This window comes from Modestobacter sp. URMC 112 (assembly GCF_053502575.1).
The window spans coordinates 1,529,319-1,760,004 of sequence record NZ_CP199957.1 but is presented as its reverse complement, the minus strand read 5'-3'; the positions used below and the strand labels follow the sequence as shown (position 1 = coordinate 1,760,004).

At 74.5% G+C, this 230,686-nt stretch carries 195 protein-coding genes, 4 pseudogenes and 1 riboswitch (2 of these 200 only partly in view); of the genes and pseudogenes, 92 read left to right on the top strand and 107 right to left on the bottom strand.

All coding sequences use genetic code 11. From position 1 onward, the window contains the following. The 5 genes from ppgK to ACWIX6_RS08255 all read left to right on the top strand — a co-directional run. Positions 1-46, top strand: partial view of a polyphosphate--glucose phosphotransferase gene (gene ppgK, locus ACWIX6_RS08275; protein ID WP_448616365.1) — the end only. The gene continues 698 nt to the left of window position 1, outside the view; the window shows 46 of its 744 coding nt (coding positions 699-744); the start codon falls outside the window, past its left edge; its stop codon occupies positions 44-46. 292 nt (positions 47-338) lie between these two features. Beyond that, positions 339-1,712, top strand: coding sequence for an RNA polymerase sigma factor (locus ACWIX6_RS08270; protein ID WP_448616364.1), 1,374 nt, complete (start codon positions 339-341; stop codon positions 1,710-1,712). Positions 1,713-2,174: 462 nt separating this feature from the next. Next, positions 2,175-2,390, top strand: a complete 216-nt coding sequence (locus ACWIX6_RS08265; RefSeq protein ID WP_448616363.1) for a DUF7455 domain-containing protein — start codon at positions 2,175-2,177, stop codon at positions 2,388-2,390. 397 nt (positions 2,391-2,787) lie between these two features. After that, the gene (locus tag ACWIX6_RS08260; RefSeq protein WP_448616362.1) at positions 2,788-5,286 is read left to right on the top strand and encodes a VanW family protein; all 2,499 of its coding nucleotides are present in this window, start codon (positions 2,788-2,790) and stop codon (positions 5,284-5,286) included. Between the two features lie 83 nt (positions 5,287-5,369). Next, on the top strand, positions 5,370-6,527 hold the full coding sequence (locus tag ACWIX6_RS08255; protein WP_448616361.1) for a YihY/virulence factor BrkB family protein: 1,158 nt from the start codon (positions 5,370-5,372) through the stop codon (positions 6,525-6,527). Positions 6,528-6,620: 93 nt separating this feature from the next. On the opposite strand, the gene ACWIX6_RS08250 is transcribed toward ACWIX6_RS08255, so the two are convergent. Beyond that, a complete protein-coding gene (locus ACWIX6_RS08250) occupies positions 6,621-6,851 on the bottom strand; it encodes a DUF3039 domain-containing protein (protein ID WP_104523322.1) in 231 nt (76 codons plus the stop codon). A 79-nt stretch (positions 6,852-6,930) separates the two neighbouring features. On the opposite strand from ACWIX6_RS08250, the gene ACWIX6_RS08245 reads away from it, so the two are divergent. Beyond that, positions 6,931-7,869, top strand: coding sequence for a pseudouridine-5'-phosphate glycosidase (locus ACWIX6_RS08245; RefSeq protein ID WP_448616360.1), 939 nt, complete (start codon positions 6,931-6,933; stop codon positions 7,867-7,869). Positions 7,870-7,880: 11 nt separating this feature from the next. Beyond that, positions 7,881-8,774 carry a carbohydrate kinase family protein gene (locus ACWIX6_RS08240; RefSeq protein ID WP_448616359.1) on the top strand — a complete coding sequence of 298 codons (894 nt, stop codon included), beginning with the start codon at positions 7,881-7,883 and terminating at the stop codon, positions 8,772-8,774. A gap of 24 nt (positions 8,775-8,798) precedes the next feature. On the opposite strand, the gene ACWIX6_RS08235 is transcribed toward ACWIX6_RS08240, so the two are convergent. The 4 genes from ACWIX6_RS08235 to ACWIX6_RS08220 all read right to left on the bottom strand — a co-directional run bounded on the left by ACWIX6_RS08235 (position 8,799) and on the right by ACWIX6_RS08220 (position 10,503). Beyond that, positions 8,799-9,155 (bottom strand): DUF3099 domain-containing protein, encoded by a 357-nt coding sequence (locus ACWIX6_RS08235; RefSeq protein WP_448616358.1) that lies wholly within the window; start codon positions 9,153-9,155, stop codon positions 8,799-8,801. A gap of 169 nt (positions 9,156-9,324) precedes the next feature. After that, positions 9,325-9,936 carry an HhH-GPD-type base excision DNA repair protein gene (locus ACWIX6_RS08230; RefSeq protein ID WP_448616357.1) on the bottom strand — a complete coding sequence of 204 codons (612 nt, stop codon included), beginning with the start codon at positions 9,934-9,936 and terminating at the stop codon, positions 9,325-9,327. 25 nt (positions 9,937-9,961) lie between these two features. Beyond that, the gene (locus ACWIX6_RS08225) at positions 9,962-10,204 is read right to left on the bottom strand and encodes a hypothetical protein (protein ID WP_448616356.1); all 243 of its coding nucleotides are present in this window, start codon (positions 10,202-10,204) and stop codon (positions 9,962-9,964) included. Beyond that, positions 10,201-10,503, bottom strand: coding sequence for a hypothetical protein (locus ACWIX6_RS08220; protein ID WP_448616355.1), 303 nt, complete (start codon positions 10,501-10,503; stop codon positions 10,201-10,203). Before ACWIX6_RS08220 ends, ACWIX6_RS08225 begins: the two co-directional genes overlap by 4 nt. Before the next feature lie 114 nt (positions 10,504-10,617). Between ACWIX6_RS08220 and dtd the strand changes: the two genes are divergently transcribed. Further along, entirely contained in the window at positions 10,618-11,049 is a 432-nt protein-coding gene (dtd, locus tag ACWIX6_RS08215; RefSeq protein ID WP_448616354.1) for a D-aminoacyl-tRNA deacylase, read from the top strand. A 213-nt stretch (positions 11,050-11,262) separates the two neighbouring features. Continuing rightward, entirely contained in the window at positions 11,263-12,246 is a 984-nt protein-coding gene (sigB, locus tag ACWIX6_RS08210) for an RNA polymerase sigma factor SigB (RefSeq protein ID WP_448616353.1), read from the top strand. Positions 12,247-12,348: 102 nt separating this feature from the next. Here sigB and ACWIX6_RS08205 read toward each other — a convergent pair whose 3' ends face one another. Together ACWIX6_RS08205 and ACWIX6_RS08200 are read right to left on the bottom strand one after the other, a co-directional pair. After that, positions 12,349-15,054, bottom strand: coding sequence for a bifunctional acetate--CoA ligase family protein/GNAT family N-acetyltransferase (locus ACWIX6_RS08205; RefSeq protein ID WP_448616352.1), 2,706 nt, complete (start codon positions 15,052-15,054; stop codon positions 12,349-12,351). A gap of 99 nt (positions 15,055-15,153) precedes the next feature. Then, entirely contained in the window at positions 15,154-16,338 is a 1,185-nt protein-coding gene (locus ACWIX6_RS08200) for an acetoin utilization protein AcuC (protein ID WP_448616351.1), read from the bottom strand. 222 nt (positions 16,339-16,560) lie between these two features. Between ACWIX6_RS08200 and ACWIX6_RS08195 the strand changes: the two genes are divergently transcribed. Further along, positions 16,561-17,280: a metal-dependent transcriptional regulator gene (locus ACWIX6_RS08195; protein WP_448616350.1), complete on the top strand. Its 720-nt coding sequence runs from the start codon at positions 16,561-16,563 to the stop codon at positions 17,278-17,280. Between the two features lie 100 nt (positions 17,281-17,380). Then, positions 17,381-19,480: an alpha/beta fold hydrolase gene (locus ACWIX6_RS08190; RefSeq protein WP_448616349.1), complete on the top strand. Its 2,100-nt coding sequence runs from the start codon at positions 17,381-17,383 to the stop codon at positions 19,478-19,480. Between the two features lie 41 nt (positions 19,481-19,521). On the opposite strand, the gene ACWIX6_RS08185 is transcribed toward ACWIX6_RS08190, so the two are convergent. From ACWIX6_RS08185 to ACWIX6_RS08175, 3 genes are all read right to left on the bottom strand, one after another. Then, positions 19,522-20,625 (bottom strand): DUF4192 domain-containing protein, encoded by a 1,104-nt coding sequence (locus tag ACWIX6_RS08185; RefSeq protein ID WP_448616348.1) that lies wholly within the window; start codon positions 20,623-20,625, stop codon positions 19,522-19,524. Positions 20,626-20,769: 144 nt separating this feature from the next. After that, the gene (locus ACWIX6_RS08180) at positions 20,770-21,582 is read right to left on the bottom strand and encodes a hypothetical protein (RefSeq protein WP_448616347.1); all 813 of its coding nucleotides are present in this window, start codon (positions 21,580-21,582) and stop codon (positions 20,770-20,772) included. A gap of 38 nt (positions 21,583-21,620) precedes the next feature. Beyond that, positions 21,621-21,914 (bottom strand): Dabb family protein, encoded by a 294-nt coding sequence (locus tag ACWIX6_RS08175; protein WP_448616346.1) that lies wholly within the window; start codon positions 21,912-21,914, stop codon positions 21,621-21,623. Positions 21,915-22,011: 97 nt separating this feature from the next. Between ACWIX6_RS08175 and ACWIX6_RS08170 the strand changes: the two genes are divergently transcribed. Genes ACWIX6_RS08170 through ACWIX6_RS08150 form a run of 5 tightly spaced genes read left to right on the top strand, consistent with a single transcriptional unit; the run spans position 22,012 to position 26,935 of the window. Further along, the gene (locus ACWIX6_RS08170; protein WP_448616345.1) at positions 22,012-23,265 is read left to right on the top strand and encodes a glycosyltransferase family 4 protein; all 1,254 of its coding nucleotides are present in this window, start codon (positions 22,012-22,014) and stop codon (positions 23,263-23,265) included. After that, positions 23,259-24,044 carry a class I SAM-dependent methyltransferase gene (locus ACWIX6_RS08165; RefSeq protein ID WP_448616344.1) on the top strand — a complete coding sequence of 262 codons (786 nt, stop codon included), beginning with the start codon at positions 23,259-23,261 and terminating at the stop codon, positions 24,042-24,044. Before ACWIX6_RS08170 ends, ACWIX6_RS08165 begins: the two co-directional genes overlap by 7 nt. After that, positions 24,037-25,080: a prenyltransferase gene (locus tag ACWIX6_RS08160; RefSeq protein ID WP_448616343.1), complete on the top strand. Its 1,044-nt coding sequence runs from the start codon at positions 24,037-24,039 to the stop codon at positions 25,078-25,080. Before ACWIX6_RS08165 ends, ACWIX6_RS08160 begins: the two co-directional genes overlap by 8 nt. Positions 25,081-25,139: 59 nt before the next feature. Further along, positions 25,140-26,003 carry a glycosyltransferase family 2 protein gene (locus tag ACWIX6_RS08155; protein ID WP_448616342.1) on the top strand — a complete coding sequence of 288 codons (864 nt, stop codon included), beginning with the start codon at positions 25,140-25,142 and terminating at the stop codon, positions 26,001-26,003. Beyond that, positions 26,000-26,935, top strand: coding sequence for a glycosyltransferase family 2 protein (locus ACWIX6_RS08150; protein ID WP_448616341.1), 936 nt, complete (start codon positions 26,000-26,002; stop codon positions 26,933-26,935). The genes ACWIX6_RS08155 and ACWIX6_RS08150 overlap by 4 nt, the downstream gene beginning before the upstream one ends. Positions 26,936-26,968: 33 nt before the next feature. Here ACWIX6_RS08150 and pip read toward each other — a convergent pair whose 3' ends face one another. Beyond that, on the bottom strand, positions 26,969-27,922 hold the full coding sequence (gene pip, locus ACWIX6_RS08145; RefSeq protein ID WP_448616340.1) for a prolyl aminopeptidase: 954 nt from the start codon (positions 27,920-27,922) through the stop codon (positions 26,969-26,971). Then, on the bottom strand, positions 27,919-28,266 hold the full coding sequence (locus tag ACWIX6_RS08140; RefSeq protein ID WP_448616339.1) for a TraR/DksA family transcriptional regulator: 348 nt from the start codon (positions 28,264-28,266) through the stop codon (positions 27,919-27,921). Before ACWIX6_RS08140 ends, pip begins: the two co-directional genes overlap by 4 nt. A 57-nt stretch (positions 28,267-28,323) precedes the next feature. On the opposite strand from ACWIX6_RS08140, the gene ACWIX6_RS08135 reads away from it, so the two are divergent. After that, complete coding sequence (locus ACWIX6_RS08135; protein WP_448616338.1) at positions 28,324-28,707, top strand: hypothetical protein; 384 nt, start codon at positions 28,324-28,326, stop codon at positions 28,705-28,707. Between the two features lie 6 nt (positions 28,708-28,713). Here the strand turns inward: ACWIX6_RS08135 and ACWIX6_RS08130 are convergent, their stop codons facing one another. The 6 genes from ACWIX6_RS08130 to ACWIX6_RS08105 all read right to left on the bottom strand — a co-directional run bounded on the left by ACWIX6_RS08130 (position 28,714) and on the right by ACWIX6_RS08105 (position 36,691). Then, complete coding sequence (locus ACWIX6_RS08130) at positions 28,714-29,340, bottom strand: class I SAM-dependent methyltransferase (RefSeq protein WP_448616337.1); 627 nt, start codon at positions 29,338-29,340, stop codon at positions 28,714-28,716. Beyond that, entirely contained in the window at positions 29,337-30,725 is a 1,389-nt protein-coding gene (locus ACWIX6_RS08125) for a YibE/F family protein (protein WP_448616336.1), read from the bottom strand. The genes ACWIX6_RS08130 and ACWIX6_RS08125 overlap by 4 nt, the downstream gene beginning before the upstream one ends. A gap of 213 nt (positions 30,726-30,938) precedes the next feature. After that, positions 30,939-32,207 (bottom strand): M20 metallopeptidase family protein, encoded by a 1,269-nt coding sequence (locus ACWIX6_RS08120; protein ID WP_448616335.1) that lies wholly within the window; start codon positions 32,205-32,207, stop codon positions 30,939-30,941. A gap of 116 nt (positions 32,208-32,323) precedes the next feature. Then, entirely contained in the window at positions 32,324-33,454 is a 1,131-nt protein-coding gene (locus tag ACWIX6_RS08115; RefSeq protein ID WP_448616334.1) for an amidohydrolase family protein, read from the bottom strand. A 44-nt stretch (positions 33,455-33,498) separates the two neighbouring features. Then, positions 33,499-35,514: a TPM domain-containing protein gene (locus ACWIX6_RS08110; protein WP_448616333.1), complete on the bottom strand. Its 2,016-nt coding sequence runs from the start codon at positions 35,512-35,514 to the stop codon at positions 33,499-33,501. Between the two features lie 136 nt (positions 35,515-35,650). After that, on the bottom strand, positions 35,651-36,691 hold the full coding sequence (locus ACWIX6_RS08105) for an epoxide hydrolase family protein (protein ID WP_448616332.1): 1,041 nt from the start codon (positions 36,689-36,691) through the stop codon (positions 35,651-35,653). A gap of 96 nt (positions 36,692-36,787) precedes the next feature. Here ACWIX6_RS08105 and ACWIX6_RS08100 point away from each other — a divergent pair, with 96 nt between their 5' ends. The 4 genes from ACWIX6_RS08100 (at position 36,788) to ACWIX6_RS08085 (ending at position 40,405) form a co-directional block, all read left to right on the top strand. Then, positions 36,788-37,762 (top strand): YihY/virulence factor BrkB family protein, encoded by a 975-nt coding sequence (locus tag ACWIX6_RS08100; RefSeq protein WP_448616331.1) that lies wholly within the window; start codon positions 36,788-36,790, stop codon positions 37,760-37,762. An 88-nt stretch (positions 37,763-37,850) separates the two neighbouring features. Further along, on the top strand, positions 37,851-39,242 hold the full coding sequence (locus ACWIX6_RS08095; protein ID WP_448616330.1) for a glutamine synthetase family protein: 1,392 nt from the start codon (positions 37,851-37,853) through the stop codon (positions 39,240-39,242). A gap of 247 nt (positions 39,243-39,489) precedes the next feature. Next, on the top strand, positions 39,490-39,981 hold the full coding sequence (locus ACWIX6_RS08090; RefSeq protein WP_448616329.1) for an Hsp20/alpha crystallin family protein: 492 nt from the start codon (positions 39,490-39,492) through the stop codon (positions 39,979-39,981). A gap of 79 nt (positions 39,982-40,060) precedes the next feature. Next, positions 40,061-40,405 carry a helix-turn-helix domain-containing protein gene (locus ACWIX6_RS08085; RefSeq protein ID WP_448616328.1) on the top strand — a complete coding sequence of 115 codons (345 nt, stop codon included), beginning with the start codon at positions 40,061-40,063 and terminating at the stop codon, positions 40,403-40,405. Between the two features lie 111 nt (positions 40,406-40,516). Here the strand turns inward: ACWIX6_RS08085 and ACWIX6_RS08080 are convergent, their stop codons facing one another. Together ACWIX6_RS08080 and ACWIX6_RS08075 are read right to left on the bottom strand one after the other, a co-directional pair. Continuing rightward, positions 40,517-41,464 (bottom strand): M56 family metallopeptidase, encoded by a 948-nt coding sequence (locus ACWIX6_RS08080; protein ID WP_448616327.1) that lies wholly within the window; start codon positions 41,462-41,464, stop codon positions 40,517-40,519. Between the two features lie 2 nt (positions 41,465-41,466). Beyond that, on the bottom strand, positions 41,467-41,841 hold the full coding sequence (locus ACWIX6_RS08075; RefSeq protein WP_448616326.1) for a BlaI/MecI/CopY family transcriptional regulator: 375 nt from the start codon (positions 41,839-41,841) through the stop codon (positions 41,467-41,469). 117 nt (positions 41,842-41,958) lie between these two features. Here ACWIX6_RS08075 and ACWIX6_RS08070 point away from each other — a divergent pair, with 117 nt between their 5' ends. The 4 genes from ACWIX6_RS08070 to ACWIX6_RS08055 are packed head-to-tail and all read left to right on the top strand — an operon-like array spanning position 41,959 to position 48,764. Beyond that, positions 41,959-43,506 (top strand): cytochrome ubiquinol oxidase subunit I, encoded by a 1,548-nt coding sequence (locus ACWIX6_RS08070; protein WP_448616325.1) that lies wholly within the window; start codon positions 41,959-41,961, stop codon positions 43,504-43,506. An 11-nt stretch (positions 43,507-43,517) separates the two neighbouring features. Then, positions 43,518-44,534 (top strand): cytochrome d ubiquinol oxidase subunit II, encoded by a 1,017-nt coding sequence (cydB, locus tag ACWIX6_RS08065; RefSeq protein WP_448616324.1) that lies wholly within the window; start codon positions 43,518-43,520, stop codon positions 44,532-44,534. Beyond that, complete coding sequence (gene cydC / locus ACWIX6_RS08060; RefSeq protein ID WP_448616323.1) at positions 44,531-47,959, top strand: thiol reductant ABC exporter subunit CydC; 3,429 nt, start codon at positions 44,531-44,533, stop codon at positions 47,957-47,959. Before cydB ends, cydC begins: the two co-directional genes overlap by 4 nt. Positions 47,960-48,011: 52 nt before the next feature. Further along, on the top strand, positions 48,012-48,764 hold the full coding sequence (locus ACWIX6_RS08055; protein WP_448616322.1) for a GAF and ANTAR domain-containing protein: 753 nt from the start codon (positions 48,012-48,014) through the stop codon (positions 48,762-48,764). Positions 48,765-48,774: 10 nt separating this feature from the next. On the opposite strand, the gene ACWIX6_RS08050 is transcribed toward ACWIX6_RS08055, so the two are convergent. Further along, a complete protein-coding gene (locus tag ACWIX6_RS08050; RefSeq protein ID WP_448616321.1) occupies positions 48,775-49,422 on the bottom strand; it encodes a hypothetical protein in 648 nt (215 codons plus the stop codon). Between the two features lie 18 nt (positions 49,423-49,440). Between ACWIX6_RS08050 and ACWIX6_RS08045 the strand changes: the two genes are divergently transcribed. After that, positions 49,441-49,752, top strand: coding sequence for a hypothetical protein (locus ACWIX6_RS08045; protein WP_448616320.1), 312 nt, complete (start codon positions 49,441-49,443; stop codon positions 49,750-49,752). Positions 49,753-49,847: 95 nt separating this feature from the next. Here the strand turns inward: ACWIX6_RS08045 and eutC are convergent, their stop codons facing one another. From eutC to ACWIX6_RS07980, 13 genes are all read right to left on the bottom strand, one after another. Beyond that, entirely contained in the window at positions 49,848-50,624 is a 777-nt protein-coding gene (gene eutC, locus ACWIX6_RS08040) for an ethanolamine ammonia-lyase subunit EutC (RefSeq protein ID WP_448616319.1), read from the bottom strand. After that, positions 50,621-52,033: an ethanolamine ammonia-lyase subunit EutB gene (locus tag ACWIX6_RS08035; RefSeq protein ID WP_448616318.1), complete on the bottom strand. Its 1,413-nt coding sequence runs from the start codon at positions 52,031-52,033 to the stop codon at positions 50,621-50,623. Before ACWIX6_RS08035 ends, eutC begins: the two co-directional genes overlap by 4 nt. Then, positions 52,030-53,493, bottom strand: coding sequence for an ethanolamine permease (gene eat, locus ACWIX6_RS08030; RefSeq protein ID WP_448616317.1), 1,464 nt, complete (start codon positions 53,491-53,493; stop codon positions 52,030-52,032). Before eat ends, ACWIX6_RS08035 begins: the two co-directional genes overlap by 4 nt. Before the next feature lie 126 nt (positions 53,494-53,619). Next, positions 53,620-54,984, bottom strand: coding sequence for an MFS transporter (locus ACWIX6_RS08025; RefSeq protein WP_448616316.1), 1,365 nt, complete (start codon positions 54,982-54,984; stop codon positions 53,620-53,622). A 205-nt stretch (positions 54,985-55,189) separates the two neighbouring features. Beyond that, positions 55,190-55,609, bottom strand: coding sequence for a hypothetical protein (locus ACWIX6_RS08020; protein ID WP_448616315.1), 420 nt, complete (start codon positions 55,607-55,609; stop codon positions 55,190-55,192). Positions 55,610-55,613: 4 nt separating this feature from the next. Further along, positions 55,614-55,775 carry a hypothetical protein gene (locus tag ACWIX6_RS08015; RefSeq protein ID WP_448616314.1) on the bottom strand — a complete coding sequence of 54 codons (162 nt, stop codon included), beginning with the start codon at positions 55,773-55,775 and terminating at the stop codon, positions 55,614-55,616. A 77-nt stretch (positions 55,776-55,852) separates the two neighbouring features. Then, positions 55,853-56,806 carry a siderophore-interacting protein gene (locus ACWIX6_RS08010; protein ID WP_448616313.1) on the bottom strand — a complete coding sequence of 318 codons (954 nt, stop codon included), beginning with the start codon at positions 56,804-56,806 and terminating at the stop codon, positions 55,853-55,855. Positions 56,807-56,865: 59 nt separating this feature from the next. Further along, entirely contained in the window at positions 56,866-57,030 is a 165-nt protein-coding gene (locus ACWIX6_RS08005) for a DUF559 domain-containing protein (RefSeq protein ID WP_448616983.1), read from the bottom strand. 252 nt (positions 57,031-57,282) lie between these two features. Then, the gene (locus ACWIX6_RS08000) at positions 57,283-60,723 is read right to left on the bottom strand and encodes a TM0106 family RecB-like putative nuclease (RefSeq protein ID WP_448616312.1); all 3,441 of its coding nucleotides are present in this window, start codon (positions 60,721-60,723) and stop codon (positions 57,283-57,285) included. A 94-nt stretch (positions 60,724-60,817) separates the two neighbouring features. Next, positions 60,818-61,651: a poly(3-hydroxyalkanoate) depolymerase gene (phaZ, locus tag ACWIX6_RS07995; RefSeq protein WP_448616311.1), complete on the bottom strand. Its 834-nt coding sequence runs from the start codon at positions 61,649-61,651 to the stop codon at positions 60,818-60,820. Continuing rightward, complete coding sequence (locus tag ACWIX6_RS07990; RefSeq protein ID WP_448616310.1) at positions 61,648-63,537, bottom strand: alpha/beta fold hydrolase; 1,890 nt, start codon at positions 63,535-63,537, stop codon at positions 61,648-61,650. Before ACWIX6_RS07990 ends, phaZ begins: the two co-directional genes overlap by 4 nt. A 205-nt stretch (positions 63,538-63,742) precedes the next feature. Then, positions 63,743-64,960, bottom strand: coding sequence for an acetyl-CoA C-acetyltransferase (locus ACWIX6_RS07985; protein ID WP_448616309.1), 1,218 nt, complete (start codon positions 64,958-64,960; stop codon positions 63,743-63,745). Positions 64,961-65,010: 50 nt separating this feature from the next. Continuing rightward, a complete protein-coding gene (locus ACWIX6_RS07980) occupies positions 65,011-65,391 on the bottom strand; it encodes an LppU/SCO3897 family protein (protein WP_448616308.1) in 381 nt (126 codons plus the stop codon). Between the two features lie 174 nt (positions 65,392-65,565). On the opposite strand from ACWIX6_RS07980, the gene ACWIX6_RS07975 reads away from it, so the two are divergent. After that, the gene (locus ACWIX6_RS07975; protein WP_448616307.1) at positions 65,566-66,315 is read left to right on the top strand and encodes an IclR family transcriptional regulator; all 750 of its coding nucleotides are present in this window, start codon (positions 65,566-65,568) and stop codon (positions 66,313-66,315) included. A gap of 45 nt (positions 66,316-66,360) precedes the next feature. On the opposite strand, the gene ACWIX6_RS07970 is transcribed toward ACWIX6_RS07975, so the two are convergent. From ACWIX6_RS07970 to ACWIX6_RS07945, 6 genes are all read right to left on the bottom strand, one after another. Beyond that, a complete protein-coding gene (locus ACWIX6_RS07970; RefSeq protein ID WP_448616306.1) occupies positions 66,361-67,179 on the bottom strand; it encodes an SDR family NAD(P)-dependent oxidoreductase in 819 nt (272 codons plus the stop codon). 59 nt (positions 67,180-67,238) lie between these two features. Next, a complete protein-coding gene (locus tag ACWIX6_RS07965) occupies positions 67,239-68,069 on the bottom strand; it encodes an ABC transporter permease (protein WP_448616305.1) in 831 nt (276 codons plus the stop codon). 2 nt (positions 68,070-68,071) lie between these two features. Then, positions 68,072-68,917: an ABC transporter permease gene (locus ACWIX6_RS07960; protein ID WP_448616304.1), complete on the bottom strand. Its 846-nt coding sequence runs from the start codon at positions 68,915-68,917 to the stop codon at positions 68,072-68,074. Next, on the bottom strand, positions 68,914-69,960 hold the full coding sequence (locus ACWIX6_RS07955; protein WP_448616303.1) for an ABC transporter ATP-binding protein: 1,047 nt from the start codon (positions 69,958-69,960) through the stop codon (positions 68,914-68,916). Before ACWIX6_RS07955 ends, ACWIX6_RS07960 begins: the two co-directional genes overlap by 4 nt. A 182-nt stretch (positions 69,961-70,142) precedes the next feature. After that, complete coding sequence (locus ACWIX6_RS07950; RefSeq protein WP_448616302.1) at positions 70,143-71,522, bottom strand: hypothetical protein; 1,380 nt, start codon at positions 71,520-71,522, stop codon at positions 70,143-70,145. Next, the gene (locus ACWIX6_RS07945; protein WP_448616301.1) at positions 71,519-72,037 is read right to left on the bottom strand and encodes a SigE family RNA polymerase sigma factor; all 519 of its coding nucleotides are present in this window, start codon (positions 72,035-72,037) and stop codon (positions 71,519-71,521) included. The genes ACWIX6_RS07950 and ACWIX6_RS07945 overlap by 4 nt, the downstream gene beginning before the upstream one ends. 120 nt (positions 72,038-72,157) lie before the next feature. On the opposite strand from ACWIX6_RS07945, the gene ACWIX6_RS07940 reads away from it, so the two are divergent. The 5 genes from ACWIX6_RS07940 to ACWIX6_RS07920 all read left to right on the top strand — a co-directional run bounded on the left by ACWIX6_RS07940 (position 72,158) and on the right by ACWIX6_RS07920 (position 75,254). Next, the gene (locus ACWIX6_RS07940) at positions 72,158-72,373 is read left to right on the top strand and encodes a hypothetical protein (RefSeq protein WP_448616300.1); all 216 of its coding nucleotides are present in this window, start codon (positions 72,158-72,160) and stop codon (positions 72,371-72,373) included. A 104-nt stretch (positions 72,374-72,477) separates the two neighbouring features. Further along, a complete protein-coding gene (locus tag ACWIX6_RS07935) occupies positions 72,478-73,488 on the top strand; it encodes an alcohol dehydrogenase catalytic domain-containing protein (protein ID WP_448616299.1) in 1,011 nt (336 codons plus the stop codon). Between the two features lie 81 nt (positions 73,489-73,569). Continuing rightward, on the top strand, positions 73,570-74,808 hold the full coding sequence (locus ACWIX6_RS07930) for an MFS transporter (RefSeq protein WP_448616298.1): 1,239 nt from the start codon (positions 73,570-73,572) through the stop codon (positions 74,806-74,808). Positions 74,809-74,858: 50 nt separating this feature from the next. Next, positions 74,859-74,987 carry a hypothetical protein gene (locus ACWIX6_RS07925; protein ID WP_448616297.1) on the top strand — a complete coding sequence of 43 codons (129 nt, stop codon included), beginning with the start codon at positions 74,859-74,861 and terminating at the stop codon, positions 74,985-74,987. Between the two features lie 84 nt (positions 74,988-75,071). Continuing rightward, positions 75,072-75,254: a hypothetical protein gene (locus ACWIX6_RS07920; protein WP_448616296.1), complete on the top strand. Its 183-nt coding sequence runs from the start codon at positions 75,072-75,074 to the stop codon at positions 75,252-75,254. 143 nt (positions 75,255-75,397) lie between these two features. On the opposite strand, the gene ACWIX6_RS07915 is transcribed toward ACWIX6_RS07920, so the two are convergent. The 4 genes from ACWIX6_RS07915 to ACWIX6_RS07900 are packed head-to-tail and all read right to left on the bottom strand — an operon-like array spanning position 75,398 to position 79,228. Next, the gene (locus tag ACWIX6_RS07915; protein WP_448616295.1) at positions 75,398-76,615 is read right to left on the bottom strand and encodes an FAD-dependent oxidoreductase; all 1,218 of its coding nucleotides are present in this window, start codon (positions 76,613-76,615) and stop codon (positions 75,398-75,400) included. Next, on the bottom strand, positions 76,612-77,304 hold the full coding sequence (locus tag ACWIX6_RS07910; protein WP_448616294.1) for a maleylpyruvate isomerase family mycothiol-dependent enzyme: 693 nt from the start codon (positions 77,302-77,304) through the stop codon (positions 76,612-76,614). Before ACWIX6_RS07910 ends, ACWIX6_RS07915 begins: the two co-directional genes overlap by 4 nt. Continuing rightward, positions 77,301-78,128: a fumarylacetoacetate hydrolase family protein gene (locus ACWIX6_RS07905; protein WP_448616293.1), complete on the bottom strand. Its 828-nt coding sequence runs from the start codon at positions 78,126-78,128 to the stop codon at positions 77,301-77,303. Before ACWIX6_RS07905 ends, ACWIX6_RS07910 begins: the two co-directional genes overlap by 4 nt. Beyond that, positions 78,128-79,228, bottom strand: coding sequence for a cupin domain-containing protein (locus ACWIX6_RS07900; RefSeq protein WP_448616292.1), 1,101 nt, complete (start codon positions 79,226-79,228; stop codon positions 78,128-78,130). Before ACWIX6_RS07900 ends, ACWIX6_RS07905 begins: the two co-directional genes overlap by 1 nt. A 184-nt stretch (positions 79,229-79,412) precedes the next feature. Between ACWIX6_RS07900 and ACWIX6_RS07895 the strand changes: the two genes are divergently transcribed. Genes ACWIX6_RS07895 through ACWIX6_RS07885 form a run of 3 tightly spaced genes read left to right on the top strand, consistent with a single transcriptional unit; the run spans position 79,413 to position 82,814 of the window. Beyond that, the gene (locus ACWIX6_RS07895) at positions 79,413-81,074 is read left to right on the top strand and encodes an FAD-dependent oxidoreductase (protein ID WP_448616291.1); all 1,662 of its coding nucleotides are present in this window, start codon (positions 79,413-79,415) and stop codon (positions 81,072-81,074) included. Positions 81,075-81,076: 2 nt separating this feature from the next. Then, positions 81,077-82,516, top strand: coding sequence for an ATP-binding protein (locus ACWIX6_RS07890; RefSeq protein ID WP_448616290.1), 1,440 nt, complete (start codon positions 81,077-81,079; stop codon positions 82,514-82,516). Between the two features lie 10 nt (positions 82,517-82,526). After that, the gene (locus ACWIX6_RS07885) at positions 82,527-82,814 is read left to right on the top strand and encodes a UBP-type zinc finger domain-containing protein (RefSeq protein ID WP_448616289.1); all 288 of its coding nucleotides are present in this window, start codon (positions 82,527-82,529) and stop codon (positions 82,812-82,814) included. Between the two features lie 96 nt (positions 82,815-82,910). Here ACWIX6_RS07885 and larA read toward each other — a convergent pair whose 3' ends face one another. From larA to ACWIX6_RS07870, 3 genes are all read right to left on the bottom strand, one after another. After that, positions 82,911-84,194, bottom strand: a complete 1,284-nt coding sequence (gene larA, locus ACWIX6_RS07880) for a nickel-dependent lactate racemase (RefSeq protein WP_448616288.1) — start codon at positions 84,192-84,194, stop codon at positions 82,911-82,913. Between the two features lie 147 nt (positions 84,195-84,341). Next, entirely contained in the window at positions 84,342-85,469 is a 1,128-nt protein-coding gene (locus ACWIX6_RS07875; RefSeq protein ID WP_448616287.1) for a 2-oxoacid:ferredoxin oxidoreductase subunit beta, read from the bottom strand. Further along, positions 85,466-87,442, bottom strand: coding sequence for a 2-oxoacid:acceptor oxidoreductase subunit alpha (locus ACWIX6_RS07870; protein WP_448616286.1), 1,977 nt, complete (start codon positions 87,440-87,442; stop codon positions 85,466-85,468). Before ACWIX6_RS07870 ends, ACWIX6_RS07875 begins: the two co-directional genes overlap by 4 nt. Before the next feature lie 246 nt (positions 87,443-87,688). Here ACWIX6_RS07870 and ACWIX6_RS07865 point away from each other — a divergent pair, with 246 nt between their 5' ends. Then, complete coding sequence (locus ACWIX6_RS07865; RefSeq protein ID WP_448616285.1) at positions 87,689-88,063, top strand: PaaI family thioesterase; 375 nt, start codon at positions 87,689-87,691, stop codon at positions 88,061-88,063. 82 nt (positions 88,064-88,145) lie between these two features. On the opposite strand, the gene ACWIX6_RS07860 is transcribed toward ACWIX6_RS07865, so the two are convergent. Both ACWIX6_RS07860 and ACWIX6_RS07855 read right to left on the bottom strand, forming a co-directional pair. Further along, on the bottom strand, positions 88,146-88,604 hold the full coding sequence (locus tag ACWIX6_RS07860; protein ID WP_448616284.1) for a hypothetical protein: 459 nt from the start codon (positions 88,602-88,604) through the stop codon (positions 88,146-88,148). A 170-nt stretch (positions 88,605-88,774) separates the two neighbouring features. Further along, positions 88,775-89,746 (bottom strand): ferritin-like domain-containing protein, encoded by a 972-nt coding sequence (locus tag ACWIX6_RS07855; protein ID WP_448616283.1) that lies wholly within the window; start codon positions 89,744-89,746, stop codon positions 88,775-88,777. A 276-nt stretch (positions 89,747-90,022) separates the two neighbouring features. Here ACWIX6_RS07855 and ACWIX6_RS07850 point away from each other — a divergent pair, with 276 nt between their 5' ends. From ACWIX6_RS07850 to ACWIX6_RS07820, 7 genes are all read left to right on the top strand, one after another. Next, positions 90,023-90,802, top strand: a complete 780-nt coding sequence (locus ACWIX6_RS07850; protein WP_448616282.1) for a TetR/AcrR family transcriptional regulator — start codon at positions 90,023-90,025, stop codon at positions 90,800-90,802. A gap of 184 nt (positions 90,803-90,986) precedes the next feature. Continuing rightward, positions 90,987-91,907 (top strand): PRC and DUF2382 domain-containing protein, encoded by a 921-nt coding sequence (locus ACWIX6_RS07845; RefSeq protein WP_448616281.1) that lies wholly within the window; start codon positions 90,987-90,989, stop codon positions 91,905-91,907. 139 nt (positions 91,908-92,046) lie between these two features. Next, complete coding sequence (locus tag ACWIX6_RS07840) at positions 92,047-92,661, top strand: hypothetical protein (RefSeq protein ID WP_448616280.1); 615 nt, start codon at positions 92,047-92,049, stop codon at positions 92,659-92,661. A 186-nt stretch (positions 92,662-92,847) separates the two neighbouring features. After that, positions 92,848-93,087, top strand: a complete 240-nt coding sequence (locus ACWIX6_RS07835; RefSeq protein WP_448616279.1) for a hypothetical protein — start codon at positions 92,848-92,850, stop codon at positions 93,085-93,087. A 121-nt stretch (positions 93,088-93,208) separates the two neighbouring features. Further along, the gene (locus ACWIX6_RS07830; protein WP_448616278.1) at positions 93,209-99,388 is read left to right on the top strand and encodes a DUF4011 domain-containing protein; all 6,180 of its coding nucleotides are present in this window, start codon (positions 93,209-93,211) and stop codon (positions 99,386-99,388) included. Between the two features lie 74 nt (positions 99,389-99,462). Continuing rightward, on the top strand, positions 99,463-100,236 hold the full coding sequence (locus ACWIX6_RS07825; protein WP_448616277.1) for an alpha/beta fold hydrolase: 774 nt from the start codon (positions 99,463-99,465) through the stop codon (positions 100,234-100,236). A 25-nt stretch (positions 100,237-100,261) separates the two neighbouring features. Then, the gene (locus tag ACWIX6_RS07820; protein WP_448616276.1) at positions 100,262-101,173 is read left to right on the top strand and encodes an SMP-30/gluconolactonase/LRE family protein; all 912 of its coding nucleotides are present in this window, start codon (positions 100,262-100,264) and stop codon (positions 101,171-101,173) included. Positions 101,174-101,189: 16 nt separating this feature from the next. On the opposite strand, the gene ACWIX6_RS07815 is transcribed toward ACWIX6_RS07820, so the two are convergent. Continuing rightward, positions 101,190-102,884 (bottom strand): L,D-transpeptidase family protein, encoded by a 1,695-nt coding sequence (locus ACWIX6_RS07815; RefSeq protein ID WP_448616275.1) that lies wholly within the window; start codon positions 102,882-102,884, stop codon positions 101,190-101,192. A 189-nt stretch (positions 102,885-103,073) separates the two neighbouring features. Between ACWIX6_RS07815 and ACWIX6_RS07810 the strand changes: the two genes are divergently transcribed. Continuing rightward, on the top strand, positions 103,074-104,237 hold the full coding sequence (locus ACWIX6_RS07810; protein ID WP_448616274.1) for an RtcB family protein: 1,164 nt from the start codon (positions 103,074-103,076) through the stop codon (positions 104,235-104,237). Positions 104,238-104,465: 228 nt separating this feature from the next. Here the strand turns inward: ACWIX6_RS07810 and ACWIX6_RS07805 are convergent, their stop codons facing one another. From ACWIX6_RS07805 to ACWIX6_RS07790, 4 genes are read right to left on the bottom strand one after another with little or no spacing between them, the layout of a single operon-like run. Then, complete coding sequence (locus ACWIX6_RS07805) at positions 104,466-105,098, bottom strand: isochorismatase family protein (RefSeq protein ID WP_448616273.1); 633 nt, start codon at positions 105,096-105,098, stop codon at positions 104,466-104,468. Beyond that, positions 105,095-106,981: a hydantoinase B/oxoprolinase family protein gene (locus tag ACWIX6_RS07800; RefSeq protein ID WP_448616272.1), complete on the bottom strand. Its 1,887-nt coding sequence runs from the start codon at positions 106,979-106,981 to the stop codon at positions 105,095-105,097. Before ACWIX6_RS07800 ends, ACWIX6_RS07805 begins: the two co-directional genes overlap by 4 nt. A 3-nt stretch (positions 106,982-106,984) precedes the next feature. Beyond that, positions 106,985-109,048 carry a hydantoinase/oxoprolinase family protein gene (locus ACWIX6_RS07795; RefSeq protein ID WP_448616271.1) on the bottom strand — a complete coding sequence of 688 codons (2,064 nt, stop codon included), beginning with the start codon at positions 109,046-109,048 and terminating at the stop codon, positions 106,985-106,987. Between the two features lie 33 nt (positions 109,049-109,081). Further along, entirely contained in the window at positions 109,082-109,750 is a 669-nt protein-coding gene (locus tag ACWIX6_RS07790) for a GntR family transcriptional regulator (RefSeq protein WP_448616270.1), read from the bottom strand. Positions 109,751-110,022: 272 nt separating this feature from the next. On the opposite strand from ACWIX6_RS07790, the gene ACWIX6_RS07785 reads away from it, so the two are divergent. Both ACWIX6_RS07785 and ACWIX6_RS07780 read left to right on the top strand, forming a co-directional pair. Next, entirely contained in the window at positions 110,023-110,916 is an 894-nt protein-coding gene (locus ACWIX6_RS07785; RefSeq protein ID WP_448616269.1) for an isocitrate lyase/PEP mutase family protein, read from the top strand. 58 nt (positions 110,917-110,974) lie between these two features. Next, positions 110,975-112,363 (top strand): ADP-ribosylglycohydrolase family protein, encoded by a 1,389-nt coding sequence (locus ACWIX6_RS07780; protein ID WP_448616268.1) that lies wholly within the window; start codon positions 110,975-110,977, stop codon positions 112,361-112,363. Between the two features lie 66 nt (positions 112,364-112,429). Here ACWIX6_RS07780 and ACWIX6_RS07775 read toward each other — a convergent pair whose 3' ends face one another. Then, entirely contained in the window at positions 112,430-113,839 is a 1,410-nt protein-coding gene (locus ACWIX6_RS07775; RefSeq protein ID WP_448616267.1) for a ScyD/ScyE family protein, read from the bottom strand. Between the two features lie 262 nt (positions 113,840-114,101). Here ACWIX6_RS07775 and ACWIX6_RS07770 point away from each other — a divergent pair, with 262 nt between their 5' ends. The 6 genes from ACWIX6_RS07770 (at position 114,102) to ACWIX6_RS07745 (ending at position 122,472) form a co-directional block, all read left to right on the top strand. Next, positions 114,102-119,654: a DUF4011 domain-containing protein gene (locus ACWIX6_RS07770; RefSeq protein ID WP_448616266.1), complete on the top strand. Its 5,553-nt coding sequence runs from the start codon at positions 114,102-114,104 to the stop codon at positions 119,652-119,654. Between the two features lie 35 nt (positions 119,655-119,689). Further along, entirely contained in the window at positions 119,690-120,049 is a 360-nt protein-coding gene (locus tag ACWIX6_RS07765) for an ArsR/SmtB family transcription factor (RefSeq protein ID WP_448616265.1), read from the top strand. After that, on the top strand, positions 120,046-120,486 hold the full coding sequence (locus tag ACWIX6_RS07760; RefSeq protein WP_448616264.1) for an SRPBCC family protein: 441 nt from the start codon (positions 120,046-120,048) through the stop codon (positions 120,484-120,486). Before ACWIX6_RS07765 ends, ACWIX6_RS07760 begins: the two co-directional genes overlap by 4 nt. Continuing rightward, entirely contained in the window at positions 120,483-121,079 is a 597-nt protein-coding gene (locus ACWIX6_RS07755; protein ID WP_448616263.1) for a maleylpyruvate isomerase family mycothiol-dependent enzyme, read from the top strand. The genes ACWIX6_RS07760 and ACWIX6_RS07755 overlap by 4 nt, the downstream gene beginning before the upstream one ends. 32 nt (positions 121,080-121,111) lie before the next feature. Further along, on the top strand, positions 121,112-121,375 hold the full coding sequence (locus ACWIX6_RS07750; protein ID WP_448616262.1) for a hypothetical protein: 264 nt from the start codon (positions 121,112-121,114) through the stop codon (positions 121,373-121,375). Between the two features lie 422 nt (positions 121,376-121,797). After that, positions 121,798-121,934: riboswitch (cyclic di-AMP (ydaO/yuaA leader) on the top strand. A gap of 16 nt (positions 121,935-121,950) precedes the next feature. Continuing rightward, on the top strand, positions 121,951-122,472 hold the full coding sequence (locus tag ACWIX6_RS07745; protein ID WP_448616261.1) for a C40 family peptidase: 522 nt from the start codon (positions 121,951-121,953) through the stop codon (positions 122,470-122,472). A 4-nt stretch (positions 122,473-122,476) separates the two neighbouring features. Here the strand turns inward: ACWIX6_RS07745 and ACWIX6_RS07740 are convergent, their stop codons facing one another. From ACWIX6_RS07740 to ACWIX6_RS07710, 7 genes are all read right to left on the bottom strand, one after another. After that, positions 122,477-122,980, bottom strand: a complete 504-nt coding sequence (locus tag ACWIX6_RS07740) for an NUDIX domain-containing protein (protein ID WP_448616260.1) — start codon at positions 122,978-122,980, stop codon at positions 122,477-122,479. 21 nt (positions 122,981-123,001) lie between these two features. Then, entirely contained in the window at positions 123,002-123,817 is an 816-nt protein-coding gene (locus ACWIX6_RS07735) for a matrixin family metalloprotease (protein ID WP_448616259.1), read from the bottom strand. 2 nt (positions 123,818-123,819) lie between these two features. Continuing rightward, positions 123,820-124,962, bottom strand: coding sequence for an OmpA family protein (locus ACWIX6_RS07730; protein WP_448616258.1), 1,143 nt, complete (start codon positions 124,960-124,962; stop codon positions 123,820-123,822). 59 nt (positions 124,963-125,021) lie between these two features. Beyond that, complete coding sequence (locus tag ACWIX6_RS07725) at positions 125,022-126,248, bottom strand: hypothetical protein (RefSeq protein ID WP_448616257.1); 1,227 nt, start codon at positions 126,246-126,248, stop codon at positions 125,022-125,024. Further along, entirely contained in the window at positions 126,245-126,958 is a 714-nt protein-coding gene (locus ACWIX6_RS07720; protein WP_448616256.1) for a hypothetical protein, read from the bottom strand. The genes ACWIX6_RS07725 and ACWIX6_RS07720 overlap by 4 nt, the downstream gene beginning before the upstream one ends. A gap of 129 nt (positions 126,959-127,087) precedes the next feature. Continuing rightward, positions 127,088-128,209 carry a DUF3048 domain-containing protein gene (locus tag ACWIX6_RS07715; RefSeq protein ID WP_448616255.1) on the bottom strand — a complete coding sequence of 374 codons (1,122 nt, stop codon included), beginning with the start codon at positions 128,207-128,209 and terminating at the stop codon, positions 127,088-127,090. A gap of 245 nt (positions 128,210-128,454) precedes the next feature. Further along, positions 128,455-128,622: a hypothetical protein gene (locus ACWIX6_RS07710; RefSeq protein ID WP_448616254.1), complete on the bottom strand. Its 168-nt coding sequence runs from the start codon at positions 128,620-128,622 to the stop codon at positions 128,455-128,457. A gap of 143 nt (positions 128,623-128,765) precedes the next feature. On the opposite strand from ACWIX6_RS07710, the gene ACWIX6_RS07705 reads away from it, so the two are divergent. Together ACWIX6_RS07705 and ACWIX6_RS07700 are read left to right on the top strand one after the other, a co-directional pair. After that, on the top strand, positions 128,766-129,863 hold the full coding sequence (locus tag ACWIX6_RS07705; protein WP_448616253.1) for a DUF5925 domain-containing protein: 1,098 nt from the start codon (positions 128,766-128,768) through the stop codon (positions 129,861-129,863). A gap of 141 nt (positions 129,864-130,004) precedes the next feature. Continuing rightward, a complete protein-coding gene (locus ACWIX6_RS07700; protein WP_448616252.1) occupies positions 130,005-130,892 on the top strand; it encodes a hypothetical protein in 888 nt (295 codons plus the stop codon). Positions 130,893-130,913: 21 nt separating this feature from the next. Here ACWIX6_RS07700 and ACWIX6_RS07695 read toward each other — a convergent pair whose 3' ends face one another. Next, complete coding sequence (locus ACWIX6_RS07695; RefSeq protein ID WP_448616251.1) at positions 130,914-132,416, bottom strand: flavin-containing monooxygenase; 1,503 nt, start codon at positions 132,414-132,416, stop codon at positions 130,914-130,916. Between the two features lie 197 nt (positions 132,417-132,613). Between ACWIX6_RS07695 and ACWIX6_RS07690 the strand changes: the two genes are divergently transcribed. Beyond that, a complete protein-coding gene (locus ACWIX6_RS07690; protein ID WP_448616250.1) occupies positions 132,614-133,447 on the top strand; it encodes an alpha/beta fold hydrolase in 834 nt (277 codons plus the stop codon). Between the two features lie 49 nt (positions 133,448-133,496). Then, entirely contained in the window at positions 133,497-135,800 is a 2,304-nt protein-coding gene (locus ACWIX6_RS07685; protein WP_448616249.1) for an ATP-binding protein, read from the top strand. Here ACWIX6_RS07685 and ACWIX6_RS07680 read toward each other — a convergent pair. From ACWIX6_RS07680 to ACWIX6_RS07670, 3 genes are all read right to left on the bottom strand, one after another. After that, entirely contained in the window at positions 135,775-136,440 is a 666-nt protein-coding gene (locus tag ACWIX6_RS07680; protein WP_448616248.1) for a hemerythrin domain-containing protein, read from the bottom strand. The two genes, ACWIX6_RS07685 and ACWIX6_RS07680, sit on opposite strands and share 26 nt — an antisense overlap. A 96-nt stretch (positions 136,441-136,536) precedes the next feature. Next, positions 136,537-137,631, bottom strand: a complete 1,095-nt coding sequence (locus tag ACWIX6_RS07675) for an extracellular catalytic domain type 2 short-chain-length polyhydroxyalkanoate depolymerase (RefSeq protein ID WP_448616247.1) — start codon at positions 137,629-137,631, stop codon at positions 136,537-136,539. Positions 137,632-137,716: 85 nt separating this feature from the next. Then, positions 137,717-138,862: a serine hydrolase domain-containing protein gene (locus tag ACWIX6_RS07670; RefSeq protein ID WP_448616246.1), complete on the bottom strand. Its 1,146-nt coding sequence runs from the start codon at positions 138,860-138,862 to the stop codon at positions 137,717-137,719. A gap of 136 nt (positions 138,863-138,998) precedes the next feature. Here ACWIX6_RS07670 and ACWIX6_RS07665 point away from each other — a divergent pair, with 136 nt between their 5' ends. After that, the gene (locus tag ACWIX6_RS07665) at positions 138,999-144,878 is read left to right on the top strand and encodes a DUF4011 domain-containing protein (RefSeq protein WP_448616245.1); all 5,880 of its coding nucleotides are present in this window, start codon (positions 138,999-139,001) and stop codon (positions 144,876-144,878) included. Between the two features lie 39 nt (positions 144,879-144,917). Here the strand turns inward: ACWIX6_RS07665 and ACWIX6_RS07660 are convergent, their stop codons facing one another. The 4 genes from ACWIX6_RS07660 to ACWIX6_RS07645 form a co-directional block, all read right to left on the bottom strand. After that, positions 144,918-145,439 (bottom strand): Lrp/AsnC family transcriptional regulator, encoded by a 522-nt coding sequence (locus ACWIX6_RS07660; protein ID WP_448616244.1) that lies wholly within the window; start codon positions 145,437-145,439, stop codon positions 144,918-144,920. A 46-nt stretch (positions 145,440-145,485) separates the two neighbouring features. Continuing rightward, positions 145,486-146,991: an APC family permease gene (locus ACWIX6_RS07655; RefSeq protein ID WP_448616243.1), complete on the bottom strand. Its 1,506-nt coding sequence runs from the start codon at positions 146,989-146,991 to the stop codon at positions 145,486-145,488. Positions 146,992-147,151: 160 nt separating this feature from the next. Further along, a complete protein-coding gene (locus tag ACWIX6_RS07650) occupies positions 147,152-148,447 on the bottom strand; it encodes a DUF1116 domain-containing protein (protein WP_448616242.1) in 1,296 nt (431 codons plus the stop codon). Positions 148,448-148,454: 7 nt separating this feature from the next. Then, complete coding sequence (locus tag ACWIX6_RS07645; RefSeq protein ID WP_448616241.1) at positions 148,455-149,801, bottom strand: glutamine synthetase family protein; 1,347 nt, start codon at positions 149,799-149,801, stop codon at positions 148,455-148,457. A gap of 270 nt (positions 149,802-150,071) precedes the next feature. Here ACWIX6_RS07645 and ACWIX6_RS07640 point away from each other — a divergent pair, with 270 nt between their 5' ends. The 4 genes from ACWIX6_RS07640 (at position 150,072) to ACWIX6_RS07625 (ending at position 157,000) form a co-directional block, all read left to right on the top strand. Continuing rightward, positions 150,072-152,003: a primary-amine oxidase gene (locus ACWIX6_RS07640; protein ID WP_448616240.1), complete on the top strand. Its 1,932-nt coding sequence runs from the start codon at positions 150,072-150,074 to the stop codon at positions 152,001-152,003. Continuing rightward, on the top strand, positions 152,000-153,016 hold the full coding sequence (speB, locus tag ACWIX6_RS07635) for an agmatinase (RefSeq protein ID WP_448616239.1): 1,017 nt from the start codon (positions 152,000-152,002) through the stop codon (positions 153,014-153,016). The genes ACWIX6_RS07640 and speB overlap by 4 nt, the downstream gene beginning before the upstream one ends. Positions 153,017-153,119: 103 nt before the next feature. Next, on the top strand, positions 153,120-156,389 hold the full coding sequence (locus ACWIX6_RS07630) for a BTAD domain-containing putative transcriptional regulator (protein WP_448616238.1): 3,270 nt from the start codon (positions 153,120-153,122) through the stop codon (positions 156,387-156,389). Further along, on the top strand, positions 156,386-157,000 hold the full coding sequence (locus ACWIX6_RS07625) for a dihydrofolate reductase family protein (protein ID WP_448616237.1): 615 nt from the start codon (positions 156,386-156,388) through the stop codon (positions 156,998-157,000). Before ACWIX6_RS07630 ends, ACWIX6_RS07625 begins: the two co-directional genes overlap by 4 nt. A 4-nt stretch (positions 157,001-157,004) precedes the next feature. On the opposite strand, the gene ACWIX6_RS07620 is transcribed toward ACWIX6_RS07625, so the two are convergent. Then, entirely contained in the window at positions 157,005-157,682 is a 678-nt protein-coding gene (locus ACWIX6_RS07620) for a hemerythrin domain-containing protein (protein ID WP_448616236.1), read from the bottom strand. Positions 157,683-157,831: 149 nt separating this feature from the next. Here ACWIX6_RS07620 and ACWIX6_RS07615 point away from each other — a divergent pair, with 149 nt between their 5' ends. Then, positions 157,832-158,446, top strand: coding sequence for a hypothetical protein (locus ACWIX6_RS07615; RefSeq protein ID WP_448616235.1), 615 nt, complete (start codon positions 157,832-157,834; stop codon positions 158,444-158,446). Positions 158,447-158,511: 65 nt separating this feature from the next. Here the strand turns inward: ACWIX6_RS07615 and ACWIX6_RS07610 are convergent, their stop codons facing one another. Next, a complete protein-coding gene (locus ACWIX6_RS07610; RefSeq protein ID WP_448616234.1) occupies positions 158,512-158,781 on the bottom strand; it encodes a type II toxin-antitoxin system RelE family toxin in 270 nt (89 codons plus the stop codon). Between the two features lie 14 nt (positions 158,782-158,795). Then, positions 158,796-159,068, bottom strand: a complete 273-nt coding sequence (locus ACWIX6_RS07605) for a type II toxin-antitoxin system Phd/YefM family antitoxin (RefSeq protein ID WP_448616233.1) — start codon at positions 159,066-159,068, stop codon at positions 158,796-158,798. A 157-nt stretch (positions 159,069-159,225) separates the two neighbouring features. Here ACWIX6_RS07605 and ACWIX6_RS07600 point away from each other — a divergent pair, with 157 nt between their 5' ends. Continuing rightward, complete coding sequence (locus ACWIX6_RS07600) at positions 159,226-159,825, top strand: GNAT family N-acetyltransferase (protein ID WP_448616232.1); 600 nt, start codon at positions 159,226-159,228, stop codon at positions 159,823-159,825. Between the two features lie 21 nt (positions 159,826-159,846). Here ACWIX6_RS07600 and ACWIX6_RS07595 read toward each other — a convergent pair whose 3' ends face one another. The 5 genes from ACWIX6_RS07595 to ACWIX6_RS07575 all read right to left on the bottom strand — a co-directional run bounded on the left by ACWIX6_RS07595 (position 159,847) and on the right by ACWIX6_RS07575 (position 168,363). Further along, positions 159,847-161,268: a hypothetical protein gene (locus tag ACWIX6_RS07595; RefSeq protein WP_448616231.1), complete on the bottom strand. Its 1,422-nt coding sequence runs from the start codon at positions 161,266-161,268 to the stop codon at positions 159,847-159,849. A 211-nt stretch (positions 161,269-161,479) separates the two neighbouring features. After that, positions 161,480-164,206, bottom strand: coding sequence for an MGH1-like glycoside hydrolase domain-containing protein (locus ACWIX6_RS07590; protein ID WP_448616230.1), 2,727 nt, complete (start codon positions 164,204-164,206; stop codon positions 161,480-161,482). Between the two features lie 166 nt (positions 164,207-164,372). Next, entirely contained in the window at positions 164,373-164,879 is a 507-nt protein-coding gene (locus ACWIX6_RS07585) for a hypothetical protein (RefSeq protein ID WP_448616229.1), read from the bottom strand. Between the two features lie 342 nt (positions 164,880-165,221). Then, positions 165,222-166,424: a DUF222 domain-containing protein gene (locus ACWIX6_RS07580; RefSeq protein WP_448616228.1), complete on the bottom strand. Its 1,203-nt coding sequence runs from the start codon at positions 166,422-166,424 to the stop codon at positions 165,222-165,224. Between the two features lie 145 nt (positions 166,425-166,569). Next, positions 166,570-168,363: a GmrSD restriction endonuclease domain-containing protein gene (locus tag ACWIX6_RS07575; protein ID WP_448616227.1), complete on the bottom strand. Its 1,794-nt coding sequence runs from the start codon at positions 168,361-168,363 to the stop codon at positions 166,570-166,572. A 434-nt stretch (positions 168,364-168,797) separates the two neighbouring features. Between ACWIX6_RS07575 and ACWIX6_RS07570 the strand changes: the two genes are divergently transcribed. Next, positions 168,798-169,421 carry an antibiotic biosynthesis monooxygenase gene (locus ACWIX6_RS07570; RefSeq protein WP_448616226.1) on the top strand — a complete coding sequence of 208 codons (624 nt, stop codon included), beginning with the start codon at positions 168,798-168,800 and terminating at the stop codon, positions 169,419-169,421. A gap of 143 nt (positions 169,422-169,564) precedes the next feature. Here ACWIX6_RS07570 and ACWIX6_RS07565 read toward each other — a convergent pair whose 3' ends face one another. From ACWIX6_RS07565 to ACWIX6_RS07550, 4 genes are all read right to left on the bottom strand, one after another. Further along, positions 169,565-172,324 (bottom strand): S8 family serine peptidase, encoded by a 2,760-nt coding sequence (locus ACWIX6_RS07565; protein ID WP_448616225.1) that lies wholly within the window; start codon positions 172,322-172,324, stop codon positions 169,565-169,567. Between the two features lie 143 nt (positions 172,325-172,467). Beyond that, positions 172,468-172,998, bottom strand: a complete 531-nt coding sequence (locus ACWIX6_RS07560; RefSeq protein ID WP_448616224.1) for a DinB family protein — start codon at positions 172,996-172,998, stop codon at positions 172,468-172,470. Then, positions 172,995-173,633, bottom strand: a complete 639-nt coding sequence (locus tag ACWIX6_RS07555) for a response regulator (protein ID WP_448616223.1) — start codon at positions 173,631-173,633, stop codon at positions 172,995-172,997. Before ACWIX6_RS07555 ends, ACWIX6_RS07560 begins: the two co-directional genes overlap by 4 nt. Beyond that, on the bottom strand, positions 173,630-175,582 hold the full coding sequence (locus tag ACWIX6_RS07550; protein ID WP_448616222.1) for a histidine kinase: 1,953 nt from the start codon (positions 175,580-175,582) through the stop codon (positions 173,630-173,632). The genes ACWIX6_RS07555 and ACWIX6_RS07550 overlap by 4 nt, the downstream gene beginning before the upstream one ends. 167 nt (positions 175,583-175,749) lie before the next feature. Between ACWIX6_RS07550 and ACWIX6_RS07545 the strand changes: the two genes are divergently transcribed. Then, positions 175,750-176,235 carry a hypothetical protein gene (locus ACWIX6_RS07545; protein WP_448616221.1) on the top strand — a complete coding sequence of 162 codons (486 nt, stop codon included), beginning with the start codon at positions 175,750-175,752 and terminating at the stop codon, positions 176,233-176,235. 46 nt (positions 176,236-176,281) lie between these two features. Beyond that, positions 176,282-176,767, top strand: coding sequence for an allene oxide cyclase barrel-like domain-containing protein (locus ACWIX6_RS07540; RefSeq protein WP_448616220.1), 486 nt, complete (start codon positions 176,282-176,284; stop codon positions 176,765-176,767). Between the two features lie 80 nt (positions 176,768-176,847). Here the strand turns inward: ACWIX6_RS07540 and ACWIX6_RS07535 are convergent, their stop codons facing one another. Then, positions 176,848-177,696, bottom strand: a complete 849-nt coding sequence (locus ACWIX6_RS07535; protein WP_448616219.1) for a type II toxin-antitoxin system HipA family toxin — start codon at positions 177,694-177,696, stop codon at positions 176,848-176,850. An 81-nt stretch (positions 177,697-177,777) separates the two neighbouring features. Between ACWIX6_RS07535 and ACWIX6_RS07530 the strand changes: the two genes are divergently transcribed. Next, positions 177,778-178,170, top strand: a complete 393-nt coding sequence (locus ACWIX6_RS07530; RefSeq protein WP_448616218.1) for a hypothetical protein — start codon at positions 177,778-177,780, stop codon at positions 178,168-178,170. A gap of 10 nt (positions 178,171-178,180) precedes the next feature. On the opposite strand, the gene ACWIX6_RS07525 is transcribed toward ACWIX6_RS07530, so the two are convergent. From ACWIX6_RS07525 to ACWIX6_RS07515, 3 genes are all read right to left on the bottom strand, one after another. Further along, positions 178,181-178,864: a nuclease-related domain-containing protein gene (locus tag ACWIX6_RS07525; protein ID WP_448616217.1), complete on the bottom strand. Its 684-nt coding sequence runs from the start codon at positions 178,862-178,864 to the stop codon at positions 178,181-178,183. A 195-nt stretch (positions 178,865-179,059) separates the two neighbouring features. Then, complete coding sequence (locus tag ACWIX6_RS07520; protein ID WP_448616216.1) at positions 179,060-180,373, bottom strand: hypothetical protein; 1,314 nt, start codon at positions 180,371-180,373, stop codon at positions 179,060-179,062. A gap of 264 nt (positions 180,374-180,637) precedes the next feature. Then, on the bottom strand, positions 180,638-183,898 hold the full coding sequence (locus ACWIX6_RS07515; RefSeq protein WP_448616215.1) for a TM0106 family RecB-like putative nuclease: 3,261 nt from the start codon (positions 183,896-183,898) through the stop codon (positions 180,638-180,640). 212 nt (positions 183,899-184,110) lie between these two features. Here ACWIX6_RS07515 and ACWIX6_RS07510 point away from each other — a divergent pair, with 212 nt between their 5' ends. Next, on the top strand, positions 184,111-184,311 hold the full coding sequence (locus tag ACWIX6_RS07510) for a hypothetical protein (protein WP_448616214.1): 201 nt from the start codon (positions 184,111-184,113) through the stop codon (positions 184,309-184,311). Positions 184,312-184,451: 140 nt separating this feature from the next. On the opposite strand, the gene ACWIX6_RS07505 is transcribed toward ACWIX6_RS07510, so the two are convergent. The 3 genes from ACWIX6_RS07505 to ACWIX6_RS07495 all read right to left on the bottom strand — a co-directional run bounded on the left by ACWIX6_RS07505 (position 184,452) and on the right by ACWIX6_RS07495 (position 187,094). Then, positions 184,452-185,453, bottom strand: a complete 1,002-nt coding sequence (locus ACWIX6_RS07505) for a DUF3048 domain-containing protein (RefSeq protein WP_448616213.1) — start codon at positions 185,451-185,453, stop codon at positions 184,452-184,454. 327 nt (positions 185,454-185,780) lie between these two features. Continuing rightward, positions 185,781-185,972, bottom strand: a complete 192-nt coding sequence (locus ACWIX6_RS07500) for an ATP-binding domain-containing protein (protein WP_448616982.1) — start codon at positions 185,970-185,972, stop codon at positions 185,781-185,783. 42 nt (positions 185,973-186,014) lie between these two features. Beyond that, positions 186,015-187,094: a hypothetical protein gene (locus tag ACWIX6_RS07495; RefSeq protein WP_448616212.1), complete on the bottom strand. Its 1,080-nt coding sequence runs from the start codon at positions 187,092-187,094 to the stop codon at positions 186,015-186,017. A gap of 112 nt (positions 187,095-187,206) precedes the next feature. Between ACWIX6_RS07495 and ACWIX6_RS07490 the strand changes: the two genes are divergently transcribed. Beyond that, positions 187,207-188,097 (top strand): hypothetical protein, encoded by an 891-nt coding sequence (locus ACWIX6_RS07490; RefSeq protein ID WP_448616211.1) that lies wholly within the window; start codon positions 187,207-187,209, stop codon positions 188,095-188,097. Positions 188,098-188,244: 147 nt separating this feature from the next. On the opposite strand, the gene ACWIX6_RS07485 is transcribed toward ACWIX6_RS07490, so the two are convergent. From ACWIX6_RS07485 to ACWIX6_RS07475, 3 genes are all read right to left on the bottom strand, one after another. Beyond that, positions 188,245-188,541: a hypothetical protein gene (locus ACWIX6_RS07485; RefSeq protein ID WP_448616210.1), complete on the bottom strand. Its 297-nt coding sequence runs from the start codon at positions 188,539-188,541 to the stop codon at positions 188,245-188,247. 226 nt (positions 188,542-188,767) lie between these two features. Next, a complete protein-coding gene (locus tag ACWIX6_RS07480; RefSeq protein ID WP_448616209.1) occupies positions 188,768-189,994 on the bottom strand; it encodes an McrC family protein in 1,227 nt (408 codons plus the stop codon). Beyond that, positions 189,994-193,293 (bottom strand): AAA family ATPase, encoded by a 3,300-nt coding sequence (locus ACWIX6_RS07475; protein ID WP_448616208.1) that lies wholly within the window; start codon positions 193,291-193,293, stop codon positions 189,994-189,996. The genes ACWIX6_RS07480 and ACWIX6_RS07475 overlap by 1 nt, the downstream gene beginning before the upstream one ends. Before the next feature lie 422 nt (positions 193,294-193,715). Between ACWIX6_RS07475 and ACWIX6_RS07470 the strand changes: the two are divergent. Beyond that, positions 193,716-194,045: pseudogene (locus ACWIX6_RS07470) on the top strand (tetratricopeptide repeat protein); the annotation flags it as partial. 405 nt (positions 194,046-194,450) lie between these two features. Here the strand turns inward: ACWIX6_RS07470 and ACWIX6_RS07465 are convergent. Further along, positions 194,451-195,415 (bottom strand): annotated as a pseudogene (locus tag ACWIX6_RS07465) (IS481 family transposase). Between the two features lie 387 nt (positions 195,416-195,802). Here ACWIX6_RS07465 and ACWIX6_RS07460 point away from each other — a divergent pair. The 6 genes from ACWIX6_RS07460 to ACWIX6_RS07435 all read left to right on the top strand — a co-directional run bounded on the left by ACWIX6_RS07460 (position 195,803) and on the right by ACWIX6_RS07435 (position 207,845). Then, a complete protein-coding gene (locus ACWIX6_RS07460; protein WP_448616207.1) occupies positions 195,803-198,910 on the top strand; it encodes a DUF3427 domain-containing protein in 3,108 nt (1,035 codons plus the stop codon). 560 nt (positions 198,911-199,470) lie between these two features. Further along, positions 199,471-200,541 (top strand): hypothetical protein, encoded by a 1,071-nt coding sequence (locus ACWIX6_RS07455; protein WP_448616206.1) that lies wholly within the window; start codon positions 199,471-199,473, stop codon positions 200,539-200,541. A 130-nt stretch (positions 200,542-200,671) separates the two neighbouring features. Beyond that, complete coding sequence (locus ACWIX6_RS07450; RefSeq protein WP_448616205.1) at positions 200,672-202,483, top strand: DNA methyltransferase; 1,812 nt, start codon at positions 200,672-200,674, stop codon at positions 202,481-202,483. Then, a complete protein-coding gene (locus ACWIX6_RS07445) occupies positions 202,480-204,531 on the top strand; it encodes a methyltransferase (RefSeq protein WP_448616204.1) in 2,052 nt (683 codons plus the stop codon). The genes ACWIX6_RS07450 and ACWIX6_RS07445 overlap by 4 nt, the downstream gene beginning before the upstream one ends. A gap of 117 nt (positions 204,532-204,648) precedes the next feature. Further along, positions 204,649-206,382: an McrB family protein gene (locus ACWIX6_RS07440; protein ID WP_448616203.1), complete on the top strand. Its 1,734-nt coding sequence runs from the start codon at positions 204,649-204,651 to the stop codon at positions 206,380-206,382. Beyond that, positions 206,379-207,845 carry a 5-methylcytosine restriction system specificity protein McrC gene (locus ACWIX6_RS07435; RefSeq protein WP_448616202.1) on the top strand — a complete coding sequence of 489 codons (1,467 nt, stop codon included), beginning with the start codon at positions 206,379-206,381 and terminating at the stop codon, positions 207,843-207,845. The genes ACWIX6_RS07440 and ACWIX6_RS07435 overlap by 4 nt, the downstream gene beginning before the upstream one ends. A gap of 39 nt (positions 207,846-207,884) precedes the next feature. Here ACWIX6_RS07435 and ACWIX6_RS07430 read toward each other — a convergent pair whose 3' ends face one another. Together ACWIX6_RS07430 and ACWIX6_RS07425 are read right to left on the bottom strand one after the other, a co-directional pair. Beyond that, positions 207,885-208,058, bottom strand: a complete 174-nt coding sequence (locus ACWIX6_RS07430; RefSeq protein WP_448616201.1) for a hypothetical protein — start codon at positions 208,056-208,058, stop codon at positions 207,885-207,887. Between the two features lie 229 nt (positions 208,059-208,287). Continuing rightward, positions 208,288-208,605 carry a hypothetical protein gene (locus ACWIX6_RS07425; RefSeq protein WP_448616200.1) on the bottom strand — a complete coding sequence of 106 codons (318 nt, stop codon included), beginning with the start codon at positions 208,603-208,605 and terminating at the stop codon, positions 208,288-208,290. Between the two features lie 141 nt (positions 208,606-208,746). On the opposite strand from ACWIX6_RS07425, the gene ACWIX6_RS07420 reads away from it, so the two are divergent. After that, the gene (locus ACWIX6_RS07420; RefSeq protein ID WP_448616199.1) at positions 208,747-208,950 is read left to right on the top strand and encodes a hypothetical protein; all 204 of its coding nucleotides are present in this window, start codon (positions 208,747-208,749) and stop codon (positions 208,948-208,950) included. Between the two features lie 160 nt (positions 208,951-209,110). On the opposite strand, the gene ACWIX6_RS07415 is transcribed toward ACWIX6_RS07420, so the two are convergent. Together ACWIX6_RS07415 and ACWIX6_RS07410 are read right to left on the bottom strand one after the other, a co-directional pair. Beyond that, positions 209,111-209,263: a hypothetical protein gene (locus ACWIX6_RS07415; RefSeq protein WP_448616198.1), complete on the bottom strand. Its 153-nt coding sequence runs from the start codon at positions 209,261-209,263 to the stop codon at positions 209,111-209,113. 1,269 nt (positions 209,264-210,532) lie between these two features. Continuing rightward, on the bottom strand, positions 210,533-210,673 hold the full coding sequence (locus ACWIX6_RS07410) for a hypothetical protein (protein WP_448616197.1): 141 nt from the start codon (positions 210,671-210,673) through the stop codon (positions 210,533-210,535). An 818-nt stretch (positions 210,674-211,491) separates the two neighbouring features. Between ACWIX6_RS07410 and ACWIX6_RS07405 the strand changes: the two genes are divergently transcribed. Next, the gene (locus tag ACWIX6_RS07405) at positions 211,492-211,869 is read left to right on the top strand and encodes a hypothetical protein (RefSeq protein ID WP_448616196.1); all 378 of its coding nucleotides are present in this window, start codon (positions 211,492-211,494) and stop codon (positions 211,867-211,869) included. Beyond that, positions 211,866-212,075, top strand: a complete 210-nt coding sequence (locus tag ACWIX6_RS07400) for a hypothetical protein (RefSeq protein WP_448616195.1) — start codon at positions 211,866-211,868, stop codon at positions 212,073-212,075. Before ACWIX6_RS07405 ends, ACWIX6_RS07400 begins: the two co-directional genes overlap by 4 nt. A gap of 110 nt (positions 212,076-212,185) precedes the next feature. On the opposite strand, the pseudogene ACWIX6_RS07395 reads toward ACWIX6_RS07400, so the two are convergent. The 4 genes and pseudogenes from ACWIX6_RS07395 to ACWIX6_RS07380 all read right to left on the bottom strand — a co-directional run. Further along, positions 212,186-213,144, bottom strand: a pseudogene (locus ACWIX6_RS07395) (aromatic ring-hydroxylating oxygenase subunit alpha); the annotation flags it as partial. A gap of 185 nt (positions 213,145-213,329) precedes the next feature. Continuing rightward, positions 213,330-213,710: an FAD-dependent oxidoreductase gene (locus tag ACWIX6_RS07390; protein ID WP_448616981.1), complete on the bottom strand. Its 381-nt coding sequence runs from the start codon at positions 213,708-213,710 to the stop codon at positions 213,330-213,332. Positions 213,711-213,795: 85 nt separating this feature from the next. Beyond that, a pseudogene (gene solA, locus ACWIX6_RS07385) lies at positions 213,796-214,446 on the bottom strand (N-methyl-L-tryptophan oxidase); the annotation flags it as partial. Between the two features lie 353 nt (positions 214,447-214,799). Then, positions 214,800-214,976 (bottom strand): hypothetical protein, encoded by a 177-nt coding sequence (locus tag ACWIX6_RS07380; RefSeq protein ID WP_448616194.1) that lies wholly within the window; start codon positions 214,974-214,976, stop codon positions 214,800-214,802. A 536-nt stretch (positions 214,977-215,512) separates the two neighbouring features. On the opposite strand from ACWIX6_RS07380, the gene ACWIX6_RS07375 reads away from it, so the two are divergent. From ACWIX6_RS07375 to ACWIX6_RS07320, 12 genes are all read left to right on the top strand, one after another. Next, positions 215,513-216,151 carry a MerR family transcriptional regulator gene (locus tag ACWIX6_RS07375; protein WP_448616193.1) on the top strand — a complete coding sequence of 213 codons (639 nt, stop codon included), beginning with the start codon at positions 215,513-215,515 and terminating at the stop codon, positions 216,149-216,151. Next, on the top strand, positions 216,148-217,038 hold the full coding sequence (locus ACWIX6_RS07370) for a hypothetical protein (RefSeq protein ID WP_448616192.1): 891 nt from the start codon (positions 216,148-216,150) through the stop codon (positions 217,036-217,038). Before ACWIX6_RS07375 ends, ACWIX6_RS07370 begins: the two co-directional genes overlap by 4 nt. A 163-nt stretch (positions 217,039-217,201) precedes the next feature. Further along, on the top strand, positions 217,202-217,975 hold the full coding sequence (locus tag ACWIX6_RS07365; RefSeq protein WP_448616191.1) for a thioesterase family protein: 774 nt from the start codon (positions 217,202-217,204) through the stop codon (positions 217,973-217,975). Between the two features lie 20 nt (positions 217,976-217,995). After that, positions 217,996-218,772, top strand: a complete 777-nt coding sequence (locus tag ACWIX6_RS07360; RefSeq protein WP_448616190.1) for an SDR family NAD(P)-dependent oxidoreductase — start codon at positions 217,996-217,998, stop codon at positions 218,770-218,772. 16 nt (positions 218,773-218,788) lie between these two features. Then, positions 218,789-219,313, top strand: a complete 525-nt coding sequence (locus ACWIX6_RS07355) for a hypothetical protein (protein WP_448616189.1) — start codon at positions 218,789-218,791, stop codon at positions 219,311-219,313. Positions 219,314-219,367: 54 nt separating this feature from the next. Further along, on the top strand, positions 219,368-219,697 hold the full coding sequence (locus ACWIX6_RS07350) for an EthD family reductase (protein ID WP_448616188.1): 330 nt from the start codon (positions 219,368-219,370) through the stop codon (positions 219,695-219,697). Next, positions 219,694-220,428, top strand: coding sequence for an SDR family oxidoreductase (locus ACWIX6_RS07345; protein WP_448616187.1), 735 nt, complete (start codon positions 219,694-219,696; stop codon positions 220,426-220,428). The genes ACWIX6_RS07350 and ACWIX6_RS07345 overlap by 4 nt, the downstream gene beginning before the upstream one ends. A gap of 39 nt (positions 220,429-220,467) precedes the next feature. Continuing rightward, a complete protein-coding gene (locus tag ACWIX6_RS07340; protein ID WP_448616186.1) occupies positions 220,468-220,842 on the top strand; it encodes a Zn-ribbon domain-containing OB-fold protein in 375 nt (124 codons plus the stop codon). A 1-nt stretch (position 220,843) separates the two neighbouring features. Next, positions 220,844-221,977: a thiolase family protein gene (locus ACWIX6_RS07335; protein ID WP_448616185.1), complete on the top strand. Its 1,134-nt coding sequence runs from the start codon at positions 220,844-220,846 to the stop codon at positions 221,975-221,977. Further along, positions 221,974-223,203 (top strand): cytochrome P450, encoded by a 1,230-nt coding sequence (locus ACWIX6_RS07330; RefSeq protein ID WP_448616184.1) that lies wholly within the window; start codon positions 221,974-221,976, stop codon positions 223,201-223,203. The genes ACWIX6_RS07335 and ACWIX6_RS07330 overlap by 4 nt, the downstream gene beginning before the upstream one ends. Then, the gene (locus ACWIX6_RS07325; RefSeq protein ID WP_448616183.1) at positions 223,200-223,424 is read left to right on the top strand and encodes a ferredoxin; all 225 of its coding nucleotides are present in this window, start codon (positions 223,200-223,202) and stop codon (positions 223,422-223,424) included. The genes ACWIX6_RS07330 and ACWIX6_RS07325 overlap by 4 nt, the downstream gene beginning before the upstream one ends. Continuing rightward, positions 223,421-224,842, top strand: coding sequence for a phenylacetate--CoA ligase family protein (locus ACWIX6_RS07320; protein WP_448616182.1), 1,422 nt, complete (start codon positions 223,421-223,423; stop codon positions 224,840-224,842). Before ACWIX6_RS07325 ends, ACWIX6_RS07320 begins: the two co-directional genes overlap by 4 nt. A 3-nt stretch (positions 224,843-224,845) precedes the next feature. Here the strand turns inward: ACWIX6_RS07320 and ACWIX6_RS07315 are convergent, their stop codons facing one another. The 6 genes from ACWIX6_RS07315 to ACWIX6_RS07290 all read right to left on the bottom strand — a co-directional run bounded on the left by ACWIX6_RS07315 (position 224,846) and on the right by ACWIX6_RS07290 (position 229,877). Further along, entirely contained in the window at positions 224,846-225,415 is a 570-nt protein-coding gene (locus ACWIX6_RS07315) for a TetR/AcrR family transcriptional regulator (RefSeq protein ID WP_448616181.1), read from the bottom strand. A gap of 106 nt (positions 225,416-225,521) precedes the next feature. Then, on the bottom strand, positions 225,522-226,631 hold the full coding sequence (locus ACWIX6_RS07310) for an LLM class flavin-dependent oxidoreductase (protein WP_448616180.1): 1,110 nt from the start codon (positions 226,629-226,631) through the stop codon (positions 225,522-225,524). A gap of 130 nt (positions 226,632-226,761) precedes the next feature. After that, positions 226,762-227,292 (bottom strand): NUDIX hydrolase family protein, encoded by a 531-nt coding sequence (locus ACWIX6_RS07305; protein WP_448616179.1) that lies wholly within the window; start codon positions 227,290-227,292, stop codon positions 226,762-226,764. 124 nt (positions 227,293-227,416) lie between these two features. Further along, entirely contained in the window at positions 227,417-228,319 is a 903-nt protein-coding gene (locus tag ACWIX6_RS07300; protein WP_448616178.1) for an NmrA family NAD(P)-binding protein, read from the bottom strand. Between the two features lie 108 nt (positions 228,320-228,427). Then, positions 228,428-229,453, bottom strand: a complete 1,026-nt coding sequence (locus ACWIX6_RS07295) for an LLM class flavin-dependent oxidoreductase (RefSeq protein ID WP_448616177.1) — start codon at positions 229,451-229,453, stop codon at positions 228,428-228,430. A gap of 76 nt (positions 229,454-229,529) precedes the next feature. Next, positions 229,530-229,877, bottom strand: a complete 348-nt coding sequence (locus ACWIX6_RS07290; protein ID WP_448616176.1) for a DUF3303 family protein — start codon at positions 229,875-229,877, stop codon at positions 229,530-229,532. Positions 229,878-230,179: 302 nt separating this feature from the next. On the opposite strand from ACWIX6_RS07290, the gene ACWIX6_RS07285 reads away from it, so the two are divergent. After that, positions 230,180-230,686 carry the 5' portion of an ATP-binding protein gene (locus ACWIX6_RS07285; RefSeq protein ID WP_448616175.1) on the top strand. It continues 240 nt past the right edge of the window, so 507 of the gene's 747 nt are visible here — the first part of the coding sequence; it begins with the start codon at positions 230,180-230,182; its stop codon lies beyond the right edge, outside the window.

The window sequence follows — 230,686 nt, the reverse complement described above, 5'->3', positions numbered from 1 at the left end:
GATCGTCGGAGCGGCCCTCGCGGCGGAGCAGCGCATCGGGCAGTGACGCTGGGTGACGAACCACCCGGTGGGTCCACGACGGGCTCGCCGGGCCACCCCGGAGGCGGAGTCCACTCGGACGGGGCAGACCTGAACCGGTGGACCGGCACGTCAGCGCCGTTACAATGAACGGGACCCACCTCGCCGCACCCCCAGCCAGCAGGTCATCCCCCGTCTCCAACCCGGTCAAACGCCGTGCTGGTCGGACGGGGATCTGCACCCGGAGGCGCTCCGGGGCCGTTGCCCGCGGGCCACGCGGTCCCCGAGGAACGCACCCGCAGTACGGGAAGGAACACTGAGTGCCCGCCGACCAGCCAGGACCGGAAGCAGTCGCCGGAACGAGCACGAGCAGCCGGAGGACGGTCGCCGCCCGTTCGGCCGCCCCGTCGCAGTCCACGGCTCCGGTCTCCCCGGCCACCCCCGCGAAGAAGGCGGCGGCCAAGAAGGCTCCTTCCGCACCGAAGAAGACCACCGGCGCCCGCAAGCCCAGCATCACCCCCTCCCCCTCCCCCGGCACCGGCGAGGGCACCGTGCTGACCGCGGTGTCCAGCGACGGCGGGACGGTCGCGGTCGTCGACGCCGGCTCGCAGGGCCTGAAGCTCGACGAGTCGGTCGTCACCGGCAAGGACGGCGTGGCCGTCGTCGACGCGGTCGAGGGCGACAAGCCCGAGGGTGAGGGCCCGGAGTTCGAGTGGGACGACGAGGAGGAGTCGGAGGCGCTGCGGCAGGCCCGCAAGGACGCCGAGCTCACCGCCTCGGCCGACTCGGTCCGCGCCTACCTCAAGCAGATCGGCAAGGTCGCACTGCTCACCGCCGAGGAGGAGGTCGACCTCGCCAAGCGCATCGAGGCCGGCCTCTACGGCGCCGAGCGGCTGCGCCAGGTCGAGGAGGAGGGCCAGAAGCTCTCCCCGCAGATGCGCCGCGACCTCAACTGGATCGTCCGGGACGGCGAGCGGGCCAAGAACCACCTGCTGGAGGCCAACCTCCGCCTGGTCGTCTCCCTCGCCAAGCGCTACACCGGCCGCGGCATGGCGTTCCTGGACCTGATCCAGGAGGGCAACCTGGGCCTGATCCGCGCGGTCGAGAAGTTCGACTACACCAAGGGCTACAAGTTCTCCACGTACGCCACCTGGTGGATCCGGCAGGCCATCACCCGCGCCATGGCCGACCAGGCCCGCACCATCCGCATCCCGGTGCACATGGTCGAGGTCATCAACAAGCTCGGCCGCATCCAGCGCGAGCTGCTCCAGGACCTGGGCCGCGAGCCCACCCCGGAGGAGCTGGCCAAGGAGATGGACATCACCCCGGACAAGGTGCTGGAGATCCAGCAGTACGCCCGGGAGCCGATCAGCCTCGACCAGACCATCGGCGACGAGGGCGACAGCCAGCTCGGTGACTTCATCGAGGACTCCGAGGCGGTCGTCGCCGTCGACGCGGTCAGCTTCACGCTCATGCAGGACCAGCTGACCAGCGTCCTGCAGACGCTGTCCGAGCGGGAGGCCGGCGTCGTCCGGCTGCGTTTCGGGCTCACCGACGGCCAGCCGCGCACGCTGGACGAGATCGGCCAGGTCTACGGGGTCACCCGTGAGCGGATCCGGCAGATCGAGTCCAAGACGATGTCCAAGCTGCGCCACCCCAGCCGGTCCCAGGTGCTGCGCGACTACCTCGACTAACGGGAGGACCTCGTCCTCCTCACCCCTCGCAAGCTCGGGGCGAGCCTCTGGACGGGGCCGATCAGCAGGGTCCTCCATCGGCCGGCGTCCCCCTCGGGGGGGCGCCGGCCGCTGTCGTCGGTGACGTCACCCCTCCACATCGGGTGACCGCCCCGGCGCTGAACGGCACCGACCCGGGAGACGGCGTAGCGTGGACGATGTCAGAACAGCAGCGGACCCACCGACTGGCTGAGCCAGTTACACCGACGAACGTGTACGTGCACCACCCGGACCCAGTTCCGAACCAGCGACGTCCCCTGCTGAACCGCTCCACTCGCACCAGTTGTGTCACGACCGCATCTCTTTCGGCGAGTCAGTGTGCATCGGGTGCCGGAACGGGAACACGAGGGGCCATCCTGGCGCTGTGCAGGAGGCCGATCCGCAGTCGCGGGTCCGTGCGGTAGAGAGCGAGTGATGAGCCAGATGACCCAGACGCTGACGACGACCCCGCCCACCGATGAACTCGTCGTTCCCTTCCACTGCGACCGCTGCGGTGCTCTGGCCAAGGTGCGAGTGGTACTCCCCAGTGGGAGCGACCTCGTCTTCTGTGGACACCACGCACGTGAGTACGAGGACAAGCTCCGCGACCTCGCAGCCGACATCATCGAGACGGACGGCGAGGCGCGCGTCCGCAACTGAGTGGGGCAACTATGGTCGCGCAAGCGATGAAGCCCCCACCCGACCGAGCCGCTGACCGCCGGTCACCCACAGGGGTGGCCGGGGGTCGGCGGCTTCGTCGTACCGGGGACCGGTGGTCGGTCCCCGCCGATCCGGAGCGACCCTGATGCCGTACGACTCCTCGACGGAGCCGGAGACCCGCCGACTCCTGACCGACGGCTCGGTACGGAGGGGCCGCCCGGCACCACCGGCGCCGACCGGGACCCGCGGGGAGGACGGCGCTGACGCGCCCGGTCCCGTCCCCGGCGACGCGCTCAGCGGCCGTCCCCCGACGGAGGCCGCCGGCACCGACGCCCCGTCCAGTGGGGCTCGCCTGTCCGCGGACGTCGACGAGCCGGGTCCTGCCGCCGGCGCGACCGTGAGCGCCGGTCCCGCGGCCTCCGATCCCGTGGACGCCGACCCGGCGGACGCCGACCCCGCGGACCCCGGACCTCCCGATGCCCACGCCGAGGATGCCGGCTCGGCCGAGGGCGGACCGGCCTCCGAGGAGCCCACCGAGGGCCCCGAGGCCACCGTCGTCATCCCCGCCGTGGACGACGGACCGGTCGCCACCCCGCCTGCCGACTCCCGGTCGGCGACGTCCGAGCCCGTCGGGGCCGAGGAGTCACCCCCGGTCCCCGCTCAGGCCGACCCGGCCCCGGCCGACCCGGCCCCGGCGCCCGATGCGGGCGACACCATCGAGTTCCGCCGGGACCTGGGCACGTTCTCCCGGCCGGCCGCCGAGGCCGGGACTGCTGGGGCCGGGACTGCTGGGGCCGCCGGGACCGGGATCGCCGGGACCGGGACCGCCGAAGCCGTGGCGCCCCGGCCGGGCGCGTCGGATGCCGTCAGCTCCCAGGCCGTCGACCCGGAGGCCGACCCGGTCGAGCCGGCCGGCAGCACCGCCCCGATCGGCCCACCCATCGGCCCGCCGGTCGGGACGACCACGCCGCTGACCGGCCCGGCCGTCACCGGCCCCGACCCCGCCGCCCCTGCCGGCGCACCGGATCCGGCCGGCTCACCGACCCCGGTCGGCCCGCCCCGCGGCGAGCCGACGGCGGAGCGCGGTGACGCGGACGGGTCGCCGCCGACCGGGAGCGACGCCGGACCCGGAGACCCGTCCGGCAGCGGTCGGTCCTGGTGGCGGCGGCGCGCGGTGCTCGTGCCGGCCGCGGCCGTGCTGGGCCTGAGCGCGCTGTACGGACTGGACCTCGCGGTCTCCTCCGGTGACGTCCCCCGCGGCACCGTGGTGGCCGGCCTGGACCTCGGCGGCCTCTCCCCCGCCGCCGCGTCCGAGAGGCTGACCGAGGACCTGGCCCCCCGGATGACCGCCGACCACCCCCTCGTGGCCGACGACGTGCAGGCGGTACTGCACCCGCCTGCCGCCGGGATCGCGCTCGACGTGCCCGCGACCGTGGACGCCGTCGACGACCAGCCGCTCAACCCGTGGACCCGCCTGACGACCGTGTTCAGCGACCGCACGGTCGACCCGGTGGTCACCGAGGACGAGACCGCCCTGGCCGCGCAGCTTGAGCAGCTGGCCGCCCAGGTCGACCGGGCACCCGTGGACGCGACCATCGCGATCGACGGCACCGACGCGCAGGTGGTCGAGCCGGTGGCCGGCCGCACCCTGGACCGCGACGGCGCCGCCGCCGAGATCACCGAGGCCCTCGCCGCCGGCGGGGACCCGGCGACCCCGATCGTCCTGCCGGTCGAGGTGGCCGAGGTGCGGGTCGACGCCGCCGAGGCCCAGCGCGTCCTGGACGAGACGGTGACCCCGGGGCTGTCCGCCCCGGTCACCGTCCGGGGCGCGGACGGCGCGGACTCGGTGGAGATCCCCGTCGAGGCCATCGCCGCCGCCCTCACCTTCGAACCCCAGGACGACGGCACGCTGGCCACCGCCGTCGACCCGGCGGCCCTGCAGGCCGAGATGGGTGACGCCTTCGAGCCGTTCGGCTCCCCCGCCCAGGACGCCCGCTTCGAGGTCTCCGGCGACTCGATCTCCGTGATCCCCTCGGTCGACGGGCAGGGCATCGACCCCGCGGTCCTGGCCGAGCAGCTGCTGCCCGTGCTCGCCGAGGAGGCACCTCGCTCGGTGACCGCGACCCTCGGCCCCGTCCCGGCGACCTTCACCACCGAGCAGGCCGAGGCGCTGGGCATCCGGGAGGAGGTCAGCTCCTTCACCACGAACTTCACCAACGCGGCCAGCGGGACCAACATCCGGGTGGCTGCCGAGAAGGTGGACGGCGCCATCGTGCGACCGGGCGAGACGTTCAGCCTGAACACCGCCACCGGGCCGCGCGGCGCGGCGCAGGGCTACGTGCCCGCCGGCGTGATCAGCAACGGCACGTTCACCACCGGGATCGGCGGCGGCGTCAGCCAGTTCGCCACCACGATGTTCAACGCCGTCTTCTTCGCCGGCCTCGAGGACGTCTACCACAAGCCGCACAGCTACTACATCAGCCGTTACCCGGCCGGCCGGGAGGCGACCGTCTACGAGGGCGCCATCGACCTGCAGTGGCGCAACGACACCGAGACCGGGATCTACGTGCAAACCGAGTGGGTGCCCGGCGCGCTCACCGTCCGGTTCTGGGGCACCAAGTACTACGACGTCGAGTCGATCAGCAGCGAGCGCTACGCCGTGACCCAGCCGGTCGTGCAGGAGAAGGTGGACGACGGCAGCTGCAGCCCGCAGGGCGGCAGCACCGGCTTCGGCATCACCGTGACCCGGGTGTTCAAGGACGCGGCGACCGGCGCGGAGGTCCGCCGCGAGGACTTCCGCACCCGGTACGCCGCCGAGCCGGTCATCCGGTGCGTGCCGCCCCCGCCGCCGGCGGAGGGCGCGCCGGACGCCGCGCCGGCCACCCCCACCGGCTGACCACCGGCGACGAGGGTGCCCCCGTGGGGGTGTCCGCGTCCCAGGGCGGCACGTCCGGACCCCCGGCCGTGCACACTGGGCCGGTGCCCCCTGTCCTGCCGAGCGCCTCGGCGCACCCCGGTGAGCTGGGGGGACGTCCCCCCGGGCCGGAGGTGACCACCGGCCCGCCGGCACCGGCTCCCGCGACGCCGTCCGGCGGGGCCTCGGCCGTGCCTGCCGACCGGGAGTCCGTGCCGGTCGACCAGCGGACGGCGCCGGCCGACCGGGATGCGGTGCGACCGCGGGGCGGGCTGCTGCGCCGGCTCCCCGCGCCGGTCCGAGTGCCGTGGCAGGTCCTCGGCCGGGCCTTGGCCAAGGCCTGGTCCGACCGGATCCTCGGGCTCTCGGCGGAGGCCGCGTTCTGGCAGGTCCTCTCGGTCCCGCCGCTGCTGATCGGGCTGCTCGGCTCGCTGGGCTACCTGGGCGACTGGATCGGCGCCGACCGGGTGCAGCAGATCGAGGACCGGCTGGTCGACCTGGCGGCCGAGGGGCTCACCCCCGTGGTCGTGGACACGCTGGTCGAGCCGACGCTCAACGACATCCTGGGTTCCGGCCGGCTGGACGTGGTCAGCGTCGGCTTCCTGCTGTCCCTGTGGGCCGGCTCGTCGGCCACCGCCACCTTCATGAACACCACCGTCATCGCCTACGACCAGCGCGACGTGCGCGGGCCGATCCGGACCCGGCTGATGGCGCTGTGGCTGTTCGTGGTCGGGCTGGTGTCCGCGGTGCTCAGCCTGCCGCTGCTGGTGCTGGGCCGCGGGGTGCTGGTGTCGCTGCTGCCGGTGGACTACCGCGACACCGCCACGGTGCTGGTCAACGCGGTCTACTGGCCGCTGGTGCTGGTCGGCCTGGTGCTGGTGCTGTGCAGCTTCTACCACGTCACCCTGCCGCGCCGGATCCCGTGGCTGCGGCACCTCGTGGGGGCCGTGTTCGCCGTCGGGTTCTTCGTCGCCGCCGCCGTCGTCCTGCGCGGCTACGTCGCCGACATCCTGACCACCGCGCTCCCCTACGGGGCGCTGGCCGCCCCGATCGCGGCGCTGCTTTACTGCTTCCTGCTCGGCATGTCCATCCTGCTGGGCGCCGAGATCAACGCCACCGTCGAGGCGCGCTGGCCGTCCCTGCAGGGCCGGCACGACCGTCGGAGGCGGCGCCGCCGGGAGGCCAAGATCGAGCTCGAGGCCAGGAAGCTCGGCCTGCGCTGAGGAAGGACCCTCATGCCCCCCGACCCTCGCTCCGCTCGCGTCGGGACCCTGCACGAGGGCCGTTCCAGGCGAAGCTCAGCCTGCGCCAGGCGTCTAGTCCTTCTTGAGCTGGTTGTAGACCTCCTTGCAGGCCGGGCACACCGGGCTGCCCGGCTTGGGGCTCTTGGTCACCGGGAAGACCTCGCCGCACAGCGCCTCGACCATGGTGCCCATGACGGCGCTCTCGGCGATCTTGTTCTTGCGGACGTAGTGGAACACCTCGTTGGCGTTGCCGGTGTCGGCGTCGCGGACGTCCGGGCGCTCGAGGATGTCGCTGCTGCTCACGGCTGCTCCCTGGGTCGGTGGGTCGGCGGCGGGTGACCGGGCTCCCCGGCCGCGCCGCGCCGCCGTCCATGATGACAGGGTGCAGAGTCCGCCCGCCCCGGTCGCCGGCCACCCCGCGACGCTCTCCCCCGAGGTGACCGCCGCGCTCGCCGAGGGCCGGCCCGTGGTCGCGCTGGAGAGCACGCTGCTCGCGCACGGCCTGCCCCGGCCGGAGAACCGGCAGGCGGCCGACGACGTGGAGGCCGCGGTGCGGGCCGGCGGCGCGGTCCCGGCGACCATCGCCGTCCTCGACGGCGTCCCGCACGTCGGGCTGACCGCCGACCAGGTGGACCGGGTCTGTGGCGACCCGGGGCTGGACAAGCTGGGGGTGCGCGACCTGCCCGTGGCCGCGGCGCTGGGCCGCAGTGGTGCCACCACCGTGTCCAGCACCGCCCTGCTGGCGGCGCGTGCCGGGATCGGCGTCTTCGCGACCGGTGGGCTGGGCGGGGTGCACCGGCACGCCGGCGACACCTTCGACGAGTCCGCCGACCTGGTCGCGCTGGCCCGCACGTCCCTGCTGGTGGTCTGCGCGGGGGTGAAGTCGATCCTCGACGTCCCGGCGACCCTGGAACGGCTGGAGACGCTGTCGGTGACCGTCGTCGGCTACCGGACCCGGCGTTTCCCCGGCTTCTACGTGGCCGACTCCGGCTCACCGCTGGACTGGTCGGTGGCCGACCCAGGGCAGGCGGCCGCCGTCTTTGCGGCCCGCCGGGCGGTGGCCCCGGGAGCGGTCGTGGTGGCCAACCCGCTGCCGGTCGACGAGCAGCTGGACCCCGAGCTGCACGACCGGGTGATCCCCGACGCGCTGGCCGCGGCCGGCGCCGCGGGCGTCCGGGGCAAGGACGTCACCCCCTTCGTCCTGGACCACCTGCATCGGGCCAGCGGCGGGGCGACGCTGGCGGTCAACGTCCGGCTGGTGCTGCGCAACGCCGAGCTGGCCGGCCGGATCGCGGCCGAGCTGGCCGCGGCGGCCCGCTGAGCGGCCCGCCGGTGTCCGGCCCGGCCGGGCCGGGGACCGTCGTCGTGGGCGACGTCTGCACCGACGTCGTCGTCCTGCTCGCCGGCGGGCCCGCGCCCGGCTCGGACCGCCCGGCGGCCATCACCACCCGGGGCGGCGGCGCCGGGGCGAACGTGGCCGCGCACCTGGCCGCGCTGGGGACGCCGGTGGTGCTGGCCGGCTGCGTGGGGGACGACCCGGCCGGCACGGCGCTGTCGGCCGAGCTCGCCGCCGCCGGCGTCGGGCTCGCGCTGCGGACGGTGCCGGGCACGGCCACCGGCACCGTCGTCAGCCTGGTGGAGCCTGACGGGCAGCGGAGCATGCTCGCCGACCGGGGCGCGAACCTGGCGCTGCGGGCGGACGACGTCCCGGTCCCCGTGCCCGGCGGGCACCTGCACCTGTCCGGGTACACGCTGCTCGACCCCGGCTCCCGGGCGGCCGGGCTGGCGGCGCTGGCGGCCGCGGTGGACGCCGGGTGCACGGTCTCCCTGGACCCGGCATCGGCCGGGCCGCTGTCCCGCTACGGCGTGCAGCAGTGGCTGGCCGACACCGGCGGGGCGACCCTGCTGCTGCCCAACGCCGACGAGGCGCGGCTGCTCAGCGGCTGCACCGACGTGGCCGAAGCGGCGCGGACCCTGGCCCGACGGCACCCGGTGGTGGCGGTCAGCCTCGGTCCCGACGGCGCGCTGTGGGCGGCGGCCGGCGAGCTCGTGCACCGGCCGGCCCACCCGGCGGCCGTGGTGGACACCACCGGCGCCGGGGACGCCTTCGCCGCGGGGCTGCTCGCCGAGTGGGTCGCCGCCGGCGGGCACCCGGACCCGGTCCGGGCGCTCACCGCGGGTCTGGCCCGGGCGGCCGCCGTGGTCAGCCGGCCCGGGGCCCGCTGACCCGCTCCCCCACCGGCGGGAGGGTCACATGTCGATGACGCGCGGCGGGGTGGTGCCCGACTCCAGGATCCGGTCCGGCCGCGGGGCCACGTACCGGTTCACGTGCAGCCGCTTCTTCGGCGGCCGGTCGTTGGCCATGACCACGGCGATCCAGGGCAGCACGGTGCCCAGCACGGCGAAGATCAGCATCAGCCAGACGGTCTGGTAGAAGACCGCGGCCATGACGAGACTGACACCACGGATCGCCATGGTGATCACGTAGCGCTTCTTCCGGGCGGCGTGCTGGTCGGCCAGGCTCGGCTCGGCCTCGGTGATCAGCACCGGCTCCGCCCGGAGGGCGGACGATGGTGCGCGGTGCGGGAGCTGCTGGCTGGAAGCCACGGACGCCCTTCCCTGGACTGGCCGGGGTCGTGGGCGGCGCGGGTCGGTGCGATGCTCGCCCGGCCCCCGGAGCTCCCCGGCTCTGACCACCATCGTGCCACCGGATCGTGCGCCATGCAGGCGCCCGGCGGACGGATTCGTGCCGGAGTACGGCGCCTCCGGCACCCGGTCAGGCGGTGCCCGCCGGAGCGTCCTCCGCCGCCTTCGCTGCCTGCTTGGCGGCCTGTTTCGCGGCCTGCTTGGTGCTGCGCACCTCGGCCAGCGAGGCCGCGTCGGTGATGTCGGCGACCGAGCGGCGGGCGCCGTCCTCGCCGTACGCCCCGGCCGCCTCGCGCCAGCCCGGCGGGGTGATGCCGCACTGCTTGCCCAGCAGGGCGAGGAAGATCTTCGCCTTCTGCGCGCCGAAGCCGGGCAGCTCGCGGAGCCGGCGGAGCAGCGTCGCGCCGTCCGGGGCGTCGGCCCAGAGGGCGTCGGCCCGGCCGTCGTGGCGCTCCACGAGGAGGCGGCAGAGCTCCTGGGTGCGGGTCGCCATCGAGCCGGGGTAGCGGTGCAGTGCCGGCGGGCCCTGGAAGTGCTGCCTCAGCTGGTCGGGGTCGTACCCGGCGAGCTGCGCGGCGGAGAGGGCGTCGACCCCGAGCCGGTCGGCCAGCAGCCGGGGGGCGGCGAACGCCCGCTCCATCGGGAACTGCTGGTCCAGCAGCATGCCGATCAGCAGGGCGAGCGGGTCACGGCCGAGCAGCTCGTCGGCCGCGGCGTCCTGGGCGAGGCGGAGGGTCGGCACCCGGCGATCCTGCCGCATCCCTCCCTCAGGTGGGCGGGGAGGCGATCTGCACGGCCTCCGCCGCGATCCGGCCGCGCGGCGTGCCGTTGACCACGACACAGGCCCGTCGCCACGGTCGCTCACGGTCGAGGAAGCCGAGCTCCGCGGTCGTCCACTCTTGCCAGAAGGCGGTGGCCTGCTCGGGGTCGCCGTTGACGCCGTCGGCGACGTCCCGGGCGATGCCGCGCCGCTCCGCCTCGACGGAGTCCGACTGGACCCAGACGGTCACAACGCCCGTCCCTCGCGCAGCGGACGGAGCACGTCGTCGGCCAGCAGGTGGCCCCAGCCGAACAGCGGCTCGTGCCAGGCCAGGTCGTCGGTGTGGACGACGGCGGACGCCGGTACCAGGGCACCGAGGCGAGCCGCGAGCGTCGACTTGCCCGAGGCACCCCGCCCGTCGACGGCGACGATGCGGGGCCGGTCCTCCGGGTTCCCGGCCGCGGTGAGCACGAGGTCCAGCAGCGCCGGCAGGGGTGCCGGCCGCCAGGGTCCGGCCTCCGGCTCGCCGGGCGGCAGCGTCAGGGACATGCGGGGTCCTCCTGGGCGTCGACGGGTGCGTCGTGGTCGGGACTCGTCCGCCCGCGGCTCCATCGTGTCCGAGGGCCCCCGGGCCGGGCGTGTGCGACCGGCGAGGATGGGCGGATGCGTGCGGTGGTGACCCGGGTCAGCCAGGCGTCGGTGGCCGTGGACGGGCAGGTGGTCGGGGACATCGGACCCGGACTGCTGGCGCTGGTCGGCGCCGGCCGGGACGACGACCCGGAGCGGGCCCGCGCCCTGGCCCGCAAGGTGCACGAACTGCGGGTCTTCCCCACCGCGGACGGCGCCCGGTCGGTCGGCGACCTCGGCCTGCCCGTCCTGGTGGTGAGCCAGTTCACGCTCTACGCCGACACCCGCAAGGGCCGCCGGCCCTCCTGGTCCGAGGCCGCGCCCGGGGAGATCGCGGAGCCGCTGGTGGACGAGGTGGTGGCCGAGCTGCGCCGCCGCGGGACGACCGTGGCCACCGGCGTCTTCGGCGCCCGGATGCAGGTGGCCTCGGTGAACGAGGGGCCGATGACCCTCCAGCTCGAGGTCTGACGCCGTCCACCAGGTGCGCAGGCTGCACGTTGCCTGTGAGTTGGGACGCGGCGGAACACCCGGGCCCCTCCGAACCGTTGGACACGACGTACCACACCGGACACCAGGCACGCAGGGCCCCTCCGACACCGGCCCCGCACCGAAGACGCCGGGATGCAGCGCCCATCGACGGGGCGGCGCATCCAGACCACGAAGCAAGGACGAAGACTCATCGTGACGCTCCTGCAGTCCTCCCCCACCGACACCCTCGAGGTGCGCGCCCCGCGCCGCGCTCCGGACACCAGCGGTCTGGTGTCGACGGACCTGGTGCGCGTCTACCTCAACACCATCGGCAAGACCGCGCTGCTGACCGCCGAGCAGGAGGTCGAGCTGGCCAAGCGGATCGAGGCCGGCCTGTACGCCGACCGGCTGCTGGCCGAGAAGCAGCTCACCCCCGCCCTCAAGCGCGACTACAAGGCCCTCGCGGCCGACGGCCGGGCGGCCAAGGCGCACCTGCTGGAGGCCAACCTCCGGCTGGTCGTCTCGGTGGCCAAGCGCTACACCGGCCACGGCATGACGTTCCTGGACCTCATCCAGGAGGGCAACGTCGGGCTGATCCGCGCGGTCGAGAAGTTCGACTACACCAAGGGCTTCAAGTTCTCCACGTACGCGACCTGGTGGATCCGCCAGGCGATCACCCGGGCGATGGCCGACTCCGGCCGCACCATCCGGCTGCCCGTCCACCTGGCCGAGCAGGTCAACAAGGTCGTCCGCACCCGGCGCCGGATCCACCAGGAGCTGGAGCGGGAGCCCACCGCCGAGGAGCTCGGGCTCGAGCTGGACATGACCCCCGAGCGGATCACCGAGCTGCTGGAGTACTCCCGCGACCTGGTGAGCCTGGACCAGACCGTCGGCACCGACGAGGAGTCCCGGCTGGGTGACTTCATCGAGGACGCCGACGCCGCGGTCGCCGAGGACGCGGTCGCGTTCCAGATGATGAAGGGCGACGTCCGCAACGTCCTGCAGACGCTGGAGGAGCGCGAGCGCGACGTGGTCGTGATGCGCTTCGGCCTGGACGGCAACCAGCCGCGGACGCTGGAGCAGATCGGCAAGCGGTTCGGTCTGTCCCGGGAGCGCGTCCGGCAGATCGAGCGGGAGACGATGTCCAAGCTGCGCGACCCGCAGCGGGCTGACGCCCTCCGCGACTACCTGGGCTGAGGAAGGACCCCTCTGCCCCCACCGCTCGCGAGCTCGCGGTGGAGCCTGCAGAGGGGCCTGAGCGGGCCGGTCACCTCGTGAGGTGACCGGCCCGTCGTCGTGTCAGCTGAGCTCGGGCCGGAACATCCGACGCGGGCCGGGGGCCAGCCGCCCGTTGGGGGGCCCGACCCGCACCGACGCGCCGGCGACCACCAGGGAGCGCCCGCCGTGCCAGGGGTCGGCCGGCCCGACGATCACCGGCTCCAGGTTCAGCTCCAGCACCTCGGGCAGGTCGTCGGCCAGCTGCGCCACCCGCAGCAGCAGGTCCTCCAGCGCCGCGGTGTCCGCCGGTGCGCTCCCCCGGTAGCCGTCCAGCAGCGGCCAGGCCCGGGGCGAGCGGACGAGCTCGGCGGCGTCCAGGTCGGTCAGCGGCAGGGTGCGGTAGGCGCGGTCACCCAGCAGGTCGGTGGCCACCCCGCCCAGACCGAAGCTCACCAGCGCACCGAAGGACGGGTCGTCGACGATCTGTACGACGGTGGCCACCCCGGGCGCGGCCTGCTCCTGGACGATCACCGGGTCACCGGCGGGGATGGCGGCGAACGCGGCCCGCACGTCCGCAGCGTCGGCCAGGTCGAAGCGCATCCCGCCCAGGTCGCGGCGGTCGCGCAGCCAGGGCGCGGTCGACTTCAGCACCACCGGGTAGCCGACCTGCTCGGCCGCGGCGACCGCCGCCTCCACGTCGGTGACCCGGCGGGTGCCCAGCATCGGGATCCGGTAGGCCTCCAGCAGCTCGATCGTCTCCTCGTCGGTGAGCGGCCGGCCCGCTGCTCCCTCACCCAGCACCCGGTCGACGACCGCCCGGGCCGCCGCGGTGTCCAGCCCCTCCACGTCCGGTATCACCCCGGTGGGACGCCGCCGCCACCGCGCGTACTCGGCGACCTTGGCCAGCGCGATCACCGCCCGCTCGGGGGTGGAGAAGGAGGGCACCGACCCGCGGGCGGGCATGCCGCCCTCGTCGCGCACCGCCAGCTCGTCGGGGATGCCCTCGGTGGACAGGAAGTTGGCCACCACCGGCTTGTCCGCCCCGGCGGCCACCTCCAGCAGCGCCCGGCCGAACTGCTCCGACCCGCGCAGCAGCGGCGGCAGGAACACCGCGACGACCGCGTCCACGCCGTCGTCGTCCAGCGCCGCCTGCAGCGCCGCCCGGAAGTGCTCGGGCCCGGCCTGCACGCCGATGTCCACCGGCCGCTCGTGCGCCAGCTGCAGCCCCTGCTCCAGGACGGCGTCGGCGACCAGCACGCCCATCGCGGTGGAGTTGCCGACGATGGCGACCCGGTCCCCCGGCGGCAGCGGCTGGTGGGCCAGCAGGGTCCCGACGTCGAAGAGCTGGGCCAGCGTCTCCACCCGGATCACCCCGGCCGAGGCGAACAGCGCGGCCACCGACTGCTCGGGCACCGACACGCTGGTGCCGGCCAGCCCCGCCGTCATGCCCACGTGCCGGCCGCTCTTCACCGCCACGACCGGCTTGGTGCGCCCGACCCGGCGGGCCAGCCGGGCGAACTTCCGCGGGTTGCCGAAGCTCTCCAGGTGCAGCAGCACCACCTCGGTGGCCGGGTCGGTGGCCCAGTACTGCAGCAGGTCGTTGCCGCTCACGTCGGCGCGGTTCCCGGCGGAGACGAAGCTGGACAACCCGATGCCGCGGGCCCGGGCCCGCTCGAGCAGCGCGACACCCAGCGCGCCGGACTGGGCGAAGAAGCCGACGCGGCCGCGGCCGGGGACGTCGGGCGCCAGGCTGGCGTTGAGCCGCACCGCCGGGTCGGTGTTCACGATCCCCAGGCAGTTGGGCCCGACCACCCGCATCCCCGAGGCCCGCGCGGCGTCGACCAGCTCCCGCTCGGCGGCCCGGCCCTCGGGCCCGGACTCCCCGAACCCACCGGTGATCACCACCAGGCCGCGCACCCGCTTGCGCCGGCAGGCCTCCACCACGCCGGGCACCTCGTCGGCCGGGACGGCCAGCACCGCGAGGTCGACGTCGTCCGGGATGGCCTCGATGTCGGCGTGCGCCGGGACCCCGCGGACGTGCCGGACGGCCGGGTTCACCGGGTAGAGCGGCCCGTCGAAGCCGTAGTCCAGCAGGTGCCGCAGCACCGCGTGGCCGACCTTGGTCTCGTCGTTGCTGGCGCCCACCACCGCGACCGAGCCCGGGGTCAGCAGACGCCCGATGGACCGGGACTCGCTGCGCTGCTCGCGCTCGTACGTGACGGCCAGCGACTGCTCGGTCGGGGCGATCGGGAAGGTCAGGTGGACGACGCCGTCCTCGTAGGACCGCTTCGCCTCGTAGCCGGCGTCGATGAACACCCGGACCATCTGGCTGTTCTGGCTGAGCACCTCGGCGACGAACCGGGTGATCCCCCGCTCCCGGGCCGCGGCGGCCAGGTGCTCCAGCAGCACCGAGCCCAGGCCGCGGCGCTGGTGCGCGTCCTCGATCAGGAAGGCGACCTCGGCCTCGTCGGTGTCCGGGTAGCGGTCGTAGCGGCCCACCCCGATGACGTCTGTCCCCAGCAGCACGACGAAGGCGACCCGGTCGACGTGGTCGACGTGGGTGAAGCGGTACAGGTCCTTGTCCGACAGCCGGCGCATCGGGCCGAAGAACCGGTAGTACCGGGTCTGCTCGGAGCTGCGCTCCATCAGCCCGACGATGCCGTCGGCGTCCTCCGGGCAGATCGGGCGCAGGTGCACGGTGCCGCCGTCGGCGGCGACGACGTCGGCCTCCCAGTGCGGCGGCGGTGGGGGCGCCGGGGACACGGTCGACTGCTCGCTCGTGGTCACGGGTTCCTCCGGCCACTCAGCAGTTGAAGGACCCCGTCCTCCCGGCCACCCAGCAGGGGCCCGCTACGAGCTTGCGAGTGGTGGGGGGCTGGGTGGTCCTTAATCACGGGGGTCGTCCGGGTCGAGGCCGAAGAAGGGGAAGGACGCGGTGCGGGTACGGGTGATGGCCCGGTCGACCCGGCTCTCGGTGAACGGGTCCCAGCGGGCGAAGCCGACGTACCCGCCCTCGGTCATGGTGTGCGGCGCCTCGGCGCGCAGGCGGCGCCGGCGGACGTCCTCCCGCCAGCCGGCCGGCACCTCGGTCTCCGGCGGGACCGGGTCGCCGCTGGCCTCGGCGATCAGATGGGTCCAGGCCCGCGGGACGCACCGGACCAGCCCGTAGCCCCCGCCCCCGAGGGCGATCCACCGCCCGTCGCAGACCTCGTGCGCCAGCTCGTGCACCGCCCGGTAGGAGGCGCGCTGCCCGTCCACGGTGAGCGCCAGGTCGGCGAGCGGGTCCTCGTGGTGGGCGTCGCAGCCGCACTGGGTGACCAGGATCTGGGGGGAGAACGCGCGGACCACGCTGGGCACGACGGCGGTGAAGGCGCGCAGCCAGCCCGAGTCGTCGGTGCCGTTGGGCAGGGCCAGGTTGACCGCGCTCCCCGACGCCCGCTCCGGGTCCCCGGTCTCCTCCGGGTAGCCGGTGCCAGGGAAGAGCGTGAGGGGCGTCTGGTGGACGCTCACCGTCAGCACCCGCGGGTCGTCCCAGAACGCCGCCTGCACGCCGTCGCCGTGGTGCACGTCCAGGTCCAGGTAGGCGATCCGCTCGTACCCCTGGGTCAGCAGCCAGGCGATCGCCACGGCGGCGTCGTTGAACACGCAGAAGCCCGAGGCCGCGTCCCGCATGGCGTGGTGCAGCCCGCCGGAGATGTTGACCGCGTGCTGCGCCGTCCCCGCGTGCACCCGCTGAGCGGCCAGCAGGCTGCCCCCGGTGATGAGCGCCGCGGCGTCGTACATGCCCTCGAAGACCGGGTTGTCCGCCGTGCCCAGGCCGTGGCCGACGCCCAGCGGGTCCGCCGGCGCCCGGCGGACGGCGTCCAGGTAGGCCGGGTCGTGCACCAGGGTGAGCTGCTCCACCTCCGCCGGGGTGGGCCGCAGCACCTCCAGCCGCGGGCGCTCCAGCACGCCGAGGGCCCCGGCCAGCCGCATGGTGAGGTCCAGCCGGACCGGGTGCATCGGATGGTCGCCGCCCATGGTGTAGCCGAGCAGCGCGTCGTCCCAGACGACCGCGACCGAGTCGCTCACGGGACCTCCTCGACCACGACAGCCCCCTCGCCGGCGCTGCGGCTCCGGGGACCGGCGCCGCCCTGTACGCGCAGGCGTCCGCGGGTCCGCCGCGGGCACCTCCGCCACCGGCGACGCTACCGGTGCGCCGCGCCGGTCGCGCTCCCGCGAGCCGCGGCCATGACGGACCCGGGACGAGTGGCCCGTGCTCGTAGGATCGGGGTCACCTGACGGAGGAGTGACGTGAACGATCTCATCGACACCACGGAGATGTACCTCCGGACGATCTTCGAGCTCGAGGAGGAGGGCATCGTCCCGCTCCGGGCCCGGATCGCCGAGCGGCTGCACCAGAGCGGGCCCACGGTGAGCCAGACCGTGGCCCGGATGGAGCGCGACGGATTGCTGACCGTGGAGGGGGACCGCCACCTCCAGCTGTCCGACGAGGGCCGCCGGCTGGCCACGGCGGTGATGCGCAAGCACCGGCTGGCCGAGTGCCTGCTCGTCGACGTCATCGGCCTGGACTACGCCGACGTCCACGAGGAGGCCTGCCGCTGGGAGCACGTCATGAGCGAGGCGGTCGAGCGCAAGCTGCTGACCCTGCTGGGCAACCCCAGCGTCTCGCCCTTCGGCAACCCCATCCCGGGGCTGGACGCGCTCGGCGGGGACACCTCGGCGGTGCTCGACGCGCTGACCCTGCTGTCGACGACGGCCACCCCGGAAGGGCGCCCGGTCGTCGTCCGGCGGATCAGCGAGCAGCTGCAGGAGGACGCCGTGCTGCTGCGCGAGCTGGCCGACCACGGCGTGCGGCCCGGACAGCGGGTGGTCGCGTCGGTGTCCAACGGCACCGTCCTGGTGGACGGCACGCCGCTGCAGCCGGGGGTCGCCCAGCACGTGTTCGTCAGCGCGGTCGACGAGTCGCTCTCCCCGGAGGAGGCCGCGGAGGCCACCGCCGCGGTGGTCTGAGCCGCACCGCCCGGGCTCGCGGGCGGGCAGCCGGCAGGTCGTTCGCCGTCCTCACTAGGCTGGCGCGCGACCGAGCCGGCCCCGCAGAGAGAAGACCCCGGTGAGCGACTCCGCAGCCACCCCTGTCACACCCGGCGAGGGCTCCCCCGCCGAGCCCGCGCCGCCGACGCCGTTCCACCGGCCGGCCGACTTCGTCGCGCTGCCCCGGCTGGCGGGCCTGGCCCTGTCCGCCGACGGCAGCCGACTGGTCACCACCGTGTCCACCCTGGACGCGAACGGCACGAAGTGGCAGCCGGCCCTCTGGGAGGTCGACCCGGACGGCCGGCAGCCGGCCCACCGGCTCACCCGCGGCGCGGCCGGGGAGTCCGCCCCGGTCTTCACCCCCGCCGGCGACCTGCTCTTCACCTCCGCGCGGCCCGACCCCGACGCCGGCAAGGACGCCGCGGAGCCCAAGCCGGCCCTGTGGAGCCTGTCCCCCGGGGGCGGTGAGGCGCGGCTGGTGCTGCAGCGGCCCGCCGGCATCGCCGGGGTCGCCGTCGCCGCCGACACCGGCGAGGTCGCGGTCCTGGCCGCGACGATGCCCGGTGCCACCGACGCCGAGGACGACGAGCAGCGCCGCACCCGGCGCAAGGACGCTGGCGTGACCGCCGTGCTGCACGAGAGCTACCCCGTGCGCTCCTGGGACCACGACCTGGGACCCGCCGTCCCGCACCTCTACTGGCTGGGGCGGCTCCCGGGCGAGCCGGCGGCGGGGAAGACCCCCGAGCCCCCGCAGTGGCGGGACCTCACCCCCGACGCCGGGCCGCCCTCCGGGGCCGGTGACGACCTGGCCGTGTCGCCGGACGGCCGGCTGGTGGTGCGCGCCGAGGAGGTGCCCGACGGGCCGGCCGGGCGGCGCACCCGGCTGGTGCTGACCGAGGTCGCCGACGGCGCGACCCGGGTGCTGCTCGACGACCCGCTCGCCGACCTCGGCGCCGCCTCGTTCTCCCCGGACGGCAGCCGGGTCGTGTGCGCCCGCGAGTCGGCCTCCAGCTACGCCGAGCCGCCGGACCACACGCTGCTGCTGGTCGACCCGGCCACCGGCGACACCCGCGACCTCACCCCGGACTTCGACCGCTGGCCCTCCGCCCCCCAGTTCGACGCCACCGGCACGGCGGTGTACTTCCTCGCCGACGACGACGGCCGGCACGCGCTGTTCCGGGTGGAGGTCGACGGCGGCGCCCCCGTCCGGATGACCCGCGACGGCGCCTACAGCGACCTGCAGGTGGCCCGGGACGGCAACGCCCTGTTCGCGCTGCGCTCGGCGTACGACTCCCCGCCGGTGCCGGTGCGGCTGGACCCCGAGGCGCCCGACCAGGATCCGGTCGAACTGCCCTCCCCCGGCGCGGTCGGCCCGCTGCCGGGGACGCTGCGCGAGCTGGACGCGACCGCCGCCGACGGCACCCGGGTGCAGTCCTGGCTGGTGCTGCCCGAGGGCGCCGGGCCGGACTCCCCCGCACCGCTGGTGCTGTGGGTGCACGGCGGGCCGCTGATGAGCTGGAACTCCTGGTCGTGGCGCTGGACGCCGTGGGTGCTCGCCGCCCAGGGGTACGCCGTCCTGCTGCCCAACCCCGCGCTGTCCCAGGGGTTCGGCCAGGACTTCGTGCGCCGCGGCTGGGGCGACTGGGGCGACGCCCCGTACACCGACCTGATGGCCGCGGTCGACGCCGCGGAGGCGCTGCCGGAGATCGACCGGACTCGCACGGCGGCCATGGGCGGCTCGTTCGGCGGCTACATGGCCAACTGGATCGCCACCCAGACCGACCGGTTCGCCGCGATCGTCACGCACGCCAGCCTCTGGCACCTGGACAGCTTCAGCGGGACCACCGACGCCGCCTGGTACTGGGAGAAGGAGTTCGGGGACCCGCTGGCCGAGCCCAAGCGCTACGACCAGAACTCCCCGCACCGCTACGCCGACGCCATCCGGACGCCGATGCTGGTGATCCACGGCGACAAGGACTACCGGGTGCCGATCGGTGAGGGCCTGCGGCTCTGGTACGACCTGCAGAAGCGCGGGGTGCCCTCGAAGTTCCTCTACTTCCCGGACGAGAACCACTGGGTGCTCACCCCCGGCAACTCGGTGGTCTGGTACGAGACGGTGCTGGCGTTCCTGGCCGAGCACGTGCTCGGTCAGGAGTGGCGCCGCCCCGAGCTGCTCTGACCGGCCCGCTCTGACCGGCCCCGGCCGCGGTCGGGGGCCGGTCACCCGGCGTCCGGGTCGTCGCCGGGCTGGTCGCGCAGGCACTCCCGGATCAGCCCGCGCACGTCGGCCGGCGGCAGGCAGGCGTCCAGGGCGCCGCGCAGCAGCCGGGCGAGCGGGTAGCCCGGGTCGCTGCCCAGCGCCCGGTCCAGCGCCACGTTGGCCATCGCGCCGTCCCCGCGGACCCACGTGGTGACGGCCAGCAGGGTGGCCGGAGCGACGTCCAGCGGCACCGGGACCCGGCGGGTCACCTCGGTCCACAGCACCTCCGCGCCGGCCGCGGAGCCGCCCAGTGCCAGGCCCATCGCCCGGTCGCGGACGCCGGTGTCGCACAGGCCCCAGGCCAGGCGGGCGAGGTCGCGGTCGGGCAGTGCCCGCACCGAGCCGGGCGCGACCCGGGCGACGGCGCCGCGGATCGCGGCCCAGGCCTCCTCGGCGACGGCGGCCCCGCCCAGCCGCGCCGTCCGGTCGGTCACCTCCCGGCCGACCTCGGCGGCGGCGCGTGCCATGCCCGCCGCGGCCAGGGACCCCACCGGGGCGATCCGCCGGGCCAGGGCGGCGCGGTCGTCCTCGACCACCTGCCCACCGAGCACCGCGGCGGCGGCCAGCTCGCCGGTCTCCCGCGGCACCGGGGTGCCGGCCCCGGGAGCGCAGCACCCCCCGGTGCAGTCGTAGGACCACCACCGCCCGGCCCGGACCAGCACGGTGTCCTGGACCGGCACACCGGCGGCGGCGAAGTGCCGGACCGCGTCGCCGACCAGCACCCGGTGCGGCAGCGTGGCCACCGGGGCACCGTCGGGGACCCGGACGCGCACCGGGCGGCTCAGCTCGTCGGGTTCGTCCGACACGACCACGAGCACGACCGCGCCGGGGCCGTCGGTGACCATCGACCGCACCAGGGTCGACAGCACCAGATCCGCGGCGGAGGGCGGTGGCAGGTCCACCCGGGCCGTGAGGCCCATCCGGCGGCGACCGCGGTCGCGGCCGCGCAGGCTCACCGCGAGCAGCGACTCCCGCGGCCGGAAGCCGATCAGGTACGGCAGGGCGGCGACCAGGTCACCGAGCTCGCCGAGTCGGACGGGGACGGGGGTGCGGGCTTCGGACATGCCCCGACCCTGGGCACCGCCCCGCCCGGACGGGAGCGCGCGGGCGAGGTTGTGGACGGACGCCTCGGCTGTGGACGGCCGAGGACGCCGTCGGGCCGCGCAGCGCAGCCTGGGCCGGTGCTGACCGCCCTGCCCCGGCCCCGATCAGTCCAGCGCGGCGGCCTGGTGCTCGTACGCCTGCTCGAGCAGCGCCAGGAACGTGTCGGCGTCCGGTGCGGCGCCCGGGCCCCCCGAGAGCAGGGTGACCAGCCGGTCGCCGTCCTGCACCATCCCGACCAGCGCCGGTGCGGTCACCGGCTGACCGTCCGCCGGCGTGATCGTCGCGGTGACGCCGACCGCGGCCGACCGGTCGCCCACCGCGGGGGCGTCGAGGGGCTGCAGCGAGACGGTGAGGGTGCCCAGCCGAGGTGCGGTGACCGTGGCCTCCGGGCAGGCCGAGACGGCGTCCTGGAACTGCTGCACCGCGTCCTGGACCAGCGGACCCGCCGCGAGCACCTGGACGGTGGGCACGGTGGTGCCCGCGCCCTCTGCCGCCTGCGCCGCGAAGCCCTCGAGGTCCTCGGGCCGTGGCGGGGCGCCGCGCATCGCCTCCAGCGCCGTGGAGCAGCTCTCCGGGGTCACGGTCACCCCGGCCAGCCGGCCGGCGAGGGGACCGGCGGCCTGCTGCGCTCGGGCCATCAGCTGCTCGAGCGTGATGGGCGTGATGGGCGTGACGGTGCCGGCGCCGAACGCCTCGGCGGGCAGCAGCCCGGCGGAGAGGTCCTCGACCCCGTGCAGCGCACCGGCGGGCGACGCACCGGCCGAGGAGCTGCCCACCGGGGCCACGGAGACCTCGGCCGCGCTGCCGGCCTCTCCCGTCGCATCGGAGGCACCGCACCCGGCCAGCACCGCCGTGCAGGTGAGGGCCGCGCTGATCAGCAGGGTCGCCCGGGGACGCCGGCGCGGGAGTGCGGACACGTCCCGACGGTAGTCGCCCGGCGCCCGGGAGCGGCGGCTCAGACCTCGTACTGCGCGGCCGACCGGGCGGCCAGCGCCGGCTTGACGTACTCGCCGACCACCTCGAGGTGGCGCGGGTCGGCGGCGTACCGGCGGAAGGCGTCGGCATCGGGGAAGTCGGCCACCAACGCGGTGTGCGCGTTGCCGGCGGCCAGCCCCGCGTCGTCGCCGACGGCGAAGGCGGTCATCCCGCCCACCTCGTCGGGCAGCCGGCGCAGCGCGGCCAGGATCTCGGCGCGGCGCTCCGCAGTGGTGTCCTCGGTCCAGGTGAAGAGAACGACGTGTCGCAGCATGCCCGCACCCTGCCAGGTCCCCGACGGCCGACGGCAGCCGGCGGGGGGCACCGGACCTCGGCCGGGACGCCGGGAGTGGCTGGCTAGAGTCCGGCGCATGGGACGGTCGTTGCGGGTCGCACTGCTGTCCTACCGGAGCAAGCCGCACAGCGGCGGGCAGGGCGTCTACGTGCGGGCGCTGTCCCGGGAGCTCCGCGAGCTGGGCCACCGGGTCGAGGTGTTCAGCGGCCAGCCCTACCCCGAGCTCGACGACGGGGTCCCGCTGACCCGGGTGCCCAGCCTGGACCTCTACCGCGAGCCCGACCCCTTCCGCACGCCCCGCCTCGGCGAGTTCCGCGACGCGGTCGACGTCCTCGAGTGGGCCACGATGTGCACCGCCGGGTTCCCCGAGCCGCTGACCTTCAGCCTTCGCGCCGCCCGGCTGCTGGGCCGGCGGCGGGGTCAGTTCGACCTGGTGCACGACAACCAGTCGCTGGGCTACGGGCTGCTGCGGCTGCGCCGGCTGGGCCTGCCCACCGTGGCCACGGTGCACCACCCGGTGGCCATCGACCGGGACCTGGAGCTCGCCGCCGCGCCTGGCCGGCGCCGCCGGCTGACCCTGCGCCGCTGGTACGGCTTCACCGCCATGCAGGCCCGGGTGGCACCCCGGCTGGACGCGCTGACCACCGTGTCGGAGAGCTCCCGGCGCGACATCGCCCGGCACCTGAGGGTCCCCGGCGACCGGGTCGACGTCATCCCGGTCGGCATCGACCCCGACGTGTTCCGGCCCCCCGCCGGCCGGGCTGCCCGGGAGCCGGCGAGCATCGTGGTCACCACCAGCGCCGACGTCCCGTTGAAGGGCCTGGTGCACCTGCTGGAGGCGGTCGCCAAGCTGCGCACCGAGCGTGACGTGCGGCTGACCGTGGTCGGCGCGGCCCGGCCCGGCGGCCCGGCGGCCACCGCGCTGGACCGGCTCGGGCTGTCCGACGCCGTCCGGTTCACCGGGCCGGTGCCCCAAACCGAGCTGGTGGGGCTGCTGCAGACCGCGACGGTCGCCGCCGTCCCCTCGCTGTACGAGGGCTTCTCGCTGCCCGCGGTGGAGGCGATGGCCTGCGCCACCCCGCTGGTCACCACCGACGCCGGGGCGCTGCCGGAGGTCGTCGGGTCGCACGCCGCCGTCCAGGTCCCGGCCGGGGACGTCGACCGGCTGGCCGGCGCCCTCCAGCTGGTCCTGGACCACCCGTCCCTGCAGGAGCAGCTCGGCCGGGCCGGCCGCGCCCGGGTGCTGTCGACCTACACCTGGCGGCACACCGCCGAGGCGACCGCCGACTGGTACGGCCGGGTGCTGGACCGGGCAGCCGCCCCGTGCTGACCGTCGACTACGACCGGCTCGACGTCCGGCCGGGCATGCGGCTGCTCGACCTCGGCTGCGGCGAGGGGCGGCACGCGTTTGAGGCGGCCCGCCGGGGCGCGGACGTGCTGGCCGTGGACTGGGGGGCCGCCGAGGTCGCCACCACCGCCTCGTGGCTCGGCGCTCTGGTCGTCGGCGGGGAGGTCCCGGCCGGGACGGCGACCGGCGTGGCTCGCGCCGACCTCCGCGCCCTACCGCTCCCCGACGCCAGCGTCGACCGGGTGATCGCCTCGGAGGTGCTCGAGCACGTCGCCGACGACGGGACGGCCCTCGCCGAGATCGTCCGGGTGCTCAGGCCGGGTGGCCGGGTCGCGGTCACCGTGCCGCGGTACGGGCCCGAGCGGATCTGCTGGGCGCTGTCGGACGCCTATCACGCCAACGAGGGCGGCCACCTGCGCATCTACCGCGCGGACCAGCTGACCGCCCAGCTCGTCCGCGCGGGCCTGCGGCCCACCGGCAGCCACCACGCCCACGCCCTGCACGCCCCCTACTGGTGGCTCAAGTGCGCGGTGGGGGTGGACCGGGACACCGCTCTGGTGCGGGCCTACCACCGGCTCCTCGTCTGGGACCTGGTGCGGCGCCCGTGGCCGACCCGCACCGCCGAACGGCTGCTGGACCCGGTGCTGGGCAAGAGCCTGGTGCTCTACGCCGAGAAGCCCGGGCCGGCCGCGACCCGCACCGAGGGAGTCGGCGGCGACGTCCTGGCGAGCGCGGACGCCGGGAGCCCCGCGCGTGGCTGACCTGCCCGACCTGCCCGGCGTGCTCAGCGCGCAGCAGGTGCGGGACACCGTCGCCGCGATCGCCGCCGAGCAGCTGGCCGACGGCGCGCTGCCCTGGTCCCGGCACGCCCAGCTGGACGCCTGGGACTCCGTCGAGGCGGCGATGGCCCTCGACGTCGGCGGCGCCGCCGACCGGGCCGCGGCCGCCTACGACTGGCTGGCCACCCGGCAGCGGCCGGACGGCTCCTGGGCGGCGGAGTACCGCGGCGACCGGGTGACCGCGCCGGCCGCGGAGAGCAACCACGCCGGGTACCTGGCCGTCGGGGTCTGGCACCACTGGCTGAGCACCGGCGACGAGGCGGCGGTCGTCCGGCTGTGGCCGGCGGTGCGGCGGGCGCTGGACCTGGTCACCGCCATGCAGCTGCCCACCGGGGCCGTCTCCTGGGCGCTGCGCCCCGACGGCACCCCCGACGGGCTGGCCCTGCTCACCGGGAACGCCAGCCTGTTCCAGGCGCTGCGCTGCGGCATCGCGCTGGCCGGCCTGTGCGACCAGCCGCAGCCGGGCTGGGAGCGGGCCGCAGCGGACCTGCGGGAGGCGCTGTGCGACCGGCCGGAGGTGTTCGCCGACCGCTCCCGGTACTCGATGGACTGGTACTACCCGGTGCTGGCCGGCGCGGTGACCGGGCCGGCGGCCGACGCCCGGCTGGCCGGGGGGTGGGACACCTTCGTCGTCCCCGGCCTCGGGGTCCGCTGCGTCGCCGACCGGCCGTGGGTGACGGGCGCCGAGACCTGCGAGCTGGCCCTGGCGCTGGCCGCGGTGGGCCGGCGCGACGCCGCGGCCGAACAGCTGGCCGCGATGCAGCACCTGCGGGCGGACGACGGCTCGTACTGGACCGGGCTGGTCTACGCCGACGACGCCCGCTGGCCGGTGGAACGCACCACCTGGACGGCGGCGGCCGTGGTGCTGGCCGCCGACGCGATCGCCGGCACCGGATCCGCGTCGGTGCTCTTCGCCGAGCCCGGTGCGCTCGACCCGGTGACGTCGGGGACGGGATGAGTCACACCCCACGGCCGGCGGCCGGTTGGCCGTCCCCGCTGCCGGGCAGGGACGCGGGTGTGAGCACCGCCGACCTGGACGTCGCACCCCGGTCACCGGTGACCTGTGTGGTCGCCAGCCGCAACCGCCGCGCCGACCTGCTGGCCAGCCTGCCGCGGCACGAGGCGCCGGTGGTGCTGGTCGACAACGCCTCCACCGACGACACCGTGGCCGCCGTCCGGGCCGCGCACCCCGAGGTCACCGTGGTGGCGCTCGAGCACAACGCCGGCGCCCTGGCCCGCACGCTCGGCGCCGCGTGCGCGGACACCCCCTTCCTCGCCTTCACCGACGACGACTCCTGGTGGGCGCCCGGCGACCTGGCCCGGGCGGTGGAGGTCATGCGCGCCCACCCCCGCCTGGGCCTGCTCGCCGCCCGCATCCTGGTCGGCCCGGAGGAGCAGCTGGACCCGGTGTGCACGGAGATGGCCGCCAGCCCGCTGGGCACCGAGCCGGACCTGCCCGGCCCCTCGCTGCTGGGATTCGTCGCCTGCGCGGCGCTGGTCCGGAGCGAGGCCTTCACCGCCGTCGGCGGCTTCGACCCGGTGGTCCGCTTCCCCGGCGAGGAGGAGCGGGTGGCCCTGGACCTGGCCGCCGCCGGGTGGGGGCTGGCCTACGTCGACGACGTCACCGTGCACCACCACCCGTCCACCCGCCGCGAGGCCGACGCCGAACGTCAGGCCGGCATCTGGCGCAGCCGGGTGCTGACCGCGGTGATGCGCTACCCCCTGCGGGACGTGGCCGGGCAGCTGCTCCGCGTGGCCCGGGCCGGGCGTCCCGGCCGGCGGGGGCTGGCCGGTGCCGTGCCCCGGGTGCCCGCCGCCCTGCGCCGGCGGCAGGTGCTGCCGGCCGAGGTCATGCACGGCGTCCGGGAGCTGGGCGCGTGACCAGCGAGCTGATCGAGCCGGTGGCGCCGGCCGCCGGCCGGGACGACCGGGTCGCCGTCGTGGTGATCACCCACCAGCGGCGCGACGAGCTGCTGCTGGCGCTCTCCCGGTTGCGCGAGCTGCCCGAGCAGCCGCACGTCGTGGTGGTGGACAACGGCTCGACCGACGGCACGGCTGACGCCGTCCGCGCCGCCCACCCCTGGGTGGAGCTGATCGCCAGCCCGGAGAACCTCGGGGCCGTCGGGCGCAACGTGGGCGTCGCCCGGCTGGACACCCCCTACGTCGCCTTCTGCGACGACGACACCTGGTGGGAGCCGGGGTCGCTGCGCAGCGCCGCCGACGTGCTGGAGGCCCATCCCCGGCTGGCCGTGGTGACCGCCCGGATCGTCGTGGAGCCGGCAGGCACCGAGGACCCGATCGTGGCCGAGCTGCGCGACTCCCCCGTCGTCGGCGCCGAGTGGCTCCCGGGCCCGGCCCTGGGCAGCTTCCTGGCGGGGGCCAGCGTGCTGCGCCGGGACGCGTTCACCGAGGTCGGCGGGTTCTCCGAGCGGCTGTGGCTGGGCGGTGAGGAGGAGCTGATGGCCGGCGACCTGGCCGCCGCCGGCTGGGAGCTGTGCTACCTGCCGCAGCTGACCGTCCACCACCAGGCCAGTACCGCGCGCGACCCGCACCGGCGCCGCGCCGACGGCATCCGCAACACGCTCTGGACGACGTGGCTGCGCCGACCGCTCCGGCCGGCACTGCGCCGCACCGTCCACCTGCTCCGCACCGTGCCGCGCGACCGGGTGACCGCCCGTGGGCTGGTCCAGGCCGTGCGGGGGCTGCCGTGGGTGCTCCGCGAGCGCCGGGTGCTCCCGGCCGCCGCCGAGGCCCGGTTCGCCGCCCTCGAGCACGCCCAGCGGAGCTCGACCGCGCGGCAGTACGTGAGCTGAGCCGGGTCCGCAGCCGCGGGGGTGCGCCGGGCGTCAGCCGGCGAAGCGGTCGGTGGCCGCCACGACGGCGGCCGTCATGCCCCCGCCGCCGTGACCGGCGTCGTCGACGACGACCAGCTCGCTGTCCGGCCAGGCCCGGTGCATGTGCCAGGCGCTGTCCAACGGTCCGCTGACGTCGTACCGGCCGTGCACCATCACTCCCGGGATCCCCGCCAGCCGGCCGGCATCGCGCAGCACCTGCCCGTCGGTCAGGAAGTGGTCGTTCCCCCAGTAGTGCGTGACGATCCTGGTGAGGCCCAGCTGGAACGCCGGCGCGGCCACCGACAGGCGCGGCTCCGCGTCCGGTGCCAGGGAGACGTGCACGTCCTCCCAGTCGCACCAGTCCTGCGCCGCCTTCGCCCGCACCGCGGGGTCCGGGTCGTGCAGCAGTCGGCTGTACGCCGCCGGCAGGAGGCCACCGCGCTCGGCTTCCGGGACGCCGTCCCGGAAACGCTCCCACTCGCGGGGGAAGACCCGGCCCATGTCCCGGGTGATCCACTCGACCTCGCGGCGGGTGCCGTCGGTGACGGCGGCGAGCACCAGCTCGCTGACCCGCTCGGGATGCTGCTCGGCGTAGACGAAGGCGAGCGTGACGCCCCAGGAGCCGCCCCAGACCAGCCAGCGGTCGACGTGCAGGTGCTCGCGCAGCCGTTCCACGTCGGCCACCAGGTGCGGCGTGGTGTTGGTCGACAGGTCGACCCGGGGTCCGGTCGCCGACGGCAGGCTGCGGCCGCAGTTGCGCTGGTCGGTCAGCACGATGCGGTAGCGCTCCGGGTCGAAGTACCGGCGCATCCCCGGTGAGCAGCCCGAGCCGGGCCCGCCGTGCAGCACGACGGCCGGCTTCCCGTGGGGGTTGCCGCAGACCTCCCAGTACAGGGAGTGGCCGTCGCCGACGTCGAGCATCCCGGTCTCGTACGGCTCGATCGGCGGGTACGGCACGCGGCTCACCGCCGGGCACCGGCCGCGGCGCAGGTGATGCAGGTGCGGGCGTGCGGGCGCGCCGCGAGCCGCTCGGGGGCGATCGGGCCGCCGCAGTCGGCGCAGGTCCCGAAGTCGCCGGCCGCCGCGCGGACCAGCGCCTCGTCGACGTCGGCCAGCCGGCGGCGGGCCTGGTCGAGCAGCGCGGCCACCTGCTGCCGCTCGAAGGCGATGGTGGCGCCCTCGGGGTCGTGCTCGTCGTCGGCGTTGGACGACCGGGACGCGGCCACGACCTCGTCGAACTCCCGGGTCAGCGCGTCGATCTGGGCCAGCGTCTCGCGCCGGGCCCTCTCCAGGTCGTCGACTGCGCTCACCGGTCGATCGTCCCCCGGGGACTGCCGGGGACGCCAGCGCCGCCCTACGCTGCGGGGATGGCACGGGGTGACCTCGCGGTCGTCGAGGACTGGCTGGCCGCCGTCGACGCCGGGGACGCGGCGCGGCTGACGGCGCTGACCGCCGCCGAGGTGGAGCTGGTCGGCCCGCGCGGCGCCGTCCGCGCCGACCGGTCGGTGCTGGCCGGGTGGCTGGCCCGGGCCGGCTTCTCCGCGGAGTCCCGCCGGTGGTTCTGCGGCGGCGACCGGTGGGTCGACGTCGCGAGCGGGCAGGAGCAGGGCCGCGCCCGGATCGCGTCGCAGTTCCTCGTCGACCCCGTCGGACGTCTCGTCGTCCGCTACGTCCGGCACGACGCCGGGACGGCGGCGGCACTGGCGGCGGCCGGGCTGTCCGCACGCGACGAGGTGACGGTCCGGAGCTGAGCCGGGTCAGGCCGGTGCGGTGCGGCGCAGCAGCCGCAGCGACCCGGTGCCGGGCAGCTCGGTGAACTCCCCCGACGCCAGGACCCGCGAGTAGACGCCGAAGGGCGCCTGCCCGCCGTCGGCCGGGTCGGCGAAGACGTCGTGCACGGCGAGCGTGCCGCCCTCGGCCACCCGGGCGACCCAGGCGTCCTGGTCGCGGCGGGCGGACTCCTCGGTGTGGCTGCCGTCGAGGAAGAGCAGGGCCAGCGGGGTGCTCCAGACGGTGGCGAACACCTCGGACCGGGCGACCACGGCCAGCACGACGTCCTCCGCGCCGGCGTCGGCGATGGTCCGCCGGAAGCCGGGCAGGGTGTCGATCCGGCCCACCTGCGGGTCGACCAGCGACGGGTCGTGGTACTCCCACCCGGGCTGGTGCTCCTCCGAGCCGCGGTGGTGGTCGACGGTGACCACCAGCCGCCCGGTCTCCCGCGCGGCGGCCGCCAGGTACAGCGCGGACTTGCCCAGCCAGCTGCCGATCTCCAGCAGCGGGCCCGGCGCCTGGACCTCGCGGGCGGCGCGGTACAGCGCCATGCCCTCCTCGGCGGGCATGAACCCCGGGGCGGCCGCCGCGGCGGCGAGCAGGTCGGCGGTCATCGCGGTCGATCATCGCCCGGTCGCCGCGCCGCGGCGCGCGGGCCGGCACCCCGCGGCTCGACACCCCGCGGCTCGACACCCCGCGGCTCGACACCCCGCGGCTCGGCCGCGCGGGGTGCGGCGGCGTCCCGGGGGGCCGGTGCCGGGGTCCCGGGGACGGCGGGCACGGCGCTCGAGGCGGCCGCGGTCAGCAGCGCGCCCACCACGGTGGTCACCGGCACGGCGAGGACGAGTGCGATGGAGCCGACCAGGGTGCGGATCACCTCCGTGCCGACCTGCTCGCCGGTGAGCACGACCCAGGCCGGCCGCTCGTAGATGTCGAACAGCAGCAGCAGGGACAGCGCGGCACCGGCGTAGGCGAAGACGATCGTGTAGACGGTGGAGGCGATGTGGTCCCGCCCGACGGCCATCCCGCGGGTGTAGAGCTCCCGCCAGGTCAGCTCGGGCGAGGCCTCCGACAGCTGCCAGACGGCGGAGGCCTGGGTGATGGTGACGTCGTTGAGCACGCCGAGGCCGGCGACGACGATGCCGGCCAGCACCAGGCCGGTGAAGTCCAGCGTGGGGTCGTAGGTCTGCAGCTGGATGGTGTCCTCGCTGGAGAACCCGGTCAGCCGGGCGACGGCGACGGCGACGGCACCCAGCACCGCCACCAGGGTCAGCCCGAACAGGGTGCCGACCAGCGCCGTCGTCGTCCGGGCGGTGAATCCGTGCGCCAGGTAGAGGACGACGAACATGATCGCCGCGGAGCCGACCAGGCTGACCAGGATCGGGGACCGGTCGGCCAGCAGTGACGGCAGCATGAACCGCAACAGGATGAAGAAGGCGAAGGCCAGCCCGAGCAGCGAGGCCAGCCCGCGCAGCCGGGCGACCAGTCCGACGACGACGGCGAAGACCAGCGCCAGGACGACGATCGGGGTGCCGCGGGCGAAGTCCGAGAACCCGTAGGTCGGGCCCCCGGCGTCGATGCCGGGGTCGCGAGTGAGCCGCAGCTCGTCCCCGACCTCGACGTCCATCGCGGCCACCTCGGGGGGCAGCTCGACCTGGACGTAGTCACCGGCCCCCTCCCCCTCGCCGACGACCACCACCGCGCTGACCACGCACACCGGCTGCCCGGCGTTGCCCTCGGAGCACTGCGGGGGGTCCAACGAGACCACCGTGCCGACCGGGTAGGTGGTGCCCGGCGGCAGATAGGACTCGGCCGCCCGCTGCGCCGCGGTCTGCTCCCCGCTGGGCCAGAGCACGATCAGCCCGACCACGGTGGCCAGGCCGATCGGGACGAGCAGGAACAGCAGGATCCGCACCGCCCACCGGCGGCGGGCGACCGCGGCCGGGTCCGGCGGCGCGGCGTCGGGGTCGGGGCCGTGGCTGTGGGAGTGGACCGGCACCCGGTCAGGCTAGGCGGCCCACCGGGCGTCGCCGAGCAGCCGGTGGGGCGCGTGGCGGGGGCCAGGCGTCAGCGGCCGGCCAGCCAACGCAGCCGGCCGCCGTGCGGCCGGCTGCGCTGGGGTCACGTCCGCCAGCTCTTCCGGGTCGCGCCCGCGAGCCTTTTCGGGCTCAAGTCCGAGAGCGTCGTCGGGCTCGAGCTCGGGGGCTGGAGCTCACCGGCCGCTGCCGGGCGACGGCGGCACCGGGCCGAGCATCTGCGCGCCGGCCAGGTAGCCGGCCAGCAGCGCGTCGGCGACCTGGGCCACGACGTCGTCCCCGGGCAGGAACCGCGGGGAGTGCAGTCCCGGACGGCGGCCGTCGGCTCCCGGCTCCCCGCCGTCCACCCCGAGGAACATCATCAGCGACCGGTGGCCGGCGCTGAAGTGGGAGAAGTCGTCGGACCCGAAGGAGCGGAAGGCGTCATCGACGGTCACGCCGCTGCGGGTCAGCCACGGCACCGTGGCCCGGGCCAGCTCCGGGTCGTTGGCGAGCACCGGCATGTTGCTCTCGGCGTGCACCTCGGCAGTGCAGCCGTGCGCGGCGGCGACGTGCTCGGCCACCTCGGTGAGCGCCCGCAACAACATCTCCCGGTCCTCGGGCCGCATCACCCGCAGCCCACCCATCGCCCGGGCGGTGTCCGGGACGACGTTGAACGCGGCACCGCCCTCCAGCCGGGTGATCGCCAGCACCGCACCCACGGTGGGGTCCACCCGGCGGCTCACCAACTGCTGCAGGTCCACCACCAGCGCGCACAGGGCCAGCACCGGGTCGGCGGTGGTGTGCGGGTAACCGATGTGCCCGCCGTGCCCGGTGACGGTGACGGTGATCTCGTCGGCGGCCGCGTTCACCGGTCCCGGGGTGGCGTTCACGACCCCGGCGGGCAGCGCCGGTTGCACGTGCGCCGCGATGATCGAGTCGACGTCCTCGTCATCCAGCACCCCGGACAGCGCGACGTCCCGGGCGCCCGACGGCGACCGCTCCTCACGTGGCTGCAGGAGGGCGACCAGCGGCGCCGGGCCGCCGACCCGGGCGACGGCCCGCCCGAGGGCGACCAGCCCGGCCAGGTGCGCGTCGTGCCCGCAGGCGTGCATCACCCCCGTCGTCGACGCCCAGGGGACGCCGGTCTGCTCCTCGACCTTGAGCCCGTCGAGCTCCGCCCGCAGCGCCACGCTGCGCCCCGCCCCGCCGGCGACCCGCACCACCCGCCCCGTCTCCGCGACGGTGCGTCCCTCTCCCACCCCAAGGGCGTCGACGACGGCGGCCGCGGTGTCGGACTCGTCGCCGGAGCGGCGGGGGTCGGCGTGCAGCCGGTGCCGGAGCTCCAGCGCGCCGGGCAGCTCCTCGTGGACGGCCGCGGACAGCCGCTCGTACCAGCTCCGCAGCTCCGCCGGCGGCTCGCCGACCGGCATCGGCGGGGAGGGGTCGGGATCTGCCGGGTTCATCCGGTCATCCTGGCCGACGCAGGCCCTCGACGATCATGGCGCCCGCGCGGCGACACGCCGTCCTGCGTCGGCGTGGCGCCACCGCGGCGCCATGATCGTCGGCGAATGGCGGGGCGTCAGCCCAGCCGGTAGGCCCGCCGGGCGTTGCCGGTGCCGATCATCTCCGCGACCCGCACCGCGTCGGCCGCCGTCCATGCGTCCTCGGCGACCCCCTCGGCGAGGACCCGGCCCAGCCCGCGGCGGAACAGCACGGTGCCCAGCAGGTACAGCTCGGCCAGGCCGAAGGCGTCGGAGGAGAACAGCACCTTGCCGAACGGGGCCAGCTCCAGCAGCTCGGCGAGCAGCGCCGGAGCCCGTCGTCCCACGTTGTGCCCGGCCAGGCCCACGTCGACGAACACGTGCCCGAACACCTGCGCCAGGAACCCCGCCGAGCGGTGGAACGGGTAGTTGTGCAGCAGCAGGACCGGGACGCCGGTGTGCTCGGTGGCCCTCAGCAGGTCGGTGAGCAGCAGCGGGTCGCAGCGGTGCAGGTCGACGTCGGCGTCGCCGTAGCCGACGTGGAACTGCACCGGCATGCCCAGGTCGATGCCGCTCCAGACGAGGAACCGGTGCAGCACGGGGTCGGCGACCCGGACCGGGCCCCCACCGGTCAGCGCCCGGTCGGCGGCCGCCGCGACCTCGGCGTCGGAGGGGCGGGCGCCCTCCAGCTCCAGGCCGACCCGGTACGCGGCCACCGACTTCACCCCGACGGCGCCGGCGCAGCGCCGGGCCAGCTCGTCGCGGAACCGGTCGGCGAAGCCGGCCGCCCCGGAGGACGCCAGCACGTCCTGGGCGACGACCTCGAGCCGGACGACCTCCCGCGCGGTGCCGCCGGTCAGGGCCGCCAGCTCGTCAGGGGTGGTGATCGGCTCGGGCAGGTAGCCGGTGTCCACGAGGAAGGTCTGCGTGTCGGTGGCGGCCAGGAACCGGCGGTTGACCTCGTCGGCGCCGAGCTCGGCCCGGCGGGCCAGGTAGTCGTCGGCCGGCGCGTGGGCGGGCAGGTCCAGCACCGGCGCGCACCAGCGGCGGAGGGCGAACCCGATCTGGGAGTCGAACAGCGAGCCGCCGAGCGCGCTCGGTCCGGCGGCCTCGGTGAGCATCGCCTCGAACTCCGGCCGGTCGAGGTCGCGGCGGACGATGCCGTGGCAGTGGTGGTCCACCAGCGGCAGGGCGGCCAGGTCGGGATCCAGCTGGCGGGCGTCGGTCACCTGGTCAGTGTGTCGTCCTGCCGGCCCGCCCGGCCCGGCCCGGCTCAGAAGCTGCTGCCGCCGCTGTCCCCGAAGTCGCCGCCGCCGAAGTCCCCACCGCCGAAGTCGCCGTCCCCGCCGCCGTAGCCACCGCCGAAGCCGCCGCCCAGGCCGCCGAGCAGCAGGCCGCCCAGCACGCCGCCGGCGACGCCGGCACCGAACCCGCTGCCGCCGTAGCCGCGCTGGTACCCGGGCCCGTACCCCGGTCCGTAGCCGCCGGGGCCGTAGCCGGCGGACTGGTAGCGGACGACGTCCTGCTCCGCCGCCTGCAGCGCCTGCTGCGCGAGGTCGTCGGCGCGGCGGGCCGCGTCGAGGGCGCCGGTCGGGTCGGCGGTGCGCAGCCGCATCGCGCTGTCCAGGTGCCGCTCGGCCTCGGCCAGCCGGGTCCGGGCGGCGCTGCCGACCGCGCCCCGGCGGGTGGTGACGAAGTCGCCGGCCATGGTGACCGACGCGACCGCGGACTGGAACGCGGACTGGAAGTGCGCGGCGGCGCGGGCCTGCTGCTGGGTGCGGTCGTCGCGGGCCAGCTCCAGCGCGGCCTCCAGGGCGAGGTCGGCCTCGTCCAGCTGCCGGACGACGGCCAGCGGGTCGGGCAGGCCCGGTCGGCTGCGCTGCGGGCCGCTGGTCGCGGCGAGCGCGCTCTCCGCGCGGGCGAGCTGCTCGCGCAGGCCGCGGGTGTCGACGCCGCGCTCGAGCAGCGCGCGGGCCTCGGCGATGTCCTTCTCGGTCTCGATGCGGACGTCGTCGAACCGCGCCCCGGCCGACTCCAGCTCGTCGGCGAGGCGGCGCACCGCCTCGAGCAGCGTCCGGCTCTGCGCCAGCGCGTCCTCCGCCGCCCGGACGGCCGGGACCGCGCCGGCGGGACGGCCGGCGTCCAGCTCGGCCCGGCCGCGGGCGAGGACCTCCTGGGCCAGCTGGATCCGGGACCTCGCCTCGGTCGCGTTGTCGGCCACCGCCGACCACGCGGTGCGGGCGTAGCGCTGGGCGAGGTCGGCCAGGGTGCGCTCGGCCACCGGCACCTGGGCCGCCACGGCGTCGGCCTCGCGGCCCAGCGCCGCGAGCGCCTGCGGAGCGGACTGCTCCAGCCCCCGCAGCCGGGCGTAGGCCTCCGCCTGCCCGGAGAGCCGGCCCCTCGCCGACGCGGTGAGCTGCAGCAGCTCGGTGAGCATCCGCCGCTGGGTGGGCTCGTCCTCGGGGACGTCGTCGTCCAGCTGCTGGCGGACGGTGAACGCCCGGGACAGCTCGGCCTTCGACTCGTCCAGCGCCTCCTGGAAGCCGGCGAGCGGCTCGTCGCCGTACTGGGAGCGGGCGTAGGCCAGGTCCAGCTCGGAGGTCTTGACCGCCTCGTCGAGGGCCAGCAGCTCCTCGCTCGCCCGGAAGGTGAGCTGCTGGGTGGAGGTGCCGTGGTGCGGGTCGCGCGCCGCGGCCTCGGCGGCCGCCCGCTCCTCGGCGGCCTTCGCCGACGCGGCTGCGGCGCGCCTGCGCTGCCGGTTGCGGGTGAGCACGTAGCCGCCCCCGCCGACGACCGCGATCCCGGCGAGGACGGCGAGCACCGCCCCGCCACCGCCGCCCGGCGCCAGGCCCTCGGCCATCGCCACGGCGGCGCCGGTCCAGTCCTGGTCGGCCAGGTACGGCTCGACCTCGGAGACCAGGACGTCGTCGATCTGCTCGCCGGTCAGCCGGTCGACCCCCTCGCTGTAGCCGGCGAGCCGGTCCTCCGTCGCCACCGCGAAGAGCACGTCGCCGGCACCCATCCCACGCTCGGCGAAGGACTGATCGGCCCACTCCCCGGCCTGCAGCCCGTCGAAGGAGTCGACGTAGACGACGTAGAGCTGGGTGCCGTCCTCGTCGCGGAGCGCGTCGATGGCGGCCTGGACCTGGTCGTCGTCGAGCGCGTCGACCTGGTCGGTGACCGGCTCGGTGGGCGCGAACGGAGGGACGGCGAGCGCCGGGCCGGCGCCCAGGAGCAGGGTCGCCAGACCGACGGCCGGGACGGCGAGCAGCCGGGGCAGGGAACGCATGATCACAGTCTCCTCAACGCGCTGCGCATCCGCTGGGTGCCGGTCACCTCACCCGGCGGAGGAAGGCGCGCAGGTCGCCGACGAGCAGGTCGGGCACCTCCATCGCCGGGAAGTGCCCGCCGCGGTCGAACCGGCTTCAGTGCACCAGGTCGACGGTCCGCTCCAGCACCGCCCGGGTCGGCGGGACGAGCTCGTGCGGGAACACCGCCACCCCGGTGGGCACGTCCCGGGACCACTCCCCGGCCGGCGCGTGCCGGGTCTCCCAGTACAGCTGGGCCGACGAGCCGGCCGTCCGGGTGAACCAGTAGACGGCGACGTCGGTGAGCAGCTGGTCCCGGTCGAGCTCGCTGGCCGGGTCGGTCCACTCGGCGAAGCGTTCGGCGATCCAGGCCAGCTGACCGACCGGGGAGTCGGTGAGCGCCGCGGCGATCGACAGCGGCCGGGTCGACTGCAGGGAGTTGTAGCCGGCCAGCTCGCTGCGGTACCGCTTCGCCCGCTGGGCGGCCCAGCGTTCCTCGTCGGTCGCCGGCTCGTCGGCGGCCAGCCCCATCGCCATCGTCACGTGCACGCCCAGCAGGTGCCCGGCGTCGATCCCGGCGAGGTCCCGGACCACCCGCGACCCCCAGTCCCCGCCGTGCGCGGCGTACCGCTCGTACCCCAGCCGGCGCACCAGCTCGGCCACCGCCCGGGCCATCCGAGCGGTCGTCCATCCGGTGTCCGGGGTCGGACCGGAGAACCCGTAGCCGGGCAGGGACGGGACGACGAGGTGCACCGCGTCGGCCGGGTCCCCGCCGTGCGCCCGGGGGTCGGTCAGCGGACCCAGCACCTGCGCGAACTCCACCACCGAGCCGGGCCAGCCGTGCACCAGCACCAGCGGGACGGCGTCCGGTTCCGGTGACCGCACGTGCAGCGCGTGCAGCCGGGTGCCGTCGACCGTCGTAGTCACCTGGGGCCAGGCGTTGAGCGCCGCCTCCTCCCGCCGCCAGTCCCAGCCGGTGCGCCAGCGCTCGACCAGTTCCCGCAGCACCGCGGTGGGCAGCCCGCGGGAGCCGTCCTCGGCGCCGGCCGGCGCCGGGTCGGGCCAGCGCGTGCGGGCCAGCCGCTCGGCCAGGTCGTCCACCTCCGACTGCGGCACGTCGATGCGGAACGGGTGGACGGCGTCGGTCTGCTCGCTCACGGAGGACGACCCTGCCCCGACCGGGCGGGCGGCGCACGGCGCGTGCCCGGCTGCCGGCCGCGTGGTGGGCCCTGCGCCGTCGTGGTGCACTGCGGCGTGTCCCTCGCCGACAAGCTGGACCGGCTGCAGCGCAGGCACCCGGTCGCCGGTTTCCCGATCGCCGTCGTCTACAAGTACGTCGACGACTCGGGGCCCTACCTGGCGGCCCTGATCACCTACTACGCGTTCGTCTCGCTGTTCCCGCTGCTGCTGCTGATGTCCACGGTCCTGGGCACCGTGCTGGCCGGGGACCCCGAGCTCCAGCGGCGGGTGATCGACTCCGCGCTGAGCCAGCTGCCCGTCGTCGGCGACCAGCTCGGCACACCCCAGGAGCTCAGCGGCGGGCTCACCGCGGTCCTGGTGGGCGTGCTCGGCGCGCTCTACGGCGGGCTGGGCGTGGCCCAGGCGGTGCAGTACGCGATGAACACCGCCTGGGCGGTCCCGCGCAACGACCGGCCCAACCCGTTCCTGGCCCGCGGGCGCAGTCTGCTGCTGCTGGCCACGGCGGGGGTGGCGGTGCTGGGGACGACGGTGCTGTCCGCGGTCGGCGCCGGCGGCGCCGGGCCCTTCGGCGCGGTGCTCCGGGTGCTGCTGCTCGTGGCCTCGGTCGGGGTCAACGCCGTCGTCTTCGTCCTCGCCTTCAAGCTGGCGACGACCCGGCACCTGAGCATCCGTCAGGTGGTGCCCGGTGCGCTCACCGCCGCCGTGGTGTGGCAGCTGCTGCAGACCTTCGGGGTCGGCTACGTGCGGCGCGTGATGGACACCGCCAGCGCCACCAACGGCGTCTTCGCACTCGTCCTGGGACTGCTCGCCTTCCTGTACCTGGCCGCCGTCGCCGGCGTGCTGTGCGTGGAGGTCAACGTCGTCCGGGTGGACCGGCTGTACCCCCGCGCGCTGCTGACCCCGTTCACCGACCACGTCGACCTCACGCCCGGCGACGAGCGGAGCTACACCGGGCTGGCGAAGGCCCAGCGCAGCAAGGGGTTCCAGGAGGTGGAGGTCACCTTCGACCCGCCGCGGGACCCGCCCTGAGCTCCCGCGCTCCGGTGCCGCCCACCACCGACCCCGGTGCGGCACCATGCCGCCGACACACGAGGCGGCGAGGGCGCGGAGGGCACGGATGGACCTGCAGGAGCGGGACGAGCGGCGCGCTGCCGCCGAGGCGGCCGTCGCGGAGCTCGCCGAGATCGGCGTGGTGGGCGTCGTCCTGCCCTGGGTCGACAACAGCGGCATCACCCGGGCGACGACCGTCCCGCTGGCCCGGCTGCCCGGCGCCGCCGCGTGGGGCGTGGGGATGAGCCCGGTCTTCGACGGCTTCCTGCTCGAGGACAGCATCGTGACCGGCAGGTACGGCGGCAGTGCCATCGGCGACCTCCGGCTGCACCCCGACGTGTCCCGGCTGACGCTGCTCGCCGGCCAGCCGGGGTGGGCGTGGGCCCCGGTCGACCGCTACGGCCACGACGGGCAGCCGCACCCGCAGGACTCCCGGTCGCTGCTGCGCCGGGTCACCGACGAGCTGGCCGCCGACGGGCTGGCCGTGCGGGCCGCGTTCGAGGTCGAGTGGGTGGTGTCCCGGGCCGAGGGGCTCGCGGACGACCCCGACGCCTTCGTGCCCGCGCTGTCCGGACCGGCGTACGGGCTGACCCGGGTGCTCGAGGTCTCGGACTACGCGCGCGACCTGATGGAGGCGCTGGACGCTCAGGGCGTCGCGGTGGACCAGTTCCACCCCGAGTACGCCGCAGGACAGCTCGAGGTGTCCGTCGGCGTCGAGGACCCGGTGGGCGCCGCGGACACCGCCGTCCTGGTCCGCGCCACCATCCGGGCGGTCAGCGCCCAGCACGGGCTGCGCGTCTCCTTCTCGCCCAAGGTGACCCCGGAGGAGGTGGGCAACGGGGGGCACGTCCACCTCTCGCTCTGGCGGGACGGCGAGAACCTGATGAGCGGCGGCCCGGGCAGCTTCGGGCTCACCGCGGACGGCGAGGCGTTCACCGCCGGGCTGCTGCGGCACCTGCCGGGGCTGCTGGCCGTCGGCGCGCCCAGCGTCGCCTCCTACCTGCGGCTGGTGCCCTCCCACTGGGCCGGCGCCTACGCCGCGTGGGGGCTGGAGAACCGGGAGGCCGCGGTGCGCTTCGTCACCGGCGCCGAGGGCCAGCAGAGCTCCGCGGCCAACGTCGAGGTCAAGAGCCTCGACGCCTCCGCCAACCCCTACCTGGTGATGGCCGGCCTGCTCGCCGCCGGTCGCGCCGGCCTGCGGGACGGCGCCCGGCTGCCCGAGCCGGTCGGCGTGGACCCGGGGGGCCTCAGCGACGCCGCACGGGCGGCGGCCGGCATCGAGCGGCTGCCCGCGTCGCTGGCGGAGTCGCTGCGCGCCTTCGAGGCCGACCCGGTGCTGACCGGGTTCTTCGGCGAGCCGCTGGCCACCACGATCGGCGAGCTGCGACGGGGGGAGATCGCGCTGTTCGCCGACGCCACCGTCGAGCAGATCGCCGCCACGACCCGCTGGCGGCACTGAGCCCGCGGACCTGCACGGTCCCTCGTGGCGCGGCGTCGCACGGGTTCCTGCTGCGTCGCACGTGGTTCAGCACGTGCGACGCAGCAGGAACGCGAGCAGGGGGGTCCTGCCCGGCGGGCGGAATTTTCTGTGCCGGAGGATGTTTACCTGTGTGCGTTGCCGAGGTATTCTCCAGTTGCCGCTAGAGATACCGGCGGTAGCAGCCGACACAGACAGGATCCGCACCACCCCAGGAGGGCACGCAGCCATGATGCTGAGTTCCTACGACCCCTTCTCCACCGCGTCCGCCGCGATGCGCGCGCTGGACCAGCTCGCCGGCCGCTCGGGCACCACGACCGCCCGCTCGCTGGCCGGCATGCCGATGGACGCCTACCGGGTCGGCGACAACTTCGTCGCCCACTTCGACCTGCCCGGCGTGGACCCCGGCTCGATCGACCTCTCGGTGGAGGGCACCACGCTGACCATCAGCGCCGAGCGTTCGGTCCCCCAGCTGGAGAACGCCGAGTGGGCGGTCGCCGAGCGGCCGTTCGGCAGCTACACCCGGCAGCTGGTGCTGGGCCGCAGCCTGGACACCGACAGGCTGGAGGCCAGCTACCACGACGGGGTGCTGACGGTGAGCATCCCGGTGGCCGAGAAGGCCAAGGCCCGCAAGATCACCGTGAACCGGGCGGACACCCAGACCGCGGTCGAGGGGCGCACCGTCGAGGGCGAGACCGCCCAGAAGTCGGTCGAGAGCTGACCGGCAGGACACCACGGGAGGGGCGGGGCCGCGCGGCCCCGCCCCTCCGTCGTCCCGGCGCCGGACGCTGGAGGAACGCATGACCACCGACCCGCTCGGGCCGCTGGACGACCCCGACCACCCGGTGCTCACGATGAGCCAGGCGGCCGAGCTGCTCGGCGTCCAGGCGGCCTTCCTGCGCAGCCTCGACTCCGCCGGCGTCCTGGCGCCGCACCGCTCGGCCGGCGGCCACCGGCGCTACTCCCGGCACCAACTGCAGCTGGCGGCCCGGGTCCGGGAGCTGCTGGACGACGGGCACCCGCTGTCCTCGGCCCAGGTCATCGTGGGGCTGCAGGACGACCTGGCCGACGCGCGGGCCGACGCGGCCGAGGCCCGGGACGAGCGGGACGCCGCCCGCCAGGAGCACGGCCACTCTCCCCCCTGAGAAAGGAGGACCCCCTGCCCCCAGCCCCGTCCCGAGGCTCGGCCCGAGCGTGCGAGGTGTGAGGAGGACGGGGTCCTTCCACTCGCGGCGGGCGCAAGTCGGGCGGGTCCGTCACGCGAGGGCGAGGGCGGGGGTGAGCAGCAGGGCGGTCGGCGCCAGGAGCAGGGCCAGTGCCGCACCGCGGGCGGTCCACCGAGCCGCCGCCGACAGCGGCTGCGGCGGGGCGAGCAGCCGTCGCACCCGGACGGCGACCGGGCCGCCGGTGACGGCCAGGGCCCCGTCCGGCACCACCCCGCCGGCACCACCGGCCACGGCCACGATCGCCGCGGCCAGCGTGCGCCGCGGCTGCGGACCGGACAGCGAGCCCAGGGCGACGTCGTCGGCCCGCATCTCCACCAGGTCCCGGACGGCGTCGTGCGCCCGGTCGGCGGCCGGGAGCACCGGCAGCGCCGCGCGCCAGGCGACGAACGGCAACAGCAGGAGGTGGTGCCGCTCGGACAGGTGCGCCCGCTCGTGCGCGACCACCGCGGCCAGCTGCGCGTCGTCGAGCTCGGCCAGCATGCCCGAGGACAGCACCAGCAGCGGGCGGGCGCCGGGGATGCAGAAGGCGACCGGAGCCGGGTGCTCGAGCAGCAGCGCCTCCCCCGCCGAGCCCCCGCCGGCGCCCGGGCGGACGACGAGCTCCAGCAGGTCGCGGTGCCGGCGCCGGGTCCGGGCGGTCCGCACCCAGGACAGCGCCAGCACGCCCAGCAGCTCCACGGCCAGCACCGCGGCGAGGGTCTGGGCGACCCAGTGGTCTCCCCGCACCACCTCCTGCGCGGGCTGCCGGGTGAGCCAGTGCCACCACGCCTCGGGCAACGAGTGCCCCCACGGCGCGAGCCCGTGCACCAGCAGCGCGCCGATGATCGACAGGCCGCCGGCCAGGCCGACGGCCTGCCAGCACAGCAGCGCGGTCAGCGGGTCGCGCCGCGGCCAGCCGGCCCGGGCCAGCGCGGCCGGGACCGGCCAGGCCAGCAGCGCCGCCAGGACGGCGAGCGCGACCGCAGTCGCCGGGAGCACGGTCAGCCGGCGGCGGGCCGGCCCGCGGCACCCTCGGCGTCGGCCAGCAGCTGCCGCAGCAGCCCGACCTCGTCGGCGCTGACCGAGCCGACGAACCGGGCCAGCGCGGCCTGCCGGTCGCCGGCCTGGCCGAGCACCTCGTGCATCAGCTCGGCGGCGTGCTCCTCGCGGGTGGCGCGCGCGGTGAACCGGCGGGGCCGCTCCTCGTCGTGGACGACGAAGCCCTTCTGCTCCAGCCGGGTCAGCACGGTGTGCACGGTGGTCAGCGCGAGCCCGCGGTCGGCCAGGCCCTCCCGCAGGTCGGCCGCACTCAGCGGCCCGCCCGCGGACCACAGCCGGTCCATCACGGCCCGCTCCAGCTCCCCGAGGGATGCCACCGGTCCTCCTGTCGTACGGGTCACACGGACTGACTTCTACGTGTCGTAGAAGTTTCGTTCTACCAGGCGTAGAAAGAACGTGTCGATCGTACGACAGCGACCCGAGGGAGAACCGCGGTGGACGTGCTGGACATCGCTCGCTGGCAGTTCGGGATCACCACCGTCTACCACTTCCTGATGGTCCCGCTGACCATCGGCCTGGGGATCCTGGTCGCCGTCATGCACACCATGTGGGTGCGCACCGGCTCCCCCGAGTGGCTGCGGATGACCCGGTTCTGGGGCCGCATCTACCTGATCAACTTCGTCCTGGGCGTGGCCACCGGGCTGGTCCAGGAGTTCCAGTTCGGGCTGGCCTGGAGCGAGTACAGCCGCTTCGTCGGCGACGTGTTCGGGTCGCTGCTGGCCATGGAGGCGCTGCTGGCCTTCTTCCTCGAGTCGACCTTCCTGGGCCTGTGGATCTTCGGCTGGGGCCGGATCCCGAAGAAGCTGCACCTGGCCGCGCTGTGGGCCGCGGTGATCGGCTCGGTGGTCAGCGCGTACTTCATCATCGCCGCCAACTCCTGGATGCAGCACCCGGTCGGCGTCGAGATGGACGGCGACACCCCGCGGCTGACCAGCATCGGCGCCGTCCTGACCAACAACACCGCGCTGGCCGCGTTCAGCCACGCGATCGTCGCAGCGCTCACCGTGGCCGGCTCGCTGCTGGTCGGCATCGGGCTGTGGCACCTGCGCCGCCGGCGGCTGGCCGGGCTGCCCGCCGAGGACGTCGACCACCGCGTGTGGCGCCGCTCGGTCCGGCTCGGCGGCTGGGTGTCGCTGGCCGCCTTCCTCGCGGTGTCCCTCACCGGCGACTGGCAGGGCAAGCTGATGTACCAGCAGCAGCCGCTCAAGATGTCATCGGCCGAGGCGCTGTGCGAGACCGAGGCGCCGGCGTCCTTCTCGGTCTTCGCCTTCGGCAAGCTGGGCAGCAACGAGTGCGACGACGTGCACTCCTTCACCGTCCCCTACGTGCTCTCCTACCTGGCGCACGGCGACTTCAGCTCCGAGGTGCCGGGGGTCAACGACCTGCAGGAGCGGTACGCCGCCGTCTACGGCGCCACCTACCCCGACGACCCCGAGCGGTTCGGCGCGCTGGCCGGCGAGCCGGTCGACTACCTGCCGGTGCTGGCGGTCACCTACTGGGGCTTCCGGCTCATGATCGGCATGGGCGTGGTGTCGGCCGGGGTCGGGGCCTACGCGCTGTGGGCCACCCGCAAGGGCCGGGTGCCCACGTCGAAGGTCGGCGTGTACGGCTCGCTGCTCGCCGTCGGCGCGCCGTTCGTGGGCAACGCGGCCGGCTGGGTGTTCACCGAGATGGGCCGCCAGCCCTTCGCGGTCGTGCCCAACCCCGACGTCCCGGTCGACGAGCAGATCTGGTTCTTCACGGCCCAGGCGGTCTCCCCCGGCGTCACCGCCGCGGAGGTGTGGACGTCGCTGTCGGTGCTGACCCTCGTCTACGGCGTGCTCGCCGTCGTCGAGTTCGGCCTGATCACCCACTTCGTCCGCCGCGGGGTCACCACCGGCGACGGCGCCCCCACCCCCGGCAGCACCCCCGACGGCACGCCGGACGACGACACCCCCGCCGGCCGCGACGCCGACGACGACGTCCTGTCCTTCGCGTACTGAGAGAGATGGTCATGGACCTGCAGACCCTGTGGTTCGCCGCGGTCGCCGTGCTGTGGACCGGTTTCCTGCTGCTCGAGGGCTTCGACTTCGGCGTCGCCGCGCTGCTGCCGGTGCTCGGCCGCCGGCCCGCCGACCGGCACCTGATGCTCCGCTCCATCGGCCCGCTGTGGGACGGCAACGAGGTCTGGCTGGTCACCGCCGTCGGTGCGGTCTTCGCCGCCTTCCCCGGCTGGTACGCCACCTGGCTGCCGGCCCTGTACCTGCCGTTCGTGCTGGTGCTGCTCGGGCTGATCGTGCGGGCGGTGGCCTTCGAGTGGCGGCACTCCCACCACGACCCGCGCTGGGACAGCACCTGGACGCACGTCATCACCGCCGGCTCGCTGGTCGCCGCGCTCGGCATCGGGGCGGCGCTGGGCGCCACCACCCTCGGCCTGCCGGTCGACGGGGACGGCGTCCGGGTCGGCGGCGCGTTCGCCGGGCTGGGCTGGCCGGCGCTGCTCGGCGCGGTCGCCGTCCTCGGCTTCTCCCTCGTGCACGGCGCGGTCTTCCTGGCGCTCAAGGTCGAGGGCCCGGTGCGCACGGCCGCCCGGGCGTTCGCCCGCCGGTGGTCGCCGGTCGCCGCCCTGCCGCTGCTGCTGTGGGCCGGGCTGGTGCAGTTACGCTCGGGCAGCGTGGTCACCGCCGCGCTGTGGCTGACCGCGGCGCTGGCCGTGCCGGCCGCCTGGGCGTTCCTGCGGCTGGACCGGGAGGGCGCCGCCTTCACCGCCTGGGCCGTCCTGCTGCTGGCCGCGGCGGCCACCGTCTTCGGCGCCGGGTACCCCGTCGTCGTCCCGTCCACGATCGACGCCGTGTTCGACGTCACCGTCGCCGGCGCCTCGGTCAGCGACTACACGCTGACCGTCATGACCTGGGTCGCCGGGTTCGGCCTCCCCGTCGTCCTCGGGTACCAGGCGTGGACCTACTGGGTGTTCCGGCAGCGGCTGACCGCGGACCCGGAGACCCCGCACGCCGAGCCGGTGTCCGCGTGACCCCGCCGGCGGAGCGCGGGCCGCTGGGGGCGCTGGCCGGGGTCCCGGGCCTGCGCGGGGCGCTCGCCCGGGCCGCGGCCGCCGCACTGGTCCAGACCGCCGGCGTCGTCCTGCTGGCCGCCGGGCTGGCCCGCGCGGTGGCCGACGTCGCCGAGGGCGCGGTCCCCGGCGCCGCGCTGGCCGTGGCGCTGCTCGGCGTCGGCGTCCGCGCGCTGGCCGGCGGCATCGGGTCCGCGACCGCCGCCCGGGACGCCCGCCGCGCCGAGGACGCCCTGAGGCGGCAGCTGCTCGACCGGCTGCTGGCCGGGGAGGGCGAGGCGGTCGACGCCGCCGGCGGGCGCGGACCGGCCGCGGTGCTGGCCAGCACCCGGCTGCACGACCTCGGCCCCGCGCTGGCCGGGTACCTCCCCGCGCTGGCGCAGACCGCCGTCGTCCCCCCGGTGGTGCTGGTCGCCCTCGGTGTCGCCGACTGGGTCAGCGCCCTGCTCGTGGCGGTCTGCCTGCCGCTGGTGCCGCTGTTCATGGCCCTCGTCGGCCTGCAGACCCGGGACACCACCGCGGCCGCCGCCCGGGCGCTGGACCGGGTCGCCGGGCACGTCGCCGAGCTGGTCCGCGGACTGCCGGTGCTGGTCGGCCTGGGGCGCGCCGCCGACCAGCTGGCCGCGCTCGCCGAGCTCGGCGAGACCACCCGCCGGCGCACCCTGGCCACGCTGCGCACCGCCTTCCTCTCCGCGCTGGTCCTGGAGGTGCTGGCCACCCTGTCGGTCGCGCTGGTGGCGGTCACCGTCGGCGTCCGGCTGGTCGAGGGGCACATGCCGCTGGACGTCGGGCTCCTCGCGCTGCTGCTCGCCCCCGAGGCGTTCGCCCCGCTGCGGGCCCTGGGAGCCGCGCGCCACGCCGCCGAGGCCGCCACCGAGGCCGCTGCCGGCGCCCGCCGCGTGCTGGCCACCCCCGCTCCGCGGCCGGTCGTGGCGGCTCCTCCCGCCGGGCAGGTGCGCGGCATCACCGTCCGCGACCTGACCGTCGCCTTCCCCGGCCGCGGCGCCCCCGCGGTGGCCGGCCTGGACCTCGACGTGGCCCCCGGTGACCTGGTGGCGCTGCGCGGTCCCAGCGGGTCGGGCAAGTCCACCGTGCTCGCCGTCCTGGCCGGGCAGCTGCTGGACGGCGCCTCGGCCCGGGTGTCCGGCTCGGTGCTGCGGCCCGAGGACGTCGCCGTCGTCCCGCAGGCCCCCCGGACCGTTGCCGACACGGTGGACGACGAGCTTCTCCGCACCGCCGGGGACCTGCCCGCCGACCGGGCCGCGACGCTCGCCGCCACCGCGCTGGAGTGGGTGGAGGCCGGGCACCTGCGCGACCGGGCCTGCCGGACGCTGTCCCCCGGTGAGCTGCAGCGGGTGGCGCTGGCCCGGGCGCTGGTGCGGGTGCAGCGCGGTGCCCGGGTGCTGCTGCTGGACGAGCCGACCGCCTCGCTCGACGCCGCCGCCACCGCGCACGTGGCCGAGCTGCTGCACCGGCTGCGCGGCTCGCTGTGCACGGTGCTGGTCACCCACGAGCCGGCCCTGGTCGCGCTCGCCGACGCCGTCGTCGACCTCCCCTCCCCCGCCCCCGCCATGACGACGCCGGCGCCCGCCCCCGACGGTGCTCCCGGTACCGGGAGCGCGCGTGCTCTCGGTACCGAGAGCACGGGTGCTCTCGGTACCGAAAGCGCCGGCGCCTCGGGCGCCTCGGGTCCGGCGGGTGGGGACGGCGGGACGGCGGGGCTGGACTGGCCGCGGGCGGCGGTGCTGCGGTCGGTGCTGACCGGGGCCGGGTCCAGCGCCGCCGGCATCGCGCTGACCGCCGTGTCCGGCTGGCTCATCGTCCGGGCGGCGGAGCAGCCGCCGGTCCTCACCCTGCTGGTCGCCACCGCGGGCGTCCGCGGCTTCGGCCTCGCCCGCGCCGGCCTGCGCTGGCTGGAGCGGCTGGCCGGCCACGACGCCGCGCTGCAGCTGGCCCAGCGCACCCGGCTGCGGTTGTGGTCCGCGCTGGTCGCCCAGGGCCCCGCCGCCGACCGGACGCCCGGCCGCGCACTGGCCCGGCTGGTCGGCGACGTCGGGCTGCTGCAGGACCTCTCCGTCCGGGTGGTCACCCCGCCGCTGGTCGCCGGCACCGTGCTGGCCGGGACGACGGCGGCGCTGGCGGTGCTCGACCCGCGGGCCGGCGTGCTGGTCGGCGCCGTCCTGCTGGCCGCGGTGCTGGTGGTCCTGGCCGTGCACCGGCGGGCCGACCGCGGCGGCGCCCGAACGGCCGACGAGCTGCGGACGGTGACCCTGCGGGAGACCAGCGCGGTGCTGGAGGCCGCCGCCGACCTGCGGGCGCACGGGCTCACCGGCGGGGAGGCGGACCGGCTCGACGCGCTGGGCCGCCGGCAGGGGCGGGCCGCCCAGGCCGGCGCCACCGCGACCGCGGTCGGCGACGCGGTGGCCGTGCTGGCCAGCGGGACGGCGGCCGTGCTGGCGCTGCAGGCCGGTGCCGCGGCCGTCGCCGCCGGCGAGCTGTCGGCACCGACCGCGGCGGTGCTCGCCCTGGCCCCGCTGGCGCTCCTGGAGCCGCTGGCCGCGCTGAACGCCGCCCGGCGCGGCCGGCCGGCCTGGCGGGACGCCCGGGCCCGGGTCGAGGCGGTGCTGGCCGAGCCGGTGGCCGCCGACCCGGCGCCGGAGGACCGCAGCCCCGCGCCGCGCCCGGTCCGCGAGCTGGCCACCGAGCGGCTCACCGCCGGCTGGCCGGGGCGCCCGGGCGTGCTCCGCGACCTCGACCTGGTGGCCACCGCCGGCGCGGACTGGCTGGTGGTCACCGGCCCCTCCGGCTCGGGGAAGTCCACGCTGCTGAGCGTGCTGCTGGCGGCGCTGCGCCCGGCCGCCGGCGAGTACGTGCTCGGGGACGGGCGGGCACCGGTGTCGGTCGCCCGGCTGACCGGGGACGACGTCCGCGCCGCCGTGGCCTGGTGCCCGCAGGCCGCGCACGTGTTCGACGCGTCGCTGCGGGCCAACCTGGCGCTGGCCCGGCCACGCGGCGCCCTGACCGGCGCCGGGGGCGACGCGGCGATGCGGTCCGCACTCGCCGCCGCCGGGCTGGGACCGCTGCTGGCCGGGCTGCCCGCGGGCCTGGACACCCCCGTCGGCGCCGGCGGGACCGGCCTGTCCGGCGGCGAGCGCCGGCGGCTGGCGGTGGCCCGCACGCTGCTGGCCGACCGCGAGGTCGTGCTGCTCGACGAGCCCACCGCCCACCTCGACCCGCCTACCGCGCAGGCGCTGGCAGCCGACCTCCGGCGGGCGCTGGCCGGCCGGCTGGTGGTGTGCGTGACCCACGACCGGGACCTGGCCCGGGACGGCGACACGGTGCTCGAGCTCGGCGGACGGACCCTCGCCGCCCCGGTGGCCGGCTGACCGCCGGGACACCGGTGCGGGCCGGACGGCTGATCGGGGGGAGACTCAGGCCATGACCAGCGGGCGACCGATCGCCGACACCTTCGCCGAGGCGCTCTCCGCCGAGGCGACCCCCGAGGCCGTCCCCGAACTGCTCCCCCAGCGGCTGTCCCGCGCGGTGGCCCAGGTCCTGTCGGTGGACGGCGCGGGGATCAGCGTGCGGGTCGACCCGGCCCGGCAGTCCCCGCTGGGCGCCAGCGACCCGGTGTCCGGGCTGGCCGAGCGGCTGCAGTTCACCGTCGGGGCCGGACCGTGCCTGCAGGCCAGCGAGACCCGGCAGCCGGTGTTCGTCGTCGAGGAGGACATGCAGCGGCGCTGGCCGGTGTTCTCCGAGCTGCTGCGCGACCGCACCCCCTACCGCGGCATCGTCGCGCTGCCGCTGCGGCGGGGGTACGCCGGCGCCGGGGCCATCGACCTGTACTTCCGGGACGCGGCCGACGTGGCCGGGCTGGACGTCTTCGCCGCGATCACCGTCGGCGACCTGGTCACCGCGACGCTGGCGGAGGCCGCGGTGTGGTCGTCCTGGACCGGGGAGGCCGGGCCCGCGTGGTCGCACAGCCCCCCGGCGGTACGCCGCGCCCGGGTCTGGCAGGCGGTCGGCCGGACCGGCCTGGCGCTGCACCTGGACCCCGAGGAGGCGCTGGCGGTGCTGCGCGGGCACGCCTACGCGCTGGGCCGGACCGTCGACGACGTGGCCGCCGACGTCCTCGACGGCCGGCTCGACCCGCAGGAGACCTTCGGCGACGGGGCCGCCGAGCCCTGCTGACCCGGGCGGGTCAGCAGGGCTCGGTGGCCCCGGGGACGTCGACGGCGATCTCCGGGCCCAGCTCGGCGCCGACCAGCCCCAGCTGGTCACCGGACCAGAAGCTGCCCGGGTCGTAGGTCTTGAGCGGGCGCTTGGCCGGCAGCAGGCCCATCGCGGTGTACGTCGCCGCGACCAGCTCGGCGCAGAAGACGGTGTCGTTCGTCTCGTGACGGCGGACCTTGCCGTTGAACCAGCCGCGGAGCAGCCCTCGGGTGGTGGGGAACGGGCGGCCGTCGAGCAGGGCGATGGTGCGCAGCATCTGGTCCTCCATCTCCTGCGTCACCCCGCCGTCGTCCGCCGGGCCGACCAGCTGCCGCAGCCAGGCCTGCTGCTTGTAGCGCTTGCGCCAGACGCAGACCGCGTCGTTGAGGTCGTGCAGCTGCACGCCGCGCTGGTGGTGGCCGGTCCAGGCGTCGGGGAGCGAGTGGCCGAGCTCGGCGTGCCAGAGCAGCGGCGGGAGGTCGTCGAGGACCACCGCCATGCCGACGTGGTTGACCGGCGCGTTCGTGAGGGTCTGGATGGCCCGGTCCGCCAGCGAGGCGCCGCGGAAGACCCACACGTCACCGGTGCGGGTCAGCTCCACGGCTTCGTGCAGCGGAAGGGCACGGGAGTCGGCCACGCCGATACCGTAGGGGACATGCGCCTCGTCAAGCTCCTCGGAGTCGCCGGTCTCGCGGGTGTCGCTGCCACCGGTGCCGTGCTGACCCGGCACGAACGGCACCGCCGGGCCTACACCCCCGACGACATCCGCCAGCGGCTGCAGGCGCGGATCGGCAACGTGGACCTGCCCACGAGCGTGACGGCGGCGCGGGTGGACGCCGACCCGGACATGGCGCCGCGCTGGCCGGCCACCGAGGAGCCGCCCCGCCGCGACCCGGTCGAGATGCTGCTCAGCACCGGGATGTGGGCGGTCCGCAAGGTACGCCCGGGCGCCTTCCCCGGCGTCTGAGCCCGGAGTTCGAGCACGCCAGTTCCGGCTGGGACGGCCCGCTCTCAGGGCCCCGCCCCGAGCGTGCGAGGGGTGGGGGGAGAGCGGGTCCTTCTTCAGCCGGCTCCAGGAGGGAGCGCGCCGCCCTCGTCCTTGAGCACCACCCCGGAGGCGCCCAGCTGGCGGGACGCCTGGAGCAGCGCGACCAGGGTGTCCGCGGCCTGCGCGTAGCCCAGCCCGTGCGGCGGCCGCACGTTCGAGATGCAGTTGCGCTCGGAGTCCGCCCGGCCCGGGCGCGGGCCGTGGGTCAGGTACAGGCCCAGGCTGTCCGCGGAGCTGAGGCCGGGCCGCTCCCCGATCAGGACGACGACGACCTCCGCCCCCAGCGCCTGCCCGACCGGGTCGCCGAGCGCGACCCGGGCCTGGGAGGCCAGCACCAGCGGCGCCACCGACCAGCCCGGCAGCCGTTCGAGCACCGCGGCGACCGTGCCGGCGGCGTGCTCGTGCACCGCGCGGGGGGACAGCCCGTCGGCGAGCACCAGGGCCAGGTGGTGCTCCCCGTGCGGGAGCGACGTCCCCTCGGCCAGCTGCCGGCCGAGGTCCGGGCGCTGCAGGTAGGTGGCCCGGTCCGGGGCGCGGCTGTGCACCTCCAGCACGTCGAGGTCGACTCCGGCACCGGTCAGCGCCGTCCGCACCAGGTCGGCGTCCAGCGCGGTGTGCACCGCGTCCCGAGCGGCGGCGTGCGCGGCCCGGAACTCCAGCCAGCGCGCCGTCGGCAGCCCGTCCCCCGCCCGGCCCAGGGCCACCCGGGCGCGGGTCGACCCGCGCAGCACCGCCCAGGGGTCGTCCCCCGCCGCCGCGAGGGTCGAGTCCGCCCCGCCGGGGGCGGTCACGGCCGGGCCGCCGCGAGGAGGGCCCGCGCCGCGGGGGCGTCCGGCGCGAGGTCGCGCACCCGGCCGGCGTCGTCGAGCAGGTCCATCCGCGCCAGCCAGGCCTCGAACTCCGGCGCGGGCCGCAGGTCGAGCACCTGCCGGGCGGTGAGCACGTCCTGGAAGGACAGCGACTGGTAGTGCAGCATCACGTCGTCCGACCCGGGGACGGCGATGACGAACGCGCAGCCGGCGGCGCCGAGCAGCAGGGTGAGGGTGTCGGTGTCGTCGGGGTCGACGTCGGTGTGGTTGGTGTAGCAGACGTCCACCCCCATCGGCAGGCCGAGCAGCTTGCCGCAGAAGTGGTCCTCCAGCCCCGCCCGGATCACCTGCTTGCCGTCGTAGAGGTACTCCGGGCCGATGAACCCGACGACGGTGTTCACCAGCAGCGGCTCGAAGTGCCGGGCCACGCCGTAGGCCCGGCACTCCAGGGTCTGCTGGTCCACCGCCCGGCCGTCGACGCCGTGGTGCGCGTCGGCCGACAGAGCCGAGCCCTGGCCGGTCTCGAAGTAGGTGACGTTGCGCCCGACGGTGCCCCGACCCAGCTCCAGCGCTCCGGCGCGGGCCTCGGCGAGCAGGTCCAGGGTGACGCCGAACCCGCGGTTGCCGGCCTGGGTGCCCGACACCGACTGGAACACCAGGTCCACCGGCGCGCCCGCCTCCAGCGCGCGCAGCGTGGTGGTCACGTGGGCCAGCACGCAGGACTGGGTGGGGATCTCGTAGCGGCTGATCACCGCGTCGACCAGCTCGAGCAGCGCGATGGTGCGTGCCGGGGAGTCGGTGGCCGGGTTGATCCCGATGACGGCGTCGCCGCAGCCGTGCAGCAGCCCGTCCAGGATGCTGGCGGTCACCCCGATCGCGTCGTCGGTGGGGTGGTTGGGCTGCAGCCGGGAGGCCAGCCGGCCGGGCAGGCCCAGGGTGCTGCGCAGCCCGGTGACCACCCGGGTGCGGCGGCCGACGGCGACCAGGTCGGCCGTCCGCATCAGCTTCGACGTGGCCGCCACCATCTCCGGGGTGAGCCCGCGGGCCAGTCCGCTGATGGCCGCCTCGTCGCCCTCGGCGGACCGGGCCAGCAGCCACTCGCGGAACTCCCCCACCGTGAGCGACGCGACCGGGGCGAAGGCGGCGGGGTCGTGGGTGTCCAGGATCAGCCGGGTGACGTCGTCCTCGTCGTAGCCGACCACCTGCTCGTCGAGGAAGGTGGCCAGCGGGACGTCGGCGAGCACCAGCTGGGCGGCCACCCGCTGCGCCTCGGACTCCGCCGCCACCCCGGCCAGCACGTCCCCCGACCGGGCCGGGGTGGCCTTGGCCAGCAGGTCCGACAGCGCCGGGAACTCGTGGGTGTGCCCGCCCAGCGTCGTCCGCCGGATCACCGCAGCTCCTCGTCCGCGGCGGCCAGCGCCTCGAACTCCTCCTCCGGCGCGGACGCCACCAGGTGGTGCCGGCTGTAGAGGGCGAAGTAGCCGAGGAACAGCGCGTAGGCGGCCAGCGTCCACAGCGCCGCGGTGACGTCGACCAGGAAGGTGGCCAGCACGGCCGCGGCGGCGAGCACCAGCGCGACGCCGGTGGTGGCCACCCCGCCCGGCGTCCGGTAGGGCCGGGGCAGGTCCGGCTCGCGGCGGCGCAGCACGATGTGGCTGACCATCATCAGCACGTAGGAGACCGTCGCCCCGAAGACGGCCATGTTGAGCAGCATCGCGCCCTGGCCGGTCAGCGACAGCACGAACCCGATGGCGCCGGGCACCAGCAGCGCCAGCACCGGGGCCTTGCGGGCGTTGGTGACCGACAGCGCGCGGGGCAGGTAGCCCGCCCGGGACAGCGCGAAGGTCTGCCGCGAGTAGGCGTAGATGATCGAGAAGAAGCTGGCGACTAGCCCGAACAGCCCGGCGTAGTTGACCACCGTGGTGAGGCCCTCGGAGGCACCGGCGGCGGCGAGCGCGTCGACCGGCGGGTTCCCCGACCCGGCCATCGCCGCCGAGCCGCCCGCGCCCGGGGTGAACACCAGCATCAGGACGGCGAGCACGACCAGCACGCCCATCGCGGCCACGATCCCCCGCGGCATGGCGCGGGCGGGGTCGCGGGCCTCCTCGGCGGCCAGCGGCACGCTCTCCACGGCCAGGAAGAACCAGATGGCGAACGGGAACGCCGCCCAGATGCCGAGCAGCCCGAAGGGCAGGAAGTCCGAGGCGCCCGCGGCGTCGGTGGGCGGGATGTCCAGCAGGTTCGCCGCGTCGAAGAGCGGGACCGCCGCGACCAGGAAGACGACCAGCCCGGCCAGCGCGACGACGGTGACGGCGAACATCGCCTTGAGCGCCTCGCCGACGCCGAGCAGGTGGATGCCGATGAACAGGGCGTAGACCGCCAGGTACACCCACCACCCGTCGGTGATCCCGAACAGCCCGAGGGACTCCACGTAGGCACCGATGAAGGTGGCGATCGCGGCGGGGGCGATGGCGTACTCGATGAGCACGGCGACGCCGGTGGCGTAGCCGCCCCAGGGCCCCAGTGCCCGCCGGGCGAAGGTGTAGCCGCCCCCGGCGGTCGGCAGCGCCGACCCGAGCTCGGCCAGCCCGAACACCATCGCCGTGTACATGACGGCCATCAGGACGACGGCGATCAGCAGCCCGCCGAACCCGCCCTGCTCGAGGCCGAAGTTCCAGCCGGCGTAGTCCCCGGAGATGACCGCGGACACCCCGAGGCCGGCCAGCAGCAGCCAGCCCGCCGTCCCGGTGCGCAGCTGCCGCTTCTGCAGGTAGCCGGCGTCCACCGCCTCGGTCTCCACCCCCGCCCGGTGTGCGTGCGGGGACCTGGCGGACACGGGCTCGGCGGTCATCTGCGGTCCTCTGGCTCGGGGCCTCCGGGATGGAGCGGGGCCAGCGTGTTCCCCTCTCCACCGCAGGTCAACAGTGAGGGGCAGATCGGGACACGGCGTTCACGTGCCGGCCGCGGCCCCTGGGGGTCAGACCTCCAGCATCCGCAGGTCGCGCAGGTAGCTGCCGGTGCTCCGGCGCACCCGGACGGCGGCCGGCGCGAGCACGACCGCGACCGGACGCCGGCCGAACAGCACCGGCTGCGCCCAGCCGGGCACCGCCGGGCGGCGCACCGAGGGCCCCTCGATCCCCAGGACCAGCACCGCCGCGACGACGGCCATCAGCGCCACGGTCCCCAGCGCCGTGGGCAACCCGGCGTGCTCGGCGAGGAAGCCGATCACCGGCGGTCCGCCGAGCAGCCCGGTGTAGCCGACCGTCGTCGACAGGGCGACGCCGGACGGGCCGCCGAGCGCGCCGGCCCGGGCGATCGCCAGCGGGAAGACGTTGGCCAGGCCGAGGCCGACCACCGCGTAGCCGGCCAGGGCCACCGGCAGCGACGTCGTGGTCACCGCGGTGAGCGCGCCGGTGGCGGCGATCAGCGAGCCGCCCACCAGTAGCCGGCGCTCCCCCAGGACGGCGACCAGCCGGCCGCCGGCCAGCCGCCCGGCGGCCATGGCCGAGGAGAACCCGGCGTACCCGGCGGCGGCCAGCGCCGGCGCGGCGGCCAGGTGCTCGCGCAGGTGCAGCGCGCCCCAGTCGGACAGCGCGCCCTCGCCGTACGCGGTGGCGCCGGCGACGACGCCGAGCAGCACGAGCACCGCGGTGGGCCGCGGGCCGGTGTCCGCGCCCTCGGGCTCGGCGACCCGCGCGGCCGCCCGGCCGCCGACGTCGGCGCCGACCAGCACAGGGCCGGCCCAGGCCATCACCGCCAGGCCCAGCACGGCCACGGCGACCAGGTGGGCACCGACGCCGGTGACGCCCGAGGCCAGCCCGCCGACCAGGGCACCGAGCAGCCCGCCGGCGCTGAACGCGGCATGCAGGCCGGAGAGCAGCGGCCGCCCGGCCCGGGCCTCGACCTGCACCCCGACGCTGTTGGCCGCGACGTTGACCGCGCCGGTGGCCGCGCCGAAGACGAGCAGGCCGGCGCAGAGCGTGGGCACGTCGGTGGCGAAGCCGGGCAGCACGGCACAGACGCTGGCGCCGATGCCGGCCAGGGTGGCGGTCAGGCCGGTGCCCAGGCGGGTGCACAGCGCGCCGGTCACCTGCATGCAGGCCAGCGCGCCCAGGGACAGGCACAGCAGGGCGACGCCGAGGGCGGTGTGCCCGGCGCCGGTGGCGGCGCTGACGTCGGGCACGCGGGCCGCCCAGCTGCCGAAGACGAAGCCGTCGAGGGCGAAGAGCGCGGCGACGGCGGTCCGCAGCCGGCCCAGTGTGGGGACGGGAGCGCCCGCGACGACCGAACGGAGCAGGCCGGCGACGGGCGCGCGGGAACGGGAGGAGACAGCACGGAGCATGAGCGGACCTTCAGGACGAGGAGCGGCGCCGCCGACGGTGGCGGGCGGGGGTCGGATGAGCACACGACCTCGGGCGCTGACTCCACCGTCCCAGCCGGACGTGGTCAGGGGGTGTCCGACACGTGTCCGGGAGCCGTGAGTGTGACCACGATCGGTGTCGGTCCGGTTGCCGACGTGATCCACCACACCGGCGGAGCGGTTCGGCTCAGCCCGGTGCGTCCGCGCCGCCGCCGTCCCGATCGGCCACGCCGAGCAGCCAGCCCGGGCCGGCCACCCCGGCGGACCCGGGCAGCCGGGCGCGCAGGCCCCGGTCGGCGGTCACGACCAGCAGCCCGTCGTCGCCGTCGGCCAGCTCGGCCGCCACGGCGGCGAGCGCGTCGTCGCCGCTGCCTGCCGCGCGGACCACCCGCAGCCCGGCCGGCACCTCGGCGGCGCGCGCCTGCCCCTCGACCACCGCGACGAGCGCGGTGACCGACACCGGGGGGCCGTCCGGTCCGGGCAGCGTCCGCCCGGGCAGCCGGGCCAGCCGGTCCAGCAGCCGGGTCGTGGCGCCGGCCCGGTCCCGCCACCACCCGTCCGGCCGGGAGCCGACGACGTTGGCCACGTCGACCAGCACCACGGTCATCCGGTCAGCGACGCCCGCGGCCGGAGCCGGCCAGCGCGGATCCGGCGAGCACCACGACGCCGACCAGGGCGAGCCAGAACAGGCCCTGCACGATCCAGCCGAGCAGCCCCACGAGCACCCAGATGCCGAGCAGCACGACGACCATGCCGACCAGGACCCGCAGCACGACGGCCTCCTCCCGGCGCCGGGGCACCCGGCGCTCGGCACCGACCGTAGGGCACCGGACCGCCGCGGGAGCCGGGCTCAGCCGCGCTCGGCCGTACCGAGTCGCCAGTACCCCATGAAGGCCACCGAGGACCGGGGCAGGCCGAGGTCGCGCACCAGCCGCCGGCGCAGCGTCGTCACCATGCCGGCCTCCCCGGCCAGCCAGGCGTAGCAGTCCGGTGCCGGCTCCCCTGCGCGGCCCCCCGGCACCTCCCAGAGCAGGCCGCCGTCCAGGTCGACGTCCTCCGGTTCCTCGCCGGGCGAGCGGCGGGCGATCCCCAGCTCGCACAGCGCGTCATGCACCGCCGGGCCGAGCGCAGCCCCGCGCGGACGGCCGCCGCGGATCAGCCAGCGGACCTCGATCCCGGGCGCCAGGCCCAGCGGGAGCACGTCGCCCGCGGTGGGCACCTCCAGCACGGCCACGGTGGGCCGCCCGCCGGGCAGGCCCTCCAGGACGGCGCCGACGGCCGGCACGGCCGTCTCGTCCCCGGCGAGGAACAGCGGCCCGTGCGACGGCGGCGCCCACTCGCAGCCCCAGGCGCGGCCGCGGCCGGGACGGTCGGGGCCGAGCAGGACGACCGGGTCGCCCGGGACCGCGCCCGCGGCCCAGGTCGCGGCCGGACCGGGGACGCCGTTGCCGAGCCCGTGCAGGACGACGTCGACGTCGAGCTCCCCGACCTCGGGGCGGGCGGCGCGGACGGTGTAGGTGCGCAGGTACGGGCGGCGGTCGTCGGGGAGCGCACGATGGGCCCGGTACCAGTCGGGGCCGTCGGTCAGCAGCTCGTCGACCGGGGCGCCGTCCCGGGACAGCACCAGCTTGATCCGCTGGTCGTCCCCGCCGGCGCCGAACCCGGCGAGGGCCGGCCCGGCCAGCGTCAGCCGCAGGAAGCTGGGGCCCAGCCGCTGGGTGCGGGCGACGGTGACGGAGAAGAACCGGTAGCACGGCGCGGGAACGTCGGTCGGAGGCGCCACTGCGCCGGTTGCCGTGCTCATCGTGCTCTCCCGCCGTCGCCGTCCCGGACCCGTCCAGCGTCCGATGAGGTGAGGCTAGCCTAACCAGCCTCTCCGGCGCGGACGCCCGGTCCGGCCGCCAGCTCGGCGCAGATCGCGTCCGCGACGGCGTCGGGGTCCTCGTGTTCCCAGAAGCGAAGGACCCGCCAGCCGAGGAAGGTCAGCACGGCGTCGGTACGCCGGTCCCGGGCGGCGTTGGCGGCCAGCTTCGCCGCCCCGGCCCCTCTGCAGGGTCCCGCCGCGAGCCTGCGAGCGGTGGGGGGCAGAGGGGTCCTTCCTCCCGCGCCCGGGTCTCACGGCACGGGCGCACATAGACCCGGTAGCGCACCCCGCGGGCGTGCAGCCGGCGGCGCACCGCGAGTTCCGGCGCGGTGTCCCGCCGGCCCTGCCGCCGGAACCGGCTGCGCACCGCACCCGAGGACGGTGGTGGAGCGACGCGCAGGTCCACCCCCGGCTGCTCAGCGGGCGGCGGCGAGCGCGCCGGCGGCGGCGGTCTCCACCAACCGGCACAGGCCGTTGACCAACTGCAACTGCTCGGGGGTGTGCACCGGCGAGGTGAGCAGCGCCGGGCTGCCGACCACATAGGCAACGGTCTTCGCCCGGGACAGCGCCACGTTGAGCCGGTGCCGGTCCAGCAGGAAGTCCAGCCGGCGGGGCACGTGCGCGCCGCTGGACGCGGCCAGGCTGAACACCGCGACCGCCGCCTCCCGGCCCTGGAACTTGTCCACCGTGCCGACCTCCACCTCCGCCAGCCCCACGCCGGCCAGCGCCGCGCGGACCTGGTTGACCTGCGCGTTGTACGGGGTCACGACGAGCACGTCGGCCGGCGTCATGACCCGCTCGACGCCGCCGTCGGTCCAGGCCGCGCCCATCAGGTCGCCCACCAGAGCGGCGACGACGGCCGCCTCCTCCCGGGAGGACGAGCCGTTGCCCTCGTGCTCCACCGGGATCCAGCCGATCCCGGACGGCGCGGCCCAGCGCGCCGGAGCCGCCAGCGTGTTCCCGGCGGTGACCGGCGCCGGCCGGAGTTGTCCCCGGTAGGACAGCTCGCTCACCACCCGGCACAGCGCCGGGGCCATCCGCCAGGACCGGTCCAGGAAGACGCCGCGGTCGGCGGGAAGCACCTCGTCCGCGCCCAGTACGTGCTCCAGCGCCGAGACGTCACCGCCCTCGGGGTGGATGCCCCGACCAGGCTGGCGCAGCTGCTGCGGGTCGCCGAGCAGCACCAGGCCGGACGCCGACCGGCTGATCGCCAGCGTGTTGGCCAGGGAGAGCTGCCCGGCCTCGTCGACCACCAGCACGTCCAGCCGCCCGGCCAGCTCGGGGCGGGCGAACAGCCAGGAGGTGCCGGCGACCAGGTCGACGTCGCCGCCGTCGAGGGCGTCCAGGACGTCGGCGTTGGAGCCCACGCACTGCACGTCCACGTCGGCGCAGCGCTGGGTGTCGTCGGCCTTCTGCAGCGCCCGCACCCGCAGGCCCGCCTCCCGCGCCGCCGCCATCACCGCGTCGAGCAGGTTGCCGATCACCTTGTGGCTGGAGGCGGTGAGCCCGACCCGCCGGCCCGCCCGCAGCAGGTCGACCACTGCACGGGCCCCGGTGTGGGTCTTGCCCGCGCCGGGCGGGCCCTGCACGGCCAGCACCCCGCCGGCCAACTCGGACGCCAGCCGGCGCACGGCGTCCGCCGACTCCTCCCCCGGCTGCCGCTGCGGCGCGCCGGCGACCAGCCGGGGCGGCCGCCGCAGCAGCAGGTCGCGGGCCGCGCGCAGCGGGCCGGGCCCGTCGATCCCGGTCACGAGGACCTGCTCGGCGAAGTCGGCGAGGGCCGACCGGAACACCGCGTCACCCGGCGGGGAGGTGGGCAGCAGGCCCGTCGGGTGGTCGTGCGGTGAGGTGGCGCTGCGGGCCAGGACCACCCAGCCGGCGGTCGGGTCGACGTCGACGACGGTGCTGGTGACCCGCATCCCGTCGGCGCCGGGCTCCAGGTGCTCGAACCGGCTGCCCGCGGACACCTTCGTCTCCTGCGGCGGGAACGTGTAGCGCCACTGCTGGGACCGTCGCTGGGCGCCGACCAGCTCGGGGCCCTCCAGCGGCCCCAGCGCGGCGGTCTCCCGCTCCAGGTCCTCGGCGGTGAGGTCACGCAGCCGGAAGTACTCCCACCACGCCGACCGGGCCTCCCGGGCGTGCCAGCCCAGTTGCTGGGCCAGCATCCAGCGCGCCTGCTGCTCCGCGGACCGGTCGGTGTCGGGGAGCCCGTCCAGCAGCCGGCCCTCCAGTTCCTCGCGGAGCACCTGGGCGGCGGCGTTCTCCGCCGACCCGTCCGGATCGCCGTCCTCCGGGCGGGCCAGCGGGACCCCGGCGGCCAGCAGCTCGGTGCGCCGCTCCTCCAGCCAGTCGCGCAGCTGGAGGGTGGAGACGCAGTCGTCGCGGTTGTAGACCTCGATCTCGGCCAGCACCGCCGGGTCCCGGGTCGCCAGCCACTGCTCGAACGCGACGATGCTCTGCCCGGCGTCGGACACCTGGTCGCCGTGCTCCCGGGTGTGCCCGCGGTAGTAGTCCTCCACCTGCTTGATCGAGTAGGACTCCTTGCTCAGCCGCAGCCCCTGCCGCACCACCGCGTACAGGTCGACCAGCACGTCTGCGCGCAGCAGCCGGTCCACCTCGGCCACCCGGGTCTGCAGCCGGGCGGAGAGGGTCTTGAGCCGGGTCGGCTCGTAGGGCGCGTAGTGGTAGACGTGCATCGCCGGGTCGGCGGCGTGGGCGGCGGTCAGCTGGTCGACGACCGCCTCGAAGGCCGCCCGCTCGGCCGCCGACTGGTCGGGAGCCTCGGCGTCGCAGCCCCAGTGGGCGGTGAACCGGCCCTGGGTGTCCAGGACCCCCCACAGGTACTCCAGCCCGGCGTCGCCGGCGAACGGGTCGCCCTCGATGTCGAAGAACAGGTCGCCGGCGCTGGGGGGCGGCAGCAGCTCGAACCCGCGGCCGCGCTCCCGGGGGAGGAACTCGTAGGACGGCCGCCCGGTGGTGCGCTCGGCCACCTGCAGCCGGGCCTGCTGGGCGAGCCGCTCCCGGGAGGTGCGGCCGATCGTGTCGGGCAGCTCGGCCGGGTGCCGGGCGCCGAGCTCGGCGACGGTGGTGATGCCGGCGTCGGCGAGCACGGTGGCGTGGTCGCGGCGCATCGAGGCCACCAGGGACAGCGAGTCCTCCGCCCGCCACCGCGCGGTGCAGGTCTCCCGCCAGGGGCACACCCCGCAGTGCGCGTTGGGATAGGGCGGGGCGAGCTCCCCGTCGGCGAGGCGGTCGGTGAACCGCCGCCGGGCGGTGCGGGCGTACGCCTCCGCGTCGGCGTAGCCGAAGGTCAGCTCCTGCTGGTCGCCGGTGACGACGGTGAGCAGCTCGGGCGGCACCCCCTGCAGGGCGGCGAGCAGGTCGCCGTAGAGCGCCATCTGCAGGATCGCGGGCACCTTGATCCGGCGGGCCAGCTTGGTGTCGGCGACGTCGTAGGCCCACGGGCCGAGGTCGCTGGCCCGGTCGGTGCGCTTGAGCAGGAAGTCCGCGTGCCCGCGCCACCGGCCGTCGAAGAAGGTCGCCTGGTAGACGACGTCCGCGCCGGCGCGCATCGCGGCCAGCGTCTCGGCCTGCGCCCGGTACAGCTGCCCGGCGTCCTTGCCCTGCGGTGGCGCGATCTCCACCACCGACAGGCCGCGGTCGCGCAGCCTGCGCACGTGCCGGGCCTCGTGGTCGATGCCGTGCCGGGCGACGAGCGCGGTCATCGGGTCGACCGCGGTGGGCCGGGCGCGCTGCCCACGGGCGACCTCGACCGACAGCCGGGTCAGGTGCTCGCACTCCAGGAAACCGGTGAGGTCACTGGCACTGACCACCAGTTCGCCGTCCTGCTCGTACACCCGCGCCCCCCTCGACCCTCCCCTGGTGGGGAGCTGCGCCGACCGTACGGGCGGGGTCCGACAGTCCGGCGCCGGCCGGGTCGGCCAGGTCGGGTCAGGTGAGGAAGTCCTCCACCACCGGCACCAGCTCCCGCGCCTCGGTGATCAGCGCGAGGTGGCCGCCGGAGTACAGGTGCAGCCGGGCGTCGGGGATCATCCGGGCCATCAGCCGCGGGTTGGCGGCCGGGATGATCGGGTCGTCGTCGCCGGCGATCACCAGCGTCGGCTGCTTGATCATCCGCAGCAGCGGCAGGCTCGACCAGCCGGCGCCGGCTGCCAGCTGGTAGTAGTAGCCCCGCCGTGGCCCCAGCCGGGTGTGCGCGTGCAGGACCTCGGCGGCGCGCTCGGGGTGCTGGCGCATGGTGCCGCCGTAGATCTCCCCGGCGATGGCGCGGGCGTAGCCGGGGTCGCGGTGCCGCCGCGGGGTGACCATGTGGGCGAGCACCCGCGGGTGCGCGGGCACCATCAGCGTCCCCGTCCCCGTGGCGGCCAGCACCAGGCGCCGGACCCGGTTGCGGTGCTGGATGGCGAACTGCTGCGCCAGACCGCCACCCCAGGAGAAGCCGAGGACGTCGACGGCCCCGCGGTGGCCCAGCGCGGTCAGCAACCCGGCGACGACCGGCGCGAAGGTGACCATCGTGTACGGCATGACCGGGCGCGGTGACCCGCCCACCCCCGGGACGTCGAAGCGGATCACCTCGCGGCGGGGGTCCAGCTCGTCCACGAAGGGCTGCAGCACCTCCAGGCTCGCGCCGATCCCGTTGAGCAGGATCAGCGGCGGCAGGGAGCCGTCTCCGGGCCGCACCGACACCCGCAGGGTCCGGCCGCCCACCGTGACCGACCGGAACTGGGGGTCCCCCGCCCATCCCGGCTTCGCCCGGGCGGTCACTTGTCGAACACGTAGGTGCCCGGAGCCTTACCCAGGGTGGGCTGGCCGCCGCCCAGCTCCGCCGGCGCGTCGACCTCGTCGCCGGCCCGCTCCCCGACCCAGTTGCGGTAGTCGGTCCACCAGGAGCCCTTCTCGGTGTGCGCCGCGGCCAGCCACTCGTCGGGGTCCGGGGTGTTGGGCGTCGCCGTCCGCCAGGTCGACTTCGGGTTGGTCGGCGGGTTCACCAGGGAGGCGATGTGCCCTGCGGTGGACAGCACGAACCGCGTGTCCCCGCCCAGCAGCTGGGTGGTGGCGTAGCAGGACTGCCACGGGCAGATGTGGTCGGCGATCCCGGCCACGACGTAGGCGTCGACGGTGACCGCGGACAGGTCCACCCGCGACCCGAGCATGGTGGCAGCACCCGGCCTGGTCAGCTTGTTGCCCACCACCAGGTCGAGGAAGCCGCGGTGCAGCCCGGCGGACATCCGAGTGGCGTCGGCGTTCCAGTAGAGGATGTCGAACGCCGGCGGGGGCTTGCCCTCGAGGTAGTTGTTGACCCAGTAGTTCCAGATCAGGTCGTTGGGCCGCAGCCAGGCGAAGACCTCCGCCAGCGTCGCGCCGTCCAGGTAGCCCTTCTTCGCCGAGGCGCGGACGGCCTCCTTGGCGGAGTTCTCGTCCAGGAAGGCGCCGGTGGTGCCGGCGCGGGCGTGGTCCAGGACGGTGACCGCGAAGCACGCCGACCCCACCCGGTGCTGCTGCTTGATGGCGGCCAGGTGGCCCAGCACCATGGCGGTGATGATGCCCCCGGAGCAGAAGGACATCAGGTTGCTCTGCTCGGAGCCGGTGATCCGCTCCGCGGCGGCCATGGCGTCCAGCACGGCCTGGCCGTAGGTGTCCAGGTCCCAGTCGGCGTGCCGGGCGTCGGGGTTGCGCCAGGACATCATGAACACCTGCTGCCCGCCGGCGACCATGTACTCGACGATGCTCCGGCCCTCGGCCAGGTCGGCGACGTAGAACTTGTTGATCGTCGGCGGCACCATGACCAGCGGGACGGCGTGCACCGACGGCGTCGTGGGCGAGTACTGGATGAGCTCGAAGACCGGCGTGCGCAGCACCACCGCACCGGGCGTGCGGGCGAGGTCCTTGCCCACCTGGAAGGCGTCGGGTTCCACCATCGCGGGCACCCGGGGCTTCGAGGACAGGTCGCGGACCAGCCGCTTGGTCCCGCTCACCACGTTGCGCCCGCCGGTGTCGATGACCGCCTTCCAGGCGAGCGGGCTCAGCAGCGGGTTGTTGCTGGGTGCCAGCGCCTCGGCGATGTTGGTCACCGAGAAGCGGATCCGCTCGTCGTGCGCCCAGTCCAGCTCGGCGGCGTCGACCAGCTCGGTGGCGGTCTTCGCCGCCACCAGGTGGGCCTGCATGGCGCGCTTGAGCACCGGGTTGCCGGTCCACGCCGGGTCGGTGTAGCGCTTGTCCTTCGGCGCCGGCGCGACCTCGGAGCGGCCCACCCCGATCCGGGCGATCTCGGCGGCCAGGTGGCCACCGCGCTCGAGCACCGTCCGCGGGTGGCGCGCCAGGGCGGCGGCGAGCCGCACGCTGGTGCCGACCGGCGGCAGCAGCCGGCGCAACGGGCCGACGGCGGCGTCGGTGAGGATCATGTCCAGGCCGGTCGCGGTGTCGGCGACCCGCTCGGGCTCGGTCTGGGCGTCGCCGCCGGTGGCCGACTCGGCTGCCGGGACGGCGGTGGCGGCGGAGTTCTGCGGCGAGGAGCCCGCGGCGGTCCCGGTGGAGGGCGCGTCAGGGCCGGTGGACGGCGCAGCGCTCTCCTTCTCGGCCCCCTTCGGGGCGCCGTTGGCCGGCCCGGCCTGGTCGCGGCGGGTGGCCGGCCGCTTCGGGGGGGCGCTCATGCCGGCACCCCCGGCTGCGCGGCGGAACGCTCGGTCGGAACCGGTGCGCTGGTCTGTCGGGTCTCCCGCACGGGGTCTCCTTCTCTCGGCGCAGGTGGGCGGTCGCTGCTCGCGGACCGCCCCGGGACGAACTCTGTGCCCGGCTCAACACAACCACAACCGGACGACGACGCAATCCGGGCGGCGGAGAGCTCCCTCGCGGTGGTCAGGTGACCCGCTCGAAGACAGCGGCCAGACCCTGGCCGCCGCCGATGCACATCGTCTCCAGGCCGTAGCGGACCTCCCGGCGGCGCATCTCGTGGGCCAGGGTGGCCAGGATGCGGGCGCCAGTGGCGCCCACCGGGTGGCCCAGCGAGATCCCCGAGCCGTTGACGTTGACCCGCTCGCGGTCCCCGCTGCCGAGGTCCCAGGCCTTGAGACAGGCCAGCACCTGGCTGGCGAAGGCCTCGTTCAGCTCGATCAGGTCCATGTCGGCGAGGGTCAGCCCGGTCTGCTCGAGGACCTTGGCGGTGGCCGGGACCGGACCGATGCCCATGGTCTCCGGCGGCACACCGGCCACCGCCCAGCCGGCCAGCCGGACGAGGGGCTCCCAGCCGCGGCGCTCGGCCTCGGCGCGGGTCGTCACGACGCAGACGGCGGCGCCGTCGTTCTGCCCGGAGGCGTTCCCTGCGGTGACGGTGGCCTCGGGGTCGACCCGGCCCATCACCGGCCGCAGCGCGGCCAGGTCCTCCATGGTGGTCTCCGGGCGCGGGTGCTCGTCCTCGGTGACCACCCGGGCCGGCGCCTTGCGGGTGGCCGGGACCTCCACGCCGATGATCTCGTCCTTGAACCGGCCCTCGCGGATCGCGGCGCCCGCCGCCTGCTGGGACCGCAGCGCCCAGGCGTCCTGCTCCAGCCGGTCGATGCCGTGTTCGCGGCGGACGTTCTCCGCCGTCTCGAGCATGCCGCCGGGTACCGGGTGGTGGACGCCGCCGGCCGTCTCCCGGGCCCGGGCCAGGCGGTCGTGCAGCATGACGCCGTCACCCTTCGCGCCGGTGCGCAGCCCCAACGCGTAGTGCTCGACGTTGCTCATCGACTCGACACCGCCGGCCACGACGACCTTCCCGGCGCCGGCCCCGACCTGCATGGCCGCGTAGACGACGGCCTGCAGGCCCGAGCCGCAGCGCCGGTCGATCTGCAGGCCGGGCACCTCGACGCCCAGGCCCGCGTCCAGCGCGGCGATCCGGCCGATCGCGGGGTTCTCGCCGCTGGGACTGCAGTTGCCGAGGACGACGTCGTCCACCTCGCCCTCGCCCAGGCCGGTGCGCTCGACCAGTCCGCGCAGCGCGGTGGCGGCGAGCTGGTTGGCCGACAGGCCGGCGAAGACGCCCCCGAAGCGGCCGACCGGCGTGCGGACCGGGGAGCAGATGACGACGTCGTCCATGCCCTCCACTGTGCCAGCCGGGAGCGTCGCGGGCGCGTTCCGGGTCGCGGTCAGACGGGCCCGAGGCACAGCGCCGTGCCGGGCCGGCCCGCCGGGCCCTCCCAGCCGTAGGCGAGCACGCCGTCGACGTCGGCGCACACGGTGGGCGCCTCGGCGGCCAGCACGTCCTCGCGGGTCTCGAGCACCCGGTAGGCGGCCTCGTCGTCGGCGCAGGGGACCGCGGCGTCGCTCTCCGCCGGGAGGCAGTCGCCGGTCTGCAGGGCGGCGGCGTCGGACCCGCCACTGCTCAGGGTGAACAGCACGACGACGCACACCACGATGACGGCGATCCCGAGGGTCACCAGCGGCACCGGGTTGCCCCGCGGCGGTCTCCTGCCGGGACCCGCTCCTCCGCTGCCGGGGGGTCCTCCGCCGCCGTCTGGCGTGCTCACGCGCTGCTCCGTCCCTCGGGCGCGGGGGGCGCGGCCCACCCGGCGGGCGGGGCTGCCGTCCCGACCGGCTCACACACGGTAGTGCCCGGCCGGCCGGAGCCGGCGCGGCGGGGGCGGCGGCCGACCACGTCCGGGAGCCCGCTCTGGCGAACGTCCGGGCAGTAGGTTCCGCTGGTGACGACCGGCGAGCCGTCCCCGGCCTACCTGGTGGACGCCGCGGACAAGGCACTTCAGCTGCTGGTGCTGCTGCAGGAGCGCGACTCGCTGGGGGTCAGCGAGGCGGCGGCGCAACTGGGCGTCGCCCGGTCCACGGCGCACCGGCTGCTCGCCACGCTGCGTCACCGGGGGTTCGCCGTGCAGTCCGCCGACCGCCGCTACCGGGCCGGGCCGGCGCTCCGTCGCGCCACCGCGCGCAGCCGGTCGACGGCCACCCTGGTCGAGCTGGCCGGCCCGCTGGTCGCCCAGTTGCGCGACGAGCTCAACGAGACCGTGCACCTGGTGGTCCTGGACGGCACCGAGGCGGTCTTCCTGCTCAGCGAGGAGGGACGCCAGCCGCTGCGGATCGCCTCCCGGGCCGGTTCCCGGCTGCCGGCCCGGCACGCCTCCGGCGGCAAGGTGCTGCTCGCCGCCCTGGACCCGGCCGAGCTGGCCCGCCGCGCCACCGCGGCCGGTCTGGACGCGGCGGAGCTGGCCGCGCTGGAGCGGTCGCTGGCCCGGGTCCGGCAGACCGGCGTGGGGGTGAACCGGGGCGAGACCGAGGCCGGGATCGGTGCCGTCGCCGTCGCCGTCCGCGGGGACGACGGCACCGCGATCGCCGCGCTGGCGGTGTCCGTGCCCTTGATGCGGCTCTCCCGGTCCAGGATCGCCGAGCTGACCGGGGCGCTGGGCCGCTGCGCCGCGGCGATCAGCGCCCTGGTCGGCTGACCGCTCCCGGCTCCCCCGGGAGGAGAGCCGGCAGCGGCCGGGTGCTCACTCGCGGGGCTTGGCGAAGACCCGGTTGCCGAGGGCCTTGACGGCATCCGGGAGCACCTTGTTGGCCGCCTCCATGGCCTTGACCGCCAGCGACGCGGCGACGACCTTCCGCTCGCCGGCCATCAGCGCCTCGAAGCCCTGCGCGGCGACGTCCGCCGGGTCGTCCTTGGGCCCCTGGCCCATCCCGGTGGCCAGCATGTGCGCCCGGGAGAAGAAGTTGGTGTCCGTGGGCCCGGGCATCAGCGAGGTGACCGTCACCGCGGACCCCTTGTCCTTCAGCTCGTCCTGCACGGCCTCGGTCAGCGACTGCACGAAGGACTTGGAGGCGTTGTACACCGGCTGGTAGGACCCGGGCTGGGTGGAGGCGATCGAGGAGGTCACCAGCACCCGGCCCTCGTCCCGCGCGGTCATGTCCTGCAGGACGAGCTTCATCAGCCGGGCCGTGGAGACGACGTTGAGCTCCATGATCTCCAGGTCGGCGGCCCAGTCGGTGTCGACGAAGGCGCCACCCTCACCGACGCCGGCGTTGATCGCGGCGGCCTGCAGCGGCCGGCCCACGCCCTGCACCCGGCTCCACAGCAGGTCGACTCCCTCGGACGTGCGCAGGTCGGCCTGGACGGCGTGCACCTCGGCACCGGCCGTCCGCAGTCCGACGGCGGCGGTCTCGATCGCGGCGTCCTCGGCGTTCACCACCACGTCGAAGCCGTGCTGGGCGAACTGCCGGGCGAGCTCCAGGCCGATGCCGCTGGAGGCACCGGTGACCAGGGCGAGGGGCTTGGTCTGGGGTGCGGTGACGTTCCCGCTGTACTCGGTCATGGACCGTCCGGTACCCGGCTGCGGCAGCCGTCAACACCGCTCCGGCGTGCCGCCGGCGGTCAGGCGGAGGCGCCGCTGTAGTGCCGCAGACCCAGCCGCCACAGCGCCCGGCTGCTGGCGAACAGCGCGGTGGTGAACACCGCCGCCCCCAGCAGCGACCAGCCGGTCGCCCGCCCGGTCAGCGCCTCGGCCGGCACGGTGATCGCGAAGGCCAGCGGGACCAGGAAGGTGAACCCGAGGCGCAGCCAGCCGGGGTAGACGCTCACCGGCCAACGCCCCGCCTGGTACATCCCGTCGAAGAGCTCGACCAGGCTGTCGACCCGGACGATCCAGAACGCCCCGACGGTCAGCACCAGCCAGAAGCAGTAGATGGCCACCGCACCCAGGGCGAGCGCCACCAGGAAGCCCAGCACCGCCAGGACGCCGACCGGCCGGTCCAGCCGGACGACGGCGACCACCACCAGCGCGGCGCCCACCAGGACGTCGACGGCCTGCCACAGCCGGAACCGGCGGACACTGACCAGCAGCTGCCCGTCGGCCGGCTTGGTCAGGACGAAGTCCAGGGTCCCCTGGTGGACGTCCTCCATCAGCTGCTGCATGTTCGGCTGGACGACCGACCGGATCACCCCGCCCATCAGCACGTACACGCCCATCACCACGAGCAGCTCGTCCGCCGACCAGCCACCGAGCGAGTCGGTGTGGGAGAAGACCAGCGCGAGCACCGCCAGCGACGTGCCCACGGCGACCAGCGACTGCAGCAGGCTGAAGACCACGTTGGCCCGGTACTGCAGCTCGGCCTGCACGCCCACCCGGAGGAACGTCCCGACCAGCTGCCACGCCCGGACGTCCCGGTCGGACCGGACCGCCCGGTGGCCCCTGACCCCCGCCACCGTCAGTTCCCCACCGCGGAGTAGCGCCGGACGCCGAACCGCCACACCACGGCCACCAGCAGCGCACCCGCCGCCACCCACACCGCCTGCAGGGCGAGGCCGGACCACAGCGCGCCGGTGGTGAGGTCGCCGGCGAGCACCTCGATCGGGTAGCCGAAGGTGTACTTGAACGGCGCCCAGTCGGCGAGGGTGCCGGCCCAGCCGGGGAGCAGCACCAGTGGCAGCAGCCGGCCGGACAGCAACAGCTCTGCGGTGAAGTACAGCTCGTACAGCGCGCTGACCCGCGTCGTCCAGAAGGTCACCATGCCGAGGGCCCACAGCAGCATCGAGCGGATCAGGTAGGCGCCCCAGATGGCCAGCAGGAAGACCAGCACCTCGACCGCGCTGACGTCGAACGTGGGCCGGAAGACCAGGGACAGGACGACGGCGATCGGCAGCCACAGCACGATGACCACGACCTTCCACCCGGCGAAGTAGGCCAGGTCGAAGTGGATCGGGTGCACCGGGCGGACCAGCATCCCGGACAGCTCACCCTGCCGGATCCGCTCCTCCCAGCCGTAGGGGGTGAAGACGATGTTCATGTTCCGGACCAGGGTCCACACGATGTAGTACGCGGCGAACTCGCCGGCGGTGATGCCCTGCACCGAGCCGCCCTGCGCGTCGGCGACGGCCGACCACACCACCAGGTAGATCACCGGCTCGGCGATCATCCCGAGCATGTAGAGGTAGTTCGCCGTCCGGTACTGGAACTGCGTCTGCACCGCCGTCCGCATCACCACGGCGTAGAAGCCCGCCAGCCCGCCGGCCGGGCGCCGCTCCCCGGCCGCCGCCGCGACCGGCCGGCTCACGGCCGCACCGCCGCGCCGCCCTCGGCCGGCGCCGCACCCCGGGCGGTGAACAGCCGCTCGATGACGTCCTCGATCGGCGGGTCCTCGATGGTCAGGTCGCTGACCTGGTGGTCGGTGAGCAGCCGCCCGGCGACCGCCGAGGCCGACGCCTTGGGCACCCGCAGGCTGGTGCGCCCGTCCGGCGTCGTCTCCACCACCTCGCCGTAGCCGGAGAGGTCCGCGGCGGCGTCGACCAGCTGCACGGTGATGGTCTGGTCAGGGGAGAACCGGCTGGTCAGCGCGCGCAGCGCGCCGTCGTGGAGCACCACCCCGGAGTCGATGACCACCACCCGGGAGCACAGCGCCTGCACGTCGGCCATGTAGTGGCTGGTGAGCAGGATCGAGGCCCCGGTGCGCCGGTTGTACTCGGCGAGGAACGCGCGGATCCGCTTCTGTGCGGTGACGTCCAGGCCGATGGTCGGCTCGTCGAGGAAGAGCACCTGCGGCCGGTGCAGCAGCGCCGCAACGGTCTCGGCCTTCATCCGCTCACCCAGGGACAGGTTGCGGACCGGCTTGCGCACCAGGTCGCCGATGTCCAGCAGCTCGACCAGCTCGTCGCGGGTGCGCCGGAACTCCGCGTCGGGGATCCGGTAGACCGCGCGGTTCATCTCGAAGGAGTCCAGAGCCGGGATGTCCCACTGCAGCTGGTTGCGGTTGCCCATGACCAGGGTGATCCGGCGCAGGAACGCCTTCTCCCGGCGGGCGGGGGTGGACCCGAGGACGGTCACCTCCCCGGCGGTGGGGTGCAGCAGGCCGGAGAGCATCTTCAGCGTCGTCGTCTTCCCCGCCCCGTTGGGGCCCAGGAAGCCCACCACCTCCCCGGGCGCCACGTCGAAGGAGACCCCGGCGACCGCGTCGACGTCCCGGTGGGTGCGCCGCACCAGGCTGCGCACCGAGGCCCGCAGCCCGGCCTCCCGCTCCGGCACCCGGAAGGTCTTGCGCAGATCCCGCACCCGGATCGCCGGCTCTCCACCGCCGCCCGCGACAGCTCCGTTGGGGTCCACGCGCGGACCCTAACCGCGGGGTGGGTCCGTCCCGTACCGCTTTCCCGGGCGCCCGCCCGCCGCGGGCCGGGAGGCGGCGCCGTTCGGGCGCCGGGGCGCCGCCCGGCGGGACCGCTCGCGCGCCTCGTCGGCGAGCTGCCGGGCGGCGACGAGCAGGGCCGAGTCCGCGGCCGGGGCGGGCATCAGCCCGCGACCCGGTCGAAGAGGCCGTCGGGGGCGCCGCGGGTGACCGGCTGCTCGGGCAGCGGGATGGCGCCGGTGAACAGCCGGGCGCGCACGGCCGGACCGGAGTCGCGGACCACCGCGCTGCCGTCGACCACCGACTCCTCGGCCAGGAGCGCGCCGTCGGCGCCGAGCAGCTCGACCCGGGTCACCCCGGCCGGCGTGCTCACCAGGTAGGACAGCAGCGACCCCGAGCTGCTGGCGCCGGCCGCCTCGCACGCCGTCACCACCACGAGGTCCCCGACCGGCGTGCCGGCCGGGTGCGCCGAGGCGCCGCACGGTCCGCCCACCCCCGAGCCGTCCGCGGCGATGTCGGCGTAGGCGGTGCTGACGACCACCGCGCCCGAGGGCATCGTGAGGGCCAGGACGACCGCGTCGGCGGTCTCCCCGTCCGGCGCCGGCAGCGGCCCGGACCACAGCAGCACCGGGTCCAGGGTGTCCTCGTCCAGTCCCGTCGGGCCGGCGACCTCGGTGATCGCCTGGTCGACCGCCGTCGGGTCGGGCTCGGAGCTGCCCGGCCGCAGCGGGGTGAGCTGCGGCGGGTCGAAGGTGCGGCTGGGCCAGCTGAGCGCCGCCGGCATGCCCTCGGCCACCACCGCACCGGCCCGCAGCACCCGGTACCGGGCGGCGATCCCGGCCTCCGTGGTGGAGTCCACCTCGGTCACCGCGACGCCGTCCACCGTCGGGACCGGGGCGTACTCCCGGCGCACGCTGCCGTCGGCCTCCACCACGGCCCGCTGCGCGACCTGCACCTCCTCGCCCGGCCGGGCGAGGACCAGCAGCGCGCCGCCGGGGGCCTCCCCCGCGACGCGGGTCACCGGGTCGTCCTCGTCGAGGTACGAGACGCCGGAGTCGGCGACCAGGTCGGCGGGCGCGGCGCCGGGGGCGGCGGTGAACCACTGCCCGACCAGCGCGCCGCCGGTGCGCCCGACCACGAGCACCCAGCGACCGCCTGGGACGTCCCCGGCGAAGGCCACCTCGCGGTCGGCCCGGTCGGGGACCGGTCCTCCGGCGGACCAGTCCAGCAGCCGGACGGCGTCGAGGAAGGCCCGGTCGCCGGCCAGCGAGCCGCGCACCGGGGCGTCCCACACCTCCTCGCCCGCCGCGGCCTGCCCGCCCCGGTCCGGCGGCGGACCACCGACCAGCAGCGGCACGGACACGACCACCAGCGCCACGCAGGCGGCCACCGCCAGCCCGGCCATCCGCTGCCGGCGCTCGACCCGCCGCCGGGCGAGCACCGACTCGGCCGCGGCCAGGTCGTCGCCCGCGGTGCCGCCGCTGCGGGCGGCGACCCGGGACAGCCGGTCGCGCAGCTCGGTCTCGAGCATCTCGGGGGTCATCGCCGTCCTGCCTCTCGGTCGACCCGGGTGGGGGCGAGCAGCTCGCGCAGGCGGGTCATGGCCCGGGAGCTCTGTGTCTTGACCGTGCCGACCGAGCAGCCCAGCAGCTCGGCGGTCTGCGCCTCGGAGCGGTCCTCGTAGAAGCGCAGGACGACCACGGCCCGCATCCGCGGCGGCAGCGCGCGCAGCGCGCGGACCAGCTCGTCGTCCCGTTCCGCCGCCGGGTCGGCCGGGCCGTCGGGCATCGTCTCCATCACCTGCTCGGTGCTGCTGAGCCGGCGGCGCCAGCTGGTGTGGGTGGTGACCAGCACCCGGCGGACGTAGGCGGTCGGGTCGCCCCGTCCGCTCACCCGCCCCCAGTGCCGGTGGGTCTTCAGCAGGGCCAGCTGCACCAGGTCCTCGGCGTGCCCGTGGTCGCCGGTGAGCAGGTACGCCGTGCGCAGCAGCGACCGCCGCTGGTCGAGCACGAACTGCCGGAACGCCGCGTCGCCGTCCTGCCCCGCGTCCGTGCCCACCGCCCACCTCCCCCGTCGCCGGCCGGTGCCGGCCCTCACCCGGGTACACGCGGTGAGGTGCCCGAGAGGTTGACAGGCCCTGCCGACGAAACGGGCGACGCCGGCGGAAGACTCGGTGACATGACGGAGAACGCGGGCCCGGTGCGGTGCTCGGCCAAGGGGTGCGCGGAACCCGCGCAGTGGCTGCTGGTGTGGAACAACCCCCGGCTGCACACCCCCGACCGGGAGAAGACCTGGACAGCATGCGACCGGCACCGCGAGCCGCTGTCGCACCACCTGGCCATCAGGTCGTTCCTGCGCCGGGTGGACCCGCTGGCCCCGCCCGGGGGTGCGTAGCCTCGGCGGCGCACACGGGGGCCCGGGCGCGGGCGGGGACGGCGGACGACCCCCGCCGACGGTCCACACCTGATCCGGTTCCCACCGGCGGAGGGAGCTGCCCGATGCTCGCCGCGCGCTTCCACGCAGCAGGCCGGCCACTGGGGCTGGACGACGTCCCGGTGCCCCGGCCCGGCCCGGACGAGGTCCGGGTCCGGGTGCGGGCCGCCGGGGTGTGCGGCACGGAGCTGCACTTCACCGACGGCCTCTACGCGCCGTCGCGCACGCCGATGACGCTGGGCCACGAGGCGGCCGGCACGGTGGACGCGGTCGGCGCGGCGGTCACCGGCTGGGCCGAGGGCGACCGGGTGGCCGTCTACTACTACCTGTTCTGCGGCTCCTGCCGGTGGTGCCTACGCGGCCGGCAGAACCTGTGCCTGGCCCCGCGCGGGGTGCTCGCCTTCGCCGCGGACGGCGCCTTCGCCGAGCACGTCGTGGTCCCGGCGCACTGCCTGGTCCGGCTGCCCGCCGAGCTCTCCTTCCCCGCCGCGGCCCCGCTGTGCTGCGCGGGCACGACGGCAGTGCACGCGCTGACCGAGGCCGCCGTCGAGCCCGGCGAGGTGGTCGTCGTGCTGGGCAGCGGCGGGGTCGGGCTGGCCGCGGTGCAGGAGGCCCGCCGCAGGGGCGCGACGGTGGTGGCGGTGAGCCGGCACCCGGGACGCCGGGACGCCGCCCGCGCGGCCGGCGCGGCGCTCGCCGTCGGACCGGAGGGGACGGCGGACGCGGTGACGCGGCTGTCCGGGGGCCAGGGCGCCGACGTCGTGGTGGAGCTGGCCGGGGTCACCGCCACGCTCGAGCTGGCCACCGCGGTGCTCGGGCGCCGCGGCCGGCTGGTCCTGGTCGGCTACAGCGCCGACCTGGTGACCGTGAGCCCGCTGTCCCTGGTGGTGTCCGAGCAGCGGGTGGTCGCCAGCGTCGGCAACACCGTGGCCGAGCTGGAGGCCGCGGTCGCGCTGGCCGCGGCCGGGGACCTCACCCCGCCGGTCGCCGCGACCCTGCCGCTGGCCTCGGTCAACGAGGCACTGGACCGGCTGCGCGCCGGCGAGGTGACCGGTCGGCTGGTCCTGGAGCCCTGACCCGTACCACCGCGACGGGCGCCCCGCCGAGCCGCCCCCGGGACGGTGGAGCGGCCGCGTGCCCTGTCAGGATCGGTCCTCGTGCGACGCCGCCGCGGGACCGACCCCCTGCCCCGCGAGGTCGGCGTCCTCGCCATCGTCGCCTTCGTGGTCGCGCTCGGGTTCGGCGTCGTCGCCCCGGCCATCCCGCTGTTCGTGCAGGACTACGGCGTCGGGACGACGGCGGTCGGGCTGGCCGTCAGCGCCTTCGCCTTCTTCCGGTTCGTCTCCGCCTTCGCCGGGGGCTCGCTGGTCGAGCGGCTGGGCGAGCGGACGGTGCTGGCCGCCGGCCTGGTGATGGTGGCGGTGACCACCGGGCTGGCCGCGCTGGCCGGGGACTTCCCGCTGTTCGTGGCGCTGCGCGCGGCCGGTGGCATCGGCAGCGCGCTGTTCACCGTCGCCGCGCTGTCGCTGCTGCTGCGCACCGCGCCGCCCGACCAGCGCGGGCGTTCCGCGGCCACCTACCAGGGCGGCTTCATCCTCGGCGGCATCGCCGGCCCGGCGGCCGGGGGGTTCCTCACCGAGGTCTCCCCCCGGCTGCCGTTCTTCGTGTACTCCGGGTTCCTGCTGGTGGCCGGCGCGGTGGCGCTGGTGATGCTCGGCCGGCCGTCGCCGACCACGACCGCCGGCCCCGCTCCCGAGGCCGACGACCCCGCCGCCGACGCGCCGCCGTCCCCGGTCGGGGACCCGGCGGCCGCCCCGGGGCTGGCGGCGGCGTTCCGCTCCCGCGCCTACCTGGCCGCGCTGGCGGCCAACCTCGGGGTGGGCTGGGTGCTGTTCGGGGTGCGGAACTCGCTCGTGCCGCTGTACGTCACCGAGGACCTGGGCAAGACGGTGGCCTGGGCCGGGGCGGGCCTGCTGGCCGGGTCGGTCGCCCAGGCCGTCGGCCTGCTGCGCGCCGGCCGGCTCTCGGACAGCTGGGGACGGCGCCCGTCCCTGGTGCTCGGCTCGGCGCTGGCCACCGCGTCGATGGCGGTCCTGGTGCTGCCCCCGGCCACCGGGCTGTTCCTGCTGTCCATGGCCACCTTCGGCCTGGCCGCGTCACTGCTGGCCAGCGTGCCCGCGGCGATCATCGGCGACGTCAGCCCGGGCCGCGGCGGGCGGCTGGTCGCGGTCTTCCAGATGGTCGCCGACCTCGGTGCCGTGGTCGGTCCGCTGGTCGCCGGGTGGCTGACCGACGTGTTCTCCTTCCAGGTCGCCTTCGCGGTGAGCACCGCCGTGGTGGGGCTGAGCCTGCTCACCGCGCTGGCCATGCCCCGCACCCCGCGCCCCATCGGCTGACCCGACCGGGACCGCTGGTCACCTGCCCCGGGCCGGTGGATGCTGGCGCCGTGGCCGCTTCCTTGGACACCGACGCGGCGGGGACCTCCCGCCGGACGTTCGTGCACGTCGCGACCCTCGCCCTGGACCCCGGTGGCGACGTCCGCGCACCGGGCGCGGCCATCACCCTGCGGTTGTGAGGCAGCACGACGCACGATCCGCCGTGCCCGCTGGCGCCGCACCACACCGCGGCCGACGACGCGGGGGGCGAGCTGCGTCTGCGGGTGCTGTTCGCCGCCGACCCGGCCGACGAGACCCGGGTGCGGCAGCTGGTGGACGAGGCACTCGCCGGCGGGGAGCTCACCGGCCCCGACGGCGCACGGGCGTCGTGGCGGCTGCTCGACTCCGGCCGCGGGTCCGTCCGGTCCGAGGAGGAGCGGCACGGGAGGCGACTGGCCCGGGGCTGACCCCGACGGGATCCGGTCCGGCGCCCCGCTCGCCGGCGGGCTTCAGCCCGAAAGAGCACGCGGGCTTGAGCCCGAAAGAGCACGCGTGCTTGAGCCCGAAAAAGCACGCGTACTTGAGCCCGAAGGAGCTCGCGGGCTCGAGCTCAGGTCCGGGGCGGGCCGTACAGCCAGTCCAGGTACCGCGCGTGGTCGGTCGGCAGGGTGCGCAGCAGCTCGTTGCGGAGCAGCCGGGCCAGCCCGTCGACGTGCCAGATCTCGCCCCAGACGCGCGCTGTGGACTGCACCCGCGCGGTGCGCTCCCGCCGGGCGTCGGCGTAGCCGGCCAGCGCGGCCGGCACGTCGCCGGGCAGCCCGGACGGCGTCGAGAGCGCCGCGGCGAGGGCGACGCCGTCCTCGATGGACTGGCAGGCGCCCTGGGCGAGGTACTGCAGCATCGGGTGCGCCGCGTCGCCGAGCAGCGCCAGCCGGCCCTGCACCCAGTGCTCGATCGGCTCCCGGTCGTACATCTGCCAGCGCCGGTCGCGCCACAGCAGCGGCAGGGCCTCGCGCACCGGTCCGCAGGCCCGGGCGAACACCTCGTCCAGCTCCTCCGGCCCGCCCCAGTCGGGGTCGGAGGGGTCGGCGAGGTACCCGGGCGAACGGAACACCGCCACGGTGTTGACCATCTCCCCGGCCCGCAGCGCGTACTGCACGCAGTGCATGCCCGGGCCGATGAAGACCGTGACGTCGCCGGGGTCGACGTGCTCGGCGGCCTGCTCGGACGGCACCGTCCCGCGGTAGGCCACGTACCCCGACGACACCGGCTGGTCGTCGGACAGCCGGGCCCTCAGCGACGAGCGCAGCCCGTCCGCGCCGACCACGGCCGCGGCCCGGTGCACCGACCCGTCGGCGCAGGACACCCGCACCCCGTCGTCGTCCTGGTCGACGTCGACGGTCTGCCGGCCGGTCTCCAGCGCGACGCCGGCGGCGGCGCACGCGCCGACCAGGACGTCGAGCAGGTCCGACCGGTGGACGACGACGTAGGGGCCGCCGTACCGGGCGACGAAGCCGGCGTCCAGGTCCCGGTGGGTCAGCGCCGAGCCGTCCAGGGCGTCCCGGACCACCAGCCGCCGGGGCAGCACGCCGCGGGCGACGACCTCCTCCAGCACCCCGAGCCGTTCCAGCTCGCGGGTGGCGTTGGGCGCCAGCTGCAGCCCGGCCCCCACCTCGGCGAACTCCGCGGACCGCTCCAGCACCCGCACCGACCGCCCGGCCCGGGCGAGCGCCAGGGCCGCGGTCAGCCCGCCGATCCCGCCGCCGACCACGACCACGTCCGCCGTGGTCCGCTGCGCCCGCGCCGGGGCGGCGGCCCCGGCGCTCACAGCCAGGCGGCCAGGGCGGGCAGCGGCCCATCGGCCTCCAGGCCGGTCCCGGCGCTGCGGCCGGTCAGCCAGGCGGTCACCTCCGGCAGCGGGCCGGCCACGGCCAGGGCGCCGGTCCCCCACTCGCGGTCCCCGGCGAAGACGGCGACGTCGGGCACCTGGTCGCGGCGGTCCCACATCCGGAACACGTCGTCCACCAGCGCGGCGAGCACGTCGTCGGGGACGTCGGCGAACCCGACCCCGGCGTCGAGGTCGACGGCGTGCACCCACACCTCGCGGCAGCGCATCCACGGCACCTCGGTGGCCGGGACCATCCGGCCCTGGGCGGTGCGCACCTGCGCCGTCCAGGCCTCGTCGGGCAGCCCGTGCACCGCCTGCGCCAGCCGCCCGGTGGCGGCCAGCACCTCACCGCGCAGCCGGGCCGGGGGGAGCGCGGCGGTCTCGGCGATGCCGGCGTCCCGGGCCTCGGGCGAGGGGTACATCGGGGTCTCCACCCCGGTGCGCGCCCAGTCCAGCAGGTTGACCAGGGCGTCGGCGTTGCGGGCCAGGTGCGCCAGCAGCTGCTGGCGGCTCCAGCCCGGCAGCAGCGACGGGGCGGCGAGCTCCTCGTCGGTCAGCCGGCCCAGCGCGGTGCCCAGGTGCTGCTCGCCGTCGGCCCACCAGCCGAGCACCTCCGTCGGGGCGCTCACGGCCGCTTCTCCGCCACGCAGGTGTTGCGGAGCTCGCCCAGGCCGGAGATCGAGGTGGTCAGCACCTGGCCGGGCTGCAGGTACCGCGGTGGCCTGCGGGCGTGTCCGACGCCGCCGGGGGTGCCCAGCGCGAGGACGTCGCCGGGCTGCAGGGTGAGGACGGTGGAGACGTAGGCGATGGTCGCGACCGCGCCGAACACCATGTCGTCGGTGTTCGCCGTCTGCACCACCTCGCCGTCCACCGCGCAGGACAGCTCCAGGCCGGTGCCGGCCTCGTCCGGGGTGACCAGCTCCGGGCCCAGCGGTGTGGTGGCCTCGAACGTCTTGCCCTGCAGCCACTGCAGCGTGCGGTACTGCCAGTCGCGGGCGGTGACGTCGTTGAGCACCGCGTAGCCGGCGATCGCGGCCTCGGCGGCCTGCTCGTCTGCGTGCCGCACCGGGGACCCGATCACCACCGCGAGCTCGGCCTCCCAGTCGACGGCCTCGGACGCCGCGGGCAGCACGACGTCGTCGTACGCCCCGATCAGCGCCTCGGCGAACTTCGCGAACAGCGTCGGGTGCGCGGGGGTCTCCCGGCCCATCTCGGCGATGTGCTGACCGTAGTTCACCCCCACGCAGATGATCTTGCCGGGGCGCGGGACCACCGGGGCGTGGTCCAGGCCGGCGGGGTCGTGGGCCGGGCCGTCGGCGGCCCCGGCGGCGGCGCGCCAGTCGCCGGCGCGCAGCAGCTCCCCGACGTCCGCGTGCCCGGTCTCGACGGCCCGGTCGGCGTCGACCCGGACGGCGCGGGTGCCACCGGCGGTGCGGATCGTGGCCAGCCGCATCAGGCGCTCGCCTCGGTGCGCAGCAGGGCGAGCTTCTCGAACACCGGGGCGTCGGAGAAGGCGAACAGGTCCAGCGCAGAGTCCGCCTGGACGCTGAACTCGCACCACGAGGGGACGGCGATCACGTCACCGTGCTCGAGGGTGCGGGCCTCGCCGTCCAGGGTGACGGTGCCGCCGCCGGAGAACACCTGCCAGACCGAGGACGCCGTCGTCCGGGTGCGGCGGGTCCGCGTTCCGGCCGACAGCCGGTGCATCTCGGTGCGCATGGTGGTCAGCGCGTCGCCACCGGTGGTGGGGTTGCTGAACCGGACGGCGGCGTGGCCGGGCTCCACCACGGCGCCGGGGACGCCTTCGGCCTCCAGCTCCAGCTGCGCGGTCAGCGCGGCGTCGGTGTGCGCCCAGCGGTAGGCCATCAGCGGCGACTGGGGACGGGCGCCGACCGCGGCGACCGGGGTGAGCCCCGGGCCGCCCCACAGCCGCTCGGAGTTCGACCGCTCCGGCGTGCGCTTGGTGCGGACCTCGTCCGGGCCGAACTCGAAGAAGCCCTGGTCGGTCTCGGCGACCAGCGGGATGTCCAGCCCGTCGAGCCAGGCCATCGGGGTGTCGGAGACGTTCTGGTGGCCGTGGAAGTGCCAGCCGGGCGTCAGCAGCAGGTCGCCGCGGCGCATCGCCACCGGGTCGCCGTCGACGACCGTCCACACGCCCTCGCCCTCGAGCACGAAGCGGAAGGCGGACTGGGAGTGCCGGTGCTCGGGGGCGTTCTCCCGCGGGGCGAGGTACTGGATCGCCGCCCACAGCGTGGGGGTGGTGTACGGGTCCCCGGGCAGGCCGGGGTTGCCCAGGCTGATCGCCCGGCGCTCCCCGCCGCGGCCGACCGGGACCAGCTCGCCACTGCGGGCGGCGAGCGGGTACAGCTCCGCCCAGCGCCACAGGTGCGGCACCGCCTTCGGGTGCGGGACATGAGGCATCAGGCCCTCGCGGGTGCGCCACAGCGGGGTCATGCCGACGGCGTCGAAGTCGCGGTACAGCTCGGCCAGCCGGGCCTGGTGGTCGGGGCTGTCGAAGTCCACCGGGGCGCGGCGGCTCTCGAGGGTGGTCATGGTCGAACCGTAGCCACGGATTCGTGAGCGGACGACAGAGAGACCCTCTCGTTCTGCTGCTCGTAACGGCGGCCGTCGCCGGGCGCCCCCTGCCCGGCAGCGGGCTTCCGCAGCGGGCGCCGGAGGACGACGATGGGCCCGCCGGCCGGTCCCGCCGCGGACCGGCGGCCGCGACGGGAGGCCCGTGACAGCCCGACCAGTACTGCTCACCGTGGACGACGACCCCTCGGTGAGCCGCGCCGTCGCCCGCGACCTGCGCCGCCGCTACGGCGACCGGTACCGGGTGGTCCGCGCCGAGAGCGGCGCGGACGCGCTCGCGGTGCTGCGCGAGCTCACCGCCCGCGGGGAGTCCACCGCGCTGCTGCTGGCCGACCACCGGATGCCCGGGATGACCGGCGTGGAGTTCCTCGAGCAGGCGATGGACCTGGTGCCCACCGCCCGCCGGGTGCTGCTCACCGCCTACGCCGACACCGACGCGGCGATCCGCGCGATCAACGACGTGGACCTGGACCGGTACCTGCTCAAGCCGTGGGACCCGCCGGAGGAGCTGCTCTACCCGGTGCTCGACGAGCTGCTGCAGCTGTGGTCGCGGACCGCCCGGGCGGCGTTCGAGGGCGTCACCCTGCTCGGCCACCAGTGGTCGGCGGAGACCCAGCAGCTCAAGGAGTTCCTGGCCCGCAACCAGGTCCCCTACCGGCACCTGCACGGGCCCGAGGCCGAGCCGATCCGGCGGGCCGCCGACCTCGCCGACGACGCCCGGCTGCCGGCCACCGTGCTGGCCGACGGCGCGGTGCTGGTGCGGCCCACCCTGCGGGACCTGGCCGCCCGCTGCGGCCTGGCCACCACCGCCGGCAGCCCCTTCTACGACGTCGTCGTGATCGGCGCCGGTCCGGCCGGCCTGGGTGCCGCGGTGTACGCCGGCAGCGAGGGGCTGCGGACGCTGCTGGTCGAGCGGACCGCCACCGGCGGCCAGGCCGGGCAGAGCAGCCGGATCGAGAACTACCTGGGCTTCCCGCAGGGGGTGTCCGGCAGCGACCTGGCCGGCCGGGCCCGGGACCAGGCGGTCCGGTTCGGCGTCGAGCTGCTCACCGCCGCCGAGGTCGTCGGCGTGGAGCCCAGCGGTGACGGCCGGTCGGTGCGCTTCGCCGACGGCAGCTCGGTCGCCGCGCACGCGGTGGTGCTGGCCACCGGCGTCTCCTGGACCCGGCTCCCCGCGGCCGGCGCGACCGAGTTCGCCGGGCGGGGCGTCTACTACGGCGCGGTCGCCCACGAGGCCGCCGACTGCGCCGGCGAGGAGGTCTACGTCGTCGGCGCGGCCAACTCCGCCGGCCAGGCCGCGCTGCACTTCGCCCGCTACGCCAGCCGGGTGGTGCTGCTGGCCCGCGGCCCTGACGTCCGGCACAGCATGTCCGAGTACCTGGTGGCCAGGATCGAGGCCTCGCCGGTGATCGAGGTGCGCACCTGCACCCAGGTGCAGGCCGTCGAAGGCGGCGAGCACCTGGAACGGCTGGTCCTCGCCGACGCGGTCACCGGGGAGGTCGAGGTCGTCCCGGCGTCCCGGCTGTTCGTCTTCATCGGCGCCTCACCGCTCACCGACTGGCTGGGCGAGGCCTTCGTCCGCGACGCGCGCGGCTTCCTGCGGACCGGGCCGGCGCTGCTGGACGACGACGGCCGCCCACCGGCCGGCTGGCCGCTGCCCCGCGCGCCCTACCACCTGGAGTGCAGCGTGCCGGGCGTGTTCGTGGCCGGCGACGTCCGCGCCGAGTCGGTGAAGCGCGTGGCGTCCGCCGTCGGCGAGGGCGCCATGGCCGTCACCCTCGTGCACCGCTACCTGGAGGCGATCTGACCGTGTCCGCACCCGAGCAGACCAGCGGGATCGACCCCGCCGAGCTGCGCTCGCTGTTCCTCTTCGCCGACCTCTCCGCCGACGACCTGCGCTGGGTCGCCGACCGGTCGGAGATCCGGGTGTACGACGCCGGCACCGTCGTCTTCTCCGAGGGCGCGCCGTCCGACGCCCTGTACGTGCTGCTGGAGGGCGGGCTGCGGCTGACCAAGAACGTCGACGGGGAGGACGCCGTCCTCAACGACACCACCCACCGCGGCTCGTACGCCGGCGCCGTCCGGGCGTTCACCAACAGCCGCGACCCGAACTACCAGACCACCCTGCGCACCACCCGGGCGAGCCGGTTCCTCCGGCTGCCCGCCCCGGACTTCGCCGCGCTGGTGCACCGGCAGTGCCCGATGGCGGTGCACCTGCTCGACGGGATCTACGAGGGGGTGCGGGCCACCGAGTCGACCATGCGCCAGCGCGAGCACCTGGTGCAGCTGGGCACCCTGTCGGCCAACCTGGCGCACGAGCTGAACAACCCCGCCGCGGCCGCCGTCCGGGCCACCGGGCAGCTGCGGTCCCGGGTCGCCGGGATGCGCCACAAGCTGCGGCTGCTGGCCGAGGGCGGCCTCTCCCCCGCGCTGGTGGCACGGCTCATCGCCACCCAGGAGAGCGCCGTCGAGCGGTCGGAGAAGCCGCGCGGGCGGCTCACCGCGCTGGAGGAGAGCGACCTGGAGGACGCCATCGCCGACCGGCTGCAGGAGCGCGGCGTGGCCGGCGCCTACGACCTGGCGCCGGTGTTCGCGGCCGCGGGCATGGACGCCGACTGGGTGGACGAGGTCGTCGGCCGGCTCGACTCCGACCTGGAGTGGGACGGCGCCTTCCGCTGGCTGGGCTACACGCTGGAGACAGAGGCCCTGATGGACGAGATCGAGGAGGCCAGCACCCGGATCTCCTCCCTCGTCGGCGCGGTGAAGCAGTACTCGCACCTGGACCAGGCCCGGCACCAGGACGTCGACGTCCGGCCCGGGCTGGACAGCACGCTGGTGATGCTCGGCCGCAAGCTCACCGGCATCGAGGTGCGCCGGGAGTACGACGCGGACCTGCCGCAGGTGCCCGGCTACCCCGCCGAGCTGAACCAGGTGTGGACCAACCTGATCGACAACGCCGTCGACGCGATGCGGAGCACCGGCGAGGGCGGCCACCTGGTGCTCCGCGCCCGGTCGGTCGACGGCACGGTCTTCGTCGAGGTGACCGACGACGGCCCCGGCGTCCCCGAGGCGGTCCGCGCGGACCTGTTCGAGCCGTTCGTCACCACCAAGGCCGCCGGCGAGGGCAGCGGCCTGGGCCTGGACAACGCCCGGCGCATCGTCGAGCGGCGGCACGGCGGCTCGCTGACGTACGCGACCGGGCCCTCGGGGACGACGTTCTGCGTCCGGCTGCCGGCCGGCACACCGTGAAGGAGGGGGCATGACCCAGTGGCAGGTGGAGGGCTCGGGTGGCTGCGGGCACCTCGGCGACCTCCCCGTGGACCCGCGCGAGGCGGCCGAGTGCGTGGACTGCGTACGGGAGGGCAGCAGCTGGGTGCACCTGCGGCGCTGCCTGACCTGCGACCACGTCGGCTGCTGCGACTCCTCGCCCCGGCGGCACGCCACCGCGCACTGGCGGGCGAGCAGCCACCCGGTGGTCGCCTCGGGCGAGCCCCGCGAGCACTGGGCCTGGTGCTACGCCGACGAGCTGCTCCTCGTCCCGCGCTAAAGGACCGCTCCCGGCGCCGAGAGCGGCCCCACCGTGCATCTTCGGGCTCAAGCACGCGTGCTTGAGCCCGAAAATGCACCGGGGGTGCGGGTGGGGTCAGGCGAGGGAGCCCTGCACGTAGGGGATGGTCTGCGGGCCCTCCGGGAGGACGCACACCCGGGCGCCGGGGCCGGCCTTGTCCACCGCCTCCGCGACGGTGGCCGCGATGTCCGCCGTCTGCTCCAGGTGCGCCTCGGCGAGCTCCGCGTCGGACAGGTAGGAGGTGTGCATCACCACCCGGTGCGCGGACTGGATGCGGGCCTGGATTTGCACCTGCCACTGGTCGGGCACCGTCTTCTCCCGGGCGCTGATCAGCTCCAGCAGCGCCTCGGGTGAGGCCGCGGAGGTGAGCACCTCGCGGTAGGAGCCGTGGTCGGGGTAGCCGTCGACGCACTCGGCCGCGCAGACGATCAACCCGTCCGGCCGGGTGACCTGGGCGGCGGCGGACATGCCCTTCACCGCCTGGTACAGGTTCTGGTCCAGCGGGAACCCCGACCCGGTGGTGACGACGACGTCGAACAGCGCGTCGACCGGGGCCATTGCCACCTCGCGGGCCCGCTCGATGGCGACCGCGTGCATCTCCAGGATGTCCCCGCCGAAGGCCTGGATGACCTCCTGGTGCTGGTTGAGGATCACGTCGAAGGCGTACGTCACCCCGCCGACGCCGGCAGTGATCGCCCGGACGTCGTCGTGGACCGGGTTCCCCTGGGTGACGCCCCAGGTGGCCCGCGGGTCGCCGATCCGCTTGGCGTCGTGCAGCACCAGCACGGTGTCCAGCGCGGCCAGCCCGGGAGCCACCATCTTGGGGCCGCCGGAGAACCCGGCGAAGAAGTGCGGCTCGACGAATCCGGTGGTCAGCCGGACGTCGGCGTCCACCCACTGCTCGTTGAGCCAGACCGGGACGCCGTCGCCGTACGTGCCGACGAAGCGGTGCGTGTCCCCGGCCCGGGAGTCGTGGTTGACGATCCGCACCGAGTCGACGACCGCGTCGCCGAACATGGCCCGCAGCTCCTCCTCGGTGTTGGCCCGGTGCGTGCCGGTGGCCACGAGGACCACGACGTCGTCGAGGTCGACGATCCCGTCGAGCTCCTCCAGCACCGCGGGGATCATCAGGTGCCGCGGCTGGGCGCGGGTCCCGTCGCACGCCGAGATCGCCACCGTCTGGCCCTTGCGGACCCGCTCGCGCAGCGGCGGCCCGGACACCGGTTCCCGCAGCGCCCGGCGCAGCTCCGCCGGGACGTCGGCCGCCGGCGCGTGCGGCACCGGGGTGATGACGGCGGTGTCGTCGGGGAGCTCGACGGTCAGCCCGTCGCGGCCATAGGCCAGGGTCACCTGTCGCATGCCGGCCTCCGGGGCTGGTGGCGTCGTCGGGGACGTCGTCGTCCCCCGCCGACCGTAACGGAGACGGCCCCCACCCACCGGTGAGCGCGGGACTCAGCGATGGACGGGGGCCGGTGCTTTCGGTACCGAAAGCGCGTGGGGGGTGGGTCAGGCGGTGACGGTCCAGTTGTCGGTGCCGGCGAGGAGGGTGTCGAGGTCGGCGGGGTGGTGGGTGCGGGCGTCGTGGAGTTGGTCGGCCATCATCTGGTCGTAGACGGGTTTGTCGACCGAGCGGAAGACGCCCATGGGGGTGTAGCGCAGGTCCTGGGAGGAGAGTCGGGACAGGGCGAAGGCGTAGGAGGGGTCGGTGCGGTGGGCGTCGTGCACGACGATCTGGTCGGGGGTGACCTGGTTGGTCTCGGCGATCCGGAGGCCACCGAAGTCGTCGCGGACGACGCAGGAGGCGCCGTCGGGGCCGAACACCAGCGGCTGGCCGTGGACCAGGGGGATGGTCCACATGGGGCCGGTGGCCGGGTCTTTGAGGAGTTCGAAGGCGCCGTCGTTGAAGATGTTGCAGTTCTGGTAGATCTCCACCAGCGAGGTGCCCGGGTGGGCGGCGGCCTGGCGGAGCACGTCGGTCAACCCGGCCCGGTCGGAGTCCATCGCGCGGCCGACGAAGGTGGCGTCGGCGCCGAGGGCGAGGCTCACGGGGTTGAAGGGGTGGTCCAGGGAGCCCATCGGGGTGGACTTGGTGACCTTCCCGACCTCGGACGTGGGTGAGTACTGGCCCTTGGTCAGCCCGTAGATCCGGTTGTTGAACAACAGGATCGTCAGGTTCACGTTGCGCCGCAGGGTGTGGATCAGGTGGTTGCCGCCGATGGACAGCGCGTCCCCGTCGCCGGTGACCACCCACACGCTCAGGTCGGGGCGGGAGGCGGCCAGGCCGGTGGCGATCGCCGGGGCCCGGCCGTGGATGGAGTGCATGCCGTAGGTGTTCATGTAGTACGGGAACCGCGACGAGCAGCCGATCCCGGACACGATGACCATGTCCTCCCGGGCGATCCCCAGCGAGGGCAGGAAGGACTGCACGGCGTTGAGGATCACGTAGTCCCCGCAGCCGGGGCACCAGCGCACCTCCTGGTCGGTCTTGAAGTCGCGGGCCTTGAGCGCGGCCTGCTTGTCCCCGCCCAGTGCGACGGACTCGGCGACCGCGGCGGAGATGGGGTTGCCGGGCATCCCCAGGTCGTGCACCTGCGGGTCGTGCACGTGGGCCGAGGTGGACGGGAGGGCGGTCATCGCGGTGCTCCGTTCGCGGCGGCCCCGGCCGGTGCCGGGGCGGTGGCTGCGGTGGTGGGGGCGGTGGTGGGGGTGTCGTGGGGCTCGAAGTGCGCCGGGTCGTCGGTGCCGGCGGGGGTGGTGGTGCCGTCGATGACGTCCTGGACGACGGCGGCGAGTTCGGCGGCGCGGAAGGGCAGCCCGCGGACCTGGGTGTGCGACGTGATGTCGATGAGGTACTTGGCGCGCAGCACCATGGCCAGCTGCCCGAGGTTCATCTCCGGGCACACCACCCGCTCATACCCGGCCAGGATGTCCCCGAGGTCGGCGGGCAGGGGGTTGAGGTGGCGCAGGTGGACCTGGGCGACGGGCCGGCCCGAGGCGCGGATCCGCCGGCACGCCGCCCCGATCGGCCCGTAGGTGGAGCCCCAGCCGATGACGGCGACGGTGGCGTTCCCGTCGGGGTCGTCGACCTCGGTGGCCGGCAGCGAGTGCGCGATGCCGTCGATCTTGGCCTGGCGGGTGCGGACCATGAAGTCGTGGTTGGCCGGGTCGTAGGAGATGTTCCCGGTCCGGTCGGCCTTCTCCAGCCCCCCGATCCGGTGCTGCAACCCCGCGGTGCCGGGCACCGCCCACGCCCGCGCCAACGTGTCGGGGTCCCGGGCATAGGGGAGGAACTGCCCGTCCTCACCGTTGGGGGTGGTGGCGAACCGCACCCCGGTCGACAGGTCGGGCAGGGACTCCTCGGTCGGCACCGCCCACGGTTCGGCGCCGTTGGCCAGATACCCATCCGACAGCAGGATCACCGGGGTGCGGTAGGTCAACGCGATCCGGGCGGCCTCCAGCGCGGCGTCGAAACAGTCCCCCGGCGAGCGGGGGGCGATCACCGGCACCGGCGCCTCCCCGTTGCGCCCGTACAGGGCCTGCAGCAGGTCCGACTGCTCGGTCTTGGTCGGCAGCCCGGTGGAGGGCCCACCGCGCTGCACGTCCACGATCACCAGCGGCAGCTCGGTCATCACCGCCAGCCCGATCGTCTCCGCCTTCAACGCCACCCCCGGCCCGCTGGTGGTGGTGACCCCCAGCGCACCCCCGAAGCTCGCACCCAGGGCGGCGCCGATGCCGGCGATCTCGTCCTCGGCCTGGAACGTGCGCACCCCGAACGCCTTGTGCCGGCTCAACTCGTGCAACACATCGCTGGCCGGGGTGATCGGATACGCGCCCAAGAACACCGGCAGCCCCGACCGCCGGCCCGCCGCGACGATGCCCAACGCCAGCGCCTGGTTGCCCGAGATCTGCCGGTAGACCCCCGGCGCCATCGGCGCGGGCTTGATCTCATAGGAGACCGCGAACGCCTCGGTGGTCTCCCCGTAGTTGAACCCGGCCCGGAACGCAGCGATGTTGGCCGCAGCGATCTGCGGCTTACGCCGGAACTGCCGCTCCAGGAACCGCACCGTGCCCTCGGTCGGCCGGTGGTACATCCAGGACAACAGGCCCAGGGTGAACATGTTCTTCGAGCGCTCGGCCTCCTTCTTCCCCAACCCCGACCCGGCCAGCGCCTGCGTCGTCATGCTCGTCAACGGCACGCTGACCAGCTGCCACCGGTCCAGCGACCCGTCCTCCAACGGGTTGGACGCGTACCCGACCTTGGCCAGGTTCCGCGGCGTGAACTCATCGGCGTCGGCGATCAACAACCCACCACCAGGTAGATCGGGCAGGTTCGCCTTCAACGCCGCCGGGTTCATCACCACCAACACGTCCGGCGCATCCCCCGGGGTCATGATGTCGTGATCAGCGAAGTGCAACTGGAACGATGACACACCCGGCAGCGTCCCCGTCGGCGCCCGGATCTCGGCCGGGAAGTTCGGCAACGTCGACAAGTCGTTCCCGAACGACGCCGTCTCCGACGTGAACCGCCCACCCGTCAGCTGCATCCCATCACCGGAGTCACCCGCCAACCGGATCACCACCCGATCCAGCGCCACCACACTCTTCACCAACCCACCCGGGGCAGAGAGCGGCGCGGTCTCGAGATCGGCACTGGCGTCGGGCGTGGCAGTCATCTGTCCTCACACGGTCGATCGGCGCTTCGGGAGCTGAGGGGTGGGGAGCGGCGCGGCGTCGGCGCGGCCCCGGCCGCTGTGGGAGCAACCGGTCCCTGCCCCGGAGCATTCCGGCCGGACCCATCCCGGCCTGACCCGACGACCGGGGATGGGCCCGGGCAGGCCGGGTAGGGCAGGCCCATGACGACGGACGACGGTTTCATCGGCACGGTCGGCGCACGGGACCGCTGGGCCGAGGACGGTCGGGCCGGGCTGCGGCTCGACGTCACAGACCGGCACCTCAACGAGGCCGGCACCCTGCACGGCGGGGTGCTCGCCACCCTGGTGGACACCGCGATGGGGCAGGCGGTGCGGAGCCGGACCGGCGAGCACGACGTGCCGGCCACCAGCCAGCTGACCGTGACCTACCTACGGCCGGGGAAGCCGGGCGTCGTGGAGGTGACCGCCCGGGTGCGGACCCAGGGGGCGCACCTGACGGTCTGCGAGGCCGACGTGGAGCAGGACGGCGAGGGCCTCGTGCACGCGGTCGCCACCTTCGCGGTGCTGCACCGCTGACCCGCGGCCGGTCCCGCACCGCAGGTCCGAGCCCCCTCCTGGGACCGCCCCGATCGAGGGGTGAGGAGAAGGGGGTCCTTCCTCAGGCAGCGGGACGGGGACCGGCCAGCTCGCGCGCCCGGGCGGCCTCGGCGGCGTCCAGCGCGTCCTCACCGCGGCCACGGGCGGCGTCCTGCTCGTCCAGCCAGGCGGTGTGCTGGTCCCATGCGGCCACCGGCGGGACGGCCAGAGCGGCGGCGATGTCCTCCCAGCTCGCGCCGCCGCGCAGGGCGGCCAGCACACCGGTGTGCCGGGTGGCGTGCGCCTTGCGGGCGACGACCTCGCCGAGCGCGAGCAGCTCCAGCGCCTCGTCGACGTCCAGGGATGTGGCCGCGTCGCGCAGGCCGGCCCAGTCGTCGTCGTCGTCGGTGGCGTCGTGCCCGACCTCCAGCACGTGGTTGTCGCGGCGGACCAGGAAGTCCAGCCGGGTCACCGCGGTGACGAGGGAGAACTCCTCCAGCACCTCGGGGGTGTTCGGCGCGACGCCGGGCAGGGTGGTCATGGGCATCGAGCATGCCCTCTCCTGCCGCAGAAGTGACCCCTTCGTGATCATCGTCTCGTCGTGCCGGAACCGACCGGGCGCGACCGACTGCGGTCCGTCGGGAACCCCGGGACACGACGACGGGGCCCGCCCCCGGAGGGACGGGCCCCGTCGTGCGAGGTGCAGCGAGGTCAGTCGGCGATGCCGACTGCCTCCTTGGCCAGCTGGGCGACGGCGGTCTGCGCGGCGCTGATCACGCTGGACCGGTTCTTGTGGGTCTCCTCGTAGCGGATGATCACCCGGACGTCGTGGGCGGTCTTCAGCTCCTTGACGGCCTTCGCGGCATCCGCGGTCGACAGCGAGTCGTAGCCCTTGATCGGCAGCTCGTCGGCGGAGACGTCGCCGAGCTCCTCGCGGGCGGCCCGGGCGGTGTCGGCGGCGTTGCGGTTGCCCTCACGGCGGGCGATCCGCTCGGCCCGCCGCAGCGAGGCGCTGCGGCCGACGACCAGGGTCTCGCGGACGGCGCCGGTGAACGAGGCGGCCTTGCCGGCCACGGTGTTCAGCCGCTCCTCGGTCTCCTCACCGACCTGCTGCACCGAGTCGACGGCGCGGTTCACGGTGTTGGCCGCGAAGCGAGCGGGGAAGTTGACCAGCCGGCTCGCCCCGCCGGCGACCCGCTGGAACGCGGTCGCCTGGAGCGCGGCCGGACCGCCCAGCGCCTCTTCGGCGAGGACGACGGTCAGCCACTCGACGGTGGCCTTGTGCGCGGTGACGAGACGCTCCGCGAGCCGCTGGACCCGGGGCTCCTCGGCGGTCTGGGCGAGCACCTTGAGGTAGGTGGCACGGTCGAGCAGCTGGTGCTCGAGCGCGAGGTCCTGCAGCAGCGCCTCGTCGAGCGGCTCGGCCTGCTCGAAGGTGCTCTTCACGAAGGCGTTGAGCCGGCCGAGGGCCGGGGTGACGACGTCGGGGACACCGCCGAGCCGGCGCAGCTCGGCCGTGATGGCCTCGGTCCGCTCGGCGGCGTGGTCGGCGTTCTGCGTCAGCTCGCGGCGGACGGCCTCGGTGCGGGCCTGCGCGATGCGGGTGCGGGCGATCTGCTCCTCGGTCTGCGTGAGCAGGAGGAGGGCGCGCAGCTGACGGACGAGCGTGGTGTTGTCGGTCACGTGGTGACTCCCAAGGGATCGATGGCTGACCTGACACCTACAGCATGCCCGTCTTCAGCCGGGCGCTAACTACAGCAAGCGATTTGTTAGCAGTGCGTCTCGTCACACCCCCGATCAGCCGGGCGGCGAGCCCGGCCGCCCCGGCCACGAGCCACCGCGGGCTCCTCCGTGTGGTGGAGGGCGCACGCCCTGACCACCCGCCCCCGGCGTCCAGCGAGGACAGTGGGCCGGGCAGGTCCCGGACCATCCCGTCCGGGGACATCGAGGAGGACCTCCGTGGGCAGCACCGACGACCGGGACGCCGATCTGGTGGCGGTCACCAGCGGCGCCGCGCCGCCCCGCCCCCCGGGCCTGGACCGGACCCGCATCCTCACCGCGGCCATCGACTTCATCGACACCCACGGCCTGGCCGCGCTGACCATGCGCCGGCTGGGCGCCCAGCTCGGCGTCGAGGCGATGGCCCTGTACCGCTACGTGCCCGGCCGGGAGGACCTGCTCGACGGCGTGGTGGCCACCGTCGTCGACAGTCTCTTCGACGACGACGACCAGCCCGACGAGATCCATCTTGAGCACGCCCGCGGGTGGCAGGACTTCCTGGTGCGGATGGCGCACGGCGTCCGGCGGATCGCCCTGGCCCACCCCGCGGTGTTCCCGCTGGTGGCCAGCCGGCCACCGGCGGCGCCCTGGGTGCGTCCCCCGCTGCGCAGCCTCCGGATGGTCGAGTCGTTCCTGGCGGCCATGCAGCAGGGCGGCTTCCCCGCCGAGGCCGCGGTGGCCGCCTACCGGGCCTACACGAGCTTCCTGCTCGGCCACCTGCTGCTGGAGGTCACCCAGCTCGGGGCGCAGGTGAGCCTGCTGGACATGCCGGAGGGGGACCCGGACGCCCGGGCGTCGACCGACCTCAGCCCGTACCCCCACGTGACCGAGCTGGAGCCGCTGCTCGGCCAGGACAGGTCGGCCCGGGAGTTCGAGGACGCCCTGGAGAACCTGCTGGACCGGCTGACCCAGCTGCTGCACGAGGCGCGCTCGGAGGACGGCCCGGCCCTGGACATCTGAGCGCCTGGGCGGTGACGCACGGTAGCGCTGATCGGCGCGCCGGGTGCGGCAGCGGCCGGCCCGACGCTCCCGCGGACGACGCGCGCGGACTCCGGTTTACGTCGTAAACGGATGGGCACCCAGGGACCCGGCGAACGGCTGAGCGCCTCGCCTCCCCAGCAGACCATCTCCAGGAGGACTCCGCATGATCAGCACGGACGACGTCAGCAGGATCATCGGCCACAACGCCGTGGACAACGACGGCAGCAAGCTGGGCAAGATCGGCCAGGTCTACCTGGACGACGAGACCGGCCGCCCCGAGTGGGCGACCGTGAGCACCGGACTGTTCGGCACGTCGGAGTCCTTCGTGCCGCTGGCCCAGGCCGAGATCACCGGCGACACCCTCCGGGTGCCCTACGACAAGGCCCGGGTCAAGGACGCCCCCCGGATCGACGCCGACCAGGGCCACCTCTCCCCCGAGGAGGAGGCCGAGCTCTACCGCTACTACGGCGTGACCGCGGGCGGCACCGGCGGGATCGACACCGGCCGCACCGACACCACCCGCACCGACACCACCCGCACCGACACCACCGCCGCCGGGTACGCCGGGACCGGCACCACGGACACGGGGACCACCGGCACCGGGACGGCCGGCCTCACCGGCACCGACACGGACACCGACCGGGGCAACCGCCACGGCACCGTCGGCCACGACGTCTCCGGCCCGACCACCGACGACGCCATGACCCGCTCCGAGGAGCAGCTGCGCGTCGGCACCGAGCGCGTGCAGGCCGGCAAGGCCCGCCTCCGCAAGTACGTCGTGACCGAGAACGTCACCACCACGGTGCCGGTCTCCCACGAGGAGGTGCGGATCGAGCGCGAGCCGATCACCGACGCCAACGTCGGCAACGCCCTCGACGGCCCGGCCATCTCCGAGGAGGAGCACGAGGTCGTCCTGCACGCCGAGCGCCCCGTCGTCGCCAAGGAGGCCGTCCCGGTAGAGCGCGTGCGGCTGGACGTCGACACGGTCACCGACCAGGAGACCGTCACCGACACCGTGCGCAAGGAGCAGATCGACACGGACGGCATCGACACCACCGGCACGACCGGCCGCACCGGCCGCTGAGCCGTCCGGCGCCGCACCCGCGGCGCCCGTACCACCCGGACCGCCGGCCCCGTCACCGCACCTGACGGGGCCGGCCCCGGGGTACCGGGCGTGGAACACCTCGCAGCCCGGCACGCCCCCCGAACACCCAGGAGCACCCATGGCCAACAGCGCCTCGTCCGACCACCTCGCCACCTCGGGCGCCCGCGCCTCCCGTGGCCCCGGCCGCGACGCCGTCGCCGCACAGCACGACCGCTTCGGCGGGATCAAGTGGGGTGCCGCCTTCTTCGGCTGGCTGTCCGCCAACGGGCTCGCCGTCCTGCTCATCGCGCTCATCTCCGCCGCCGGCGTCGCCATCGGCCTCACCCAGGGCGTCCCCTCGGCCGGTGAGGCCACCGCCAACGCCGGCGAGATCGGCATCGGCGGCGGGATCGCGCTGCTGGTCGTGCTGTTCCTCGCCTACCTGGCCGGCGGGTACGTGGCCGGCCGGATGGCCCGCTTCGACGGCGCCCGGCAGGGCATCGCCGTGTGGGTGATCGGCCTGGTCGTGGTCATCGCGCTGGCCGTCCTCGGCCTGGTAGCCGGGTCGCGGTTCAACGTGCTGGCTCAGCTGAACCTGCCGCGCATCCCGATCGACGAGGGCACCGCCACCACGGCCGGGATCATCTCCCTGGTCGCCGTCCTGCTGGTCACCCTCGTCGGCGCCGTCCTGGGCGGCAAGCTCGGCGACCGCTTCCACCGCAAGGTGGACCGGGCCGGCTTCGACGTCGCGTAAGACCCCGCTGCCTCGCACGCTCGGCGCGGGACCCTGCAGAGGGGGCCGCCCTCGGCAAGGACTCCAGGCCGCATCCGTCCCGGTACGCACGGGACGGCTGCGGCCTGTGGTGCCGGTGGGGCCACGGATCGGTCACGTGCCGCGTGTTGCGCTCGTGCCCCTGCCGCACCGGGCGACCGTGTCCCCATGGGCTTCACGTACCGGACCGCCCGCGCGGTCATGATGGTCGGGTCGGTGAGCGATCCCCGGGGGCTGCGCGCGCAGCTCATCGGCCCGGTGCACGCGACGATCACCAACGTGTCGACCGCCGGGCGCAAGGCATTGTGCGGCGCCTACGTCGCCCGCGACGAGCAGGTCGCCTGGCCGCCGCCGGAGGAGCCGCACGACGTGCTGTGCCCGACCTGCAGCGAGCTCGCCCTGCTCTGACCGGCTCGCCCGGCGACGCCCACGCAGCCGCCCGGCACCCTCCCGCCCGTCCTGTCACAGACGCCTCAGCGGTCCGCCCAGCCTGGCGGGAACGGTCCGTCCGAGCCGGTAGACAGGTCGTATGGGCGACAACGCTGACCTCCAGCCCAGCACCGGGACGACGACGACCACCGAGCGCGCCGCGATCACCATCGACCTGTCCGTCCTCCCGGTCCTGACGTCAGCACTGGCCGCCACCTCCGTGCCGGTGGTCACCCGGCTGGCGCTGACCAGCGCCGTCGAGGCTCCGGCGGTCCGGGTGCGGGTGACCGTGTCCGACGACGGCGGCCCGATCGGCGCGCCGGTCGAGCGGGTGGTCGACCTGGCCGCCGGCCGCACGACCGTGCTCACCGACGCGGGTCCCACCCTGGACCCCGCGGCGATGGGCCGGGTCGCCGAGCGCCGGCCGGGCTGGGTGCGGGTGGACGTGACCGCCGACGGCCGGCCGCCGGCGCACCGGCGGCTGCCGGTGCACGTGCTGCCCGCCGGGCAGTGGCTGGCCACCCCGGTGCCGCTCGCGCTGGAGATGCTCGCCGCCCACGTCCAGCCGCAGCACCCGGCGGTCACCGAGCTGATCGCCGAGGCCGCCGAGGTCCTGGAGGGCGGCACCGGCAGCCCGGAGATGTCCGGCTACGCCGACGGCCCGGAGCGGGTCGACGACGTGGTCGACGCGATCGCCGCCGTGGTGCACCGCCGCGGCATCCGCTGCCTCGAGCCGCCGGCCAGCTGGACCGAGCTCGGGCAGGAGGTCCGGGCACCGGACGAGGTCCTCGACGGCAGGGCCGGCACCTGCCTGGACACGGTCGTCACCCTGGCCGCCGCCTGCGAGCGCGCCGGGCTCCGGCCGCTGCTGTGGCTGGCCTCCGGCGGCGCCGGCGGCGCCGAGCACGCGTTCCTCGGCTACTGGCGCGAGGAGCGCAGCGCCGAGACGGTGGCCACCACCGACGTCGCCGCGCTCGTCGAGCACGTCGACCAGGGCCGGATCCGGCTGGTCGAGACCACCCTGCTCACCGCCGGCCGCCGCCCGGTGATCGACCTGCACGGACCGGCCCGCGCACCGTGGCTGACCGGCGACCTGCGCCGGGTGCTCGGCGTGACCGACGTGCACCGCGCCCGCACCGCGGGGGTGCTGCCGGTGCCCGCCGGCGCCGAGGGCGCGGGGGCGGTCGGCGCCGGAGCCGTCGCGGAGGTCCCCGAGGAGGTCCCGGCGGCCGACGCGGAGCCCGGGAACCGTCCGCCCGCCCGGGTGCAGCAGTGGAAGAACGCGCTGCTCGACCTCAGCCTGCGCAACCGGCTGGTCAACTACACCGAGAAGTCCGGCCTGCCGCTGACCGTCCCAGGGGAGGCCCTGCCGGCCCTGGACCGCACCCTGCGCGCCGGCACCGCGGTCACCCTGCTGGCCGCCGACCAGCTCGCGCCGACCGCTCGCGCGGCGGGCTCCCGCTCGGCCCGCGACCTGCCCGACGCGACGCTGACCGAGCTGCTCACCGACCGCGCCACCGTGCACGCCGACGTGGCCCAGGGCGGCTACCTGACCCGGCTCCGCGGGCTGGCCGCCAAGGCCCGCACGCTGGCCGAGGAGACCGGCGCGAACAACCTGTACCTCGCGCTGGGCTCGCTGACCTGGGAGCTCGACGGCCGCTCGCTGCGCTCGCCGCTGCTGCTGGTGCCCGTCGTCCTCACCGCGACCTCCCGCGGGGGCGCCTACCGGCTGACCCTCGACGAGGCCGGCGCCAGCACCCCGAACTGGTGCCTGCTGGAGAAGCTGCGCCAGCTGCACGGCCTGACGGTGCCCGGCATGGAGCAGGTCGGTGAGGACGGCGTCGACCCGGCGTCCGCCCTCGCCGCGATGCGCACCGCGCTGGCCGCGCACGGGCTGCCGTTCACGGTGCAGCCGACGGCGGACCTGGCGGTCCTCCAGTTCGCCAAGTACCGGCTGTGGAGGGACCTCGACGAGCACTGGACGGCGCTGGCGGAGGCCCCGCTGGTGGCCCACCTGCTGCGCGGACCGGCCGGGCCGTTCCGCGACCCGGCGCCGGACACCGCCGGGTCGGTGGACCTCGACGAGCTGGCCGCCCGCTGCCCGGTGCCGGCCGACGCCTCGCAGCTGCGCGCGGTCGCCGAGGCCGCGGCCGGGCGCACGTTCGTGCTGGAGGGCCCGCCCGGGACCGGCAAGTCCCAGACCATCACCAACCTGCTCACCCGCGCGGTCGCCGACGGCAAGAAGGTGCTGTTCGTCGCGGAGAAGCGGGCCGCCCTGGACGTCGTCTCCCGCCGGCTGGACGCCGTGGGCATGGGCCCCTTCGCCCTCGACCTGCACGACAAGGGCAGCCGGCCGGCCGCCGTCCGCGCGCAGGTGCGGGCGGCGCTGGCGCACGCGGTGGAGGTGGACGCCCAGGCGCTGGCCGCGGACGGCGAGGACCTCCGGGCCGCCCGCAGCGGCCTGTCCGGCTACGCCGACCGGCTGCACGCGGTCAACGCCGCCGGGTTGTCCTTCTACTCGGCGCGCACCGCCGTCCTGTCCGCGGCCGCCGACGTCCCGGCGCTGCCGGTGCCCCCCGCCTTCGTGGCCGGGGCATCGGACGGGACGACGACGGCGGTGCGCCGCGCGCTGGCGCTGCTGCCCGACATCGCCGACCTGGCGCGGCCGTCGGCCGGGCACGCCTGGGCGTTCATCGACACCGTCGACGTGGACATCACCGCCGTCCAGCGGGCGGCGGTGGAGGTCGACCGGGCGATCCGCGACCTCCCCGCCGAGGGTCCGCTGGCCGCAGTGCTGCGGGCCGCCCGCAGGCCGGAGCACCTGGACGCGCTGGTGCACCTGCTCTCCGGCCCGCCGATGCCGCTGGAGGTGCTCGACGAGGTCCGCACCGACCGCTGGTCGGCGGCCGCGGCCGCGGTGACCGGCGAGGTCGAGGCCCTGGTCGGGACGGCGCACCCGGGGCTGGACGTGGCCACGCCGGAGGTGCTGGCCCTGCCGCTGGGCCGGCTGTTCGTCGAGGCGCAGACCGCCGCCGCCACCGGGCGGTTCGGCCGGGGCGGGCGGCTGGGCGCCGTCCGCGCGCAGCTGGCGCCGGCGCTGCAGCCCGGGGCCCGGGTGCGGCGCGGCGACGTGCCGGAGCTCACCGCGGCCCTGTTCCGGGTGCAGAACGCCGTGCAGGCCCTCGCGCAGCGGGCCGCCGCCGTCCCCGGGCTGCGGGTGCCGGCCACCTGGAACCCCTTCCTGGACACCGGCCGCTTCCTGCTGGACGCCGAGGTGGTGTGGCTGCGCGGCGCCGCCGCCGCGGTCGGCGGGTCGGACCCGTTCGCCGCGGCGCTGCGCCGGTTCGTCGGCGGCGGGACGGCCGCCGACCGCACCGCCGTGGAGGCGGTGGTCCGCGCCCGCGACGCCCTGGCGGTGCTGCTGCGCGCCTGCTCGTCGGGCCCCGCCCAGCTGGACGCCTGGAGCGGGGACGACGGGCTGGTGCTGCGCTGGACGATGACCCGACCCGAGCGCGGCGTCGAGTACACCCACCCGATGTCGCTGCGCCGGTGGGTCAGCCTGCTGGACACCCTGGAGCCGCTGCGCGCCGCCGGGCTGACCGACGCCCGGGCCGCGCTGCTGTCCGGCGCGGTCGCTGCCGACGTCGCGACGGCGGCCTTCGACCGCGGCCTGGCTGAGGCGTCGGTGGTCGAGCGGCGGGAGGCCACCGGGCTCGGCGAGTTCGACGCCGAGCTGCACGAGCGGATGATCAGCCGCTTCGCCAGCGCCGCGCAGGCGGTCCGCGACCACCTGGTGACCGCGCTGCCCGCCGGCGTGCTGGCGGCCCGGCCCTTCGACCCGGCCTCGGCCGACGGGCAGGTCGGCGCCCTGCAGCGGGAGCTGGACCGGCAGCGCGGGGCGCTGAGCGTGCGCGGGCTGATGACCACCTTCGGCGAGCTGATCACCACGGTCATGCCGTGCGTGCTGGTCAGCCCGGACTCGGTGGCCCGGTTCTTCCCGGCGGTGGCCGGCCTGTTCGACCTGGTGGTCTTCGACGAGGCCTCGCAGATCCGGGTGGCCGACGCCGTCGGCGCGCTCGGCCGCGCCCGGGCCGCGGTCGTCGTGGGCGACAGCAAGCAGATGCCGCCGACGTCGGTCGCCGAAGCGGCCGGCCCGGACGCCGAGCTGGTCGAGGACGCCGGGGCGGTCCGCGACGAGGAGTCGATCCTGTCCGAGTGCGTGCAGGCCGGGGTGCCGCGGCAGTGGCTGTCCTGGCACTACCGCAGCCAGGACGAGTCGCTGATCGCGTTCAGCAACGCCGAGTACTACGAGCGGCGGCTGTCCTCCTTCCCGGCGCCCGCGCAGGCCGGTGCCGCACCGGGTGCCGACGGGCGCGGGGTCTCGCTGGTCCAGGTCGGCGGGACCTTCCACCGGTCGGGCTCGGGCCGGCTGGTGCGCACCAACCCCGTCGAGGCCGCGGCCGTGGTGTCGGAGGTGCTGCGCCGGTTCGACGCCTCCCCCGACGCGCTGCCCTCGATCGGCGTGGTCACCTTCAACGCCCAGCAGCGCGCGCACATCGAGGAGCTGCTGCGCGACTGCGGGGACGAGCGGGTGGTCGCGGCCCTGGACCGCACCGACGGGGAGGGCCTGTTCGTCAAGAACCTGGAGAACGTCCAGGGCGACGAGCGGGACGTCGTCTTCTTCTCCACCGGCTTCAGCCCCGACGCCCGCGGGCAGCTGCCGCTGAACTTCGGCCCGCTCAACCGCACCGGCGGCGAGCGCCGGCTCAACGTGGCGATCACCCGGGCCCGCCGGCAGGTCGTGGTGTTCTGCTCCTTCGCGCCCGAGCAGCTGCGCGCCGAGGACACCGCGTCGGTGGGCATCAAGCACCTGCGGGCCTACCTCGACCTCGCCGCGATGGGCACCGACGGCCTGGCCCGCGCGCCGCACCAGGCCGCGGCGCCGGACCGGCACCGCGAGGAGATCGCCGCCGCGCTCCGCTTCCGCGGGCTGGTGGTGCGCACCGACATCGGGCTCTCGGACTTCCGGGTCGACCTGGCGGTCGCCCGCGCCGACGCCCCGGACGTGCCGGTGCTGGCCGTGCTGCTGGACGGCGCGGCGTGGGCCCGGCGCCCCACGGTCGGCGACCGCGACGGCCTGCCGGTCGACGTGCTGCGCGACATGCTGGACTGGCCCGCGGTGGAGCGGGTCTGGCTGCCGTCCTGGCTGGCCGACCCCGAGGCGGTGCTCGACCGGCTGGTGGGTGTGGTCGCCGCGACTCCCCCGCCGCGCCGCGCGCCCGAGCCGCGCCGCCCGGTCGGCCGTCCGGTGCCGGCTCCGCGGCCGGCCGACGGTCCGCCCGTGCTGACCGCCGTGCCGGCACCGTCCGGCGCCCACCCGGGCGGCCGACAGCCGGCTCCCGTGCCGGACGCGGCCGGCGGTGGGGAGCTGCGCCCGGTCCGGACCACCGCCGCCACCGCCCGGGCCGCGCTGGCCCCGGCTCCCGCGGAGCCGGCGGCCGCCGTCCCGGCGGCACCGCCCCGGCTGACGCTGGTCCCTGCGCCGGTCGAGGTGGCCGACGTCCTGGAGCCCGAGCCGCTTCCCGCCGAGCCCGAGCCCGAGCCCGAGCCCGCCGAGCCCGAGTCCGCCACCGCCGAGCCCGCCGCCGCCGAGCCCGCTCCCGCCGAGCCGGCCCCGGGAGCCCGCCCGGCTGCCCGGCGCGGCCGGCACGCCGCCCCGGACACCGAGCCGCTGGACGGTGAGCGGCCGTTCGCCGTCTGGGCGCCCCGGACCGCCGGGGAGAAGAAGTTGCTGGACTCCCTCGGCGACCCGCAGGCGGCCCGGGCGGTCCGCCGGGTGCTGGCCGCGGGCGTCCGCGCGGAGGGACCGGTGCACCGCGACCGGCTGGTCCGCGTCGCCGCCGCGGCGTTCGGCCTCAGCCGGGTGTCGCCGGCGCGGCGCGAGGCGCTGCTCGCGCTGCTGCCCGCGGACTCCGTCGTCGGCGAGTACGTGTGGCCGGCGGCGCTGGACCGGTCGACGTGGACGGGGTTCCGGCGGCAGGCCGGGAGCGGCGACCGGCCGCTGGAGCACGTGGCGCTCGAGGAGGTCGGCAACGCCATGGCCGCGCTGTGCCGGGCCGACGGGGGGCTGGCCCGCGAGGAGCTGTACGCCGCGACCCTGGCGGTGTTCGGCCACCGCCGGCGCAGCCCGGCCCAGCTGCCGTTCCTGGACGCCGCGTTCGCCGCGGCGGTGGCGTCCGGCCGGCTCACCGAGCACCCGGACGGCCGGGTCACCGGGTGACTCCGCGCCGATGACTTCCCCGCCCGCGCCGGGTCTGGCTGTCCGACGGCTGCCCGGCGCGGGAGGGACGGATCATGGGCACGGTGACCGAGGAGCGGGTGCGCTCCGCGGACGGCACCCGGATCGCCTGGACCCGGACGGGCCGCGGCCCCCTCCTGGTGGTGGTGGACGGCGCGGGGTGCTGGTCGGGCTTCAACTCCCAGCGCCCGCTCGCCGGGCTGCTCGCCGCCGACGCGACCGTGGTGACCTACGACCGGCGCGGCCGGGGGTCCAGCACCGACACCCCGCCCTACGCCGTCGCCCGTGAGATCGAGGACCTCGCCGCGGTGATCGCGGCGGTGGGCACCGGGGCCGCCGTCTACGGCGTCTCCTCGGGGGCGCTGCTGGCGATGCACGCGGCCGCGGCCGGCGCCCCGGTCACCCGGCTGGCGCTCTTCGAGCCCCCGATCGCCGACTGCCCCGGTCCGTCGCGGGTGACCGCGGAGCTGGCCGCGCTGGTGGCGGCCGGGCGGCGGCGCGAGGCGGCGCTGCACTTCATGGCCTCGATCGGCGTCCCGGCCGCGGTCGTCGACGCGCTCGGGCCGGCCGTGTCCGCGCTGGAGTCGGTCGCCCCCACGCTGGTCCACGACCGGGTGCTGTGCGACGTCACGCCGGTCGAGGTGGCCCGGCGGGTGACGGTGCCGACGCTGGTGCTCGACGCGGGCGGCACCGGGGGGCTGACCGGCTGGGCGACCGCCGTGGCCGCCGCGCTGCCGCGGGGGGAGCACCGCAGCCTGTCCGAGCGGGAGCACGCCGTGCCCGACGCCGAGCTCGCCGGCGTGCTGCGGGGGTTCGTCCACGGCCGCTGACCCTGCCGGTCCTAGGGTCCCGGCCATGCCGACGCGCGAGCCGACGACGCTGCTCACCGGCGGCTCCTACTTCGAGGGGCCGCGGTGGCACGACGGCACCTGGTGGGTGTCGGACTTCTACACCCGGGAGGTCAGCCGGGTCACCAGCACGGGAGAGCGCTCGGTCGTGCTCACCGTGGACGGCCAGCCCTCGGGCCTGGGCTGGCTGCCCGACGGGTCGCTGGTCGTCGTCTCGATGACCGACCACCGGCTGCTGCGGTCCGCCGACGGGGAGCTGTCCACCCTCGCCGACCTGACGCCGCACTGCGGCGGGCACCTCAACGACCTGGTGGTGGACGGGGCCGGGCACGTGTTCGTCGGGGACTTCGGCTTCGACCTGATGGGCCGCGGTGCCCCCGCGACTGCGTCGCTGAAGCGGGTCGACCCGGACGGCACCGTGACCGTGGCCGCCGAGGGGCTGGAGTTCCCGAACGGTGCGGTGATCACCCCCGACGGCGGCACGCTCGTCGTCGCCGAGACCTTCGGCAGCCGGCTCACCGCCTTCGACCTGGCCGTCGACGGCTCGCTGTCCGGCCGCCGGGTCTGGGCGTCGCTCGACGGCGAGGGCACGAGTGAGGGCACGGGCGAGGGCACGGGTGAGGGCACCGGGCGCCGGCGGATCGCCCCGGACGGCTGCACGCCGGACGCCGAGGGGCACATCTGGGTCGCCGACGCGGTCGGCGGCCGGGTGGTGCGGATCGCGCCCGGCGGCGCGGTGGTCGACCAGGTGGCCGCACCGGACGGCCAGGGCGTGTTCGCCTGCGCTCTGGGTGGGGAGGACGGCCGGACGCTGCTGATGTGCTGCGCGCCGGACTTCTCCGCGCGCCGTCGGGCGCCGGTCCGGGAGGCGGTGCTGCTCACCGTGCCGGTCGACGTCCCGCACGCCGGCCGGCCCTGACGGCCGGCCGACGACGTCAGCCGATGGCGATCAGCGGTTGCCTCGCCGGGTCCAGCCAGCGCATCAGCGTGACGAGGCTGCCGCGGTCGACCGCCACGCACCCGGCGGTCGGTCGGCCGTTGGAGACGTGCAGGAAGAACGCCGACCCGGCGCCGGGCGTCGTCCCGCGGCGGTTGTAGTCGATCACCACGGCGTGGTCGTAGACCGCGCCCTGGGCCCACAGGTTCTCCCCCGCGGACTCGTCGAACGGGCAGCTCCCGGGGGCGCAGCGGGCGTACTGGTTGTACAGCGGGCTGCGCACGTCCGAGACCCACCAGTCCGAGCCGTCGACCTGCCGGTAGGGCAGCGCGGTGCCCGGGTTGCCCGCGCGGCCGAAGGACTCGGAGAGGGTGAACGTCCCGGCCGGGGTGCGGGTGGAGCCCTCGGACGCCGCGCCGACACCGCTGGCGCCCAGCTGCGCGGGGACCGGCCCGAGCACCGGCGTCCACCCGGTGCCGCGCCGCTCCCAGGCGACCAGCCGCCCGGTGGTCGCGCCGGGGTGGTCCGCGACGACGGTGACCACCTGGGTGGACGGGCCGGTGGCGACCGGCAGCGGGAACGGGCTGGCCCAGGCGGTGCTGCCGTCGGTGCGGGACAGCACCAGGTTGCCGTCGGCACGCAGCACGACCTGCGCCCCGGCATTGCCCCAGGTGCGGGTGTCCCACACCGGCCGGCCGCTGCCGGAGTACACGACCAGGTTCCCGTCGGTCTGCAGAGTGAGCCGGTGGCCGGCGCCGTAGGTGCCGGTCGCGGACAGCACCCGGCCGGCGGGCCCGTAGAGGACGACGTTGCCGTCGGGCTGCACGGCGAACCGGTGCCGGCCGTCGGGTGCGGTGAGCTGCTGGCCGGCGTAGAGCGACTGGCCGGGCCGCAGCCGGTCGGGGGTGTCCCAGCCGGTGGACCAGGCCGGGGTGCCGTTGGTCCGCCAGACCACCAGGTCGCCGTTGTCCTGCAGCACCACCTGCGCACCGTAGGACCCCCAGGTGCGGGTGCTCCACAGCGCCGAGCCCCAGGGTGCGTAGAGGACGAGGTTGCCGTCGGCCTGCATCGTCAGCCGGCTGTTGGGGACGTACGTGCCGGTCGCGGCGAGCACCCGGCCGTCCGCGGCGTACACGACGACGTTGCCGTCCGGCTGCACCACCGTCCGGTAGCGCCGGTCCGGTGAGGTCAGCTGCTGACCGGCGTACAGCGACTGGCCCGGCCGCAGCCGGTCGGGGGTGTCCCAGCCGGTGGACCAGGCCGGGGTGCCGTTGCTCCGCCAGACCACCAGGTCGCCGTTGGTCTGCAGCACGACCCGGGCGCCGGCGTTGCCCCAGCTGCGGGTGTCCCACAGCGGCCGGCCGCTGCCGGAGTAGACGACCAGGTTGCCGTCGGCCTGCATGGTCAGCCGGTTGCCCGCGCCGTAGGTGCCGGTGGCGGCGAGCACCCGGCCGTCGGCGGCGTACACCACGAAGTTGCCGTCCGGCTGCATCACCGCCCGGTAGCGGCGGTCGGCCGAGACGAGCTGCTGACCCGGGGCCAGGCCCTCCCCGGCGACGAGGAGGTCCCCACCGGCGGCCGCACGCGCCGGGGCGGCGAGCCCGGGCACTCCGGCGACCAGGACGACGGCGGCCAGCAGGACCAGCAGGACCCGCGCCGCCAACCGGGCGCTCAGCTCCCCCGTGATGCGCACAGGGACCGACAGTAGGGCTGGGAGCACCGTCTGCCACGGCCGCGCGCCCCAGCCGACCCGGCCGCCCCAGGAGCGGGGTTGCGTCGCACCCGGCCGGCGGTAAAGCGGGTGCGAGGCCGGGGACACGCGGGTTGACTGCATCGGCTGCACAGCCCCATCCGGGCACCACGACGGTGACGAGAAAGGACCATGGAGAAGATCAACGGACGCCTGCTCAGCTGGGCGTCCATCCTGGAGGACACCACCCGCGAGCAGGCCGAGCGCACCGCCGCGATGCCGTTCATCCACCCGCACCTGGCACTGATGCCCGACGCCCACCTAGGCAAGGGCGCCACCGTCGGCTCGGTCATCCCGACCGACGGCGCGATCATCCCGGCCGCGGTCGGAGTGGACATCGGCTGCGGGATGATGGCCGTGCGCACCCAGTTCACCGCCGCCGACCTGGCCGGGCGCCCGCTGGACGTGCTGCACGGGCAGGTCTCCCGGTCGATCCCGCTGTCCGCGGGTGGCCGGAACAAGGGCATCCGGGACACCGCCGCGCCCCGGGTCGAGGAGCTGCGTGCCCTGCCGGGCGCGCAGCAGGCCGACACCGCGGTCGGGCACTGGCCGCAGCAGCTCGGCTCGCTGGGCTCGGGCAACCACTTCATCGAGGTCTCCCTCGACGAGGCCGACCGCGTGTGGCTGTTCCTGCACTCCGGGTCGCGCGGCGTCGGCAACAAGCTGGCCTCCCGGCACATCCGGGTGGCGCAGGAGCAGTGCCGGGCCCGGTTCGTCGAGCTCGCCGACCAGGACCTCGCCTACCTGGTGGAGGGGGAGCCGGAGTTCGACGCCTACATCGAGGCCCTGCGCTGGGCGCAGCGGTTCGCCTACCTGAACCGAGAGGAGATGATGGACCGCGTCGTCGACCAGGTGGGCCGGTTCCTCAAGGCGGACGTGCAGCGGCTCGAGACGGTAAACTGTCATCACAACTACACCGAGCGTGAGGTGCACTACGGGCGCGAGGTGTGGCTGTCCCGGAAGGGCGCGATCTCGGCGCGGGAGGGTCAGCCGGGGCTGATCCCGGGGTCGATGGGGACCGCGTCCTACGTCGTGGTCGGCAAGGGCAACGTGCCCTCGCTGATGTCCAGTCCGCACGGCGCCGGCCGCAACCACTCGCGGAACGCGGCCCGGCGGCTGTTCAGCCGGGCCGACCTGGACCGGCGGATGAGCGGCATCGCCTGGGGGCACTCGGACGCGTTCCTCGACGAGCACCCCGATGCGTACAAGCCGATCGACCAGGTCATGGCCGACGCCGCCGACCTGGTGGAGGTGCGGCACACGCTGCGCCAGGTGGTCAACGTCAAGGGCAACTGACAAAGGACCCTGCTGCCCCCCGCCACTCGCGAGCTCGCGGCGGGTCCCTGCAGCAGGGCCGTCCCGGGCTCGGGGCGAGCCTCGGAGCGGGGCCGTCCCACGGCCCGCCACTCGCGAGCTCGCGGCGGGTCCCTGCAGCAGGGCCGTCCCGGGCTCGGGGCGGGCCTCGGAGCGGGGCCGTCCCGGGGCTCCCCCTCGCGCACCAGGGGGAGCCCCGGGACGGGGCTCTCAGAGGTGGGCGAGCGCCTCCTCCAGGTCCACGACGTCGGCGTACTTGGCGTCCAGGTCGGCGAGGTTCGCCTCGTGCAGGGCCACGGTGCGGTCGGCGCAGGCCGACCGCACCACCTGGGGGCGGAACCCGGAGTTCAGGGCGTCCATCGCCGTCGCCCGCACACAGCCGGAGGTGGACACCCCGGTGACGACCAGGGTGTCCACGCCGGCGGTGTGCAGCGTCGCGGCCAGCGTCGTGCCGAAGAACGCCGAGGCGTACTGCTTCACCACCACCGGCTCCCCCGGCTCCGGGTCCAGGGTGAGCGCGCCCCAGCCCTCGGCGGCGTCCTCGGCGAAGGCGGCCAGCGCCGGCACCTTGCGGACGAACAGCCCGCCGTCGGCGAGCCCGGTGGCGTACCGGACGACGGTCCACACCACCGGGTGCCCGGCCGACCGCGCGGCCGCCACCAGCGCCGCGGTCGCGTCGACCGCGGGCCCGGGCTCGGGCAGCGCGAACGGCCCGTCCGGCTCGGTGTAGGCGCGCACCAGGTCGACCACCAGCACGGCCGGCCGGGCGCCCCAGCCGACCCGGCCGGAGAACGCCGACCCGTGCGGGCCGCTCCCTCCCCCGGTCGGCGCGGCGCCGCTCATCCGGCTGCCCAGACCGGCCGCTTCGGCGCGGGCAGCCCGGTCTCCTCCTCACAGCGGGCCAGCAGCTCCTCGATCGGCGGGCCCATGTCGAACACCGGGAGCTCGGCCGGCCGGTCGGCCCGCATCCGGTCCCGCAGCTCGCGGGTCGCCGCGTCGTCCACCGCCGGCCGGTCGCCGTCGGCGCTCAGCACCACGCCGTACCGGCGGGCGCCCTCCACGGTGACCAGCCCGCGGTCCACCTCGAGCGCGACCAGCGCGGGGTCCCGCTCCAGCGGGTCGCCCCACCCGCCGCCGCCCCAGGTGACGAAGTGCAGCACGTCGCCGGGGGCCACCGGGACGTCGTGGCACTTGCTGGGCAGCACCTGCCGGCTGCCGTCGGCGCGCTCCACCCACTTGGTGCCGCGTGCCCCCGGGTGCCCGCCGTTCACGCCCCACGGGTAGGTCAGCCACCGGTCGTCGTGGATGGCGATCGTGCCCGGCTCCTCGAAGACGTAGGCGACGTCCACGCCGTTGCCGCCGCGGTGCAGGCCGGGACCGCCGGTGTCGGCGACGGTCTCCCACTTCTCGATCCGCAGCGGGTAGTAGGACTCCAGGTACTCGCAGGGGATGTTGACGAAGCTGGGCCACAGCGAGTGGCCGTCCGGTCCGTCGCCCATCGGCCGGCCGGGGATCCCGCCGAAGCCGATCGAGTACAGCTGGAACCACTCCCCCTTCCGCTCCCCGCCGGAGTAGTGCCCGGAATACATGAAGTGCGGGGAGGAGGAGAAGCCGGCGGCGTTGAGCAGCGCCGGGTTGGTCTGCCCGAGCAGCCCGCCGAACAGGTCGAAGACCCGGCCGATGCCGTGATTGCGGCCGTTCAGCGACGCCGGGTGCTTCGGCTTCCAGTACGAGCCGTCCGGGATGGTGACGTCGACCAGCGGGTAGAAACCGTCGTTCCACAGGATCTGCGGGTCGGCCACGGTGATCATGTAGATCCCGAAGAACATCCGGGTCAGGTTCTCGTTGATGTAGTAGTTGATCGGCCCGGCGGCCTGCGGCGAGGACCCGGTGAAGTCCAGGTGCACCTTGTCCCCGGTGCGGGTCAGGGACAGCTTCAGCTCGTAGGGCCCGTTGCCCACGCCGTCGTCGCAGATGTAGTCGGTGAAGCTGAGCGTGCGGCCCTCCTCGAACACCACCGACAGCAGCACCTTCATGGCGTCGTGGTTGCGCTGCAGCAGGGCGTCGAGCGCGGACAGGTAGGTCGCCGTCCCGAAGCGCTCGCACATCTCCACCACCCGGCGCGACGCCGTCCGGCAGGCGGCGACCAGGCCGTTGAGGTCGGCCCGGTTCCAGTCCGGCATCCGCACCTGGTTGAGGATGATCCGCAGCGCGTCCTCGTTCACCCGGCCCTTCGCGTACAGCTTGAAGGGCGGGATGACCACGCCCTCCTCGTAGATGGTGCGCGCGTCGGTGGGCATCGAGGACGGCGTCTTGCCGCCCACGTCGGACATGTGCCCGAACATCGCCGCCCAGCCCACCACCCGGCCCTCGTGGAAGACCGGGACGACGACGAGCCAGTCGTTGGCGTGGCTGATCGCCGCGCCGCAGGCGTAGGGGTCGCTGGTCAGGAGGACGTCGCCCTCCTCGATGGTGCCGTCGAACCCGTCGAGGAAGTCCGGGATCGACAGCCCGAACTGGCCGACGACCATCTTGCCGTCAGGGTCGGCGATCAGCGGGAACTCGTCGTGCTGCTCGCGGATGCCCGGTGACAGCGCGGTGCGGAACAGCACCTCGTCCATCTCGTAGCGGGCGTTGCGCAGCCCGTTCTCGATCAGGTCCAGGGTCACCGGGTCGACGTCGGTCCTCTCGACGGCGCCGGTCGCGGTCTCGATGATCCGTGCCACGGGTCAGCCCTCCAGGGGGTTGATCAGCAGGCTGCCCGAGGCGTGCACGGTGGCCGCATGGCCGGGCAGGACGAGGGTGGTGGAGTCCATCTCGGTGACGATCGCCGGGCCGGTCACCACGTCCCCGGCGCGCAACCTCGCCCGGTCGTAGACCGTGGCCGGCACCCGCTCCCCGCCCACGTGGACGGAGTGGTCGGCGACCTCCGCCGCGGACGGGTCGCCGTCGCCCTCGGGCAGCCTGACCGGTGCCACGTCGGGCTTCGGGCCGGTGACCGTGGCCCGGGCGTTGACCAGCTCGTGGTCGACCGACAGCAGGAAGGAGAACAGCCGGTCGTGCTCGGCGTCGAAGCGCTCACCGAGGGTCTGCAGCGCACTGTCCGGGCGCTCCAGCCAGGCCGGGTCGACGTCGACCGGGATCTCGAAGCCCTGGCCGTGGTACCGGACGTCGACCTGGTAGCCGGTCGTCTGCTCGTCGCGGGCCACGCCCTGCGCGGCCAGCCGGGCGCCGGCGTCCTCGGCCAGTTCGGTGAGGACCTGCGCCAGGTCGCCTCCGGTGAGGTCGGCGAACCGGCGCAGCACGGTCCGGGCGGACTCGTCCCGGCGGCTGGTGGTGGCGTCACCGAGGGCGTTGAGGATGCCGGGCGCCGGCGGCACGATCACCGGCCACGCCCCGGTCAGCTTCCCCAGCGCGTTGGCGTGCAGCGGACCGGCGCCGCCGAAGGCGACCAGGGCGAAGTCGCGGGGGTCGAAGCCCTGCTGCACCGAGACCAGCCGCAGGCCGCCGAGCATGTTCTCGTTGACGATGTCGACGATCCCGGCGGCCGCCGCCTCGGCCGACTCCAGCCCCATCGCCTCGGCGACCTTGGACACCGCGGCCCGGGCGGCGGCCACGTCCAGGGTGATCTCGCCGCCGGCCAGGCTGGTCGGCAGGTACCCCAGGACGACGTTGGCGTCGGTGACCGTGGGGTCGGTGCCGCCCTTGCCGTAGGCGGCCGGGCCCGGGTCGGCGCCGGCGGACTGCGGGCCCACCCGCAGCGCCCGGGTCAGCTCCGGCACGTGCGCGATCGAGCCGCCGCCGGCGCCGACGGTGCGGACGTCGACGCTGGAGGCCCGGACGGTGAGGTCGCCGACCTTGGTCTCCCGGCCGATCCGCGGGTCCAGGTCGCGCACCAGGCCCACGTCGGTGGAGGTGCCGCCCATGTCGAAGGTGATCACGTCGCGGTGGCCGCACTGCTCGGCCGCCCAGACCGCGCCGGTCACGCCGCCGGCCGGGCCAGACAGCAGCATGGTCACCGGCGCGCCGACCGCGGCCGACGCGGACTGCAGCCCGCCGTCGCTGCGCAGGATGGCCAGCTCGCCGGCGACGCCGCCGTCCCGGAGCCGGTCGGCGAGGTTCTGCACGTAGCGCTTGACCTGCGGCTGGACGTAGCCGTTGGCCACGGTGGTCAGCGTGCGCTCGTACTCGCGCAGCTCGGGGAGGACGTCGGAGGACAGCGACACCGGGACGCCGGGCAGCACCTCGGCGGCGATCGCGGCGATGCGGCGCTCGTGCGCCGGGTCGGCGAAGGAGTTGATCAGGCTCACCGCCAGGGCGTCGACCTGCCGGGTGGCCAGCCGCTGCAGCTGCCGCCGGACGTCGTCCTCGTCGAGCTCCCGCACCACCGACCCGTCGCTCGCGATCCGCTCGTCGACCTCGACGGTGTTCTCCAGCGCGGCCAGCGGCTCGGGCTTGGGCCAGATGATCCAGCCGGCCAGCCCGCCGGGCACGAAGGACCGGGCGATCTGCAGGACCTGCCGGAAGCCCTTCGTGGTGACCAGGCCGACGGTGGCGCCCTTGCCCTCGAGGATCGCGTTGGTCGCGACCGTGGTCCCGTGCAGCACCGAGGCGACCTCGGACAGGTCGATGCCGGCCGCGGCGCAGGCCTGCTCGATCCCGTTCAGCACACCGACGGCCTGGTCCGCGGGTGTGGAGGCGGTCTTCGCGCGCCAGGTCGCGCCGCTGCCCTCCTCCACCAGCAGGACGTCGGTGAAGGTGCCGCCGACGTCGACTCCGAGCCGGTAGCTCATGGGGCCTCCTCTTCTGGGGACGGGGTGTGCCGGTCAGGACCGGGTGGTCTGCCCGGTGGCGGCGCGGACCATCACGGCCCGCGCGTTGAGGATGTGGGCGGTCATCACGGCCCGAGCCCATGCCGGGTCACCGGCGCGCAGGGCGGCGGCGATCTCGGCGTGGTGGGCCAGGCTGCGGCGCAGCGCGGCGTCGTCGTAGGCGTGGAAGTTGCGCGCGACGATCGGCGGGTGCACGGCGGTGGCCAGCGCACCGGCGAGCGCCGGGTGGCCGGCGAGCGCGACCAGCCGGTCGTGGAAGGCCCGGTTGAGCGGGACCAGCGCGTCCAGGTCCTGCCGCGGTCCGGGGCAGCCCACTCCGAGCATCTCGGCGGCGAGCGCGTCGAGCTCGTCCGCGTCCGCCGCGGTGGCCTGCGGCACGGCGAGCGCGGTCAGCTGGGGCTCCAGCAGCGCCCGGAGCTCGAAGACGCCCTCCAGCTCCTCGACGGTCCAGGTGGCGACCCGGGCGCCGCGGTTGGCCACCATCTCCACCAGGCCCTCGGCGGCCAGCCGGGACAGCGCCTCACGCACCGGCGTGCGGCTGACCCCGAGGCGGTCGGCGAGCTCGACCTCGCCGAGCCGCGCGCCGGCCGGCAGGCCCCCGCCGAGGATCAGCTCACGGAGCGTGTCGAGCGCACGCTCGGCCGAGGTGATCGACCGTGTCACAGCTCACACCCCCTCCGGATTGCATGCAACGTACGGGCCGCGACCGGGCGAGGCAAGAGCCGTGGAGCGATCCGCGGATGGCTCTTGCGCTGCCAGGAAGACGGGAGCAGGCTGGGCCAGCCGGAGGTCGTCGTCGCCCCGTCGGTGACCACGCGGGCGCATTGCATACAGAGCCTCGCGCTGGCCTCGCGTCGTCCCTCCAGGCCCGGGCGCCGAGCGACGGGCTGGACGGCCTGCACTGATCCGGGATCCGCACACAAGGAGGCTCACCCGTGGGTGATCTGCTCGGGAACCACCGTCCGTCGCCGGGCCGCCGGCTGCGCGAGCTGCTCGCGACCGGCCGGCCGCTGCTCGCGCCCGGCGCCTATGACGCGCTGTCCGCGCGGCTGGTCGAGGAGGCCGGGTTCGACGTCGTCTACATGACCGGCTTCGGCACGACGGCCTCGCTCATCGGCCGGCCCGACGTGGGGCTGCTGTCGGGAACCGAAATGGCCGAGAACGCCCAGCGGATCGTCGCCGCGGTGGACCTCCCGGTGATCGCCGACGCGGACACCGGCTACGGCAACGCGATCAACGTGCTGCGGACGGTGCAGCTGTACGAGCAGGCCGGGGTGGCCGCGCTGCAGCTCGAGGACCAGGTGGCGCCCAAGAAGTGCGGGCACATGAGCGGCAAGGCCGTGATCGGCACCGAGGAGATGGTGGGCAAGATCCGGGCGGCGGTCAGCGCGCGCCGGGACCCCGACCTCGTCGTGATCGCCCGGACCGACGCGGTCGCCGTCTCCGGGGTGGACGACGCGGTGGCCCGTGCCCGCGCGTACGCCGACGCCGGAGCCGACGTGCTCTTCGTCGAGGCGCCGACGTCGGAGGAGGACATCGCCCGGGTCGCCGGGGAGCTCCACGGCGTGGCGCCGCTGGTGTTCAACTGGGCCGAGGGCGGGCGGACGCCACCGCTGCCGCTGGAGCGGATCGCCGAGCTGGGGTTCGCCCTGGTGATCTACCCGATCGGGACGCTGCTCGCCGCGACCGCGGGGATCCGCTCGGTGCTGGCCACGCTGCGCGCCGACGGCACGCCGGCCGCCGCGATGGGGTCGCTGCCGACGTTCGACCAGTTCACCGACCTGATCGGGCTGCCGGAGGTGCAGGCACTGGAGCAGCGCTTCCGGTGACGGACCCGGCGCCGGGATGGCACGGTGCGAGGTGCCGTCCCCGAGCGCTGGAGGCCGAATGCCCTCGTCGATGCCCCGTGCCCACCGCGTCGCCGGCGCGCTGATCGGATCGGCCGTCGGCGACGCGCTGGGTGCCCCGTTCGAGTTCGGGCCGCCGGGACGGTTCTCCGCCCGCTTCCCGGCGCCCGCCCGGGGGGTGCGGACGGAGATGTGCGGGGGCGGGTCGCTGCACTGGGCGCCCGGCCACTTCACCGACGACACCCAGCAGGGCCTGCTGCTGGCCGGCTCGCTGCTGGAGCACGGCGGGCTGGACGAGGCCGACGTCTTCGACCGGCTGCGGCACTGGCTGGCCGCCGATCCCCCGGACGTGGGCGGGCAGACCCGCGCCGTCCTCGGCTCTGGACGCCCGTGGCAGGTCGCCGCCGCCGAGCACTTCGCCCGCTACGGGCACGCGGCGGGCAACGGCTCGATGATGCGCATGACGCCGGTCGCCATCCGGTTCGCCCGGGAGGGGCGGGCCGCGACCATGGACGCCGCCCGCCGCCAGTCCGCGCTCACCCACGGCGACCCGGCCGCTGGCGAGGGCTGCGCGGTCTTCGCCGACCTGGTCCGGGTGGCCCTGGACGGCGGCGACCCGTTGTCCGAGCTCCCCGCGACGCTGGAGCAGGTGGCCCCCGGCCACCGCGACCGCTGGGCGGAGGCGCTGTCCCCGGACTGGACGCCGGACCGGGCGACCACGCGCAACGGCGCGGTCTGGCCGACGCTGGGCACCGCCGTCTGGGCGCTGCGCCGCGGCCGGGACGTCGCGGAGGTGCTGCGGCTGGTGATCGACCGGGGCGGGGACACCGACACGCTGGCCGCGGTCGCCGGCGGGCTGGCCGGCGCGGTGCACGGGATCGCCCGCATCCCGATGCGCTGGACCTCGGTGGTGCACGGCCGGGTCCCCGGCGCCGACCGGCTGTGGCAGCTGGCCGACCTGCACCACCTGGCCGCGGCGCTGGACGGGTCGACCGCGCCGCCCTACGAGGCCCCCGAGAGCTCCGGCCTGGAGCCGCGGGAGGTGGCCGACGGGGTCTGGGCGGCCGACCTCGACGGAGCGCGGCACAGCTCCCCCGACTTCGCCGTGGTGTCGCTGTGCCGGACGGGGACCCGGTTCCGGCACGAGGTGCAGCGCTTCGCGTACCTGACCGACGACGACGCCAACAGCGAGCTGGACGCCGTCCTCACCGACGTGCTCGACGACGTCGCGGCCCTCCGCGCGGACGGCCGCCGGGTGCTGGTGCACTGCTTCGCAGGACAGTCCCGGACCGGCCTGGTGCTGCGTGCCTGGATGCGGCGCGACCAGGGGCTCTCGGCCGCCGAGGCGACCGACGTGGTCCGGCGTCGCTGGCCGCACCTGAGCCTGTGGAACCAGAGCTTCACCCGCGCGCTGGAACGCGTGAACTGAGCCCCGGACACGACCGCGGCGGCCGGCGGGAGTCCCCGCCGGCCGCCGCAGCGCCGTCCCCGACGGTCAGGGAGCGGTCTCCTCCTCGGGTGCGGTGCCCTCCTCGGGTGCCGTCCCCTCCTCGGGTGCGGTGCCCTCCTCGGGTGCCGGCTCCTCCGCGGGTGCCGGCTCCTCGATCACCGTGTCCACGTCGGGCGCCGTCCACTCACCGGTGAAGGCGTCCTCGTCGACCAGGACGACCTCCCCGCGCGCGGGGATGCCGAGGAAGGCGGCGATGCTCCACGCCGAGGCGTACACGCCGGCGCTGGTGGACTCCAGCCCGGTCGGCATCGTCACCTGGGCCGTGGTGCGGGCGTCGTCCTCGTCGATCCGGACGATCTGCCCGACGACGGACGGGTCGAAGTCCGCCCCGGGCTCCTCCGCGGGCGCACCCTCGAAGAGCTCCGAGGCGTAGACCGCACCGTCGCGGTCGACGGCCACCCCGGTGATCCCGGTGAGGTGATCGATGGTGCGCTGCCGCTCGCCGTCCTCGTCCAGCACGTAGACCCGGCCGGCGCCCGGCACCTCGGCCCCCAGCGTCCCGACGTAGATCATGCCGTCGGGGCCCTCGGCGAGCTCGGTGGGCACCGAGTCGCAGCTGAACTCCTCGGGGTCGTTGTTCGGCCGCACACCGCAGGTCGCGACCTCGTCGCCGGTGATCGACGGCGGGACGAAGAAGGTGCTGATCTCCCCGCTGTCCAGGTCGACGGACAGGACGGCGTTGGCGCCGGCGTCGGCGACCAGCACCCGGTCGTCCTGGGCCAGGACGGAGAAGGGGTTGGACAGCGCGTCGACCGGCTGGCCGTCGACGAACTGCACCTGCTCGTCGGGGTTGTTGTCCAGCTCGTACTGCAACAGGTCGTAGGTGTGGACGACCTCGCCGTCCGGCGTGGCGACCAGCAGCGCGGAGCCCTGCGGGGCCTCCTCGGGAGCCGGCTCGGTCCCGCCGGCGGGCTCGGTGTCCGCGGGCTCGTCGGCGGGGGCCGGGTCGCCCGACGCGGTCGGCTCCTCCGGCGGTGCCGGCTCGCCCTCCGGGGGTGCGGGCTCCCCCTCCGGCGGTGCCGGCTCGCCCTCCGGCGGGGCGGGCTCGCCCTCCGGCGGTGCCTCCTCGGGCGGCATCTCCCCTTCGGGCGGTGCCTCGCCGAGCGCGATGTACAGGTGTCCGTCGTGGTGGTCGACGCCCTGCAGGTTGGCCAGGCCCGACAGCAGCGTCTCGACCTCGCCGGTCGCCCGGTCCACCGAGGACACCTCGCCGGTGTCGGACTCCGCGACGACCAGCTTGCCGTGCTCGTACCGGCTCAGCTGCCGTGGGCCGTCCAGCCCCTCCCCCACCACGGTGACCGGGTTCCCGGTGCCGTCCCCCGTCGAGCCGCCGTCGGCCCCTGCCAGCGCCGCTGTCGGCGACCCCACCACCAGCGCCGCCGCAGCCGCCGCCACCGCGGCTCTCCTGCTCCGCTCCATGCCCGGTCTCCCGCCTGTCCGTAGCTCCGTCGTAAACGAGCGCGAAGCTAGCGAAGGTCACGGTTCGTGATGAAGCTCTGGACGAGGTCCCCGCGATCACTGGCGCGCGGCGTCGCCGGCTGTGACATCGCTGTGACCGTGATCATGCTGCGCCGTCGATCGGCACGTCTGCCCCGCCCGTCACAGCCCCGGCCCGGGGTCCCCCACCGGGCCCGCCCCCGGCGGTAGACAGGTGCGCATGGGCGAGAGCACCGGCCCGCGGCACGGATCCCCGGGCGACGTCCCGACCGACGTCCGCGTCCGGGTCGACGCGCTGCCGGTGCTCAGCTGGGCGCTCGCCCGCGCGGGGGTCCCGCTGCTGTCCCGGGTGACCCTGACGTCGACCGCCGGCTGGGTGCGGGGCGCCACCGTGCGGCTCACCGTCCACACCACCGAGCGTCCGCTGGGCGACCCGGTCGAGGTGGTCACCGACCTCGGGCCCGGCCCGGTCGAGCTGGGCGACCCCGGTCTCCGGCTGGACGCCGGCGTGATGGCCGACATGGCCCGCAGCTGCACCGGCACCGTCGAGGTCGCGGTGCGCGCCGGCGGCCGCGAGGTCGGCCGGGCCGTCGTCCCGGTCCGGGTGCTGGCCGCCGACGACTGGCTCGGGAGCCCCGCCCCGCTGGCGCTGGAGACCCTCGCCGCGCACGTGCGCCCCCAGGACCCCGCGCTGGCGACGCTCGTCGGCGCGGCCACCGACCTGCTCGAGGGGCGCACCGGCGACCACCCGGTCGCGGCCGCGCCCTCGGGGCCGGCCCGGGTCGACGAGCGCGCCGCGGCGATCGTGGAGGCGGTCCGCCGGCGCGGCATCCGGCTGGACGCCACGCCCTCGGACTGGGCCGGCACCCCGCAGCGGCTGCGCACCCCGACCGAGGTGCTCGACGACCGGCTGGGCAGTTGCCTGGACACCGTCCTGGTGCTGGCCGCGGCGTTCGAGCAGGCCGGGATCCGGCCGCTGCTGTGGGTCGTCGCCGCGGGTGCGGCGGGCCGCGGGCACGCGTTCGTCGGCTACTGGCGGGTCCCCGGCTGCGCGGCGTCGACGGCCACCACCTCGGTGGAGGGGCTGGTGGAGCTGGTCGAGTCCGGGGCCGTCCAGCTGGTCGAGGCCACCATGCTGACGGCGGACGCCGAGCCGGCCACCTTCGGCGACCTGCACCGCACCCCGCACGCGGCCTGGCTGACCGGGGACCGGTCGGAGGTCGTCGGCGTCACCGACGTGCACCGCGCCCGGGTGGACGGATTCGGTCCGCTGCCGGTGCGGTCGGTCGAGTCCCCGCCGGCCCGCTCTACCCTGGCCGACGGCCGGACGGCGGACCCGGTCGAGCAGTGGCAGGCTGACCTGCTCGCCTCCCTGCAGGGTCCGGCTCTCGAACCCGTCGACCGGCTGGCCCTGGCGGCGCCGGCCGGCGGACCGGCCGCGATCGCCGACCTGGTCGCCGCCGGCGCGGCGGTGGACCTGGTGCCCGCGGGCCGGCTCACCGGGCTGCAGCCCGGGCACGCCGCGGTCTCCGTCGACGTCCCGGCGGGGGACTGTCCGGACCGGCTGGCCTCCCTCGCCGAGGGCGCGGCGGGACCGGGCGGGCACCGGCTGGTCCTGGCGCTGGGCAGCGTGCTGCTGGACGCGGACAGCGGGCTGCGCCGGGCGCCGCTGCTGCTGGTGCCCGCGGCCCTCACCGGGACGCCGTCCGGCGGCTGCCGGCTGACCGCCACCGGACCCGGGCGGCTCGACCCGCGGCTGGTCGCCGAGCTCCACCGGGACTGGGGCGTGCGGCTGCCGCTCCACCTGGCCGGGCCGGCAGACCCGACCGGGTCGGTCGAGGACGTGCTCGCCGGGCTACGGGACGCGCTCGCCGCCGCCGACGTGCCGGCGACCGTCGAGCCGACCGCCGAGCTCGCCGTCGTCCCGGCCGCGCCCTCCCGGGCGTGGGCGGACCTGGACGAGCACGGCGAGGCGTTCGCCCGGCACCCCGTGGTCGCCGCCCTCGCCGCCGTCCCGCCCCCGGTGCTCCCGGTACCGAGAGCACCCGCCCTCTCGGCACCGGGAGCACCACGGGTGGCGGTGGACGGCGACCTGGACGAGCTGGCCGCGACGCTGCCGCTGCCGGCCGACTCCGCGCAGCTGCGCGCCGTGGCCGCGGCCACCGCCGGGCGGACGTTCGCGCTGGACGCGGCCGCCGGGACCGGGGCGACCCAGACCGTCGCGAACCTGGTGGCCCGCTCGGTCGCCGACGGCCGGCGGGTGCTGGTCGTCGCCGGGCACGGGAGGGCGCTCGACGACCTCGCCGGCCGGCTGTCCGCGGCGGGTCTCGGCCCGGTGGTCGGCGACCTGCGCACCGGCGCGGCCCTCGCGCCCGCGGCGTCCCCCGACGTGCCGGCGGACGGCGCCGACGAGCTGCCCGCACTGCGCCGACGGCTGCACGACGCCGTCCGGCGGCTGCACGAGCCGAACTCGGCCGGCCTCTCGCTGTACGCGGCCCGGTGCGGGGTGCTGCCCGCCGACGATTCCCCCGAGCTGCTGCTGCCGGGGTCCTTCGCCGCGAACGCGTCGGTGCGCACGGTGGGCGCGGTCCGCGACGTGCTGGCCGCGCTGCCCGCCCGCGCCGCCCCCGCCGAGCCGCGGGCCGGGCACCCGTGGGGCTTCCTGGACCGGCCGGACGTCGACCCGGTCGCCGTCCAGGCGGCGGTCGTCGCCGTGGACCGCGCCGTCGACGGGCTGCCGGCCGGCGGCCCGCTGGCGGACGTGCTCACCCGGGTGCGGACGGCGGACGACCTCGGCGTGCTGGCCGCGGTGCTGGCCGACCTGGTCGACGGCTCCGTCCCGCTGGAGGTGCTGGACGAGACCGGCACCGCGGAGTGGTCGGCGGCCACGGACGCCCTGCTGCGCGCGGTCAACGCCTTCTGCGCCGCCACCCACGCCGGGCTGGACGTCGCGCTGCCGGACGCGCTGGACCTCCCGCTGGCCGAGCTCGCCGACGCCGGCGCCGAGGCGGCGGCGTCGGGCCGGCTGGGCCGGACGAAGCGGCTGGCCGCCGTGCTGGACCGGCTCGCCCCGGTCCTCCGCGCCGACGCGCGGGTGGCCCCGGCCGACGTGCCGGGGCTGCTGGCGGACCTGGTCGAGATCCAGGCGGCGGCCCGGGCGCTGGCCTGGCGCGCGGCCCTGGTGTCCGGGCTCGGCGTGCTCCCTACGTGGAACCCGCTGGCCGACCCGGCGCTGGTCGAGCGGCGGGTCGCCCGGCTGCGCCGGCTGGGTGCCGCGGCCGGGCACCCCCGCCCGTTCACTCCGGCGCTGCGCCGCTTCCTGCTCACCGGCCCGACCGGGGACCCGGCCGCGGTCGCCGCCGTCGGCCGCGTCCGGGACGCCGTGGCCGGGCTGTCCCCCGCGTGCGCCGCCCCGTCCGACCAGCTGGCCGGGTGGGCCGGCGAGGACGGGCTCCTCTCCCGGTGGACGGCGACCCGCGCCGGGCGGGCGATCGACACCTTCGGCCTGCCGTCGCTGCGGGCCTGGCGGGAGCTGCTGACCGGGCTGGAGCTGCTGCGCGCCGCCGGCCTGGACGCGGCGCGGTCCGCGCTGCTGCAGGGGGCGGTGGCGGCCGAGGACGCGGTCCCCGCCTTCGACCGCGGGCTGGCCCGTGCCTCGCTGCAGGAGCGCCAGGCAGCGGCCGGGCGGGACGAGGCGGGCGGGCAGGACGAGGCGGCGCGCCGGTTCCCGGTCGCGTCGGCGGCGGCCCGGGCGTCGGTGCGGGCGGCGCTGGCCGGGTGGTCGGCGGGTGCCGCGGGTGACGCCCGGCCCGAGCAGCTCCCGTGCGTGCTGGCCGACCCGGAGTCGGCGGCGACCTGGCTGCCCGCCGTCCCGGAGCTGTTCGACGTGGTGGTGGTCGAGGAGTCCGGGCGGCTGGCGGTGGCCGACGCGGTCGGGGCGCTGGCCCGCGGCCGGTCCGCGGTCGTGGTCGGGGACCGGCACCGCCTGCCGCCGCCGTCGCCGACGTCCGACGCGCCCCCGGCGGAGAGCCTGCTGGACGCCTGCCTGCGGGCCGGGCTCCCCCGGCTGGAGCTGACCTGGCACCACCGCAGCGCCGACGAGGCGCTGTTCGCGCTCAGCAACGCCCACCACTCCGGCGGACGGATCCGGACGTTCCCCTCACCCGTCGGCGGACGGCCGCTCTCGCTTGTCCGGGTGGCCGGGACCTTCCACCGCGACGGGTCGCTGCCGGGGACCAACCCGGCCGAGGCGCGGGCGGTGGTGGCCGAGGTGCGCCGGCGGGTGGACGGCGGCGCGCTGTCGCTGGCCGTCGTGACGCTGCACCCCGGTCAGCGCGCGCTGGTGGAGCGGTTGCTGCGGGACACCGGCGACGAGCGGGTCGGGACCGCACTGGACACCGGCGCGCTCGTCGTCGCGCACGTGGACGACGTGACAGGGCTGGCGCGGGACGTCGTCCTGCTGTCGCTGGGCTGCTCGGCCCCGGCCGGCGGGCCGGTGCCCGTCGACCTCGGTCCGCTCGCCCGCGCCGGGGGCGAACGGTGGCTCAACGCGGCGGTCACCCGGGCGCGCCGGCAGGTCGTCGTCTACGCGTCGTTCGACCCGGAGCAGCTGGCGGCCGGGGGCACGTCGGCGCTCGGCGTCCGGCAGCTGCGGGCCTACCTGGACCTGGCGGCCGGAGACGTGGACGCCGTCCCGCGGACCGGCGGCGGGCCGGACGCGCACCGCGAGGACGTCGCGGCGACGCTGCGGGCCCGCGGACTGGTGGTGCGCACCGACGTCGGGCTGTCGGCGTTCCGGGTGGACCTGTCGGTCGCCCGGCCGGGCGCACCGGGGCAGCCGGTGCTGGCGGTGCTGCTCGACGGGCCCGGATGGGCGGCCCGGGAGACGGTCACGGACCGGGACGGGATGCCGGTGGACGTGCTGGGCCGGGTGCGGGGCTGGCCGGCGGTCGAGCGGGTGTCGCTCGGCTCGTGGCTGGCCGACCCGGGAGCCGTGGCCGACCGGCTGGGAGCTGCCGTGGCGGCGGCGGTCGGCCCCGCGCCGGCCGCACCGCCGGCCCCGCTGCCGGCGGCGGCCGCCGTCCCGCTGCTGGTCGAGCCGCCGCCGGTCACCGTGCCGCCGGCCGCTCCGGCGTCGACGGCAGGGGCGACGGCCGCCGCGGCGCAGTCGCGGAGCGCGGCGCCGGTGCGGGTGACGGCGCGTCCGGCCGTGCCGCCGGCGACGCTGGCCGGCGAGCGGCCGTTCCTGCCGTGGACGCCGAAGCCGGCCGGGGAACCGAAGGTGTTCCGGCGGCTGACCGACCCGGAGGTCGCCCGGCAGGTGCGGCGGGTGCTGGCCGCGGGGATCGCGGCGGAGGGGCCGGTGCACCGCGAGCGGCTGGCCCGGCTGACCGCGGGGGCGTTCGGGGTGGCCCGGGTGAACGAGGCGCGCCGCGAGTCGATCCTGGCGCTGCTGCCGGACCCGTCGGCGGAGTTCCGCTGGCCCCCGGGCCTGGACCCGGCGCAGTGGACGGGGTTCCGGCGCCAGGCGTCCAGCGCCGAGCGGCCGCTGGAGCACGTGCACCCGGACGAGATCGGCAACGCGATGGTGGCGCTGTGCCGCGCCGGGGACGGGATGACCCGGGACGAGCTGTTCGCCCGGACGCTGGCGGTCTTCGGTCACCGGCGGCGGCACCCTGTGCTGCTGCCGTACCTGGAGGTCGCGCTGGCCCACGCGGTGCGGGCCAGCCGGGTGACCCGGCAGCCGGCCGGCAACCTGATCAGCGCCGCGTGACGGTTGTTCAAGTTGACGCTTGAGGAAGCAGGTGCTTGAGTAACCCCGTGGCGGTCACCTTCGACGACGAGCGGCTCGACGCGATGTTCGCCGCGCTCGCCGACCGCACCCGGCGGGACATCGTGGCCCGGCTGAGCGAGGGCGAGGCGACGGTCACCGAGCTCGCCGCCCCGTACGCGATGAGCCTGCAGGCCGTCTCCCAGCACATCGGGGTGCTCGAGCGGTGCGGCCTGGTGAGCCGGGGCCGGCACCGGCAGACCCGCCCGTGCCGGCTGGAACCGCAGGCGCTGGAGGCCGCGGTGTCCTTCATCGAGGACAGCCGGCGGACGTGGGCGGAGCGGATGGACCGGCTCGAGGCGCACCTGGCCCGGGTTCAGGACGGCGGCCCGCGGTGAGCGCCGACGAGCTGGTCTCCCGGCGGGTGGTCCGCGCGCCGCGCGAGCTGGTGTGGCGGTGCCTGACCGAGCCGGCGGAGCTGACGCAGTTCTGGGGTCCGCGCGGCACGACCACCCCGCTGGACGGCATCGTCGTCGAGCTGCGCGTCGGGGGCCGGTTCGAGACCCTGATGGTCGGCGACTCCGGCAGCCACCGGATGGTGGCTGCGTTCACCGAGGTCGTCGCGCCCGAGCGGCTGGCCTGGGTCGAGCCGGCCACCGGGGTGCACACGACCAGCACGCTCACCGAGCTCGGCGACGGCAGCACCGAGATCGTCATCCGCCAGCGGCACGTGCCCGAGGCGATGCGCTCGCCCGAGGCCCGTGCCGGCTTCCTCAGCTCGCTCGACGCGCTCGAGGAGCACCTCGCCCGCCTGACCCGAGAGGAACGACCGTGAGGGATCTGCAGACCTGGGTGGCACCGACCTGCGACGGCCTCGCCGACGCGCTCGCCTCCGCGCCAGCGGGGGCCTGGGACGCCCCGTCGTTGTGCGAGGGGTGGCAGGTCCGGCACGTGGTCGCGCACGTGACGATGCCGGCACGGCTGACACCCGAGCAGTTCGGCGCGGAGATGGCGGCGGCCGGCGGGGACTTCACCGTGCTGTCGAACACCGTGGCGGCGCGCGACGGCTCCCTGCCGGAGGCCGACCTGCTGGCGGCGTTGCGCTCCCCGGTGCTGCACGCGTGGCAGCCGCCGGGCGGGGGCGCGGCCGGTGCGCTGAGCCACGCCGTCATCCACTCCCTGGACGTCACGGTCGCGCTCGACCGGCCGGCGGTCGCGCCGACGGAGGCCGTGGTGGCGGTGCTCGACCAGCTCACCGCCGCCGGCGGCGCGTTCTTCGGCATCGACCTGGCCGGCGTCCGCCTGGAGGCCGAGGACGCCGACTGGAGCTGGGGCAGCGGCGACGCCGTGCGCGCCGACAGCGGCCGGCTGCTGGCACTGCTGAGCGGCCGCACCCTGCCCGACGGCCAGAGCCTGCCACGCAGCTGATCCGGCGACGACACCTGCCCTAATCTGCGACGGTGGAGCCTCAGGACCGGGTGGACGACGCCGACCGGCAGCGGCTGGTGCGCCTCGCCCTGGCGGACTGGTCGGCGGCGGCCGACGCCCGGGTGGACTCGGTGGTCGTGTCGACCCGTCGGGCGGCGGTGAACCTGTTCGTCAACGGCGACTACGCGTACTCCGTCTACTTCCGGCGGGGCGAGGACGGCCAGTGGGACGAGGCCGGGTCCTCCAACGGCCACAGAACCCGCTTTGATCTGGACGCCGTGGACGAGGAGACCTGAGCAGGCTTCCGACACCGGGTGAGATCCGCGCTCTCGTGGCTTCCAGCCACCCAATTGGGACGAGAACGCAGATCCGGCGAGGAGTCGCTGAGACTCGCCCGTCAGTGACCGTCGTTACGCCGCTGGACGTGCTGGATCACTGACCGACGGTTCGGACTCGCGCAGGACAGGACAGATGTAGCGCGCAACCTCCTCGCGCACCGCCGGTCCCTGGCGTCTCCGGACCGTCGGGAGTAGCCGCAGGTACCGCTCGGCGAGTCGTCCTCCCGAGCACCTCGGGGAGTTACCGTGAGCAACCGAGCGAGCACGCATGGTGCGCTCGGCGAACTCCCAGACGGCACTTACCGTCGTCGCGTCCGCCGGGTCCCGTCGTCGCCGTTCCAGGTGACACCCGCCGGACACCGCCGAACCGGGCTCCAGCCGTACTCAGCGAGCCGACGCCCGGACCGGGGACCCACCGCAGTACTGGGGTGAAGCGCTGCCGGCACGAGTGCCGAGCGCCGGGCGAGTTCCCCGCCCGAACCCGTCAGCTAACTCGGTAGGCGGTTGCGGAGAACAAGGAGATCCCGTCGTCCATGACGACCATGCGCACGTCCCCTGCTCGTCGTCCCTCCCGCCCCGGCCGTCGAGCAGCGATCGCTCTCGTCGCCAGTGCCGGGGTGCTGCTCACCCCGCTCACCGCCCAGGCGTCCGCCCCTGCCCCGACCGGCGACGCCGTCGCGTCGGCGTCGGTGGCCGCCCCGAACTCCGCGGCGCAGGCCGTGGTCGACACCGCCCTGGCCCAGCAGGGCAAGTCCTACGTCTGGGCCGGCGCCGGCCCGCACACGTACGACTGCTCCGGGCTCACGCAGTTCGCCCTCGCCGCGGCGGGGGTCTCCCTCCCGCACTCGTCGCGGGTCCAGTCCACGATGGGCTCCCCCGTCGCCCGGGGGGACCTGCAGCCCGGTGACCTGGTGTTCTTCTACAGCCCGGTCAGCCACGTCGGCATCTACGTCGGCGGCGGGCAGATGGTGCACGCGCCGACCGCCGGGGACGTCGTCAAGGTCTCCAGCGTGGACGCGATGTACGGCTTCAACATCGCCCGCCGCCTGGTCTGAGGCGTCAGCCGTCCGGCTCCGGCGGCCCATCGCGGCCGTCGGAGCCGGACAGGTGCGCGAGCAGCCGGTCGAGGAAGGGCACCTGGCCCTTGACCAGCTTGGTCCGTGCCTCCGCCACCGGGAACCACGCCGACCGGTCGATCTCCGGGAACTCCTGGACGCGGCCGGAGCGGGGTGGCCACTCGAGCGGGAACGTGTTGCTGACCGTGGTCGCGGCGTCGAGGTCGCCCTCGGCCGCGAAGACGGTGAGCAGCTTGCCACTGGAGGTCCGCAGCCGGCCCAGCGGCAGCAGCTCGGACGCCGGCACGGGCGAGCCCAGCTCCTCCTGGAACTCCCGGCGGGCGACGTCGGCGGGCTCCTCGTCCGGGCCGTGCTCGCCCTTGGGGATCGACCAGGCGCCGTCGTCCTTGCGGGCCCAGAACGGCCCGCCCATGTGGCCGAGCAGCACCTCGCAGCCGGCCGCGGGACTCAGCCGGTAGAGCAGGATCCCGGCGCTGGGAGGAGGCACCGCGCCATCCTCACAGGGCCCTCACACCTCCGGGACGCACGCCCCCGCACCGAGCCGCGCCAGCCCGGTCAGGTCACCGGGCGCGAGGTCGAGCACCCCGGTCTCCGGGTACATCAGCTGGCCCGGGTCGCTCACGTGGTCCAGCCCGACCAGGTGGCCGAGCTCGTGCAGCACGATCGCCCGGGCCCGCGGGACGCCGTCCGGCTCGGCGAGTACCCGGGCGAACGCGGCGGCGTCCAGGTCCACCAGGCCGCTGACGAACACCTTCGGGCTCCCGGGCACGGACACCGGGACGCTGCCGGCCTCCCCGGCGACGTCGCCGGCGAACTCGGGGTTCTCCGCCTCGGTCTGCCACGAGACCAGCACGGGCGCCCACCGGTCGCCGTACCGGTCGGGCTGGAAGAGCTCCCGCACGGCGCCGGAGGCCTCGTCGGTCGGGCCGTCGAAGACGAACGTCAGGCCGGTGACCGCCGCCACGCGGGCCACCGCGTCGTGCAGCACCTGCTGCCCGCCCACCGGCGCGTTGTCCGGACGGACGACGTAGTGCACCGGGCGGCAGGGGTCGTAGCCGACCGGGGTGACGCCGTCGTCCTGGAGCGCGACGAACCCGTGGACGCCGCCCTGCGGCGGTGCCGGCAGCGGCGTGCCCAGCGGACGGTCCGCGGACCCGACGCCCGGCGTCGGCCGGGTCGGCACCCCCGCCGCCTCGGCGGCTCCGCCGACGGACGGCGGACCGGCGAGGTGCGCGGCACCCAGGGACAGCCCGACCACCAGCAGCACCGACAGCAACCCGCGGACGCCGGGGGCCGGCGGCCGGGGACCGTCCGGCCGGTCCACCGTCAGCCCAGGGCGCAGGTGACGTCGGCCGACGCGCCGGCCAGGTCGAGGACCACCTTGCGGTTCGACGCGGCCGCGGCCGGGACCAGCGCGCCGGCGGCGTCGGAGTCGGGGACGTAGCCGGGGAACTCGCTGCCCAGGCCGACGACGGTGAGCGAGCCGGCCGGGACGCCGAGGTCGACGAGCAGGTCGGCCACCGCCTGGGCGCGCTGCAGGCTCAGCGCCCGCTGCCCGGCCGGGTCGCCGACCCGGGCCGTCGTCCCGGTGACCGTGGCGGTGAGCTCCCCGTCGGCCATCTGCGCCGCGATCGGCTCCAGCGTGGCCGAGGCCGCCGCACGGTCGGCGAAGGCGGCGCTGTCCGGGGCGAAGGCGACGTCCCCGCCGGTCAGCACCACCGTGCCGGCGGTGCACTGCACGCTGCTGCCCGGCGGGACGACGCTGACCGGGGGCAGCCCGGCCGCGGCGGCCCCGCCGAGCGGTGCCTCCTCGACCCGGGCGCCGTCCGCCCCGGCGGCCTGGACGACCGCGGTCCAGATCGCCACCAGGTTGGCGCGCTGCGCCCGGCCGAGGGCCGGCTGCGGGTCGGCGGTGTCGCCGAGGCCCTGGAAGACCACGTCCACGCCCGTCAGGTCGGGCAGCTGCCCGGCGTCCTGCAGGCTGGCGGCCAGCTCGGCCGGGTCGGCGTCCAGCAGGCCGGGCCCGGTGAAGTCCAGCGGCGCGACGGTGGACAGCCCGGAGTCGACGACGACGAGGGTGTGCCCGCCGGCGGCCGAGGAGACCGACCGGGCGCCGAGCTCCAGCGCGGTCAGCAGGTCGACCTCCGGGGTCCGCGCCGCGGCCGTCGTCAGGTGCTGGTTGATCCGCGCCCGGTGCGCCGCGCGGTCGGCGTCGGCGGCCTGCGCGTTCTCGTCGCTGACCTGCAGCGGCCACGCGTCGAGCTCGAACGGCGCGCCGTCGGCGACCACCAGCGACAGGTCCGACTGCGCGCCGAGAGCCCCCTCGAGCGCGGCCGCGGCGGCCCCGTCCACGCTCACCACCGGCATGTTGCTGCGCGCGCCGACGACCAGCGCGAGCCCGCCGGTGGGCGCGGCGGGCTCCGCGCAGCCGGTCAGGCCGACGGCGACGGCGAGCGCGCCGCTCGCCACGGCGAGACGGCACAGGGGGGAGCGGGAACGCACAGGGGTCCTCTCGATGGGTGCTGCGGTCAGCCGGCCGTCGTCGGCCGGGCGGAGCCGTTGACCCGCACCGGGACCGAGCCCCAGGGCGGGGCCGGGCTGGCCGCGCCGGCCGGCGGGCCGGCGGTGGTGACGGCGTTGGTGGCGGCCGGCTGTCCCAGCAGGCCGGCCAGGTGGATCCGGGCGAGCTGCTTGAGTTCGGCGATCTCGGCGTCGATGCTCCGCGCGGCCTCCGCGGTGCGCTGCGCCGTCCGCTCCTGCTCGGCCCGGGCGGTCGTCACCGCCGCCTCCGCCGAGACCACCCGGCGCTCGGTGGCGCCGGCCTCGGCGCGGCAGCGGACCAGGTCGGCGCGCAGCTTCTGGTAGCTGGTCATCCGCGGCCGGTGGCCGGAGAAGCCGATCCAGAACGCCAGGACGCCGGAGGCCAGGTAGAGACCGCCGAGCAGCAGCGCGGACAGCATCGGGTCCGGGCCCGTCGGCGCCACGGCGGCCGCGTCGGCGCCGAACCCCGCCCCGGCACCCGCTGGCGCCGTCGGCACGAACTGGGTGCGCACGTAGAAGGCGATCCCGCCCAGCGCGGCCCAGGCGGCCACCATCAGCGCGATCCAGGCCCGGCCCAGCCCGCCCTGCCCCTCCCGCAGGTTCTTCGCGGTGTGCCCGGCGGCGTGCAGGACGGCGACCGAGGCGAAGGTGAACGAGCCGACCAGCACCCAGGTGAGCAGTGCGTCCTCGCGGAGCAGCCCGGCCAGGGTCATGTAGAAGGTGACGAGGTCACCTGCGGCGACCACCGGGAGCAGCAGGAGCAGCGCGCGGGCGGACCACCGGCTCGAGGTCAGCCCCTCCAGCCGCTCCAGGTCGGGACGGCGTGAGCGGCGTTCGGTCTCCTCCGGTCCGGTGTCGGGCAGCAGCGCCCGCTCGTAGGCGGCGACCAGGCGCTCGGTGTGCGCGAGTTCCGCCTGCGCCACGGCGGCGCGCTGCCGGGCGGCGACCGCGGCGGCCTCGGCCGTGCCCACCCCCCGCTCGGCGACGGCGGCCTGCTCGGTGCCGTCCAGGGTCTGGTGGGCGTGCCACTGCGGGCGCAGCGAGTCCAGCCAGCCGTCCAGCACGTCGGCGTTGCCGGCGTCCAGCGCACCGGTGGCGTGCAGCTCGGTGACCGCCTTGCGCACGGCCTCGCGGGCGTCGACGGCGGACAGTCGCGGCGGCAGCTGCGGATGGGCGGGCCGGTGCGGGGCGTCGTCCCCGGGTCGCCGGGTCACGCGGCCACCCCGATGTCGCGGGAGGGTTCGATGGCGTCGGCGGTGACCCAGGACGGCGCCGGGCACAGCTCGGTCTGCCACCGATTCACCAGCACCTCGGCGTCCGGGTGGCCGCGGGTGAGGGCGCGGCGGTAGAGGGCGGCCTGGCGGCGGGTGTGGTCGCCGTAGCGGAGGACCCGGGAGCGGGCCATCTCGGCGCGCTGCCGGCAGGACGCCTCCAGCCGGGCGCGCTCGGCGAGGACGGCGTCCAGTGCCTGCTGGGCCTCGTCCTGCCCGGCCGCGGCGACGGCGACCCGGCGGTCGTGCTCGGCCTGGCGGCGCTGCCGGACCAGGCTCTCCGGGAGGTCGTGCTCGCCGGCCGAGCGGCGGGCCAGCTCACCGGCGGTGGGGGCGACCGACGTCCGGGCGTGCTCGGTGGCGCGGGCCATCAGCGTGCCGTGCAGCGGGACCAGCTCCGCCTCGACGGCGCCGAGCCGGACGGCGAGCGGCGCGACGTCGGCCAGGTAGCGGGCCCGTTCCCGCTCGCAGGCGTCGTCGTGCCGGGCCAGCAGGTCCTGCAGCACCGGGGTGGTCTCCTGGCTCATGCCCAGCGGCAGCCCGGCTCGGCGGTCCGCCCGGGCGGCCAGCCGCAGCCGGAGCCGGGTGGGCCAGGAGACCGGCAGCGCCCGGTAGCGCACGTTCCTCGACCCGCTCATCCCGGTCCTGGTCATCCCGGTCCTCCCCCGCAGTCGCTCGGCATCTGAGCCGATACAACAGCGCGGACCGCGATAGCCGGTGACGCAGCGTGAACATCCCGCCGAAAGAGTGAGCGCGGGCACCCGAACGGCGGACGCCGTGGCTCAGCCGACGGCGACGGCCCCCGAGCCGTTCGGCACCAGCTCCACCCAGGTGGTGCCGGGGGCCAGCCGGACGGGGTTGCCGTCCGGGCCGGTGACCACCAGCCGGTCGCTGACGCCGTTCTTGGTCCAGCGCCCGGGCACCGTGGCGCCGCCGGTGGCGACCAGCGCCTCACCCGAGCCGACCAGCACGGTCTCGGGCACGGGGTTGCCGGCGGGGTCCTTGGCTGCCGTGTTCACCACGTCGACCCGCAGGACGACGACGTTGGTGGCGCGCACCGGGGTGCCGTCCGCCTCGACCGCCGGCTTGGCCCCCTCGGCGCGCACCCAGCGGCCGTCGGGCGGGCTCCAGGTCCAGACCGGGTTGCTGGACCGGGAGAGGGTGAGCCGCAGCGCGGCCGCGGGCGTGCCGGAGGTGACCGCGGTCGGCTGGGCGCCGGCCTCGGCGTGGTCGAACTGGGGGCCGGGTGCGGCCTGGTGCGCCGGGTCGGCCTGGGCCAGCAGCAGCGCCGGGTCGGCGTAGACGTTGTGCGGTGCCGAGCGGCTGCCGATCCGGTCGAACCCGTCGGCACCGGCGTCGTGGCTGACCACCTGCAGCCCGGCGGCGGCCACCGCGTCGATGTAGGGCCGCTGCCCGCCCGAGAAGGCGAACAGGCCGCGCAGCGGTCCGGCGATCGCCGGGTCCATCGGGCGGATGGAGCGCACCGGCCCGAGCTCGGCCGGCAGGGTGGAGTGGTAGACGGCGACGAAGCGGGTGATGCCGCCCTCGACGACCTCCTCCCACACCATGTCGGCGGCGCCGAGGCCGGTCTGCGGGCGGGCCTCGACCGAGTTCTCGATCTTCACGGCGAGCGCGGGGCGGGCCGGCACGGCTCCGCTCTCCAGCCCGGTCAACGGCCACAGCACGGGCGGCGGCGGAGGTGGCGGCGGAGGCGGCGTGGTGGTGGTCGGCGCGCTGGACGCGGCGGCCGGTTCCGCGGCCGGGGCGCTGCAGGCGGCCGAGCCGACCAGCGCGATGCCGATGAGCAGCGCGACCCCCACGCGGCGGCGCGGCCGCCGGGTGCGGATCCGGCGGGCCGGTCGGTGCGGGAGGTCGGTGCTCGGGGTCGTGGCCGGCGGCGGCATGGTGCGCGCTCCTGGGGTTCATGAGCGGTACAGCCGCCCGGTGAGCGGGTCAGCACTCACCGTAAGCGGACGCGATGGAGCGGCGGACGTGCCGCACCGGCCGGAGCGCACGCGTCCGCCACGGCCGTCCCACTGGTCGCAGCAGGCCCGCGCCGTCCCCCGGCCGCACCGCCGGTCCCGCCGGCCCCGACCCACCGGGCCGGTGCCACTCGGACCGGTCAGCTCTGCGGCCGCGTGGCGTCCGGTCAGTAGCGCGTGCGGCCCCCCGGCGGACGGCCGCCCGAGCCGCCGCGCTTGTTCGCCAGCTGCGCGACCAGGTCCTTGATCTTCTGCTGGTTGTGCGGCTTGCGGGCCTCCTGGAGCAGCCTCGCCGCCACTCCGGACACCACGAGCTTCCTGATCATGCCTGCCATGACGGCCTCCTCGACTCGGACTCGTCCTGCCGGGTGCCCGGGTGGCGGACCGCCCAACCGTGCCCGCCCGTGCACCTGTTCCTGTCGGTGGCCGGACGTACGGTCCGCCGGCCACCTGGACCACCGACCGGTCGGAGCTGCCGATGACGTCGACGCCCGCCGGCTCCCCGCTGCCCGCGGGCCCGGCCCGGACGGCGCTGGACTACCTGGAGGACCTCGGCACCGCGCTGATGATCCGGGCCCAGTGGAGCGGTGCCATGCCGCACCACCGCGCCGCGTCGGTCCCGGGCGCCGTCGACGACCTGGCCGCCCTGCTCCCGGCGGGGGCGGTGCTGCGCTTCGACCAGCGGTTCGACCGGCACCGCACGCTGTGCGCCGAGCTGCCCGGGACGATCGTGGAGGTGGAGAGCCGGCGGGACGTCACGCGGGTGCGCGTGGTCGGCGCGACCGGCGCCGCGGCCGACGCCCTGCTGGCGTCGGTGACCTCGGCGGCACGCACGGCGGCGGCGGAGCCGGAGGGCACCGTCCGGATGCGGTTCTGGTCCTCGGCGGACGGCGACGCCCAGCTGGCCACCCGGGGGGTCACCGCACCTGCGTGGGCCGAGGTCGCGCGCAACTACGCCGCTGGGTCGGCCGCGCCGCTGGCGGCGCTGATGGCGGTCGACGACCTGACCCGACGGCCGGGCCGGCTGGTGCTCTGGCACGGGGAGCCGGGCACGGGGAAGACGACGGCGGCGCGGGCGCTCAGCCGCGCCTGGTCCGGCTGGTGCGACACCCACTACGTCACCGACCCCGAGCGCCTGTTCGCCGATCCGCGGTACCTCCTCGAGGTGGCCGGCGCGGGCGGGGACGACGAGGACGCCGCGGACGACCGGCGGTGGCGGCTGGTGGTCGCCGAGGACTGCGACGAGTACCTGCGCACCGACGCGAAGCAGCGGGCCGGCGCCTCGCTGGGACGGCTGCTCAACCTGTGCGACGGCATCCTCGGCCACGGCCTGCGGGTGGTCGTGCTGCTCACCACCAACGAGGACGTCGGCAGCCTGCACCCGGCGATCACCCGGCCGGGGCGCTGCCTGAGCGCGGTCGACTTCACCCGGCTCTCCCCGGCCGAGGCGCGGGCCTGGCTCGGCCCCGGCGGCGCGGCCCCGCCTCGGCCCGCGACCCTCGCGGAGCTGTACGCCCTGCGGGAGCAGCGGACCGCCCTGACCGGCCGGGCGCCGGAACCGGGCGGGTACCTTTGACCCGGCCGGCGGACCCCCCATGGCCCTGGCGGGGCGGCTGCGGGCCCCCGGCGGGGCGGTTGTGACGGCTGGGACGGCCCCGTCGGCGGGTCGCCCGCGGACCGGTCCCGGCCGGCGCCCACCGGTTACCTTCCGGCCACCATGACACCGGGGAGCTCAGCGGACGACGGCACGGGCGGGCAGCCGGGATCGCCGGCGGACCCCGGGCAGCCGGGCCGCACCGGCCGGCACTGGGCCGCGCTGCTCGTCGTCGGGGTGGGGGTGCTGCTGACCGTCCGCTCCGGCGTCGCCACCGGCGGGGTCGGGGGCGGGCTGGTGTATGCCGGGGCCTGCGGGTTCCTCGTCGCGCTCTTCGCCCTGGTCATCGGGACGGCGCGGTGGGCGTTCATCGGTTCGCGGAAGGCGGCCGGGGTGGTGGCGGCCGTCGCCGTCCTCGGTCTGGGCGTCGGCGGCGCCACCACGTCGGTCCCGGCTCCGGCGCCGGGAGCGAGCCCGCTGTCCGACGCGGGCACGAGCCGCCCCGCGCCGGGGACCGCACCCGCGCCGACGACCGCGCCGGCGCCGTTCCCCTCTGCCCTGCCGCCGGCTCGGCTCGGCGGCCCGACTCCGACCGCCGCTCCGGCGCCGATGCCGGCCCCGACCGCGAACACGATCGCGACCGCGACCGGCAGCACGGTGATCGCCCCGCCGCCCGGGCCGGCACCCGCCCCGCTCCCGGCCCCGGTCCCGGCACCCCTCCCCGTCCCCGTTCCCGGCCCTGCGCCCGCGGCCCAGCCGGCGCCCGCGGCCCAGCCGGCGCCCGCGCCCGCGGCGCGGCCGACCGCCCAGGTGGCGCCCCAGCCCCGACCCCAGCCCGCCCCGGCCGCTGCTCCGGCGCCCCAGCCGGCACCCGTCCCGGCACCGGTCGCGGTCACTCCCGGGGCGGCCTGCGCACCCGAGGGCGCCACCGGCGTGACGGACCGCGGCCGGGTGATGGTCTGCAGCACCAAGCGCGGCCAGGACCAGGCCCGGTGGCGGTCCGCCGACTGAGTCCGGTCCCGGCCCGCGGCGTCACCGGTAGACGAGCGTCCCGTCGTCCAGGTCCGCCGCCGGGAGCATGTCCCGCTCGACCACGTACTCGTGCAGGTGCGTCCACGGCTCCCGGTCGCCCTGCTTGGGCATCAGGTGCATCGACCGGGCCAGGTAGCCGGGGTTGAAGTTCTCCGGGTCGACCCACGGACCGAGCGGCATGTCCCGGTCCTCCTCCCGCAGCGTCGGCACGACCATGGTCGCCCCCTTCTCCTCCATGTGCTGCAGGAGGCGGATCACGAAGTCGCTGATCAGGTCGGCGCGCAGCGTCCAGCTGTGCCGGAAGTAGCCGAACACGTAGGCCAGGTTGGGCAGGCCGGTGAACATCAGGCCGCGGTAGGTGACGGTGTCGGCGAAGTCGACCGGCCGGTCGTCGACGGTGAAGGCGACCTCGCCGAAGACGCTGAGGTCGAAGCCGGTGGCCGTGACGACGACGTCGGCCTCCAGCACCTCGCCGGAGCTGACCCGGATCCCGTTCTCGGTGAAGGTCTCGATGGTGTCGGTGACGACCGACGCCTTGCCCTCCCGCATCGCGGTGAACATGTCGCCGTCGGGCAGGACGGCGATGCGCTGCTGCCAGGGCCGGTAGGTGGGGTTGAAGTGCTTGTCGATGTCGACGTCCGGCGGCAGCAGTGGGCGCATCGACTCGATGAGAAACGTGCGCGCGTCCTCCGGCGACTCGGCCGAGACCCGGGTCAGCTCGTTGAGCTCGGCGATGTACGCGCGGCGGAGGATCTCGTGCGTCCACTCCTCCGGGACGTCGAGCGCCCGGAGCGTGGTCGCCAGCTCGTGGGTCTTCGGGCGGGCGTAGAAGAAGGTCGGCGACCGCTGCAGCATCGTCACGTGCGCCGCGGTCTCGGCGATGGCCGGGATGAGCGTCGCCGCCGTGGCCCCCGAACCGATCACCACCACCCGCTGCCCGGTGAGGTCGATGTCGTCGGGCCACTTCTGCGGGTGCACGATCCGCCCGCGGAACCGGTCCACGCCCGGCCACTCCGGGGTGTAGCCCTGGTCGTGGCGGTAGTAGCCCTGGCACATCCACAGAAAGTCGGTGGTGAAGCGGAGCTGCTCACCGGTGTCGGTGCGGGTGACGTCCACCGTCCAGCGCCGGTCCTCGGTGGACCAGCTCGCGGCGGTGACGCGGTGCTGGTGGCGGATGTGGGCGTCCAGGCCGTTCTCCCGGATCACCTCCTCGAGGTAGTGCAGGATCTCCTCCGACGTGGCGATCGACGGGCCGCGCCAGGGCTTGAACCGGTAGCCGAAGGTGAACAGGTCGCTGTCGGAGCGGACGCCGGGGTACCGGTGGGTCCACCAGGTGCCGCCGTGGCTCTCCAGCGCGTCCAGGACGACGTAGCTCTTGCCCGGGAGCTGCTCCTTCAGGTGGTAGGCCGCGCCGATCCCGGAGATCCCCGCCCCCACGATCAGCACGTCGACGTGCTCGACCCGCTCCTGCACCGCCGTCCCGGACGCCTGCGTCATCGTCATGGCCGCTCCCCACATCGAGTTCGGGACGGCGGACGTCGTCGCAGCCGATCCCCGTCCCGCCGTTCTACCACTCCGCGGCGACATCGTGTGAGCCCGGTCACAACGGTCGCGGGCTACTACCAAGAGCTGCCTACCGGGTGTCGGACGGATGTGGTGTGCTCCCGGACACACCCCTCCGTCGAGCACCGGGAGCCCCGTTGAGCACACCCACCGCGTCCGCGCCGCGCACCGTCCAGGTCGGCGGCACCACGGTCGCCGTCCAGGAGTACGGCACCGGCGAGCCCCTCCTGGTGATCAACGGCACCAGCCAGTCGCTCGGTTTCTGGACCGACATCGCCGAGGCCTGGGCCGGCTCGTACCGGGTGATCACCTACGACCTGCGCGGCATGGGCGGGTCCGAGCGCGGCACCGGCGCGATCAGCGTGGCCTCGCTGGCCGCCGACGCCGCCGGGCTGCTCGAGGCGCTGGAGGTCGACCGGGCGCACGTGCTGGGCTACTCGCTGGGCAGCGCCGTGGCGCAGGAGCTGGCCCTGGCCCAGCCGGCGAAGGTCGCCTCGCTCGTCCTGTACTGCACGTGGGCCCGGACCGACGGCTTCCAGCGCGCCATGCTCACCGGCCTGGCGCACCCGTGGCGCACCGGTGACCTGGAGGCGGCGCTCGGCGCGCTCGGCGTCGCGTTCTCCCCGCAGCTGCTCGACAGCCCGGAGTTCGGCGAGCTGATCCAGCAGCTGCTCCCGCTGTTCCCCTCCACCGAGGAGCAGATCCGCACCACGGCCGAGCAGTGGGACGCCGACCTGGCCCACGACACCCTCGACCGGCTCGGGGAGATCACCGCCCCGACCCTGGTGATCGCCGGCGAGCAGGACCTGCTGACCCCGCCCTGGCACGGCAAGCAGGTGGCCGACGCCATCCCGGGCGCGCGCCACGAGCTGTTCACCGGCCCGGGCTCCAGCCACGCCCTCGGGGTCGAGCGGGCCGAGGAGTTCGTGCCGATGGTGCTGGGCTTCCTCGGCGAGCACGCGCTGCGCTGACCGGGTCCGCGAGCGGTCCGGCGGCCGGGCCCGCTGCTACGTTCCGCCGGTGAGCGGCGGCACGGGCGGGCCCGGCGAGTTCGCCGCGCGCCTGCGGTCGCTCCGCGAGCGGGCGGTGCTCACCCAGGAGGAGCTCGCCGACCGCGCCGGGCTCACCGCCAAGGCGGTCGGCGCGCTGGAGCGGGGCGAGCGGCGGCGACCGCAGCCGCACACGCTGCGTGCGCTCGGCGACGCCCTCGGCCTGGGTGACGCCGACCGCGCGTCGCTGGCGGCGGCCGCCCGCCCGGCGGGCGGCGACCTCCCGCCGCCGGCGGCCGGTCCTCCGCCGGTCCGCTCGCTCCCCACCCCGCTGTTGGGCCGGGACCGGGAGCGGGCGGAGGTGGCGGAGCTGGTGACCTCCGGCGCGACCCGGCTGCTGACGCTGACCGGCCCGGGCGGGGTCGGCAAGACCAGCCTGGCGCTGGACGTGGCGGCGGCGGTGGCCGGCGGCTTCCCCGACGGCGTGACCGTCGTCGAGCTCGCGCCGGTGCGGGAGGCGCGGCTGGTGCTGCCCACGGTCGCCCGCGCGCTCGGTGCCCGGCAGCCCGACCTGGAGGCGCTGGCCGCGTTCCTCGGGCGCCGCCGGCGGCTGGTGGTGCTGGACAACCTGGAGCACCTGCTCGACGCGGCGCCCGAGGTGGCCGAACTGCTGGCCCGGTGCCCGGGCCTGGTGGTGCTGGCCACCAGCCGGGCCGCGCTGCGGGTGCGCGCCGAGCGGGAGCTGCCGCTGGACCCGCTGCCGGTGCCCACCGGCCCGGAGCCGGGGGCGGTCGCCGCCTCCCCCGCCGCACAGGTGTTCCTGGACCGCGCCCGCGCGACCGGCCGGGCGGTGCCGCTCACCGACGGCACCGCCGCGGAGGTGGCGGCCATCTGCCGCCGGCTGGACGGGCTGCCGCTGGCCCTGGAGCTGGCCGCCGCGCACGCGCGGTTCCTCTCCCCCGCCGAGCTGCTCGCCCGGCTCGACGAGGCGATGGGCCGCCCCCGCTCCCGCGACCTGCCCGAGCGGCAGCGCAGCCTGCGGGCGACCCTGGACTGGAGCCACGACCTGCTGACCCTGGCCGAGCAGGTGCTGCTGCGCCGGCTGGCCGTGTTCGCCGGCGGGTTCACCCTCGAGGCCGCCGAGCGGGTGGGCGGCGACGACGTCCTGCCCGCCCTCGCCGGTCTGGTGGAGCAGTCGCTGGTGGTCCCGGCGGGCGACCGCTACCGGATGCTCGAGCCGGTGCGGCAGTACGCCGCCGCCCGGCTCGAGGAGGCCGGCGAGGCGGCCGCGGTCGCCGACCGGGCCGCGGACTTCTTCGCCGACCTGGCGGTGGCGGCGCGGAGCGGCCTGCGCGGGCCGGACCAGGCCGCATGGCTGGAGCGGCTGGAACGCGAGCACGCCAACCTGAGCGCCTCGCTCGGCCGGCTCGTCGCCTGCGGGCGACCGGGGACGGCGGCCCAGCTCGGGGCGGACACCTGGATGTACTGGACGGTCCGCGGCCACACCGCCGAGGGCCTGAGCTGGATGGAGCTGGTCGAGCAGGCCGACGGCCCCGGTCTGACGCGCGCCGAGCAGGCCGCGCTGGACCTGACGCTGGCGGGGCTGCGCTACGCGACGGGCGACGTCGCCGGGGCGCTGTCGGTGGCCGACGCCGCCGCCGACGGCGCCCGCTCGATCGGCGCGGGCGACCTGCTCGCCGAGGCGCAGGTGCTGTCCGGGACGGCGGCGGTGTTCCTCGGCGACCTGGCCGAGGCCGCCGGGCGGGTGGACGAGGCCGTGCGGACCAGCCACGCCATCGCCAACCCGATGGCCCAGGCGCACGCGGTCACCGCGCTGGCCCAGCTGCAGCTCGGGCGGGGCGACCTGGCCGCGAGCGGGGCCACGCTCGCCGAGGCGGAGCGGATCGCCCGGCAGGCCGGCGGGCCCTTCGCGCTGGCCGTCGTCCTCAACACCCAGGCCAGCCTCGCCCAGCTGACCGGGGACGGCGAGGCGGCGCTGCGCCGGCTGGTCGAGGCGGCCGCGCTCGCCGCCGAGGTGGGCACCAGCTGGACGATGGTCTACACGCTGCCGGGGCTCGCCGTCCTCGCGGCGCAGCGCGGCCAGTGGGAGCTGGCCGCCGAGCTGTTCGCGGCGGGCTCGGCGACGGCGGAGGCGGCGTCCGTGGCGGTGGCCTTCCCGCCGGACCTGGACAACGCGCGGCGGTGGCTGCCCGCCGTCCGCGCCGAGCTGGACGAGGAGACCTTCGGGCGGGCCTGGGACCGCGGCCGGGGGCTGCGCCTGCCGGACGTCCCCCGGCTCGCCGCCCGGATCACCCGGCGGCCCGCACCCTCGTGACGTAGCGCCGGTACTGCCACGCGAACACCGTCCGGACGAGCAGCCGGACCGGCGGGGGCACCACGCGGAGCATCATGGTCCGCTCCGCCGGCGTGGCCTCCTCCAGCACCGACCCGAACAGGATCGGCAGCTGGGACTTCCCGATCCTGCTCATGCCGTGCTCCCCGAGCTGCGCCCACTCCTCGGGCGCGATGTGCGTGGCGGCCAGCGGCAGGATCTCCCGCTCCTCCTCGTCCAGGTGCTCGAGCAGGGCGTCGGCGAGCTCGTCGAAGGTCGAGGCGACCTCCTCGGTGACGGCCGGGCGTGCCTCGGCCTCCCACCGGTCCAGCGCCGGACCGAGCCGCGCGATGGAGTGCTCGACCCGCTCGTGCTGGCCCTCCATGCGGTGGACCAGGGCGGCGTCGAAGGTGCAGCGGTCCAGCAGCTTCGGCCACAGCAGCTCGTCCTCCCCGGTGTGGTGCAGGTGCAGGCCCAGGAGGACCAGCCGGGCGTGCCCGGCGACGACGGCGGCGCGGGCGGTGTCGCCGGCCGGGACGGCGCGCACCAGCAGCGGGAGGAGCCGGAACTCGCGGCGGAAGGCGCGGTGCACCACCACCATGTCGGAGACGTCGGTGAGCGGGCGGTTCGTGGTGTCGGTCATGGCAGCGAGCCTGTCGGCCGCCGGCGGCCGGTCACACCCACAGAGCACCCACAGAGCACCCACACCGCGTCCGCCGGCCGGCGCCGAGGGCGGCGGTCAGCCGCCCAGGGCGGTGACCATGTTCATCACGGTCCGCATCTGCGGGCCGTTCTTCGTGGCGTAGTCGACGTCGGCGGGGCCGAGGTAGCCCCACCAGTCCCAGCACCCCTTGGGGTTGACGATGAGGCCGTTCTGCGGCGTGGCCTGCGGGTACAGGACGACGAAGTCGTTCGTGTCCGCGTAGGCGTTGAGCCCGGACCGCTCCACGAACGTCGTCCCGATCTGGTCCGCGGTCTGCTGGCAGCCGTGCAGCGCGACCACGATCCGGCACTTCGCCCCGGCCGCACAGGACGTGGGCGTGTACAGGTAGCCGGTGCGGCCCATGCCGATCGCGTGCGCGCCGGACTGGGTCAGGTCACCGTTGCCCAGGGTCGCGGGTACGGCGTACCGGTCCTGCGAGAACGAGGTGACCTGCCCCCGCGGCCTGCCGGGGTTGGGGGCCTTGACCGAGCCGAACATGGTCCGCAGCAGGTCGGCCTGCGCGTCGTAGCCCGGGCAGTTGTTGATGTACGGCGCCGCGGTCTCGCCGCAGGCCACTGGCCCGACCGGGCTGATCCAGCCATGCCCGGCCGCGGTGGTGCTGCGGTAGGTCAGCGGAACGCCGTAGTGCCGGTACCAGGCGGCCAGGTTGTCGGCCACCGACCGCACGACCGTGGGGTCCTGCGTGCCGTGGAAGAAGTAGGTCCGGGACCGCGCGAGGCCGGACAGCGGGTCGATCCTGCCGTCGCGGGCGTACTGGTCGGTCTGTGCGTAGATCGCCGCCATGTCGGTGGGCACGGTGTCGACCGTGCAGCCGTACAGCGCGATGCCCACGTTGCCCCGCGCGCACCAGTACGGGCCGGCGCTGAACACCCCCGCGCCCTTGATCCGGCTGGAGTGGGCGACCTGCAGCTGGGTCGCCATGTACCCGCCGGAGGAGATGCCGGTGACGTAGGTGCCGGTGGCGGCCAGCCGCGGCAGCGCGCCACCCGCCGCCGGGGCCGCCTGCGCGGCCTGCCCCGCGGTCAGGCCCGCCATCGCGACACCGAGCGCGGCGGCCAGCACGGCGAGCCGCCGGCCCAGACCGCGGGGTCGGGAACGGGGCTGGGGCACGGGTCCTCCTGGCGGGCGCACGACGTCGGGCGCACCTTCCTACCCCGACCTCCGTCCTCCCGCCCGTCGGGCACCGGACCGACCATCAGCCCCCGGCGACCGCGTCGTGCACCGCGGCCCAGAAGGCGTCGGGTCCGTCGTGCGGGCCGGTCATCATCCGCTGGCTGAGCAGGACGGCGACCAGGTGGAGCTCCGGGTCGACGTACCCGGTCGTGCCGGTGCCGCCGACCCAGCCGAACCGTCCCGGCGTCGTCCACGGGTCGGTGGGCTCCAGGGTGACCTCGACGTTGCCGCCCCACGACCGGCCGGGCCCGAGGAACGTCTGCGCCGACGCGCGCTGGACGTCGGTGAGCCGGTCGGTGGTCAGCTGCCGGGTCGACGCCGAGTCCAGCACGGGCGCCCCGCCGTCGGCCAGCGCGGCCAGCAGCGCGAGCACGTCCGGAGCGGTGGAGACCAGCCCGCCGCCGAGCGAGTCGAACGCCCGCGGCCGGGAGAAGACGCCGTCCGGCGGGTCGGCCACCTCGAGCCCGCCGTCCCCGGGCGCGTAGAACGGCGCGAGCCGGTCGGTGTGCGGCGTCCAGAAAGTGGTGTCGGTGAGCCCGAGCGGCCCGGTCACCCGCTCGGCCATCAGGTCGCCCAGGCTCGTGCCGGTGACCCGGCCGAGCAGCACCCCGAGGACGTCGCTGCCGGTGTGGTACTGCCAGCCCTGCCCCGGCTGGGCGTACAGCGGGAGCCGGCCGAGCCGGGCGAGCCACTCCTCCGGCGGGAGCATCGGCCCCAGCGGTCCGGGGCTGACCTCCTGCACCCACATCTCGTGCGCCAGCGGCGAGGCGGCCATCCGCATGCCGAAGCCGGCGGTCATGAACAGCAGGTCGCCGACGGTGACCGGCCGCTCCGCGGGGACGGTGCCGGTCAGCGGGCCGTCCGGGTCGGCCAGCACCCGGAGGTCGGCCAGCTCGGGCAGCCACCGGGTGGCGTCGTCGTCCAGGCGCAGGACGCCGTCGTGCACCAGCCCGAGGGTGAGGACGCCGCCGAACGGCTTGGTCAGCGACGCGATCCGGAAGAGGGTGTCCGGCCGCATCGGCGCGTCCCCGTCGACGGCCAGCCGGCCGACCGGGTGCACCTCGGTGTGTCCGGCGTGCCGGACGGCCGCGACGCAACCGGGGAACCGGCCGTCGGCGACCTGTTGCTCCAGCAGCTGCCACACGGCGGCGAACCTGGTCTGCGTCATGCGTTCCTCCGAGGTCGGACGGGCTCCGGCACTCCAGACCCCGGGCGGGCCCGGAACTCATCGTCGGCCGCCCCACCCGCCACAGCAGTCGGCCGACGTCCACCGGGCCGTCGCCGGCTGCCGGTAGACAGGGTGCATGGGTGACACCGCGGACCTCCAGCTCGAGCCGGTCGACGCGGCGGTGCCGGCCTCCCGGGTCACCGTCGAGGTCACCTCCGTGCCGGTGCTCAGCTACGCGCTGGCGCACAACGGCGTCCCGGTGGTGTCGCAGCTGACCCTGACCGGCAGCGGTGCCCCGCTGCGCAACGCCAGCGTGCACGTCGGCGTCCGGGACGCCCAGGGACCGATCGGCGCCCCGGTCGAGCTGCTGGCCGACGTCGACCCCGGCCGCACCACGGTGCTCACCGACGTCGGGCTCCGGCTGGACCCGGCGGCGATGCTGCAGGTGGAGGAACGCCGTCCCGGCTGGCTCACCGTGTCCGTCGAGTCCGGCGGGCAGGTGCTCGGGTCGGCGCGCGTGCCGGTCGTCGTCCTGGCCGCCGCGCAGTGGCTGGCCACCCCGCTGTCGCTGGCGCTGGAGATGCTGGCCGCGCACGTGCTGCCCAACCACCCGGCGGTCACCACCCTGGTCGGCGAGGCCGCCGAGCTGCTCCGCGAGCGCACCGGCAGCCCGTCGGTGCAGGGCTACCAGGCCGGGCCGGAGCGGGTCGACGCGATCGTCGCCGCGCTGTGCGAGGCGGTGCAGCGCCGCGACGTCCGGTACAGCGAGCCGCCGGCCAGCTGGGCCGACACCGGGCAGAAGGTGCGCACCCCCGAAGAGGTGCTCGACGGCCGGGCCGGCACCTGCCTGGACCTGGTCGTCGTCCTCGCCGCGGCGCTGGAGCAGGCCGGCGTCCGGCCGCTGCTCTGGCTGGTGGAGGGCCACGCGTTCCTCGGCTACTGGCGGGAAGAGCTGGCGGCGCAGAGCAGCGCGACCACCGACGTCGCCAGCCTGGTCAACCTGCTCGACCTGGGCCTCGTCCGGCTGGTCGAGACCACGCTGCTGACCACCCGCGCGGAGCCGGCCGGCTTCGACGAGCTGCACCGCCCGGCGTACGCGGCCTGGCTGACCGGCGACCTGGACCGGGTCATCGGCGTCACCGACGTCCACCGCGCCCGCCGCGACGGCGTGCTGCCGCTCCCGGCCCGCACCCGCGACGCCGACGGCACCGTGCACGTCGTCGAGTACCGGCCCGCGGCGCCCGGCGCGCCGGTCCAGGTCCCCGACGGCGCCACTCCCGATCCCGGTCGGGCCCGGGACGCCGCACCGCCGCGGATCGCGCAGTGGAAGAACGCGCTGCTCGACCTCAGCCTGCGCAACCGGCTGATCAACCACACCGCCCGCTCCGGGCTGGCGCTCACCGTCCCGGACGCGCAGCTGGCCGCGCTGGAGGACATGGTCAACGCCGGGACGGCGATCACCCTGCTCCCCAGCGACCAGCTCGCCGCCGTGCAGCGCGAGCGCGGCCTGCGCTCGGCGCGGGAGCTGCCGCAGGACCAGCTGGCCGGGCTCCTGCTGGAGCGCCGCGGCCTCTACGTCGACGTGCCCGAGGCCGGCTACCTCGCCCGGATGCGGGCGCTGGCCTACAAGGCCAAGACCGTCGTCGAGGAGACCGGCGCCAACAACCTGTACCTCGCGCTGGGCAGCCTGGCCTGGGAGCTGGACGGCCGACCGCTGCGCTCACCGCTGGTGCTGGTGCCCGTCGTCCTCAAGCCCACGTCGCGGACCGGCGCCTACCGGCTGTCCCTCGACGAGTCCGGGACCAGCACACCCAACTACTGCCTGCTGGAGAAGCTGCGCCAGGTGCACGGGCTCACCGTGCCCGGCCTGGCCGACGCGAGCTCGGACGGCGCCGGCATCGACCTGGACGCCGCCCTGCAGGCGATGCGGGTCGCGCTGGCCACCCACGGGCTGCCCCACCGGGTCGAGCCGACCGCCGACCTGGGCATCCTGGCGTTCGCCAAGTTCCGGCTGTGGAAGGACCTGGACGAGCACTGGGCGGCGCTGACGGAGAACCCGCTGGTCGCGCACCTGGTGCACGCCCCCACCGAGCCGTTCGCCGACCCGGCGCCCCCGGCCGGCGCGGTCGACCTGGACGAGCTGGCCGGGCAGGTCCCGGTCGCCGCCGACGCCTCGCAGCTGCAGGCCGTCGCCGCGGCCGCCGCCGGGCAGACGTTCGTGCTCGAGGGCCCGCCCGGCACCGGCAAGTCGCAGACCATCACCAACCTGCTGGCCCGGGCGGTCGCCGACGGCAAGCGGGTGCTGTTCGTGGCCGAGAAGCGGGCCGCCCTCGACGTGGTCTCCCGCCGGCTGGACGCGGTCGGGATGGGGCCGTTCGCCCTCGACCTGCACGACAAGGGCAGCCGGCCGGTCGTCGTCCGCGCGCAGGTGCGCGCCGCGCTGGAGCACGCCGTCGGGGTCGACGAGCAGGGGTTCACCGCCGACGGCGAGGACCTGCGGTCGGCCCGCCGCGCGCTGGCCCGCTACGCCTCCCGGCTGCACGAGCCCAACGCCGCGGGCCTCTCGCTCTACAGCGCGCACACCGGCGTGCTCACCGCCGGCGACGCGGTGCCCGCGCTGCCGGTGGACGCCGCGGACGTCGGCGGGCTGACCGCGGAGTCCACCGCGGCGGTCCGCCGCGCCCTCGCCGGGCTGCCGGACGTCGCCGACCTGGCCCGGCCCCGGCCCGGGCACCCGTGGGCGTTCGTGGACACCGCGGACGTCGACGTCGACGCCGTGCAGCAGGCCTCCCTCGGGCTGAACGACGCCATCGGCCCGGACCCGGTCGACCCCCGGCTGGTGCCGGCCCTGCGTACCGCCCGCACCCCGGACGACCTGGCCGTGCTCGCCGACCTGCTCACCGGACCGCCGGTCGGGCTGGAGGTCCTCGACGAGGTGCGGACGCCGCGCTGGGCGGCGGCGGCCGGCGCGCTCTCGGCGGAGGTGGCCGCCTTCGCCGCGGCGCCGCACCCCGGGCTGGACGTCGCCACCCCCGCCGCGCTGGACCTCCCGCTGCCCGACGTGCACGCCGCCGCCACCGACGCCGCGCAGTCGGGCTGGTTCGGCCGGAAGAAGCGGCTGACCGCCGTCCGCGACCAGTTGGCCGGCGTGCTGCGCCCCGGCGCGGAGGTGGAGCCCAGGCAGGTGCCGGCGCTGACCGGCGCGTTGCTGCAGGTGCAGTCCGCCGCCCGCGAGCTGGGCCGCCGCGCCGGGGAGGTCCCCGGCCTGCAGGTGCCGCCGGCGTGGAACCCGCTGACCGACCCGGGTCTGGTCGACCGGCAGGCCGGCTGGCTGCGCCGGGCCGGCGCCGCGGTCGACGGCCGGGACGGCTTCCCCGGCGCGCTGCGGGACCTGCTCGCCGCCGGACCGGTCGCCGATCCCGCCGGGGCCCAGCGGGTCACCGGCATCGCCGACGCGCTGGACCGGCTGGTCACCGCCTGCCGTACGACGCCCGCGGCGCTGGCCGGCTGGGCCGGCGACACCGGGGTCACCGTGCAGTGGGCGGCGACCCGGGTGGAGCGGGCCACCTCCACCCCCGGGCTGCCCTCGCTGCGCCGGTGGCTGGAGCTGCTCGCCGGGCTGGAGCCGCTGCGCGCCGCCGGGCTCACCGACGCCCGGGCCGCGCTGCTGTCCGGCGAGGTCCCGGCCGACGACGCGGTGCGCTCCTTCGACCGGGGCCTGGCGCTGGCGTCGGTGACCGAGCGGGAGGCGGCCACCGGCCTGGCCGCGTTCGACGCGCCGGTGCACGACCGCGCCGTGGCGCGGTTCACCGCCGCCTCGCGGGCGGTCCGCGCCCATCTGACCGCGGCCCTGCCCGCCTCGGTCGTGGCGTCGCGGACCTTCGACGCCGCCGCCCGCGGCGGCCGGATCGGCGCGCTGCAGCGGGAGCTGGGCCGCCAGCGCGGCGGGCTGGGCGTCCGCGCGCTGCTCGCCGAGTACGGCGACCTGATCACCGCCGTCATGCCGTGCGTGCTGGTCAGCCCGGACTCGGTGGCCCGGTTCTTCCCCGCCCGGGCGGGGCTGTTCGACCTGGTGGTGTTCGACGAGGCCTCGCAGATCCGGGTGGCCGACGCCGTCGGCGCCCTCGGCCGGGCGGACGCCGCCGTGGTGGTCGGGGACAGCCGGCAGATGCCGCCGACGTCGTTCGCCGAGCCGTCGTCCGGCTCCGACGACGACGTGCTGGACGACGACCTGGCGACGGCGGTGGAGGACGAGGAGTCGATCCTCTCCGAGTGCGTGCAGGCCCGGGTGCCGCGCCAGTGGCTGTCCTGGCACTACCGCAGCCAGGACGAGTCGCTGATCGCCTTCAGCAACGGCCAGTACTACGAGAACCGGCTGTCCTCCTTCCCGGCACCGGTGCACGGGAAGCCGACCCCGGGCCCGGACGGCCGGGGCGTCTCGCTGGTCCGGGTGGACGGGGTGTTCCACCGGTCCGGCGCCGGCGCGCTGCTGCGCACCAACCCGGTCGAGGCCGAGGCGATCGTGGCCGAGATCCGGCGCCGCTCCACCGCCTCCCCGGACGCGACGCCCTCGATCGGCGTGGTCACGTTCAACGCCCAGCAGCGGTCGCTCATCGAGTCGCTGCTGCGCGACGCAGGGGACGAGCGGCTGGTCGAGGCGCTGGACCGCACCGACGGCGAGGGCCTGTTCGTGAAGAACCTGGAGAACGTGCAGGGCGACGAGCGGGACGTCGTGCTGTTCTCCACCGCGTTCAGCGCCAACGAGCGCGGGCAGCTGCCGCTGAACTTCGGGCCGCTGAACAAGGCCGGCGGCGAGCGGCGGCTCAACGTGGCGATCACCCGCGCCCGGCGGCAGGTGGTGGTCTTCTCCTCGTTCGACCCGGCCGCCCTGCGGGCCGAGGAGACGTCGTCGGTCGGGATCAAGCACCTGCGCGCCTACCTGGACATGGCGGCCCTGGGCACCGACGCGCTGCCGCGGGACACCCGGCCGGTGTCCGTGCCCGACCGGCACCGGGACGACGTCGCCCGGGCGCTGCGCGAACGGGGGCTGGTCGTCCGCACCGACGTGGGGCTGTCGGAGTTCAAGGTGGACCTGTCGGTGGCGCGGGCCGAGGCCCCCGACGAGCCGGTGCTCGCGGTGCTGCTGGACGGGCCGGCCTGGGCGCGGCGGCGGACGGTCGGCGACCGGGACGGCCTGCCGGTGGAGGTGCTCGCCGGGATGCTGCGCTGGCCGGCGGTGCAGCGGGTGTGGCTGCCGGAGTGGCTGGCCGACCCGGACGCCGTCCTCGACCGCCTGGTCGCCGCCACCGCCGTCCCCGCTATTCCCCCGCCGCGCGCCCCCACCCCCGACGAGCCCACCACGAGCGTTTTCGGGCTCGAGCACGCGGGGGACGCCGAGAAGTCGGCACCGGACGACGAGGCGCCGGCCGAGCGGACCGCCCCGGCGCCGCCCACGGAGCCCGTGCGCGGGCTGGACGGCGAGGAGCCGTTCGTCCCGTGGACGCCGGAACCGGCCGGCGGCAGGGAGCTGCTGGACCGGATCGCCAACCCGCGCGGCGCGGAGCGGGTCCGGACCGTGATGCTGGCCGGGGTGGCGGCCGAGGGGCCGGTGCACGTCGACCGGCTGGCCCGGCTGACCGCGGGGGCGTTCGGGCTGACCCGGGTGGTCCGGTCCCGGCTGGACGCGCTCGCCGCGCTGGTGCCGCCGGAGCTGCGGGTGGGCGACGTGGTCTGGCCGGCGGAGCTGGACTGCGGCACCTGGACCGGATTCCGCCGCGACCCGGACGCCGAGCGCCCGATGGAGCAGGTCGCGCCGGAGGAGATCGGCAACGCCATGGTGGCGCTGTGCCGGGCGAGCGCCGGGATGACCCGGGACGAGCTGTTCGCCGCGACGCTGGAGGTGTTCGGCTTCCGGCGGCGCACGGCCGCGCAGGTCGCCGTCCTGGAGTCGGTGCTGGCCGCCACCACCGTCACCGGCCGGCTCCGCGAGACGGCGTCCGGCGTGGTCAGCGGCTGACGCACCTCCCGTCGTCCCCGCGGGGACGACGGGAGGTGGTCAGGGGATCTGCCACTCGTAGGAGAACTTCTCGATCTTGAGGATCACCGACGTCTCGACGCCGGTGATCCCCTCCATCGTGCCGAGCACGTCGGTGGAGAAGCTGACCAGGTGCTCGTGGTCGGCGAAGAACGCCTCGATCATCAGGTCGTACCGGCCCGCGGACACCCCGCAGTAGCGGACCTCGGGACGCTCCTTCAGCGCCGTGGCGACGCGCTGCAGCGCGCTGAGCTGCACCGAGATCCCCAGCAGCGCCGACACGGTCAGGCCGGCGAGCTTCGGTGTCGGCACCGCCAGGATCTGCACCAGGTCGTTCTCCAGCATCGTCGCCAGCCGTTTGCGGACCGTGGTCTCGGTGACCCCCAGCCGGCGGGCGATCTCGGTGTTGCTGGTCCGCCCGTCGACCTGCAGCACCCGCAGGATCTCGCGGTCGGTCTCGTCGATCAGCGAGCGGGGCGCCCCACCGGGGCCGGTGTCCTCTCCGTGGCCGTTGCCCGAGGGCAGGGGGATGCGGCGGCTCATGACCACAGCGTAGGAGCCCTCCGTCGCCGTCCGTGACCGGCGGTGATCAGTAGATCCGTGTCTCGGTCAGCGAGCGGTAACGCTGCGGGTCCCGTCGCCGGATGACCTGGGTGACCACCAGCCCCACCGCGAAGGACACCGGCAGCACCGCCAGCAGCAGCACGTTGACCCAGTCGGTGCGCCCGGTGAGCAGCTCGAAGTTCCGGACCACCAGCCAGGTGGCCACGGTGAGGCCGACGAGGGCGACCACCGGCGCGACCAGCGTCGTCCAGACCGAGTGGTGCTCGCCGGGCGTGGAGCGCCGGAAGTACACGATGATCGCCACGGCGCACAGCGCCTGCAGCACGATCACCGCGAGGACGCCCGGCGCGACCATGATCAGGAAGAGCCCCAGGTAGGGGTCGGAGCCGCCGAGCGCGAAGAGCGTCACGACGACCACCCCGATGGCGGCCTGCACGGCGCTGGCCACGTACGGGGACCCGTGCACCGGGTGGACCGCGGCCAGCCGGCGCGGCAGCAGGGTCTCCCGCCCGAGGGTGAAGAAGTACCGCGACGCGGTGTTGTGGAACGCCAGCGTGGAGGCGAAGGCACTGGTCACCAGCAGCACCTCCATGACGACGGTGGCCCAGTGCCCCACGTACTGCTCGGTGGCGGCGAAGAACATCCCCACCGGGTCGGCGGTCGCCACGTCGACGACGGCGGACTGGCCGAAGGCGATGACCGCGATCCAGGCCATGAACGTGTAGAAGATGCCCAGGAAGCCGATGGCCATGAAGGTCGCGCGGGGCACCGTCCGGGCCGGGTCGCGGGTCTCCTCCGCGTAGATGGCGGTGGACTCGAACCCGATGAACGCCCCGAAGACGATGGCGAACATCGCGCCGGTGCCACCACCGGCGAACACGGCCGACGGCGCGAACGCCCCGAAGCTGAAGCCCTCGGGGCCGCCCTGCACGAGCACCGGGACGGCGAGGACGAGCAGGATGCCCACCTCGCACAGCAGCGCGACGCCGAGCACCTTGGCGCTCAGCGACACCCGCCGGTGGCCCAGCACGGCCACGATGGCCAGCGCGGCGAAGGCGTACAGCGGCCAGGGCAGGTCGACGCCGGCCAGCCGGCTCACCGTGCCCGAGGCGAAGGAGCCGATGGCGCCGAGCTGCCCGACCGCGATCGTCGAGTAGGCGACCAGGGCCATCACGGCCGCGCCGCCGCCCATCGGCCGGCCGAGGCTGCGGCCGATGTAGGAGTAGAAGGCCCCGGGGTTGCGGATGCGCAGCGCCATCCGGGTGAACCCGACGGCGAACAGCAGCAGCACCAGCGCCGCGACCAGCTGGGCCCCCGGCGCGCCGAGCCCGCCGATCATGAAGGCCAGCGGCGCGTAGCCGGCCACGATCAGCAGCGGGCCGGCCGCGGCGACGACGAAGAAGGTCAGCTCGAGCGGGCCCATGCTGCCGCGGGCCAGGCGCCGACCGCCGTCCGGAGCCGGACCGTTCGGTTCGCCGGGACCCGGCTCGGGCGCTGCGGGGACCTGGCGGACGGGGTCAGAAGTGGCCACGGGTTCTCCTGGGTGTGGACCGGAGCTGGCGAACAGGACAGGACGCATCGGGCAGGCGCGGGACGGGGTGTCCCGGCGGGGGAGCTGCCGGGGCGGCGGTGCGGGTCGGCGGTGCGGGTCGGGCCGGCCCGGGTGGCGGGGAGACCGCCGGGCGGACGGGTCAGCCGTCGGCGTGGCGCCGGCGGTAGGCGGTCGCTGCGTCGACGAAGCAGTCGAGGTCGGGGCGGAGCACGCCGGCGCCGATCTGGCCGCCGTCCCGGCCGGCGAGCCCGCCGTCGATCACCGGGGTGACCCCGGTGGCGAGCACGGCGAAGACGTCGATCCCGACCGGGGACCCGCGGAAGTCCAGCGGCGGCAGCAGGAAGTCCGGGTGCTCCCCCACCGTGATGGCGTACATCGCCTCGTTGTTGGCCCGCATCGCCGCGACCGTGCCGCCCTGGTAGGCCTGCAGGGTCGGGGCGCAGGCCTGGGCGAACCCGCCGAGGCCGACGGTCTCGGTCACGCAGCTCTCCCCGCCGATCCACTCGGCGTCGGCGGCGGTGAAGCCGTCGAAGAAGCGGCCCTCCAGGCGCGGGTGCTCGCCGCGGAACCACTCGTCGTCCAGGCCGCTGACCCGGATCCCGAACTCCCGGGAGTTGAGGGCCATGCCGGTGAGCAGGCTGCTGTACGGGATGCCGTGGGCCGCGTCCGCGGTGGCCTTGGCCGCCGCCATCCCCACCCGCAGGAACGTGTAGTCGTTGCGGGTGAGGAAGCGCAGCACCTCCCGGACGGCGGCCGACCGCTCGCCCCGGTCCAGGTCGAGGAACGCCGGGGTGAGCTCCCGGGTGAGCAGCAGGGTCGCCGCGGTGTTGCGGCTGTGCAGCTCGTCGCCCAGCCGCAGCGCGCGGGCCATCAGCGGCTTGAGCCGGACCGGGCCACCCAGGCGGAGCGCCTCGGCGAGGACCGGTGCCATCGTGGACTGCAGCCAGCGCAGCCCGGCGACCACCTCGTCGTTGTAGGACCCGTAGTTGAGCCGGTGCCGGCTCTCGCCCTCGTAGAGGTTGCAGAAGGCGGTGGCGCCGGAGGTCTCGTCCCGGACGACGAACACCGGCATGGAGGCGGTGTAGATGCCGGCGACCGAGCCGATGCAGGCGTGCTGCTGGGTGCTGCGCACCCGGATCCGGCCGGCCGCCACGGCGGCCTCGGCCTCGGCGAGGTCGGCGGCCAGCCCCTCGTACAGCGCGGCGTAGAGGACGGCGCGGCGCTGGCCGCCGGTGTAGTCCGCCCAGTCCAGCGGCGGCCCGGAGGTCAGGACGGTGTCCGGTGTCATGCCGGGGACGACGTCCCCGGCCGGGGCGACGTCGACCAGGACCGGCTCGGCGCCGGTCAGCCTGGCCAGCGCCTCGGCGTTGGCCGCCTGCCGCCGCTCCTCCACGGCGGGCGGCAGGTCCAGCACGGTGCTCTGCTCGACGGTCATCCCGGCCTCAGAGCCGCTGCAGGTAGGTGCGGGTCTCCCAGTCGGTGACGACCGAGCGGTACTCGTGCGCCTCCCGCCGCTTGTGCGCCAGGTAGGTGGCGTGGAAGGCCGGGCCGAAGACCTCCTTGGCGACGTCGTCGGTGGCGAACTGGTCGAGGGCGTCGTCCAGGGTGGCCGGCAGCGCCAGGTCGCCGTAGCCGGCCAGCTCCTCCGCGGTCAGCTTGTACGTGTCGCGGTTGATCGGCTCGCCGGCGTCCAGCTGTCGCTTGATGCCGTCCAGCCCGGCGGCGAGCACCATCGCGATGCCCAGGTGGTAGTTGACCGCGCTGTCCGCGGTGCGGACCTCCAGGCAGTGCCGGTTGACCGGCATCCGGCACATCAGCGTGCGGTTGTTCTCCCCCCAGGCCCGGTGCACCGGCGCCCAGGACATCTCGTCCATGAAGCCCTGGCTGGTGAAGCGCTTGTAGGAGTTGACCGTCGGGCAGATGACGGCGTTGATCGCCCCGGCGTGGGCGAGCACGCCGGCGACGAAGTGCCGGGAGACGTCGCTGTAGGCGGGGGTGCCGTCGCCGAGGGCGAAGACGTTCTCGCCGGTGTCCAGGTCGGCGAGGCTGATGTTGATGTGCGCGGCGGACCCGAAGTCGTCCTGGAACGGCTTGGGCATGAACGTCGCCACACAGCCCAGCTCGCGGGCGACGTGCTTGGCCATCAGCCGGAACAGCACCATCCGGTCGGCCATGGTGAGGGCGTCGGCGTAGTCGAAGTTGAACTCGTACTGCCCGTCACCGCCCTCGTGGTCGAAGGAGTAGACGCCCCAGCCCAGCGCGTTCATGTGCTGCACCATCGGGCCGAGGAACGGCTCGGCGAGCATGGTCGCCTCGAGGTCGTAGCCGCGGGTGGGGGCGTTGACCTTGTCGCTGGGGACCAGCGGCTGCCACCCGTCCGCGGTCTCCCGGACGACGTAGAACTCCGGCTCGATGCCGACGTTGGCGAGGAAGCCGGCCGCCGCGGCGGCGTCGACCTGGCGGACCAGGACGTTGCGCGCGTCCTGGTCGTACGGCTCGCCGTGCAAGTGCAGCCGGGTGGGGACCAGGGCGAAGCGCGGGTCCCACGGCAGCACGGTCAGCCGGTCCAGGTCGGGCATGCCGGCGCACTCGTCCTCGTGCGGGCCGAGGTCGCCCATCCCCTCCAGCGCCCCGACGGTGTAGAGCTCGGAGCCCTTGGCCATCGACGGGAGCGACGCGACGGGGACGCACTTGCTCTTGGGCACGCCGTCGACGTCGGTGTACCAGCCGAAGACGTACTGGACGCCCTTCTCGGCGAGATCGTCGCGCAGCTGCTCAGGCTGTGTCACAGGTCACTCCTCCTTGGATTTCGTAGGAGCATGTCAGCGCAGGGACGGTTGTCAACCCTGGGAGCCACATTCGTATCGAAAATCGCTGCCGATCGGTCGAGATGCGTCGAGGTCGGGCTTGGCAGGGCGATCCGTTCTCGTTACTGTCGCCGTCCATCGGGATGACCCAGGTCACACCGCTCCGCCCGGTCCCGGTGGCCGGGGCACCCACAGCTCGCACCGCGCGGTCCGTCCGCGCCCAGCACGGCCGCGCGCCGACAGAGGAGATCCATGAGCATCCAGACGGTCGATCCGCAGACCTCCGTGGCCCATCCCCTCGACCCGTTGTCGGCCGAGGAGATCACCCGCGCGGTGGCCCTGCTGCGGAACGGGCCGGCCGGTGCCGACACCTTCCGGTTCGCGTCGATCTCGCTGCGCGAGCCGGACAAGCGGCTGCTCGACGAGCGGCCGGACTCGGTCCCCCGCGAGGTGGACGGCGTCCTGATCGACCGTGCCGAGGGCGCCGCCTACGAGGCCGTCGTCGACCTGGGTGCCGGCCTGGTGACCGCGTGGACCCGGCTCCCCGCCGGTGTGCAGCCGGCGATCATGCTCGACGAGTTCGGGGAGTGCGAGGAGCACTGCAAGACCGACCCCCGGGTCGTCGAGGCGCTGGCCCGGCGCGGGCTGACCGACCTGGACCTGGTCTGCATCGAGCCGTGGTCGGCCGGCTACTACGGCGTGGACGACGAAGGGCGTCGGCTCATCCGGGCGCTGGTCTACGCGCGGCTGGACCCGCACGACAACCCCTACGCGCACCCGGCGGAGGACCTGGTCGTCGTCTACGACCTGAACGCCCAGCAGGTCGTGGCCGTGGAGGAGGGTGACTTCGTCGCCGTCCCGCAGGAGACCGGCAACTACCTGCCCCGGCACGTCGGCCCCGCCCGCACGGACCTCAAGCCGATCGAGATCACCCAGCCCGAGGGCCCGTCCTTCGAGGTGACCGGCAACCACGTGCGCTGGGCGGACTGGTCGTTCCGGGTCGGCTTCACCGCCCGGGAGGGCGTGGTGCTGCACCAGGTCCGCTTCAAGGACGGCGACGTCGACCGGTCGGTGCTGCGCCGGGCCTCGCTGGTGGAGATGGTGGTGCCCTACGGCGACCCGTCCTCGGTGCAGTCGCGCAAGAACGCCTTCGACGCCGGCGAGTACAACATCGGCGCGCTGTCCAACAGCCTGTCCCTGGGCTGCGACTGCCTCGGCGAGATCCACTACTTCGACGGGGTGGTGAACGACAGCCACGGCAACCCGCTGACCATCCCCAACGCGGTGTGCATGCACGAGGAGGACGACTCGATCCAGTGGAAGCACTACGACTTCCGCACCGACGAGGCCGAGGTCCGCCGGTCGCGCAAGCTCGTGGTGTCCTTCATCGCCACGGTGGCCAACTACGAGTACGGCTTCTACTGGCACCTCTACCTGGACGGGACCATCGAGTTCCTGGTCAAGGCCACCGGCATCCTGTCCACCGCCGGGCAGCCGGCGGGGAGCAGGTCGAAGTACGGGCAGACCCTGAACAACGGCGGCCTGTACGCCCCGATCCACCAGCACGTGTTCAACGTGCGGCTGGACTTCGAGCTCGACGGGCCGGCCAACTCGGTCTACGAGGTCGACACCGAGGTGCCTGAGGACAACCCGACGTCCAGCGCCTTCTACACCGTCGAGCGGCTGCTGGAGACCGAGCAGCAGGCCATCCGCAAGGCCGACGCGCAGCGGCACCGGTTCTGGAAGGTGGTCAACCACGGCAGCCGCAACGTCGTCGACGAGCCGGTGGCCTACCGCCTGGTGCCCACCGACGCGATCACCCTGGCGGCGGTCCCGAGCGCCTCGGTCGCCAAGCGCGCGGCGTTCGCCACGCAGAACCTGTGGGTCACCGCCTACGACCGCGCCGAGCGCTACCCCGCCGGGGAGTACCCGAACCAGAGCCGCGGCGGCGACGGCCTGCCGGCGTGGACCAGCGCCGACCGCGACATCGTCGATGCCGACCTCGTCGTCTGGTACACGTTCGGCATGCACCACGTGGTGCGCCTGGAGGACTGGCCGGTCATGCCGCGCCAGCACGTCGGGTTCATGATCCAGCCCTTCGGCTTCTTCGACCGGAACCCGACGCTGGACCTGCCCCGCCCCGGCGGGAACGGGCACTGCTCCAGCGACGGGGCAGCCCGATGAGCTGGGAGGTGCCCGACCCGGACGCCCCCGCACCGGACCCGTTCTCCCCCGGGTCGGGCGACTCGTTCGGCAGCCGCGGCTCGTTCTGCGGGGTGCCGCACCGCCGGTACGACCAGGCCCAGCCGGGTGAGGTGGTCATCCTGGGGGCGCCGTTCGACTGGGGCGCCAGCTACCGGCCGGGGGCTCGCTTCGGCCCGCGGGCCATCCGCGAGGCGGACTACCTGCCCCCCGACGGACGGCGGCCGCACCTGGGCACCGGCATCGACTCGCTGGCCGAGCTGCCGGTGGTCGACGCCGGGGACATCCCGATCGTCGGCGGCCACATCGAGCCCTCCCTGGAGGTCATCGAGAAGTGGGTGCACACGGTCGCGGCCGCGGGGGCGATCCCGCTGGTGCTGGGCGGGGACCACACCATCACCTTCCCCAACGCCACCGGCGTGGCCCGGCACCACGGCTTCGGCAACGTGGCGCTGATCCACTTCGACGCGCACGCCGACACCGCGCCGCACCAGTGGGGCCACCTGTACGGGCACGGCACCCCGATGCGGCGGCTGATCGAGTCCGGTGCCGTGCCGGGGCACCGGTTCGTCCAGATCGGGCTGCGCGGCTACTGGCCACCGCCCGACGTCGTGGCGTGGATGCGCGAGCACGAGATGCGCACCTTCTTCATGGACGAGATCAACGAGCGCGGGCTGGACCCGGTCGTCGACGAGGCGGTCGAGTACGCGCTGACCGGTGGCGCCGAGGCGGTGTTCCTGTCCCTGGACATCGACGTCGTCGACCCCGGCATGGCCCCCGGGACCGGGACGCCGGAGCCCGGCGGGCTGCTGGCCCGGGAGTTCCTGCCGACGGTGCGCCGGCTGTCCCGGGAGCTGAACGTGGTGGGCGCGGACATCGTCGAGGTCGCGCCGCACTACGACCAGCCGATGAACATCACCGCGGCACTGGCCAACCGGGTGCTGCTGGAGATGACCACGGGGATGGTGCAGCGCCGCCGGGCCGCCGCGGGCTGATCACCCGGCCGGACGCCCCGCAGCCGACCGCTGCGGGGCGTCCGGCCGTTCCCGCGGCGTCGCTGCAGCGCGGGCCCGGCCGGGCGCGCTAGCTTCGCCCGCGATGACGCATCCCGTCCCCGTCCAGGTCTGCGTGCTGGGCCCCGTGCAGGCCGTGGTCGGCGGCTCCCCGGCACCGCTCGGCGGGCCACGGCAGCGCTCGGTCCTCGCCCGCCTGGTGGTGGCCGGCGGGCACCTGCTGTCCACCGACCGGATCGTCGACGACCTGTGGTCCGGCGAGCCGCCGCCCAGAGCGCTGGCCTCGCTGCAGGTGCACGTCAGCCACCTGCGCCGGGCGCTGGAGCCGGGCCGCGCCCGCCGCGAGCCGTCGACGGTGCTGGTCAGCGCCGCGCCGGGCTACCGGCTGCAGCTGCCGCGGACCGCCGTCGACGCGTGGCGGTTCGACGAGCTCCTCCAGCGGGCCCGGTCCACCGACGACCCCGCGGCCCGCCGCGCGCTGCTGGAGGACGCGCTGGGCTGCTGGTCCGGCCCGGCCTACGCCGAGTACGCCGACACCGACTGGGCGGCGCCGGAGGTCGCCCGGCTGGACGAGCTGAAGCTGGTCGCCGTGGAGGCGCGGGCCGACGCCGACCTGGAGCTCGGGCACGCGGCGGCCGTCGTCCCGGCGCTGGAACGCCACCTCGACGAGCACCCCGCGCGGGAGGAGGCGGTCCGGCTGCTGACCCTGGCGCTGTACCGCAGCGGCCGGCAGGGCGACGCGCTCGCCGTGCTGCGCCGGGCCCGCGACCACCTGGCCGACGAGCTCGGCGTCGACCCCGGACCGGCGCTGCGCGAGCTGGAGGCCGCCGTCCTGGACCAGGCCCCGGTGCTCGACCGGCCGGGTCCACGCCCGGTCGTCCGCGTCGCGGAGCCGGCTCCTCCCCCGCCCGCGCCGGCGCACAGCGCGGAGCTGGACCGGCTGCTGGACGTCGCCGGCCAGCCCGGCGGGCTGCGGCTGGTGTGGCTGACCGGCGAGCCGGGCGCGGGCAAGACGACGCTGGCGGACGCCGTGGCGTCCGTCCTGGCCGATCGCGGGTGGCGGGTGGCCCGGGGGCACTGCCCCGAGGTGGACGGCGCCCCGCCGGGCTGGGCGTGGAGCGAGGTGACCCGCGCGCTCGGCAGCGAGGACCCGCTGGACGCCGCCCGCACCGCCTTCTGGACGGCGCGCGCCCTGGCCGACCGGCTGCGCGAGGCGAGCAGCGGACGGCCGGTGTTCGTGGTCCTGGACGACGTGCACCGGGCCGACGACCTGACCCTCCAGCTGCTGCGCTCGGTCGCCGACTCCCTGGCCGGCGAGCGGGTGGTCGTGCTGGCCACCCAGCGCACCGGCGAGGGCGGCGAGGCGCTGGCCGCGACCCGGGCGGCGCTGGCCGGGCGCACCACCCTGCACCTGGCGCTGACCGGGCTGGACGAGGCCGGCGTCGCGCTGCTCGCGCAGCAGCACGGGCTGACCGACGCGTCGGCGGAGGAGGTGGCGCTGCTGCGCGAGCGCACCGGGGGCAACCCGCTGTTCGTCCGGGAGCTCACCCGGCTGCTGGTCGCCGAGGGCCGGACCGCCGCCCGGACCGGCGTCCCCGAGGGCGTGCGCGACGTGCTGCGCCGCCGGGTGGAGCGGCTGCCGGGCCCGGTCGGGACCACCCTGCGGCAGGCGGCGGTGCTCGGCCGGGAGGTGGACGTCGACCTGCTCGCCGCGGTGGCCGGCCGCGACGAGGACGAGCTGCTGGACGCCCTGGAGGCCGCGGTGCTGGCCGGGCTGCTCGACGAGCCGGCGCCCGGGCGGGTGCGGTTCACCCACGCGCTCGTCCGGGACACCCTCTACGACGCCACCCCGCTGCTGCGCCGCTCGCGGATGCACGGCACCGCGCTGGCCGCGCTGCAGGCCGCGGGCGGCGCCGACCCGACGACCCTGGCGCACCACGCCGTGGCCGCGGCCTCGCCGTCGTCCGCGGCCGGGGCGGTGCCGCTGGTCGTCGCCGCCGCCCGCGCGGTCGAGGCGCTCGGCGCGTACGGCGACGCGGCCCGGCAGTGGGCGTCCGCGCTGCGGGTGCAGGAGCTGGCCGGTCCGCGGTCGGGCGGTGACGCCGCCGTCCTGGACCTGCTGGTCCCGTCGATCTCGGCGCACGCCCGGGCCGGGGACATCGTCAGCGCGCGGGCGCAGCAGCGCACCGCCGTCCGGCTGGCCACCCGGCTGGGCAGCCGCACGCGGCTGGTCGACGCGCTGGCGGCGTGGGACGCGCCGCTGGTGTGGACCGTGCGGGACGACGGCGCCCAGGACCCCGAGCTCCTGTCGCCACTGCTGGACCTGCTGGAGGGCCCGGCCGCCGGGGAGCTGCCCGACGACGTGCGCTGCCGGCTGCTGATCGCGCTGTTCCGCGAGGTCGAGGGCGTGGACCACGCCCGGGCGGCGACCGCCAGCGAGCGGGCGCTGGCGCTGGCCCGCGGGGCGGCCGGTCCGGACGCCGACCGGTTGCTGTGCCTGGCGCTCAACGCCCGGGGCTACTTCGCGCTCGGCCCGGACCTGGCCGCCGAGCGGGAGGCCCTGGCGGACGAGTACCTCGCCGCCGCCGCGCACCAGCCCGACCACCGGGCGGTCGCGCACTGGCTGTCGTTCCTCGCTGTCGCGGCGCGCACCGACCTGGCCGCGGCCCGGCGGCACGTGGACACGGCGGTGGCGCTGGCCGGCAACGGGCAGCTGGGCCACCTCCTCGGCGCGGTGCGCGTCTTCTCCGCCGCCCTGCTCGTGCTGGCCGGCCGGGCCGAGGAAGGCCGGGCCGGCTACGAGGCGGCGGCCGCGCAGCTGGCCGAGGCCGGCGCGATGAACGGCGGGATGCTGGCGATGATCGGCCGGTTCGCCGCCGGCTTCTCCCGCGGCGACCTCTCCGCCGCGCTCCCGGACCTGGCGTGGCTGCACACGGCGATGCCCGGGGCGCTGGGCGACGCCGTCGTCCTCACCTTCCTGGACGCCGGGCGGGCCGACGACGCGCGGGCGGCCTGGGCCATCCGCCGTCCGATCCCCCGGGACTACTACTGGCTGAGCACCACGACGCTGCGGGCGCACGCCGCCGTCGCGCTCGGCGACCTCGAGGTGGCGCGCGCCGCCTACACGGAGCTGCTGCCGTGGGCCGGGCGCGTCGCCGGGCTGGACAACGGCACGCTGGTCGTCGGGCCGGTCGACGAAGCGCTGGCAGTCGTGGCCGACGCGGTCGGCGACCGGGCGGCCGCGGCCGGGCACCGGCGGGACGCCGAGACGCTGCGCGCCGAGTTGCGGTCCCAGCTCGCCGCGGTGGGCCTGGGCGATGAGTTCGGGCGGCCGAGCGGGTCTGTGCTGGCATGACCCGGGTCATCGCAGACATCTCCGTGTCCCTCGACGGCTTCGTCACCGGTCCCGACCCCGGCCCGCACAGCGGTCTGGGCACCGGCGGCGAGGCCCTGCACACCTGGGCGTTCTCCGACGACCCCGACGACCGCCGGGTCGTGCGGGAGTCGACGGCCCGCTCGGGCGCCGTCGTCCTGGGGCGCCGGCTCTTCGACATCGTCGACGGGCCCGGGGGCTGGGACGACGAGACGGGCTACGGCGCCCACGAGGTCGGCAAGCCCGCGTTCGTCGTCGTGACCAGCTCACGGCCGCCGTCCGTGCGCCTGACCGACCTGGACTGGACCTTCGTCACCAGCGGTCTGCCGGACGCCGTCGCCGCCGCTCGGGAGCGCGCGGACGCGGCATCGGCGCAGCGCGGCGAGGACCTGGACGTCGTCCTGATGGGCGGCGGCGCCACGGTCGGCTCGGCGCTCGACGCCGGGCTGGTCGACGTGCTCACGCTGCACCTGGCACCGGTCGTGCTGGGCGCCGGCACGCCGCTGTTCACCGGCGGAGCGCGGCGCACGCTGGTGCAGCGGAGCGTGGTCCCGACGTCGAACGCGACGCACCTGACCTACGACGTCACCTGACGACCTACCGCTGGCCGCCGAAGACGGCGCGCTCCCGGCGCCGGAAGGGCGGGCCGAGGACGGCGATCGCCAGCCGCAGCACCGGGCCGGCGCGCCCCGCGAACTCCTCCCGGGTGACCACAGCGGCCACCCGGGGCAGCTCGAACGTGATCCGGGCCCGCCGGCGGATCCGCCGCTCCACCTCCTCCCAGTCGCGGACCGAGACGTACCGCTCGACGAGCGGGAGGACCGCGCCCTCCTCCTCGCCGACGTGCTCGGTGAGGGAGTCGCGCAGCCCGGCGAGCTCGACGGCCAGCGCGGTGGCGGCGTCCTCCTCGGGGCAGGCGCGGAACGTGTCGGCGGCCCGGCGCAGCCGGTCGAGCATCGAGCCGAGGGCGGCGTGGTCGTCGCTGAGCTCGGTCAGGTCGACGTGCCGGCCGGCGGACGCGACGAGCACCGGCCAGAGGACGTCGTCCTCGGCCGAGTGGTGGACGTGCACGGAGTCGGCCCAGTCGCGGACGTAGCCGGCGATCGCTGCCGCCCGGCCGGCCGTGGCCCCGGTGATCGCGAGCTGCTCCGCGAGGTCGGTGAGCCGCTGCGCGTCGTAGAGCATCACCCGGTGGGCCAGCCGCATGCCCAGCACGTCGGGCACCGGGTCGCCGTCCCGGCGGGGGGTGACGCGGAACGGGGCGGTGGCGGTCATCGGGGTACTCCTCCTGGTCGGCGCCGCTGACGATCCGCGCGCCCGCTTACGGCCCACTTGTCGTGCGACGACAAGTGGCCGGCAAGTGGGGACGGCGAGGGTCTGCGCCGACCGGCTCACCGGGAGCCGCAGCACCGACGAGGACCGCCGTGACCACCACGCTCGACCGCACCGCTCCCCTGTCCCCCGCCGCGGACTCCCGCGCCCGACCGTCGGCGGCCGCACTGTCCGTCGTCGCCGGCGGCGTGCTGTTCGCCGTCGGCAACGCGATGCACCCGCTGCGGCACGACGAGGCGGCGATGGAGGCGCCGACCTGGCTGGCCGCCCACCTGACCTTCGGCGCCGGCGCGCTGCTGATGGCCGCCGGGCTCGGCGTGCTGTTCCGCCGGCTGGCGCCGTCCCGGGTCGCGACGGTCGGTCTCGCGGTGCTGTGGCTGGGGCTGGTGCTGATGCCGATCGGCAGCATCACCGAGGGCTACGTCGCCCCGGCGATGGGCCACGGCTTCCACGACCTGGAGGCGTCGATCGCCTGGTTCTCCGCGCTGGCCGGGACGTCGACACTGCTCGGCCCGTTGCTGGTCGCCGTCGGAGCGGTGCGCTCCCGGCTGCTGCCGCTGCCGGTGGCCCTGGCGCTGCCGGGCATCACGGTGGGCGCGCTGCTGGTGCCGGCGCTGCCGGCCGAGGGCCACGGGATCATTCCCGGGACGATCGTGTTCGGCCTGGGCATGGCCGCCGCCGGCTGGATCTGCCGCCGCCCAGCCTGACCCGCTGCCTCGACGCCCCGCTCCCCTGACCCCGGAGCGGGGCGTCCGCGCGGTCGGCGCCGTCGTCAGTCGGTCGACGGCGGTGGAGGCCGGTATGCCGCAGCGCGATGAGCGATCCGCAGGACGAGCACGGTTCGGGCCACGTCGTGGACCTCGATCAGCACCCGGTAGTCGCCGCGCCGCGCGCTGCGGAGCTCAGCGAAGTCTCCGGTCAAGGGCTTGCTGAGCCGTAGCGGATTGTCCGGCAGGACGCCGGTGATGAACTCCACGACGGCGACGGCCACCTTGGGTGGGAGCCGGGCGAGCTGGCGGTGTGCCGCCGAGGTGATCAGCACCTCGTACGGGGGTGTCACTCGGGGAGCCCGTACTCCGCTCTGAGCTCGCCTCCCGTGACGGTCCGGCCGTGCTCGCGTTCCGTCCGGCCCTCGGCCACGTCCTCCCGGACGCCAGGCTGGGAGAGCCAGAACAGGGTCTCGTGCAGCGAGTCGAGGTCCGCCTTGGCCATCAGGACGGCGGCCTCGCGACCGTGCCGCGTGATGGTGATGATGTCGTGGGTGGACTCGGCAGCATCGATCAGCGCGGACAGCTTGTCCTTGGCCTCACTCAACGGCACCGTCGTCACGGGACCCATTCTAGCCAGCCTTCTGGCCTGAACGCCTCACTCCTACCGGGTCAGAAGACCGCGGGACCTCGCCGACGGCCCTCAGGTGAGCCTCCCCGGGGCGCTTCGGCTCACGAGGACGTGGGAGACCACTGCACTGCCTCACTAGCCTGCCGACATGGCGGCCAGACCCCGGTACCCGACCGACTCCGAGCCGACGGTCGACGTCCGTCCCGCCCTCGGCCGCTTCCAGGACTTCGCCACCGTGGTCGGCACCCAGAAGCCCGGCGCCGAGGGCTGCTGGTGCATGGCGTACCGCGACAGCCGGGTGCCGAATCTCCAGCGACCGGCGTACATGCAGGCGGAGTGCGCCACGGAGCCGGGTCCGGGGGTGCTGGTCTACGTCGACGACGTCGTGGCCGGCTGGTGCTCGATCGCTCCCCGGGCCGGTTACCGGCGGCTGCTGAACTCGCGGACCATCCCGGTGCTCGACGACCGCGACGCCTGGGTGGCTGTGTGCTTCGTGGTCCGGGCCGGCTACCGCGGGCACGGCTTGATGCACCGGCTGCTGGCAGGAGCGGTCGACCACGCGGACGCGTACGGCGCCGAGGTCGTCGAGGGGTACCCGGTGGAGACCGGCGGCAGCCGGGTGGACGTGATCTCCGGTTACGTCGGCACCGTCGAGCTGTTCGAGGGCGCCGGCTTCACCCGGGCGGCGCCCACCACCGGCCGCAGCGGCGGCCGGCCGCGGTGGGTGATGCGCAAGGTCCTCCGCTGACAGTGCCGAGGAGCTGGACCCTCACTTCTGCACGAGGCTGAGGGTGCGTGTCCACCAGCTGCCCACCATGCGACTGCCGAGGTACCGCGCCACCCGCTGGATCTGGGCCTCGCAGAGGATGACCTTGGCGATCGACATGTCGAGCACCCGGGCGTAGTTGAAGGCCTCCGACTCGATCCGGTCCAGGAGATGGTCGTCCAGCACCGGGAGCACCTCGGTCTTCCCTGGGGTCCTCGGCTCGACAGCGGCCACCATAGCCAGGTTCGGCGCATACAGCGCCGACGGCGCGCATGTGGCGCGTCGCAGGCCGGAGTTGAGCCCGAGAGGACGCAGCAACCCCAACTCGCCCAAGGGATAGCGGACCCGCCAGGTCAGTCGCCGGGCGACGACGACGAGGCCCTTGTCACGGATGGAGGCATCCAGCGTCTCGATCGCCTCGATGTGTGCGGTGAGCCGGCCACCGACGACCTCCGGCCCGGGAAAGCGGCCGCCGGTCCGCCGGAAGGGCACCACGTGCCCGGCAGCGATGAGCCCACCGCCGGGGCCCCAACTGTGCCTCCCGTGCGTCACCTCCTCGACGTAGGAGGCGACGCGGTCGTGTCGTCCGGTCAGCAGCTCCTCGCGCCACTGGTACAGCACGTACGACAGTTGGGTGAGCTGCCCGTACATCTCGGCGAGCAGCTTGTTGGCGTCCTTGGCGGCCTCGTCGCGCGCGCGGATCCGGTCGACGACAGGAAAGGGCCGGGCCACCATCCAGAGCCCGAGCGCCAGCAGCGCGAAGGGCAGCACCCGGCCGGGGCGGGCATCGACCGCGGTCGCGACGGAATCGGCGATGGTCCCCACGGACGGGAGCTGCCAGGGCGGTCGGACCCACAGCACCAGTGCGGCGGACACCAGGACGGTCGCGGGCCTTCCGAGCGGGCGGAAAGCGCTCAAGGAACTCGCACCGAAGAACGTCGTCGTCCGCGACACCGTCTCGATGAGCCGTTCCTCCGCTCGCGCGAGCCAGGCCCAGCGGGCCAGCTCCTGCTCGTCGGCCGCCCCTTGCAGCTCACGGGCCTCCCGCCAACCGCGGATGCTGGGCCCGCTCGTCTCGGGTGGGCGGTCGCCGTAATTGCCGGCCAGCACGCTCCGTGCGCGACCGACATCGGGCAGCAGCTCGGCGGCGACCGTTGTCGCGCGTCGGTCGCGACGGAAGCTGGACTGGGCCGCGTCCGGCACCCGCAGGGCCAGTCGGAAGCCCGCCCACCGGAGCAGGTTGGCCAGCACCGTGACGAGCACGACGGTTGCGAGGACCTGCACCAACGCACGGCCCACCGACGGGAGAGCGTCGACCCGTCCGCCGATCCAGTCGAGATAGGCACCGATCACGGCCCGGATGATGCCCGACGCAACGACCGGAACTGGTTCACCGCGCACGAGCCTGCGGACGCCGAGCAACACGGGTGGCCAGTGGGACGTGTTGTGCCTGTGTCACGTCCCCCGTGTCCGCCCCGAAGGACGCGGCGCCGCGTGTGCCGGCTGGTCGGCGTGTGCCGGCCCGTCGCCCCGTCGTCCTGGCTCACCGTGCGCCCTGCTGGCTCACCGCACGCCGTGAGCCAGGAGGCGCCGGGACCAGGCCGGCTGATCTCGGGGTGACGACCGACCGGGCGAGTCAGGCCCAGCGGGGGTCGGGTGGCAGCCGCGGGTTGAGCAGGTGCGCGACCAGCGCCGTCCACCCGGTCTGGTGGCTGGCGCCCAGGCCCTCCCCGGTGTCCCCGTCGAAGAACTCGCTGAACGTCGGATGGTCCCGCCACAGCGGCGAGTCGCTGGCCTCGATGCGCTTGCCGTCCGCCGGGCGCTTGCCGTCAACCGGTCGGAACAGTGCCGTCAGGCTGTTGTCGATCAGGTCCGCGGCCTCGACCAGCGTGCAGCGCTTGCCCGAGCCGGTGGGCAGCTCGATGGTGAACGTGTCGCCGTAGTGCCGCCCCAGGGTGCGCAGCTTGTCGGCGAGCAGCACGTTGACCGGGAACCAGACCGGCCCGCGCCAGTTGGAGTTCCCGCCGAACAGCCCGGTGCGGGACTCCCCCGGCTCGTACTCGATGGACGCGTCCCGCCCGCCGACCTTGGCGATCACGCTGCCGGTCGACTTGGACAGCGACCGGATGCCGTAGGGCGAGAGGAACTCCCCGGTGTCGAACATCCGGGTGAGGATCCGGCGCAGCCGGGTGCGGTCGACCAGCGACAGCAGCATCTTGCGACCCTCCGGCGCGGACCGGCTGCTCAGCGGACCCATCAGCTCCGGGCGCCGGCGCTGCAGCCAGCGCAGCCGCTCGGTGACGTCGGGGACCTCCTTGGTGATCCAGGCCGGCACCTCGGTGGCGCCGAGGATGGGCAGCAGACCGACCATCGAGCGCACCCGCATCGGCTCCGGCGTGCCGTCGGGTGAGACCAGGACGTCGTAGAAGAAGCCGTCGTCCTCGTCCCACAGCGACACCCCGTGCGACCCGAACGAGTTCATCGCCTCGGCGATGGAAAGAAAGTGCTCGAGGAACTTGATGGCCGTGCCGTCCCAGGCCTGGTCGAACCGGGACAGCTCCAGGGCGATCTTGAACATCTGCTGGCAGTAGAACGCCATCCAGCTGGTCGCATCGGACTGCTCGAGCCGGAACCCCGGCGGCAGCGGCGCGGAGCGGTCGAACAGCGCGATGTTGTCCATCCCGAGGAAGCCGCCCTCGAAGACGTTGGACCCGTCGGCGTCCTTGCGGTTGACCCACCACGAGAAGTTGAGCAGCAGCTTGGTGAAGATCCGGATGAGGAACTGCCGGTCGCGGTAGCCGTCGATCCGGTAGACGTGCCAGGCGGCCCAGGCGTGCACCGGCGGGTTGACGTCGCCGAACGCCCACTCGTAGGCCGGCAGCTGGCCGTTGGGGTGCATCGCCCACTCGCGGCACATCAGGAGCAGCTGCTCCTTGGCGAAGTCCGGGTCGACGTGGGCGAGCGGGATGGTGTGGAAGGCGGTGTCCCACGCGGCGAACCACGGGTACTCCCACTCGTCGGGCATGGAGATGACGTCGGCCAGCGCGACGTGCCGCCAGGCCTTGTTGCGGTCGGACGAGCGGACCGGCGCGGAGCCGTCCGGGTCGCCCTCCAGCCACTGGGCGACGTCAAAGCGGTAGAGCTGCTTGGTCCACAGCAGGCCGGCGTAGGCGCGGCGGGCGACGTGCCGGTCGTCGTCGGACAGGCCGGGGTGGATGACGGAGCCGTAGAAGTCGTCGGCCTCGGCCCGGCGGGTGTCGAGGACCTGGTCGAACTCCGCGCCGAACATGCCGTCGTCGGGGTCGCCGGCTCGCAAGCGGAGCTTGACGCTGACGGTCTCGCCGGGGGCGACGGCGTCCCAGGAGTACCAGAACGCGGCCTTGGTTCCGACGCCGGACGGGTTGACCGCGCTCCGGTCGCCCTGCACGACGCGGCGGTCGACGCCGTCCTTGGTGTACTTGGTCTCGTTGCGGGCGGCGCCGAAGAGGGCGACGGCGTTGGTCTCGTTGTCGCAACAGAGCACCTCGGGTGCGCCCTCGGCGGCGAGGACGTAGCGGCCGAGGAAGCCGTGCTCGGCCTCGACCGCCTCCAGGCCGCTGGCGGTGAGGGTCGGCGCGAGCAGCTGGGTGAGCACGCCCTGGCGCTTGTCCCGGCCCCAGGCCCAGGTGTTGCGGAACCAGACCTGCGGCAGCAGGTGCAGGGGTGCCGGGTCTGGGCCGTGGTTGGTGGCGGTGACGACGATGCAGACGTCGTCCGGGGCGTCCTTGGCGTAGGTGACCTGGACGTCGAAGAAGCGGTCGTCGTCCAGGACGCCGGTGTCGGCGAGCTCGAACTCGCGCTCGTGCCGGGTCCGCTTGGCGTTCTCCTCGCGCAGCTGGGCGTAGGGGTACTCGGCCTGCGGGTAGCGGTAGAGCCACTGCATCCAGGAGTGCGTCGGCGTGCCGTCGACGGCCCACCAGTGCTCCTTGGCGTCCTCGCCGTGGTTGCCCTCGTCGTTGGTCAGCCCGAACAGCCGCTCCTTGAGGACGGCGTCCTTCCCGTTCCACATCGCGACGGAGAAGTTGAGGAAGCCGTAGCGGTCGCAGATGCCGCCCAGGCCGTCCTCGCCCCAGCGGTAGGCGCGGGCGTGCGCGTGGTCGAAGGGGAAGGAGCCCCAGGCATCGCCGTCCTCGGAGTAGTCCTCGCGGACGGTCCCCCACTGCCGGCCGGCGAGGTAGGGGCCCCACAGCCGCCAGGGCGCGGACATGTCGCTGGACTCGGCCAGTCGCGCGTGCTCGGCGCTGCGCGGGGCGACCGCGTCCTGCGGGCCGGGCGGCGGGGTGGGCTGTCCGTCGAGCGGAGAACCGGGAGCTGCGGCAGACACGACGTCCACAGTGCCACGCGCGGTTTGCGTTCCTGTGTCGCGAGCAGGTGGTGGCGACCAGCGTCACCACCGGGTCGTCCCGCCCCGCACTTCCGTCACTCGTGACGTCGGACGCCCGCTCCAGCGCCGCGTTCGGGGACCTCCGCCCTGAAGCGGCACGAAGCAGTCATGCGCAGTAGTCGCAGCGTCCGCTGGCGGGCAGCACCATGTTGTGGGTGGGGCAGGTCCGTGGAGGAGTTGGGGCGGGCTTCTGCCGGGGTGTCTGTCTGGGGATGTGGGACGACGTCTGCTTGGCGATGTAGAGCGGCGTCATCTGCGGTGCCGCGTCCGCCGGGACATGGTCGCAGTAGGTGCGGTAGCAGGTGAGCCGGTCGACGGCGGCGGCATGCTGCCGCTCGACGAACGACACGAAGCCCTCGGGATGCTCGTGGTTGCTGTATCCGTCACCCACGCCACCGGTCCCCACCCGCACGACCAGTGATGACAGTGGGGGCTTGCCGTCGGTGAGCGTGGCTTCCTGCACGGGTCCGAGCACCTGGCCGATCCAGTGGCCCAGCATCATCCGGGTCCGGTAGCCGGTCCTGTCGAACAGCTGCTGGGCGAGCTGGTCGTACGTGATCGAGCCGCCGTAGGTCGCTGCGACCTCCTCGAGGATGGCTTCAGTGGCCTGCACCCAAGCAGCTACTGCCACGTGCCAGGCGACTCTCCGCGTCGGGTCGGAGTCGTGCCAGGTGCCAGGTGTCTCAGCCATCCCCGTCCTCCCAGGTGCCAATGCGGCGCTCCTCGGCTTCAGAGCCCGGTGGCGTCGGGATGTTGCTGGCCCACTGGCTCACGCGCAAGGTGGTTGGCGACGGGGACGTCCTGTCTCAGGCGCCGGACCTGCTCCGGGCGTGATCCTGGCCGCGGTCGACGAGCGGCAGCGGAACACCCGGTGGCGACCCGGTCGCGGGGACCGTAGGACCGGACGCGCCGCTGACTGCGCGCACGGAGTCCCCGGCCCCGTCGCTGCCCGGAGCTACCAGCGTGGGCCGATGAGGATCTGCGTGCCGTCGGGGCGGTAGGTGCGCCATCGGCCGTCGGGTGGTCGTTGGACCCGGAAGCCGTGGTGGACCTTGGTGTGGTGGCGTTCGCAGAGCAGGGCCGAGTTGTCGAGGCTGGTCTCGCCCTGATCGGCCACCCACTCGCGGAGATGATGGACGTCGCACCAGTGAGTGGGGGCGGCGCAGCCGGCGAAGACGCAGTGCCGGTCGCGGCGTTCGACCGCGCGGCGGATGTGCGCCGGGACGACCCTCTTCTCGCGGCCGACGTCCAGCGGCAGCCCGTCGGGGCTCATCACCATCCGGGAGATGGTGGCGTCGCAAGCCAGCCAGCGGACCCGGGCGGCGGAGATCTGTGCCCCGAACCCGGTGGTGGCCGCGCCCGGCCCGGTCGTGGCGGTGTCGACCAGGTCCTCGACGTCGATGGTGACGATGACGTGCGGCTTCACCGTGCGGAGGAACGGGAGGTTGCCGCTGGCCAGCTGGTTGTCGCACAGCTGCACCAGGGCGTCGGCGAGTTGCTGGGACCGGTTCCGGGTGTCGCCGTCGGGGCGGTTGGCCTGCACGATCGACTCCAGCGCGGCCTGCAGCTTCTCCCCACCCACGACGTCGAGGTCGAAGCGGCCGGTGACGCCGTCGGCGTGCTTGGCGATGCTCAGCCGCCTCCCCTCGGTCGGGTCGGGCTCAGGCCCGTCGGGGTCCAGCGCGGCCAGATAGGCCTTCACCACTCCCTGCAGCTGGTCGTGCGGCGCCACGGCAGCAGCCTCGGCGAGCTCGGCCTCGATCGCCGCGACGTCCACGCCCCGGTCAGCGGCCGCGGCCAGTTTGTCCGGCGCCGCGATCACCGCGATCACCGCCACCGCCTCGGCGGTCACCTCCCCGGCGGCGAACGCCGCAGCCACCGCCGGCAGGTGCTCCAGCGCCCGGCCCGAGTGCACGATCCGCGACGCGGTGCCCGAGGAGAGCCGGCCGTGCCCGCGCAGCCAGGACTGCATCGTCTTCAGCCCGTCGTGCTCAGCGGCCTGGGTCAGCTCGCACTCCCGCACCGTGCGGAGCAGCTCGGCGTCGATCCGGTTCCGTGCCTCCAGCAGCTCCGCGGTCCGGTCCAGGAGCTGCGGGCCGAACATCGGCTTGAGGTCGTCAGCGGCGAAGGCATCCAGGACCGAGGTCAGCTCGCCCATGACACCTCCCGCGGCTCTTCGAACTGATGTTCGAAGTCTAGCGCGGCCCCGGGATCGTCACAAGGTGAAGCTGCAGCTCAGAGCGGCAAACAGGGACTCACTACGAGCGCATACGGGACGCCACGCACCGCCGTCGTCAGCCCCCTCACTCGCAGCCGACACCGTCGTTGTCGCGGTCGAACTTCGGCTGGAACCCGGGGTCACCGGCGTAGATGGGAGCGGCTCCCGCAGCCCGGACCGCGTCGCAGTTGGCGTACGAGGCGACCGGAGCGGGCGCAGGAGCCGGGGCAGGAGCCGGGGCAGGAGCCGGCGCAGGAGCCGGGGCAGGCGCGGGCGCCGGGACGACGACGGCGGGCGCGGGCTGCGGTGCCGGCTGCGGCGCAGGCCTGGGGGCGGGAGCAGGAGCCGGGGCAGCGGCGGGAGCAGGGGCGGGCGCAGGAGCCGGGGCAGGGACGTCGGCGACGACACCACCGGGCAGCGGCTCGGCCGGGCAGGTGCTGAGCACCGTGGCCATGGCGTTGCGCTCGGCCTGCGTCGCCCACAGCCCGTAGGAGACCTTCACCGCGACCTGTCGCGCCACGTAGGCGCAGCGGTAGCCCTTGTTCGGAGGCAGCCAGGTGGCGGCGTCGCCGTCCCCCTTCTGCATGTTCAGCGGGCCGTCGACGGCGAGCAGGTTGAGCGGGTCGTTGGCGAAGGCGGTCCGCTTGGTGGCGTCCCAGCCCTGCGCGCCGGTCTGCCAGCTGTTGGACAGCGCGACCACGTGGTCGATCTGGACGTCGTCGCTGGTCTCCTGGCCGCGCTGGAAGGCGATGGCTGTGCCGGAGTAGGGGTCGGCGAGGGAGCCGGTGAGCACGACGCAGTTGCGGGTGCCGGGCTTGAAGGTCTCGGCGGTCAGGTCGCGGGCGAGGACGTCGTTGCGGGTGTCGCAGCCGTTGCGGTCGACGTCGGTCCAGGGCGAGCCGAACAGGTCGCGGTCGTAACCGGTCTTCGGCGCGCGGCCCTTCACCTCGACGGCGGCGAGGGCGGCCAGCGCGCTGGTGGGCTGGGCCGCCTGCACGGCCGTGGTGGCGGCCGCGTCGCCGAGCAGGCCGGTGGCAGCGCTCGACGAGGTGCTGGCCACCTCCCGCGTCTCGACCTCGGCCAGAGCCGCCTCGGCGGCAGCTGTGGCGGCCTCCGGGTCGACGGCGGCCTTGGCCTTTCCGCCGGCGCTCGCCACGGCGGCGGTCGACCCGGCGGAGGCCGGCTCGGTCGCCGGCAGCGTGGCGCCGCCGACGAGGAAGGCGACCAGGCCGGCTGCCACGACGATGCCGCCGACACCGCGGGAGGCGATGAACGCCCACCGGGCCCCGCCGGCGACGACGGCGCCCAACCCGACGAGGACGGCGGTGACGCCGAGCATGGCCAGCGCGCCACCGGGACCGCTGCTGGCAGCGCCGGCGACTACGAGGAACAGCACGACGGCGGCGACGAGGGCGAGGACGACCGGCCGGCGCCGGTCGCCCGGCTGCGGCGTCGTCTCGGGCGGCACAGGTGCGGCTGCCCGGAACGGCGCCGTCGCCGGCGGGAGGGGCGGGGCCAGCGGCTCCCCGGTCGCGAGGCGACGGAAGGTCCGCAGGGCGGCGAACGGGTCGGTGGAGCCGTAGGGCAGCTGGACGTCGCGGGAGCGGACCACGGCGCCGGGCAGGACGGCGGCCAGCTTGCGGGCCGCCGAGCCCGCGGCGGTGATCCGCAGGGCGTTCACGTAGAGGGTGACCGACCGCTCGGTGGGGGCGCTGGAGACCAGGCGGAGGTAGTCCGCGGTGCCGGTGCCGCCGGGCGGGGTGGGGACGAAGCCGAGCTGCTCGGCGCGGGCGACCACCGCACGGACCGGCGTCCCGGGATGGCGGGACTCCCACTGGGCCAGGAGCTCCTCGACCCGAGCTGATGCAGACGACGACATGAGCAGACCCCCGAGGACGCGCGGCGAACCGGCTCATCGTCGAGCCGGGTCCGCCGTCCGAGTGGCAGCGACAGGCACTGTGACCTGCGGCATCGCCCCGCTTGACCCCAGGTGTCCCCGGCGCCCCAGCGGCACCGCCGCGCCCCCGACCGTGCCGGGCTGGGGCCCCGGCACTGCTGAACGCCGCGCCGACCGTCCGGGCGTTCCGCAGGCGACGACGTTGCGGCTGCTCGACGTCCTGACTTGATAGCTCGGCAGGCGCTCTCCCGAGGACGACGTCGCCGCCGTCCCGGACCGACCAGGGAGCCCCGCCGGGCGGCAGGTGGCCTGACCGCCGTCCTCGAAGGGTCTTGCCCGCGCCCCCCACCGGGAGAAGCATCTTCCTCGCGGCGACGCCGCTGGGGCGCCGCCCGCCATCCCGAGAGGAGGGCGGCATGTACGCCCGGACCACCACCGTCCACGCCGACCCGCAGCGCGTCGACGAGGGCATCCGCTACATCCGCGACGAGGTCATGCCGGCGGTGCAGAGCATGCCCGGCTGCATGGGCCTGTCCATGCTCTGCGACCGCGACTCCGGCCGGTGCATCGTCACCACGAGCTGGGACTCCCAGGAGTCGATGGGCGCCAGCAGGGAAGCGGTCCGCGCCATGCGCGAGCAGGCCAACGACGTGATGGGCGGCCGCTTCGACGTCGACGAATGGGAGATCGCGGTGATGCACCGCGCCCACGCCCTGAACGACGGGGCCTGGGCGCGCGTCACCTACAGCCGGCTCCAGGACGCCAGTCAGGCCGACCGCGTCATCGAGGCGTGGAAGACGAACATCCTGCCGCGCCTGGACGAGTTGGACGGCTTCTCCAGCGTCAGCCTGATGGTCGACCGCTCCGCCGGTCGCGGGGTGGGCACCATGTGCCTCGACGACCGCCAGGCGCTGGACGCCTCACGCGAGGCGTCCGGGCGCATGCGCAGCGAGTTCGCCGCCCGGATAGGCGTGGAGATCACCGACGTGGTCGAGATGGAAGTAGCCATCCACCACCTGCGGGTACCCGAGATGGCCTGAGCCTGCGCGGCGGAGCTGCGGGAGGTGGCACGTCCTCCCGCAGCTCGCAGTCCTGGCCAGGACGACCGGCCGACGCGGGCACTGCAGCCCGGTGAGGACGGCGGAGACGTGGTTGCCCTGGCCCCCGCCCTCCCTGCCGCGGACTACACGGACATCCCGCTGCACGACGTCGAGCAGTCCATCCGCCAGATGGCCGGCGCCAACGAGGTGAACCTCGCCGAGTACGTCAGGCGCTGACCGTTCGGTCCGGTCACCGACCCGTCCCCACCGGGCCCCGGACCGTCGCCGGGCGCCTGGGCGCTGTCCGGCGGTGCCGGCGCCGTCGGCCCCGGCGTCGTCGGTGCCGGCGTCGTCGGTGCGGGCGTCGTCGGCGCGGGCGAGGTGCCCTCCGCGTCGACGTAGGTGAGCCCACCGGTGAGCACCGAGGAGGTGCCGTCGGGTGCGAACACGTGGACGTCGTAGACGCCGGCCACCAGCGCAGGCGTGGTGAACGTCAGCTGGGTGGGGCCGGCGGTGGACACCAGCACCGACGTGGTCGCCCCGATCCGGACCCTCGCCCCCGAGGGGAGGGCCGCACCGCTGATGACCACCCGGGTACCGCCCGCGGTGCTCACCCGTGCCGGGTCGATCGAGGTGAGCTGGAAGGGCCCCACCTCCGGGTAGTCCTTCCGGCCGCCCAGGTCCGGTGCGGGCGTCGGCGGCGTGGTCGGGTCCGGACTCGGCGTGGTCGGCACCGGGGTGCCGTCGGCCGGCGGCTGCGGTGCCGGAGCGCCGTCGCCCGAGCCGTCGTCCGAGCCGTCGTCCTGCCCCGGAGGCGTGGACGGCGACGGGTCCCCATCGCCGGGCTGGGTTCCCCCGGGGACGTCGGGACCGGGCTGCGTCGGCCGGCCGTCACCGGGCGCCGACGGGTCGGTCGGCGGCGGCGTTGCGCCCGGCGGGGTCTCCGGCTGGATCCCCGGAGCCACCGGGTCCGGAGTGCCCGGCGGCGTCTCACCGGGCGCGCTGCCCTCACCAGGCGGCGTCTCCCCCGGCGCGCTGCCCCCACCCGGCGGCGGGGTCGGTTCGGTGGGCGCCGGCTCCGTGGGCGTCGTGGGGCTCGTCGGCGGAGTCGTCGGCGCAGGAGTCGTCGGCGCGGGCGTCGCCGGGGCCGGCGTGGTCGGCGCCGGGTCGACGGCGGCGTCGCGCGCGGCCTGGCCGACCAGCAGCGGTGCCGCGCTCGCCAGCCCGAGGGGGGCGCCGTCGCGGAACAGCTGCACGGTCACGACGTACCGGCCGTCGTGCAGGTCGACGCTCGGCGCGAGGACCAGCGACGCGAGCGCGTCGCGGGCACCCAGCGGGAAGGCCACCTCACCGCTGTCGTCGGTGCTCGCGGTGGTCCCGTCGAGGGTCACCGGCTGGCCGGTCAGCGCGTAGACCGCCCCCTCGTGCTCCATGCCGAGCGCCAGCCGAGCCTCGTACGCCCCGCCCGGAGCCGAGCCGGCGGCCACGATCCGCGGGGTGACGGTGCCGGCCTCCGCGGTCATGGACGTGAAGGTGTACCGGACCGGCGCCTCGCGGTTGCCCAGCGCGTCGAGGGACAACCGCCCGCCGGTGACGGACCTGCCGGCGAAGGCAGGCAGCCGGACGGCGTCGTCCATCAGCTGTGTCTTGATTTCCGCCGCTGTGGCGTCGGGGTTGCTGGCCTTGTAGAGCGCGAGCGCGGCCGCCACGTGCGGCGCGGCGATCGAGGTGCCACCGATCAGCCGGTAGCTGCCGTCGTTCCACGCGGTGAAGACCTTGTGTCCGGGCGCGAACAGCTCCACGGTCCGGGCTCCGTAGGCCGAGCTCGCGCTGACCGTGTCGGCCGCCGTGCTGTTGCCGACGGTGAGCATGTTCGGGCCGTCGATGCTCGCCGGGAAGACGCGCGAGGTGTCGCGGTCGAGGCTGTCGTTGCCGGCGGCGGCGACCACGAGCACACCCTTGCTGCTGGCGTAGGCGATCGCCTCCGTGAGGATCGCCTCCTGGTAGAGACCGCCCCAGGACGCGTTGACCACGTCGGCGCCGTTGTCGGCGGCGTACCGGATCGCCTCGGCACCCAGCCGCGCGTCGACCGACGACCCGCCCCCGATGACCAGCGGCATGATGGTGACGTCCGGGGCGACCCCGGCCGAGCCCTCGCCGTTGCCGGCACGTGCGCCGGCCACCGCGGCGACGCCGGTCCCGTGGCTGTTGTCGCCACCGGCATTGGTGACGTCGGCGTTGTTGCGGTAGAAGTTCCAGCCGTTGCAGTCGCCCGGCTTGCCGTTGCGGTCGACGTCCACCGTTCCGCAGACCTCGCCCGGGTTGCTCCACAGCGACCCGGCCAGGTCCGGGTGGTCGGTCATCATCCCGGTGTCGACGATCGCCACCGTCATCCCGCGGCCGGTGCCGGCCTGCCAGCCCGCCGGGGCCGACATGTCGGCTCCGGCGACGGCCTGCTGGTCGTAGGCGTTGCCCCCGGTGTTCTCCAGGTTCCAGCCGTAGCGCTGCCAGCCGGGGTCGCTCACCGTCAGGCCGGCGACCTCGCCCGGCACGGACAGCTCGACCCGGGCACCGGGGACGACGGCGCGCAGGTCCTCGGGGGTGATGTCCGCGCCGGCGACCAGCGCCGAGCCGTCGAACAGTGCCTGCGCGGAGTCCACGGCGGGCAGCGCGTCGAGCGCGGCGACCTGCTCGGCGGTGACGCCGCCGGGCACGGTGAGGGCCAGTCGGGTGAGACCGTCCCCCGCCGGGCCGAAGTCGTCCGCGAACGCCGGCGGCGTGAGCAGGAGCGTGTCGACCACCGCGGCCCCGCCGAAGCCGACCGACAGCGCCGCGGCCGCGGCCACGACCCGTCGGCCGCGCTTGTGCGGCCTGGAGGCCCCGGTGCCCGTTGGTGTCGCCATGCCCGTCCCCATCTCTCCCGGGCCCAGCGCAGAGCGGGGCCTCACTCGGGGATCGACACCGGGACCGCCCACCTCGATAGCTCGATGTGATGGCTTCTTCTGCCCTCCTGCTGGGGGCAGGTCGCCACCTCTCACGGGGGCCGTCAGTCCTGCTGGGCCACCTCGGTGATGTCGCGGAGGTGGTGGACGCCCTCGTGTGCCGCCTGGCGCACCAGCCACAGGGCGGTGCGCCGCTCGCCGGGCAGGCGGTGGACCGGCCGCGCCCAGTCGTCCGGCCCGACCCGGGCCACCTCGGCGAGGAAGCCCGCGACGTACGCCTCCAGCTCGTCCAGCACTGGTTCCACGGCGGCGTCGCGGTAGCCGAAGCGCCGCGCCCGGAGGTCGTTCAGCATCGGCTCGAGCGCCGGGTCGTCCTCGGTCCGCGCCCGGTGCAGCCGGATGGTGAAGGTCTGGTGGACGTCGCGCAGATGGCACAGGTACTCGACCGCCGACCAGACGCCGTCCTCGGATCGCCGCACCGCGGCGTCGTCCAGCGACTCGACCAGCCGCCGGGCCCGCGCCGGTATCCCGGCGATGACGGACGCGGCCCGGATGACGTCGTGGTCGGCAAAGGCGAAGCCGCACGGCTCGCAGACGTGCTCCTCCCCGGCGAGGGGCGGCAGGTCCGTCCTCATCGGCCCAGCCCCGCTTCGCGAGCCCGGGCGACGGCGGCGGAGCGGTCGGGCACCTGCAGCTTGGTGAGGACGGCGGAGACGTGGTTGCGCACCGTCTTGTCCGAGAGCGCGAGCCGCTGAGCGATGCGCCCGGTCGCCAGCCCGGCGGCGAGCAGCTCGAGCACCTGCCGCTCCCGCTCGGTCAGCTCGGGTAACGCCGGAGCCCGCGCGCCCGTGCCGGTGAGCGCGTCGACCACCCGCCGGGCGACCGCCCCGCCGTAGACCGCGTCGCCGCCGGCGACCGCCAGCACCGCCCGGACGATCTCCTCCCGGTCAGCGCCCTTGAGCAGGTAGCCGCGGGCCCCCGCCCGGAGCGCTCCGAACAGCGAGGCGTCGTCCTCGTGCATGGTCAGCACCAGCACGCCGAGCCGCGGGTGCCGGCGGGACAGCTCGTCGATCGCAGCAGCCCCGGAGAGCCGGGGCATCGACAGGTCGGTGAGGACGACGTCCGGCGCGCACTGCTCCACCACGGCCAGCAGCTCGACCCCGTCGGACGCCTCGCCGACGACGTCCACCTCGGGTGAGGCGTCGAGGACCGCCCGCAGGCCGAACCGGTACATCGGGTGGTCGTCGGCGAGCACGACGCGCACGCTCATCCGGACACCTCCAGGGGCAGGCCGGCGACCACGCGGGTGCCACCGGGTCCGCTGGTCACGGAGAGCTCGCCGCCGACCGCCCGCGCCCGGGTGCGCATCGAGTCCAGCCCCACGCCCCCGGGCCGCCCGGCGCCGTCCGCCTCGAAGCCGGCGCCGTCGTCGACCACGGCCACCTCCAGGCGCCCGTCCCGGGCGCGGAGGCCCACCTCGGCCGACCGGGCGCGGGCGTGCCGCGCCACGTTGGTCAGCGCCTCCTGCGCGATGCGGTAGGCGGCGGTCTCGACGTCGGGCAGCAGCGGCGGGAGCTCGTCCGCGGTCACCCGGACCGGCATCGTGGAGGCCAGTGCGGATGCGTGCCGCTGCACCGCGGCCACCAGCCCGACGTCGTCCAGGGGTGTGGGGCGCAGCCCGTCCAGGATCCGGCGCACCTCCCCCACCGCGGCGTCCACCTCGTCCTTGAGCCGGGCGAGCAGCCCGGCGGTGAGCGGGTCCGCCCGCTCCCCCAGGTGCGCCTGCACCGCCTGCACCCCGAGTCCGATCCCGGCGAGCGACGGGCCCAGCCCGTCGTGCAGGTCGCGGCGGATCCGGTCGCGCTCGGTGTGCGTCGCGGACAGCACCCGGTCCCGCTCGCGTTCCAGCGCCCGGGTCAGCTCCAGCGCGCGGACGACGACGGCCACCTGCGGCCCCAGCGCGGCGAGCAGCCGGCGGTCGTCCGCGGTGAACGGCTCGCCGGGGTGCCGCTCGGCCACCTCGAGGGTGCCGACGTCCTGCCCGCCGACCCGCAGCGGCACGGCGACGGTCCCTGGCTCGGCCGACTCCCCGGCCGCCCGGACCCGGGCCGCCGGAGCGCGCAGGGCCGTGGTGACCGTGTCGAGGACGGCGGGCAGCAGGTCGTCCTCGTCCGCGCTGGCCACCCGGTCGCCCAGCTCGGTCACGGCGGCGACGGGGTCGCGGCGCGGCCCGTAGACGAACCGGTCGGCCGCGGACTGCAGCCGGTTCCGCGCCGGGCTGAGCGCCACCGCCAGCAGCGCGGCCGCGACCGCGCCGGTGACCGGCGAGAAGGTGCGGCCGAAGGCGGCTGCGGCTGCTCCCGCGACTCCGAGGTAGAGGACGACGACGGCGCCGGTGAGGGCCAGGTAGACCAGGCCCCGGCTGACCACGATGCCGAGCAGCCGGTAGCGGACGACGCCCAGCAGGACCGCGCCCGGCACCATGAGCGCGAGCGTCCCGAACAACCAGTCCGGCGCTGCGGGGGCGAGGAAGACGACGACCATCAGCGGCAGCACGACACACACCAGCCAGGCCAGCTGCTGGCGCTCCGCTGCGCGGGACCGGAGCAGGCGGACGACCGTCGCGACCCAGATCGTGACCGCACCCCCGAGCACGGCTCCGCCGGCGGCGGCGAGGAGACCGGTCGTCCACCACGTCTGCGGCAGCGCCACGGGCGCGGGTCCGGACGCGATGTCGTCGTAGGCGTCCTGGGTGAGGGCGGCGAGCACCGTGACGACGGCGAGCCCGACCGCGACGGCACCCACCGGCCACCGCCACCAGCGGGCGGGCAGCCGGCCGGACGGGTAGACGGCGACCAGCACCGTGGCCGGCAGGACGATCGAGGCCAACCAGGTCATCGAGGTCGCCTGGGCGACCACCCGGGCGAGGGGCCAGTCCGGGTCCGCAACGTCCACGCCGTAGCTGCCGTAGGCGTTGCCGCCGGCGCTCGACGCCTGCAGCAGCCCGGTGAGGACGAGGAGCCAGCCGATGGCGTTCCGCGGCCGCAGGTGCACCAGCAGCGCGCCGGTTACGGCGCAGACGATCGCGTAGACGCCACCGAGGTCCGACACGTGGAACTCGGGCGCCCGAGCCGTGACCCACTCGGACAGTGCCGTCGCGGCGAAGCAGAGGACGACCGCCGTGACGGCGGCGCCGGTGGTCACCCGTCGGGACCTCATCGCCTCAGTGTGGCCGGACGGCGTCCCGGCCGGGACCCCGCGACGACCCGGCGGACCGGGAAGAGTTCCCGGTCTACCCGGGACGCATCGCCCATCCGGCGGGCCGGATCGGGCGACCACGGTGGTGCACATCCGGCCGATGGAGCCGGCCCAGGGGGAGGACCACCATGACCAGTTCCCAGACCACCGCCGCCCGCACGCGCCGGGGGGTGCCCGCACCGGACGGCTGGACCGTCGCCGGCGCGGCCGTCGCCCTCGGCTGCACGCTGCTCGGCCAGTTCGCCGACACGCCGTGGAAGGCCGGTGCTCCCGGCTGGGGCATCGACTTCTCCGGCGGCGGGGGCTGGGGTGCCCTCTCGCTACTGGTCGCGTTCGTCGCCGTCGGGGCGCTGCTGGTGGGCCTGGCCACGTCTCGTGCCCGCGGCGTGGAACCCGAGCGGACCGCGCGGCGGTCATTGGTGCTCTCGGTGCTGGGCGTCGTCACGATCGTCGTCTTCTGGACCGGGCTGCCGTCGGTCCTCGCCGGCGGGGCAGTCGGACTGGCGCTGGACAGCCGCCGCCGGCTGGGCGGGCTGCCCGCCGCCGGCGCGGTCGCGCTCGGCCTGGCCGTGCTCGTCGTCCTGTTCGCGGTCTACCTGGCCTTCACCGGCTGAGCCCGTCCCCGTCCATACCGATCACCCGATTCGTCGAGGAGTTCCGATGACCCTGTCCCGTCGCACCCGGACCATCACCCTCACCGCCGCCGTCCTCGCCGGCGCCGGTTCCCTGCTCGTGGCCGTGCCCGCGGCGGCCACCGACGACCCGCTGCGGCTGACCACGGTCGCCGTCCCTGACCGGAACACAGACCTGGACCTCGGTGAGCCCGGGCCGGGTGCCGGGGACGCCCAGGTGTTCCTGGACGACGTGCAGCGCGAGGGCGAGACCGTGGGAACGAGCGCCGGTAGCTGCACGCTCACCGTGTTCACGGAGACGCGGCTGGTGGGGATCTGTACCGCCACGCTGATGCTGCCCGAGGGCACGATCAGCACGCAGGGCGCGTTCGACGAGGACCCCAGCGCCGGACCGGGCGGGTTCGTGTGGGCGGTGACCGGCGGCACCGGGGACTACGCCGGGGCCGGGGGCGAGGCGACCGGCACATTCCGGCCGGACACCGACATCGTCGACTGGGAGATCGACCTGCGCTGACAGCATGTCCGACCATGACGTCCGGTCCACGGGGCCGGGCGCCGTGGTCGGCTGCCTGGGTGTCTCCCGAGCACGGGGGTTCACCCGGCGAGCTCGTCGCACCGCGTCGAGATCAGGTCGCGGAGCCGGTCCGTCGTCGGCTCGTCGAAGCCGATCTGGTCCAGCTCATCCAGGTGTGCTCGGCTCACGGCGACGAGCCGGTCGAGCGCACGGGTGAGCGCCCGTTCGGCCAGGCCGAGCCGCTGTGCCGCGTCGAGCCACCATCGCCGGGTGAGCCGGTTCGCCCGGCCGTACATCGGGAGGGACATGGGATCGCGCCACCCCGTGTACGGCTGGGTGCACAACAGGTCGTAGGCAGGAGTGACCTCCCACAGCCCGGACGGGGCCTGCCGGACGGACAGGTTCTTGGCTTGCAGGTCGCCGTTGCCGATGAGGTAGCTGAAGGCGGCCGTCTCCAGGATGCGCCGTAGCGCCAGCGGTCGGGACCCACCTGCCACCTCGACGGCCCGGGCGAGCCCGGCCGCGACCTCCTGGAAGGTGAGCCGGTACTTCGCGGCCGGGTACCGGCCGAGCACCTGGCAGGCATCCTCCTGTGCCAGCCGGCGGACCGGGCTCCCGGCGACGACCACCCGGTCGAAGCGCTCCACCAGCAACCCGAGCCGGCCGGCCCGGTCGGGCAGCAACCGGTGGTCGGGCACAGGGAGGCCGCAGGCTCCGGCCAGGCCGAGGAAGAAGTGTTCGTTCTCGACCAGGTGTGGATAGCCGACGGGGTCGAGCTTCAGGATGGCGGGACCGGCCGTCGTCCCGACCGGCGTGCGCCACGTCTTGTCGTTGCCATGACGACGACAAGCCGCGGATGGCAGGCCATTTCCAGGCGACCGATGGACTGTCGTTGTTTGGCAACGATAGCCGACGGTCGAGCGGCGCACTCGACTACCGCGAGGTGCACCGCCTGGCCGATGACCAACGCAGACGGAGCCCCCACGACCGGACCGGCAGGAGCAGAACCCATGGCCAGCAGTCAGGCGCGCCCCATCCGCGCGGTGCTCTTCCCCAGCGACCCGGCCGAACGGGTGCGGACGATCTCGGTCGACGGCTCGACGTCGGCGCTCTGCGACGCGATGGACGCCTGGTCGCTGGACCACGTCATGCTGCCCGGGCTGCCGAGGACGACGCTGCTCCGCGACTCGGCGGGGAAGACGCACCAGGGCGCGCCGAACGCACGGGCGACGCAGTTCGTCGAGCGGTACGTCCGCGGCTTCTCCCGCGGCGGGTCGATCATGGGCGCCGCCCTGCTGGTGGGCTCCGCCGACCACGACTGGACCAACATCTCCCCCGCCGCCGAGCAGGCGGCGCTGGACGAGCCGTCGCAGCACCGTCTGGGCGCGGCCCGGCGGGGTTGAGCGGGATGCGTCAGCGCCAGGTGCTCGACCGCCGGGCGCGCTCGTAGACCAGCTCGAGGGTTCGTTCGTCGAGCGCCCGCTGCGTGAAGGCGAGCCAGCTCGCCAGCTGCCTGCGGGGTACGACGGAGATGTCGTCCAGCGGCGTCTTGATGGTCATCGTCCTGGCACCGACCGGGACGACGACGCCCCGCACCTCGATGCGGACGCCGCAGGCGGCGCTAAGCAACCGGGCGGCGCGGGTCGCCTCGTGGCGGCTGTTGCGGACGTACGGCTGCCGGACCACGTTGACCATGAACGTGCCGCCGCCCACCCAGATCCGGGCTCCGGGATGGTGCTTGGCGTTGAGCGTGAAGACACCGCCCGGGCCGATGACCACGTGGTCTATGTCCGAGCCTCTCGAACCGACCGGGATCGCGTGCAGGGCGCGCCAGCGCGGGTCCCTCTGCATCAGCTTCTGCAGCTGGGCGGCGACCTTCTCCTCGCCGTCCGCGCCGATCCGCCAGGCGCGTTCCTCGGTGTGGACGCCCAGCAGTTTCAGCAGCCTGGAGCGGACCGGAGCCGCCGCGTGAGCGGCCTCCCGGGCGGCCTTGGCCCGCTGGCGGGCCAGGTGCCCGGCCCGGGCCAGCCAGTCCAGGTCGTCGACGACCGGGGCCGCGACCGGCCCGGCCGACGGCGGGTTCGGCGGCTGCCACACCAGCCGGCCGGCCGCTACGCCGTCCGGCGCACTGACCCCGGCCCCACCTGCACCGGCAGCCGGCGGAACCGCCGCCGAACGTCCTCCAGTTCCTGCGTCAGATCCCGCTCAATCGCGCGCGATGGCGACTGAGCGCGCAACCGCCACGGCGCCGAGACGCGTAGTGGTCCGACTAGTTACGCCGTTCAGACGCGGTCACGCCGCGACAGCGGGGAAGACGACCAACGACCCATCGCCCCTTCGTTCGATGTCGATCGCGACGTCAGAGTCCTGCGCCCCTCCGTCAAGGCCATCGCCCAGAGCGCGAAGACGATAGGCACCCTTCAGCAGGTCGTCCACCGCTCCTTGCGTCCACACAAGGCTGTGAAACCCGCTGGAAGGCTTCAGCTCGAGAGTGGACAGCCGTAGAAGAACCGAGGAGATCTCACGTTCCAGTTCTTCAACGCGACGTTCATCATCCTGCAGGGTGCGGAGAAAAGCCGTGAACGGGTGATTAACACCTTCCCGTTGGGCATGCTCAACAGCTTGAAGGACCAGCACTCGGCGCTTCAGAGCGATCGCCAGCCGCGCGATTTCGAGGTGGGCACGGAAGGCGCCACCCTCCTCGTTGATGCCGGGGAACGCCTTCGTGAGGGCTCCGATCTGGACCGGCCCATCCGGCAGCGCGGCGAGCGCCGCCTGCCACTTGGTGAGCCGACTGCGAGTCCGCTCGATCGACGTGTTGATCGCATGTACGGCTGAGTCGAGGCCTAGAGAGGCGCCGACGCGTCCTTGGTCGAGGAGAACCGAAGCCGCCTTCTCGATGGCGTCGCGGCAACCACCGAGCTCGCTGCGCTCGTCGTCCAACTTGTCCTCGTGCAACTGCTCCAGCAGCTCGGTGATCCGCTCGATCGCCATCTGCCGCTGGTGATCGGCATGGGCGCTGACGCTCACCGCGATGGCCATGAGCACGAGGGGCGCCGCCACCGTCAGGGCGCCAGCGCCTGCAACCGCCACACCTGCTGTAGCTGCGGAGCCCGTCGCCGCGCCAGCAGCTGCCGCTTTGCCGGCGACGGGCACGAAAGTGGCTTGGGCCGCGATGCCGGTGGAGTTCATCAGAGCGCTGTGGACACCCCCGGAAATTTCCTTGGACGGCATGGAGCGGACGAGTCCCTTGCCGACCTGCGCGGCCATCTTCGCAGGAACCACCATCCGGTACAGCACCTCGCCACTGGCAGCGATGCTGTCGACCGGTGCGGACTTCGCTGTCTGAGACATCAGCGCAGCGAGCTGCTGCGCGAGCGGACTGGCTGCGTGCAGCGCGATGCCGCCCTCCCGACTGCGCCCGGTCGGCATCGGATGCGCCTCCAGCATCGCGATCGGAGAAGCCACGAGCGTCGACAGGACCGTTCTGAGCTCGGCCAGGCGGGCGGGTGTCATGCCACCCCCATCGCCGAGCACGTCGGGAACGCTCACGTCCTCGGTGGCGAGCGTCCACACCGGAACGGGCGTATTGCTCTCAGCAGTCACGTCTTGTGTCCTCCCCAAGCCGACAGCCCCACGTTCGGCGTCATTGCGTTTGGAGCAGGCTAGGCCTGCGACGGAGCAGCGGAGCGGCATTCGGAAGGACCAGGGAGGCGTGGCGACCCCGGACGTCACCGGCGCCCCAGGACTCCCGCCGACCGGGTCCGGGCAGAGTTCAGGGTGACCATCGAGAGCCGGTCCTGCGGCGGCCGGCATCATCACGACACCTTGCCGTTGTACGACCACGCGCCCGTCGCTGACACGTGATGCTCACAGGCGCTTCTTCCGCTCGCGCACGACGGTAGCCATCTCGCCAAGTCGATACAGCGCGTTGACCTGGCGCAGCTGCTCCGGCGTGCGCACCGGGGCGTCGAGCAGTTCCTCGCTCAGCACCACGACAGCCAGCGCCTTGGCCCGGGACACCGCCACGTTCAGCCGGTGCAGGTCGTAGAGGAACGACACCCCGCGGGGTGCGTCCTCGGCGCTGGTCGACGTCATCGAGTACAGGACGACCGGCGCCTCCTGCCCCTGGAACTTGTCCACGGTGCCCACCCGGGCGCCGTCGGGCAGCAGCCCGCGGATCAGCGCGACCTGGCTGTTGTAGGGCGCGACGACCAGCACGTCCTCGACACCGATCACGTGCCGCTCGCCGGCGGCGTCCACCCAGCCGACGCCCTGCAGCGACCACCACAGCTCCGCGACCGTCTGCGCCTCATCGGCCGAGGACGCCGCTGCCGGACGGGTGTGCTCCACGTACCGCACGGCCAGCCCGCTGGCCCAGCCGTCGACGGCGATGCGCTCCCGGTCCGGCGCCGACTCCAGCCGGCCCTCGTAGGCGAGGTCGGACACGAACGCGGTCAGCGCCGGGTGCATCCGGTAGGTCCGGTCGAGGAAGACGCCGCGGTCCTCGGGCACGGTCGGGTGCCCCTCGAGCAGGTGCTCCAGCGCCGACAGCCCCGACTCCCCCGGGTGCACTGCCTGCGCCGGCTGGGCCAGCTGCTGCGGGTCACCGAGCAGGACCAGCGACCTCGCCGCCCGCGCCACCGCGACCGCATTGGCCAGGGAGAACTGCCCGGCCTCGTCGATGACCAGGACGTCGACCGCCTCGGCCAGGTTCTCCCGGCACCAGAACCACGACGTCCCGCCGACCAGCGACACGTCCCCGTCGAGCAGACGCTTCTCCACGTCGGCCGCGTCCTTGGACCACTCCACGCCCGGCGCGCCGCATGCCTGGCTCTCCTCGCACTTCTGCAGCGCCGGCCGGCCCACGGCCCGCAGCACGTTGCCGATCACCGCGTGCGAGGTCGCCGTGACGCCGACCTTCTTGCCGGCGTCCAGCAGCTCGCGGATCAGCCGAGACGCCGCCCGGGTCTTGCCGCTGCCCGGCGGCCCCTGCACCGGGAGCACCTCGCCGTGCAGCGACCGGCCGAGCCGGACGACGGCGTCGCCGGCCTCCTCCCCCGGCAGCCGGCGGGTGTCGGCCGGGACGACGCGGTCGAGCAGCGCCTGCCCGAGGCACGGCCGGCCGGCGAGGACGTCGTCCGCCGTCGCGGCGATCGCCGCGCGCAGGGCCTTGTCGTCGAGCGGCCCTTCCGGACCGAGGCCGCGGACGGCGGCGGGAGCCTTGGTGCTCTTGACGACGAGCCGCCCGCCGACGGCGTCGAGCGCGCGCACCTCGCCGACCCGCGTGCGGGTGTCGACGTCGAACGCCGGCTTGCCGACCGACAGCTTCGCGTCCTGCGGCGGGAAGGTGAACTCGTACAGCTTGCTGCGCTTCTCGGTGCCGACCTCGACCGCCTCGGACAGCCCGCCGACGGCCGTCCGGTCCTCGATCAGCTGCTCGTCCTCGAGGTCGCCGCGGCTGAAGAACTCCCACCAGCCGGGCCGGGCCTCGCGGCGGTGCCACTGCACCAGGTCACCGAGCAGGCTCTGCCCGGCGTCGGTCAGCCGCTCGACCAGCGCGAGCTCGGCGACCTCGGCGTCCGACCGCGGGGCGGGTCCGGACACCTCGGGCACGGCCGGTCGCGGCTGCGGCCCGTGCAGCGCCTCCAGCTCGGCGCGCTCGGTCTCCAGCCAGTCGTGCAGCTCGCGGGTGGAGTCGACGTCGTCCTTGTTGTAGTCCTCGATCGCCTGCAGGCGGGCGGGGTCGCGGTCGGCGAGCCACTGCTCGTACTCGACGACGCTGGACATGGCGTCGGCGACGTCGCCGGTGTGCTCGCGTCCGTAGAAGGCCTCGACCTTCTTGATCGAGTACGACTCCTTGCTGATCCGCATCCCCTGGCGGACGACGGGATAGAGGTCGACGAACCGCTCGGCGCGCAGCAGCTGGTCGAGCTCGGCCTCGCGGACGCCGTACCGGCCGGTGAGCCGCTTGAGCGCGCTGACCTCGTAGGCGGCGTAGTGGTAGACGTGCATGCCGGGGTCGGCGCGCCAGGCGTCGACGATCCGGTCGACGAGGTCGGCGACCATTCGCCGTTCCTGGTCGGCGTCGTGGGCCCACAGCGGGGTGAAGGCGCCGGTGCGGTCGCCGAGGCCGGCCAGGTACTCCAGCCCCGCGCCGTCGCCGGACAGCGGATCGCCCTCGAAGTCGAGGTAGAGGTCGCCGGGGCTGGGCGCCGGCAGCCGCAGCAGGCCCTGCGCCGGGGCGGGCGTCAACAGCGTGCGGGTGGGCGCCCCGGCGGCGCGGCCGCGGAGCTGCTCGCGGGCCTGGCCCTGCAGCCGCTCGCGGGTGGCCTTGCCAATGCCCGACGCCTTGAGCGTCTCGGGATCGGCGTCGGCGAGCTGTGCGAGGGTGGCGACGCCGACGGCGATGAGGGCAGCGCGGTGGTCGCGGCGCATGCCGGCGACGAGGCTGAGGTCGTCGCCGGTGCTCAGCTCGTCGGCGCAGCGGGCCTGCCAGGTGCAGGTGTCGCAGTAGGCAACGGGCACCGGTCCGGTGCGCGGGACGGCGGCGACGAACGACTCGAGCCTGGTCCGCGTGCGGCGGGCGTAGGCGGCGACGTCGACCAGCCGCCACGGGCGGGCGACGCCGTCGCCGGTGATCACGGAGATCCGTTCGGGCGCGCGGCCCTGCAGGGTGGCGAGTCGGTCGGCGTAGGTGGCCATCTGCAGCAGCGCGGGGACCTTGATGCGGCGGGCGAGCTTGGCGTCGGCGACCTCGTAGGACCAGTCGCCGAGCGCCGACGGCATAGCCGTCTTGAGCAGGAAGTCGGCCTGGCCGCTCCAGGTGCCGTCGGAGAGCGTCGCCTGGTGGACGACGTCGACGCCGGCGCGCATCGCCTCGACGGTGGCCGCCTCGCTGCGCCGCCCCTGCAGCCGGACGACGGTCAGGCCCTGCGCTTCCAGCGACTCGAGGTAGGCGAGCTCGTGGGCGGTGCCCAGGTCGGCGATCAGCGACGTCCCGTCACCCCAGGCTGGTCGGGTGATCGCACCGTCGGCGACGGCCAGGTTGAGCGCCGTGAGGTGGTGGCACTCCTGGTGGCGGGTCAGGTCGGTCGGGCTGAGGAAGAGCCGCCCGTCGCTGCGGTGCACCTCAGCGCTCCCCGGACAGCAGTTGGACAACCAGCGACATGGATCCCCCGTGGTGGTGCGCAGATCGAGTCCGAGCACCCTGTCACGCGAGGTGTCAGTTGACGACCACCCGCGCCGAAGGCCCGCGAGCAACTGCTCGACGAGGCGCTGTCGCTGCCCGTGAGGCTGCACAGCAGTAGCCGTCGGGCGGTGGCGGACGGGAGGATCAGCGGATGACCGGTTGGCCGCTCGTGATCGCGGTGCTGACCGCGCAGGCGATCCTCGCCGCGGCCAGCCTCGCCTTGGTGCACCGGGCGATGCGCTCGGCATTCGGCGAACTCCACTTGGCAATCGATCGGCTCGAAGCAAGCCTCGATCAACTCGGCAAGCGGGTCACGGAGCTCCGTCGAAGGGTCGACCCTCCCGACCTCTGACGCGACACGCTCGTCCACCCGCGCGGCCGAATCCCAGCCCTGTCCGCCGCGGTGCAGTTCACGCGGACGGTCACCACTGCTGGTCGGCCAGGGTGAACCAAAGCGGCGAACACGGTGGCCCACTCGGGGAACTGCGCGACCTAGTCCTTGGCGACGGCGCCGGTGCGGTTGGGCACCAGCTCGACCCAGGTGTTGCCGGGTGCCAGCGTCACCTGATCGCCGTCCGCCCCGGTCAGGGTCACCGGGTCATCGACCTCGTCCTTGGACCAGGTGGCCGCGACCGTGTGGCCGCCGGAGGCGACGAGCGCGTCACCGCCGCCGGTCAGGACGGTCTCCGGAACCGGGTTGCCGGCCGGGTCGCGTGCGTCGGTGGAGACGACGTCGACCCGCAGGACGACGACGTTGGTGGCGGCGATCTGGCTGCCGCCGGCCTCGACGGCGGGCGTGCTGCCCTCGGCACGCAGCCAATGCCCGGCCTCGGCGTGCCAGGTCCAGCGCGGGCGCCCGACGCCAGACATCGTGAGCGCCAGGGTGCCGATCGGCTGCCCGTCGGTGACGGCGGTGGGCTGCCGACCGGCCTTCGGGTACGCGAACTGGGCGGTGGGGGCATGCCGGTGCGCGCCGTCCGCCTGGGCGACGAGAGCCTCCGGCGTCGCGTAGACGTCGTGCGGCGCCCGGCGGGTCGACGTGCGGTGGAAGCCGTCGGTACCGGAGTCCTGGGTAAGCACCTGGAGTCCGGCGTTGCGGGCGGCGTCGACGTAGGTCGGGACGCCACCGGAGAAGGCGAGCAGGCCGTGCAGCGGCGCGGTGATCGCGGGGTCCATCGGCCGGATGGAGCGCACCGGGCCGATCTCGGGTGGCAGGTTCGAGTGGTAGACGGCGACGAACCGGGTGATGCCGCCCTCGACGACCTGCTCCCACACCAGGTCGGCGGCGTTCAGCCCGGTCTGCGGGTGGGCGTCGACCGAGTTCTCGATCTTCACGGCGAGCGCCGGTTGGTCCGCGACCGTCCCGGCCGGGACGCCGGTCAGCGGCCAGGCGGGAGTGGTGCTTGCTCCGGCGATCGAGTCGAGAAACGGCAGCGCGGACAGGTTCCGCCCCGCTGCCTGCCACCCGACCACGACGGCCGCCACCAGGAGCACGAGCAACGCCGCGCGGCGACCGCGGCGGGGCTTCGACTTCCGGCGGCCCTGGCCGACGTCCGTTTCTTCGTCGGGGAGCCCTTCCTGGCCCCCGAGCCCTTGCTGGGTCCGGAACGCCGCTTGGGCGGGGTGGACCTGGGCACGTCAGGACTTGCTGGCTCGGCGAGGCATCCCTACTCGTATCGGCACGGCGCGACGGGTGCTGACACCCCCGGCCTTCTTCAGCCGTCCACAAGATGAATCCGGCGACTGAGCAGCAGCCCGTTCGTCTGGCGGGGAACTCAGCCGCTCCAGTGACGTCTCGCTGAGTGCTCCCTCTCCGGCGCTTTACGACACCCCTGCCTTGACGCCGATCAACCGCCTGACCACCGCTTCCCCGCCCACACGGCGGATGAATTCCAGGTCGCCGCAGACGACGAGCAGGTCCCGGGCGCGCGACAGGCCGACGTACAACATCTCCCGGGCCCGTTCCTCGTGCCGGAAGCCATTCACCGCCAGTACGACGGCCGGCCGCTCCAGCCCTTTGAACCCCAGGACGTGCCCGTCGGAGCACTGCGCCGGTTAGGTGGGCGGCCAGTCGGGTCCCGGCAGGCAGTAGTTGCTTCTGCGGGCCTCGGCGGTGCTGATGCCGGGACCGCGGGCGGCGGCAGGGTCAGCCGCCACGTCCCGGTTCAGCGATTCAAGCCGCTCTACCACCTGCCGCATGCCGCGGATGTCGTACGCATCCAGCACAGCGCGGTCCAACTCTGCGGTCAAGTCGATGAGCGCCTGGGACTTCGGCTCCGCCTCCATCCCGTATTGGGCCGCGAGCGAAGCGCCCTGACGAAGACGTGATGCCCGGTTGGTCAGGATCGAGTCGGCCAGTTCGGCGATGACGGCCACCTGACGCTCGCTGGGCGTCTGCGGCCACGGAAAAGATGACCAGGCGAAAGAACCTGGGCGCCGCTCGGTCGTCTTGGCATCCGTTGTTCGCGCCCGGACCCAGGTGCTGTACGCCTCCGAGGTCAGGACGCCGAACGAGTAATCGTCACTCAGCGCGTAGACCATCAGTGTCTCGTCGGCCCGGGTGGAACTGTCGACGAAGGTGACGATCGAGGTGGCACCTCGGGGTGGAGCTGTCGGCGTCACCAGGTAGCGGTCGAGTCGGCTGGTGGCCCGGAGCATCTCGCGGCGCGGCCCGACCAACGTCCACCAAACATCGAACTCCCTGGCGTAGCGCTCGGCGGCCGTGGCGTCGGGGTCCACCTCCTGCCGGCGGATGTTTTTCTTGTGCTCCTTTTCCTTCGCCAGACGGCGAGCGGGCAGGGCGAACTTCTCCAGATGGTCCATCAGAACCGGATAAATGCGACGCGCTGCGGGCTCCTTCCGTTCGTCGATGTCGATGATCCACCGATTGACGCCGACACCTCCAAGCATCGCGTCACTGGTCAGCACCGGATGTACGACTGCCCCAAACTCAGAAGCGCTGAGGTCGAAGAGCCGTTCGGCCGCCCCGCGCCCCACGACGAAGGCATGCGCAGGGGATGCCTGCTGTCCGCTGAAGCGAACCTTCGGCCAGGTGTTGACCGGCAGCGCGACGACGCGGTGCCGCGGCGTCGGCACCTCGAACGGAAGTTCCTCCTGGCCCCTGGCGGTGGTCACAGGCCGATGATGCGCTGACCGACCCGTGCGCCCGCCCACGCCATCCTTCCTACCCCGCGACACCGACTACCGCGAGCACCTTTCGGTGCCCGGAGATGCGACCCTCGGAGCCGTGGCCGACTTCATCGCTGCGCTGGGCAAGGATCGCTACCGCAACTGGGAGGTGTGTAAGCGCGAACAGCTCTGGGGGATGGTGGCCAGCGGCAGTAACTGGCGGAGCAACGGCCGGCGGGTCCAACGCGGGGACCGCATCTTCATCTGGCGCAGCGGCCACGGCTTCATCGCCCAACTGGAGGCTCAGGGGCCCATGCGGCTGACCGCAGAGCCCGGTGTCCCGGTGCCCTGGGATGAGCCCAACCTCTTCGGTGGGGTCGTCGACATCCGTGTCGTGACCGAGCTGGCGACGCCGATCGGTGACAGCTTTCCCAATGCGAACGGACGCGTCGGACTGCGTTTCGGCTTTAATAACACCGCCTTGCAGCACGTCTTCGAAGAGGTCAGTCCCGACGTTGGCGCGAGAATTCAGGCAGCCTTCCGGGCTCAACAGACCGAGTCACTCGGCGTCCCCTTCGAATCAGGTCCGGCACCTGGGCCCGTTAGCGCCGCCCAGCCTTTCGATGTCGACCCTGACGCCGTCGACCGCGGCCTGCTGGCCCACTACCGGACGCTTGAGGCCCTGGCCGAGTGGGTCGGCGCTCGTGGATGGAGGCCCCGACTGCCCGCACGCGGCGAGCCGCTCTACGACCTCTCGTGGCAGGACGACGACGAGGTCGTCCACGTGGCCGAGGTGAAGAGCACGACCGAGGAGAACCGGGAGAAACAGCTCCGGCTGGGCCTGGGGCAGGTGCTGCGTTACCGGCACGCGCTGGCCGCCTCGGGTCGGGAAGTGCAGGCCTGGCTGGTCACTGAGGATCCGGTGCGGGACGACACCTGGAACCCGGTTTGCGCCGCGGTTGGCGTGAGGCTCACGTCGCCCGTCGAACTCCCTTCACTGATTCTGTAGGGCGAGATCCTCCGCTGCGACCCGCGAGGCTCCGACGAGGAGAGCCACGTTGACGCGATTCGCCCGCGCTTTCAGCGACAGCGCAGCCGCGACAGGGCATGGCTGCGGCACACGTCAAGGGAGCCGTGTGGATGGAATCGGGCGGCGTCATTCCGCCGGAAGAACGGCGGCCACTGCTTGGGCGACGAAGGCGAGGTCGTCCCCGAACTCGTCGGCCTTGTCGCTCGCCGGCTGGTCCACGGGCTCCACCCCGTCCTGCGATGACAGTGCGGTGCTCTCCCGCAGCTGGTTGCGCCGACGCAGCTCCCGCAGCTCCGCGGACTCGTCGGGATTGCCGACACCCTCACGACTGCTAGAAGCCGGCGGTGCCAGGCCGTCCTCCCGGTCGGCGATCTTCAGCCAGCGCTGCAGGCAGGAGTCAGAGATCCCGAAGTCCCCGGGCAAACCTGGGCGACCGACGCCTCGCCTTTGCGGGCCACGGCCATCACCTCTCGCCGGGACTCTGGCGGAAACGGTTTGGGCACGATGCTGATCCCTTCAGCGAGGCCGCAGCCTCACAAGCAAGGAGTCAACCGAACTGGGGGCAGTCCCCCGTCGCGGACGCAATAGCTCATCCCCGCGGTAGAGCACCGACAGAGCACCAAGCCCGTGCACAAACAGGCAGCAGCGCTCACACACCGGGGCTCGCCAACGAGAGTCGAGACACTGCCATGCCACGCACCAACGCCGATAGCGTCCGCACGTTCGCCAGCACCACCGCCGGAGGTTGCGCCACGTTGATGGTTCGGACATGGACGCGCTTGTCCACGTGCTCGATCCGCAGATCGGGCGGCACGGTCTCACCCGCGGCGTAGATGAGCAGGCCCTCCGGCAGTCGCAGCGCCGTCAGGTAGGCCAGCATCTGATAGACGTCAGCGTTCGGGATCGTGCCAGCTGTGCGCTTGTACTTGCAGTCCCCGGCGAAGAGACAGCGGCCGGCGACCCACCACGACAGGTCGGGCTCGAGCGGGACGCTGCGGCCGACGTCGAGGTGGATGCGCTGCCCGCGGCTGGCGGCCGGGAAGGCCTTCTCGTCCAGCCGTAGCGCCTCGCGCAGCGCGACCCGGATAAACCGCTCGAAGACGGCGTTCATGTCGACGATGAGCGCGCTTGCATCCTGACCGCCCCACTGGGCCTCGAGCCCCGCGCCGGAGAGGATCAGCCGCGCGAGCGCCACGGCGGGCCGGTAGCGCTCGTTGAGCCGAGTCCACATCGGCTCGCGCAGGTCCCGGCGGTCGACGACCAGGCCACCGATGCCGTTGAGCTGCTGGCGCAGCCGGGCCAGGGCGATCCGCGGCCCGCGATGGCGTAACCGCAGCCGGCCCAGGACGTCGACGGCGCTGCGTAACAACCGGTTCTCAAGGATGTCCGGGGTGAACTCGTCGTAGCGCACCTCCACCGGCATCGGGAGTCCGGTGCGGACCCGCATCTGCTCGGCCAGGCGCACCCGGCCCCGGACGGTCACCAGGGTGTCGTCCCGGGGCCGGTAGCCGTGCAGCAGACCCGGACGCAGGGCCGCCTGCGCGGCCCGGACGAACAGCGGCACGATCGCCTCGGCCAGGTTGGCATCACAGACCAGCTCCGCAGATGTCTCCCGCCATGCCTTCGCGTCCAGGGCGTAGGAGAGCAGGAACAGCACCGGCGCGATCCCGATCTTGGGCTGCAGCTCCACGGTCAGCTCACCGACGCGCACCACTCCGACCGATGAGCCGCCGGTGAGCGTGTATGTGTCGGTGCTGCCCGGGACCGTCTCGATGGTCAGGCCGGGCACGAGCTGGCGCAGTGCGTCCCGCTCGGCCACCGACAGGGGCACCGGATCGCTTGGGATGTACTCGGTGAGCACGAGCGGAGGCCGCATCAGGATGCCTCGTCCACCTCGGCGCTCTCCGCCTCCGCGCCGCCGGTGTCCGGTGCAGTTGTGCGGGCGCGCAGCCGTGCCAGCTCGAACTGGCGCAGCTGGTCGGGATCGGCGAAGAAGTGCTCCTCGAGATAGGGCAGGACCGAGAACTCCCAGGCGCGCTGCACCAGCTGCTCGTCCAGGTGGTCTTTGAGGAAGTGGCTAGGGCCGATTGCCACGTGCCGGTCGTCGAGCAGCGCGTTGGCGCGGTCGACGACGTCGGCTACCCAGCCGAGCTCCGGTTTCCGGTCGGCGAGCCAGCGCCGCAGTAGGCTGTCGATCGGCGCGGTGTCCGGGAAGAACGGCACGAAGTGAAAGCGGCGCCGCAACGCCGAGTCGACCAACGCGATCGACCGGTCGGCGGTGTTCATCGTGGCGATGATCTGCAGGTTCGTCGGCAGGGCGAACGGAGTGTCGGAGTACTGCAGCCGGATCTCCTCGTCGCGGTACTCCAGCAGGAACAGCAGCTCGCCGAGCACCTTCGAGACGTTGGCCCGGTTGAGCTCGTCGATCAGTAGCACGTGGGTCACGTCGGGCCGCTGCTGCGCGAGCGTCGCGATCCGCTTCAGCGGGCCGTCGACGACCTCGTAGGTGACCTGCCCGTCGACCAGCTTCGGCCGGTAGCCCTCGATGAAGTCCTCATAGGCATAGGACGGGTGGAACTGGACCTTCTCCACCGTGCCGCCGCCGCGGGCGATGTGGCCGGCGAGCTTGCGGGCGACGAACGTCTTCCCGGTGCCCGGCGGGCCGTAGAAGACCACCTGGCCCTTGTCGGCCAGCAGTCCCACGATGCGAGCCAGGAAGTCCTCGCTGAGGTACAGATCGTCGGCGAGCGCCGCCAGCGGTTCCTCTGGGACGTGCTCGCGGTGCATCAGCCACCAGGTGAACTCCTGCATGCCCCACGGATCACCCGGCAGGTGTGGTTCCAGCAAATCCCGGATGGCGTCGTTGGTGGCGGCCGCGGCCGCGCCGGCGCTGAGCCCGCCGGGAACCTCCGCGCCGAGCAGGTCCAGGATCGTGCGCTTGCCGACCTTGCCGCGGGTCGGGTAGCAGGGAATCCACCGCTGCGCGTCGGTGACCGCGAGCGCCTTGACCAGCATCGCCTCGCCGACGCCGGGCAGCTTCCGATCACCGGCGAGACAGTCCTCGAGCCGGGCGACGACATCCCCGGGGCCGTATAGCAGGAACTGCAGGCTGCCGGTGACCCGGGCCAGGTCCTCCTCGGTTTGCAGCAGCCGGTTGAAGCCCGGCTGCGGTCCGGGTGAGCCGTACGCCGGCCCGGCCAGGCGGCGCAACAGAGGCAGGTCTGGGTCGGCGAGCCCCTCGGGGGTCAGCGCGGCGGCGAGCTCGGCGCGCTCACCGTCGCGCCGGGCGCGACCGGCGGGGTAGCCGGTTTGGGTGCGGAACTGCTCGACCAGCTCGCCCAGCTCGTCCACGTTCTGTCCCTTCAAGAAGCGCTGATAGGCCTCGACCTTCGCGGTGTCCCAGCCCGTCGGCGGCTGGCCGGCCAGCACCTGCCACAGCAGCCCCTGCGCGTCCAGGCGGTCCCGCAGCCCGGCCACGCCGCGTCGGCCGCATTCGGCGGCGAAAGCGTCGAGGAACGCCAGCGCCTCGGCGTACCGATCGCCCGGCCCGGCGTCGCGCTCGTGCGGCCAACCGGTCAGCTGGTAGGCGGTGGTGAAGGGGGTCACCCGGAAGACCGGGAGGTCGGTGACGGCACGAGCGGCCAGCAGGAACGACGCCAGGTTGATCTGGGTGCCGGCGCCGGAGACGGTGGAAGGCAGCTGCGCGCAGAACGCGTCTACGGCGGTATCGACGTCCCGATCGAGATCCCACAGGCCGAGCAGCAGCTCGCGGGCGGTATCGGTGTTCTCGTCCACCCACGTGAGGAACGCCGCGTGCATCCGCCACGCGGTCAGGTTGTTCGGCGGCCCAAAGGTCCGGCGCAGCAGCCGCGGCCACTCCGGATCGCCGCCCTGCACGGCATCGGCAGCGGCGCGCAGCAGTACGGCGATCTCCAGCTTGTACGCCCGCTCCTCCGCCTCCAGATCCACCGACTCGGCGAAGCGCGCCGCCCAGTGCACCAGCGGATCCCAGCGCACCGGCGTGCCGGCGGCCTCGAGCGGCGCGAGGGCTCGGATCGCCCGCCACTGCTCGGACGTCACGACCAGGTTGGTCCCGGCCCACGGCCGATGCAGCACATCCATCGCGGACAACACCGGGTGCGCCTGCGCCTCCGCGCGCGTGATCGGCGGCAACACGTGCCGCTCCACGAGCAACTTGACGCGATGCTCCTGCCCGCCGACCGTCTCCGGCCGAAACTCCGGGGTTTGCCGCAAGTCCGGGCGGCCGACCAAGCGGCCGAGCGCGTATACCCCGGCGTCCGGCCCGCCCTGCCAGAGCACGACGGCGTCGCCGGGATTCATCTCCGTCCGGTGCCGGGTCACCGTCCAGTCGGTCACCTGCCCCGGCTGCATCGCCGGGAGATGCTCAACCAAACTCCACTGCTTGGGATTTGCTTGGAACAGCCAGAACCGCCGCTCGCCTGCCGCCCACGGCGAGCCGGCCGGCCACCGGTCGAGGAACCGCTCCTGCACCGCCGCCGCGAACTCGGGATCCAGCGCGAACATGTAGCCCTGCTTCACCCCGCCCACAGAGTTGAACGGCCCCTCGCCGCCGTCTCGCTCCGGCAGATCCGCCAACGGCACCGGGTTGCTGAGCGGGAAGTACTCGACGCGGGTCAACCAGCCCTCGTCCCGCTCCTCGACCGGGCCGTACGGCCGCGTCGCATGCACCGCCTCCGTGACCGTCTCTCCGACCGCCACGATCGCCCCGCGGCGGTAGTGCAGCAGCACGTCACCGGGCCGCATGCGGCCCAGGTTCAGGTGATGGGCGACCTGGGGCCCGGCACTGCCGGCGAAGACGATGCCGGCGTCACGCTCCTCGTCAAACGACTGTCCCTGGTTGACCCACCAGACACCGGCCGCTGGCTGCTCTGACCGGCGGTTGAATCGCGGCTGCAGTGCGGCGACCAACTGCGCCTTGAGCTGCTTGGGATCATCCGATCGTCGCCACGAGACGGTGCACCGGGCCAGCCATGCCGTGAGGTCTTGTGCCGTTGCCGGCTGGTCCGGACTGCCGAGCTCGGCGAGTACCTGATCCCGCAGCACGGATCCGCCTTGCAGGTGCTGCCGCAGCCGCCGGCGTAGGTCGTCGGAGTAACCGACGTAGATCGGCGCGCCGGCAGCGTCGGTGACCACGTGAACTCCCGGCTCTGCCGGGGCCGCAGCCGCCGCCTCTGTCGTGAAGGCCACTGCCTCGCTGAACCCCTCAAGAGAAGCCGTCGGGCCGCTCATCACTCCCCCGTCGCCGATCTATGCCCGACACTACGGTCGGTCCCCGAAGTACCTGACGACGCGGTCTGCGACGGCGTGGCTGACGCTTCGTGCGGCCCCGATGCCCGCCCCTGCCGCCTGAGCCCGATGATGCCGGTGCCGGTTCACCGGTGTGAGTACCGCAAGTCGCCGCGCCCGTACTCGCCGTTCGCGACCATCGACCGCGCGAATAGGTCGTCGAGCGACAACTGCCAGACCGGTGCCCGCCGGACGCATAGACGTCGGCACCGGGGAGCACCTCACCGGTCAGCTCGACGCAGCGCGGCAACTAGGAAAGGCCTGCCGACGCGCTGCCCCTGCACCAGCGGGCACTGGCCATCACCGAGGCCACCCTCGGCCCCGACCACCCCGACACCGCCACCCGGCTGAACAACCTCGCCACCACCCTCGCGCAGCTCGGCAGGCCGGCCGACGCCCTACCCCTGCGCCGGCGGGCACTGGCCATCACCGAGGCCACCCTCGGCCCCGACCACCCCGACACCGCCATCCAACTGAACAACCTCGCCGCCACCCTCGACGCCCTCGGCCGCCCCGCCGACGCTGCCGCGGTCCGCGAGCGAATTCCTGCCGCACCCTCACCCACCGACGACCGGGAGCCCGACACAGCAGATCTGTAGTACGGCCGAGGATCAGTCAGTCCCAGTCCTCGGCCTGCGAAGGGGGGACGTCGAGACGAACACACGCGCTTCATCGAGGGAGAGGACCCCGCGACCAGGCCGATTGCGTGATCTTGCCCGACGGGCACGCTACGTTCCGACCATGTCCACGAAGCCGCGCGCACCGCGTGCCTCCCCCGCCGGGACGGCCGCTCGTGGGACAGCTCCCACTTCGCGGTGTCCAAGTCCCCCCTCGGACACCTGACCGCCTCCGTCGACGCGGCGTAACGCCCGTCGACCATGACGATCGGGCCTCTCGTCACTGCCCCCTCACGCGCGGACCACGCGCGCTGGCCGCAGCGCAGCAAATAGCGCTTTGAGCGGCCTGCGCTGGAACTGCGCTTCCGCCCTAGCTGTACCCGGCCATCAGGTTGGTGCCAGGCGGCTGATGGGTGGGAGGCCGCCGAGTGCTGAGTGGCGGCGTCGAGTGTTGTAGTGCTCGATCCAGGGGGCAAGGGCGGCGGCGCGTTCGTCGTTGCTGGTGAAGACCTGGCGGTAGGCCCATTCGGTGACCAGGGTGCGGTTGAGCCGTTCGACCTTGCCGTTCTGCCAGGGGCAGTGCGGTCGGATGAACTTCTGCCGGGCTCCCAGCTCGGCGCAGACGGCCTTGATCGAGTGCTGGTAGGCCCAGGCGTTGTCGGTCATCACTCGCTCGATGCGGGGGATGCCGTGGCCGGCGAAGTAGGCCGCGGCGCGGGTCAGGAACCGGCGCAGGTCACGCCCTTCTCATCGGGCAGGACCTCGGAGTAGGCCAGTCGTGAATGGTCGTCGACGAGCGAGTGCACGTAGTCATAGCCGAGTTTGATCGTGCGGTCTTTGGTGGTTTCCCGGGCGGCCCGTCCCAGCGCTCGCCAGCCACCGCCATCGGGGATGCGACCCAGCTTCTTCACGTCCATGTGCACCAGCTCGCCGGGCCGGGACCGCTCATAGCGGATGGCGGTCGCCTTGGAGGAGCGGATCACCGCGCCGGTGATCGGGTCCAGCGCGCATAGCCGACGCTGCCCACGGCGGGTCAGGACCCGGGACACGGTGCGGGCCGGCACGCCCAGTTCAGCGCCGAGCCAGTCCGGCCCCCGCCGCTCACGGCCACGCAGTTCGACGATGCGATCCTCGACCTCGGTCGAGGTGCGCGTCGGGCTGGTGTGCGGGCGGCTGGAGCGGTCTTCGACTCCGGCCTCACCTTCGGCGGCGTAGCGGGTGATCCAGGTGCGCACGCATTTGCGGGAGATCCCCATCGCCGCGGCGATGTGGGCCTGCTTCCAGCCGGCGGCATGCCGGTCGACGATCAACTTCCGGCCGAAGACGGTCAGGCGGGCATTACCGTGGGACACGAGAACCTCCGGGCGGATGTGGGCCTTAGACAAGCCACACCCCACTCGGAGGTTCTCCTGCGTTCAAGCCCCGCCGTCACCAACGTCCTGGCCGGATACACCTAGCCCCTAGACCCGACAGCACCGGGCAACAACAAGAGCCGGGTCCACCACTGTGGGCAGTGCCCCCGGCCTCGCTTTGCCCACTAGGGGGCTGGCATTTACGCCAGCACCCCACCTTTCACGAAACAAGGGTCGCACCCGACGACCCTGACACGGCCCCCACCACCAACCCGTATTCCCAGACGTACGTGACCGCATCTGCCTCAAGCCGCTCCTGCGCACCATAGGCTGCTCCATCCCCACGCGACCGCGCGTCCCGTGCCTTTGCAGTCCTACGTTCAGCACATGGGGGATGTGCGCACGGGGATCTACCAGCACCTGATGACGACGGAACTGGCCGACCAGCTCTCGGCAACGGACGCGTCGCTGGTGCAACTGTCGACGCTCGACCCTGCGGAGGCACACGAGGCGCTCACTCGCCACATCGCCGGCGTGGTCGGTCGCGTTCTCCGCACGGCCGGCGGCGACGACCAGGCCGCTGTAGCGCGCCAGGTGGACCTCGCCAACAGCATCGTGAAAGCCGTCAGCGCGTTGTCGCCGGCTGCTGCTCCGGAGGACTCCATCGCAGAACCCGGGCGCTCGGTGCTCGCGGTGGTCGATCCACCCAGTACGCCGGGGCCCATCGTCTTCCCGGAACGGCCCGAGGTACCACTGTCCGCGAGTGCACTGCTGGTCAACGGGCGCGGGCAGCCGCGGATCGGTCATGAGGTGAACCGCGAGCTCGCGTCTGCTGACCGGGTCGACCTGCTCTGCGCCTTCATCAAGTGGCAGGGCCTGCGCGTGTTGGAGAAGGGCCTCACTGATCTCCGTCAGCGCGGCGGCCGACTCCGCGTCATCACGACCACCTACATCGGCGCGACCGATCAGCGAGCCCTGGACCGTCTGGTCGAACTCGGCGCCGAGGTCAAGGTCTCCTACGAGACGCGGACGACGAGGCTGCACGCCAAGGCGTGGCTTTTCCATCGCGCCACCGGCATGTCCACCGGCTACGTCGGCTCGTCCAACCTGTCCGCGCCGGCACTGACGGATGGGCTGGAGTGGAACGTCCGGCTCTCCACCGTCGAGCAGGCGCACCTCCTCGAGACGTTCGCCGACACGTTCGACAGCTACTGGGAAGACCCGTCCTTCGAGTCGTATGATCCCGAGCGGGACGGCGACCGATTGCGACTCGCCTTGAGCGCCGAGCGCGGCGGCAGCCGAGACCTGCCGCTGGAGGTCGCGACGCTCGACGTCCGACCGTTCGGCTATCAGCAGGAAATCCTGGACGAGCTCGAGGCCGAGCGGATCATCCACGACCGGTGGCGCAATCTCGTCGTCATGGCGACCGGGACGGGCAAGACCGTCGTCTCCGCGCTGGACTACCGGCGCCTTCGTGCTGCCGGCACGGTGGAGTCGGTGCTGTTCGTGGCTCATCGGAAGGAGCTGTTGACCCAGAGCCGGTCGACGTTCCGGCACGTACTACGCCGCGGTGACTTCGGCGAACTCCTCGTCGACGGCGAGCGCCCGCGCGAGTGGCGACACGTCTTCGCGTCCGTGCAGTCCCTCGCCCAACTGGACCTGGCCGAGCTGGACCCGGCGCGCTTCGACCTGGTCGTCGTCGATGAGTTCCACCACGCCATGGCCGCGACCTACCGCCGTCTTCTCGAGCACCTCCGGCCGAAGGTGCTGCTCGGACTGACCGCGACCCCCGAACGGACGGACGGCGCCGACGTCCGCAGTTGGTTTGACGGTCGGACGGCCGTCGAACTGCGGCTGTGGGAAGCGCTCGACCAGGGCCTGCTCGCCCCGTTCCAGTACTTCGGCATCCATGACGACGTCGCGCTGCAGCAGCTCCAATGGAAGCGCGGCCGCGGCTACGACGTCACTGAGTTGAGCAACCTGTACACCGGCGATGACCACCGAGTGCGGCTGGTCCTACAGGCCGTTCGGGACAAGGTCGCCGATGCGGGGCGAATGCGGGCACTCGGCTTCTGCGTGAGCATCCAGCACGCGGAGTTCATGGCCGCTCGGTTCGACTCCGCCGGCATCCGCAGTCTCGCCATCACATCCCAGACGGACAGCCAGGATCGCGCCTCGGCACTGGCTCAGCTCCGCGACGGCACGGTCAACGTGCTCTTCACGGTCGATCTCTTCAACGAAGGCATCGACCTGCCCATCATCGACACGGTGCTCTTCCTCCGCCCCACGGAGAGCGCGACGGTCTTCCTCCAGCAGCTGGGCCGGGGGCTGCGTCTGTCTGAGGGCAAGGCATGCCTGACCGTGCTCGACTTCATCGGCGCTCAGCACAAGGAGTTCCGCTTCGACCTGCGCTTCCGAGCTCTCACCGGCGCATCCCGGCGAGGTCTTCAGCGGGAGGTCGAGCAGGAGTTCCCGACGCTCCCTGCCGGTTGCCACATCGAGCTGGACCGGGTTGCTCAGCGCATCGTCCTGGAGAACATCAGGCAGTCGCTGACCGTGTCGTGGAAGGGGTTGGTCAACGAGGCGCGGACTCTGACGGGTCCGAGCCTGTCGACCTTCCTCGAGGAGACCGGCGTTGAGGTCGAGGATCTGTACCGAGGGAACGGGCGCAGTTGGCTGGACCTCAAGCGGACGGCCGGTTGGGACGTCACCGAGCCAGGGCCGGACGACCGCGCCTTGGGCAGCGCCTTCGCCCGCATGTTGCACATCGACGACCTGGAACGGCTGCGTTTCATTCGCACACTGGCCCAACAAGGACCCAGCGGGGAAGCGGTGTCCGAACGAGTCCGTCGGATGGCTGCGATGTTGCACTTCTCCCTGTACGGCTCGCGCGCGCCGTTCAGCAGCGTCGAGACGACGCTGTCGCGCCTGCTCGCCAATGCCGGTCGGCCCGAGGAACTCGTCGAGCTGACTGGGGTCCTACAGGACCGCATCCACCGGGTCGCTCCGGCGCTGGAGCTGGCTGGGCCGCGTCCCCTGCACGTGCACGCCCGCTACAGCCGAGACGAAGCGCTCGCAGCGTTTGGGATGGAAGACCTCAACGGCACGTGGGGGTCGGGCGTGCGATGGGTGCCTGGTGACCAGGCGGACGTCTTCTTCGTGACTCTTGTGAAGACGGAGGCACACTTCTCCCCCACCACGATGTACGCGGACCACGCCATCTCACCGACGCTCTTCCAATGGGAGTCGCAGAACACGACGGCAGAGGCGTCCAAGACCGGGCAGCGCTACGTCCATCACCGAGAATTGGGGACGTCGGTGCACTTGTTCGTGCGCGAGTCGAAAACCGCTGACGACACGCTCGACACTCCCCCATACCTGTACGCCGGTCCCATGTCTTACGTGTCGCACACCGGCGAACGACCTATGCGGATCATGTGGCACCTCCACCACCCCCTCCCTCCCGACGTCTTCCACGCCGCGAAAGTCTCATGACGACCAGCCTCCTGCCAGCGACAGCGCATCATCACCGCGGCGTGCTGGCCCAGCTGCCGACGGACGCCCCTGCTAAGGGCCACACTCTGCTTACCCCGCATCTGAGGTGCTCCGTCGACCTGCCCCGGCGCCCTCGTCCAACGCGATGCGCGCAGCAGACGAGGCCGTCGAGCGCCTGCCCACGACTGGCCCGCTCGCCCGCGCGCTGACCCGCGGTCCGCAAGCCGGTCGACGGCGCATGCGGTGTCCGTCGTCCTCACCGGACCGGCCGTCCGGGTGGAGCTGCACGAGATAGGGCAGCCGTACTGGGACACGCAGACGCCCTGCTCTCTGGGGTGACGGATTTCGCGGCGGCGAGCACCTAGGGTGGGCATCCCCGGCAGGTCAGGCGACCCCGCGGCTGTTAACCGTGACCGGCGGGACGGTCGGCGAGGTCGTGCTAGCGCTCCCACCCCCGGGCGCGGAGGCATTGGTCCCGAGTGCCTGTCTCATACCGACCCGCCGCCCACACCGACCGGGCGCTTGCAGGAACGTTTCGACAGCACGGCAAGGGAGCAACCGTGGCCGACCGGCCTGACATCCGACTTCAGTCGTCATCGCAGCCGACCGTGGTCCTCGAGGCACTGAAAGAGCTCGTGAGCGAGGCGACCGAGTCCCTCTTCATCGCCGCGGCGTACACGACCTACGCAGGAATGGTTGGTCTGGTTGATGCACTTTCCGAGCAAATCGGCGCCACTGGTTGGTCTCGTGTTAGGAAGACGCTCGTCACGTCCCTCGAGTTCGGCCACACCGACCCGGAGGCGTTGACGTTAGCCAGGGGTGCCGGCTTCCAAGTATTGTTGGCCAACAGCCGTCCTGGCAGCAACTGGCACCCGAAGCTCTATCTTTTCGAGGCCCGTACGGGATTCTCGGCCGTAGTCGGCTCCGCGAACGCCAGTTCCCGCGCGTTGTACACAAACACCGAAATCGTTTCCGTGCACGCCTCCGTGCCGACGGACACCGCTTGGGCACTCATTGACGAGCTCCAGCGGGACAGCGTTCCGGCGACGGATGAGCGGATCGAGGCCTATGGGCGACAGAGGACTCGCACCTATGTCCGACCGCCGGCGCAGGACCCCGATCTGCCGATCCCGCCGATTGCGCAGCAAGCTCCGGGATCGCTGCCTTCCTTCCCGGATACCGTGCGGTCAGGTGCGGTCGACCCGGGTGCCTTCGATCGCTTCTGGGTGGAAGGGGGAGCGATGTCGTCTAGTGACTCACACCACCAGCTTGAGTCGCCGCGGTACGGCTGCCGCTTCTTCGGATCGAACTTCGACGACCACCAAGACGACAAGCAACTGCCGATCGCGACGCTGAGCCTGGTCTGGCGGGCGGTGCGCTGGGACGACCGAGAGCTTCGCTGGCACGGCGACAACGGGATGGAGCGGGTCAACCTGATCACCCGAGCCATGGGCGGCCCGAACTACGTCGGCCAGGTGATCCTGTTCAAACGGCGGGCAGACGGTGCATTCGACCTCGAGGTCACCCCGCAAGGATCGGCGACGGCCACCGCATGGCTCAACGCGTCCGCCGACAAGGGGGCGCTGTTCAGGGTGGGCGGGAGGTCCCCGCGCAGGTGCGGCCTCATCTGAGCGGCCACGGATGGGGCAGCTGCGTCACCGGAGTCGTGGACTTCGCGTCGCGACCGGTTCTGTCGCAGCCCCCACCTAGGCTGCGGAGTGGCCGGGCGTGCTCGTCGTCCGGCGCTCGAGAGGACAGCACATGACACGCTTGTACGACTCGCCGCTTCCCGCGACGCGGTCAGGGCCGTTGTATAACGCGTTCTCCTACCCGACCAAGATCGACGCCGAGGCGGTGGCGGTCTTCCTCGCGGCCCACACCCGTCCGGGCGACACCGTGCTCGACCCCTTCGGCGGGAGCGGCTCCACCGGGATCGCCGCTCGGTTGTGCGACCGGCCGACCCTGCGGATGCGAGAGCTCGCCGCGCAGGCGGGCGTCGAGGCCGCGTGGGGGCCGCGGTCGGCACTCCTCTACGAGTTGAGCCCCATCGGCGCGCTCGTCGCCCGGGTGATGTGCACGCCACCCGACCCCGTCGAGTTCCAGCCCGCGGCCGAGCAGCTGATCGCCGATGTCGAGGCCGACGTGGGCGCGTACTACCAAGCCACCTCCCCGGAGGGGCTCGACGGGCAGATCCGGCACGTCGTGTGGTCCGAGGTCCTGCTACCCACCTGTTGCGGTCGCCGGGTCACCCTGTGGGACGGCGCCGTGCGACGCGACCCGGCCGTCATTCGCGGGTCGTTCCCCTGCCCGCACTGCGGCTCCGAGATCTCCGCCGCCGAGACTCCTCGATCGCTGGTCGAGGTCGTCGACCCGGTGACCGGATCGACGACGCTCCAGCGGGAGCGTGTGCCCGCTCAGATCTACGGCCGTTCCGGACGGCTGACCTGGTCCCGCCCGCCGACGACAGACGACGAGCGCCTGCTGGATCGGATAGCCGCCGACCCGGTGCCCTGGGTACCGCAGCAGAACGTCATCCGGGGAGACCTGTACCGCTCCGGGTACCACACCGGCATCGACCAGATCCACCAGCTCTACACGCCCCGCAACCTGCGCGTCATGGCGGCCCTGTGGGCGCGACTGGCCGGTCAACCGGCTCATCTGCGGGACGCGCTTGAACTTCTCGTGCTGTCGTACAACGCGAGTCATTCCACGTTGCTCACGCGAGTAGTCGCCAAGAAGCAGCAGCCGGAACTGGTCGTCACCGGCGCCCAGTCGGGGGTTCTCTACGTCAGCGGTCTCCCCGTGGAGAAGAACATCCTGGCCGGACTCCGGAGAAAGGTGCGCACCTTTCGCGACGCGTTCGCCCTCACCGCTGGCAGCCGCAGCAGCGTGACGGTGCAGTGCGCATCGAGCACGCAGCTGGACGTCGCGGACCAGTCGGTCGACTACGTCTTCACCGATCCGCCGTTCGGCGACTTCATCCCCTATTCCGAGGTCAATCAGATCAACGAGGCCTGGTTGCAGACGAGCACCGATCCCGCCGAAGAGGCGATCGTGAGCCCCGCCCAGGGCAAGGGCGTCCCGGAGTACGCCGTGCTCATGAAGCAGGTCTTCGGCGAGGTCCGCCGGGTCCTCCGCCCGGAGGGGCGGGCGACGGTGATCTTCCACGCCTCCAAGCCGACCGTCTGGCAGGCCATCGGCGACGCCTTCCAGGACAACGGCCTGGTCGTCGAGCGCACCAGCATCCTCGACAAGCGGCAGGTGTCGTTCAAGCAGGTCGTGTCCCAGGGGGGCACGCGTGGTGATGCGGTCTTCCTGCTCCGGCCCAGCGACGCCCGCGCCGTAGAGGGCTCGGCCGGTCCCGTCGAGCCGCAGCTGCTCGAGGACCGGATCCGCGCGCTCATCGCCCTCGCCGAGAACGATGCGGAGGGCCGCCCGCACCGCCTGTATAGCCGCTACGTCGCGGCCTGCATGCAGGACGGCGCACCCGTCGCCGTCCACGCGCGCGACTTCTACGCCATCCTCGAACGGATCGACACGAACCTGCCCACCCATGACGGGGCGCTGGCGTGACGAGCCTCGTGGCGGAAGGCCCTCCCGACAGTGAGGTCCACCGGCGGACGTCCGACGTCCGCAAGCGACTCGGGCAGGTCTTCACGGGAGATCGGCTGTCCCGTCTCCTGGCGGCGCTCGCCGGCGTCACGGACACCGACGCCGTCGTCGACCCCATGGCCGGCACTGGCGACCTACTCGCCGCCTGCCGCGAGCTGGCCCCGCGCGCACAGCTGGGCGGCATCGACGTCGACGGTTCCGCGCTGGCTTACTGCGAGCGTCGTCTCCGGGGCGAGGTAATCACCGCGGCAGGAAGCGCATTCGACTCCGCGACGTGGGCCGGGCTGCCGACGGCCTACGATCTCGTCATCACCAATCCTCCCTACGTGCGGTATCAGACGGGCCGCGAGTCGAGGGCGACGAGCGACCTCACCATCCCGGGCGCAAGCGACATCCGTCGAGCGCTCCTGGCGCAGATCGCGACACTCGACCACCTGACCGGTCCGGAGCGTGAGGCATTCCTGCGCTGTGCCGCCGACTACAGCGGCCTTTCCGACCTGGCGGTGCCGTCGTGGCTGCTCTGCGCGGCCCGCGTGGCCCCCGGCGGGAAGCTGGCCATGGTGGTTCCCGATACGTGGCTGAGCCGCAACTACGCCGCGCCAGTCCTATATGTCCTGCGGCGGTTCTTCGACATCCGATACGTGGTGGAAGACCACGATGCGGCCTGGTTCTCCGACGCACTCGTCCGCACGAACCTCGTCGTCGCCCGGCGCACCGTGGATAAGAACGACGCGTTCACCGCCGGGAAGCACCTGCGCATCAGCCTCAGGGGCGAGGCGGCCGGTAACCGCAGTCTCGTGGCGAGAGCGCTGCCGGGGACGACCGCGCCGGAGCGGGCCTTCGCGAGCTGGGCCGAGGGGCTGCGGGAAGACAAGGATCTGCCTCCACTGCCGGGCGTGGTCGTTCACCGGTCCGATGAAGGTGACCTGCTCGCGGCCCTCCGAGCCGCGGCGCGACGACTGCCCTGGGTCCAGCTCGCGCCCTTCGGAACGGAATCGAGTCCGACGGAGCTGCCCGGCTCCGCTCCGGAGAAGGTGCGGCGCGCCCTCGGCGCGGCGCTGCTCGACACAGTGACGCTGGCCGACCACGGTTGGCGCGCCGGCCAGGGGCTGCGCACAGGCGCCAACGACTTCTTCTACGTCACCCGCGGCCCGGACGGAGACTGGCACTCCCCCCTCCTGCCCGGCGAGCGCTTGGACCTGCCATCGGCGGCGGTCCGCCCCGCGGTGCGCAACCAGCAGGAGCTCCCGCTCGCCGGGCGAGTCGCGGAGGGCTCGACCGGGCTGCTGGTCCTCGACGGCTTCGCTCTGCCCGAGGACGTGGAACGCGCCGCTCCGGGATCGACCTTCACCGCCGCCGAAGGAGACCTGGCCCGCCTGCTGCGCGTAGCCGCCGCGCACATCTACCAGCGCAGCGATCGCCGGGTGGCACTCCCCGATCTGTCCGCGGTCAGTCCGAACGTCCGCCTGGAGCGCGTCTCGCAAGCTCCGACGCGGTTCTGGTACCACCTGCCCGACCTGGCGCCGCGACACGTCCCCCGGCTGTTCATGCCGCGGGTCTGCCACGGCCGGCCGCTGCCGTACGTCAACCCGGGCGGAACGGGCGTCGTCGACGCGAACTTCTCGACGTTCTACCCCAGCCGGCCGACGGCGCTCGACGAGCATGCGACCCTTGCGCTGCTGAGCAGCACCTGGGTCTGGTGCTGCCTGGAGGCGTCGTCGACCGTGCTCGGGGGCGGAGCCCTCAAGGTCGAGGCCACCGGCCTCAAGCGGCTGCCCCTTCCGATCCTCGACGCGGCGGCCGTCTCGGCCCTGTCCGAACTGGGCCGTCGGCTCCGGCATGTCACCGCCGACGCGGACACCGTCCTTGCTGCCATCGACGCCGTGCTCGCCGGCGCGCTGATGCTCCCGGCCTCCGCCCTGAGCCGCCTCGAGGCACTCGCCCAGCAGCTGGTCAATCGGCGCGGGGGCGGACGCTCGACGAGGTCTGTGCAGCCATCCGACGGTTAACCACCGCCCCGCCGGAGGCACGGCGATCAAGTTCCGGACCGACCCGGCCGATTCCTCCGTGTGGCGTGGCCGAAGACGCGCGCGAACCCGCAACCAGAAAGGCACCAAAGAACCTCGATGTCCACGCTCAGCACCGAAGTGGTCCGAGTCCTCCTGCGCTTCAAGAACGCGATCCTCGAAGGCCCGCCCGGCACCGGGAAGACGCACGTGGTCAGCGAGGTCGCCAGGAAGTGGACCGCGACGACGGGACGCCCGCTTCTCGGGACCGGTGCGGGCACGTACGCAATCACGTTCCACCCCTCCACCGCCTACGAGGACTTCGTGGAAGGCATGCGCTACGACGAGGCTGCGCAGGGCTTCACGCGTCGGGACGGGTTCCTGCTGCGCGCCGTCAAGGAGGCTCTGGCCAATCCGCAGGCGGACTACCTCATCCTGCTCGACGAGGTGAACCGGGCGAACGTGCCCAAGGTGCTCGGCGACGTCCTCCTCTGCATGGAGGCCAGCAAGCGCGTGGTGCACGACGGCGCTGGGTGGACCGGCGGGCTCTCGGTGAGCCTGCCCTATTCCGGTGCGGCCTTCGCCATCCCCGACAACATCTACCTGCTCGGGACAATGAACAGCACGGACCGGTCGATTGCGCCGCTCGACGCCGCCCTGCGCCGGCGTTTCGGCTTCATCCGGACATCTCCGCTGACCGGAAGCGACCTGCAGCAGCTCCTAGCGGCAACGGAAGGCCAGGAATCGGCGCGAGCGGCACACCGGTCGATCGACGAGTTGACCAACCTCAACACGGTCCTACGGGAATGTCTGGGCCCGGATGCCGAACTTGGGCACAGCTACCTCTTCGGGATGAATGTCGAGCTGCCACCGCCGGCACAGGCAAGCGACCCGCTGGCGCGGATCGCCGAAGTGGCCGCTGCTCGCAACGCACAGCGGGGATTCTGGCTGGAGGTGGGCTCGGGCAACGGCGGCTCGCACAACCAGTTCGACATTCCCGATACCCCCCGGGAGGGCAGGCCCGCGCTTTCAACCATGTTCTATCCGATGCGCTCGGGCGAAGCCGTAGTCGACGTACCTTCGGCCAACCAAGCCTACTTCGACGTCCGCTGGAATTCGATCCTGTGGAGCGGTAACTCCATTCAGTACAACGGCGGCGGCAGCAACCGCCGTCTGAAACTCATGGGGCAGACCGACGACGGCCGACGGCTCTCGCAGCACGGAAGCGATCTGGAACAGAAGCTGCAGGTGTGGCTCTCCGCTCCTGACCACACCTTCGACCTGGTCCTGCTCGACCGCAATGACGCGAACATCGCGGCCCTGCGCTCGGTGAGCGAATGGAGGGCACGCACCATGCCGTCCGAGAGGGGTCGCTGGTACGGGCAGCTGGACCTGGCACGGTTGGAGTTCGAGCCTGCGGACCGACGCCCCACCGACCACCAGGACGCGCAGTGGTTGACGTGGCGCTATGCGATCCTGCCGCAGCTGGTGGACACCCTCACGCAGTTGGGGGCGACGGAGCTGATCGACCCGCGTACCCGGGCGGACTGGCTGGCTTCGCACGGTCAGCCGGCGAGCGATGAGCGACTGGCCCTGTTCGACCGGTTCCTTCACGAGACGCTTCGACTTGAGATCCGGGAACGGGGCCACGGGTTGAGCCGTTCCCTCACGATCGAGGAGCTTCTGATTGCAGATCCGCCGGTGTTGTCGTCGGAGTTCACGCCCGAACTCGCTGATTTCGACGAGGGCACCGATGAGCTGGACAACGTCGACGGGACTGTGGACATCGCGACCGACGACTTGTCAACGCTGAACTCTCATCCCCCGCAGTTCGACGCTCCTGGGCTGCCGTGACCAGCCCCCGCGCCTCGGGCGGAGACCTGTGGGTACGGGTCAGCCCCCAGGGCAAGCGTGCGGGCTTCGTGTCCATCCCGATGGGGAAGAGCTCCCTCTCCCTCACCGTGCTGCCCAAGCCGTGGGCGTCGACGCGCACCCGCGCCGCGCGGGTGCGCGAGCTGACCTGGATTGGCGAGGCCTCCGTGCACCTGACCGCATACGAACTGGACTACATCCGCGTCCGCGGTGCGGAGCACGACCTGGCGCAGATCTCCTGGAAGTGGTCTCGGGCGACTGCCGATCAGACCGGCGAGGAACCCTTCCTGTCGATCGCCCGACCCCCGGAGCGGACAGAGGACTCAGCGGACGAACCTGCTACGCAGGAAACGGGGCTTGCCGGCCTGATCGACCTGCTCGGACTCGCCAACCGCGCCCAGGTCCGGTTCGACAGCGGCGGGAATGGATCCGCCAGCGACGAGGTGGTCCTTCGGCTGCTGCTCTTCGAGCGCTTCCTCGCGGCGTTGGCAGAGCAGCTGCCGAACGCCCGACCGAACTACAGCGCCCGGTCCGAGGTTCTCACGTCGCCACGGGGTCGTCTCGTGGATGCGGATCTCGCCATGGCCGTGCGCGAGCGGCGCCCGTGGGTGCTGTGCAACTTCGACGAGCACTCCATGGACACACCGCTGCTCCAGGTGATGCTCGCGGCGGTGAGCGTCGTGTCCACGACGGTGCTGCCGCGGGGGTTGCAGCACCTCGGCGCCAACCAGGCGGCGCGTGCAGCAAGGCTGGCACGCCACCTCACGGCGGTGTCCCTTCTCCCGCGTCCGGAGGCCGTGCGGGTCAGCCGGCGGATCTGGCTCAACCACTTCGAACGTCCCTGGACCGAGGCACTGCGATTGGCGACGCAGGTTCTCGAGCAGAGCTCGCACTTGCCCCAGCAGGGGTTGGAGGCGGACCGCAGCCTGGCGCTGACCATCGCCACCGAAAAGCTCTGGGAGCGGATGCTGCTCCAAGTCCTGAAACGGGCGACGTCGGATGTGCGGGTCAGTGCTGACAACGTCGCCGCCCGGGGCGTCGTGGTGCCCGTGCCCTGGACACCGATGCGCGGCGGTAGGACGCCGGGGGGCCGGTATCCCGACTTCGTCGCCCGCGTCGACGACCGGGTCGTCGTGCTGGATGCCAAGTACAAGTTTCTGGACGGCGGACTCATTGCAGGAGACGATTACCAGCTGTTCGCGTACAGCCATCTGACGCAGCTCGACGGTGATCCCGTGGAAGCGGCGGCGGTCCTGGGCGTGACCACCCCGAACCGCGCAACGGGATCAGCCCGCTTCGTCCGGGCACCACACGGCGACATGCCGCTCGTCGCGGTCAGCCTTCCCTTCCCAAGCCGGGAGGGCATCCGCACCGCGTCATCGTGGGAGCGATATCTCACCTGCACCGCAGCCAACCTCGGAAGGGCGCTCAGCCCCCTCATCTGAGTGGATGTGACGCGATCCGACAGCACCCGTCGGAGACGTTCAGCAGTCCATGTACAGGCTGATCTGCGACTCGGCCACTGTGCCGTCGTAGGCGTCGCCCGACGTGAGCCCGCAAGCCGCTCGCGTAGGACGCAGTAAGAGCCGGTCTTCAGCGGACTGATCGATCAGTCCGACCGAGGCGGCCACCGACCAGAGCCCCATGCCCAGGCGCACGGGTTCCAGCGCACGTAAGGTGAGGCGCAGGGCCCCAGCGGGAGACCGAGCGGCATTCCTCTGCGGCAGCCGTGCCCACACGTGGGTAGGCCCACCCCGCCATTGCTGGGCTGGTGCAAGCGGTCGGGATCCCGTCCGCATCGCCTCGACACGCATGCCCCGCTTCGAAGCCGATCAAGTCAGCGCCTATGCCAGTCGATGCGGCTGTTGGGACAGACGGCGGTCCCCGTCAGAGTCGGTCGATCCAGGTGTCCTCGTCGCGCTGATCCCACGCCGACGTCGATCTCGTCGAGGCAGCTGACGCAGAACCCAATTGCTCCACGACGCGCAGAGCCTCTGCACGCGTCAGGGACCGCAGGGAGTCGATGGACCGCCCAGCGATGATCTCAATCGCCGTCTGGCGCTCGGCCATAGTCGTCAGGCCGCGGTCGGTCAGTGCCTTCCTCATCCGATCGACCAGCCAATCTGCCACCGGAGCCTCGCGGCTGACCGGTTGATCCGGCTCATCAGATGAGTCATCGCCGAAGAGCGAGAGCTCCCCTGACACACCGCGATGCTACGAGATCCCGAGCAGGAGCCTTGGAACGACACCGGGGCCGCCCCGGGAGGCCAGCGTTCGCAGTCGGCCATGGAGCCGCGGGAGCCCAGCCGAGTCCTTCACGACCGCATCCACCGCGTCGCTCGGACCGTGGAGATCGCTGGGCCGCGTCCGCTGCACGTTCATGCCTGGTACAGCCGCAACGAGGTGCTAGCTGCGTTCGGGATGGAGAACCTCAGCGGCACGTTCGGCGCAGGAGTGCGCTGGGTGCCGGGAGAGCAGGCGGACGTGTTCTTCGAGACGCTGGTCGAGTCGGTTCGAGCTGGCCAGCTGCTTCGGCCGATGGCGCGGTGACATCGGGTTCGCCGAAGAGTCTGAACAAGTTGCCCGCGCCCGGTGTGCTTCAGCAAGGTGTCCTCTATCGCGAAATCGGGGTTGCAAGCGAACCAGCAGGGCGTGCACTTGAGTTTGCTCCCCTGCTGCACCGGGGCGGTGTACTCAGGCGTCAGCTAGGTCAGCTCGGGCCACTCCATCCCAGCCGTGTCCTAGATGTCACGCTCTCCCCGGTGACCGTCGCCGAAGCGACGAGCCCGGCAAGCATCAGTTCGGTCTCTACCGGCATCGGGCGACCTTCGAGGTGGCGGGCAGTGGCGTCGAACTTGCCCATCTACACCCGCACCCTCCTCGTAGAACTGAGCAGGAGCGCCTAGCTCGGGAGATTCGCCGGCTGCGGGACAGCTTTTGCCATGGGTTGCCCCCGCCTTAAAGGAAAGCGCTAGGTTGTTCTCCTTCCTGTAGGCATAGCGTCGCTGCATTCCACATTGACACGAGGCAAGCGCGTGAATCGGGCCGCGCGGCCGGTATGGAGACATTCCACGACCCGAAATTGAGTGCCTCATGGACGGCTTGATTTTTGCCACTCAACTCAGCGTGTGGGGGTTACGCTGAACGGTGTAGACGTCGCGCCGACACACGCGTAGGCTGCCGCCCGCACAGCCGCTCCCCGATCGAAAACCGATGCGCGCCTTCGAAGGAGATCGCTAATATGGCATGGTACTTATGCACAATCGGTGCCAAACAGCCGGGGAATTGGGACATAGCGAAGGCGCACGGTATCTGGGGCATTCCCGCGTCGCCTTTCGGCCGGCGGATTAGAGCGACCATCGGTGACGACTTACTTTTCTGGCTAGGCGGCAAGGGATTTATAGCTCGCGGAATAGTGACGGGACCACCAGTCACGCCTCTCTCAAAACAAGAAGCTCCGTGGCCGGGTAGCCATTACCGATTCAGGGTTGTCATCCCCATGAAAGTAGTACTTGAGGCACCGCAGCCAGTGCGGTTCCGCTTCGAAGGGTTTATCCAGGAGGAAACAGGACTCAACAAAAACATGTTCCTCGGCGGATTTACCGAAATGCCTTCCGCGGCCGCCGAAATGGTAGTCGCAAAACTAAGGGACGCGTCCGAGCCGAATGGCATCGTGGGCTGACGTCAACGCTTACACTCCGTCAAGCTACTGTCCAAAACCAAGCTGCAATGACGTGCCATTCACTACGCCGACTGCAAAACGCCTTCTCCCCGTGAGTAGAAGAGCGCGCCGGGCCGAGCGATGTGACACCGAAGAACGGGCACAGATCCGCCGTCTGCCCACCCGCCGCCCGCGCCTTGCGGCTCCGCGGCACCCGACTAGCCAGCTCTACCGCCTGGTCCTCGGCAAAGGCGTGGTCGACCGGCTCCCGGGCCAGGCCTGGCTCTACCGCCTTTGTCGCCCGTTGATCGCCTCGCCGAACAGCGCTATCGCGGCCGCCGCCTCGCGGCCGATCAGCCGCGAACAGGAAGACGAAGTGCCCACCGCATGGGTGCATCCCGCGCTTCAGAAAGCCGCACAGCAGCCGGGCATTACGAGCTACGAAGCGCCGGTCCGCCGCCAGCAGCGTCTTCATGCCGCGCCCACCACCGAGCGGCGCACCGCCGCCACGGCCGGCACGCGAACCTGGCCCATCCGGTAGAGGAAGTCGTAGATCTTGCCCATGCCCTCGTAGGCCCCCGGCGCGGCCGGGTCCTTGCCGGCCGATGTCATCGTCGCGATGTCCCACCGGCGCGGAGCGACTTCCCGACCGCCCGGATCACCAGGGCGCCGATCTCCGTCTTGGCGTCCACCCCGTCAAACGTCGCGATGAGCTCGTCCGCCAGCGCCGGTGTCAGCGTGTTGCGCCGGTCCGGTACGTCAGCGTCACGATCGCGACGCCGCCGTCCACCCCCACAGCACCCCACCAAATCCCACCACGAAGCCCACCCTCCTGCCGAGCCGACTGGCCTCGGTCGCAGGCCCCATTCGTGGCCGGGCGCTCAAGCGCACCAGGTCAGACGTCCAGATTGGCCCGCGCCTGCAGCAAAGGCTTGGTTCAGCTGGTTCGCGCGACGGGAATGCCCGGCCATCGGGGGCCGGACCGGAAGGTGCCGCGGCGTGGCGCCTGCGGGGTATCCACCGGAGCGGCGATCAGGCGGAGCGTCGTCCCGCTCGCTGCAGGAACCCCCCGGCGGCGGAGGTTGTCCCGGCACTAGCGTTCGCAGTCAGCCATAAGGTTGCCGGTGGTCATCGGGCGGGTGATTCCGCTGGACGGCATGCCGGACAACGCTGCACAGCTCCTCGGCTCACGACGACGGTTTCGGCATCCCCACCGCAGGGCTGCTGGTCAGCGTCACCGCCTTCGAGAGCCGCGACGCACTCGCGCTGGTCCGCAAGCAGGCCAAGCACATGCGCGAGCAGTTCGCCCAGGCCATGGGCGCCCGCATCACCGACATCGCCGAGAGGGACCTCGCCGTCGCCCACATGCGGGTCCCGGAAACGGTCTGATCGCCCCGCTGCCAAAGGAAGAACGCCGGTAGCCTCGGCACATGGCGATCGCCCCCCGCGGTGTAGACCTCAAGCGCTGCCCTCACGAGGACCCCGGCGGTCCCGTGGTCATGCTCAACCTGCTCCGCTTCGCTGAGGGCGGCCACGAGTCCTACGACCAGTCCGCCAAGGCCCTACCCGAGACCTTTCTTCTCCGCTACGGCGGCGCGGTTCTCTACGCCGGAGACGGCGGCACGCCGCTCGTCGCCGAGCAGGGCCAGGACTGCGTCGCCCCAGCGGCGACGACCCAACATCGCCGCGCTGACGTCCGGCCCGGCGGACGCACCGAAGGAGAGCCGTGGGGCCGCTGGGATGGGTGTGCCGGGCTGGCGTCACTGGTGTCAACGTCGCTGGTGAGGCCGCCGAGAAGGAGAGCGTGAAGACTCGCAAGGGCTCGCACGACGACGTGCCGTCCGACGGCGGCGATCTCGAGAAGTGGCTGCACGACCTCGTCAGCGGCGAGCGCTCGGCCCGACGGCTGCGGGAGCAGCGCGGCCCTGGAGCCGCGCACAGCTGCGCCGTCCGCCGCGCCGACGAGAGCTACTTCGGCCTCGGCGGTCACCTGCACGGCCGGCTCAGCGCATAGAGCTCAGGCGGTCGGCGCCCAGCCGAGCGCGACCCGGTCGACGGCGACTGCCCGACCTGCTCCGGCACGATGACCGGACACCAGCCAGGGCAGCGCACCGGGTAGTCGGGTCAGTCGATCCGGTCGCGCACCCAGCCGTGGAAGGCGCTCAGGTGGTGCTCAGCCGGAACCAGCACGCCGCCGGCCGCGTACGCCCGCGAGCTCATCCCGGGCTGGGTGCGCTCGCAGGCGGCGAAGTCCTGCAGGTTGACCCGGTGGAACAGCTGGACCGACCTGTCGACGTCCGAGCCGGACGAGACCACCTCGGGCGCGTACAACCAATCGCACTCCACCTGCGTGGAATCAACGGCCAGCGGCGTCATCCGCAGCACGATTACGTGGTCGGGCACAAGGTTCAGGAACACCGTCGGCTTGATCGTGGCCGCGTAGTAACGGCGGTCCTGGTCGGCGCCGACGCCCGGCAGCGCCGGGAAGCCGGCGCTCCCGTCGACGGTGAAGCCCTGCGCGCCGGGCACCCCCCCCCCCCCCCCCCCCCGTGCCCGACGAAGGACTGCGCGGCGTACCCCCGGGCGAACTCCGGCAGCACGTGGGTGGGCTCGGGATGGATCGTCGCGCAGTGGTAGCACTCCATGAAGTTCTCGACGATCAGCTTCCAGTTGGCGCGCACGTCGTAACGGATGCGCCGCCCCAGGGTCAGCCGCTCGACGCCGTAGCCCTCGATCGCCGCCGGGTCACCCAGCCGCTCGGTCACCGCCCCCTGCACCTCGTCCTCGAACGACGTCGGGTCGTCGGCCAGGCACACCCAGGCGTAGCCGAGCCACTCCGGCCGCTGCACCAGCACCAACCCGTTCGCGACCCGGTCGACGTCGGGCGTGTTCCGCAGGTCCGGCGCGCCAACCAGCGTCCCGTCCAGCCCGTAGGACCACGCGTGGTACGGACACCTCAGCATCCGCTTGGTCTGCCCGGACTCCTCGGTGCACAGCAACGCCCCGCGGTGCCGGCAGACGTTGAGGAAAGCGCGCAGGGCACCGTCCCGACCCCGGACCACCAGCACGCTCTCCCGGCCCACCTGGACCCGGCGGAAGCTGCCCGGATCGGCGAGCTCGGCACTGCGGACGGCGCAGCACCAGATCGCCTCGAACACCCGCGTCCGCTCCCGGGCGAAGCCGTCCGGGTCGGTGTAGCAATTGCCGGGCAGGGTCGGCAGAAGGGTGGCCGGAGGAGCCGCGCCGGCGGGGGGCTGTTCGGTTGTGGTCATGGGGTGGCCTCCAGGGCCGGACGGCGAGGGTCGAACAGGTCGATCGGGTGCTTCGTCGCCCCCGTGGTGGCGAGGTCGGCGAGGATCTCGCCGACCACCGGCACGAACTTGAAGCCGTGCCCGGAGAAGCCGCAAGCCACCGTCACGGCGGCGTGCTGCGGGTGCTGCGCGATCACGAAGTGCTGGTCCGGCGTGGTGGTGTACATGCAGGTGGCCGCGGTGAGGTACCGGCCGGGCAGCGTGGGCAGCACGCCGGCCAGGTGCTCGGCCATGAACGCGACCTCGTCCGGGTGCACCTCCCGGTCGATCGTGTCCGGGCTGCACGGCGTGCCGTGGCGGAAGAACGCCACCTTGGCGCCGCCGTCCGGCCCGTCGATCGCCGGGAAGCCGTAGATCTGGGTCCCGTCGGGTGTCCTCGTGGATGTAGATCGGGTGCCGGTCCGGGGCGTAGGGGCCCACGCCGCCGGTGGGCTGGAACCAGTACATGACCTGCCGCTCGACGGTGAACGGCACGCCCAGGTCGGCCAGCAGCTCCGGTGCCCAGGCGCCGGGGCAGATGACCAGCTGCCCGGCGGTGTACTCCCCCGCCGCGGTCCGCACCCGGACGCCGCCGCCCGCCGTCGCCGACCACTCGGTGACCGGCTCGTCGTAATGCAGCTCGGCGCCCCGCTGCCCGGCCAGGGTTAGGTGCGCGGCGACCGTGACCTCCGGGCGGACGAAGCCGGCGGCCGTCCCGTACAGCCCCACCTCGTCCTCGGCCGGGGTGAGCGTCGGGAACCGGCGCCGGATCTCCCCGGCGTCCAGCAGCTCGTGCGGCAGCCCCCACTCCCGGGCCGCGCGCAGGCTGCCGGCGACGGTGAGGCTGTCCGGGCGGCCGAGGAACACCCCGCCGGTCAGCGTGATCACGTCGGCGCCGGAGTCGTCGGCCAGCTGGTCCCACAGCTCGTAGGCGCGTAGCAGCAGCGGCACGTAGGCCGGGTCCTCGAAGTAGGACTGCCGGGTGATCCGGGAGCCGCCGTGACTGGAGCCCCGGTCATGCGCCGGGCCCAACCGCTCCAGGCCGAGCACCCGCTGCCCCCGGGCGGCGAGGTGCGCGGCGGCCGCGCTGCCCATGCCGCCGAGGCCCACCACGATCACGTCGTACGTCGCCAGGTGTCCTGCTCCTCCTGCGTCGTCGTCTCAGCGCCGGATCCGGGTCATGCCCGGATTGACCAGCGGTTCCTCGGCCACGGTCGCAGCGACCGGCCGGGCGAAGTAGTCGATGGTCACCGCCGTGCCCGGCACGGCCAGCTCGGCCGGCAGCCCATCACCATCGTGGCCGGGTCGTCGAGGGTCAGGCAGGCCAGCCGCCGGTCGTGCGGACGGCGTGCCAGCGCGTCCCGGCCCACGAAGTCGCCCTTCTCGATCCGGACGGCGAAGCCCAGCCCTGCCTCGTACGGGTCGTGCTCGGTGGTCAGGTCGGCGCCTCAGGACCGGTAGCCCTTTTCCAGCCGCACGCTGGACAGCGCGCTCCGCCCGGCGGCGACCACTCCGTGCTCCTGACCGGCCGCCCAGAGCGTGTCCCAGAGCCACAGCCCGGTGGCGGCGTCGGTGTAGAGCTCCCAGCCCAGCTCGCCGACGTATGGGACCCGGAAGGCGGTCACCGGAACCGTGCCGACGAGCAACCCGCCGCCCCAGCTTCCACTGCCCAAGCCCAACGTGGATCGGTGGGTGCAGAAGACTCGTGCCAGCAGCTGACTGAGCGAGTGCGCGCACTGCTCGACCCGGGTGGGGGTCGCCGGCACGCCTGAGCCAGCACCTGGTAGAGGACCCGCGGCACCCGGTTGCCCCAGCGCATGACCGCCAGCCTCACGCACGCGGTGAACAGAGCGTGGTCGATCACCGCCGGGGGAACGCGCCTGCCCGCCCGGCGTCCCGACCACGAGCGCCACGGCCGCCAGGCCCCGACCGCAGTCAGCAGCCCGGCAGTCCGGGCGATCACCCGGGGCGTGGCGGTCTCGGGCGCCATCCGGTTGATCCGCACCTTCGGGTCATCGGACAACGGGGAGCCAAACTGGATGGCACACCATGCGAATTCGGTGGCGTCCATCCGAAGGGCTGACGCGCTGCCGACCGGTGAGCGGGACGGCGCACCGTTCCAGCCGTTGACAGAAACGCTATCGATAGTAAGACTATCGCCGTGCGCATCTCCGACCTCGCCGCCCGCAGCGGCGTCAGCGCGGCGTCCATCAAGTGGTACGCCCGCGAGGGTCTCCTGCCGGCCGGCGAGCGCACCGGCTACAACCAGACCGAGTACGGCGAGGAGCACCTGGCTCGCCTGCAGTTGATCCGGTCGCTCATCGAGGTCGGCGGGCTCAGCGTCGCCGCTGCCCGCGACGTGCTCGCCGCCGCCGACGACCCAGCCCACCCCTTCGGCGACACCCTGGGCATCGCCCAGGCCTCGCTCCCCCGCGCTGCCACCCCGCCGACGGCGGACGCACTCCGGCAGGTCAAGGAGGCGGCAGAGGCGCAGGGGTGGGAGGTCTTCGACGACAACCCCGGCCTCCCGGCGGCCGCCGCCGTGCTCGACCGCTACCGCGCGCTCGGCCGCGACGACCTCATCGCCACCCTGCCGGGCTACATCCAGGCCGCGGAGGTCATCGCCACCGCCGACCTCGACTGCATCAGCAAGAACCTCGACGCGGGCACGGCGACGGCGGCGCAGACCGTCGTCGTCGGCACCGTGCTCGGTGACGCCCTCCTCGCCGGGCTGCGCCGCATGGCCCAGGCCAACGAGTCCTACCGCCGCTTCGGACCCACCCCCGGGAGCCCGTCATGACCGCCCTCGACCAACGCCCCACCGCCACTCGCCCGCCGCTCCCCCGGCCGGCGACGTGGCCGGCGAACCGGCCGCTCATGGCCCTCGCCGCCCTGATGACCGCCACCGCGGTGGTCACCGCGCTCCTCACTGTCATCGACCCGGTACAGATCAGCGGGCGCAACGGCTGGCTCAAGCCGCTGAAGTTCGCCCTCTCCATCGGCATCTACGCCGTCACCATCGCCTGGCTGCTCGACCGGCTGCCCGAGCGCCGCCAGCGGGTCGGCCGGATCGGTGCCGTCGTCATCAGCGCCGCGCTGCTCATCGAGATGGTCGTCATCGTCGGCGCCGTCGCCGCCGGCACCACGAGCCACTTCAACGTCTCCTCCCCGCTGGCCACGACGCTGTGGTCGACCATGGGGACGGCGATCGCCGTCGTGTGGCTAGTCACCCTGGTCCTCGCGGCGATGCTGTGGCGCAGCCCGGACGACGCCGCCCGGCAGCTCGCCGTCCGGGCCGGCCTGGTCATCGGGCTGGCCGGCATGGCGGTGGCCTTCCTCATGACGTCGCCGACGCCCGAGCAGCTCGAGAGCTTCGCCGGGGTGGCCGGCGCGCACGCCGTCGGCGTCCCGGACGACGGCCCGGGCCTCCCGCTGCTGGGCTGGAGCACCACCGGCGGCGACCTGCGCGTGCCCCACTTCGTCGGCATGCACGCCCTCCAGGCCCTGCCGCTGCTTGCCCTCGGCCTGGAGGCCCTCGCCCGCCGCGTGCCCGCGCTGGCCGATTCGGGCACCCGGTTCCGCGTCGTGGCGCTCGCGTCCGCCGGCTACGCCGTCCTCCTCGTGCTGCTCACCCTGCAGGCCCTCGCCGGCATCCCGGTCACCCAGCCGCTGGGCTTCCTGGGCTGACCGGACCTTCCGCATCCGGGTAGGGAGCTGCCCCTGCTCGCACATCACCGTGCACGTGCGATTCGCGGGCACGGGCCCACGCGGGAGCGGCGGTCATCGGCCGGCTGACGCCGCCCTGCACCTGCCGACCGTCGCCGTCCTCCCCTCGGCGAGACTGCCCACCATGGACCTCGAGGCCTTCTACCTGCCGCTCGGTGAGAACCGGTTCGCACCCTCCCGGGCCACCGAGAGCCCCTGGGACCACTCCGCCCAGCACGGCGGGCCGCCGTCCGCGCTGCTCGCGCACCTCGCGACCGCCGCCGCGGGCGACCACATGCGGGCGGCAAGGATCAGCGTCGACTTTCTCGGGCCCATCCCCCGCCGCGAGCTCACCGTCGAGGTCTCCCCCGTCCGCCCCGGCCGCCGGATCGACCTCACCGAGGCCGCCATGACCGTCGACGGCCGCACCGTCGCCGTCGCCCGGGTCTGGTCCCTCGCCACCGGCCCCACCCCGCCCGTCGTCACCGAGCTGACCCCGCCGCCACCCGTCCCCGACGAGTCCGACCAGGTCTTCCCCCACCTCCCCGACTGGGGGTACGGCCAGGCCATCGACTGGCGCTACACCGCCGGCTCCCCCGAGAAGCCCGGCCCCGCCGACGTCTGGACCCGGCTCCGGGTCCCCCTCATCGCCGGCCAGGACCCGACCGGCCTGGACCGCACCCTCGTCGCCGCCGACGCCGCCAACGGCATCTCCCTCGAGCTGCCCCTCGGCGACTGGTGGTCCATCCCCCCGGGCATGACCACCCACCTCACCCGCGAGCCCGACGGCGACTGGGTGCACCTGGCCTGCCGCACCCAGATCGCCGCCGACGGCATCGGCCTCTGCCTCGGCACCATCTCCGACGCCCGCGGCGCCATCGGCGAGGTCTCCCAGCCCCTCCTGGTCCAGGCCCGCTGAGTCGGGACATCATCACCGCCATGTCGACGACAGACCTCTTCCGCCTCGACGGCCGGGTCGCCGTCGTCACCGGCGCCTCCTCCGGCCTCGGCGCCACCTTCGCCGTTGCCCTCGCGCACGCCGGTGCCGACGTCGTCGTCACCGGCCGGCGCGCCGACCGCCTCGAGGCCGTGGCCGAGGAGGTGCGGCAGACCGGGCGGCGGTGCCTCCCCGTCGTCGGCGACGTCAGCCGGCCCGCCGACTGCGCCGTCGTCGTCGGGCGGACGGTCGACGAGCTGGGCCGCATCGACGTGCTGGTCAACAACGCCGGCACCAGCGCCGCCGGCCCCGCCCTGAAGCAGGACCCGGCCGAGTTCGAGTCCGTCCTCCAGGTCAACCTGGCCGGCGCCCACCACATGGCCCAGGCCGCCGCCCGCGCGATGGTCGCCGCCGGGCACGGCGGGTCGATCGTCAACATCGCCTCGACCCTGGCGTTCTCCGGCAGCGATGTCCCGCAGGCCGCCTACAGCGCCTCCAAGGCCGGGCTGCTCGGCCTCACCCGCGACCTGGCCATGCAGTGGACCGGTCGCTACGGGATCCGGGTCAACGCCCTCGCCCCCGGTTTCTTCCCCTCCGAGCTCACCGGGCCGCTGCTCGAGACCGACAAGGGCATGAACGGCGTGCTCGCCCGCACCCCGATGGGCCGGCTCGGACGCCCCGAGGAGCTCGTCGGCCCGCTGCTCCTGCTGGCCAGCGACGCCGGCTCCTACATCACCGGCAGCACGCTGGCGGTGGACGGCGGCTGGTCGCTGCACTGACCGAGGCAGCCGAGCCGTGAGCTACGACGCCCTCGCCGAGAGCCTGCGGCTGCTCGAGGGCGCGCCCCCCGCGGATAGTGCGCGGATCAGCCGCCGCGTCCGCCACGTTCCCTTGGCCGTGGACCGGGACGGCGACGTCGCCGCCACGATGTTCCTCCGCCGCGGCGTCAGCGGCGTCCCGCTGCTCGACGTGCACACGCTCGAGCTGGTCCGCGGCAGCTGGCGGATGCTCGGTGGTGGCGGCGGGCCCGGGCACGACGCCGTCCAGCCCCGTCCCGGACTCGCCGAGCTCGGCAGCCCGGCGACGAGCACCAGCGGAGGTGGCACCGCGCGGACGTCGAGCCGCTGGCGGAGGAACGGCTGGGTCCGGTGGGCGCAGCTGCGCGTCGCCCGGGAGGTCGCCGTCCTACAGGTCGGAACGCGGCAGACGAGGGTCCCCGGCCACGGCTGCGCACTCGTCGTCTGGACCCGGAGACCACTACCGGTGACGGCGCTGGACGCGTCCGGCGCGGCGCTCGGCGCAGTCGACCTGGGGCCCTAGACCAAACGGACGTTTGCCAATACGGTGCCGAGAACCCCGACCCCAGGAGCGCCCGTGTACAAGCTCATCGCCATCTGGTCCGCCCCCCGCCCGGAGGACGAGGAGGCCTTCGAGCAGCACTACCGCGACGTCCACCTGGCCGTCGCGGCGAAGACCCCGAACATGCGCCGGCTGGTCGCCGTCCGCACCAGCGACGGACTCGAGGGCGGTCAGTCCGCCTTCTACCGGGTCGCCGAGCTGCACTTCGACTCCAAGGCCGACCTCGAGGCCGCCGAGCACTCCGCCGAGTGGGGTGGGATGCGCGCCGACGCCGGCGGGATGATCGAGCGCTTCGGCGTGACGCTCACCGTCGGGATGGGCGAGGAGCACGAGGTCCCGCTGTGACCGTCCTCGTCACCGGCGGCTCGTCCGGCATAGGCCGCGCCGTCGCCGAGCACTGGGCCGGCCTCGGCCACGACGTGGTGATCAACTACCACGCGAACGACGACGCCGCGGAGCAGGCGGCCGCCGCCGTCACGGCGGCCGGCGGGAAGCCGCACCTGGTCAAGGCCGACGTCGGGACGGCGGACGGCGTGGCCGCGGTCGTCAACGGAACCCGGGCGGTCACCGACTCCCTCGACCTCTATGTGCACTGCGCCGCCCTTGCCGTCACCGGGGCCGCGCTGGAGATCGACCCGGCGAAGCTGGCCGAGGCGATCGCGGTGAACGGCACCTCGCTTGTCCCGCTCACCCAGGGCCTGCTGCCGGTGCTCCAGCGCGGGAGCAGCCTGGTCTACGTCAGCAGCCGCGGCGCGCGCTCCTACGTGCCCAGCTACGTCGCGCTCGGCCCGAGCAAGGCCCTCGGCGAGGCGCTGGTCCGGTACCTGGCGCGGGAGCTGGCCCCGCGCGGGGTGCGGGCCAACACCGTCTCCGCCGGAGCGCTGGACACCCCGGCGTTCCGCACCATGTTCGGCGACCAGGCCCAGGACCGGCTGGACGCCGCGGCCAAGGCCAACCCCAGCGGCCGCGGCGTGGAGCTGGCCGACGTCGTCGCCGCCATCGAGTGGATCAGCAGCCCGGGCGCCGCGATGGTGCAGGGCCAGACGGTCATGGTGGACGGCGGCATCTCCCTCTGACCCTGGACAGCAAACAGTCGTTTGCCTAACCTGTGTCCTGTGTCACGCACAGGAGTGCCGGCCGGGCTCGACCCCCGGCCGCGGGTCGTCGCCGGTTCGGGCGGGGCGGTGGTCGCCGGGGTGCGCTGCACCAGCTGCGGGCATCCCACCGCCTTCCCCCGGCCGCGCTGCCCGGCCTGCCGCGGGCCGGTCGAGCCCGCCGAGTTCGGCCCGGAGGGCACGGTGTGGAGCGCGACCGTGGTCCGCATCCCCGTCCCCGGCCGGGAGCCGCCGTACGCGCTGGCCTACCTCGACCTGGACGACGGCCCGCGGGTCCTCGCCCACCTGCCCGGGACGGAAGCCGTGCCGGTCGGCACGCGGCTCCGGCTCACCCCGTCCGGCGAGGGCGGCGACCTGACCGCCGAGGAGGTCTGACATGGCCCGGGACCTGGACGTCGCCGTGCACGGCGTGGGCACCTCGCACTTCGGCCGCCAGCCCGACCGGCCCCTGGCCGACCTGGCCTGGGACGCCGTCCGGGAGGCACTCGCCGACGCCGGCACCGAGGAGGTGGACGCCGTCTACGTCGGCACCGTCTTCGGCGCCCCTGGCGTCGCCCAGCGGGTGCTGTCCGCACTGGGCATCACCGGCGTCCCGGTGGTCACCCTCGAGAACGCCTGCGCCAGCGGGACGACGGCGCTGGTCGAGGGCCACGAGGCGATCCGCCTCGGCCGCTACCGCCGGGTGCTGGCGCTCGGCCTGGAGCAGATGAGCACCGCGTTCGGCGGCGCCATCCACCCCGAGGACAGCGACGCGGAGGGCGTCTCCGGCCTGGCGCTGCCCGCGCTCTACGCGATGGCCGCGCACCGCTACCTGCAGACCGGCGCCGCCACCGCTGAGCAGCTGGCCGCGGTGTCGGTGAAGAACCACGCGCACGCGCTGCACAACCCGCGCGCCCAGTACTCCGGCAGCTACACCGTCGAGCAGGTGCTCGGCTCCCGGATGATCGCCGACCCGCTCACCCTGCTGCAGTGCTGCCCGACCTCGGACGGCGCGGCCGCGGCGGTGCTCGCTCCCGCCGACGGCGACCCGCGGCACGTCTCGGTCCGCGGCCTGGCGCTGCGCTCCGGCGACCTGTGGGACCACCGCTCCCCGCACGTCTGGGGCTACGACCTGGTCGCCGCCACCGCGGCGCTCGCCTACGAGCAGGCCGGCGCCGGCCCCGGGGACGTCGACCTGTTCGAGGTGCACGACGCCTTCACCATCGGCGAGGTCGCCACCACCGAGGCGCTCGGCATCGTCGGCCCCGGGGACGGCGGCAAGGCCGCCGAGTCCGGGCGGACGGCGATCGGCGGCGTCTCCCCGGTCAATCCGTCCGGCGGGCTGCTCTCCCGCGGCCACCCGCTCGGCGCGACCGGGCTGGCCCAGGTCGCCGAGGTGGTCTGGCAGCTGCGCGGCGAGGCCGGCGGCCGCCAGGTCGAGGGCGCCCGGCTCGGCCTGGTCGAGACCATGGGCGGCGGGGTCAGCGGCATCGACGGCAACGCCTGCGTCGTGGCGGTGCTGGGTCGATGACCGCGGCCGAGCTGGACGACGACCTGCTCTCCCCCGCCGCCGTCGCCGACCCCTACCCGGTGTTCGAGGCGCTCCGCGAGCAGGACCCGGTGCACTGGAGCCCGCGCTACCGCTCCTGGTTCGTCACCCGCTTCGACGACGTCTCCGCCGCGCTGCGCGACCCGCGGTACTCCTCGGACCGGATCACCCCTTACGTCGAGGCGAAGCTGTCCGGCCCGGACACCGACCCGGCGCTGCGGCAGACCTTCGCCGTCCTCGAGGACTGGATGGTCTTCAAGGACCCGCCGGACCACACCCGGATGCGCCGGCTGCTCCGCCGCGCCTTCACCCCCCGCTCGGTGGAGGCGCTGCGCCCGCGGGTCAGCGAGCTCGCCGACGAGCTGCTCGACGGGATCGCCGGCACCGGCTCGGCCGACCTGGTCCGGTCCTACGCCTACCCGCTCACCGCCGGCGTGGTCGCCGAGATGCTCGGCGTGCCCAAGGAGGACCGGGACCTGTTCAAGGACTGGTCCGACGCGATCACCGCGCTGGTGTTCGCCGGCCTGGGCAGCCCCGAGCGCTACGACCGCGCCGTCCGCGGCATGCTCGAGCTGCGCGACTACCTGACCGAGCTGGCCGCGCACGTCGCCGAGAACCCCCGCGACGACCTGCTCACCGCGCTGGTGCAGGCCCGCGACGAGGGCGACACCCTCAGCCACGACGAGGTGGTGGCGACCGGGGTGCTGCTGCTGTTCGCCGGCCACGAGACGACGACGAACCTGATCGGCAACGGCCTGCTCGCGCTGCTGCGGCACCCCGACCAGCGGGCGCTGCTGGAGTCCGGCGAGGCGCCGATCGGCGGGGCGGTCGAGGAGTTCCTCCGCTACGACGGCCCGGCGAAGACCGTCGTCCGGCTGATGGCGGAGGACGTGGAGCTGCGCGGGCACACCCTGGCGGCCGGCTCCCGGGTGTTCCTCTGCCCGCCCAGCGCCAACCGCGACCCGGCGGTCTTCCCCGACCCCGGCCGGCTCGACCTCACCCGGACGGACAACCAGCACGTCGGGTTCGGCTTCGGCCTGCACTACTGCCTGGGCGCGCCGCTGGCCCGGCTGGAGGGCGCCGTCGCGATCCCCCGTGCCCTGCAGCGGCTCACCGGCCTGCGGCTGGACCCGGACGCGGAGCTGGCCTGGCAGCCGGTGCTGCTCAGCCGCGGGCTCACCGCGCTGCCGGTGCGGTTCGGCGGATGACCGACGTGCCCGTGCGGGTCGACCGGACGCGCTGCGTCGGTTCGGGCACCTGCACGGAGATCGCGCCGGACCTGTTCGTGCTCGACGGCGGCACCGCCCGGGTGCTCGCCCCCGGCGAGCCGGGCGCCCGGGTGGTGCGGGACGACGACGCGACCGCGGACGACGTCGACGAGGCGGTGGACTCCTGCCCGGTGCAGGCGATCGAGGGAGGTCGAGGATGACAGCGACGACGACGGGGACCACAGTGTCGACCGGGCCGCGGCGCCGTTCCACCGCCGAGCGGATCGAGGGCTTCAAGCGCTTCTGGGACGAGGAGCGCGAGACGATGCCGCCGCGGCAGCGCGACGCGATCGTCCTGGAGCGGGTGCAGCACCAGCTGCGCTACGCCTACGAGACGCTGCCCTTCTACCGCCGGCACTACGACGCGCACGGCCTCACCCCCGACTCGGTCCGCTCGCTGGAGGACTTCACCACCAAGGTGCCGGTGGTGACCAAGAAGGACCTGGTCGCCGACCAGGCCGCGCACCCGCCGTTCGGCAGCTACCTCGGCGTCAACCGGCGCGACGTCGCCCGGGTGCACGGCTCGTCGGGGACCATGGGCAGCCCCACCATGTACGGCGTCTCGCACGCCGACTGGGCCCGCTGCGGGCAGGCCATGGCCATGGGGCTGTGGTGCGCCGGGTTCCGGCCCGGGGACATGGTGCAGGTGACCTTCCCGTTCACCATGTTCTTCGGCGGCTGGGGCAACGTGCAGGCCCTCGAGCTGCTCGGCGCCGGCTGCTTCCCCACCGGGTCGATGGTGCCCACCGAGCGGCAGATCGAGTTCCTGCACGCGCTGGACGTGGACGCGGTGATCGCCACGCCGTCCTACCTCGCGCACCTGGCGCACCGCGCCGAGGAGCTGGGCACCCCGGTGTCCGGGTCGTCGGTGGGGCTGGCGCTGGTCGGCGGCGAGCCCGGCGGCAGCATCCCCGCCGTCCGGGCGCGGCTGGCCGAGCAGTGGGGCGAGCTGGCCGTCATCGACGGCGCCGCCGGGTCGACGTCGGAGATGTACCCGTTCCTCACCAACATCGGCTGCCTGGAGGACCCCGGCGGCGGGGTGCACCTGTTCCAGGACGAGAACTACACCGAGGTGGTGAGCCGGGACGACCCGAACGTGCCGGTGCCGGTCGGCCTGCCGGGGGCGACGGTGGCCACCCACCTGTGGCGGGAGTCCCAGCCGATGATCCGGTTCTGGATGGGCGACGAGGGCGTGCTGGACGACGCCCCGTGCCGGTGCGGCCGCACCTACCCCAAGCTGCCCCGCGGCGTCTTCGGGCGGATCGACGACATGCTGGTGATCCGCGGCGCCAACGTCTACCCCTCCGCCGTGGAGGCCGCCGTCCGCGCCACCCCGGGCGCCGGGGCGGAGTTCCGCATCCTGGTGGACCGGCCGCAGGACCTGGACGAGATCACCGTGCTGGTGGAGCGGGACGCCGACCTGCCCGAGGCCGAGGCACCGCGGCTGCAGGCCGACCTGGAGGACCGGATCCGGCGCGCGGTGAACGTGCGGGTGCCGGTGCAGGTCATGGCGCCGGGGTCCCAGGAGGCGCAGACGTTCAAGGCCCGCCGGGTGGTAGACAACCGGCCCAGGGGCTGACCGTCAGGCCCGGGCGCCGTCCAGGAAGACGCCGCTGATCCGGTCGGCCATCTCCGCGGCGCCGATCGGGCCGTTCGGGTCCCACCAGCGGGTCAGCCAGTTCAGCGACCCGATCAGCACGTGCGGCGCCGTCCGCAGGTCCAGGTCCGGGCGCAGCGAGCCCTCCTCGACCCCGGCGCGCAGGACGGCGCGGACCAGCCGCACGTACTCGTGGTCCATCGCCGCCCACTCCGGATAGCGGCCGAGCCCGGCCACCTCGTGCACGTACACCGAGGCGTAGACGAAGTGCTCGGCGAGCACGCCGGCGTGCACCCGGGCCAGCCGGGCGATCTTGTCCGGCGCCGGGACGGCCTCGGCGGCCAGCTCGCGGGCCTCGGCCAGCAGCTGCTCGGCCGGCGGCCGGACGACGGAGAAGAGCAGCTCCTCCTTGCTGGAGATGTAGTTGTAGAGGCTGCCCTTGAGCATGCCCACCTCGTCGGCGACGTCCTCGAGGGTCGCGCCGTGGTAGCCCTTGGCCCGGAAGACCTTGGCCGCGGCGGCCATCACCTCCGGCCAGCGGCTCGGTCGGGGCACAGGCGGTCCTCTCGGCGCGACGGGCGGTGCGGTCAGGCTATGTCGCGCCTCGAGGACCCGGCCGGGCCCCCTCCGGGGGGACGGAGAGGGCCCGGGGGTATGGGGGTCAGGCCCTGCCGAGCGCGACGTCGGCCAGCCGGAGCCGGCGTCGCATGTGCTGGTTGGCCTGGAACTGCGGCATCACGTAGCGGGCGAACAGCTCCAGCGAGCGGTTCCACCTGTCGGTGGTCACCCAGTCGCGGGAGTTGATCAGGAAGGTGCCGAACCCTCCGACGCTCTCGTTGATCTCGTTGATCTGCCGGACGCAGTCCTCCGGGCTGCCGATCACCCAGGGCAGCGTCTCGGCCATCCACTCGAAGGTGAGCTCGGCGTCGGGCATCTCCTTGTCCAGCTTCATCAGCGCGCCCAGGCCCAGGCCGAGCAGGTACTCGTAGGAGCGGTGCACGCCCTCGCGGATGTCGTTCATCGCGGTGTTCTTGTCGTCGGCGACGTAGACCTCGCGGCTGATCCGCCACTTGGACCGGGCGACGTCGGGGTCCAGCCCGGCCGCCGAGGCGGCGCTGGTCATGGCCTCGGCCTGCTGCTGCAGGTCGGGGGTGAACTCGTTCTTCTCGGCCAGCAGCGGAGCGAAGTACACCGACAGCGGGTTCCAGCCCCGCTCGCCGCACTTGGCGTAGTTGTGCGTGCCGGTCAGGCCGGCGATCGCGAACGGCGGCACGTCCTGGTAGGGCCCGACCTGGATCTGCCGGTTCTCGTACTTCCAGTAGACGCCCTCGTAGTCCACCGGCTCGTCGCTGGTGAGCAGCTTCCAGATGATCTCCATCGCCTCGTTGGTGCGGGGCGTGGCCTCGTCGGCCGGCATCTGGAACAGCGCGCGGTCGGTGGGCAGGCCGCCGCCCCCGAAGCCGTACTCGAGCCGGCCGTGGGTGAGGTGGTCGAGGAACGCCAGGCGCTCGGCCACCAGGAAGGGCTCGTGGTACGGCAGGTTGACCACGCCGGTGCCCAGCCGGATCGTCGACGTCACCGCGGAGGCCTTGGCGATCATGTACTCGGCGACCGGGACGTTCTCGAACCCGCCCGTGTGGTGCTCGCCGATCCAGTACTCGGTGAACCCCAGCTGCTCGGCCAGCACGATGTCGGCGATGTCCCGGTCGTAGGACAGCGTCCAGTTCTCCTGCGGCGGGTGCTCGGGCATGGTGAACAGACCGAACTTCATGGAGCGGTCCCCTCGGCTCGTGGTACCCGCGGCACTGCCGGCACCGTTGCCAAACAACTAGTCGGCTACGGCGGATGTGTCAAGGGTCACATTTGTGCGGCAGTGCCCTCCGACCCTGCGGGTCAGGTCCTCAGACCCCGAGGGACGCCAGCGCCTGCAGCACCAGCGTGCTCTGCCCGTTCGCCAGTTCCGCCAGGACGACGGGGTCGCGGACCTCGAGAGGGGTGAACCAGGTCAGCTCGAGCGCGTCCTGCTGCGGAGCGCAGTCCCCTTCCACCGGGACGACGTAGGCCAGCGACACCGCGTGCTGCCGCGGATCGTGGAACGGCGTCACTCCCGGCGTCGGGAAGTACTCCGCGATCGTGAACGGCTGCGGGGACGGCGGCACCCGCGGCAGCGCCAGCGGCCCGAGGTCCTTCTCCAGGTGGCGGAGCAGCGCCGAGCGGATCCGCTCGTGGTACAGCACCCGCCCGGACACCAGGGCCCGCTTGACCTGCCCGTCCTCGCCGATCCGCAGCAGCAGGCCGACCTTCGTCACGGTGCCCTGTTCGTCCACCCGGACCGGCACCGCGTCGACGTAGAGGATCGGCAGCCGCTCCCGGGCCGCGTCCATCTCCTCGCGGGCGAGCCAGCCGGCAGCGGGGTTCGTCACCTCGGTCATGGGTCGTGTCTAGCCGACCGGGTCGCCGCCCCCTCAGTCCGGTCCCGACGGCGGCTCCCCGGCGCGGGTCCGGACGGAGCCGACGTCAGCCGGTGGGGAGCAGGCCGCGCCGGGTCGGTCGCGCTCAGGCCGCCCGGTCGCCCCGCGCGGCCAGCACGTCGCGGACCGACGTCCAGGTCCGCTCGCCGTACCGGTCGTTGTCCAGCGCGGTCAGCGCCGCGTGCCCGCTGAACATGCTGTCGAAGTACTGCATCCCCTGCCACGCCGGGTACAGCTCGTCGTCCGCCCCCGACACAGCCCGTCCCACCCGCGCCATGATCCGCAGCAGACCGACGCCGCCGACGTAGGTGGGCCGGAACGCCGTCCCGGTCAGGTCCGTCATGGTCCGCGCCAGGTCGCGCGCGCTGACCGTGTCGCCCGCGACCTGGAGGTAGCGCGGCGCGGAGTCGTCGAGAGCCACGGCGGCCGCGAAGACCGCGACGTCGTCCTTGCCGGTGAAGTCCAGTGGCTGGTCGGCGTCGCGCCAGTACAGCACCCGCCTGCGGTCGAACAGCACCAGCGGCGCCTGGCCGGTGAGCATGTCGGCGAAGGCCCCGGTCAGGATCGACGTCGCCCTGATCGGCGCCCGGTCCAGCAGCGCCGCGAACTCCCGGCGCAGCTCCAGGTTCCGGTTCGTCCCGGGCGCCAGCCGCCGGTAGTCGGCGGCGAAGTCCGAGGGGACGAACCGGGGCACCCCCGCGGCCACCGCGGCGTCCAGCAGCTGCTGCTGCGCCTCGACGACCACCGGCCGCAGCCCGCTCACCGTCGAGACGACGCAGTCCACCCCGGCACAGGCTCTCCGCAGCGCGTCGGGGTCGCCGTAGTCGGCGTGCACGACCGACACGCCCGGCGTCGTAAGCGGCCGGAGCCTCGCGGCGGACGTCCCGGGCCGGGTCAGCGCCCGCACGTCCGCGCCGGCGTCGGTGAGGGCCCGGACGACGCGCGTCCCGAGGTCACCGGTGGCGCCGGCCACCAGGACGGTGGGCATCAGCCGGCAGCCGCAGTGTGGGTCATGCCGCCACGCTAGGTGGCCGCGACGAGGACGGCAGCGGGACGCCCGGCGGCCCGACCCGCTCCCCGGCGCAGCGCCGGTGCGTCAGGGGGTCGGCGCCCAGCCCAACGCCGGGCCGAGCCGCTCGGCCATGTCGGTGAGGATCTGCACGTAGTCCTCGGCCTCGAAGCTGAACGGCAGCGCGAACACCACCTCGCGGACCTGCCGGAACGCGGCATCGGCGTACAGCTGCTCGGCGATCTGCTCTGAGGTGCCCAGCAGGTCCCGGGCGAACAGCAGCCGGGCGGGGCCCTGCGGTTCACGGGTGCGCGGGGTCCGCGCCTCGACGTACGCCGCGTACTTCTCCCGCTGCGCGGGCGTGGCCGAGTCGGTCGGGACCACCACCAGCCCCTGCGACGCGCGGGCCGCCCCGCCCGCCGGGTGCGCGTCCCGGAAGGCGGCGATCTGGCCGGCCTGGATCGCGGCGAAGTCGACCGAGTCGGCCTCGGCCTTAACCACGCTGGAGGTCAGCAGGTTCATGCCGTTCCCCCCGGCCCAGACCGCCGAGCGCAGCGACCCGCCGCCGTACCAGAGCCGGTCGCGCAGCCCGGGCGCATGCGGCTGCACCCGGTCCGACCACTCCTCCACCACGCCCTCACGGCCGGCGAAGGACGACGCCGGCTCGCCGGCCACCAGCCGCAGCAGCCGGGCCACCCGCTCGTAGGAGAAGTCCTCGACGTCGGCGGTGTCCGGGTACAGCGCGGACCGCACGTCGTCCCAGTGCATCGGCGGCCCCACCGACACCCCGGGGTTGAGCCGCCCGCCGGACAGCACGTCGACGGTGGCCAGGTCCTCCGCCAGCCGCAGCGGGTTCTCCCAGGCCAGCGGGGTCACCGCCGTCCCGAGCTGGATCCGGGAGGTCCGCTGGGTGGCCGCGGCCAGGACGGCGACGGGCGAGCTGATGCCGTACTGCAGGTGCCGGTGCCGGAGCCAGGTGCTGTCGAAGCCGAGCCGTTCCCCCAGCTCGATCACCGCGAGCGTCGTCTCGTGCCCGGGCCCGGGGTCGGCGCCGTCGAACGAGCCGATGGTCAGGAAGCCCAGCTGTTCCAGCGGCACACCCGGTTCCGGCATGCCCGGATCATCGCCGATCCGGGCATGCGGCTCCCCGGCGGCCCGGGCGGGCCGCCGGGACCGTGCGCCGCCGGGCTCAGCCGACCCCGGCGGAGGTGCGCGAGGCGTCGTGCGCCGCCGGGGCGGCGGCCGCGCCCTGCAGCCGGGCCAGCCCCTGCTGCAGGTCCTCCAGGTCCATGCACGGGGTCACGGTCACCCGGGCGTTCGCACCCTGGAACAGCGGCTCGCAGATGGACGGCAGGTCGGCGGCGTCCTGCATGTCGAAGACCATGAAGCACGCCCGCTGCCCGTCCTCGCCGGCGAAGTACGCCGCCTCGGGGTGCAGCCGGTCGACCAGGCTCCCGATCACCGAGCCGATCGAGCCGTCGGCGATGACGGCGTTCCCGGCAGGGGTGTCGACGACGGCCTTGAGCATCATGCGCATGGCGACCTCCTCGGCTGGACGAGGGCGTCCAGCCTCGTCCGGTGGTGGGAGGCGGGAACTCCTCCCGCCGTCCCGTCGCCCGCCTCCCGCGCGTGCGGACGCAGCGTTCCCGGGCGGTCGCGCACCGCGGACCCCAGGCCGGCAGGGGTCAGCGGGCGGGCGACGCGGCGGGCTGCGCCGGGTACGTCACCGCCCCGCCCCCTTCCGTCACTGGGCGGTGACACGATGTGTTCGTGAGTACGCCGCGTCCCCTGGCACCTCGGGTCGCCTGCCAGGAGGGCGGTGGACCGGACGGTCCCTGCGTGCTCGACCTGAGCGGACGCACGTTCTTCGACCCCGCCGACCTCGTCGGCCTCGCCGTGCTCAGCGAGGACGCCGTCATCGCCGGCCGCGGGGTCGAGTTCATCGCCCCGGGCGATCCCGACGTCGCCCGCTACCTCGCCCGCATGCGGGTCGGCGAACACCTCGACCGGCTGGGCGTCCGGCACCAGCTCCCCGCGGTGCGGCCGCGCGACCTGGGCAACCGGCTGGTCGAGCTGCACCGCTTCGACCAGGAGGCCGGGCTCGAACGACTCCTCGACGCCCTCGTCGAGACCTACGTCGCCGACCGGCTCCAGCTCGTGCAGCCGCTCTACGCCGCGCTCGCCGAGATCGCCGGCAACGTCGTGGACCACAGCGGCCGGGAGCACGGCTACGTGGCGCTGCAGCGCTACACGAGCCGGCCGCGCGTGGAGTTCGCCGTCGGGGACAGCGGCATCGGACTGCGCGCCCGGCTGAGCCAGACCCTGCCGGTCCCCGACGACCGCACC

Coding starts and splice junctions, on each gene's coding strand:
- ACWIX6_RS08265 (WP_448616363.1), top strand. CDS start 2,175: ATGACCCAGACGCTGACGACGACCCCGCCCACCGATGAACTCGTCGTT.
- ACWIX6_RS08220 (WP_448616355.1), bottom strand. CDS start 10,503: ATGTCCCTGACGCTGCCGCCCGGCGAGCCGGAGGCCGGACCCTGGCGG.
- dtd (WP_448616354.1), top strand. CDS start 10,618: ATGCGTGCGGTGGTGACCCGGGTCAGCCAGGCGTCGGTGGCCGTGGAC.
- ACWIX6_RS08185 (WP_448616348.1), bottom strand. CDS start 20,625: ATGTCCGAAGCCCGCACCCCCGTCCCCGTCCGACTCGGCGAGCTCGGT.
- ACWIX6_RS08175 (WP_448616346.1), bottom strand. CDS start 21,914: ATGCTGCGACACGTCGTTCTCTTCACCTGGACCGAGGACACCACTGCG.
- ACWIX6_RS08170 (WP_448616345.1), top strand. CDS start 22,012: ATGGGACGGTCGTTGCGGGTCGCACTGCTGTCCTACCGGAGCAAGCCG.
- ACWIX6_RS08135 (WP_448616338.1), top strand. CDS start 28,324: ATGGCACGGGGTGACCTCGCGGTCGTCGAGGACTGGCTGGCCGCCGTC.
- ACWIX6_RS08130 (WP_448616337.1), bottom strand. CDS start 29,340: ATGACCGCCGACCTGCTCGCCGCCGCGGCGGCCGCCCCGGGGTTCATG.
- ACWIX6_RS08120 (WP_448616335.1), bottom strand. CDS start 32,207: ATGAACCCGGCAGATCCCGACCCCTCCCCGCCGATGCCGGTCGGCGAG.
- ACWIX6_RS08110 (WP_448616333.1), bottom strand. CDS start 35,514: ATGCGTTCCCTGCCCCGGCTGCTCGCCGTCCCGGCCGTCGGTCTGGCG.
- ACWIX6_RS08095 (WP_448616330.1), top strand. CDS start 37,851: ATGGACCTGCAGGAGCGGGACGAGCGGCGCGCTGCCGCCGAGGCGGCC.
- ACWIX6_RS08090 (WP_448616329.1), top strand. CDS start 39,490: ATGATGCTGAGTTCCTACGACCCCTTCTCCACCGCGTCCGCCGCGATG.
- ACWIX6_RS08085 (WP_448616328.1), top strand. CDS start 40,061: ATGACCACCGACCCGCTCGGGCCGCTGGACGACCCCGACCACCCGGTG.
- cydB (WP_448616324.1), top strand. CDS start 43,518: ATGGACCTGCAGACCCTGTGGTTCGCCGCGGTCGCCGTGCTGTGGACC.
- ACWIX6_RS08055 (WP_448616322.1), top strand. CDS start 48,012: ATGACCAGCGGGCGACCGATCGCCGACACCTTCGCCGAGGCGCTCTCC.
- ACWIX6_RS08045 (WP_448616320.1), top strand. CDS start 49,441: ATGCGCCTCGTCAAGCTCCTCGGAGTCGCCGGTCTCGCGGGTGTCGCT.
- eat (WP_448616317.1), bottom strand. CDS start 53,493: ATGACCGCCGAGCCCGTGTCCGCCAGGTCCCCGCACGCACACCGGGCG.
- ACWIX6_RS08025 (WP_448616316.1), bottom strand. CDS start 54,984: ATGCTCCGTGCTGTCTCCTCCCGTTCCCGCGCGCCCGTCGCCGGCCTG.
- ACWIX6_RS08020 (WP_448616315.1), bottom strand. CDS start 55,609: ATGACCGTGGTGCTGGTCGACGTGGCCAACGTCGTCGGCTCCCGGCCG.
- ACWIX6_RS08010 (WP_448616313.1), bottom strand. CDS start 56,806: ATGAGCACGGCAACCGGCGCAGTGGCGCCTCCGACCGACGTTCCCGCG.
- ACWIX6_RS07990 (WP_448616310.1), bottom strand. CDS start 63,537: ATGAGCGCCCCCCCGAAGCGGCCGGCCACCCGCCGCGACCAGGCCGGG.
- ACWIX6_RS07985 (WP_448616309.1), bottom strand. CDS start 64,960: ATGGACGACGTCGTCATCTGCTCCCCGGTCCGCACGCCGGTCGGCCGC.
- ACWIX6_RS07970 (WP_448616306.1), bottom strand. CDS start 67,179: ATGACCGAGTACAGCGGGAACGTCACCGCACCCCAGACCAAGCCCCTC.
- ACWIX6_RS07950 (WP_448616302.1), bottom strand. CDS start 71,522: ATGACCCCCGAGATGCTCGAGACCGAGCTGCGCGACCGGCTGTCCCGG.
- ACWIX6_RS07940 (WP_448616300.1), top strand. CDS start 72,158: ATGACGGAGAACGCGGGCCCGGTGCGGTGCTCGGCCAAGGGGTGCGCG.
- ACWIX6_RS07935 (WP_448616299.1), top strand. CDS start 72,478: ATGCTCGCCGCGCGCTTCCACGCAGCAGGCCGGCCACTGGGGCTGGAC.
- ACWIX6_RS07905 (WP_448616293.1), bottom strand. CDS start 78,128: ATGCGGCTGGCCACGATCCGCACCGCCGGTGGCACCCGCGCCGTCCGG.
- ACWIX6_RS07900 (WP_448616292.1), bottom strand. CDS start 79,228: ATGACCACCCTCGAGAGCCGCCGCGCCCCGGTGGACTTCGACAGCCCC.
- ACWIX6_RS07885 (WP_448616289.1), top strand. CDS start 82,527: ATGACCCAGTGGCAGGTGGAGGGCTCGGGTGGCTGCGGGCACCTCGGC.
- larA (WP_448616288.1), bottom strand. CDS start 84,194: ATGCGACAGGTGACCCTGGCCTATGGCCGCGACGGGCTGACCGTCGAG.
- ACWIX6_RS07875 (WP_448616287.1), bottom strand. CDS start 85,469: ATGACCGCCCTCCCGTCCACCTCGGCCCACGTGCACGACCCGCAGGTG.
- ACWIX6_RS07865 (WP_448616285.1), top strand. CDS start 87,689: ATGACGACGGACGACGGTTTCATCGGCACGGTCGGCGCACGGGACCGC.
- ACWIX6_RS07860 (WP_448616284.1), bottom strand. CDS start 88,604: ATGACCACCCTGCCCGGCGTCGCGCCGAACACCCCCGAGGTGCTGGAG.
- ACWIX6_RS07845 (WP_448616281.1), top strand. CDS start 90,987: ATGATCAGCACGGACGACGTCAGCAGGATCATCGGCCACAACGCCGTG.
- ACWIX6_RS07840 (WP_448616280.1), top strand. CDS start 92,047: ATGGCCAACAGCGCCTCGTCCGACCACCTCGCCACCTCGGGCGCCCGC.
- ACWIX6_RS07835 (WP_448616279.1), top strand. CDS start 92,848: ATGGGCTTCACGTACCGGACCGCCCGCGCGGTCATGATGGTCGGGTCG.
- ACWIX6_RS07830 (WP_448616278.1), top strand. CDS start 93,209: ATGGGCGACAACGCTGACCTCCAGCCCAGCACCGGGACGACGACGACC.
- ACWIX6_RS07825 (WP_448616277.1), top strand. CDS start 99,463: ATGGGCACGGTGACCGAGGAGCGGGTGCGCTCCGCGGACGGCACCCGG.
- ACWIX6_RS07820 (WP_448616276.1), top strand. CDS start 100,262: ATGCCGACGCGCGAGCCGACGACGCTGCTCACCGGCGGCTCCTACTTC.
- ACWIX6_RS07810 (WP_448616274.1), top strand. CDS start 103,074: ATGGAGAAGATCAACGGACGCCTGCTCAGCTGGGCGTCCATCCTGGAG.
- ACWIX6_RS07805 (WP_448616273.1), bottom strand. CDS start 105,098: ATGAGCGGCGCCGCGCCGACCGGGGGAGGGAGCGGCCCGCACGGGTCG.
- ACWIX6_RS07795 (WP_448616271.1), bottom strand. CDS start 109,048: ATGAGCTACCGGCTCGGAGTCGACGTCGGCGGCACCTTCACCGACGTC.
- ACWIX6_RS07780 (WP_448616268.1), top strand. CDS start 110,975: ATGCCCTCGTCGATGCCCCGTGCCCACCGCGTCGCCGGCGCGCTGATC.
- ACWIX6_RS07770 (WP_448616266.1), top strand. CDS start 114,102: ATGGGCGAGAGCACCGGCCCGCGGCACGGATCCCCGGGCGACGTCCCG.
- ACWIX6_RS07745 (WP_448616261.1), top strand. CDS start 121,951: ATGACGACCATGCGCACGTCCCCTGCTCGTCGTCCCTCCCGCCCCGGC.
- ACWIX6_RS07720 (WP_448616256.1), bottom strand. CDS start 126,958: ATGACCAGGACCGGGATGAGCGGGTCGAGGAACGTGCGCTACCGGGCG.
- ACWIX6_RS07715 (WP_448616255.1), bottom strand. CDS start 128,209: ATGCCGCCGCCGGCCACGACCCCGAGCACCGACCTCCCGCACCGACCG.
- ACWIX6_RS07710 (WP_448616254.1), bottom strand. CDS start 128,622: ATGGCAGGCATGATCAGGAAGCTCGTGGTGTCCGGAGTGGCGGCGAGG.
- ACWIX6_RS07705 (WP_448616253.1), top strand. CDS start 128,766: ATGACGTCGACGCCCGCCGGCTCCCCGCTGCCCGCGGGCCCGGCCCGG.
- ACWIX6_RS07700 (WP_448616252.1), top strand. CDS start 130,005: ATGACACCGGGGAGCTCAGCGGACGACGGCACGGGCGGGCAGCCGGGA.
- ACWIX6_RS07695 (WP_448616251.1), bottom strand. CDS start 132,416: ATGACGATGACGCAGGCGTCCGGGACGGCGGTGCAGGAGCGGGTCGAG.
- ACWIX6_RS07680 (WP_448616248.1), bottom strand. CDS start 136,440: ATGACCGACACCACGAACCGCCCGCTCACCGACGTCTCCGACATGGTG.
- ACWIX6_RS07670 (WP_448616246.1), bottom strand. CDS start 138,862: ATGACGCAGACCAGGTTCGCCGCCGTGTGGCAGCTGCTGGAGCAACAG.
- ACWIX6_RS07665 (WP_448616245.1), top strand. CDS start 138,999: ATGGGTGACACCGCGGACCTCCAGCTCGAGCCGGTCGACGCGGCGGTG.
- ACWIX6_RS07660 (WP_448616244.1), bottom strand. CDS start 145,439: ATGAGCCGCCGCATCCCCCTGCCCTCGGGCAACGGCCACGGAGAGGAC.
- ACWIX6_RS07650 (WP_448616242.1), bottom strand. CDS start 148,447: ATGACCGTCGAGCAGAGCACCGTGCTGGACCTGCCGCCCGCCGTGGAG.
- ACWIX6_RS07640 (WP_448616240.1), top strand. CDS start 150,072: ATGAGCATCCAGACGGTCGATCCGCAGACCTCCGTGGCCCATCCCCTC.
- speB (WP_448616239.1), top strand. CDS start 152,000: ATGAGCTGGGAGGTGCCCGACCCGGACGCCCCCGCACCGGACCCGTTC.
- ACWIX6_RS07630 (WP_448616238.1), top strand. CDS start 153,120: ATGACGCATCCCGTCCCCGTCCAGGTCTGCGTGCTGGGCCCCGTGCAG.
- ACWIX6_RS07625 (WP_448616237.1), top strand. CDS start 156,386: ATGACCCGGGTCATCGCAGACATCTCCGTGTCCCTCGACGGCTTCGTC.
- ACWIX6_RS07620 (WP_448616236.1), bottom strand. CDS start 157,682: ATGACCGCCACCGCCCCGTTCCGCGTCACCCCCCGCCGGGACGGCGAC.
- ACWIX6_RS07600 (WP_448616232.1), top strand. CDS start 159,226: ATGGCGGCCAGACCCCGGTACCCGACCGACTCCGAGCCGACGGTCGAC.
- ACWIX6_RS07580 (WP_448616228.1), bottom strand. CDS start 166,424: ATGGGCGAGCTGACCTCGGTCCTGGATGCCTTCGCCGCTGACGACCTC.
- ACWIX6_RS07575 (WP_448616227.1), bottom strand. CDS start 168,363: ATGTCGTCGTCTGCATCAGCTCGGGTCGAGGAGCTCCTGGCCCAGTGG.
- ACWIX6_RS07570 (WP_448616226.1), top strand. CDS start 168,798: ATGTACGCCCGGACCACCACCGTCCACGCCGACCCGCAGCGCGTCGAC.
- ACWIX6_RS07565 (WP_448616225.1), bottom strand. CDS start 172,324: ATGGCGACACCAACGGGCACCGGGGCCTCCAGGCCGCACAAGCGCGGC.
- ACWIX6_RS07560 (WP_448616224.1), bottom strand. CDS start 172,998: ATGAGGACGGACCTGCCGCCCCTCGCCGGGGAGGAGCACGTCTGCGAG.
- ACWIX6_RS07555 (WP_448616223.1), bottom strand. CDS start 173,633: ATGAGCGTGCGCGTCGTGCTCGCCGACGACCACCCGATGTACCGGTTC.
- ACWIX6_RS07550 (WP_448616222.1), bottom strand. CDS start 175,582: ATGAGGTCCCGACGGGTGACCACCGGCGCCGCCGTCACGGCGGTCGTC.
- ACWIX6_RS07545 (WP_448616221.1), top strand. CDS start 175,750: ATGACCAGTTCCCAGACCACCGCCGCCCGCACGCGCCGGGGGGTGCCC.
- ACWIX6_RS07540 (WP_448616220.1), top strand. CDS start 176,282: ATGACCCTGTCCCGTCGCACCCGGACCATCACCCTCACCGCCGCCGTC.
- ACWIX6_RS07530 (WP_448616218.1), top strand. CDS start 177,778: ATGGCCAGCAGTCAGGCGCGCCCCATCCGCGCGGTGCTCTTCCCCAGC.
- ACWIX6_RS07510 (WP_448616214.1), top strand. CDS start 184,111: ATGACCGGTTGGCCGCTCGTGATCGCGGTGCTGACCGCGCAGGCGATC.
- ACWIX6_RS07480 (WP_448616209.1), bottom strand. CDS start 189,994: ATGCGGCCTCCGCTCGTGCTCACCGAGTACATCCCAAGCGATCCGGTG.
- ACWIX6_RS07460 (WP_448616207.1), top strand. CDS start 195,803: ATGGGGGATGTGCGCACGGGGATCTACCAGCACCTGATGACGACGGAA.
- ACWIX6_RS07450 (WP_448616205.1), top strand. CDS start 200,672: ATGACACGCTTGTACGACTCGCCGCTTCCCGCGACGCGGTCAGGGCCG.
- ACWIX6_RS07440 (WP_448616203.1), top strand. CDS start 204,649: ATGTCCACGCTCAGCACCGAAGTGGTCCGAGTCCTCCTGCGCTTCAAG.
- ACWIX6_RS07415 (WP_448616198.1), bottom strand. CDS start 209,263: ATGGGCAAGTTCGACGCCACTGCCCGCCACCTCGAAGGTCGCCCGATG.
- ACWIX6_RS07410 (WP_448616197.1), bottom strand. CDS start 210,673: ATGACATCGGCCGGCAAGGACCCGGCCGCGCCGGGGGCCTACGAGGGC.
- ACWIX6_RS07405 (WP_448616196.1), top strand. CDS start 211,492: ATGGCGATCGCCCCCCGCGGTGTAGACCTCAAGCGCTGCCCTCACGAG.
- ACWIX6_RS07370 (WP_448616192.1), top strand. CDS start 216,148: ATGACCGCCCTCGACCAACGCCCCACCGCCACTCGCCCGCCGCTCCCC.
- ACWIX6_RS07365 (WP_448616191.1), top strand. CDS start 217,202: ATGGACCTCGAGGCCTTCTACCTGCCGCTCGGTGAGAACCGGTTCGCA.
- ACWIX6_RS07360 (WP_448616190.1), top strand. CDS start 217,996: ATGTCGACGACAGACCTCTTCCGCCTCGACGGCCGGGTCGCCGTCGTC.
- ACWIX6_RS07335 (WP_448616185.1), top strand. CDS start 220,844: ATGGCCCGGGACCTGGACGTCGCCGTGCACGGCGTGGGCACCTCGCAC.
- ACWIX6_RS07330 (WP_448616184.1), top strand. CDS start 221,974: ATGACCGCGGCCGAGCTGGACGACGACCTGCTCTCCCCCGCCGCCGTC.
- ACWIX6_RS07325 (WP_448616183.1), top strand. CDS start 223,200: ATGACCGACGTGCCCGTGCGGGTCGACCGGACGCGCTGCGTCGGTTCG.
- ACWIX6_RS07320 (WP_448616182.1), top strand. CDS start 223,421: ATGACAGCGACGACGACGGGGACCACAGTGTCGACCGGGCCGCGGCGC.
- ACWIX6_RS07310 (WP_448616180.1), bottom strand. CDS start 226,631: ATGAAGTTCGGTCTGTTCACCATGCCCGAGCACCCGCCGCAGGAGAAC.
- ACWIX6_RS07305 (WP_448616179.1), bottom strand. CDS start 227,292: ATGACCGAGGTGACGAACCCCGCTGCCGGCTGGCTCGCCCGCGAGGAG.
- ACWIX6_RS07300 (WP_448616178.1), bottom strand. CDS start 228,319: ATGCCCACCGTCCTGGTGGCCGGCGCCACCGGTGACCTCGGGACGCGC.
- ACWIX6_RS07295 (WP_448616177.1), bottom strand. CDS start 229,453: ATGCCGGAACCGGGTGTGCCGCTGGAACAGCTGGGCTTCCTGACCATC.
- ACWIX6_RS07290 (WP_448616176.1), bottom strand. CDS start 229,877: ATGCGCATGATGCTCAAGGCCGTCGTCGACACCCCTGCCGGGAACGCC.